This is a genomic window from Psychrobacter sp. BF1, from assembly GCF_019279065.1.
Classification (GTDB): Bacteria; Pseudomonadota; Gammaproteobacteria; order Pseudomonadales; family Moraxellaceae; genus Psychrobacter; species Psychrobacter urativorans.
In genome coordinates this window covers 173,015-403,700 of sequence record NZ_JAGYWV010000002.1, presented here as the reverse complement: position 1 = coordinate 403,700, position 230,686 = coordinate 173,015, and the positions used below count along the sequence as shown (strand labels likewise).

The following is a 230,686-nucleotide window of genomic DNA, read 5'->3' as shown; positions in this document are numbered from 1 at the left end:
GGCGGGTAATGCTGCTGGCATGCCAACTATTTTGGCAGCTTATGGTTACATTCCACCCCAAGATCAAAAGACCCTTAAAAAGTGGGGTGCTACTTATATTGTTGAGACTCCTATGCAGTTGAATAAGCTGCTACTTAGTTCCGGCAAGTTTGATTATTTATAAACTTGAAAGCTATAAGTGATGAGGCGTTAAGTTATAAGGTACTAAGTTATAAGGTACTAAGTTATACCCTAATCAGCTTATGACTCAGTACCTTTAAAAACTGGTATTATTTTACTATATAATCGACTTCTTTTATAAACCCAAGCAATGAGCCAGGCTATGACCAACTATTCTAATAAAGAGGCTAATCAAGCTTCTAGTCAAACTATTAGCAAACCACTAACCTCTGAGGAGGTTCGTAATTTTGTCGCTACAGAAGGATGCCTAAAGGGCAAAACTATCCTAGTAACAGGGGCAGGGGCAGGCATAGGCAGAGTAGCTGCTCTAAGCTATGCTCGTTATGGGGCAACAGTGCTACTCTTAGGTCGTACTAGCAGTAAGCTGGAAGCAGTCTATGACGAAATCGAGAGCAGTGGTGGTCAGCAGCCAGCTATGCTGCCGATGGATTTAGAAAAGGCAAGTTATGCAGAGATGCAGCAGTTAGAAGGCTTGATTAACAAAGAATTTGGTCAGCTTGATGGGGTGTTACATAATGCCGGGATACTCGGTGAGCTAACCCCACTTGAGATGTATGATGTCGATATTTTTGCTAAAGTCATGCAAGTCAACTTTACCTCGACATTTATGCTGACTCAAGCCCTATTACCTCTGCTTAAAGGCGCCAAAAATGCTTCTATTGTCTTCACTTCTAGTACAGTAGGTACTCATCCACGTGCATTTTGGGGTGCTTATGCACTCTCTAAACAAGCGCTTGAAGGTATGAGTGATATCTTTACTCAAGAGACTAAGAACACCACCAATTTGCGTTTTAATTGCATTAATCCAGGCGGTACACGTACTAATATGCGTGCTCATGCCTTCCCAGGTGAAAGCCCATTAAGTTTGCAGACTCCTGAAGACATCATGGCCGGCTATTTGTGTCTGATGAGCGATGCCAGCATCGGGGTACGTGGGCAAGTAGTAGCATTACAGCTAAAGGACTAACAATTAAGCGCAATCAGTATTTGAATAATAAATCAACATGATCTGGACAACCCTTACAGATGTAATAATAGTTTGCTAGTCATTACAGCTTAGCGGAATGTTATGTTGATTTTTAGTCGAAACTATTAATAATCCTAATTAAGGGTAACCCCCATGAAAAAAATTATCTCCGTTGCTGTTCTGCTACTAGGGTGTACTTCAGCTTTTGCCCAAACAGTACTTTTTGATTCCTCCATAGAACACAAACCTAAGGACGGTGTCATTAAAATATATGGTGCAGGCGGACCCCATACTGCTTTGAGAAAAGTTGCCGACTTATGGGAAAAGCAAAGTGCAACCAAAGTTGAGCTAATTGCAGGTCCTGAGAGTCGTTGGTCTGCTGCTGCACAAGCTGATGCTGACGCTCTGTGGGGAACTTCTGAGCAAGCCATGACCGCTTTTCTTGAAACCTATAAAACTTTTGATCATGACAAAGCTATTCCTATATATATTAGTCCCACGGTCATAGCCGTACAAAAGGGCAATCCCAAAAATATACGTGGATTTGATGACTTGTTAAAAAAAGACGTCACAATAATCGTCACTGACGGTAAAGGTATATACAATACCTCTGGAACGGGAACTTGGGAAGATGTTGCAGGTCGCAAAGGCAAGTTAAGTGACATCGCTGGTTTTCGAAAGAATATTGTAGGGTATACGTTAGGTTCTGGCGCCGGCTTTAAAGCATTTAAAGAAACCAAGGCAGATGCTTGGTTAACTTGGCCCAATTGGCCTATTAGCAATGCTAAAGATATGGATATGGTTTACATAGATAAAGATAGAGTGATCTGGCGTGATCTCAACATGGTAGTGTCGCCAAAAGCTGATCCTGAAACACAAGATTTCCTTGACTTTCTGATCACCGAAAAAGCCCAAAAAATCATGAAAACTGAAGGCTGGCAACGTTAAATAAACGAATATAATTATCAGTGTTAAGTTAAGATTCTGACTATTGAATTGAAGTTATCTAACCCCATCTAGTTGTTATAAAACACATTAATTTTGATATATAGCTATAGAATAAATAACAAAGGATAAAATTATGGCAGGTGGATGGTCAAGAGACGGAGCTGAGCACGAGCAAATGGATGCTACGGTTAATGATGCACTAGATCGAGTACGTAGCTCATTACCAAAAGGGGAGAGTGCTGAGTTCTGTGACGAATGCGGTAACCCTATTCCAGAAGCACGTCGAATAGCAGTAGCGGGCGTGCAGCATTGTATTGGTTGTCAGACGGAGCTTGAGAAAGAGGCTAGAGCTGCCGAGCTATTCAACCGACGCGGTAGTAAGGACAGCCAGCTGCGCTAATAGCTGCTTAATCCTTATAAAAAAGCCAATGCGGCTATCGATAATAGATAGCAACATTGGCTTTTTTATACTCTAGTTTTCTTCAATAACGGCTGAGATTACTAACGGATTAGACTACTAGGGCCATTAATTGACTATTCCAACTATCCCAAATTTCACGTTGCTCGATTTTATCCTGAGTTGAGTCAGTATCAGCTGCTAAAATAATCTCTAAACGATTATCCAGCTGGGCATCACTAGTTTCGATAGTTAGACTGTCAGGAGTAAAGTTGAGTTGTAGCCAACCTTCAGTAGTATTTATAAGCCCTTTAATACGCTGCCAGTTAGGCAATTGTAATAACCATAGCTTGAGCTTAGCAAAGTCGAATATCGAAGCTGCAGGCAAGCGCCAACCGCCTACAAGCATATCCTGCCGCTGATCATGATAGTAATAAGGTGGCTGATCAGCTACAACTTTGCGGACATGGTTACTAGAGCTTTTAACTACGCCAGGGTTTATGACACTTGAGTTTATGCGAGTTGAGTTTTGATTAGCAGTAGCTGATTTATTTATAACAACGCTTGGCTGTGTTAATGGCACTATCAACTCTGATAAGTAACGGTCAAAATCAACGCTAGTTTTAGAGTCACTAATGTTTGGGTCAATACTATCAATTTTATCCTGAGATGCCGGTTTAGCCCAAATTATTTGGCTATGAGTATTGAGGGTGCTAATCCATGCTTTAAGCGCTAATAGCTCAGCTTTATTTAATTGCTGGTAGCGATTAATAACTAACACATCAGCGGCTGCAACGTGCGCTTGATAGCCAGTATGACTACGATATTTAGGTTGTTGCCATTGGAGCGCATTGAATACCGTAACCACCGCTTGCATAGATAGCGCTGTTTGCCAGTGCGGATCATTTAATTGACGCAGCAACTGGCGAGGATGGGCAAGTCCAGTGGGCTCAATAATAAGACGCTGGGGATGCTGCTCAGTTAATAGACGGCTCAAGGCAACCTGCAAAGGCAATTGACTAGTGCAGCAAATACAACCACCGCTGACCTCACTAATAGCAATATCGCTTTTAGCTTTATCCTGACTTTTTGCGTTTGCCAATAACGCCCCATCAATACCAATACGTCCAAACTCGTTGATCAGTAAGGCCCAACGCTCATTAAGTGGCTTAAAGTTTAATAGCTGGTTGATAACTGTAGTCTTCCCAGAACCCAAAAACCCTGTCACTAGAGTACAGGGTATATTTTGTAGGATAGATAGTTTGCTCATAGGCACGGCACTACTAAACTAAAGTTATTCAGTTTTAGTGGCTTCTGGCTCAGCCTCGTCAGGAACGAATACATAGCCCACGCCCCAAACTGTTTGAATATAACGGGCTTGTGAGGGATTATCCTCAATCAGGCGACGTAGACGCGAAACTTGTACATCGATAGAGCGTTCCATAGCACCCCATTCACGGCCGCGAGCTAGATTCATCAGCTTATCACGAGTCAACGGCTCACGTGGATGCTGCACTAAGGCTTTTAGCACTGAAAACTCACCAGTAGTCAAAGTCACTACATTGCCATCACGCTTTAGAGTACGAGTAGATAGATCTAGCGTCCATGGACCGAATTCGACCACTTCTAACTGATAGCTAGGCGCGCCTGGCAGTTCACGATTTTGACGGCGCAATACCGCTTTGATACGGGCCAGCAACTCTTTAGGGTTAAAAGGCTTTGGTAGATAATCATCAGCGCCCGCTTCTAAACCAGCAATACGATCAGCATCACCACCTTTAGCAGTCAACATAATAATCGGGATATCGCCGTTATCTTCACGTAAGCGCTTACAGATGGTAATCCCATCCTCGCCCGGTAGCATTAGATCTAATACCACCAATGAAAAAAGTTCACGCTGCATCAATTTGTCCATTTGACTGCCATCATGCGCGGTACGGACTACAAAGCCATCATCTTCTAGGAAGCGTTGTAGCAAAGAGCGTAAACGAGCGTCATCATCGACGACCAAAATGCGCTGAGTCATAGTATCGGAACTTTTATTTTCAGTCATGAATAGATCCTTTATTGAGCGTTATTATTGTTAAAGACTTGCTGATTGGTAGTTAATTGTTGGTAATTGAAAACCCATAAACTCAAATATTAAATTTTGCCAATAAATCTTAAGAAATTGCCAGTCATTGACTGGTGTTTATAGTATTCCTGCTTTAGTGTATAAGATTGCACCGTCAATTGCATCACTATTAGGCACAAATGCTGTATGCGTTTGTTTAACAAACACAGATAACAACTACTATATTGCCTTTTATCCCCTAAAAATACTTATAAGCAACGAAAAAATAAAAAGAATTTTTATTTATGCAGCTTTTGCTATAATGCCAAACACCATTTCTTAACGATTGATATGTATATGAGTAGCACTGATACCTTAACGTCATCACTAGCCCCGACAAATGCACAGGGCTTAGATGCAACCACACACGCGAATATTCACGACAAGCTTGCTCGCGCGCTTGGCATTAAGACTGCTCAAGTTAAAGCGTTTGTCAAACTTTATGATGAAGGGGACACCGTTCCCTTCATTGCTCGCTATCGCAAAGAGAAAACTCAAAATCTCGATGATGTGCAGCTACGTGCGCTAGAGAAGTCACTCAATTATGAACGTGACATGGCCACGCGCCGACTGAAGATTACTGAGTTACTCAGCACTCAAGGTAATCTTACCGATGAGCTGCAAAAGCGTATCGATAATGCCACTTCTAAGCTAGAGCTAGAGGATATCTACTTACCCTACCGTCCACGTCGCCGCTCACCAGCTGCTAAAGCACGTGCTGCCGGTTTAGATAACGCAGCTCAAGCAGTATTAGCCACAGAGATTACTCCAGAAGATGCGTTAGCGGATTATCAAGCACCAGCTACTATCACTGATGACAGTGGTAACGAGATTGAAGTTGATTTTGCAGACTTAGATAAGCAGTTGGCAGGGGTACAAGCCATCATCGTTGATGAATGGACGCAAGAATTAGGCTTATTGGATAGCTTACGTAATGGCTTTGCCAAGACAGCTAGTATCGTATCAGCCGTTGCTAGTGATGATAAGCGTGAAGTAGGTGAAAAGTTCAAAGACTACTTTGAGCATAGTGAGAGCCTTGCACGCCTGCCTAATCATCGCCTATTAGCTATGCTACGCGGTCGCCAAGAAAACGTCTTAGGTCTAAAAATAGAAGGCGAAGATGCACCTTTTATTGATAAAATAATTAAGCATTTTGAGATTGATGGTAAAGCTCCAGCAGCCCGTCACCAGTTTCTAGTAGAAGCCGCTAATAGCTTGTGGAAAGAAAAATGGCGTCCGCATATTGAACATCGCTTATTGACTGAAAAGCGTCTAAATGCAGAAGCCGATGCTATTGAAGTTTTCGCTAGTAACCTACAGCATTTATTGATGTCAGCTCCAGCGGGTCGCAAAGTTATCTTAGGGGTCGATCCCGGTATTCGTCATGGGGTCAAAATGGCTATTATTGATAGCCAAGGTCACGTGATGTTGGATAGTAGTGACAAGCCAGTGATTGCCACGGTTTATCCTTTTGCTCCTGATAATAAGATGGATGAAGCCAAAACTGTTATTGATAAGCTATTGGCTACTTATAATGTTGACTTAGTAGCTATTGGTAATGGTACAGCGAGTCGCGAAACCGACGCTATGATTAAAGAGATCCTAGCCGCTAATGAGGCGTTACATGCCAAAGCGGTCATCGTCAATGAGTCAGGTGCTTCGGTTTATTCAGCCAGTGAGCTGGCTAGTGATGAGTTGGCCAACTTAGATGTATCAGTGCGTGGCGCAGTTTCAATCGCTCGTCGCTTGCAAGACCCTTTATCTGAGTTAGTAAAAGTCGATCCAAAAGCTATTGGTGTCGGTCAATATCAGCATGACGTTAACCAAAACCAGCTTGCCGATAGTCTTGATAAAGTTACTCAAGATAGCGTGAACGCGGTTGGGGTTGACGTTAATACGGCTAGTCCTGCAATCTTGACTCATATTGCTGGTTTGAATAAGAATGTTGCGCAGCAGATCGTTACTTATCGCTCTGAACATGGCGCTTTTGCCAGTCGTGAAGATCTAAAAAATGTACCACGTTTAGGTACGAAGACTTTTGAACAAGCGGCAGGATTCTTGCGTATCAATGACGGTACTAATCCTCTAGATGCGACTGGTGTACATCCAGAAAGCTATCAGTTAGTAGCGGCATTATTGAGTCAAACTGGTAAAGATTTAGCGGATATTATTGGTAATGACGGTGTGCTAAATAGTATTGACATCACGGCTATTGCTGCTAATGATGACAACATCAGTATTAGCGCTATTATCCAAGAGTTGGCAAAACCTGCCCGTGATCCACGTCCTGAGTTTAAAACGGCCACTTTCCGTGATGACGTCAACAGTATCAAGGATTTGTCTGAAGGCATGACGCTTGAAGGCGTAGTTACTAACGTTACAGCATTTGGTTGCTTCGTCGATGTCGGTGTTCATCAAGATGGCTTAGTGCATATCTCTCAGATGGCTAATGACTTTGTTGCTGACCCTATGAACCGAGTGAAGCCAGGCGATATTATCTCTGTTCGGGTGATCTCTATTGACGAAAAGCGTGGCCGTATCGGTTTTAGTATGAAACCTGAAGCTGAAAAACCAGCTCGCAACGCTAATAAGGCCTCAGCTAATACTGATAGCAAAGGTGCTAATGACAGCACTCAAAACGCTAATAGCAGTGCTGAGCGTAAAACTAGCCGTCCACAAGCCAAACGTCCAGCGTCTGACGATAAGCGCTCTGCAAAACCACGTGGGCCACGTACTGATCGAAATGATAAGCGTAGTACCACTAACACTAGTAGCGCTAATCCTAGCAGCAGCAAGCCTAGTAAAGCAGAAGCTCCTAGCAAGATGGGTACTTTTGGTGCCTTGCTACAAGAAGCTGGTGTGACTAAAGCTAAAAAGTAATTAGGGTTTATTAAAGTATAAAAAAGGCAGCCTGAGGGCTGCCTTTTTTTATGTTCTCAACTCTATCAATTTTATTTTTTGCTAACGCTAGACCAAGCAATAATTGCGTTAGCAAAGTTGACTAGGTGTTGATTTATAAATCGTCTTCTTCTGAAGCTTCTGCTAAGTCTTCCGGTGCCTCTAGCACAGGATCTTCAGATATTATTTCAGTGGTTTGTAATTCTGAATTTTGTAGAGCTTCTGCTGGTGCTTTTATTTCCGTAGTCATCGGTTGCTGACCGTTCGGTGCTTTTATCTCTGTAGTCATCGGCTGTTGACCGTTTGGCGCTTTTATCTCAGTAGTCATGGGCTGTTGACCATCAGTACTATTGGCACGTGCACGTGAAACAGTTTTAGTTTCGCTAATAGTAAGTGGAGCGATTTTACTGGTTTTAGAAGTATTTGCATCGTTCTGATTGTCTGTGCTGGCAACAGCCATCTCAGCGGTGGCCGTTGTCTTGTTAGCGGCTTTAGTATTAGCTGGAGCTGCCATTGCCAATGTTGGGATAGTAAGTGCAGCGCCAATCAATAATGATAAAGTTAGGTTATGGTTTTTCATTTATTTAATCCTCAATTTATAATTTTATAATGTCAGTTAGAATAGTCGTACAAACAACTCTAATTAAGTACGGCTTAATATAACGAATTTCTATTTAGAATACAGAATATATATATTTAAAATAACTAATATATAACCTATAGAGAAAATAAAATCATGATAATCAATTGGTGACTATCATGACTGATTGGTATAAAAATATTGGTCAGTACACAACGTTGTCTATAAATATAAAAAACAGCGTAAACACTAGGCGCAATAATAACAATTTAAATACCAACCATTCAGTGGTACATCGATGTAAAATCTAACAGGCTCCTACTAATAAGTGATATCGTGCAATTATTGTAGTGTTATTGTTAGATAAAAACCGCATCTTGTGAGCAAAATGCGGTTATTTTAAGGCTACTAATCACTAGTTCCTATACAGGTTTTTGAGCTATAGGTTTAGCTATCAATCACATCAAAGCTTAAACCCGCATGTTTCTCTAAACGCTCAAGTAACTTGTCGCCCATTGCTGAAGCAGGTGTCCAAAAGCCACCTTCCACTTCTTGTTTACTGATATCTTGCGCTAAGCATAAAGCCGATTGCGCTAGCATGCGTGAAGTACTGCCGTAGCCAGGATCTCGGTCACCAGTTACTTTAGTGCTAATAGTATCGCTGTTAGAGGTTTTTCCAAAAAACCTAAGATCAAAAAAGCCTTCATCTTGTTCTGATTTAGAAGGACCTGAGCCTGATTTAGGTAATACATGCTTCGATAGCAACTCACGACTTGGCTTAAACATCATAGCTGTCGCAAATCCTAATAAACCGGCGCTTAAACCATAACTCATCAATTTACCTTTGATACCATCTTGCATCCACATAGCTTCATCGTATTTAAAGTCATGCCCATACTGATAGCTTAACAGCTGGTTACTACGATGAACGATACGAGTATTGATACTGGCCATCACAAAAGGAGCTAGCCAGCGTTTATGCTCGCTATCGTATTCAGGCTTGCCAACATTGTCTTGGCGTACACTAGGCGCATCTTTGTCATCGTTCAATAGGTAAGGGTTAGCAACTTGTTTACGACGCGCTTTATCTTGGCCTACCTCTTCAAAGATAGTGGCCATAGAGGCAATAGTACCACCAGATAAGCCACCTTTAGCTGCTTTTACCCGCATATTGATGCTTTGACAAGCTTGACCAAATTTAGCTTCAGCATGCTGCTGAGTGAAGTAGACGCCTAAATCAGAAGGTATAGAATCAAAGCCACAAGAATTGATGATGCGCGCGCCACTTTGCTTGGCTGTCTGTTGATACTTATCTAACATATCTTTGATAAAGATAGCTTCGCCAGTGAGATCAACATAATCAGTACCATTTTCAGCGCAAGATTTGATTAGGGGTTCGCCGTATTTTAGATAAGGACCGACTGTTGAGATAACCACTTGTGTCTGTTTAGTCATAGCGTCAAGGCTAGCTTGGTCGTCACTGTTAGCCATGATTATATCGACCTTATCAATTTTGGTGCCTTGGGCTTGCTGCAATCTATTGATTTCAGTCTGTAGAGTTTCTAGCTTTTGCTGATCACGTCCAGCTAACGCCCAAGAGATCGGCTTTGATTGATTGGCGTTATCAGCTTGCTGCTCAGTTATAAATTTTGTTAAGTAATGAGCGGTGATTTGTCCAACAAAGCTAGTAGCGCCATAGAGGACAATAGAATAAGCGCGCTGTGCAGTGTTAGACGCTGCCTCAGTCTGCTGGGTAGACTGATTTGCAGTATCTTGGCTAGAATCAGTATCATGGTTCATAATTATTTCCCTTTACAACTAATTAGAAGGCTTATTTAAAATAACCATAAAATGTCGATGACAGCACTTTATAAATGCAGGTGGTTATAATGATTTTTATAGCTGAGTGCTACTGTAACTGTGGCTTGTAATCGTTGCTATAGACGATTAATTAAATAGCTTCATAACTAAGATTTTGTATTAATCGTTCTACAAGCATCACTGCCTAGACTGATTGAATGGTATTTAGTGAATAAAACTAGTTAAGCAAAAATATGTAGACATATAATCTCCTAAAAACCAAGTAAAATCACTTAATGTGATATATTTGCTACAAATATGGCATTATCGCTACACAGGTTACACAATATAGCGTGAAGAATACCAAAATGAACGTATTAAGCTAATAAATGTTGCTACTCTTCTGTTAAGTTAATAACAACAAAGTTAATAACAATATTGAGCATTAAACATAGTAGTTTTCTAAATGCCGTTAAGTATATTTGAATAAATAGCTAATTAGAAAACGGATAGTAGTGAATTTTTAGCTATTTGAGAGCTGTGTTGATGTTTATCTTTTGCGTTTTATATGAGGAGAACGATTATGTTTCGTTGGGCTATTATTTTTGCAGTCATCGCACTGATAGCAAGTTTGTTAGGCTTCGGTGGAGTTGCCGGTTTATCATCTAACTTGGCTTATATCTTCTTAGTTGTTGCCGTAATTCTGTTCATCGTGGCCTTTATTGGTCGCAAAGTGTAATCGGCAGTAATTGACAAAAAGAAAAAAGCCCTCAATTGAGGACTTTTTTTTGCGTTTAATTTTTTGTGTTTAATCAAGATGAGTATTACTGGGCTACTAAATAATTAATATAGCTAAAAGTAGTTACAGACGTTTAGGCTGAATAATATATTCCATGCGTTTGGCCAAACGGATATCAAGACTAGTAATACCACCAGTATCGTGAGTAGTCAAACGTACATCAACTACGTTATAAGTATTATGCCATTCAGGATGATGCTCCAATGCTTCTGCATAAAAAGCCGCTTGATTCATAAAACTCATAGCTTCAATAAAATCACTAAAGTTGTAAGTCTTAACAATACTATTACCGTCACGTTGCCAGCCGGACAAATCTTCTAGCTGCAAGTCGACTTGTTGATTAGATAAACTACTCATAGCAATATCCTTTATTATTAGGTAAAAGTAAGCTGGCACTGTAAGGCCAATGGCTGGTTAAGATGCTGAACGCTGTTGTTGAGCGCTTTGGATCTAGGGTAACTGAGCAGTTATTTTATGGTATATAAGGTGCAAAAAACCTACCTATATTCTGCAGCTTCTTACTATAATCTAGCGATTAAACTATAAAATATAGTAATAAAGGTAGCAAAGTATGGGCAGGTATTGCAACGGTTAAACCGTTATAGCTGTCATCATAAGCTCGAATAGTAGCAGAGTTAGCAATAAATGCTAGTACTACTAATAGTTAATTGTTGCTTAGCAAGGCTAGGCCTTTGTTCTACTTGTCTGTGCTTAGCTGACAAGGTCTTGATACTCAGGGTGCTTATCGATATATGAGGCCACAAATGAGCATTGTGGAAGCACTTTTTTATCATTATCACGGGCATAATTTAGCGCATGCTTCACTAAAGCAGATCCTACGCCTTTACCGCCTAATGACTGTGGCACGATAGTATGATCATAGATTAAAGTATCATCGCGCTGCTGATAACTTATATAACCAACTTGCCCCTCTACTACAGTTTCAAAACGCTTGGCCTGCTCGTTATGAGTAATAGCTATGGGGTCTGTAGAGGCTTGGTTCATAAAAACTCCTGTAATTATCATTAGGATTTATTTTTCGCTACTAGTCTAAATAGTACAAGTTTATAGCTTATTGGTTAAAAGCCTATTAGTCAAAAACCTAGTAATAAAAAGCATAGCAGTTAAAGCTATTATTAAATTTACTTAGCTGAGTTACTAGTAGCTTAACGTGTCTTAAAGTAATAGCAGATAGCTAAATAGTTACTAAGTGTCCATGTTGCGAGCATAAAATAAGGCTTGGCGTACTACTTGCGGCAGATATCTCTTAAAGCCTGTGACTGGGTCAGAAATTCGCTGCTGTTTTCCCATCACTTTATCAGTAGCCGCATCCGCTAGCGTTTGTGCTTGATTATAAGCGGCTAGTTCATCAACACTAGGCTTACTAAAGTGATAAATGCGCTTTAGGACTTGTTTAAACTGACTGCCAAAATTACCAGTATTGTAAGACAGATTATAATCACGGCAGATAGCTTGCACTTGGGGCACTATACTAGCGTAACGATTGGCGGGCATATCTGGGAAGATGTGATGCTCAATCTGATGTGATAGATTACCGGATAAAATATGAAATAATTTACTACCCTCTATATTACTTGATCCTAGAATCTGCCTAACATACCAGTCGCCTTTACTCTCATTTTCAGCAAGATGAGTATAGATATGGGCCTGATCCGTGAAATGACCACAGAATATAATGGCCCAAGTCCATAAGTTACGCACTATGTTAGCAGTAGCATTGCCTGTTAGCGTACTAAGCGCACTGCGACTACCCAAAGCTAAGCCTACAGTAGCTGGCAATACTAGATAGTCTTTAGCTACTTGCCGAGCTATTTTAGCCCACAGAGCGCGTGATTTCTGCTGTAATATTTGCTGCTTATCTGCAGCGTCTGCGTATTCATCAACACTAATTTGAATGTCATGGAAGGCCACTGCCCACTCAAACCCTAAAGCTAGAATCAAAGTTTTTAGTGGGTTGTAGCGATCTTCTGGTGTCCACAGCTGTTCCGCAGTTACTCGAATCAAGTGATAGCCAACGTCGTGATCACGGCCCACTATGTTAGTAAAAGTATGATGTAAGTAGTTATGCGAGTGCTGCCATAAAGGAGCAGGGCAGACAATATCCCAGTCGAATTTTTGACTGTTTAGATGCGGATGCTGCATCCAATCATACTGACCGTGCATAACATTATGGCCAAGCTCCATATTATTTAAGATTTTGCTAAAGCTAAGCATCGAAGTACCTAACAGCCATACCGCCAGTTGAGCACGTTTGGTTGCTAGACGTCCTGCGATTGCAAGTAGAGCACGTGCTGCGATTTCACTACACACTACGGTTGCGTAAACTCGCTGAATATAGCGCGTGTCACTGACACCTAAAGAGTCCATAACTTGGTTGTAAAGAGTATTTAACTCTACTGCTAAGGCTTCGGTTTGCGCTTTTGATAATGGCGTTTGTGTAACAGTAGGATAAAGCGAGCTTTTAGCCAACTTTGCTTGGTCTTCTGCTACATTGAAATCTTTTTTGACAACATTATTGCTGCGAACACCCTGCTCTTTATGACTGCTAGCTAATGGGTCAGTCAACACAGGAACAGCAGAATGTGCGGTGGATATAGGCGGTAATAGACGCATTAGCAATCCTCAGCCAAAACTGCTAATGGTTAGCAGTGACAGCAGCAGTAGAGTAAATCAGATGTCCTTCAGCATATAATACAGCTTGGCTTTAGTCTGTTTGAATCTAGTATAACTTGCTGTATTTTTGGTTAGTTTTTCTAATTTCTCAGTAGTAATTATACAATTGAGCTAATCAATAACAGCGGTCAAAATGGCATGCTTTTATGCTAGCCAATACCTGTTTTACTCAATAAAAGCACGGATTGAGAATAATGCTAGCGACTTACTAAGGTTTACAGGTCTAGTACCACATCACTCATCGCCACGCTAAGGCAGGTTTGAATTGAGTCATAACCGTCACCACTTAGTTTGCCTGTTTGGATATTTTTGACTACTCCGCTGACCTTATTACAGCGACACAGTTGGCAAATACCTTGCCGGCAGCCATAATTTAAACGAATACCTGCTTGTTCTGCCGCCAGTAACAAAGTGCTGTCACTGCTAAATTGCTGCTGTCGGCTGCGTAAATACACCGTATGGGTTTGGATATCAGACTGCTTACCCATAGCCTCCACTGCTTGTGGCGCTAAGTCGGTACCGAAGCGTTCTATAATTAGATTGTCACGCAATGAGTGCCTTGGCTCCAGCTTACTCTTTGCGACTGACTGTAAATCCCCTAATAAATTTAAATCCTCTGATAGCTTTAAGCCTGCGTCTATTTCGTCTACTGCCTTATACAAACCCGCTAGCAAAGATGGGGCACCACAAGCAAATATTTGGGTTGCAAGTAAGGGTAAGTTTAGAGCCAATAAGCTATTAGCTTGTAGATGACGGCTATCCCCTAAATAACTAGCTGGGTCTTCAGTATTGATTAGATAATAATTAAAACTAGCATGCTCGGCAGCTAATAGCTGCCAATAGCTCTCTAGTACTGAACCACGATTATAATGTACTAAGGTCACTGGGCGCTGATGCTGCAGTGCTTGTTTGATTAGCCCTAGCATTGGAGTAATACCGCTACCACCAGCTATAAGTAGCAGCGGTGTTTGGCTATTAAAAGTTAGCTTTGCAAGCATCGGTTGGTCATCAGATAGGCGAGCCTGACTGCTTAAAGTAGTCTGCTGTAGAGTGAAGTTGCCACTAGGTACGCTACTAGGAAATATAGTACCAATGGCAGCGTGTCGGGTCAGATAATCTGACACTAAGCCTTGTGGTTTAAGAGCAATAGTAACCGTATGGCGCTGGCGTCCAAGGTTCTTGATAGCAGACTTAGAATGACCAAGTTCAGACCACCATAAAGTCTGTTGCGGTAGACCTACTAACGAATAGCTACGTTGATGATAGATACCATCGATAACCACAGTCAAATTGATATATTGGCCCCCCTGCCAACCGCCATAGCTATCAAAAGCTCGTTGCTTAAAAGCACGATTGACCTCGAACTGTAAGGCTATCAATTCTTCACTAAGCTGATGCCTAGCCACTAAACGCAACTTAGGCACAGTCAATGACCAAAACGGCTGCAAGCGTGAGCCGATAAAATCGACAAAGGCACTTTGGATAATTTCAGGACGATAGCCGGAGGCCATAGATATACTACCTTTTTGTGATGACATAATGATAACTAGACAATTAAAGTAAGCTTTTATCATTAGTTATTGATAACTGATATAACTAACCACTTCTTAAAAACTACTGCATAAAAATCAATGCATAAAAGCTACCTTTGATTATAGCGGTTAAAGAGGGGTTTTCTGGTAAGCTAATATAGTAACCATTAATAGTAAAGGGCATTGATTAATAGTGCGTGAGCTTTGCTGCTATTTTATGCTACATCTGAGGGTATTGTTTAGCGATATAGGCAAAAGTATAGCAAGCATAATAGCTTGTCAATATCGATAATAAACTTTTAACTAGCTGCTAATAATTTTAAATAGCTCGTAATAACAAGGTATTGGGGAAAAATCACCAGCTTTTTAGTAAAAAGCCAGTAAACCTGCCGGAAAACTAGCTGTCAGCTTGCAGCCTATGCGCCACAATGCGATAATGAAGGACAACTTGTAATCCTAATTTTGAGGGGCAGCCAACGCAGTCGCCTTGTTTTTAACAATGCGTTCGCTAATCCTTTCTATGCAGTCCATCGGAGTGTTAATGGCTCAATATATTTACACGATGAACAACGTGTCAAAACTTGTTCCGCCTAAGCGTGAGATTTTAAAAAACATCAACCTATCATTTTTCCCTGGTGCCAAAATTGGGGTCTTAGGTATTAATGGTTCAGGTAAATCAACTTTGCTACGCATTATGGCTGGCGTAGATACCGAGTTTAGCGGTGAAGCACGTGCGCAAACGGGCACCAAAATTGGCTATTTACCACAAGAACCGCAGTTAGATGACAGCAAAGATGTCCGTGGTAATGTCGAAGATGGTATGCGTGAACCTCTAGATGCGCTAGCACGTTTAGATGCTATCTATGCCGAGTATGCTGAACCTGATGCTGACTTTGATAAGCTTGCTGAAGAACAAGGCAAGATGGAAGATATCATTCAGTCTTGGGATGCCCATAACTTAAATAACCAATTAGAAAAAGCCGCCGACGCTCTACGTCTGCCACCATGGGATGCCGACGTTAGCAAACTGTCTGGTGGTGAGAAACGTCGTGTAGCGTTATGTCGTTTGCTATTGTCACGCCCTGATATGCTACTCCTAGATGAACCAACTAACCATTTAGACGCTGAATCAGTCGCATGGCTTGAGCAGTTCTTGCAGAATTATAGCGGTACTATCGTCGCTATTACCCATGACCGTTATTTCTTAGATAACGTTGCCCAGTGGATATTGGAGCTGGATCGTGGCCATGGCTATCCGTATGAAGGTAACTATACTGAGTGGCTAGAGCAAAAGAACACTCGTTTAGAGCAGCAGAATAAGCAAGAAGAGTCATTTGCTAAAGCGCTGAAAAAAGAGCTTGAGTGGATTCGTAAGAATCAAAAGGGCCAACAAGCTAAGTCTAAATCTCGGGTACAACGTTTTGAGGAATTAAACTCACAAGAGTTTCAAAAGCGTAATGAGACCTCTGAGATTTATATTCCACCAGGTCCACGTTTAGGTAATAAAGTCATCGAAGTGAACAATATCTCCAAATCATTTGGCGACCGTTTGCTTTATAAAGACTTGAGCTTTAACGTGCCAGCGGGTGCTATCGTCGGTATCATCGGTCCTAATGGTGCCGGTAAAACCACGCTATTCAACATGATTACTGATCGCGATAAGCCAGATACGGGTTCTGTCGATTTAGGTGAAAGTGTTAGCGTCGCTTATGTCGGTCAGGTTCGTGATAACCTAGACGATACTAAAACGGTTTGGGAAGAAATCTCTGACGGTTTAGATATCATTACGGTTGGCGATTACACAACGCCAAGTCGTGCTTATATCGGCCGCTTTAACTTTAAAGGGTCAGATCAGCAGAAGCATGTTGGTCAGTTATCTGGTGGTGAGCGTAACCGTCTACAGTTAGCGAAAACCTTGAAGCAAGGCGCGAACGTTTTATTACTTGATGAGCCCTCTAACGATTTGGATATCGAGACTTTACGTGCGCTTGAGGATGCTATTCAAGTGTTCCCAGGTACGGTCATGGTAGTATCGCATGATCGCTGGTTCCTTGACCGTATTGCTACGCATATTCTAGCCTTTGAAGATGAAGCGCCAATTTGGTTCGATGGTAACTACTCTGAATTTGAGACTTATCGTAAAAAGACTATGGGCGATGATGCAGGTCCTAAGCGTGCAAAATATAAGAAAATTACTAACTAAATGAGTAAATTTTCAGCCTTATAGCATTATATTATGATAAAAAAAGACCACTAATTCATTAGTGGTCTTTTTTTTGAGTGGCGAATAATCAAAATAATCAGTTTAAATATCTATTACTTCACAAGCCATGTTCTCAAGCTTTGATAGCTTGTGGCGTAGATTCTGTTGTAGTAGCTCTAGCTTATCTTCGGACAATTTGCCTTCGATAAACACTTGGATGCAGCTGTCGTCAGCTGTTTTATAGCCAACTTTAATCTCATCAATAAACAAAACATGATCGTAGCCATTAGTATTGTCGCTAGCATTACTACTACTAGCACTGAATTCTTCATGAGCACAAGTTCTATGATCAAGAGGGGGTATCAGTAACTGATGATAAAGGTAGCTATTAGCGGATTGATTAGTGCATTGCTCAATAACGGCTGAATAATATTTTGTCTGATCGTTAATATAAGCTATACCTTGTGATGATTCAGCTGTGTTATCTGACTTTAGATACTGGTCTAGCTGCTTATATTTCCAAAGATTTAAGCTATTGCCATCTTGCCGTCTGACATAGAAACGTTGCCAGTTGCGATGACGTTGAGTAACGTTTTTCCAAATCAAAGTAGTAAGATTCAGCACCCACATATCAATATTATCAAGGAGTGGGGCCATGTCATCGATCAATAACTGTCCACCAGTGATGATGATTCGGTTATCTTGTAGTCTGGCATGATGATGATTAATCCAGCCCATACTATTACGAGTGGCGACTTGCTGAATCGTAAAATCATGAATATTTAGGCGATAGACAGGAGTGTGATTATAGAGGCGATTATCCGTATAACCTAATGAGCCGATGATGATGATATGCTGCTTATCTGCAGTACCAACTAAAGTAGCCGTATGAAAGTCAGTCGCTGGAAACACAGTTTTTGGATAGCTATAAACCTTAATCATCCCATCGGTATTTATAACGCTAACCTCATTATAAATACAAAAATCTGCATCATAGTAATCTTCATATTCACCAGCAATTAGAATAATACGTCCATCTGGCAGTAGGGTTCGGCTTTCGCCCATACGCCCTTGAGACCAGAAAGGTAAGGTTTCAAAGCTGTTATTGCTCACATCATTATCGATGATAATTTTTCTAATACTGTGAGCATTAAGGTCATGCTTAATAACCCATTGATAAAAAGGGTTGGTAAAATCGGTTGGGTTTTGTTTACCATAAATACGATGTTTAAACTTTTGGTAGCTCAGCAAAAACTTTTGGGCTTGCTGAGTATCAAGGTTTGCTAACTCATTATAGATAGCTTGCTGCTTGAGGTGTCTAGGCAGCTGGGGCACGGAGTGAGGTGGGGTGCGATAAGGCGACTTGGGATTGATATAAGGGAATACTATAAATTTAGAACATCGTAAATTAATAGCCACTACATTAATTAGGCTATGAAAATAAAGAAGTTGAGTGATGTTAGATAAAGAGAAAGGGCGGTTTACTTGATAAAATTCTAGAGTCATATATAGCTGTCGTAGCATGACGACAGGCAAGGGGTCAGATGAGTTTTGAGTACCAGCATACAGATTAGTATTACTTTATGCTGATCATTAATAGTAACAGAAATTTTTGCCAAAAAAAAGAACTTCATAAAGAAGCCCTTTTTTATAATTATGGTGACTAGCTCGCTTCAACGGCTAGCGCTTACGGCCAAACTTACGCTGTTTTTTATTGCTAATAGCCGTGATAGCATGGGCGATTTCTTCTTCATCTAGGCTCGCCACTTGTTGCAAGATCTGCATCATATCCGTGCTAAGCACATACTTGGCATGATGAGCGATATTATTGATGCGCTCATCAAAAGTTAGAACGCCAGTCTCACTATCGGTTTGGATATAGTCCAAACGACTTAGCGCATTGACGAAGCTGGTAAACAGCGAGCGATCAAAGAAGTCAGGAATATCGTCGGCATAGAGTACTGATAGACGCTGACCGAGTAGATGGCATAGATCAACGACCTCTTCTGCGGTCAAGTTACCTGAGCCTTGTTGCGCTAGTAAGGCAAGGGTCATAAAGTAACGCTCAAGGCTGTGTTCGACTGGTGTTGCCAATACAGTCAGCTGTTGATAGCTACTGCTATTGGCTTCAGGAATACCGAGTATGCCATCACCCAACTCAACGATTAAGTCATGCGCAATTAGATTGTCTATCTTATCATTGAGCGTATCTTTGAGTCCGTGAGCGGAGTAATGCAAGAACAACTCGCTTTGCAGGAATGGATATAGCTGCGCTACGATATCATCGAGACGATGACGTTTGATACGACCATTACGAGCCACTAATGCTGCTAAGAACGACTGTAAAATAAACACATGCAATATATTATTGCGGAAGTAGCTAAGGAGCGCTGCTTGGCGATCAACGACCTGAATAATGTCCCCTAAGATATGTGGTATACGCTCAATAAGCTTGAGCTTGATACCATAATCAACAATCTGTTGCGGACTCATGTCAGTGATAATAGTATCTTCATCATAAGGCTGCTGGCGAGCAATACTCTGATATAGAGCAATCTGCTCGCGACAAATACTTTCATCTAGCGCCGCTTTTGGCGCTGATAATACTACTAATGACAACAGCGATATTGGATTGACTACCGCCGCTTTATTGATGTGCTGCATGATCTTGACGCCGATATTATCGACCATAGCCGTAGCTTTGGCATCCAGTGGCGTATCAGTACGATCAGCGGGTAAGCTTTCAGCAGGAACATCAAATTTCTGCATGAAGTCAGTTAAGTGTAATGGTGTACCAAAGCTTAAATGCACATTACCAAAGACCCGTTCAATCTTACGGGTGACTTTGAGTAGCCCTATCAACGACTCTGACTCTTTAGGCTTACCCTTGAGCTCACCAATATAAGTACCGCCTTCCATAATACGTTCATAACCAATATAAGTAGGAATAAAGACTACGGGCTTATTGGTCTTGCGTAATTGGCTATGTACCGTCATCGCTAGCATGCCCATCTTCGGCGGCAACAAGCGGCCTGTGCGCGAACGTCCGCCTTCTATAAAGTATTCAATCGGCGTATTACGAGTGATTAAAGTATGCATATATTCACGCAATACTGCAGTATATAGTGCATTACCACGGAAGCTACGACGGATAAAGAAAGCCACTGCACCGCGTAATAACGGTCCTAATACAGGCACGTCTAGATTGTCGCCCGCCGCCACATAAGGAATACTCAGTCCACGCTTATAAATAACATAAGACAACAGCAGATAATCGACGTGGCTGCGATGACAAGGCACATAGATGATCTCATAATCCGCTGCCAGCTCACGCACTCGCTCAAAATGGTGTACTTCTACGCCATCATAGAGCTGAGTCCATAACCAAGTCAAAAACCGATCAAAGACTCGAATAATAGGATAAGAGTAATCGTTGACCATCTCATTAGCATAGCTTTTGGCTAAGATATGCGCTTCACGCACACTAGTGCCCGTCTGTTTGAATTCGGTCTCTATCGCATGTTTGATAGCTGGGGAGTAGATGAGCTTGTCGACTAGATTACGTTTGTCAGATAAGTCGGGTCCCAGCATACTAGCGCGCTGCTTATCGAGATAGACATTCAACTGCTGCTGGATAGTATGGGCCACCTCACGATTGGCATCAGCAGCAGCTACTAAAGAATTCATCGGTGAAGGTTGTAGTATCTCGCTACTAATCTGAGCATTTGACCGATCACTATCAGCTGTTTTTGGCAGTAGATCTTCTTGATCAACATCATCGTTATGCAAGTTGGCGCTTAACTCATCAGTAACGCTAGTCGCTACAGAGTTGTCCTCTTCTTCCTCGCACAAATTATGATAAACGACGGTACGCAGATCTTGTGAAGGATGGAACTGTACAAAAGTATCCCGGCCCATCACCCCGATGTTAAAGAGCTGCTTAGTGATGCTAGGATCTTGCCAGTTATCAGTCATCAGCAATTTGAACAGCGAGTCCTCTTTTTCAGGCGCACGCCCCCATAAAATAGACACTGGCACTAAGCGAATCTGTAACTGTGGGTATTGAAGAGCAGCAGAAATCAAGCGCATTAAACGCGGTGAAACTTGATCCTGTTTAGCCTTTGGATGATGCAAAAATATGATAGCCGCACTCTCATCTATTTGATGGACACTATCTTTTACCCCAACTAAAGCTGGCGGCAGCTTATGCTCTTGGGTTTGTAAATCGATGAGAATACTGTTGGAACGGGAATAATCTTGCAGCACATAAAAGGTGAGGGTTTGATCCTCAGCGGCGAACTCAGGTAACTCACCTAGCAGTTTGGGTTTGACTGCTACATCCAGTATTTGTCCAGATAGCTTACGATAGAGCTGATTGATAGGGGTTTTGGCAGCAGGCTTAACTAGCACTCTTTGACTGTCCAAATTGCCATCAGCACGGCTATCAACGCCGCCAACATCATCACTACCGTCAGCAGTATTGGTTGAAGACGACTTAGCAGCGCGATCTGTTAAAAACTTGTTTTTTAAAAAACTGGGTATCATAATCAGCAGTCAAACTTTGTTAAATGTAATGCGCTTATGATGCCACAAAAGTCGTTAAAGCGATATATGGTGTCGGTATCTACTAGTATTATTATTTGTAGATGCCAAAAGCTTAACTACACGTTGAGTAAATCCAAGTTATCGCAAAGGTGGAGCTACTACTTTACCTGTCGGCTATCTTTGCTTACTATATAAGCTAGCTGGATTATTTTAGTCTAAGCCTGTTGCTATTACTCTTTAAGTGAGCCGTTATGACCCCTGCTATCGAGCTGGCAAAAAAGCTCAATATCGACTACCAACTTCATGATTATAGTCATGATAGCCAAGCTACCTCTTATGGCTTAGAAGCTGCTGAGAAATTAGGCGTGGCTGCTGAGCAAGTATATAAAACCTTAGTAGTACAGACCGAAACCAATAAGCTAGCCGTAGCGATTGTGCCAGTCAATAGCACAGTCAGTCTTAAAAAGATGGCTAAAGCTATCGGCTGCAAAAAAGTACAAATGGCTGATCCTAAGCAAGTCGAGCGCAGTACTGGTTATGTGCTCGGTGGGGTCAGCCCACTCGGTCAAAAAAAGCGTCTAGTAACCGTTATAGAATACTTAGCACAACAACAGCCAACCATCTATGTCAGTGCTGGTCGTCGGGGTTTAGAGCTCGAATTAACCGCACAGCAGTTAGCGGAGACTTTAGATGCGCGCTTTGTAGACATTGCAGATATTACCGATAAATAGCCACTTCATCTTAAACTTACTCCAAGGATAGAACTATGCCTCATTTAACCATTCAGGCGACGCCGAACGTCAGCATTCCTCATGAAGAGTCTTTACTTAAAGCTCTTAACCAAGCGCTTTGGGATAGTGGACATTTTGGCAAGGCCACAGACATTAAGGCCCGAGTCCTACCGGTGAAGACTTTTTTGGTTGGCGTGGAGGATGATGAGCAACAGCAAGGTTTTATTTACGCCCACCTAAAGCTGATGGCAGGACGTGATGATAAGACTCGCAATCAGTTAGCGCAGCTATTAGTAGCAACTTTAGAGCAAAAGCTAGCACCAGAACAATCAGGTCGTGCCAGCCTACAGATATGTGTCGAAGTAGAAGATATTAGCCCTATTTATCATAAGAAAGTTATGGGTAGCTAAGGGAGCAAGCTACACCTATTTACATAGCGACTCACTAGCATATTTCGGTAGCAGAATAACCTCAACAGTATAACCTGCTGTTCGGCCTTGAGTAGCCATCAAGTTGCGGGCGATACGTAGTCGATAGTGCCCTGTTGTTGGTAGGCAGCCCTGATAGATGATACCGCCCTTAGTGCCATCTTGCTTACCGTTGGGCATCTGTAATACCCCAACATTGGCAGTCTCAGGGGTACCAGAGAGTGGCGCAATATTAATCAAGGCATACTGCAAGCCGGTAGCATTGAATTGATACCAATGCTCATTTTGATCAGGATTCAGTTTGCCAGTGATAATGGTACTTACTTGGCTTTTGTTAAAATGAATCGGGGTATCGGTCTTATTAGCAGTATTATTGTTAGGGCGGGCTTGTACGCTACTTATGCTCATTAAAGCAATAATAGCAGCAGTAGGGATAAGGGTTTTATTCATGAATAGATTCATAACGGATGCTCATAAAATTCAAGAGTATTAGCTTATATTATATTACTTTGAGAACTGATAGTGGCAAGTTAGGCTGTATCTGTTGATCGTTTTAAGGTGCGTTAGTGTTTATATCGGCAGCTTATAGTAGCTAAAAATTAATAGCTAAAAATAGCCCAAAAAAAAGCGCCCAGTGATTAATCACTGAGCGCTTTTTTTTGATTGCCATCAACTACAGTTAACGGCAACTAGTTTAAGCTAATGTTAGTCTAGGAAAGCAAAGCTTTCGATATCCATCCCAGTCATACTTTCACTTGGCGCAACCATGCTTTCGGCATGACCTGAAGTACGTGGCAAGATTTTATCGAAATAGAATTCTGCGGTTTGGATTTTGGCTTGATAGAATTCTGGTGATTCCGTACCACCGCTTTCTAACTTCTCATAAGCGACAGCCGCCATACGTGCCCAATGGTAGCCCATCATCACATAACCTGAATACATCAAGAAGTCATCAGAGGCCGCTGAAATAATTTCACGATCTTTACGAGCGATCAACATCAAACGCACGGTTAGGGTGTTCCACTCAGCACATAGCTTAGTCAATGCCCAAACGAATTTACGCATGTCTTTATCAAGCGCGTACTCTCCACACCATCTAATGATAGTAGAAGTATAGTCACGGATGATCTTGCCTTTAGACTGTAAAATAACTTTACGGCCTAATAAGTCTAGGGCTTGAATACCAGTTGTGCCTTCGTACATAGTGGCGATACGGGCATCACGAGCGATGAGCTCCATACCCCATTCTTTAATATAGCCATGACCACCGTAGATCTGCTGACCGTGTTTGGCAGCCTCAATTCCTAGCTCAGTTAAGAAGCCTTTTAGTATAGGAGTGTAGAAGCCTAACTTATCATCCCACTTTTCAAACTCAGCATCATCACCATTAGCGATACCTTGAGACATCTTATCAGCATAGCGTGCTGCATGATAAATCATTGAGCGACCGCCTTCGGCAAAGGCTTTTTGAGTCAACAGCATGCGACGTACATCGGCATGATGGATGATAGCATCGGCTACTTTTTCAGGATCTTTAACCCCTGACAAAGTGCGCATAGAGCGACGATCTTTGGCATAAGGTAGGGCATTTTGGAAAGATAGTTCAGTATGTGCTAAGCCTTGGATACCCGTGCCGATACGAGCAGTGTTCATAAAAGTGAACATAGCTTTTAGGCCTTTATTGGGCTCACCAATCAAATAACCAACCGCTTCATCAAAGTTCAATACACAAGTGGCTGATGAGTTAATACCCATTTTGTGCTCGATAGAACCACAGCTCATGCTATTACGCTCGCCAATGTCGCCTTCAGCATTTGGCAAGAATTTTGGTACGATAAATAAGGAGATACCGCGCGTGCCTTCTGGTGCATTAGGTAGACGGGCTAAGACGATATGAATGATGTTTTCAGTTAGATCGTGTTCACCGCTAGAGATAAAGATTTTGGTACCGCTAAGCTTATAGCTACCATCTTCTTGTGGAATCGCTTTTGATTTGACTTGGCCCAAGTCAGTACCGCATTGGGGCTCAGTCAAACACATAGTACCCGCCCAAGAGCCTTCAACCAATTTATGTAGATAGGTTTCTTTTTGCTCATCAGTACCATATTGCATGATGGTATTGATACAACCAGTCGATAGACCAGGATACATCGCCCAAGGCCAGTTCGCCGTACCCATCATTTCAGATTTGATGAGGTTGATTGACATAGGTAGGTTCATACCACCGAACTTCTCAGGGTACGAGATGCCTTGCCAACCGCCGTCTACAAACTGATCATATGCTTCTTTAAAGCCTTTAGGGGTTGTGACAACACCGTTCTCAAAGTGACAACCTTCTGCATCAGCTGGCTGGTACAAAGGTGCTAAGACATTTTCAGCGAAGTCAGCAAAGCCTTGTAAAATCATATCAATAGTTTCAGGATCCGCGTTAGCGCCGTTGTCCAAATCTTTATAATGAGTTTGGTAGTCAAACACATCATTAATTAAGAACTTGATATCACGTAAAGGTGCTTTGTAAGTTAACATAGTCAGTCTCGCTATTTAATGTGCCAAAATTATTAAATTTAGGGCTTATCAGGTGGTTATATCCAAATGTAATAGTAATATAACTATAAAAATATCTATAACTAGCTATATCAGCAGGTTATGAGTTGAGTGATGGGATATACCCATAAGTTATCACTAGAGAGTAGCAGTGATCACGGCTAGGCGTTTAATCTTAGCCGTCTACTATAAATCTTAGGGGAAGGTGCTTTTTGCCATGTGCGATTAGAGGCACAGCAGACTAAAGACTACTGTGAGGCTTAATCTAGTACAACATTGGCGTTATTATAAGCGTTATAGAGTAATAAATATATGATACATAACTAATATTCATATATCATCACATAAGTTATTAAATTAATTTATATGAGACAATTGATATCAGTATAGCTTAGCTGTTAATTAATCAACAATAAGTAATAATTAACTAGGGTTTGTCTAACCCTAGTCAACAGGAACTTCGTTTTATGAGTCCAGCGCCGCGTATATATCAGTTAAAGTATTGGCTTCAACAAGTGTTGATCAGGCTTAGGTTTTTGATAAAAGGTGAGATTGCGCATTTATTTAGCGTTAAAAAAAGTCAAAGACCTTGGCATATGCCGATTGTAGCGGCTATTGCTATCAGCTTTCCGGTATTCGTTGGGGCTTATTTTGGCGATTTGCCTTCAGGTATTAAAGCCTCATTAGGTGCTATGATTATCCTAAACTTACCGTTAGTCGGGTCATTGCCACATCGATTGGTCACTGTGATGGCATGGGGCTTTGGGATGTCGTTAAGTTTTGCGCTAGGAGCAACAGCGCAGCAGTTACCTTGGCTTAGGTTACCCGTATTTACACTGATGGCTTTTGCGGTGATTGCTTTTGGTCGCTACTATCGCCAGCCGCCACCAGCAGGGCTATTCATTATGATGGCTGGCGCTATTGCTTTATTTATACCTATACCTTTGTCAAAAGTGCTGCCAGCCACAGCTCTAGTGATGTTTGGTAGCGTCTTTTCAATCATTATAGCTTTGTTTTATTCATTACTGTTACTAGCGACAAGGCCTAGCCAACCTGCACCTAGCTACAATTATGAGCCAGATACACTGAGTGAAAGTATTATAGTGACCAGTTTTGTTAGTCTGACTTTATTGATCGCAGTGCTGCTGGAGATGTCTAACCCTTATTGGGCAGCAGTGAGCTGCTTTATTATCATTCAAGGGATTCATCTTCGTACTATTTGGATAAAGCAGTTTCACCGCCTGCTCGGTACTTTGATAGGTGTAGGGCTAGCAGGATGGATGTTATCGTGGGGTTTGAGCGGCTGGCAAGTGGCCTGCGCTATACTAGTGATGATGTTGAGTATTGAATCCTTAATCGATCGTCATTATGGGCTGGCGGTTATCTTTATCACCCCTTTAACTATATTTATTGCTGAGTACGGTAGCGGTAATGCGCTGAACGAGCAAATTTATCAGGAAGTTATGCGCGCCCGCTTGCTCGATACAGCACTCGGCTGTCTGTTAGGTCTTACTGGCGGCTTGATGATGCATTCGATTAAGCTGCGCTTACCCTTGCGAAAGCTAGAAAAACGTCTGCTTATGCGTTATGGCTCTAAGCCGTAAATGCCGCTTTTACAGGCTTTATGTCGCCCCTGCTTTTAGGCTGACCGTTGCGCTCTTAACATCGACGGCTTGTCCAGTCCAACGCTCAAAGCTAAGCGCCGCTTGAGCGATAAGCATACCGTAGCCATCAGAAGTCTGCGCGCCACGCTGGGCAAAATGTTGCAAAAACGGTAAGGCTCGTCCATACATTAAATCATAAACATAATGGCAGCTTAAGTCGTCTGCTAATGGCAAAGTATTTCCTGAGAGCCCAATAGAAGTGGCATTAATAATCAAATCAAAAGCTCCAGTTAACTCTTCAGTAGCACAGCTCTTAAGCTTATGACTGTTGATGGTACTACTAGCTGCACTAAGCTCAGAGACTAAGGCCTGCGCTTTACTAACAGTACGATTGGCAATCGTCAGAGTACTGATCCCAGCCTGTATAAGGGGTAGGACTACTCCGCGTGCTGCACCGCCAGCACCAATAATAGCCACGCGTGCACCAGCGAGCGGCCAGCCTAGGCTCTTTATATGATTGACTAAACCTTGACCATCAGTATTATCGCCATATAGCGCCTCATTCTTTAGCAATAAAGTATTTACTGCCCCTGCAACTTTGGCATGTTCAGACAAGCTACCCTGAGTCTGGCAATAATCATAAGCCAGTTGTTTAAAAGGTACCGTAACATTGGCTCCTACACCGCCACCATTAAAAAAAGCCGCAACCACTGCATAAAAGCTTTCAGCATTATCAGGACAGTATTGGCGTTGATAACTGATGTCTAGGCCACTTTGCTTGGCGAATACTTGGTGAATCTCAGGAGATTTGCTATGAGCAATAGGGTTGCCAATGACCATAAAATGTTGCTGAGCTTTGGTAAAAGTTAAAGTTTTATTCATAAGTGCTAGGCTGCCTGTAGTCTGCTATTTATAGGGTTGAGCCTAAGTAGCTAACGCTATAAATAGAGGAGAATAATAAAAACGTAATAAGGATCTTGTTAAAGCAATTTTGTCACCGCAAGCAGTAAAAAGGCAAAGCTAAAAGTGGCTAAAATTTACCCTATAATAGAGTAGAATTAAAGATTTTATAAATCTCAGTCCAACACTTAGTGACTGACACTAATAATAGTAATAGCAAGTTTTAGACAAATACCTAGCTCATAAATACTTAGGTAACAAATATCTCTTAGCGGTGATTGTTATCTGTAACGTAAAGGCTAGTCAATAGCTTGGCAGTTGGGTAAACTATGTTATCAAGTGCGTGACATCTATAACTATTAATACTAGGGCGTGTTGAACATTCGACCACAGCGATGGCGTACTTATTGCAGCAGTTAGCGACATCAACTGCTAATGCATTACTGTTTTTGCTAATACAATTTTGCGATAAACCTAAAAATGTGAGTAAACTGCCCATGTGGAATAAACCTCTACAGACCTTTATGATTGGCATGACTATGGTAGCTAGCCTATCATTAAGCGCCTGCAACAGTGAGAATAAAAGCACTGCAGAAGATGTTGCTGCCACTATTAGTGGTGATGCACCAACATCTGAAAAGGCCGCATCAGATAGCACTGTAGCGCAAAGCGACTTAGATGGTGCAGTTACTGAGCAAGGGATACCAGTCAGTTACGATTTGGCTAGTTGGAATAAGGGCAGTGTAAAACCGATTCAAATCGATGCATTAGACGACATTAACGCCACCTTTGGCAAAGTGGTGAGCAAGGATGAGAATAGCTTAGACTATGCTAGTAATCCTGCGACCAAATATCGCTTTATGACTACCAAATCGCCTTACTTAGATGTCATCGACTCACAAAAATATTTGGAGCTAGGTTGGTATTATGCCAACCCTACTGACTCTGATGAAGAAAAACAGCAAAGTAAATCTCATGCCAAAAAGGCTTATAAAGTAGCGCGCCAGTTGATGGGTGATGAGGGCGGTAAACTGCTAGCAGACATGCTAAATGGTCAAATCATCAAGAATCAGACTATAGGCGGCCAAAAAATAGAGCTGGCTAAATGCGAGTTTTACAGCTGTATGTTAATACTTAATAAAGCTGGTGCCAGCACTTAAGCTTGCTAATCAAATCAAGTCGCTACACCAATGCAAGGGCTAGCAAAGCGGTTAGCGACAGCCTCAACGCCTATGCTAATAATCGCATCAACAGTCGTACTAACCCTTATCCTTTAAGTCATATTATCAATGATATCAGATAAATACAGCTTATGGTCAGCGTTACCATCCCAGCCTAATAATGGACACACAATGCTGACGCCTAATAATCGTGGGTTGGCTTATGGTGATGGTTTTTTTACTACTATGGCAGTGATTGAGGGCACTATATTATGGCTCGACTATCATCAGCAACGACTCATCTCGCACTCCCAAGCCTTACAACTCGATATCGATAGCGACGAATTGTTGCTCGATCTACAGGCGCAAGCTCAACAGCTGCAACAAGGGATGCTCAAGCTTATCATTACTCGTGCTGAGCAAGCGTTACGTGGTTATGGGTTTAGGACTAGTGAGTCGGGCAGTGCCTGTGAGATTTGGCTTAAAGCTACGCCGATAACTGAGGTTATTGCCGAACAGTTAAGTTTGCCTGATGGACGTTCGCTATTGCTACAGCCGATGACGCAAGCTTGCTGTCTAGCCTCACAGCTTGCCTGCTTGCCACCAACTTTAGCAGGCCTCAAAAGCCTAAACCGCCTCGACAATGTGCTGGCAAGTGGTGAGTTACAAAGTATTAACGCTGAGTTAGAATCAGCTTATAAAAGCTATGGCGAGGGTTTGCTACGTGATATGTCGGGCGCTTGGGTTGAGGGGACGATGAGCAATGTGTTTTATCAATTAAATGATACGGTTTATAGCAAATCGACACTCTCTCTAAAAGCAAATACTGTCAATAACTCAGAACCCTTAAACTATCTTACAAAATCTCAATGGTACACACCTTCTATGAGCCAATCCGGCGTTGCTGGGGTGATGCGCCAAGTACTAATAGATTCGTTAGCAGTGACTACTAAACCGGTCATCATTCGTCCTCTAACAGATAACGACTTACCTCAACTGTCACAGCTGTTCTTTTGCAATGCGGTACGTGGAGTTATGCCAGTGTCAGCGCTTACTTTGTTGAGTGGTGAAGTGGTGAGTTTTTAAGTGATTTAGTTGCTGTCTTCTTTATTCAATAAACGATAAAAATGCTGTCTAAAAAATTCTTTCCTGCCGTCGTTTTGCAGATCTTGATAGCGAGCCTGGCTAAGTCTTAGGTATTCAGCTTCTTGTTCAATACCGATAAAGCGTCTGCCTAATACATTACTCGCAATACCTGTCGTTGAAGAACCTGCAAAAGGATCGAGGATTAAGGCGTCTTTTTTAGTAGATGCTAAAATAATCTGAGCTAGTAATGCCAATGGTTTTTGTGTTGGATGTTTACCACATGATTTCTCCCACTTGGCAATAGCTGGCAAGCGCCAAACATCTTTCATTTGCTTATCGTTATTTAAGCGCTTCATCAAATCATAATCGAAGTAATGTGGTACTTTAGGATGCTTTCTTACCCAAATAATAAACTCAGTTGAATGAGTAAAAAAGCGACAGGAAAAATTGGGCGGTGGATTGGTCTTCTCCCACGTTATAACATTGAGTATTTTGAAACCAAGCTCAGGTAATATGCGTCCTAAAGTAAAAATATTATGATGTGTGCCACTCACCCATAAGGTTGCATTATCTGCCATTTTTTCACGTACAGTAGATAGCCATTTATAGGTAAAAGCATAAGCGTCATCGTCGCTAATTAATTTGTCCCACTGACCTTTATTAACTGACTGAATTTTTCCGTTTTTTACTGTCATGCCATCATTGGATAAGAAGTAGGGCGGATCAGCAAACACCATGTCTACATTTTTATCTAACTGAGGAACAACTGTTAAACAGTCGCCTTTAAATAAATTAAAATCCAAACTACTACTTTGAAAAAATGAATAACTTTCCATGTCTATTCCAGCATATCGGCTAAGAAATAAAGAAGTTCGGGTAATTTAAACTCACCCTCTGCGAAACCATACTGCTCGCAATCGTCTGGAATAACAACCGTTTGTTTGGAGAATATTTCATCTTTGCTGATGATGCGAAGCATACTTACTAATTCATCTCTCACTATTAAAGAGTCTTGCGTATCTAAAGAGTCAGCAGATACTGATGATTTAGTGCTGATATTAATAGTGAGGTTTTCAATATTTATCATAGTGAGCCTCCTTGTCTTCAAAATCTAAGAATATTAAAAAGACACTTATTGTGTGTTTTTAATATTAACTAATTATTGAGAATAAAGCAAATGGAAACACCAATTTTAGTCAAATTCGGCAAAAGAATTCGTGAGTTGCGTAAAGCAAGTGATTTAAGTCAAAAGCAGCTGGGTGAGTTAACAGGCTTTCATAAGAATTACGTGGGCATGATAGAGAGAGGCGAGCGCAACCCATCGCTAGAAAACATTGAAGTGTTTGCTAATGCGTTTGAGATGAGCTTGTCAGAATTATTTATATTTGAGGTGGAAAATGAAGATTGAAGAAGCATTCCCGATGCTACCAAGTTTATACAACATTAAATTTGGTATATTGAAAAATCATCCTAACCTGAAAGATCCTATTGACCTGACTAAATTAAAAGGGAATAAAGGGTTTGCAGGTCAGTTTTTAGAAAAGTTATTACTATTGAATCTATCGAATAGTGCGCTTGATTTTGAAAATGGGGAGCTAAAAACAAACAAATCAAAACCCGATGGCAGTCCAATGGAAACTATGGCTATTACCCAAATCGGTACACAGTTTGATGATTTATTTTATAACGAGAAGACATTCCATGAGACACATCTTTACCGTAAAATTGAAAGCATTCTATACGTACCAGCAGTAAAGGGCGCAAACGAGGAAGATTGGTACTTTTTACCAGCGCATTATCTTGATTTAAAAGATAACGCTGCGTTAAAAAAGATACTTGATAATGATTTTGAGACGATAAAATCCAAAGTACATGCAATGATGGATGATCCTAACGATGGCATGTTACATACGGCAAATGGTCAATATATGCAAATTAGAACAAAAGATAGTAAGCCTTATAGCTCTATTTATTCTAATAAACTCAAACGCTATGTATCAAATAAAGGTTTTGCATTCTATTTTAAAAAAGAATTTATGCAGGCTATTCAGGACGGTGTCTTACCAAGTCAAAAGATAATTTAATAGTTTCTAATAAGAAGCTCATTAACCTTTCCACGCTTTGAACCTTTAGAATTAATGCTACGACTAGCCTGAACTCTCTCTATTTTGTAGTCTGAATATAGAGTGTCGAAAAATGAATTTTCATTATCAAGTTTAGTCGTATCAGAATTACTCAGCAGCCACTGATAACCTTTTTCATCTAATAAGTCACAGAAAGACTTTAGCCTTTCTTGATCTTCGTCATTGAAGCTGTCCTTAGAATAGGATGTGAAGCTAGAAGATTCACTCAAAGGTTTGTAAGGTGGATCAAAATAGAAGAAAGCAGGTAAATTGCTCTTATTTGATTGCTCTAAATAGCTAAGTGTATCTTCGTAACTTTGATTATATATTTTTACATTATCTAATACTTTTGAAGCTTGTAAAATTGTATCCTCAAAAACGAAGTTTGGCTTCTTGTAGCTCCCAATAGGAACATTAAATCCATCCTTACTGTTTACTCGGTATAAGCCATTAAAGCCCGCTCTGTTTAAAAATATGAATAGACCAGCATGCGTGATGTCATCAGCTTCTCGTGTATTAAAAGCTTCGCGTTTGGCATAGTAATAAGGTTGCTTAGCTTCCTTGTCTTCAAGTTCATCATATTCTGCTTGAATTACTTTTAGATATGCTAATAATTCATGGGGATGAGACTTGATAACTTTATAAAGATTAACTAAGTCAGTGTTTATGTCGTTTAGGATAATTGCAGAGGGTGGATGTTCACTATCTAAAAGATGCAGCGCGAATGCAGCACTCCCGCTAAAAGGTTCAATATAAATATATGGCATACCATTTTTTATGTATTCAGGTAAACGCTGAGTGATTTCTGGTATTAACTGGCTTTTACCGCCTACCCATTTTACGAATGGTTTTGCCATTACTAACAACCTTCTTTATATAGATTATATTGCAAAATTTAAGCGCAAAATTATAACATTTCTAATCCTTATTTTATAAGACTAAGTAAATAATATTGAAAAGTAAGCATTTCAGTGCTAAATTCTAGCCAAACTTCTGCCCTGTGAGTTGCCATGAGTAAGCCAACACCTGATACATCTGATAATCAAGCTAACGACATCCCGTCAAACAATCCAGACCTTAGTGTTACTGAGCTTACTGATATTGAGTCCACTAGCGTTGACTCTAATAGCATTAAGCCAACTAATGCAGCGCTAGACTCAGAACCGACAGCGGTTAAAGACGAGCGTGTGGCTTCGATGCCAGCACCAGTGACTGATGTATCGTTAATTAGTGGCGCTAGTCCACCTCGGCGCTATAAAAAAGACAACCCGTCGTTCTTTATGCAGCGTGGTTACCAGATATTGCTAGTATTAGGACTTATTGCAGCCTTCTTATTAGTAATGGTTTATCAAACCTTGTTTGGCCGTATAAGCCAACCTGAGAAAAAAGTATCTATTGAAAAAGGCGATACTTATTATGGTCTGCTATCGCAGTGGCAAGAGCAGATTCCGCTGTTTTCGGTCACTATTGCTAAGCTATATATCAAGTCACAAATCGATGCACCCCTTCATGCTGGTATTTATCCATTGCCTGAGAACCCTACTATCACTGAAGCGCTGCAAATATTAGGGCAAGGCGCGAAAGTAGCCATGGTAAAAGTACAGATTATCGAAGGTAAGACTTCAAAGGATTTGTATAAGAGCTTGCGAGATAATGACGGTATCACCAAAGAAGTTTTAACTGCTGACGCCGATAATGCTAGTATTGCCAAAGCCTTAGAGCTGACGGGTATATTGCCGGATTCAGTGACTAATAGCAGCGATCCTATTGTCCGTTATAACCTCGAAGGTTGGTTTACTCCTGACACTTATTATTATGCTGAGGGCGCAACTGACAAGCAAGTACTCACCGATCTATATAAACGTCAGCAACAAGCATTGACTACCGCATGGGAAAATCGGGCGCCAAACTTGCCTTATAATAGTCCTTATGAAGCGCTAGTAATGGCCTCTATCATCGAAAAAGAGACTAGCGTTGCTAGTGAGCGTCCTTTAGTTTCAGCAGTGTTTAATAACCGCTTAAACCAAGGTATGCGTATGCAGACCGACCCTACTATTATTTATGGTATGGGTAGCCGTTACCAAGGTAATATTCGTAGAGCTGATATTAACGAAAAGACCTCTTATAATACTTATCAGATTGATGGACTGCCGCCAACGCCGATTGCCTTGCCATCAGCTGCTTCTATAGAAGCCACTTTGCACCCTGCCGATAGCGAAGCTTTATACTTTGTAGCTACTGGTAATGGTGGCCATAAATTTACTAGTAGCTTGGCTGAGCATAACAAAGCGGTAAAAGAGTACCTGCAAGTGATGCGTCAGAAAAAATCACAAACCGCACCTACTCAGCTTAGTGAGTGATAGTTTACTGATAGAGTAATCATTCGCTGCTAAAATAATTGAGTATTGGCTATAAGTTTTAGCACAATTTTATCTGAGCTGGACATCGGCACTACCACCAATGGTATGGGTGGTAGTGCCGATGTTTAGCCGTTATATGTACTACGAGGCGGTATTTATGTCAGCAGTTATAGCTACTGAGATGTCGGATAACACTGATAGTATTATTCCTAAAGTAGGGCGTTTTATTAGCTTTGAAGGGACAGAAGGCGTGGGCAAGACCACCGCTATCGAAACCTTATGCGCGCAATTACAGCACAGCGGCATCGACTATCTAAGGACTCGTGAGCCGGGCGGTAGTCCGTTCGCTGAGCGTCTGAGGGCTATTTTGCTCGATCCTACCACTGAGATCAACGATGACACTGAGCTGTTGCTATTGTTCGCTGCTCGTTGTGATCACTTACAACAAATCATTTTGCCTGCTCTGCAACAAGGTATTTGGGTGATTTGTGATCGCTTTACTGACTCCACTATCGCCTATCAAGGTTATGGCCGTGCCCACGGTGATGCAGCAGTGCTAGCTAAGATTGAAGGGTTGATAGCTCAGTTTATTCCGCAATTACCTGAGCTGACTCTATGGCTTGATCTACCCGTATTAGAAGGAATGGCGCGGGCTGGTAAGCGCAGTGCCGCCGATCGGTTTGAGCAGCAAGCAACAGAGTTTTTTCTGCGTATATATCAGGGCTTTACCGCTGTTGCTGAACAACATCCACAGCGTATAGAGCGCATTGACGCGGTAGGCAGTACTACTGAAGTGAGTGCCCGCATTTGGCAAGTGGTTAGTCAGAGATTTGCTGTTAACTAGTAATAAAAGCTATCACTATAAAAGCTATAGTTATAAAAGACAGCTATTAGCCTAGCGATAATCGCTGCATTAAAAACCCCAGCTCATTTAAATCAATGAGCTGGGGTTTTTTGATGTCTAAAACTATCAGTTGCCTTAGCTTGTAGGGCTATCTTTTATCTGGTTTGAGCTATCCGAATCGACTTTAAGCTGATTTTTAATATCGTGATCAGCATTACTAGCTGTCTTATCGCTATCACTATCTGGCAAACGATTAGGATCAAGTGAACCGCTTTTGGTCTTCGGTGCACTACCGCTACCATTGCTATTAGGATTGATAATGGGCTTAGCTTTAGGGTGTACCTCGCTTGCAGTCATACTGTTTTTAGCCGCTGTGGCCTCAGTGATAGCCACTGCTTTAGCTTTAGCGGCATCCGCTGCTGTGAAAGCTTGTAGGGTTTGATCACTTTTAATGCCAGCTTTCGCCTCATCAGCTTTTGTAGCAGAACCATCTATAGAGACTTCAACCAAGCCATCATCTATTATCTCAGCTTCTTTGCGTTTTTCTGGGGCTTTAGAGTTGGCTTCAAAATGAGCATCAGCATTTACTCGCGCTTGCTCTTGCTTGGCGGTAACATCTACCGGTTTTGGCTGTACTTCATCTTCAACCACTAAAGCAATAAGCTTGCGATCACGTGCAACTGTACCGTCAAACTTGTCAGTAATGACGTGCAGTTTGCCTTCTTTATCAATAGTATAAAGCGGGACAAATTGCTTGTTATCTGCCTTATATTGCTCAAAACTATAGCTATCAGTAAGGTTAGTAATCTTAATTCTAGCTTTTCTAGATAACATGCTGGCAAGCTTAGTATAAGTGACATCTTTGCCGAACATCCACTGCGAAGAGAAGTTAGACTGCTTATCATCACGCTCACTTCTGACTTTTTCATCACTGAATTTAAGACGATAAAGTTTACGCTCACCGAATTCGTGGCGATAATGAATTTCAGACAAAGTATTCATCTCTTTATCCATGCTCATGGCGAACAGATGGCCAATACCGATAAGGTCGAGATGATGGTCAGCATGATCTGAGATAGGATTGCCGAAATAAGTACGCAGGCCACTCATGCGAGCACGGGCAATATTAGTGTAGTTATTATGGGCAACGATGACATCGAAGCCTTGCTCCTTTAGAGAAGTGGCTATCAATAAGGCCACGGGATTAGAGCCGACAACCAAAATACCGTTAGTCTCAGGTTCACGTACACCCAGCAAGTTGCCTACTACCTTGGCTCCTAAGCCTTGAATCATCACTGTACCGATAATGACCATAAATACTAAGGGAACAAGCAGCTCCACCCCTTGAATATCATATTCTTGTAGGCGAATAGCGAATAAGGATGAGATAGCAGCAGCAACGATACCCCGTGGCCCAATCCAGCTAATCATTAGCTTTTCGCTGGTTTTTAGATTGGAGCCAATAGAGGAGGCCCAAACCGACAGAGGACGCGCGACAAACATAACGATAGCAAGTAATACTAAACCTGCAAAACCGACACTTATTAAGCTGGCTAGCTCAACACGCGCTGCCAAAATAATGAACAATACCGATATCAGTAGGACCGTTAACGATTCATTGAACTCTAAGATAGTATCACGAGGGAATTTAGGCCAGTTGGCTAGAGCTACTCCCAATACAGTGACAGTTAACAGGCCGGACTCGTGCTCTAAATGGTTGGAGATAGAGAACAATAATAGTACGAAAGCTAAAGTGAAGACATTGCGTAGAAACTCAGGAATCATATGCTTGCGCATTAAGAAAGCTAGCGCCCAAGCTCCAGCTAGACCTAATAGAGTCGCTAATACCACAATTTTGGCGAACAGTAGAATACTACTAGCCTCGCCACCAGAGATGATATATTCATAGACTAATACCACCGCAATAGCGCCAATAGGGTCAATGATAATCCCTTCCCATTTTAGGATATTAGAGATGGTCTTATTCGGACGTACACTGCGTAGTAGTGGCATAATCACAGTAGGACCAGTCACGCATACTAGGGCGCCGAACAATAGCGCTATTAACGGATCAACATCGAACAGTAAATAAGTCGACAAAGCCACAATGGCGATAGTGATGAGTACCCCGACGGACACCAACATTTGCACTACCGTACCGTGTTGCTTAATCTCGTCGAACTCTAAAGTTAGGGAGCCCTCAAATAGAATAATCGCTACTCCCAAGGAGATAAAAGGGAACATTAGCTCACCTAATACCAAGTCAGGGTCAAACACACCCAATATAGGGCCAACGACAATACCAATCAGTAATAAAAACAAAATGGACGGTTGCTTTAAGTACCAAGCTAACCATTGGGCCGCAATGCCTATCGCCACCACGCCGGATAGCAGTAGAGCAGTATCCATAAATCAATCCTTTTATAAGCTTTTTGGGCTACGTATTTCACTAGTTGTTGTAGTCAGTATTTTGCTTCAATGGTTAGCTGTTGCTGCTTAGCTTTGCCTTCGTTGATGATAAAAAACGCTGAGCAAGGGTAAAAAGTGAAATGATTACAATTAGCTGTTTATAGCAGCAACAATAGTATCTAAAGGTAAACAGCTTCTAGAGATAAACAGGGATAATCTGTGTTAACGAGCGCCTGCTAATGAGGTGAGTAAAAGCAAATTAAGCGCTAGTAACTTAAACCACTGGATGGCTATAGCAATTTAGTGGGCTGGTTTTATTATTGGTCAATTATAACCAGCCGCAGTAGTATTAGTTATTAACTTTTGTTGGTTGAATAAGGGTTTTAACTTATTATCATAGCATGATTTTATTTTCCTTGCGTCAGGCATGTCTGCCAGTGGATGATGAGTTAGATTGCTCTACTCATATTGTCATGACCATGCTAGCAATAGCTCTTGGCGTAAAGGATGAGCATAGCCATAGCTTAATTTATACGGCATAATACTAGCAAATAGTAGAGTATCAACTTCGTTAATGAGCTGGTACTAATCGATAGTTAATAGTAGATAAGCAGCCATAGACAAGTCAAAATACCGCCTAAGGAAAAGAATATGCACTCTAAAAGCAGCCCTCGTAATTTGAGCTATTGGTTAACTCGCAGTGCGCTGACAGTCGCTATCGCTATAACGATGACTACAGGAATCACAGTAGCGACAGCGACTAACGCACAAGCGGCAGTGACTACTGCTGACTTCTCAGGTCTAGTGCAGCAAGTCACGCCTGGAGTAGCACGAGTCAATGTTACTAAGACGGTTAGTGAGTCAGAGCTGGCAAAAGCACAGACCGCTGAGTTATTACGTCAGTTCTTTGGTGATCGAATACAGATCCCTGAAGAAGCTACCAAACCAGCTATCGAACATGCTTACGGCACTGCATTTTTTGTAACGGCAGATGGCTATATGCTGACCAATCATCATGTGATCGCAGGCGCGGACAAAATCACTGTCACTCTTAATGATCGCACTGAGCTAGATGCAAAGTTGATAGGTAGTGATGAACGCTCAGATGTGGCAGTACTCAAAGTAGTAGGTACTAATTTTCCGGCATTGCCTATCGGCGACTCGACTGGATTGAGAGTTGGCGAGCCAGTATTAGCTATAGGCTCACCTTTTGGTTTTGATTACTCAGCTTCTGCTGGTATCGTTAGTGCCAAATCACGCAGCTTTTCAAGAGAGACGAGCGTGCCATTTATCCAAACGGATGTGGCGCTGAATCCAGGTAACTCAGGTGGACCTTTATTCAATCAGGGCGGGGAAGTTATAGGTATTAACTCGCGTATCTTTAGTGGTACGGGCGGTTATATGGGCTTGTCGTTTTCAATCCCGATTGATGCGGCTATGGATATCTATGAGCAGCTCAAAACTAATGGGTCAGTGCAGCGTGCTTATTTAGGTATTTATCCACAAGATATCGATCGTAATTTGGCAGAAGTCTATAAGCTTGCGCGGCCCCAAGGAGCGCTGTTGACTCGAGTATCGCCTAATTCGCCCGCCCAAAAATCAGGTCTGAAAACTGGCGATATTATTTTACAATATAATGATATTGAGATTATGCGGGCGTCAGATTTATTGAATTTGATCAATCGAGCTCGACCTAATGATACCTTTCGCGCAAAAGTACAGCGTGATGGTAAATCACTATCTATAAGCGGAAAGCTGAGCGATACCCCAGAAGGGGTGCAAGGTGAAGGCATTGATCAGCAAGACAATGTGGTGCGTTTGGGTCTGCGCTTGCGTAATTTGACTGCTGATGAGCAATTGGAGCTAACTGCTGATGAAAAAACTGGTGTACTAGTGACCGCTACTGATCCGACTGGACTTGCCGCGCGCTCAGGTATATTTGCTGGCGATGTGATCACTAAGCTATATCAAAAACCTATTACTAAAGTCACAGACTTTAATAGCGCTATCTCCTCATTACCCAAAAAAGGCGTAGTTACTATAGAAGTCATTCGCCAAGGGATTCCAGCCATCATTGGCTTACGTATCGAGTAAAGTAGTAAGCGCATTGATTAGATGTTTTTATAAATCATAGAGTTTTTTAAGTTATTAACGTTTGCTTAACACACAATTGAAGATAGCGACCAAATTAAAATATGCTACACTAGCGGACGTTTATAGCACTATATAGACCGCTAGTATTTCTAGGGTCTCATAGCCTATAAGACAGCACTGTCTATTAGAAATAAGACTACTAAACAAAACCACTAGTGAGCAAAACGACTATCATGCAAGGAAAAATTCCTTGTCCACAACCTATCAGGTGATAGCTTTTACAAAAGCTAGGATAATACAGTAAGGCATGGTTATGAGCACAGCATACGACGAGATAAAAACCCGACTTCAAGGCTCAATGGTAGCTTTGGTAACGCCCATGAACCCTGACGGCACGGTAGATTACAAGCGTCTGGCAGATCTCATAGATTGGCAAATTGAGCAAGGTACGCATTGCTTGGTGGCAGTGGGAACGACAGGTGAATCAGCGACTTTATCCATGCAAGAGCATAGCGCCGTGATTCGCTATTTTGTGCAGCATGTGAAGGGGCGCGTACCAGTCATAGCTGGTACTGGTGCTAATAACACTACTGAAGCCATCAAACTGACGCAAGATGCCAAAGATGCGGGCGCAGATTGTGCATTGCTGGTAGCTCCTTATTATAACAAGCCACCACAAGAAGGCTTATATCAACACTATAAGGCTATTGCTGCCGCTGTTGATATGCCACAAATGCTTTATAATGTCCCTGGTCGTACCATCGTCGATATCGCCCAAGAAACCGTTGAGCGTTTGGCTGATATTGATAATATTGTATCGATTAAAGACGCCACTGGCTCTCTTACTCGTGGCGAACAGCTTATTCAAGCAGTTGGTGACAGACTAGTAGTATTATCTGGCGACGACAGTACGGCGCTAGAGCTAATAAAATTCGGTAGTAAAGGTAATATTTCAGTAACTGCTAACGTAGCGCCAAAAGCCATGAGCGAGAGCTTTAGTGCCGCATTACGTGGTGATTTTACTGCGGCAAACGCTGCGCACGATGTGATTAAACATCTGCACCGCGATTTGTTTATCGAATCTAGTCCTATACCAGTCAAATATGCTTTATATAAAATGAGCATGATAGACAAAGGTATTCGTCTACCCCTAGTTTGGTTGGCTGATGAGCATCACGCTACTATCGATAATGCTTTGATAAAAGCAAAGTTGTTATAAAAGCTGCCATTAGTCCCTAAGATCATAGCTATAGAATAACAGTCAAGCTCAGCGTCTATATAGGCGTCGGCAGCTAACTCCGTAGGATAATATAGAGATATTATGATGAAAACATCATTCGCCACCCGCAAAATGCTTCCTATCATGCTGACAGTAGTTATGGGCAGCACCTTAGTTTTGACTGGCTGCCAAGCCACAAAAGACTTTATTGGTAAACGTGATAACGGTAGCTTAGAGTATCAAAAAAGCCAAAAGCTTACCCCATTACAATTGCCTGCTGATCAACAAACTGCGCCTTTTGTGCCTTTATATCCCACGCCAAATGTCGGTGCTAATACTTTGACTTTACAGAATGATGCCGGTAAACAATACCAATTACCAAAACCTGAGCGTGCCGTGCCTACTGCTAATCAGTAGCCGCCACCACTATCATTGTTTATTATGCCAGCTTAAGTGAAAAGGATACTTGTAATGCAAAGACAAAAACTGCTGTATAAAGGTAAAGCTAAATCTGTTTATGAAACCGAAGACAATGATCTGCTGATTTTACACTTCCGTGACGATACCTCAGCGCTTGATGGTAAACGTATCGAACAGTTAGCACGCAAAGGCGTAGTCAACAACCGTTTTAACGCTTTTATTATGCAAAAACTGGCTGATGCTGGTATCGAAACTCATTTTGAAGAGCAGCTGTCTGACGACGAAGTGTTGGTCAAGCGTTTGGAGATGATTCCTGTTGAGTGTGTAGTCCGTAACTTTGCTGCTGGTAGTCTGGTACGTCGTTTAGGTCTAGAAGAAGGCCAAGAGCTTACGCCGCCTACTTATGAGCTGTTCTATAAAGACGATGGCCTTGGTGATCCGATGGTTAATGAGTCGATTTCTATCTCTCTTGGCTGGGCAACTGACGCTCAATTAGCAAAAATGAAACAGTTAAGCCATCAAGTGAATCAAGTATTAACCGCTTTGTTTGATGCTGGTGATTTGATACTAGTTGATTTCAAACTAGAGTTTGGCGTCTTTCACGACCGTATCGTGTTAGGTGATGAGTTCTCGCCAGATGGTTGCCGCATTTGGGATAAAGTTACTAAGAAAAAACTAGATAAAGACCGCTTCCGTCAGTCACTTGGTGATGTCATTGAAGGCTATGAAGAAGTCGCTAAGCGTATCGGTGTCCCTTTAAGCTAAGAATTTATTCAGCTAATTATCATAATTAACACAATAAAAAACTGAGCCTTGTGCTCAGTTTTTTTTAAGGTTTTATTAGCAACATATTCTAGTCGGTAATTAGGCTTAGTTGCTGAGACTTGCAGTTTAGATGTGCAAGGCTCAAATCAATCCTTTATAAAGGAAAAAACAGCCCACAATGAGTAATAATACGGCAAAACATTTTTTTAGTAGTTGTGGGGATAGCATATGAGCCACTTTTGCACCAATCTTGGCAGTGAAAAAGCTCATGCTACCAATACCTAAAAAGGCATAAATATGTACAAAGCCAATAGTATTAGGAACATTGACTTGGGCCTGCATACCAAAAATCATAAAGCCTAAAGCGCCAGCTATAGCGATGGGAAGGCCGCATGCCGCTGAAGTACCAACCGCTTTTTGCATCACCACGCCGTAACGAGTGAGATAAGGAACGGTCAAGCTGCCACCACCTATACCAAAAATTGCAGAAGCTATTCCTATAACAGCGCCTGCAGTTAATTGCATAGGCGTGGAAGGCAGTACTTTATTAGCATCAATAATCTTTTTGCTACCAGTAAACATAGTAAATGCTACCCACAGCAAAAATAGCCCTACAATCAGTTGCAGATGAACTCCAGAGAGCCATCCGGCAATACCTGCCCCTAAAAAACAGCCGAGCGCCATGCCTGGTGCCAGATTTTTAAATACTGGCCAGATAACAGCGCCCTTTTTATTATGCGCCATTAAGGAGCTGATAGAGGTGACAACGATAGTCGCCAATGAGGTGCCTAGAGCCAAATGCATAATAGTGTCAGCACTGTAACCCATTTGGGAAAAGACGATATATAACAAAGGCACGATGATGGTTCCACCACCTACGCCAAATAGCCCTGCTGCAAATCCTGCCAGAGCACCTATTGCTAAAAAAATGATTAATTCCACGGGATAGTTACTTCATAGTTTGAGGGTGAATAGTTTAATAGCAATTTGATAATAGCTAGACAATTGACTTAAGTACTGATTTAAGTGCTGACTTAAGAGAATTGCACTTGTCCAACTTGATGATAAGCACGATTAAAATAAACCAAACTTTCATCTTGTTGACTTTGTTTAATGGCGACAACTCGACAGATAAAAATACTATGAGTGCCAACTTGCTGAATTTGCTCAATCTCACAATCAAAACTTACCAACGCATCTTCTAAAACAGGAGCACCTGTTGCTAGCTCAGTCCAAGACCCCTCTTTAAACCGGTCATCGACACTTAATTTAGAGGCAAATGTATTGGATAGCTGTTCATGCTGTGTACCTAGCACGTTGACCGTTAGAATTTTATTTTCAACGAAATGACCATGTGACCGTGAGGTATGATTCATACAGACCAGCAAAGTTGGCGGGGTGTCTGTGACACTACATACCGCAGAGGCAGTAAAGCCGTATACACCCGATGGGCCTTGGGTAGTGACAACACTGACCGCAGTCGTCAATGAAGACATGGCGTTTCTAAACTCGGTTGCTTCAATCACATCTTTAATCATTACTGCAATCCTAAATTTGACTATAGCTGGTCTGTAGAGGGCGTTTAGGCCGTCAGTTCTTGACGAATTATTTCTGCACCAGCACTTAAAGCCTTCAGCTTACCTCGAGCAACTTGACGAGACAAAGGTGCCATACCGCAATTGGTTGAAGGATAGAGCTTATCAGCATCAACGAATTGTAGTGCTTTTCGCAGAGTACTGGCAACTTCTTCAGGGGTCTCAATGTTATTGGTGGCCACATCAATAGCCCCGACCATCACTTTTTTACCACGGATTAATTCCAGCAAATCCATTGGTACTTGTGAGTTTTGACATTCGAGTGAGATAATGTCGACCTTAGACTGTTGTAATTTGGGAAACGCTTGCTCATATTGGCGCCACTCTGAACCTAGAGTCTTTTTCCAATCAGTGTTGGCTTTGATGCCATAACCGTAGCAAATATGCACAGCTGTTTCACACTTTAGACCTTCAAGTGCCCGCTCTAAAGTAGCAACACCCCAGTCATTCACGTCATCGAAGAACACATTAAAAGCAGGCTCATCGAATTGAATAATATCAACCCCAGCTGCCTCTAATTCTCTAGCTTCTTGATTGAGAATTTTAGCAAATTCCCAAGCTAATTTTTCTCGGCTTTTGTAATGACCATCATACAGCGTATCGATCATCGTCATCGGACCAGGTAGCGCCCATTTAATAGGTTGTTTGGTTTGCTGACGTAAAAACTTAGCGTCTTCAACAAAAACAGGCTTTTGACGGCTGACAGCACCGACAACGGAAGGCACACTGGCATCATAGCGATTACGAATTCGTACCGTCTTGCGCTGTTGAAAATCTACACCATCAAGATGTTCGATAAAAGTGGTGACAAAATGCTGACGGGTCTGCTCGCCATCACTAACAATATCAATGCCTGCATGCAGTTGTTCCTGCAATGATACTCGTAGAGCATCTTGTTTGGCTTCAAGTAATTGCTCACCTTCCAAAGCCCAAGGTGACCAGATTTTCTCCGGTTCTGCCAGCCAAGAAGGTTTCGGTAGGCTGCCAGCAGTTGACGTCGGTAATAATAGTTTCATGTTAATCCACTTTTATATTTAAATCTTTATTATTTTGGCTGAATTGCGCTTAGTTAAGCCGCGTATTTTTTAACACTATAGTTTGCAGCCCATTGCTCAAGAATAGCTAAGTAGGGTTTGATAAACTGTTCTTCAGTAAATTTACCTTGCTTAACCGCCATCTGGCTACGCTCTTCACGGTCATATACGATTTGCGTCAGTGAATAATCTTGGTACTTCAAACTAGGTTGATACACTTGACCTGCTGTAGAGTTGGCATTGTAAATTTCAGGTCGATAGATTTTTTGGAAAGTTTCCATAGTACTGATAGCACTAATCAGCTCAAGATCAGTGTAATCGCTCAACAAGTCCCCAGCAAAATAAAATGCTAAAGGGGCCGCACTACCGGCAGGCATAAAATAACGCACGGTTAAGCCCATCTTGTGGAAATACTCATCGGTCAACGAATAGTCATCTTGTCTGTATTCAACCCCTAATACCGGATGCTGATTAGTAGTGCGATTATAGGTTTTGCTGGTTGATACACTGAGGCAGATCACTGGTTTTTTATTAAAGCTGGCTTGGTAGGCTTCTGAGTTCAATAAATACTGAAACAGTTTGCCATGTAAATCACCGAAATGCTCTGGGGTTGGTGATGCTGATTTTTTATTGCTATGTTCTAACAGCAATACGCTAAAGTCATAATCGCGCACATAAGAGGAAAAACTATTACCAATCATACCATCGATACGCTTGTTATGCTTATGGTCAACAATCGTTGTTTTCAAAGTCTCGATGACAGGGAAGGTATTACCATCACCAGCAATATCCATATGGGCAGAAATAATTTCAACTTCCACAGAATAACGATCTGCTGTTGGATTATCCCAATGCGCTAAAGCGTTAAAACGATTATTTATCATAGTTAACGTTTTGCGTAAGTTTTCTTGACGATGCTCACCACGAGCCAGATTTGCAAAGTTAGTGGTCAGACGTGTGCTATCGGCTGGTTGATAGTTTTCATCGAAACTAATTTTTTTAATTGAACATTTAAATTCTGTACTCATGGCGATTCGCTACCCTAATTATCTGAGATAAAACCAAGTTTCTGTATGAGATAGATCATACCTCAGTGAATACATGAATAAAAACGACTTAATTTAAATTAAAGCTGAGTAAAATTCATCTTAGTAACTTTTTGCTGTTAAGCAGGATTAGATAGCGGAAGTTTTGACTGATCATTTGATAGGAAGTCGAATCTATAAAATAGTTTAAAGGCCTTAATAATAACTTCTTAGCAGGAGAAGGGAGGTCTATCTTGCCGCAGTGTAAGGCACATACAAAACATCGTTTAAACACAGGGCGAACATTGTCAGCACTTGCGCGTTATTTTTCTGTGCTACATTATAATTTACAATTTATAAGCCGTTAGCCTCTACCAAATAATAAAAAGGTCTTATTGATGTCAGCTTGCAAATCAGCCGCTACTAAAGAAATAGCTTCTCAAGCATCGGTATTACTACCAGCATGGTTTGCTCGACCAACTTGTGTGGTCGCTGCTGACTTAGTAGGTAAGGTGTTATGCCGTCAGTTAACAGATAGTGATGGTCAGCATAAGGTTCTGCGTATGCGTATCTCTGAGACTGAGGCTTATATAGGCGATGCTGATGGGTCAGTACAAGCCCATGTGGCAAAGGGCAAAGAAAAATCTGAAATCATGTATCGCCAAGGTGGCCTATTGTATGTCTACCTGACTTATGGGATACATAATATGCTCAACTTGATCACTGGGCCTGCTGACTCTGCAGAATCAGTACTGATAAGGGCTGGGTTTTTGAGTGCTGACAGTGATCGGTTAGTCGACGAGCAGCAGCTTAGTGCTGACAAGCAGCTCACTCATATCAAACAGCTGGCAGGGCCAGGTAAGCTAACTAAGGGTTTGCAGATTGACCGTACTCTTTATGGCAAAATTATCAGTCCTAACTCAGAGCTTTGGGTAGAGGAGGACGGTTGTCAGCCACCAGTATCACTGCGACCACGGATAGGTATTGACTATGCAGGCGAGGCTAAAGACTGGCTATTGCGCTATGTATGGACCGATCATCGGTCTTTATCTAAAAAGTAAAAGCCTAATAAGTAAGGCCTGTAGGAATTGACAGATCTATTTGGTAGCTTTACAAAGTGAGCTGGTACGGTCTTAGTGATTTTTATTGCTTAAATGATTAGTCTTAAATGCTTATTTTCTAAATGCTTGTTTTTTAAAACTTACTTTTTTAAATACTTATCTTTTTAAATACTGATTTTTCTAAATACTTATAGTTTCAAGGGTGGGGTTGACGGTAGTTTGTATAACGCATTTTAGTCAGCGCTACTTATTAACACTATATCGTAGGACAAGCTTAGGAGACTATCTATGTATAAGCTAACGGTTTTTATCCCAGATGAGGCGCTAGAGCAAGTCAAGTCGGCGCTGTTTGCTGCTGGTGCTGGTAAGATTGGCGATTATGAGCAGTGCTGCTGGCAAGTGCAAGGCAGTGGTCAATTTATGCCCCTAGCTGGCAGTACACCGCATATTGGTAGTCATGATAGCCTAGAGAGCGTTAGCGAATGGCGAGTGGAGATGGTAGTACAGAAGCTGGCTATTATTAAGGTTATCCAAGCGTTAAAAAAGACTCATCCTTATGAGACTCCCGCATATGATGTGCTACAAGTATTAGATTTTTAATGGCAGTATTATTTATTATTGCCAAGATAGCCGCTATAAAAAATAGCATTAAAAAAGCCGAACAAGTCAATAAACGACTTTTCCGACTTTTTGTATCATTAGTATAAACAGGTACCTAACAAGGCAGTAGGGCTGGCTAAATATATCTAGCTACTAATCTTCTTTAATCTTAATTACATTATAATTAGGGTAGCCCAGCTCGATTTTATAATCCTTATTACCACGCTCAGCTTTGACTTTAATAGTACGGTCACCTTGTTTATAGTTAACGTCTTTGACTCGATAGCCCATGTTGCTGACTATATTAGCGGCACGTTGCTCAATACCAGGGCGATAGATCTCTTTATCGATTGTTTCGATAGTCTTCTTATGTTTTTTATACAAGTCAGTATCTTTATAGATATCTTGGTAAATATCTCCATAAGCATTATAGCCACCAGGTTCGGTAACGCAACCGGTAGTAACTGTTAATAAAGCAGCGATAACGCTACTAGCAGCAACGCTTTTCAATAGAGGCTTAGCGTTCATTATGGAGTGTCCTTATTATTTTTTTATCGTATGAAGTTTAATCGAACGGGGTTTTATCGCAGGATATTTGATTACAACAGATGATGGCAATGACTAGAGTATAGGTATGAATGTCCCATGCACTTTAGTCATTGCCAGAGTGTTACTAATATTATCTATGGTCATAACGATTGTTGTTTCTGTGCTGAGCTTTGTTTTTATAATTGTCTCTGTTGTTATATCTATTATTATTGTGATTATTATTTCTTTGGTAGTCATTATCTCGTCTGTTATTAGACCAGTTTATTTTACTTGAGTTGATCAGCTTTAAATTAGGGTAGCTATAGCGTAACTCATAAGCTTGGTTATTCTTTTTAGCATGGACCAAGATCGCCTGATTGCCACGATAGTTATCTGGCCTAATATCCATAACCTGATAACCGTTTCGGCGTAAATCTTGGCGTAACTGCTGACTCAAGCTATTAAAGCTACGATCTTGATAGTTATTATTGCCGCGATATACCGGCTGATTGTTGTAGCCGGGTTCGACAACCGTACAACCAACAGCAGTACCTAATATAGCGAGAGTAAGACCAGCTGATATGACATGCTTTAATGAGAAATGAGATAAGATTTTCATGATGAAGTTTCCGACCCTAGAGGTTAAATCAATAGTAAGTTAAATCAATAGTAGGTTAAATCAATAGTATTGAAGCCACTGTTTAGGCGTTGCGCAGTTACTTTGAATAAGTTTTGAACAACTAAGGTATCAAGGGGAAAAAGGCGACAAAGTGACTCTCACTAAACAGAGATAAATTTACAATACTGCTAGTGATGATATTTAAATTAGGCTATGGCAATATTACAAAAAACGGCCAAATAAGACCGCAGATGGGCTTATTTGACCAAAGGCATCAATACTAAAACGATGCCAAAACTTCGATAACAGCCGCTGCTGAGCTTAGCCAGTTAAGCTTATTAAGATAGAGCTAGATCAAATCAGTCTTTTTCTATTTTGATTACGTTCAGATCAGGATAGCTGAGTATTATTTCGTAGTCCTGCCCACCACGTTTAGCATCAATTTCAAACACTCCGCGATTGTTTTGCTCATCGATATCAATATCTTTGACTTTATAGCCCATATCGGTAATTTTTCTAATAGCTCGTTGCTTGGTAGCTGGATAACGTGTTTCGTTTTTTATTTTGGTCTCAAGATCATTGTTATTTTTATAGTTACTACCGTTGTGATTATTATTATTATTCTGCCAAACATTAGACCAAGCTTTTTGCTTAGAGCTTATTAACTTTAGACCGGGATAATTATAGACAAGCTCATATGGTCGGTTATCTTTTTTGGCATAAACATTAATTCTATTATTGCCATCGGGCTGAATATCCATGACGTAATAGCCAGCACTACGCAAGTCTTGACGCAAGCGGTTACTGATTTGACCAAAATTACCATCGCGGTAGACTTGTTGACCACGGTTGCTTTCATAGTGGTTACTGGCTATAGCGCTACCACCGATAGCAGTACTCAAAAGGGCGATACTAAGGCTTGTTGCTAGTACATTTTGCAAAGTTTTAGCTTTTATCATGGTTCTCTCTTATTATAATTAGCAGGTGCTTTGAAATATTTTCTTACATAGCTATGGTAGTCCGCAAAACTTGAGGGTAGATGTCTTAAAAGTTAACGAGTTGTAATTAATACGAGGCCTTGCGTAATAATGCCAAGCATTTAGTGAATGGCCCTTGCCAAACGGCTGCTTTGTCGCTAACTGATTTGGCCGTAATAACAAGGAAAAAAGGCTAGCGCGCGTTGACAATTCGACCACAGCACCGATACGATGCTGGCAGAGACTGTTTTTTAGGCGATTCAAAATTAAAAATATCCAAACGAGTTTGCTAAAGAGATAGCCTAATATTATTTAGCTTATCAAAATAGAAGCTAGTGAATACAAAATAGAGGTCAATGATGCTGCTACAACTTATTCTTTTTTCAGGCTTTGCCGGAGCAACCGTATTTATAGGGGGCCTGTTAGCTAACCTATTTGATCACCACATAAAAGACAGTCCAGCAAAATTCCAGATTGTGCACACGCTAATGTCTTTTGGTGCGGGAATAATATTGTCGGCGTTAGCTCTAGTGTTAGTACCTAAAGGCATGGAAGAGCTGAGCATATGGGGCGTGATAGGATCGTTCTCAGCAGGGGCCCTATTATTTATGCTGATTGATAAGCGCTTAGCGAATTCGGGTGGTCAGCAGGCCACGTTACTGGCGATGATAATGGACTTCGTTCCTGAGTCTATTGCTTTGGGTGCAGTATTCGCTATTGAGCCACAAATGGCCTTGCTGTTAGCGGTGTTTATCGGCTTACAAAATTTGCCTGAGGCTTTTAATTCGTTTCGTGACTTAGTAAAAAGTGGCTTCAGTGTCAAAAAGACTTTGGCTATTTTCTTCTTGCTAAGCTTTTTCGGTATCCTGTCTGCATTAATTGGCCATTTTTTATTAAGCCCTTATCCAAATTTGACCGCTCATCTGATGATCTTCGCTAGTGGTGGTATTTTATATTTGCTTATTCAAGACATTATTCCTGAAAGTAAGTTAGATAATAATTATCTCACTTCGCTGGGTGCAACCTTGGGATTCTTAATAGGCGTGGTAGGTGAGATGCTTATCTAGAGCAATAATCGTGATGGTTTAGAATTTTTGTAAGCATATGCTTACAAGCAATGACGTTAATGCGACTTAACAATAGAGAAACAATTAGGCACTATAGATACACGGCATCAGGGAGTGTGACTCAAGGATTGAGTTTACCGTGTTAAGGACAATGATTCAGTTACTAGCATCAGGATGATAATAGTAATTGAAGCAAGGACACATGACCTATGCTGGTAGCAGATAATTGCTGACAGCAGTTGCAACAAACGAGCAGGAAGCTCAGCTATTGCCTTATATTTTTATTCTGCAAGGATGCAGTCATAAAAATGGTGATAGGTAACATGGATAGTTAACGATAAAACCGCATAACATTAATTTGTTATGCGGTTTTATCGTGTCTGGCTTAAAATAAAGATATTTTAACTTTAAGCTAAGCAGTAGTGAATAGCACTATGCTATAACCTAGCTATAATTGATTAATAGCTTATAATAAAAAAAACTGCATCATAAAATAATGCAGTTTTTATATTAGTAACAGAAGCTACTTTAGCTCAGCGTTCTATTACTATTTATCAGTACGTATATATATCGGTAGTTAGATATATTAGTACTTGTGTTCGCTACGCCAATCATCTACTTCACGCTCTGCAGCATCTTTTGTATGACCATAACGCTCTTGTACACTACCTACTAGCTTGTCACGGCTACCTTCAATATGTAATAAGTCGTCATCGGTTAGGTCAGCCCACTTCTGCTTAACATTACCTTTAATTTGGTTCCATTCGCCTTTCAAAGTATGTTCGTTCATTATTTTATTCCTTGTTTTAATTATTAATCGTTAGTGCTATTAATCCAACTAGCTAATTCGGTAATTATTATAATTAGTAATTATGAATAATCACCCTATTTAGAGGCTAACTGTTAATAACTAATATAAAGGTCGAATATTACCTTGTCTGTATAACCAGTGTTTATAGTGTTGCTTAACAGCAATTATAGGCTCAGTTATGTTGATGATATATAACTTGTGTTGTTCCTAATAGGACTTATTGCTGCAACAAGTAAGTGTGGCTATGATTTTTTAAGCTCATGAATAGGATCTATTAGCTTATGCTCAGTCAGTTGGCTGGTTTTTGACAGTTAGTTACAATCAATGCTAATGAATGATACTTTCAGTACAAAGTTGCCAATAGACTTAATAGCTAAATAGCTATAGCCTTAAAGGGCAATTAAAGAATTAAAGAGCGCAAAAGGGACGTATCTGCTTGAAAATGCTAGCTAATCAAGGCCAGCCGATAATAATGAATAGGAAGCATGACTATGCCTAAATCAACGATAGTTAGCGAACAAACGCATTTTAGAACTTGCACTTTGTGCGAAGCGATGTGTGGCATCGAAATTAAGCATGATGGCAAAAAAGTATTGTCGATTAAAGGCGATAGCAATGATCCCTTTTCTGAGGGTTACATCTGTCCCAAAGCTACAGCGCTACAGGATTTGCATGAAGACCCTGATCGCTTGCGCCAACCTGTTCAGAGAACGGCCGATGGCTGGAAGCCAATTAGCTGGCCCAAGGCGCTAGATCAAGTAGCCGCAGGTATCGAGTCAGTACAAAAAAAATATGGTCAGAACGCTGTTGGTATCTATTTGGGTAATCCAAACGTACACAATATGGGTGGCATGCTAACCGTCAAGCATCTGTTGAACAGTGTAAAAACTCGCAGTCGGTTTTCAGCTACTTCTATCGATCAGCTGCCCCATCATGTTGTCAGTATGCATATGTTTGGTCACATGCTGCGTATCCCAGTACCTGATGTCAATCGAACTCAGTATATGCTGATCATAGGGGGCAATCCGCTGGCCTCTAACGGCAGTATTATGTCCGCGCCGAATATGCGGCAAAAGTTAAAAGATATCAAAGCTCGTGATGGCAAAGTAGTGGTGATTGATCCAAGGCGTACTGAGACCGCAACTATGGCCAGCGAGCATCACTTTATTCGGCCAGCGACGGATGTGTTATTGCTATTAGCGATGCTTAACGAAATCTATTTGCAAGGCTATGCTAATAAAGTACCCGCCAGCACTAATAAAGCTGCTGCCTTAGCGCCAGAGATTGAGCGCATAGCGACGTTTGCTCAAGACTACAGCGCAGAGTCAGTGGCTAGGATTACTGGTATTGAAGCTACTGAAATAAAGCGCTTAGTAAAGGAGTTTTGTGAAGCTAAAAGCTCGGTTTGTTATGGTCGTATGGGGGTCTCTGTACAGGAGTTCGGCTTGTTATGTCAGTATTTGATTATGCTGATCAATATAGTCACTGGTCGTTTAGATCAAGTGGGCGGCCTGATGTTTCCTAATCCAGCAGTCGATGTAGTAAATAACACAGGCCCTGGCTATTTAGGTAAGCGCCATAGTCGAGTGAGCAACTTGCCGGACTTTAATGGTGAGTATCCAGTTGCTGCTATGAGCGATGAGATGCTAGTAGAAGGTCACGGACAGCTAAAAGCCTTTATTAGCGTTGCTGGTAATCCAGTATTGAGTACACCTAATGGTGCAAAGCTAGATAAGGCTTTAGGGCAGTTAGAGTTTATGGTAGCAATAGATTACTACGTCAATGAAACTAGCCGCCATGCCAATATCATCTTACCGCCAGTATCACCACTTGAGCGTGAGCATTATGACGTTACCTTTAATAATTTTGCCGTGCATAACGTCGCTAAATATTCACCAGCATTATTTGCTAAGCACAGTAATGCTAAGCATGACTGGCAGATCTATCTAGAACTAGCAAAACGCTTAGATAAAAAAGCCCCTATCAAAACTAAGATTGAGCGCTCGCTAATATCGGCTTTAGGACCAAAGTTCTTACTTGATCAAGGTCTAAAACGTGGGCCTTATGAAGGCCTCACTTTAAAGAAGCTTCTTAAAAACCCGCATGGTATCGATCTAGGGGTTATGCAAAGTATGTTGCCCCAAGCTTTAAAGCATAAAGATAAGCGGATTGCTCTTAACGTTGACTTTTATCTAGCGGATTTAGAGCGGGTACAGACTATGAGGCAGCAGTATGATGCGGGGCAAATATTATTGATAGGCCGTCGCCATGTACGTAGTAATAACTCATGGCTGCACAATAGTTATCGACTAGTAAAAGGTAAGTCACGCTGTACTTTAATGTTGCACCCTCAGACGGCTGCTCAACAAGGTATCGAGGATGGACAATTAGTAAAAGTGACTTCTAGGGTAGGTAGCGTGGTGCTCAGCGCCGAAGTGACTAATGAGCTGATGCCAGGCGTAGTTAGCATTCCCCATGGCTTCGGTCATAGTCGCAAAGGCGTCATACAAAGGATCGCGCAAGCGCATGCCGGGGTTAGTGTCAACGATCTCACTGATGATACTTTGATCGATCAATTAAGTGGTAATGCGGCGGTAAATGGTGTGCCTGTGCAGCTAGAAGCCGTTGAGCCACAAAGCATTGAGCCGGCAGCTATTGAGGGACAAAGTTTTACCTCATTAGCTACTGAGCAACAGCAATCAGGCACTAGTATTGCCAGCTAAAGGTACTTGCACGTTATTGCTTTAATTAATAAGGGCGCTGACTTATAGCGCCTTTTTTATACCGATAAAATCAAACTTAACGGCTGGGGTTTCGCCTTGCATCAATAAGCTAATAGCTTTGGCCGAGCCACAAGCGTGAGTCCAGCCAAGGCTACCATGACCAGTATTAAGCCATAAATTATCAAAAGTAGCGGGTTCATTCTGACTGCCATGGCGAACTTGCCCACAATGTGCCCGCCCAATCAGCGGCACGTTCGATGGAGTCATCGGCCGTAGCCCAGTCCAGTATTGCGCAGAATTAGCGATAATTCCTTTAGGAAACAGATAACGTACTCGTTCAGTTATAGCTGCACAACGCACGCTATTTAATTCCATGTTATAGCCGTTAAACTCTGCGGTTCCGGCGACACGCAGCTTGTCACCAAGCCGCGACATAACCAGCTTATACTCATCATCAATCAAACTAACAAAAGGCGCTAAATGTGGTGCTCGTGGATTGACTTGATAAGTGGCGGAGTAACCTTTGGCAGGAAAAATAGGCAGATGAACCGCTAGAGGTTTCAGCAAAGCCACACTATAACAGCCCAAAGCTATGACATGACTATCGGCACTAAAGGTTTGAGCATTTTCACCTTTAGGACGGATAGTAATACTGTGAATATGAGGACGACTAGAGTGCGCGTCACTATTTAATGCCAGAATGTCAGTATTATAGAGAAAGGTAACGCCAGCTTCCAAACAGCGGGCGGCCAAGCGCTGAGTAAAAAGATGAGCATTACCAGATTCATCACGACTAGTATAAGTGGCGCCAACCAGCTTATGGGCGATAGGGTAGAGCGCAGGCTCAAGACTGGCCGCATTATTAATATCAATAAAATGCCGCTCACAGCCTAGCTCCTGCATGCGTTCAGTCGGTGCAATAGCAGCGTCGAATTCAGCTTGGCTAGTATAAAAATGCATAATGCCACGCGTTTGCTGCTCGTATTCGATGTCAGTGTTGCGGCGTAACTGTTGCAGTGTTGCCCGCGAATACAATCCTAAGCGCACCATCTGTACTAGATTATCATCGGCCCTATCGGCACCACACTCCTGCAAAAACTGCATAGCCCACTTTAACTGATCTTTATCAGCGCGCAGCCGATACAATAGCGGTGAATCCTCAGAGAACAGTGACTTCAGCGCTTGCATTGGTGCTCTAGGGTTAGCCCATGGCGTGGCATGTGATACCGATATCTGCCCACCATTAGCAAATGAGGTCTGCATAGCTGCTGCTGATTCACGCTCGATAACAGTGACTTTATAGCCAGCTTTTTGTAGATACCAAGCAGTAGTCACCCCTACTACGCCAGCTCCGAGTACCGCGATATGTGTCATAGCTAAAATTCTCTATAGTGGCTCTACTATTAGTACAACCCGTGTTATTTGGGGCGGGCGACGTCTGCTTGTAGAATAGGCGGTAAGTCAAGAATGGTTAATTCATTCTCCACCAACTGTTCTGGACGGGCAACTACTAAGGCGATAAAACCATCTACGCAGGGGATAGCATTGACTACTTGTACTTTCCCTAGCTTTTCACCAGCTGCTGGGGCGTCGCCTATACCTTTTACATAGTGTAAAAATGCTTTGGGAGCTGACTTAAAGTAGATACGAGCGATAACTTCTTGCCCTAAATAACAGCCTTTATCATAGTCCATACCGCCGCGCTGATGTAGGCGCAACTCTTGTGGTTGGAACTCGCCTTGAGTGGCGGCTACTATCCAATAATTACCAGTGGCAATACTACACTGCATCCAAGCGCTAACATTCTCTACTGTATTATGAGTCTCCTGATGACTAAAAGTTGGCTCATCATCGAGGACGCAAGGGTAGATATCGACAGGAGTGCTAGTCTCAAACTTGGAGAACGCACCGTATTTTTTTAGATGCGCAGCTAAAGACTCGGCACAATCGGCACTAATTACTACATCGTAATGCTTTTCGGCTTGTTTTTTGATCCATATCCCAAACTCAATACGGCCTTTTAGGTTGCCGATAGCGGCAGCTTGATAGCTAAGACCGAGCTTAGTCACATCACAAGTTAGTTGACCTTGCAGGAATTTTTCTGCGTCTTCACCCTTGATAGTCAGTTGGTTAAAGGCTGGTAGTTTTGGCTGGTTACTAAGGTCACTCATTGTTATTATCCTAATTTTGAGAGTTAAATTATCGAAAAAGTCATGTTATAAAAAATACAATTATTATGGAGTAATCGTTGCAGTAAGGTTGTCAAATTAGCACTCAAAAGAGTACCACAAAAACCAGCGCCATAAAAAACACTATAGTTAAGAACTAAATAGGGTTCAGTAGCGGTTTTACAAGCGCAGTGATTGGTCAAAGATAGCGAGTTGAGCTACAATGAAGACTCTAAAATATAGCCGATCTGAACGGCAAACGAGGATGTTATGAGTTTACCAAATTGCCCAAAATGCGCTGCTGAATATACTTATGAAGACGGTGCACTATTAGTATGCCCAATGTGTGCCCATGAGTGGTCAGCGGCTGAAACCTATGCAGTACCAGCTGATGAGCAAGATGCAGTTATCCGTGATGCGGTCGGTAATGAGTTAAAAGATGGCGATGCAGTCACGGTAATCAAAGACCTAAAAGTAAAAGGCTCGTCAACAGTGATCAAAGTCGGTACTAAAGCAAAAAGTATTCGTCTGTTGCCTGATGCTACAGACGGTCACGATATCGACTGTAAACTTGATGGCTATGGCCCGATGAAACTTAAGTCATCAGTAGTTAAAAAGGCTTAAGGGGTAATCTTGCCTAACTTGATAAGCCTTGAATTGATCGAACCTCTAGTGCGTTGATGTTGTGCTACTAAGGTAGTAATAGCATCACCGTTGTCAAAAGCGTCCGCTAGCTGCTTGTCTTGTTCTTCAGTCCAAGGCTGACCGGCGTTGACAGGCAGATTCGCTCTACGTAGATCGGCTTTGATCATATTCTCAAGCGCTGGAATAGTAGCGTGCAAAGCACGTTGTATATCACTATTTAGGCATAAGCTATTACTAGCTAAAGGTTCATCAGACAGGGGATTTATACCGTCGATAAGCGCTTCAATCATCTTGATAGCTTCTTGATTATTCATCGGTGCAGGGCTTGCGTTGTCTATAGCTTGATTAGTTGTAAGGTTTATCATCTCTTGACTCCATTATAAACAAAAGTTTATTACGTCAACTGACTATAGACTATCTTGCTATCTATTAGCAAAAATAACTTAGCAAAAAGCACCGAGCTAAAATAAAGCCAATATTAAATAAATACCAACAACTCCCTGTGAGGTTGATAATAAATGGCCTATGGATAGGACGTTTTTAAAGCTTATCGATGCCGATATTTTAGAATTGATAGCTTACAATAATAAAGATATAGCGCCGTCTCTTGATTTTATATGACCAACGTAAGTCGTATTGAATAACTGGAGAGGAGCTCTTAAAATGCATAGTAATTTACCGCTATAAACCGTTAACACCATAATTAAAGGCAATAAGGATAATAGTCATGAGTACTAAAAACGAACAGCTTTTCGCCCAAGCTCGTAAACATATTCCTGGTGGCGTAAACTCGCCAGTGCGAGCCTTTGCTGGTGTCGGTGGCACTCCAGTATTTATGCACCGCGCTAACGGTAGCAAGATCTATGACACTGAAGATAATGCTTACATTGATTATGTCGGCTCTTGGGGACCCATGATCTTAGGCCATGCGCATCCAAAAGTTATCGATGCGGTAAAAAAAGCCGCCGAAGATGGTTTAAGTTTCGGTACGCCAACGCCATTTGAGACTACTGTTGCCGATAAGATTTGTGACATCGTGCCTAGTGTCGAGATGATAAGAATGACTAGCTCTGGTACTGAAGCGACTATGAGTGCGATTCGCCTAGCACGGGGCTTTACTGGTCGTGACAATATCGTCAAGTTTGAGGGCTGTTATCACGGTCATTCGGACAGTTTGTTAGTTAAAGCTGGTTCAGGCATGCTCGATATTGGTGAGCCGACTTCAAAAGGGGTGCCAGCAGACTTTGCCAAGCATACTATTACCTTGCCATACAATAATCCACAAGCGATCAAAGATTGTTTTGAGAAGTGGGGCGATACTATTGCTTGTGTGATTGTTGAGCCTATCGCCGGCAATATGAACATGATTATCCCTGATCAACAGTTTCATTACACTTTGCGTGAGCAGTGTACTGAACATGGTGCGGTACTAGTATTCGATGAAGTAATGACTGGCTTTCGAGTAGGCCTTGGTGGCGCGCAAGCCCACTATAATATCCAGCCTGATCTAACTTGTTTCGGGAAGATTATTGGCGCCGGCTTGCCAGTTGGTGCTTTTGGCGGCAAGCGTGAAATTATGGAATGCATTGCGCCAATGGGCGGCGTCTATCAAGCCGGTACCTTATCAGGTAATCCACTAGCGATGCGTGCTGGTATTGCGATGTTTGAGGACTTAACAGTAGCTGGCTTCTACGATGAGCTGTCAGCGAAAGTGGTGCACTTAGTAGATGGTATGCAAGCTGCTGCTGACAAACATGGTATCCATCTGCGTACTAATAAGCTCGGTGGTATGTTTGGCATGTTCTTCGTCAAAGACAGCGCTACTGCAACGCCGCTTAACTTCGATGAAGTGACTGAATGTAATATGGAGCACTTTAATACGTTCTTCCACGGCATGCTAGAGCGTGGTATCTACTTAGCGCCTTCTGCCTATGAAGCAGGCTTTATGTCGATCAAGCATAGTACTGAAGACTTAGAGGCTTCTATCAGAGCAGCTGATGAGATATTTGCAGAAATGGCTAAAGGTTAGTTTTTGACTTGAGCGTTAATCCTTAAAAAAGGCCAACATAGCGACTGATTATTAGTGCTACGTTGGTTTTTTTTACTCAGATCAGGCTAATGCTAAAATCATTCTATTCGTTGTAAATGTCTCTATAAAATCAGCTGTCTAAGCCATTGTTCTTTATCTTATATTAACCTGGCAAAAGCGACTAAAGGTTGTAGGGTAATAGCAGTAAATATTAGCGACTGCATAGGCGATTTTTATTAGTCTGCCAGTCAGTATATAATAACTAGCGCCTGTTACTTGTCAGGGTTTAGCATAAATGCTTTAATGGCAAAATCTATCTGTATTTCTATCCGTATTTGTAGCTATCTAGAATATGCAAAACATGTAAAAGCTACTATGCTCAAACCTCAGCAATTACCTCACCCATCATACAGGGTCACAAACTCTCCTATGCTCAATATATCTGTTGCAAATCAACCGCTTGCCGATAATGAACTGATGGCCGCCATTGATATTGGTTCGAATAGTTTTCATTTAGCGATAGCTCGCTTAGATCATGGCGAAGTACGCAAAGTAACTTCTATGTCTGAAAAGGTGCAATTGGCTGCCGGTTTGGATGAGAACAATATCTTAAACGCAGCAGCTGAACGCCGTGGTCTTGAATGTCTGAGCCGTTTTGTCGCGCGTTTGGACTCAGTACCGCCAGAGCGTATTCGTATTGTCGCTACTAACGCCTTGCGCCAAGCCAAAAACGCTGAGGACTTTATCAAGCGTGCTAATGCGATCTTGCCAAAACCTATCGAGATTATCGCTGGACGTGAAGAGGCCCGACTCATTCATTTAGGGGTCTCGCATACGAATGCTAGTAGCGATAAGCGCTTAGTAATGGATATCGGTGGTGGCTCTACAGAGTTTATTATCGGTAAAGGCTTTGAGCCGTTATTGACTGAAAGTTTACAAATGGGTTGTGTGGCTTTTACCAAAAAGTTCTTTGCTGATGGTCAAATCACTGAAAAAGCTTTTGCTAATGCTATTGCCGCCGCGCGTAAAGAGATGCTGGCTATCAATGGTCAATATCAGAAGACTGGTTGGAATAGTGTTATTGGTTCTAGTGGTACCATAAAAGCAGTGCGTAATGTGTTGGTATCTAAAGGCTGGTCTGATGAACAAGAGCGTATCACTTATAAAGGCGTCAGAAAGCTAGAAGATCTGCTAATCACTATCGGTGATGTCAATGACATTGAGCTCGAAGGGGTTAAAGACCATCGAAAAGCAGTCTTTCCAGCAGGCGTAGCAGTATTACGTGCGGCTATGAAAGTGCTAGGTATCGATACTATTGCCTACTCTGATGGGGCATTACGTGAAGGAGTGATGTATGACATGCTCGGACGTTTTGCTAGTGAGGATGTACGTGACCGCAGTGTGCTGGCGCTCAATAAACGCTATTCAGTAGATAAAAAGCAAGCTCGACAAGTGGTCAGAACCAGTCGTCATCTATTTAAACAAGTCAAAGATGAGTTGCAGTTGACGAGTGATGATGCTGATTTGTTAAGACGAGCGGCCTATCTGCATGAAATTGGCTTAGCGATCAGTCATAACAACTATCATCGGCACAGCGCTTATCTACTCGAAAACTCAGACATTCCTGGATTCTCACAAGTCGATCAAAAACGTATGTCGCAGTTAATGCTCAGCCACAGACGCAAACTAAAAAGCGATATGCTCGAGCAAATTTGTCTTATTGGCGGCAATCAGCTGATCTATTTGTGTTTATTGCTCAGACTTGCAGTGTTGGCTCATCATAGTCGTAGTGAATATGAGCTCCCTGATATGCATTTAGTAGTTACCGATACTAATTGCTGGCAAATTACCGTCAGCACTGACAAAAAACACTATGCGTTTTTATTCTCTGATCTCGAAGCTGAGATTGAGCAATTTGCTAAGTGGGGCATCAAACTTACGGTGATTGAAGCGCAAGCGCAAGCGCAAGCCGAATAAGTACTGACTGCTAAAAATATACTAGGCAATGCTAAGCGAGTGGTTATTAGTCCCAACAAGATAATTATTATTTAATTATTTGTAAATTTTATACTTAGTGCAACTGTGCTAATATAGTTTTGTTGAGTTTACAGATGTACTTTGGTTATACTCAAATACACAATAACTGAGAACTTGTATAAAACAATACACTATAAAATGACTAAAAGGATAAGTCTATGAGTACCGTCTGGGATAGCGTTCAGATAGCACGACATGCCAAGCGTCCATTATTTATGGACTATGTTAATCAGCTATTTACTGAGTTTGATACATTGCATGGTGATCGCGCCTTTGCTGATGATAAAGCTATTATTGGTGGCTTAGCACGCTTGGATGGCAAGCCGGTAATGGTCATCGGTCAACATCGTGGTCGTAGTACTCGTGAGCGTATTGCCCACAATTTCGGCATGGCCAATCCTGAAGGCTATCGCAAAGTTATTCGCTTAGTCAAAATGGCCGAGCGCTTTAACTTGCCGGTTATGACCTTTGTTGATACACAAGGAGCTTATCCTGGCATTGGTGCTGAAGAGCGTGGACAAGCCCAAGCAATCGCTGAAAGTATCGCTGTATTCTCCAGTTTAAAAGTACCAATTATCGTTACTATCGTCGGTGAAGGGGGTTCAGGTGGTGCGCTAGCTATAGGTGTCGGCGATAAAGTGAATATGCTACAAAACAGCATCTATTCAGTTATCTCTCCTGAAGGCTGTGCAGCTATTCTGTGGAAAACCGCTGAAAAAGCGCAAGATGCTAGTGAAGCACTAAAATTAAATGCTATTAACTTGTATCAAATGGGCTTGATTGATGCCGTCATCGATGAAGGAGAAGGCGCACATTTACAACCCCAGCCAGTGATGAAAGCCCTTAAATCATTGCTACTTGAGCAGTTAGAAGAGCTGCAAGCAATGGATGCTGATACTCGTACTGAACTGCGTTATGAAAAGCTAAAAACCTTTAACTCAGAAGTTATGCTACCAGCTTAACGTGCTTTAAAGCTTAACCATCGAACAATCATTAACGTGCTCCTTAGTAGCACGTTTTTTTGTAGCTGATTTTTAGCTTATAATTAGACTGGTTGAATATTCATCCATAGACACCTTAATAGACACCTTTAACTAGACATGACTACCTATGACTAATAGCGCCATTAAACCTTATCCTATCAAGCCCATAGCAGCAGAGTTGCCAGTAGATCCAGCGCTGGCACAAGCTTTATTGGTGAGTGTTGATGAACACCGTGAACAGTTACGTGGTCGGCGTATTTGGCTGGCTTGTAGTGGTGGTCGTGATTCTTTGGTTTTAGCCGCACTATGTTTGCAGCTTTATCAGCAAGGTAAGTTAGCATTTTTGCCGCAGCTGCTGCATGTTGATCATAATCTACAGTCAGCTAGTAGTCATTGGGCTAAGCATGTCGCGAAATGGGCACAAGTCCAACAGCTGCCTTGTACTATTTTACGAGCGCAAGTAACCGGTAGCGACGAGCAAGCAGCACGGCAAGCCCGTTATCAAGTGATGCTTGAACATATCAATCAAGGCGACGTTTTATTGTTAGGTCATCATGCTGATGATCAAGCTGAGACCGTATTGATGCGCTTGATGCAGGGTGCTGGGGTGAAAGGTCTAGCTGCTATGCAAGCATGGCGTGAGCAGTCACAAGGCGCGCGACATAATGTCTTATGGCGGCCTTGGTTGTCGGTGCGTCGTGCCAATATCAGTAGCTATGCTGAGCAGTTGCAGCTGCCTTATATTGATGATCCAACTAATGATAATGGTGATAATGTGCGTAGTAGTTTGCGCCGAGATATCATGCCACTGCTGGCAACTTATAACCCTAATGTCATTGAAAACATGGTTCGTAGTGCGCAATTGCTTAGCGATGCGCAGGCAACAGTCAATACGCAAGCGCTGCAAGATTGGCAGCAGACTGCTATCGACGAGCTTGATTATCCTTCAGCTCAGCAGGTAATTGATAGTGATCAACTGCAAGCATTACCACTCTATCGCCAACGGCAATTACTACATTATTGGCTGGCGCAAGATGAGCCGTTACCGCCGAGTAAGCAACTAGTAGATGACGTGTCTAGGCTAGTGCAACGTGATGATAATGACCACCAAACTCAGCTGGATTGGTACGCACACCGCCAACATTACAGGGTAAGTCGTTATCGTCAGCAGTTATATCGACTCAGTCACTCATGGCTTGATTGGCTAGCGTTGCCAGTGCTGGTACAGCAGCAAGTTATTATTAAAGATAGGCTGGAGCCCTTCACGGTAGTATTGCGGGAAAACGCCGCTTACCATTGGCAGTTAAAGGTTACAGCTAGTGAATTAGCACCTTTAATGAGCAACGATACGGATCCGTTAATCTTAAAAATAACACCGTTAGATCGACAACAAAAGTTAAAAACGTCAAGGGCTACTCGAGCACAGTCTGGCAAAAAACTCTATCAAACGTTAGCTATTCCAGTTTGGTTGCGAGACAGTTTACTAGTAGTGAGCGCTGTAAATCTAAACTCAGAAGTTACAGGTTCAAAAGCTGTTAACTCTGAGCATAAAGCCGATAATAGCGAGCTGCCACTATTACTAATCTCTCCCTTTGAGCAGTGGCCGCTGACCGCAGACGGTGCATCACTTAATTTAAGCCATAATGACCCTAAATGGATTGCCAAGATCGTTAATAGCGCATTTAGCAGTACTATTAGCAGTGCTCTATTTGCGGTAAAGTAATGGGTCTTGCTCTAGATTGCCGTTGCGGTTACTGACGCTATAAATGCTGCCGTCGATGAGCTTGTCTATGCCTTAATTACTAGTGTGCTTGCCTGTACTGTTAACTATATGGCTACTACTAATCTGCTATTAGCCAGTATCTAGGATTAATGGTAGGGCTTTTGAGCCACCGTTTGTTCTGTAACCAGCGTATCGATGTTCCATCTTTAGGATGAACTGATAGTCACTGCGTTAACCACCAATTTTTCAAACGCCAATAATGGCAGTATGGTAGACTAGACCTCATTTTAGACCGCCTGCTTGCTAAAAACACTCTATCAAACCCTGCTGTTTAAACGATACTATTTAGCGCTTATTATAAAAAGTAGGCTATGAAAAAACCAATGCTAACAGGCAGTTAGGGTTTTAATAGAGCAGAATTATTAGGAGATTTTATGTCATCAATTAATAATAAGTTAATTAATAAGAAAATAAGCTTTATCGGTGGCGGCAATATGGCGCAGGCCTTAATCAGTGGCCTCATTGGCTGCGGTATGAATCCTGCACTTATTACGGTATCGGCACCGAGTGCTGAGACTCGTGAGCAATACGCTAAGCAGCAAATGCATACTGTTGATGCTAGCCTAGAGCCAAAAGCAGCAGTTATCGATGCTGACGTAGTGGTACTAGCAGTCAAACCACAAATGATGCAGCAAGTAGTCAGCGAATTTTCTGACGCTTTAGAGCATCAACTAGTGATTTCAGTGGCAGCAGGCTTATCGACTGAGCTTTTATCTGAGATGTTAGGGGGCTATAGCAATATCGTCCGCGCTATGCCCAATACTCCCTCGAAAATACAAATGGGAGCAACTGGTCTCTATGCTACCAGTGATATTAATGATCAACAAAAGCAGCTAGCAACGGCAGTAATGGAAGCTTCAGGTTTAGTGATGTGGGTTGATTCTGAGGAACAGATGCATGCCGTTACTGCAGTGGCAGGATCAGCGCCAGCTTATGTGTTTTACTTTATTGAATCGATGATTGATGGCGCAGTGGCTTTAGGTCTAGATAGAGAGCAAGCCTCAGCGTTAGCTATGCAAACTGTGTTAGGCGCAGCGACTATGGCTATTGGTAGTGACGATAGTCCTGCTGAGCTACGTCGTAAAGTAATGTCGCCCAAGGGAACTACACAAGCGGCAATTGAGTCAATGCAACACAATGAGATTGGTCGCCAAATAGGCGAGGCTATGCAAGCGTGCTACGATCGCAGCAAAGCACTCAGTGAAGAGATGAAAAGCGACGATAAAAAGTAAAAGTAATTTACAACTGCCAAAGATTTTTGCAACTTATGCCTTAGCATAACTGCTCAGCAAGCTAGAAAGCTTTGTGAGTCAGTGACATAAATTAGCAGTCATAGCAGCCTACAGTCTCTGTTGTATTTAAAACTACTGGTTTCAAACTGATGATTGAAAACTGACTACATTAGTACTGACTATAGCAGCCTTTACTATTGGTAAGTGTTTAATATACCCTAACTTTTATTAGTCCAAATTCTATTACTATAGGCAAATCGAGTAGCACTTAATGAACGATATGTTATTACAAATTTTTGATTTGGTTACCACCTTTGCAATGCTATTGGTGTTTATTCGCTTTATGCTGCAGTTTGCCGGAATGGATGCTAGCGAGCCGCTGATTAGCCCTGCGTATAAAGCCACGCATATCGTCGATGTATTTGGACGGATTTTTCCAACGGTAGGCCAAGGGCGTATCAGTATTGCCGCTATAGTATTGATGTTCCTTATTCGCTTAATTGACATCGCTGGCAAGGCGGCGCTTGCCAATAAAGGCATTGCACCTATACCGCTATTTTTCCAAGGCTCGTTAAGTCTGATTTTAGACTTTTTGCGCATGTGTCGTTACGTAGTTATAGGCTCTATCATTGTCAGCTGGATTGTAGTGTTTACTCAGTCAGCGCACCCGATTATCGGTATTATCATGCGCTTAGCAGAGCCGATTTTAGAGCCGTTTCGTCGTATTACTCCGAACTTAGGGATGCTCGACTTATCACCAATCATGGCATTTTTTGCCTTCTATTTGATTGAGATTATGGTTGGCGCTATTGCTAATAGCTTGCTACCAATGCTAGGTTAAGCTGGCGAAGAGCAACTCATAAAATCAGCTAGTATTAGTCAATAAAAAGACGCCCTATTCATGAGTAGGGCGTCTTTTTTTTAATGCTAAATGCTAATAATAGCTAAATATCACTTAAATACTAAACAAACCGCTGTATCATCTTCGATTTACATTTTCTACAGCAGCGCTTTGAGCCGCTAGCAGTAAGGTCTACTATTGCAAGTTTAACAAGCTTTAAGACTAGCGCTAGCCGTTACAGTGAGTTGATGATAAAAACCAAACCGCCAGATTGAAATCAGTTTTTTGCAGCCTTTGTCAACATAGGCACAGCAACCCAGAAAAACTTATCACTGTTTCGCCTGATAAAGTGATTTACCGGTTTTATTTAGTATTGACTACATTAGTTATAAAGCGATTGGGTATCAGCTGAGCACTAGCATCATCGGGGTGGGGAGCATCTGCCTTGCTCAAGGTTTGACCGATCCACTGGTCGGCCGCCTTAACTGCCTCAATCAGCTTATCACCCTCAGCAAGGCGTCCAGCGATGAAGCTGGCTAGTGAGCAACCAGAGCCATGAAACTCACCTGGTAGGCGTGCTAAGGTGCTTTTATATACCATTTCACCTTGCAGATACAGATACTGCTCAATATCACCGCTATCAAAGTCGTGCGAGGTCTTTACTAGGACCGCCTGAGTACCTTGGGCACATAGCTTTTGTGCGCCAGTATGCAAGTCTTGTTCACCGCTCAAAGCACGCAGCTCATGAGTGTTTGGGGTTAACAAAGTAGCATAAGGCAGCAGTTTTCTAAATGCCGCTACCAAAGTGCGCTCATCACCTAAACTACCGCCACTATTAGCCACTAATACTGGATCTAAAACAAAAGGCGTGCCTTGAGTAATAAGTCCTTGAGCAAACATATCGGTTAACATAGCGATATTGTCTGTAGTACCGAGCATACCTGACTTGATAACGCTCACAGGCAAGTCATCGAGCACGGCGATGGCTTGGGCTTTTACTAAATCTGCGTCACAAGCTTGGAAGCTAAAGACTCGTTGTGAGCTTTGCACAGTGATCGCTGTACAAGCAATGGCAGCATGAGCACCTGCTTGACCGATGGCTTCGATATCTGCTTGTAATCCTGCCCCACCTGAAGGGTCTAATCCTGAAAAGCACAATACTACCGGACGCATAGCTTATCCTTATAAGTTATTATTAGTGACAGTGGTTTGTTTTTCCCTAAAAGCTTCTATTTATATTAACCGCTTCTATTTTTTATCAAAAGATTGTATCTGTCTTCAATGATTTTTAATTTCTGCTACTGACTATAGCTAGCTTGCTGCTAAAAAGCCACAGTAGCCGATTGCTGTTATTTCAGTAAAGATCTAAAATTAAGGTTATTAACTGGCTAAGATGATATTTCGCTGCTATTAACGCTATTTTAGCGGCGCTAAAAGCCTTAAATTCGCTAATAAACCGTTATTATGCAAAAAGGTTGATTAAAGTGGCATACAACGCTTGCATTTCGTTTGGGCTTTGTTATAATACTCGCCCACGACTAGGACGTATCATTAGCATCGATACTGTATTCTATCTCATAGAAGTCTTATCTCGTTCGGTGAAGTGGGTGAGTGGCTGAAACCAGTTCCCTGCTAAGGAACCATACGTGTAAGCGTATCGAGGGTTCGAATCCCTCCTTCACCGCCATTTATTCAGTTATTATTAGATTTAAAATATAGTTTATCGATGTTAGTTTTTATGATAACCGCTAGATTAAAATAATTTAGCATATATCTTATAATTAGATTGACATCCGCTGTATTATCTATATAATGACCAACCTAATTTACTGCAAAAGCTAATCACTGTGCAGTAGATGATGTGCAATACGCGCCTGTAGCTCAGTTGGATAGAGCACTTGGCTACGAACTAAGGGGTCGGGAGTTCGAATCTCTCCAGGCGCACCATTTGCATTATCACGGCTTTAAAAGTAATACCTAAATCAATCGCCTGTCTTCTGACATTTTGGCGGTTTTTTTATGTCTGTCGATTTTATAAGTTATTAAAGACTGACTTTTCTAAAATCGGTTTTATGCTTGCAGTAAGATAATGATTGAGATACTTAGCCGTTCTCCAAGCGCTGTTAAGGTACGCTAAGCTGTGCAATTACGGTACAATGGTCAACACAGAATAAAGCGTCAAGTCATCATCTACTCAGACCTTATAGAGTGCCAAAAATGTTAAAAGCGACTGCAAAACCTAAGCTTAAGCGCAAAATGCAAGCTAACCGTCCTGCTGAAATCGAAGAGCCGAGCATCGCCAAACCATTTGAGCGGGTGATAGCTATTGTCTATGATGGTATGTTGATATTAGCCTTGCTATTCTTGGTTGGCACGGTGTTGACCGTTATTGGTACTTTACTGACTATGCAAACGGGTACCGACTCAGCGCAAGCGCAGTCACTGCCAACTTGGTATCAGAACTTCATCATGACTCCCTCATTTATCTTAACGCTAGTAGGGTTCTACGGCTTGTTTTGGCGTCGTGGTGGCCAAACCCTAGGAATGCAGACTTGGCGTCTTAAAACGGTTAATAACACCGGTCATCTATTGACTTGGGGACAGTCCTTTAAGCGTATTTTGGCAGCTTGTTTAATGCCTCTATTATGCGGCATAATCGGTAGCCTGATAGGCGGATCGCGCGCAGTACTATTACTCAGTGCGTTCTTTGGCTTAATGTTTAACTACATTTTTTGTCTATTCAACAGTCGTGGCTTAGCAGTACAAGACATGATATCTAATACTATTACCTTAAAAATGCCAAAAGTAGCACAAGAAGGCCTATGGAGCGGCTTTAGAAACCGTAAGAAAAATAAATAAAGGGTATAACAACTGTATTATAGGCTTAGCGACGGCTTAACTATTGCTTACCACAGCAAAATGTCCCTTGGTTAAAATTAAAAGGGCTAGAAAACATAGTCAATAAAAAGGCATAAAAAAAGCTGAATCAAATGTAGATTCAGCTTTTTTATGCGCGCTTGTTAGGTCTTCAATAGTTATAATTTCTAATAAACTAAAAATATCATTCGGCTCATTAAATAACTATTAAATTTAAACCTGCTTAACGCTCTCAAACAACTACTAAAATAATGATTCGAGAATTACCTAAAATAATAACTGCTGTTAAGCGACTTGTACTGGAATAACGTTAGCAGTATCTCTTACGCTATTATCTTCATTACAATAAACCAGTTTTGGCTGATAAATAGCGGCTTCAACTTCATCGAAATGAGCATAAGCGCAAATAATAACGATATCGCCTAAATCGGCCATATGAGCAGCAGCACCATTCAATGAGATAATGCCTGAACCGGCTTCAGCACGGATAACATAAGTGCGAAAGCGTTTGCCATTAGTGACATTGTAGATATCGATAGATTCGTTTTCGCGCAAACCAGCGAGATCTAATAAATCGCTATCAATACCACACGAGCCTTCATAATGTAACTCGGCATGGGTGACACGAGCGCGATGCAATTTGCATTTAAGCATGTTAAGTAGCATAAGTTGCTTCCTTAGTGTAACTGATATTAAGTAACTGATATTAAATGGATTAACGACAGCTAATAAACGGATTAACTACAGCGTTAATGGGGACATAACTGATAAATTAAAGCTACTATTAAAATTTAAGCTGGTACTAATAGCGCTGCAATAACCACTCAGCGTTAATAGTTGGCTGTACTAACTGGCCACAAATACTAGAGTAGATGGCAACATTGCACAACTTAGATAGTCAACGAAAGTCTAAAAAACAGCGGTTATTAAAACAGGGCATATCATACCGTGTCAAGCAGGTAGTTTAAAGCCATTAATTTGCTCGCGTGCGCGCTCAATCTTACCTTCTAATAATAAGGGTAAGGCTTCAAAAGCCGCTGTCAAAGCGCTATCTATAGCGATCTGCTCATTAGGCGAAGCCTTTGAGAGTACATGACCACTGACTTTAGACTTATGTCCTGGATGACCTATCCCTACACGTAGACGATGAAAATCACTGCCGATATGTGGAGTGATATCACGTAAGCCATTATGACCACCATGACCGCCATCCGTTTTTAACTTGATACTACCTGCAGGAATATCCAGCTCATCATGAGCGATTAGCAGCTGATCGTTATCAATATTATAAAAATTCACCATCGGCACTACTGACTGGCCTGACTTATTCATAAAAGTTAATGGTAATAATAGGCGTACATCAGAGCCGTGAATCTGACCACGACCAGTAACGCCATGGAATTTTTTGTCAGTAGATAAAGTGATATTGAACTGTTGGGCCAAATGTTGCACAAACCAAAAACCAGCATTATGACGAGTGAACATATACTCTTGACCGGGATTACCAAGACCAACGATAAGCTTTATAGACATAACAATACTCAGTGTAGCTATTAGTAGGAAAGGTGAGAATTACCTTATGCTTAGGACATACGTTTTGAAAAAGTAACGTTAAAATTAGTTTTTCAAAACGTAATTACAAAAACAGCAGGAGATAATTATCTCCTGCTGTTTTCTAACGCAACTAACTTCTGTCATAGGGTATTTAACAAAATACTATATCAGAAGATAAGTTCTATTATTCGGCGTCTTTATCTTCGCTAGCTGCTTTATCGCTCTGCTCAGTAGCTGGAACTTCAGCTGCATCAACGTCATCTGCTTCTTCATCAACTTCTTCAACTGTTGGTGGCTGCATGTTAACGATAGTACGGTCGTGCGCATCTTCCATATCAAGATCAAAGATGATAACGCCTTCAGGCAATTTGATGTCTGATAAACGGAAAAGATCACCAATTTCCATACCAGATACATCTATTTCTAGATATTCAGGTAACTGTGATGGTAGGCAAACGATTTCGATATCAGTAACTAGCGTTGATAGAATACCACCAGCTTTAGTACCAGGCGCTTCTTCACGACCTGCAAAATGAACAGGGATGTTCATGTTGATTTTTTGACCTTTTACAACGCGCTGAAAGTCAGCATGCATTGGAAAGCCTTTAGCTGGATGACGCTGCAACGCTTTGATAACAACTTGATGCTCATTACCTGTATCAAGAGTAATAGTCAAAATCTGTGAAAAGAAGGCTTCATATTCAAGCGACTTTACTAGTTCATTGATTTTGATTGAAATGGTAGTTGGCTCTTCGCCACCGCCATAAATGATTGCAGGAACTAAATTCTGCTTACGTAGGCGGCGGCTCGCACCTTTACCTTGTTGTTCTGCAGAACGATCAACTGCGTTTATTGCGAAATGGTCAATGCTCATGGTTATAATCCTATAAAGAATAAGTGAAGTATCTGCTAGTAACTCTATGGATTTGCGACCAATCCACTATTGTACTAACAGCACTTTTTTGTGTTACCGGACTTATAAAGCCCAAATGGTTAACACAGGCGCGCATTATACGTGGTTTTGTAGTAATAATAAAGGCTTACAAAAAAATCCAGCGCTAAAGAATAACTCTTAGCGCTGGATTTATAACTAATTTGTCGTCTTTAACCGTAGATACTAGCAACATAAGCGCTAATGACCATAAGTAACTAGTGACGATTAAACATCAAACATAGCACTGATAGATTCTTCGTTATTGATACGACGTAAGCTCTCAGCTAGCATAGGAGCGATAGATATTTGACGTATTTTACTACAAGCGGCAGCCGCTGCAGAAAGTGGAATAGTATCGGTAACTACGATTTCATCCAATGCCGACTCGCTGATGTTCTTCAGTGCATCACCTGATAATACTGGGTGAGTGATATAAGCCATTACACGACGAGCGCCGCTATCTTTTAGGGCTTGAGCCGCTTTACATAGCGTTCCCGCTGTATCGACCATATCATCAACAATGACACAATCACGATCACGGACATCACCAATGATGTTCATTACTTGTGATTCGTTAGCGCGCGCACGACGCTTATCAATGATAGCCAAATCACTATCGCCTAATTGCTTGGCCATAGCACGAGCACGTACTACGCCACCAACATCAGGAGAAACTACCATGATGTTGTCATAATCTTGTTTTAATAGGTCATTGAGTAATACAGGAGTAGCGTAGATATTGTCTACTGGAATATCGAAAAAACCCTGAATTTGATCAGAATGTAGATCAACAGTCATCACTCGATCAATACTAACAATGTTGAGCATATCAGCAACAACTTTGGCAGAAATAGGCACTCGAGCAGAACGGGGACGACGGTCTTGACGAGCATAACCAAAGTAGGGCATCACTGCAGTGATACGACCAGCACTCGAGCGACGCAAAGCGTCAGCCATCATCATGATTTCCATGAGATTGTCATTAGTAGGGGAGCAAGTAGGCTGCATGATAAACACATCTTTTCCGCGCACGTGTTCTTTGATTTCTACCGCAATTTCGCCGTCAGAAAAACGTGTGATATCAGCTTTACCAAGAGGGATATGGAGGTGGTCGGCTACTGTTTTCGCTAATTCAGGGTGGGCATTACCCGTAAAAATCGCCAAATAAGGCATGACTGAAGTCCTATTGAGTGACTCAAGCAGCGACCGCTAAGCAGTGTCAAACTGCTCAAATTCAGAAAAGAGTGGAGAACGTAGTTAGTGATGTTGTGCACTAAAAAATGGTAGGGGTAGCTGGACTCGAACCAACGGTGTCAGGATCAAAACCTGATGCCTTACCAACTTGGCTATACCCCTGTATTGTACATACAGACACTTTAAATAATAATTATTTAAAATGCTATTACTTAACAAGTCATCTTATCGCTATTACATAGTAGCTGATAGTCAACTTTCATTAACGGTGTTCGTTGCGAACTATACCGAAAACAGGTGGGTGTTGTCAATTGCTATCATTCAGTTAATCTCTTAACGGATGTCAAAAACTTAGCAAGATAACCCATATAACATGAACTAATAATATGGTAGGGGTAGCTGGACTCGAACCAACGGTGTCAGGATCAAAACCTGATGCCTTACCAACTTGGCTATACCCCTATTGAGGCGACCTATTATAAGTAAATTTTCAGATTTTGCAAGCGCTTTGCGCCTTTTTCTGGCTTTTATTCGTAATAGGGTAAAAATAAAACGGATGTTGAGTTGATGAGAATTTATACACTGCCTTTATAATAATTTTATTTACACGCTATAGACAGTGTTTGGTTGAAGTTTTAGCTTGTATAGGCTAATGATTTGGCAAATCTCTGACATGCATGAACTGTGAACCCAAAAATTGGATATATCTATTTTCCAAACATTTAGGATCTGCTTGTTGCTCAAAATCGTAATCGTAGTCAGGATTGTATTTTCCGCCGTCTAAGGGTCCATTACTAAATAGCTCAGTGTTCAAAGGTATATCAACGCCATTGGCTGTCAGAGTCTGTGTCTCTTCATTCCAAGTGGTTATACCCTGAGGAAAAACAGGAACGTTAAGCCTATCAGCGTTTTGGATAAGCAAACATCCATCCTTCATAACTAAAGTACCGCCCATAGCGGGTTCTATTTCCACACCATGCTCATATTGATAGGTAAAAAACTTAGCATATGGCTTATTTTCAGAGTCGTTAATGCTGACATCACTAGCCATACTATCGATAGATACTTTTGGCTCAGGTAACGTGACGTTTTGAGTATCGGTATTGACTACCGAAGAGGGTGAAGGCGAATCGGTATTACTAGTACAGCCAGTCATTGATATTAAGAGAGGGAAGATAATTATAGAGCGTGTAGAACCACCTGTTTTCATTATAAATGACCTTTAGATTAAGAACGTTGCTTTATCACTACCGTCCAAACTCATAAACTGCCAACTATATATCCCGTACAAGGTGCCTCTTCAAGCCACTTTGCCAAAAGCTTTTCATCACTGGCAACAGTTGCATCCAATGGTAAAAACACCGCGCTGCCAGAGCCAGTCATGCGTGCTGTGCCTAATGCTACTTTCTGTAATCTTTGCAAATACTTTAGTGCCTCATCAACCTCAGGAGCGAGTCTCGTCACCACTGGGGTAAATACATTTTCATAAGGCGCTATCAGGTTTTGTGTATAGGCAGTAAATTGATCTTTAATAGTTGCAACCGATATCGACGCCATATCACGCTGCAATTTTGCATGAGCAAATAGCTTAGCAGTATCGACATGAGCGTCAGGTGTCAGTAGTAAATAGTGCTGATTTGGCAAATCGATGGCAGTCAGCTGCTCGCCAATACCCATAGCAATAGCATCTTGACCAAAGATAAATATTGGCACATCGGCGCCAATCGTAGCACCGATTTTTATCTGTTCATTTTTATCAAAGTTAAGCTGCCAAATCTCATTTAATGCTAATAAGGTAGTCGCGGCATTAGATGAGCCACCGCCTAAACCTGCACCCATTGGGAGACGCTTGTCTAAAGTGACTTGTACTTGGGGTAGCTGCTTAGGTAGTTTGTTTGACTGTATGGCAGACACTACTAGTGCGCGTGCCGCCTTAAAGATTAGATTGTCTTCTACGCTAGTAGTTATCGCATCTGCACCTGTTAACACCAATAACTGACTACATAGCTTATTGATGTCTAAAGAGCCATCAATATTTACTACTTTGTCTGTTAATAAAAAGTGCAGATAATCACCCCAATCAAGCAGCCGGAAAACCGTTTGCAAGTTGTGATAGCCATCAGCACGTTTGGCCGTAATGTGCAAAAACAAATTAATCTTGGCCGGTGACAAACGAGTAATCGAGCTGTTTGGAATGTTATGGTCTGAAATCATAAATAAATATACTAGTAAAAAAGCTTATTGATTTTGATGATTGATAGTCATCACTACTTTATGACCGGCGGGTTGCATGGCACTGATCTTATTAGGCAGCTTGTCATTACCTTTATAGCTGAAGCTAGCCGTCCAATCACCATTGATTGAGCTGATTAATCGGCCTTGACTGTCCAGCTGCGGAGCACTATCTGAGGGTGCAGAACGACCAGAGATCCAATACGGCATTTGCGAGATAGGGGCTTGCCAGCCGGTAGCTTTTTGTAGCAAGGTTTCAGGGTTATCAGCGCTCAAAGTACCAGTCTTTTCACTGACTAAGGTTGCCGTCTTACCATCGTACTGTATGTTGGTCTTGCCGATACCTAGCGCACCGATCAGTTCAATAGCGAAACGATCATTTTGCTGACCCCAAGCATAAAAGGCGCTGCCACCCTGTGCGGTAGTATTATTAGCACTATCAGCCGGAGTAGTCACGCCGATTTTACCATTGATATTAAAGTCACTTAGCTTTTGCACTGGCATCGTAGTAGGAGTAGTGGCTACTTGGTTTTTGGGTAGCGACTGACAACCAGAAATCATTAACAATGTGGCACTTGCTGCGGCAATAGCCATTAATTTTACTGGTTTATGTTGAGTTATGGTTGGCTGAGCTAGCTTTAATAGTGATGACATCATTATTCCTCAAAAGTGATAGTTCAAGTTTTGCAAAATTAAAAACCCTGCGAACTAGTAGAGTCCGCATAACAAAAAGCTAGCTTAAGCTATTTATGTTACTTATTTATGGATAGTTGTTAGCTTGTTATAACCGGCTTGTGCTAGCACTAGTGAAAATCACGGTTATAACAATCCCTTAATAAAGCTGTACTCGATCATTAACGTTGCGCTGACCGAAAGAAAAACGTTGCTGTAAATCAGCTAATAAAGCTTCGACTTTTTCATCAGCTCCTAAGCCTTGATAGGCACGTAGCAGTAGCTCACCTGAGCGCAAGGTAGGTAGTACATCGTAAGGGGTTTGCAAATAATTGATAACTTGCGCATAGTTTTCAGTGGCAAGAGCATTGCTAGCAAGCAAATTAAGCGCTTGTAGTTGCAGCTCATTGTCATAACGTGGATCATCATAGCGTATTTGAATAAGGTTCTTAGCTAGCTCTAAGCCTTGCTCTGAGCTACGATTATTAGCTAATAGTAGCTGGGCGTAACTGAGCTGGTAAGACAAGTTGCTAGGGTCTAAGGCTTGCAAATGATTGAGCAAAGTACGTTTTATTAAGTAATCTTTACTATCATCGAGTAGTTGCGCACGGGCGAATAGTATTAGCTCATTGTCTGGATACTTGCGACTGACACGAGTTAATAATTGCAGGGCTTTTTCGGCTTCATTATGCTGCCATAAAATATCAGCTTGCATTACATAACTATCAGGCGCGAACACAGGATACTGTTGGCGCAACAGCTGTAGAGTATTGATCGCTCCCTCGATATTATCGTTAAGCAATTCAAAAGATACTACTTTTTCGCGTGCTGCTAATACTAGATCTTCACGCACTACTGCGTTTAAGTAGTATTTAGCTTGCTCAAAGCGTTGTTGACGCTCAGCGCTTATCCCCAAATAATAATAGGCTTGATCGAGATATGCTGGACTCTTCACCAAAATATTTAACAGCTGATCGGCAGTACGATATTGCTCGACATCCAAACTTACTAAGGCTGCTAATAAAGTAATCTCGTTGTCATCATTAAAACGATTTTGCGCTTTTAATAGCAGCTCCCATGCTTGCTGACTTTGTTTCAGATCGAGCAGATATCTGATTTCGTATAAGTATAAGTTTTTGCTATCAGGGTTACGTAGGCGCGCTTGGTTGACGTAGCTGAGTACCGTTTCAGTGGACTCTATCTTGCGTAAGATATCTGCTTTTAGGGTAATGAAGGGGACGTAATCAGGCTGCGTGAGCAAAGCGCGATTGATATGAATAAGCGCATTCTGCGGATCATTAAATTGATTAAGCAAACCAGCTTTCAGTACCGACAATGAAGCATTCTGCTGACTATCAATAGGCTGTAGAGCAGCCAGTAACTCACGCTGATCGTCATCATTTTCAGGATAAATCCCTATTAAAATCTCGCTTAAATCTGCTCGTGGATCATAACGCAAGATGCGATTAAGGGTTTCACCTGCTAAAGTGTAATCATGCGCTTTTAGCGCTAAGTGCGCCACATAGAACCAAGCAGGTACATGATCAGGGTTTTGGTCTAGCCAGCTCTTAGCAAAATCTAATGACTCATGCACATCTTCATTATTCAATGAAAAGCCAAGAGCACGCTCAAAGACAGCAGTAGCATCCTCTTTAAAGGATTGCTGCTTATATAAAACCAAAGCGCGACGAGTGTTACCACGATTAGCAGCAAACTCAGCGTCCAACAACGCATATAAGCTCGGCTCACTGAGTGGCGGCCGAGGTTGCTTAGTCAACTCTAACTCTACAGCAGGGGCAGTAGTAGCAGAAGGATTACTAAGGTCAGTAGGCAGTATAATTTTAGTATCGCTAGTTACCGTATCAGTAGCAGCGGTGCTAGCTTGAGGTTTTTCAGAACTGCTACGCGGTAGTATAGCTTCGAGCAAAGGGCTAAATATATGAGCATGCGCATAGCAGGGGGCAGCTAAACACAGACAGGCTGCCAACAACAAGGTCAGCTTGCGGCGCTGCTGTAAACGCTTGATAATAGCGTTTAATAAAGTACTAATACCAAACGGATTGTCGTCGGCATAGTCAAACGCTGATCTTGATCGATAAAGAAACTTAAAAAAGTCCATAGACAGTCATACTTATCCATAAAAACAGTCAATAATCAAACCTAAGTATAAAAGCAGATGACTTTGCTAAACAAGAGTACTCCTGTTACTTATAGTCTGTCTTTAGCAAGTTTAGAAAGCTAAGTTGCTAATATATTTCAAAGCTCTAAGGCTTTAGCCTTCGCCCTGATTGCCTTACTGCTGCTATTTGCATCTGTCAAATAGAGCTTAGATTCAAGCCATGCGCTATTAGAGTCAATAGTAATAAAATCTAATTTAGCACTGGCGGTAATGGGTACGTATAGTAGCAATTAAAAGTGCTGTGGCAGTTGATTTGTGCCCTTCGTGCCCAGATAAACACAATCAGTACTGGCGTAGTAGGCTAAGTATTAAATAAAACAACTAACAATGATATAATACCCAGCTTTGTATTTGCTACAACACCTTTTTAAGCAGCGGCTATTTTAGTTAACGCTGCTGTCAACCTATTCAAATTAATAACGTCATAGCTGCTGTTACCGACTATTTATCGTATTGTTAGTAGCTAGTTAGCAGATTACTGTTGTTAGCCAACCGCTTGCTGTAGCTGGGCTAACAGGTAAAATGAGCGTTATATTTATGGTCTATAAATGATGAGATTAGTGGTCATCGGGGTCAATCACAAAACCGCACCAGTCGCTTTGCGTGAGCGCTTGGCGTTTGTGGGTAACGATTTGAACACTGCTTTGACTGAGTTAAAGGTTTTTACCGATGGTAGCGTCATTGTGTCAACCTGCAACCGTACCGAGATATATGTCCTAGTCCCACAAGCAGTACCGCAATTGGCTGATGCAGACTCTAGCCCTAATAATAGCTCAGCTTCTATGACTGCGGCAACGGATGAGCATATTGTCATCGTCAAGCAATGGCTAGCGAAATTCAAAAACATAGCTGTTTCTGAGATTGAGCCTTTTTTGTATGTGCACCGAGATACGCACGCCTTGACGCACTGGCTACGAGTTGCCGCTGGTCTAGACTCTATGATCTTGGGGGAGCCGCAGATATTGGGCCAGATCAAACAAGCGGTGCACTTATCACAGACAGAGCATGCGGTCAGCTCTCAGTTAGGTTGGGTGATCGACCAAGTATTTGCGGCCGCCAAACGAGTGCGTAATGAAACTAACGTTGGCGCACAAGCCGTATCGCTTGGCTTTGCCGCCGCCAAATTAGTGACTCAAATCTTCGATAACCTACCCAGTCGGACGCTGTTAGTCGTCGCTGCTGGCGAGATGAATCGTTTAGTCACTATGCATATCGCTGGGCTTGGGGTGGGGCGGATCATCATCTGTAACCGCAGTCCTGAGCGAGCAGAAGCACTAGCAGCTGAGCTGCGTCAAGCCAATCGTAGGGTCGAAGTTCGAGGGTTAGACGAGTTACCGCAACTACTAGCAGAAGCTGATATTGTCAGTAGCTGTAGTGGCAGCATGGCGGTACTGATTGACAAAAATATGACCGCACAAGCACTAAAACGTCGCCGTTATCAGCCGATGTTGATGATAGATTTGGCAGTACCTCGTGACATTGACTCTACTATTAGTCGGATGGATGACGTCTATCTTTACTCTATAGATGACTTACAGCATGTGATTGCTGGTAATCTAGAACAGCGCAGACAGGCGGCAGTCGATGCCGAGCTATTAGTCAGCCAATTGGTAGTCGAAATAGAACGCCAGTTTCAAGTACGCAAAGTCGGAGCCGATATACAGCAATATCGCACTAATACTTATGCACAAGTACAGCAGCTACTCACGGCTACTCTTAAGCAAGTTGAGAATGCAGAAGTCGACACTGAAGCGGCGATTATCGAATTGTCACGGCAACTCACTCAGACTTTAACTCATGCTCCTTCGAAGCTAATGCGTAAAGCCGCTCGTGAAGGCGACAGTCAATTGCTTGATTTTGTGGTTTCTGGTCTACATGATGCTTATCGTAAGCGGCGATAACAACAGAGCCTTGTTAAGGCTAATTATCAATGCTAGGATAATAAGCTCAATATTGTTTTCAAAACGCTAATAGTTAATGACAACAGTCTGAAATTCTGTTAATTTAAAGCTTGTTATTAAGCCAATATAGTTCTAATTCTTTAAAAGACTTAGTTAATAGGTTAAGCGGATAGTATTGACTTAGCCCGTGCTAGTGATAGCATCCTATAAGCATTGATAGCATCAGTTAGTAGTATTGATAGCGGTTGTTACTGATGAATAATTGCTAACTTTAATTATAAATTACCAGTCTTCATTGTCCTCTGTTTGCCACTGCGCAACAACTATAATGATGCTGATGCTAAACGCAGCCTTGCGTATAGCATAAATTGCCAACGGCAATAGCGCTAGGATAAAGTGCTATATCGTCAACTCCATGTCGCACCCTCTTTTAATACCCCAGTAGTAACGTCATAAGTATTATCGATAAATAATCAGCAGCGCTCATTTTATGTATTTTATTTAATACATCTATGTCTGAAATTTATTGATAACTTAGTTTAAGTTACCACCGAATAGTAGCTAAACACCGAATAGTAGCTAAACAACTATTGTCTATAAAAATAGTATCTACAAAAACAGTATCTATAAATTAATTGATTATCGGTAAATAACTTAACCACAAACAAGGAACGTCCTATGTCTGCATTACTTAAAGATATTGATCCAGAAGGTTTATTAGAATATTCAGTCGTTTATACTGACCGTGCCCTAAATCATATGTCAGGCTCATTCCAGCAAGTTATGAATGACTTGTCTCGTGATCTAAAAGCAGTTTATAAAGCTGAAGCCGTGGCTATTATTCCAGGTGCTGGTACTTTTGGTATGGAAGCGGTTGCTGCCCAGCTAGCTCGTGATCAAGATTGTTTAATCATTCGTAATGGTTGGTTCAGCTATCGTTGGACGCAAATTTTAGAAAAAAACAACCTTGGCAAAACGACTACTGTTTTGGCTGCTGAACGTACTGATGATAGTGAGGCTCCTAAGCCATTTGCTCCTATCGATATCGAAACGGCGGTTGCTCAAATTAAAGAGCATAAGCCTGGTATCGTTTTCGCACCACACGTTGAAACGTCAGCTGGTATTATCTTACCGAATCATTATATTAAAGCGTTAGCCGAAGCTACGCATAGCGTTGGTGGCCTACTAGTTATCGATTGTATCGCCTCAGGCTGTATCTGGTTAGATATGAAAGATCTAGGTATTGACGTACTTATTAGTGCCCCGCAAAAAGGTTGGAGCAGTACTCCTTGTGCCGGCATAGTTATGATGAGTGAAGCGGCTGTCAAAAAAGTAGAAACTACTGAATCTAATAGCTTTAGCCTTGACTTAAAGCAGTGGTTGACGATTATGCGTGCCTTTGAAAATGGTGGCCATGCTTATCATGCTACTATGCCAACCGATAGCTTACGTCAGTTCCGTGACACGGTTAATGAAGCCAAAGAAATTGGCTTAGATAAGTTATGTGATGCGCAGTGGGAACTGGGTAACCGTATCCGTCACGTATTAGAGTCTAACGGTTTTGAAAGTGTGGCTGCTGAAGGCTATAAAGCCCCAGGTGTAGTGGTTTCTTATACTGGTCGTGATGATATCCATAAAGGTAGTATCTTCGCTGAACTTGGTATGCAAATCGCTGCTGGTGTACCGCTTAAATGTGGCGAGCCTGATAGCTTCAAGACTTTCCGTCTAGGTCTATTCGGTTTTGATAAGCTACAAGATATCGATGGTACTGTTGAGCGTTTTGAGAAGGTACTTAATCAAGTACTTTCTATGGCTTAATAGCACAGACAGCTTAAAAGTTAGCAGCAAGCTCATTATTTTGTTTTAACCCTTGTCTTAGCTGAACACCATACTGGGCCTTAATGACTTAAGGTTCAGTATTTTTTTACCTATTTAATATACTTTATTATATAATGTATAATTATAAATCGATAATTGGGAAATCGTTACTGTTAATTAACTGATAATCAGCAATTGAGCGGTATGCGCAAACCATAATGTCAATAACAAACTAGGTAGATCGCGATGAGTATCCAAGTAGACTGGCAAGCTTTTACGCCTATCTCGTTAGTTGGCGGTGTCATAATAGGGGTGGCAACCGTCATCTTGTTATTAGGTATTGGCCGAGTAGCTGGTATTAGTGGTATTGCCTCCAGCTTGCTTAAACCTAAACGAGTAGAGGCTTGGCAAGTATTATTTGTATTAGGCCTTATCGTAGCGCCACTTTTATATCAGCTAGTAGCACCGCTAGCGCAGGTAAAAGTAGCTAGCTCCTTGCCACTGTTAATTGGTGCCGGATTATTAGTGGGCTTTGGCACTCGCTTAGGCTCAGGTTGTACTAGTGGTCATGGTATCTGCGGTAATGCGCGCTTATCCCCACGCTCTATGGCGGCGACAGTGACCTTTATGCTGTTTGGTATTATTACGGTTTATATAGGTCGGCAAGTATTTGGGCTAATTTAGCTAATCTAATAGTTACTGGGCGCTAAATATCGCCGAGCAATAACTATTAACTATAAGCTTTTAACAAATAATCATAAACCATGATAAGCAACGATAAGTAGAAGAGACGACCATGTTAAAAAATATAATTGGCTTGCTGGCAGGATTACTATTTGGTTTTGGACTACTGATATCGGGAATGACTGACCCAGTAAAAGTGCAAGGGTTCTTAGATATATTTGGCGCTTGGGATATCTCTCTAGCGCTAGTGATGGGTGGCGGCTTGATGGTGGCTATCGTCGGGGTACAACTAGCTAAGCGTCAGGGTAACAGTTGGATAGGCACGCTAATTGAGATGCCAACCAAAACTACAATCAATAAAAAACTGCTAATTGGAGCAATGTTGTTCGGTATCGGTTGGGGCTTAGTCGGTATCTGTCCGGGACCAGGGATTGTGTTGCTCGGTACAGGTCAGTGGCAAGCTTATGTATTTATACCAGCGATGATTATAGGTATGTTGCTATATCAATGGTTAGAGCCCAAGCTAGGCTGATATAAGTCTGCAACCGCTATGACCATTTGTCTGGCGACTAAAAAGCCAGCCTATAAGTTAACTCTAGGCTGGCTTTTTTATCGTCAAAAACCTTATATTATAAAACAAAATTTTAATAGCTTATTTGTTTGAAGGCGTCACCTTAGAGCTTTCATGCGCTAACGACTTAGCCGCTTGACGCAGTTCAAATTTTTGTACTTTACCGGTGCTGGTTTTTGGAATTTCAGCGAAGATAATATGCTTAGGAACTTGAAAGCCAGCTAGATGCTGCTTGCAATGCTCAATAACCTGGTTACGTTGTAAAACGCTACCAGCATAGATTTCAATAAAAGCGACAGGTACTTCACCCCACTTATCATCTGGTACGGCAACGACGGCACAGCTTAAAATTTCAGGCATTTTATATAAAACATTCTCAACCTCGATACTGGAGATATTCTCACCACCAGAGATGATAATATCTTTGAGCCTATCCATGATTTTAATATAGCCATCGGGGTATTTGACCCCTAAGTCTCCAGTACGGAACCAGCCATCAGCAAACGCCGCTTCAGTAGCTTTGCGGCTTTTTAGATAGCCTTTCATTATCATATTACCGCGCAGTGCCAGCTCACCTATCTCTTCACCATCAGCTTTGACCAGCTCAGTGCTGCCTTGTTTGAACACTTCAAACCCATTCATCAGATGGGAGGGTACTCCTTGACGAGACTTCTTCTGGGCACGCTCAACGATATTCAAATCAGCCCATTCTGGCTGCTCAGCGCACACAGTTACTGGCCCGTAAGCTTCGGTCAGACCATAAACGTGAGTGATGTCGAAGCCCATTTCTTCCATTTGAGCCAGCATAGTCTCAGACGGTGGTGCTCCTGCCACCCAGCCTTTAACGGCATGAGTAATGGCAGCTTTATATTCAGCTTTGCCATTAGCAATCATATTATGTACCACCGGCGCTGAACAATAATGGCTCACTTCATATTTAGCAATCAGCTGCAACATCAAGTCGGCATCCATCTTACGTAAGCAAACATTGACCCCAGCACGCTCAGCAATAGCCCACGGAAAGCACCAGCCATTACAATGAAATAGCGGTAGCGTCCATAAATAGGTGGGATGTTTGGGCATATCCCAATCTAAGATATTGGAGACGGCATTCAGCGTAGCACCACGATGATGATAGACCACGCCTTTTGGGGTGCCAGTAGTACCAGAAGTATAGTTGAGGGCAATAGCATCCCACTCATCGGCAGGCATCTCCCAATTATCTAAACAGTCTGAGCTGGCTAGCAACTCCTCATAACTCAACTGTCCAAAGCGCTCTACGTCAACAGCACTATCGGTGGCATGAATAACTATTAGCTTAGGAAAGGTCTCATCAATGATCTCAGCCAAAGCTGAAAACTCACTATCTAGAATCAATACTTTGGCTTCAGAATGCTGCAGACAAAAGGTCAGCGCATTGATATCTAAACGCGTATTTAAGGTGCATAAGACAGCACCTGACATCGGAACGCCAAAGGCACTCTCAACCATCGCCGGAGTATTAGGCATCATCACCGCAACGGTATCGTTTTTATCGATCCCTAGTTTGCGCAGGCCATCTGCCAGTTGTCGACAACGAATGAAGGTCTGCTGCCAAGTTTGAGTCAGGTGATTGGTTTCGAGATCATCATAGATAATGGCAGTCTGAGTGGGATAAGTGTAGGCAGTGCGAATGATAAAATCGATTGGGGTTAGCGGCTGATAGTTAGCTGGGTTCTTGCCAAGACCGGTATGAAAGTCAGTCATGAGATAGTCCTTTGTGTTGTTTTAATTTTAATCGCTGTTAACCGATGGTGAGTGATATCTAGTATAGACAATAGCTGTCAAAAAGTAAGAGTATTTCGGTATGCTCTATAGCGGTTCAGTGCAAGCTAATCGCCTTATTATTTTATTAATATAATAATCACTCGTCAGTCGCTTGTGCTCGTAGCTGCTAATAATGGCATTATGTTACGATACAACAACTATTGACTGTCAAAGGTATTTGATAGCAGTACCCTATTGATTGATAAGGATAATGACATGAGCGCCAGCACCCATACTGCCAGCCAAGTAACACAGAGCAGCAAACCAACCGACCGTATCGTAACTGCTAATGCCGCTAATGATTCAGAGCACTATCCTCATATATTTGAGCCATTAGATCTAGGCTTTACTACTCTTAAAAACCGCATCGTTATGGGTTCTATGCATACTGGCCTCGAAGATAGATTTTACAACTACCGCAAGCTCGCGGCTTACTTTGCTGAACGTGCCAAAGGTGGCGTGGCGATGATGATCACTGGCGGTATCTCGCCCAACCGTGAAGGCTGGCTGCTACCTGCTGGCGGTACGATGAATAGCAAGATGGATGTCATCAACCATCGACGAGTGACGAGTGCTGTGCATAAATATGATAGCAAAATTATCATGCAAATCTTGCACAGTGGGCGCTACGGATATCATCCCTTTGTTGTGTCATCAAGCGCAATCAAATCGCCTATTTCACCGTTTAAACCCCGTAAGATGAGCATCAAAAATATCGAGCAGACTGTTGAGGACTATGCCCGCTCAGCACGTCTTGCTAAGCAAGCAGGCTATGACGGTGTAGAGATCATGGGCTCAGAAGGCTACCTGCTTAATCAGTTCCTATCGAGCCACGTTAATAAACGCAGCGATCAATACGGTGGCGATATTTATGGCCGTATGAAGCTAGCTGTCGATATAGTTAAAGCGGTTCGCAAGGCGGCTGGCGATGACTTTATTATCTTATTTCGCTTGTCAGTCATCGACTTAGTCAAAGATGGCAATGTTATGGATGAAGTGATCATCGTTGCCAAAGCGCTAGAAAAAGCGGGCGTAACTATCATGAACACTGGTATCGGCTGGCATGAAGCACGTGTCCCTACTATTGTCACTAGCGTACCACGTGCCGCCTTTGTTGATTTTAGCGCTGAGATAAAAAAACATATCAGTATTCCTATGATGGCGGCCAACCGTATCAATATGCCGGATACTGCTGAAGATATCATCGCTAGCGCTAAAGCAGATTTGATTCAAATGGCGCGTCCTTTCTTAGCTGATCCGAACTGGGTCAATAAAGCGCAAGCGGGTCAAGCCGATCGTATTAACACTTGCATTGCTTGCAACCAAGCCTGCCTAGATCATACCTTTGAAAATAAGCGCTCAACCTGCTTAGTTAATCCACAAGCCTGCTATGAGACTGAGCTGGTCTATATCAAAACCAAGAAGCCTAAGAAGGTGGCGGTCATCGGTGGCGGAGTCGCTGGTATGTCAGCAGCACACGTAGCGGCGCTCCGAGGTCATGAGGTGACTTTATTTGAGGCAAAAGATATTTTAGGGGGCCAGTTTAACTACGCCAAGGTCATCCCAGGTAAAGAAGAATTCTTTGAGACTATCCGCTACTATATTAATGAGCTTGAGCATTTAGGCGTTGATATTAAGCTCAATACTAAAGTCGATAAAGCCATGTTAGAGGCGGCTAAATTTCAACACGTTATTGTCGCAACCGGTGTTGTGCCAAGAAGTTTGGCTGGCAAACTCGAAGGGGCAGATCTGCCACAAGTGATGACTTATGCTGAACTGCTCTCTGGTGAGAAGTCAGTGGGTAATACCGTTGCGGTCATCGGGGCTGGCGGTGTTGGCTTCGATGTTAGTGAGTATCTAACCGCTCGTCATGGTCAGCCATTAGATAAGTTAGCGCCTGAAACTCTAAAAGATCCAAGCTATCGTCCAGAGCCACAATCGATTAGTGAGTGGCGTGAGGAATGGGGCGTGACTGAGGATATGGGTTATAAAAGCGATGGTGGCTTAGTGCAGCCTGAAAGTATCACTCCTATACGCCAAGTGTATATGATTCAACGCAGCAAGGGTCGCTTAGGTAGTGGCCTAAATAAAACCTCTGGCTGGGTACATCGTGCTCATGTTAAGTCACATGGGGTCATTCAAGTCTCTGGTGCGCAGTACGAAAAAATCACTGATGAAGGTATTTGGATCACTAATAATCAAGGCCAAAGCCAGCTCTTACGAGTTGATAGCGTAGTGGTATGCGCCGGTCAAGAGTCAGTAGTGGAGCTAATGCCAAATGTCGGTGATGCACCAGACGCGCAATACCACTTGATTGGCGGGGCAAAATTAGCAGCTGAGCTGGATGCCAAACGCGCCATTCGTGATGGGGCTGAGGTTGCAGTTGGGATTTAAGATTTGATATTTTAAGTTAAATAAAAAAGCGGCTAGATTTATTATCTTGCCGCTTTTTTTTGATTGAAATTTAGTAGTTTAAATTTTTATAAGGTGGGTTATCCCAAGCGTAATCCGCCAAGTCTAAGAATTCGATGGTAAGTTACATTTAATCTTCACTCTCTATGAGAGTTTGAAGAAACTAATTCGTTTTAAATAGACTAGATTTATAATAGTTTTTGTAGGCTGTGGCTTTAGCTCAGCAACTAGGTAACAGTACTTTTTTGAGTAAAACTTTATTGCAAGTGATGAAAAGCAGTTTAGCTAACTGGCGATAAACTACGTGGTGTTGCACGATACTAACAAAAGCGCTGGGCTAAAAGCGCCAGCCTACGGTAAAGCTAGTCTTTATATAGCTAACAAAGTACTAAGCTTAACACTTATATAAATAGCAAAAGTTTTTAGCTTTGTAAAGTTCAAGTGCCCTGCTTATTTTGTATAAAACGGTGCGTGGAACGCACCCTACAAACCTATCGAACAAAGCCATTATTGCCTATATTCAACTTCTAATTTTTGCGTGATATTGACATTAATATACCCAGTTATCTGATTATTCAATCAATCCTTTACAGACAAAACAAAATCTAAATATGTAAAAGTGTGCAATTAAAAGTAGTAACCCTGCAAAGCTTGTAACTTCTAGAGAAAATTCAGACAATTGCTATTTTATCTTTGATACCATCTTAGACTGATTTTTTGCAATATCTAATATAAAAGTCAAAAATTATAACTATTCTACGAGAATATTTAAATTTATAATCATAACTATAAAGGTAAGTACGATGAAATTATTAGCAGATAAAGTTGCGCTAGTCACTGGTGGCTCACAAGGTTTGGGCGAAGCACACGTGCGCAAATTACATGAGGATGGCGCAAAAGTCATCATCACTGACGTCTTAGTTGATAACGGTGAGAAGCTAGCCAAAGAGCTGGGTGATAATGCCACTTTCGTTAAGCTCGATGTGACTGATCCTGACGCTTGGGATGCTGCTATTAAGCATGGCGAAAATACTTTTGGGCCAATAGATATCTTAGTAAATAATGCGGGTATCGATATCATGAAGCCCTTTATCGAGTTTACAGGGGCAGATTTACAAAAGCTGTTAGATGTTAACCTGTTCGGTAACTTCTATGGCATGCAAAAAATCTTGCCATCTATGAAGAAGGCAGGCGGTGGCTCTATCGTGAATATTTCATCGCTAGAAGGCTTGCGTGGTACGGCCGGTAACTCTATCTATAATGCTTCTAAATTTGCCGCTACTGGCCTAACTAAAGCGGTTGCGCAAGAGTATGCTGAATACAATATTCGTGTGAACTCAGTGCATCCAGGCGCCATCCAAACCCCAGGTGTCGAAGCCGATGATATCAAAGATACCGTACAAAACTATATACAAAATATCCCGATGAAACGTATCGGTAAGCCTGAAGAAGTAGCCAAAATGGTAGCGTTTTTGGCATCTGATAATTCAAGCTATTCAACGGGTGCAGAATTTATCGTTGACGGCGGCATTATGGCGACCTAATAGGTTTAATTTTTTATAGTTAAACGGCCTTAGATTTTATAATAATTAGGGCATGTCCTAATACATAATGGAAAATTTTTAATATGATTTTAAAAGCGCTCTTCTTTATTGTCGTCGTTACCGGGAGCGCTATTCTCATCGCCCGATTGACCTTTTCCATTCCAGAAATAGAAGGGCGCATAGATACAACCGTGTTGCCAAAAGCGACCAGTGGGCCCTTAGCCGAATCGCTGATTGATCTTGAAGCAGCCCATAAAGGGCTAACTGGAATTGCACCACTACAAAGTGGGGCTGATGCTTTTGCTGCACGAATACTGTTAGCCGATGCGGCTGTCTCAAGCATTGATGCTCAGTACTATATTTGGCATGCTGATCTGACGGGTACTTTGCTACTTGATGCTTTGGTTCGCGCCGCCGATAGAGGGGTACGCGTTCGGCTATTGCTAGATGACAATGGTACAACGGGAATCGATCCTGAGCTAGCAGCGCTTGCTGCCCATCCAAATATGGAAGTGCGGCTGTATAATCCCTTTAATCTGCGCACGGCGAAGATATTATCTTATGGGTTTGATTTTTTCCGATTAAACCGAAGAATGCATAACAAATCCTTCACGGTAGATGGGCGCGCGACCATAGTAGGTGGTCGAAACGTCGGTGATGAGTATTTTGGTACTGGTTTAACGCCACTTTTTGTTGATTTTGATGTTATGGCGGTAGGTCATATTGTTCCGCAGATCGCTGCTGATTTTGACCGCTATTGGGCGGCGCTATCTGTTTATCCAGCAGACTTAATTGTTGGAAAACCTAAAGTAAATGACCCGATTGGCACTCGATTGGCTGGATTAAAGAACGATCCACAGATGAGCGAGTACAAGGCCATTCTGGAAAGCTCGGACATCGTGGCGTCCCTTGCAGCAGGGGAGCTTGATTTAGAGTGGACCACGGCTGTGTTAGTGAGTGATGATCCAATAAAAGGCCAAGGCGCTGTGCCTCGTGAAGATTTATTGGCAAGCCGGCTAAAGGAGGCGGTAGGTGACATCAAGACCCGCCTCGATGGGGTTTCAGCTTATTTTGTTCCTGGAGCTGGGGGCGTAGAAGCTTTTGCTACGCTTGAGGCGCACGGTATCGATGTACGCATGCTGACCAACTCGATGCAAGCCACAGATGTACTGCCCGTCCATGCCGGTTATGCCAAGCGCCGCAAAGCCATGCTTGAAAGTGGCGTTGAGCTTTTTGAGCTACGTAGCAAAGCGGCACCCAATGCTCGCTCTAACCGTTTAGGGCCGTTCGGATCGACAGGCGCTAGTCTCCATTCAAAGACCTTTGCGATTGATGGAGAGCGAATTTTTGTGGGATCGTTTAACTTTGACCCTCGCTCTACTAGATTAAATACTGAAATGGGTTTGCTTATCAATAGTGAGCAGATGGCGCAAAAAGTACACAAAGCATTCGATGAACAAATACATGGACTGGCTTGGCGCGTTGAACAACGCGATGGGAAGTTGGTTTGGATCGATTCTAATACGGGGTCGGTGAGTACTTCGGAGCCTGGATCTAACCTGCTAAACAGTATCATTTTGACAGTCGTCGGCTGGCTACCAGTGGAATGGCTTTTATAATCCAAAAATAGAGCTATATGCAGACCTGAGCTGCAGAGAACTCACTAACGTCCCTGTTTTCTTATATTGTTTTCTTATGTTGTCTTCTTACATAGCGGTGCATGAAAGGCCTCTTATAGCCTACCATGTGCCGATATTCTCCATGGAAATCCAAGGCTCGATGGGTGCCAAGCGCTCACCACTTTGCAGCAGCTCGATTGAGATATTATTAGGGTCTTTAACAAAGGCCATATAGCCATCTCTAGGTGGTCGCAATATATCAACACCCGCTGCCCTAAATATCTCACACTGCTCATATACGTTATCGACTCTAAAGGCAAAGTGACCAAAGTTATTGCCGTTGCTATATTGTTCTGCATCCCAGTTGTGGGTGACCTCAATCTCTGGCGCTCCTTCATGAGTCGCTAAAAAATATAAGCTAAATCTTCCTGATTCAGAATCCTTTTTTCTTAGCAGTTTAAGGCCCATTAGCTCGCAATAAAAAGCTAAAGTCTCCTCTAGTTTATTGGTGCGGATCATTGCGTGTAGATATTGCATAAATTGCCTTATGATTGATTTATTTAAAGTTCTAACCTGTAATCGCACCGACCAACCAAGCAGAAAAGTCAGTAACTTGCGATGCCATTTCTGTTTGCGCATCACTTAACGCAGCCAACTTAGCGCTAATAGCCTCTTTATTATATTTAACCCCAGTTAGCGACTCTTTTAAAACCTCAATCAACTCCACATTTAAAGCGTCTGAGAAGATAACCGCCTCCGTAATCACCGCCTGTTTTACGTCCAAATGCAAATCAATCAGTCCCCAGTCAAAGCGGGTTTCTAAATGATGGCTAAACTCTGGGGTCTTGCCAAATCGCCATTCCCAGTCGGCCATCTGCTGATAGTACTTATTTAAATGCGGCTCTTGTACGAGGGTAGCCTCATCCAACTCTTCAACCGGTATAGCTTCTACCTCCTGACCATAATGCTCACAGAAAGCTTCGATCATGGCTTGCGAGAGGGTCTCGTGATTGATGGTGTCATTAAATTCGACCAAATTTGCTACTCGTGAGCGTACTGACTTGATGCCTTTGGCTTGCAGTTTGAGCGGGTGTGGGTTGAGATAGTCGCCGAGCTTTTGCATATCGGCATTGACCAGTAAGGTGCCATGGTGAAAGCTGCGATCGACGCTGTGTTTAAACGCGCTACCTGATATCTTTTTATCACCCACTTGCATGTCATTGCGGCCTGAGAGAGTAGCGTCGACGCCTAATTTTTTAAGCGCATTAATGATAATAGTAAAGTTGGCGTCTTGGTTATAATCGGCTTTGGGCGATAAAAAGGTAAAATTGGTATTGCCCAAGTCATGGAATACTGCGCCGCCACCACTTTGACGCCGCGCTAAAAAGACGTCGTCCTCTGCCATCTTATCGGTTTTGCATTCTACCCAAGGGTTTTGCGAACGGCCGATAACGACGGTTTCAGAATTGCGCCATAGAAATAGCGTGTGCGACTGCGGGTCGAGTGCTTGGAATATCCAGTCTTCGGTGGCGAGGTTAAACCAAGGGTTGGTCACGGCTGATTTTAAGATTTTTAGTTTCATTGTTTATCCTTATTCTCGAATGATTTTCTATATTGAATGTTATAAGTAGATACTGTCATTGTTGCTGATGCGAGGTTGGAATTCAATGGTGGTGTGGTAGAGAGCAGGGTTTTGGGCGTTTGAATATTGTGATGTAGGGGGGAGTTTTGGTTAGATTTTGAGAATAGGGTTTATAGGTTTTTGAGGAATAATTAGTTGCTGTAGCTAATCCTTGAGAAGCGTTGAAAAATTACACTGTAATTTTAGCTTCGCAAGTAAAAAATCTTTAAATAGAGTTTTTTGAGACATCTATACCTAGCTTGTCGATGGCGATGCGGACTATGACTGGTGGTGGTCGCTCGAATGTTGGAACGCCACCAGACAAACTAGTCCGCACGCCACCATCTGCGTTAGGATATCGCTACTATCAGGACTAGCGGTGAGATCTAATACTTCCTATATATCTGTCGTAATTATAATTAAATGAATTTGCAGTAAATCATGATTTTAATTTATAGGTTAGTGCTTTAGCTTATAAAGTTAAAAATAAGAAAAGCTAGGAAAAAGATCCAGTCTAAGGTTTCTTTGCATTAAGATTAGAGAACTACTTATCTAAACTCAATGATCCCTTATTGAAGGATTATACAAGTGTTAAGTAATAATAGTCGAAATAATATAGACTAAATACAATTAGACTTTAAATAAAAATTATTAACTCATATGAATTATTATTTGATACTAAAAGGAGTTAAAAATGGCTAAGAACCTTACGGAATCTTCCCATGACCGTCAAAATATTCTTAATAATCGTTATGCCTTAAAGCAGGCAGAAAAGCGTATGGAACCAGGTGGTACTTTCTATGATGGAGAACTTGTATTTACAAAGCAACAAGTGATGACATTATTCGAAATAGGAGATGCAACTATTGAACGTTATCTTGCATCACATGATGACGAATTAAAAAGTAATGGTTATCAAGTTTTAAGAGGAAATAAACTTAGAAAATTCAAGGATTTAGCTTTTGGTACCCTCATCAATGAGGGTACCAAAACGAGCGTATTAGGTATCTTTTCATTTCGAGCTGTTTTGAATCTTGGTATGCTATTGACAGAAAGTGAACCTGCTAGAATGCTTCGATCTCATTTATTAGATATTGTGTTAGATGTTATGGCAGAAAAAGTTGGAGGACATACAAAATATATTAATCAGCGTGATGAAAACTTTCTATTAGCCTCATTTCAAGAAGATAACTATCGTCAGTTATTTACAGACGCTTTAGATAATTATATAGAGGGTAATAAGTGGAAATATGGAATTTTCACTAATTTAATTTACCAAAGCGTATTTAAGGAAAATGCTACAGAATATAAAAAAATATTAAAACTAGCTAAAAAGGATAAAATTCGTGAAACGATGTATTCTGAAGTGCTGACATTAATTGCTAGTTTTGAGTCTGGAATAGCTCATGAGTTTAAGCTCGCTAGCAATAAAAAAGGAGCTAAGCTTACCCAAAAAGAAGCAAAGGAGCTAATAAGTGGTTTTGAAAACCATCCATTGTTTAGACCTCTAATTACAGACGCTCGTACTAAAATGGCAAGTCGCGATTTGTGTTTTAGAGATGCTCTACATGAAAAGCTAGAAGCATACATTCAAGCTGTTCCAGAAGCAGATTTCGAAAAGTTCTTAGGAGAGAAAAGCCGTTCACTTGAAGAACAGCTAAGCGATCCTGAAACTTTAGCTGTTTTTAAACGTTTGAAGGATAGATGATATGAACGAGGAATATCAATCTAGATTTCTTTACTTCGATGTTTCCCATGCTATTCAAACACATGACTGGATTATAGAAAATTCAGGTGGATTGGCAGGTACAAAAGTCATCGGACAGTTAGAAAGCCCTTTAGAACATATTAAAAATGATTCGTACTATCCGGAACTTGAAGACAAGCTTACTCATTTAGCATTTTCAATCAATAAAAATCATGCCTTTCATGATGGGAATAAACGTTCATCATTAGCGTTAGGTGCATATTTTTTGGAACTAAACGACTTTGATTATATTGTTCATAGTTTTATATTAGAGATGGAAAATATAGCTGTATGGGTCGCTGATAATGTAATAGATAAAAACTTACTTCATCAGCTTATCACTTCTATATTGTATGATGACGACTATTCGGAATCTCTCAAATTAGAGCTTTATAGAGCTGTCCAGCTTTCAGAAAACAATAAAGGTGATTAATTTGAAGTATGAGCAAAAAGCAGGATCAGCTCCAAATCTAAAACAAAAATAACTTCTCTCAAGAGCGTTCTTTATTCAGCCAATCTCTATAAACCCCAAAACCCTACCCAAAATCCGTCTTCAAAATAGCAGCCATATTACGCTCAGCTAGACCCGTGATAAACACATACGGATTGACGCCAGCACTGCCGGGGATTAATGCGCCATCTTGCACATAGATATTCTTGTGCCCTTTGACACGGCCAAATTCATCGGTCGCCAAACCTAATACGCAGCCGCCGAGTGGATGATAGCAAAAGTTATCACCAAAGCCTTTGGTAAACAGTAAGCTTGAGGTAGAGCCACCATTGGCCTTAGCGAGTTTATCTAATAGCTCTTTAGCAGCGTTTACCGAATACTCATTTTGCTCACGTTTCCAGTTTAGTTTGACGGTTTTGGTAGCTTTGTCATAGTAATAATTACCACGTTCCGGATTGTCAGTAATGGCTAAATAGAGCGTCGTCCAAGTCTCAAGCCCTAGCGGTAGTGGCGCAAGCTCGGCAAATATTTTGTATTTCGAGCCACCTCTATCACCGTCCCACATATTGATGCCTTTGACTGGGATAGTAGATTGGATCGTGCCAGCTGCATGAACGAAATTGCGTCCAGTCATGATGTTGCCGTTGGGTCCCCAATGCTGCCCGATATGTTGGTTTAGATGATTAAGATGACCCTCAGCCTGACTCTTTAGTAGCAGCTCTGAAGTGCCGGTACTGCCTGCATTAAGAAATAGCTTATTGCAGGTGTAATGCTCAACTTCATCAATGCCGCCAAATTTATTGATGACATAAACTTCTAATCTGAGCTGGTTATTATCGAGCGCTTGGATAGTATTAACTTTGCGCAGAGTTTTGACCGTGACATTGCCGGTAGCTTCAGCGTCTTTTAGATAAGTTAAATCCAGTGAGAACTTGCCAGCGTTATTACCATAAATAACTTCACCGCCCAGTGCTGATTTATAGACCTCATCTTTGGCCTCGCGCTGCATATAGTCAAAGTCGTAGCTATTACCAAAAAATTCAGTTTTAAGGCCCGCTTTTTCGGCTTGGCGTTCAGCGGCACGAGTAAATTCATAATGCTTGGATTGATTAAAAAAAGCTTCGGGGATTTGACTGACTTTAAGTTCCTTCATAGCTCGGGGAAAGTAGATGTCATACATCTCGTCCGCATTAATCCATGGAAAAATAGCTTCAAAATGCGTGCGTCTTGGCTCAATAGCAATAGCGCCATTGACGATGGAGCCGCCGCCATAAGCACGCCCAGCGAATACTTTCATCTCATCGTATTCGATTAAGTCTAAGACCCCAGGGTATTTTTTGATAGGTATCGGAATGGTGATCGGCGCATTGGGCCAATTGCTAAACCAGCTTGAGCGTTTATCAGCGTTAATCATTTTGCAAAAAGTATCGTGCTCAGGGTTTCTATCCCAGCGCATGCCCATCTCTAATATCAGTACTTCATGCCCCTGTTCGCTCAATCTGAGTGCTGATACTGCGCCGCCATAGCCACTGCCAACGATAATATTACTAAAGTGTCCGGCTTGGATAGCTTTGGTTGGTAGTTTTGACTGCTTGGCTGAGAGCGTTTGGCAGCCGCTCATTGCAGCAGAAGTACTAACAGCAGCTATGCCTAAGCCCATTGATTTAATAAGTTGTCGTCGTTGCATACGCTTCCTGTTTTTATCATATTTTGACAACTAACAGTCTAGCGAACATAACTGTCTTTATTATTGCACTGACAGCGCTTACTTAACACTTACTAGTCATTCAGTAGATTTTCATCCTTAAACCTCATCACCAATGCTTGGCAACAACGCCTCAATCTGATGCTGACCAAATGCCTTTGCACCGCGCGAAACAGTAGCAATACCTACGCCTAGCTGAGCACTGATCTCTCTTTGGGTCACGCCTTGATCTAATAATGCGAAAATCCTTATACGATTCACAAGCTCTTGCTGTTCATTTTCGGTCATCAACGCCGCTAATATTTCCGCCAGTTGGGCCTTATCGTTGGTTGCCACGAGCAACTCTAATAGATAGTTGTAGGCTTTACTGGATCGATAGTCTTCTTTTGTCATGCTAAATACTTCCTGAATATGAACAGTTAAAAAACGGCTAATAAAAATAAATGCTATCAAGGCATTTTAAGCTACTGCTGATACTTGACCTAATATAAAACTTACTTTAAAATACGTATCAGTGTACTAGAACATGATAACATTTATTTATAGTAGTAGATAATTTTAAGTTTAAAAACGCTTTAAAAGTGCTTAAAAAATAGCTTTAGACATAGCTTTTAAAATCCATTCGACAAACTAGTTTACTTATATAACCTCCAAAAGCATTAAGGTTCTAATATGACAATTAATAATAAAGTAGAGACCACAAACGGCTATGGCTTACATCAGTTTGTGCTCCCTAGTGATGAGGGTTTATATGGCGAATTCGGTGGCAAAATTGGTCATCCTGAATTAGCCAAAGCCATGGATGAGATAGAAACAGGCTTTCGTGAAATCATCAAAGAGCAAGACTTTATCGATGAGATGAAGCGCTTACGTGAGACTTACGTGGGTAGACCGAGTCCGCTATATCATGCAAAACGCTTAACTGAGCATTGCGGCGGCGCGCAAATTTATTTTAAGCGTGAAGATCTTAATCATACTGGCGCTCACAAAATAAACCATTGCTTAGGTGAAGTCCTACTGGCAAAAAAGCTAGGCAAGACTAAAGTCATTGCTGAAACAGGGGCAGGGCAACACGGTGTGGCGTTAGCAACGGCTGCAGCACTGATGGGCTTGGAGTGTGAAATACACATGGGGGAGGTAGATATTGAGAAGGAACACCCTAATGTGAGTCGAATGAAAATTTTAGGGGCTAATATCATCCCAGTATCTCGTGGCGCTGGCACCTTAAAAGAAGCTGTCGATAGTGCCTTTGAGGCTTATCTTGGCGAGCTAGATACTAGTATGTTTGCCATTGGCTCGGCGCTTGGGCCTGCGCCTTATCCTGAGATAGTCAGCTACTTTCAATCTGTAGTTGGCCATGAAGCACGAGCGCAATTCTTAACCAGCACTGGTAAACTGCCCAATAAAGTGGTGGCCTGCGTTGGTGGCGGCTCTAATGCTATTGGGATATTCAGTGGGTTTTTTGATGATGAGAGCGTGCAGAAGATAGGTGTTGAACCAGCAGGCGAAGGCTTAGAGACAGGTAAACATGCGGCTACTATGACCTTAGGAGTCAAAGGCGAGATTCATGGTTTTAAGTGTTATGTGTTGCTCGATGACCAAGGTGAGCCTGCAGCAGTGCATTCAATTGCTTCGGGCCTAGATTACCCAGGAGTTGGGCCGCAACATTCGCACTTGCGAGACAATAAACTGGCCACTTATGAGTCAGCTACTGACGATGAGTGTTTAGAGGCGTTTATGGCGTTGTCACGATTAGAAGGTATTATTCCTGCTTTAGAGACGGCGCACGCTATTGCTTACGCGATGAGGATTGCCAAAGATATGCCTGCTGATGAGACTATCTTAGTCAATTTATCAGGACGGGGCGATAAAGATATTGATTTTATTTTGGATAAAGTAAAATTGTAATTTAGCCTTAGGGCTAGGGAGTGGCTTACTAAATAGGTAATCCACTCCAAGCTTGTTATTCAACATTATAATCTACACAAATTATGCCATTTGAGCATTCCCTATTACCATCCTCTTCCCAAGGTAGGGATAAAGGTATAGGTAAGGCCATTTTTAGCTGATGGCGTACTTTGGACCATTCCTGTATCTCATCACCATCCTCGTCAAATTCAGGTACTGGATAGGTTTGCTGGCGTTGTGAGTCAGACATCGCCATAAACTTAAATAGGCTACGAGCATCTCGCGCCAAAATACTATTAGCACGTTTGGCTAATTTTTGCATTGCTTGCTCATATTCTGGGCTTATAAACTCATGTACAGCATCATCTGTCCACTGCGTGTTGTCTGAGCCAAAAAACAGCGCATGACGATAGAAGTCGAATAAAATATTGCCATCTGCAATAAAAGAGCTGTTTGGGTAACGTTGGATATAATCTTGCCAAAACTCAGCACGAGCAATCACTTCATCAAACGAGATATCAATCGCCGCATCATTCCAAAAAATCTGTTGGTTGTCTTTTGCCATCTGTTGAATAAAGACTTGTTGATCCTTAGCTAAATAGGGAGTGAAGATATCAGCCATGGCCTTTAAGTCATGATGAAACACAAATATCCCTTCGCCTATATACAGTATGCTAACGTCAGCCTTAGTTTCTACCAATTTCACAAGATACTGTATACGTGGAGCTAAGACTTCTAGCTGCTCTGCCGTTACTTTTTTGCCTGCCTCCATAGTTTCTACTATGGCGTAGAAGTCCTCATCATCCATATAATTGTCAGGGCCCAAAAAACGCTCATATAGCGCTTGATAGTTCTTTAGCAAAGCCAACACTTCGGCATTATTCGCGGTGGGTAAGCAAGCTTCTAGTTGCTGCTGAATAGCATAGATCGCTTCGATCTTACTAGTGCTGCCTATTTTTTGCATAGCTTTATTGAGTGCTATACAAGTTTGCGCATCGATAGCTGTGCTTGCAACAGTCGTTGGTTGTGCAACGTCTATAGGGGTTGCTTTTTGTTTTTGTTTGATAGTATTAGTGGCAGTTGAGTCTGATTTTCCAGTGGGGTCAGAGGAGGGCTGGCAAGCACTGAGGGTTAACAGCAGGCTAGTAGCGAGTGTTAATGCTAAGGCAGTCTTTTGCATAATATATCTCCTTGATAGATAACCCGCTACCAGCTTTTAGATAACTAAAGGTAAACGACGCCCAGGCTATTAACTATTTAGCACAATATATATTACCTTGCCTGCTGTTATTATTGCCATTAGCTAAACTGTTTGGGTCTATCAGATAGTCAACGACTTGATTATCGACACAGCTACTTAAATCAGATAAGGCTAAAGTATGGCCGTCACTGTTACGAGTTAATAATACTGAATTTAAATACTTTTGCATAGCTAAAGCGTTGATATAAGGTGTCGCAGGGTCATCAGTTTGAGCTATTAACAACAGGGGTGGTGCAGAAGGCGATAGCTTAGGAACATGCGGTATATCACTACCAGCAATAGGCCAATAGTAGCAAGTGTCTACTATTTCTTTATCAGTAAATTTGCGAAAATCATCCCAAGTTAATAGCGCATCAACACGTTTTATGTCATCGATATAAGCGGCTTTTTTGGTTGAAGTCGGCGCACCGTCAGCACATAAGATAGCAGCAAAAGTCGCAAAATCAGTATTGTCTTTTTGATCGGCGATAAGCTGTTTATAAAGTTCGAAATCCTCATTCTCAAGCTGATGGAATAAAGAGTCTAGCATCGGCCATTGTTCAGGCCACATCAAAGAGTCATAGATTATGCCAGACAAGCTCACTGGTAAAATACGCTGACCATCCAAATCATATAGCTGATGGCTCTCGATATAGTAATAAAGCTTAGCGAGCTTAGCTTCAGCAGCTGCCACAGTATTAGTATCCGCAAAATAACAATCAGACTTTTGACGACAGGCAGTGAGAAAACGCTCAAAGGTTTTTTGTACAGCTACCGACTGATTTACCGCCATTTGTAGTTCAGTCTCATTTAGGTTGACCACACCGTCGAGCACACCCGCGCGTAGGTATTGAGGAAACTTCTCTGCATATAGGGCAGCAATTTTAGTACCGTAAGAATAACCAATTAGGCTAACCTTCGGCACTCCTAGCGCTTGTCGTATGGCCTCGATATCATTAACGGCATAATCTGCCCCTAGCTGTGTCAATAGATCATGGGGAGTGTGATCCCAACAGCCTTGTGCAAAGCTCTCTGCATCTTCTGGAGTAAGCACCCGATCTACAGTGCTACATTTGACCGTAGGAGTACTAGGGTGCACGCCGCGTGGTGCATAACCAATGATATCGAAGTGCCTAGATAGTTTTTGGTAAGCAGCTGAATTGATAGGTGAGACATCCAGTCCAGATTGGCCTGGACCCCCAGAGATACTTATCAAGGTGCCGAGCTTTTGCTGTTCGCTACCGCTAGCGGGTAAGCGTGATATAGCGAGCTCGATAACGGTAGGTGTCCCGGCATTGATTAGCGGTACTTCAATGGTGGCGCACTGTAAGGTATCTACTTCTGCGTAGCTTGGAAACCAGTTGGCAAAACTGGGCTGGACACAAGGCTGCCAATTAATAGAGCTCTTATTAACGTCGTTATCAGGGTTCACAGTGCTGTTGCTGGTAGTAACCTTTTGCTCAGTTAACGGAGCATAAGTTGGCGGGAAGCTGGCACAAACAACCGTAGTTAAAGCTAGCAAGGTGCCACGAAATATTTTGGGTAACATGAGTCGGATATACCTATAGGGAAAAGGTGCTGTGCCAGCTTGATTAGTGATGTTTTAAGCTTTTATAGTAGTGCTAGCATTATTAACGGCTGCTGTTCATAACAAATACTGATAGCAACTATTTATACAAATTAGCTAGTTGAGCTATCAACACAAACTATGCCAGTAAAGCAGTTCTTATAGTCACTTTTATGGTCGCTTTGCCAAGGTGACGCTATTTGTAAGGCTGCTGCTAGCTGATACTTTGCTTTTTGTCGTTTATCTAGTTTATCACCGTTATCATTTTTACTAGGTGCTGGATACTTTTTCTGACGCTGGCTGGCCGATAAAGCCATAAAATCAATCAAGCCTTGGGCGTCTTGAGCCAGTTGACTGTTTGCAGATTGCGCCAATTGGTTAATGGCTTGCTGCTGTGCTGGATCACGGAATTCTCGTAACTCATCATCTGTCCACTGAGTATTTTCTGAACCGAAAAACAGCAGATAGCGATAGATAGCAAATAAGCTTTTGGCGTCTTCAATAGCATAGCCATTGGGATAACGCTGAATATAATCTTGCCAAAATATAGCGCGTTCAAGTACTTGATCAAAAGGGACGGCAATCGTCGCATCATGCCAAAAGACACTTTGGTTGTCTGTTGCTAGGCGCTGAATAAAGGCACTTTGATCCTTAGGTAAATAAGGAGTGAATAAGTCAGCCATAGCCTTTAGATCATGATGAAAGGTATAGTCCCCTTTGCCAAGATACAGCACGTTAACATCAGCATTACTCTCCACTAGGCTGATAAGATATCGGATGCGAGGGGTGACTTTTTTTAGGGCGGCTAAAGGAAATTTTTCACCGCGTTCAGCTAAGTTCATTAAAGTGTAAAAACTTTGTTCATTGACTGGCTGATTAATCGATAAAAAACGGCCGTACAGCGCTTGATACTCTGCTAGCCATTGCAGTATTTCGGAGTTACCAGTAGTCGGTAGACAAACCTCTAGTTGGCGCTGAATAGTATGAATATCTTCAAATTTACTTTTATTATCAATCTGTTGCATAGTATCGTTAAGCTTAGTACAAATAAGCTCATTAGTCAGTTTGGTCTCAGACAATGCCACGAACGCTTTAGTCAGTGCTTTAGGGGTTTTGACTTCTACCAGCGGTTCGGTTTTAGTCTCATCTATAGTTTGGATAGCCGCTGACGGTTTCGGTTTATCCGAGTTATTTGCAACCTCTAACTTATCAGATGCAGGCTTAGCAGGTGGCGGCTGGCAAGCACTAGTAGCAAACAATAGGCTGGCCGCTATCATTAGTGCTAAAGGGGTCTTTGGCATTGATTACATCCTTGCTTAGATTAATACTCTAAGCTTATTACTTAATAGTAGTCTGAGTTGCGGTTTGAGCTAACGATTTAATTATCAAACAGGGCTGATTTTTTAAGCAGGATACAACAACGGGACGCATTGCTCAATGTAAATGTAAAAGCTATGAGCTTAGTTTTATATTGCTGAGATATTTTTGTACTGCCCAGTAGCGTTTTTGTTTGTAAGAGTCAGTTGAATAATGACTCACCTGCCTAATAAAGGATCCCACTCATCTAACTATTCTATTGAATGATGAGTTTTATACTCCTAGATAGATAACAATTAATACCAAAGATAAATAGGATTTACCATGGCATACGATAACTTATTTGAACCAGTAAAAATGGGCAGCCAAACCCTTAAAAACCGTATTATTATGGCGCCATTGACTCGCCTGCGTTCTGTTGAACCAGGCGATGTTCCAACCGCATTAGCAGGTGAATATTATTCACAGCGTGCGGCAGGAGCAGGGCTAGTTATCGCTGAAGCAACGCAAGTCTCTTTTCAAGCTAAAGGCTATGCGGGCGCGCCAGGATTACATACCTTGGACCAGACCACCGCTTGGAAAGTCATCGTCGATGATGTACATTCTAAAGGCGGCAAAATCGTAATACAGCTTTGGCATACCGGTTTGGTTGCGCATAAGAGCGTACAACCAGATGGCGAAGCCCCTATTTCTGCTTCGGCTGTCAAAGTTAGTGCCCGTACTTCTCTACGAGATAGTGACAATCAAGCGATTCGCGTTGACACCACTCCACCACGTCCAGCGACTGCCGAAGAGATTCAGCAAGTGATCGCTGACTTTGCTCATGCGACTAAGTGCGCGCAACAAGCAGGGTTTGATGGTGTTGAGGTTCATGGCGCTCATGGCTATCTGTTACATCAGTTTTGGGTCGAGCAAACCAACCAGCGTGATGACGAGTTCGGTGGTAGTCGTGAAAACCGTGCCCGCTTGACGTTAGCGGTTATCGATGCTTGTGTCGAGGCTTGGGATAGCGATCATATCGGTGTCCGTGTTTCTCCACAAGGCACTTTTAATAGTGTTGAAGCAGGCTATGATGAAGATGATAATATTTGGCTAATTGAGCAAATCAATAAGCGCAATCTAATGTATTTACATTTATCTGAACCTGATTGGGCAGGCGGCACACCCTATAACGATGGTTTCCGTCAGCGCATTCGTGATGCCTTTGACAATACTATTATTGCCGCTGGTGGTTATACTGCTGAAAAAGCGGTAAGAAATGTTAGCGCCGGCTATATTGATGCCGTCGCTTTTGGCCGTGATTATATTGCTAATCCTGATTTGGCTGAACGTATTCGCCAAGATGCCCCGCTCAATAAGCAGCATCCAGATAGCTTCTATGGTGGCGGTGCTCAAGGCTATACTGACTATCCGTTCTTAGATCAAGCTTAATCTGCCTTTATATTTTAGATAAAGCGTTAAATGAACTGCTTTATCTTTAATAGCTAAAAAGTCCCAATAACTTGATGTTGTTGGGGCTTTTCTAGTATGAGCGGTTAAAACTCTGACAATAAAAAGCAGCCTAGTTATTAATAACTAGGCTGCTTTTTATCGGTATCTGTAGTTAGTTATCCAGTTAGCGCTTAGGTTTGATAGTTAAGCGGCCCAGCAAGTTCGCTTAAACCACCTCGCCGCAGACAAAACCACTAGCCCAAGCCCACTGAAAGTTGTAACCGCCAAGCCAGCCGGTAACATCAAGTACTTCACCAATAAAATATAGTCCCTGTTGATAGTTACTTTGCATAGTCTTGGAGGAGACCTCATCGGTTTTGACCCCGCCACGAGTGACCTCGGCAGTACGATAGCCTTCGGTACCTGACGGCTTGAGTTGCCAGCCATTGATCGCTGTGCCTATCGCCTCTAAACGCTCGTCTTTGATATTAGCCAGCTCAGTATCTTTTATATCTTCCCATAGGCTGCTCTGTAGGGCGGTCAGTAGCTTTTTCGGCAAAGCATTGTCAGTGTTATCAGCCAACACCGTACGAATTAACTGTTTTGGGTGTGATTTTTTATGAGCTATCAACAAGCTGCTAATGTCTATGTCTGGCAGTAGATTAATCGCAATAGGCTCACCGACGTGCCAATAATTTGACAGCTGCAAGATAGCAGGCCCAGAGAGGCCACGATGGGTAAATAAAAATGGTAGCTTGAACGAAGTACGAGTGTTACTAGCTACTACTGGTAAGCTAATACCTGCCAGCGCGCGTAGTAGCTCACCGGTCTTATCAGTAAAGGTAAATGGCACTAAACTGGCATCGGTAGTGATCAGCTGATGACCGAATTGCTGCGCCAGCTCATAGCCTAAACCACTAGCGCCCATAGTAGGTATAGATAAGCCGCCAGTAGCCACTACTAGCGACTCACAGCTGTAGCTTGTCTGTACTGATGGCGCGTGCTCTGCTAGTTCTTTTTTACTGAGCTTTTTATTGGTTAATACCTCAAAGCGCACGTTAGCATTTTTTACCTTATTACTGCTTGTTTGTAGGCTGCTATCTATAGCTTTGACTTGCTCAACTTGAGTATTCAGGCGTACTTGTACTCCCGCAGCATCACATTCATCCAGCAGCATAGTCAAGATATCCTGCGCTGAGTCGTCACAAAACAGCTGCCCATGTTCACGCTCATGATAAGCAATCTTATGCTGCTCAACTAAGCTAATGAACTCCCAACTAGGATAACGACTAAGGGCTGATTTACAAAAATGCTCGTTAGCACCAATGAAGTGCTCAGACTCTACAAAGTAATTGGTAAAGTTACAGCGTCCACCGCCTGACATCAGGATTTTTTTACCTGCCTTGTTAGCATGATCCACTACTAGTACACGGCGACCGCGACGACCGGCGGTGAGTGCACAGTATAACCCTGAAGCGCCAGCACCAATAATAATGACATCGAAGTGATGCTGTGGGAGTGTATGGTTAGAGGTCATTGAACATCCAATTAAAAAACGATTATAGTAAAAAACTTAACCTCAGAATAAGCATAAGACCGTAGCGCCTTTGATTACTTGCTAATAGGTAAGTGTACAGATATGCAGGGATTGTTCTTCATTAACGGTTGATGGCTTGCATCGCTAGGGCTTATTTGTCAAACTAGAACTAAGGTATCCTACATTATGGAAGTGGATACCGCACCGCCTGTCGCTATTCTACTAACGCCATTACTATAGAGTTCATAATAGTGATGGATCGCTATCACTAGTACTAGTTTATAAATAGAGTTGGTGTTTTTTACGACTGACTAATTCGACTATTATAACAAATAGCAACTACTATTAAGACGCTATTCTCAGGCATCGTTATACCAGTAATAATAATTAAAAAGGAGTAGGATCATGGCCCAAAAATTATTTCCCATTAGTGCCGAATTTATGGCGGCTGCCAATACTAGTGCCGAGCAATACGCAAAGGATTATCAGCGCTCTATTGCCTCACATGAAGATACCGATGCTTTTTGGGCTGAGCGTGCTGAAGCTATCGATTGGATCAAAAAACCGACTATTATTAGTAACGTAAACTACGATTTAGACGACTTTCGTATTAAATGGTTCGAAGATGGTGAGTTGAATATTTCAGTAAACTGTCTCGATCGACACCTAGAGACTAACCCTTATAAGCCCGCTATTATTTGGGAAGGTGACCACCCTTCGCTTAACAAGATTATCTCTTTTAAAGAGCTGCATAGTGAAGTCTGCCGCTTAGGTAATGCTATGCGTAAGCTGGGTATTCAAAAAGGCGATCGCGTCACTTTATATATGCCGATGATACCTGAAGCTATGATCGGCATGCTGGCTTGTGCTCGTATCGGTGCTGTACATTCGGTAGTATTCGGCGGCTTCTCCGCTGACAGTCTTGGCAACCGGATTATAGATAGTCAGTCCAAGCTAGTGATCACCGCAGATGAGGGCCTGCGTGGTAACAAGCGTAGCCCACTGAAAGTCAATGTCGATCATGCGTTAGATATGGAAGGCACAGAATGCGTCGAGAAGGTCATCGTGGTCTATCGTACTGGCAACTCAATTCCGATGAGCGGTCGTCGTGATGTCTGGTATCACACTCTAGTTGAGGCTGAGCAAGAGTACTGCGAACCTGAGGTGATGAATGCCGAAGATCCGCTGTTTTTATTGTACACTTCAGGCTCAACCGGCAAGCCTAAAGGGGTGGTGCATACTACTGGCGGCTATATCACTTATGCGCTGTCGACCTTTCGTGATGTGTTCGATATAAAAGAAGATGACATTTACTGGTGTACCGCCGATGTTGGCTGGGTCACTGGTCATACTTATGCCACTTATGCTCCGCTTGCCAATGGCACCACGACGCTGATGTTCGAGGGCGTACCAGATTATCCCACATGGGCAAGAGTTGGCAATATTATTGATAAACACAAAGTTAGTATTTTATATACGGCGCCAACAGCTATCCGCTCAATGATGAAAGAGGGCGATGCGTTTGTCACTGAATCTGATCGCTCAAGTCTGCGCTTGCTCGCCACTGTTGGTGAGCCCATCAATCCTGAAGCTTGGGACTGGTATTATAATGTGGTCGGTAATGGCAACTGCCCGGTGATTGATACTTGGTGGCAGACAGAAACGGGCGGCATATTATTAGCCCCTATTCCAGGTACAGTAGCGCTCAAGCCAGGTGCAGCAATGAATCCACTCTATGGCATCATACCTGATGTGGTAGATAGTGACGATACTATCCTCGAAGGCCCAGCTCATGGTAATTTAGTGATTAGTAGTAGCTGGCCAGGGCAGATGCGTGGTATTTATAACGATCATAAGCGTTTTTTAGAGACCTATTTTAGTGATTATCCGGGACATTATTTCACTGGCGATGGCGTACAACGTGATGAAGATGAGCATTACTGGATCACTGGTCGAGTTGATGATGTACTGAATGTATCTGGCCATAGGCTAGGTACTGCTGAGGTTGAGAGCTCAATCGATGCCCATCCCTCGATTGTGGAAGCGGCGGTAGTTGGCATGCCTCATGATATTAGAGGGGTAGGCATTGCCGCTTTTGTTATTCTAAATATAGGTGAAAAGGCTGATAATAACTTGAAGCTTGAGCTTAATCGCCATGTGCGTAACGAGATTGGTCCTATCGCTAACTTAGATGCTATCTATATCGTTGAAGCTTTGCCAAAAACTCGCTCTGGCAAAATCATGCGTCGTATTTTGCGTAATCTAGCCGCAGGTCAGTATATTGGCTTAGGAGATCTGTCTACTTTAGCGGACAGCTCAGTGATCAATCAGTTAATTGAGGTAGTAAAAGCGGAGCACAAGGCTAATAATAGCTGAGCTGTTAGCGCTGGCAAGTAAGTCGGTGCTAATAGCTTAAGCTTGATGCTTAATTAAATCAGCCGTTTTATGTAGTCATCGAACCTTTATCATTGTTTGAAAAAAGCCATATCGTTAAAGACGGCATGGTTTTTTATTATTAAGGATAGTTTTCCTATAAAACGCTATTGATATCACTACAGTAACTCCACAGCTACCTGTCAGTAGGGTTTTTCTGCTACAACCTTTATTCATGGCTTACCCATCTTCTCAAACACTTTTAATTACTTTCAATCGTTGCCCTAACCAAAGGCCTACTGTCACTATGACTGATCACTCTGCTAATGCTAATAACCTGTCTTCTAATAATTTATCAACCAGCGCCGCCAACACTAATAGCTCAGCAAAGATAGCTATCATCGGTGGCGGTTTAAGCGGTCTTTTTACGGCTACTTTATTAGAGCGTGCTATTGCTCAGCGCCCTGCTCAAGCACACAATGAAGCAGAAGCTAGTAATAGTGTTAATGCTCAGCATCCGCAAATCACCATCTTTGAAAAGTCTCGTAGCGTTGGTCGTCTAGCGACTCGCTATCGCACTGATAGCTTGACTAATCAGAACAACTGGCAGTGGGCGTTTGGTGCGCAGTTCTTCACTGCTAAGTCAGACAGTTTCGCCCAGTTTATCGCTCCTTGGTTACAGTCAGGGTCATTGCAACCTTGGTGCGCACAAGTGGTCGAGTTAACGCCAACTGATGGCAATGCTGAGCCTATTATCAGTAAAAAAGAGCAGTGGGACACTACGCATGCTCGCTATATTAGCAGTCCCAAAATGACTAGTTGGGGTCGGCAGCTAGCCGATAATCTAACTAATAGCAGCCTTAAATTCAAAACCCGTGTGGCCCCATTAAGCAAAGAGCATCATCAGTCTACAGACCAGAAAACGGAGCTATTTGACGAGTTTGGCGCCAGTTTAGGTTGCTTTGATTGGGTGATCTGTACAATACCTAATGGGCAAGCTATTGAGCTGTTGGCAGATAGTGGCTTTGGTAAACAGGCGCAAATTAGCCAAGCCAAGATGCTGGCTTGCTATACCTTAATGTTAGGCTGGGACAAAGTCAGTATGCTACCGCAGACGTTGCAAAACAGCGTTGCAGCGACTACTACGCCGCCAGTATGGGATGTGGCTTATCCACAACAGTCAATACTCGCTAAGATATTTGTGGAACATCAAAAACCTAGCCATAGCGAGCTATTACCTAGTGTCACTATTCATGCTAATAACGACTGGTCAGAGGCGCACGTCAATGATGATCTTGAAACTATCCAAGCGCAATTATTAGTAGCAGCCAAGCAAGCATTAAACTGGAATAACGATACAGCGCCAAGCCAAGTAGATTGCCATCGCTGGCGTTACGCCGCTACTGTGATCAATAAGGGCGAGGAAGGGTTAGGAGTTTTAGTCGATAACGATCGCCACTGGATCGTCAGTGGTGATTGGTGTGGACAAGGTAATATTGAGAGTTGCTACTTGATGGCGGAACAAGTCGTTGAAGTAGTAGTCGCTGCTTTAAGTCTGTAATTGCCTTTATTTATCTGCTATTACAAAGACCATATATGAGCTTATGCCAGCATAACGCACCACATTCGCACGTATAAACATGACCTCAGTCAAGTGCGTGCTGTCATTAGCAAAGTAACCTTAGGCAAATCAAGCGCAAGATCATTACAGTATTGATTAAGTAGTAACTGAATATGCTGGTCAAATTGGTAGTCAATCCAATACACATGAACATAAGATTCATATCAATAAAGAAATTAGCAGACAAAAAAAGGCCCACAGAGGAGTAACTGTGGGCTGAGGAAAACTGGCCAAATAGCTGGATAGTTAGCTATAGAATCAGTGAGTACTACTTATTATTGTTGGTTTCTTAGTAAAATTATACTTTATACAAAGTAATCAGCTGTGATGGAATTTACATGAGGTTGATCATGATGATTTCAATGTTTATACATATTCACTTACAACTACCAGTGCACAACTGTAGCTCGGCTATTCGTCTATAATAGCCGAGGTATAGCCAATTTTATAGTTCCAGTTACATGCTATTACGTTCGTACAGGTTTTAATACAATGTCTTATTTTGAAACATTTGACCTCTAGTCAAAAGAATACTACCTAATGTCGGATAAATGTTGCTATTAAAGGATTTTGAACTACTCTTTTACGAATTTTATTTGGGTAAAGTGAATAGATACAACTACACATAAATAGATGGCATGACGTCATAGATGAAAAATGCTAAGCTAGCAGCCATAATCGCATCTCCTATTATTTATTTTCTTATTAGACTGGTTCTGTCATGACCAAAAGTACAGATATACCTACGCCGCAGTCACAGCCAGTACCGAACGATAAAAGCATTTTTAATCTGCCGAATAACCTGACTATTGCGCGTATTTTGATGATTCCGTTGTTCGTAGCGATCGCTTATTGGCCGCCGGCAATGGGCATCAATATGCCTGCGATAACAGATAACGTTATTGGACGAGTAGGGATGAGTGAGTTTAGCGATAGTTTGCTACGTCACTTGTTGCTGACTGGGGTGTTTATCATCGCCGCTATTACTGATTGGCTCGATGGTTATTTTGCCCGTAAGCTCAATGTGATGTCGGCTTTTGGACGCTTTTTGGACCCTGTCGCTGACAAACTAATGGTAGCGGCGGCGCTGATTATTTTAGTACAGTGGCATCCTAATATTATTATGGCAATAGCGGCTATTGTAATTATTTCGCGCGAGATTGCAGTATCAGCGCTACGTGAATGGATGGCCGAGCTGGGCAATCGTACTAGTGTAGCGGTGTCTTATGTCGGCAAGCTCAAGACTACTTTTCAGATGATCGCTATTACGGTACTGCTACTGAACTGGGAGTCACTGGAATTGGTTGGTTATGGTCTGATGGTGGCAGCAGTGATCTTAACCCTCTGGTCGATGTTTATTTATCTTAAAGCGGCTTGGCCTTATCTTAAGCAAAGCGGCTAACTATAAAAGCTTGGATTGAAGCATTATTGAGTTGGTTTTCGCTAGATATTTATATTAATACTTTAAGTAATGATCTCAGTAATGACCCAAGTAATGAACCGATTTTTTAGCTAGCAGTCATTTAGCTAGTAATAACGTCAGTAGCCTAAGGCTATTGGCGTTTTTTTGGTTTTAGCTAGCACTATAATTTTGGCTATTTTTTAAGTTATTTTAAACTTTGATTGTTATAGTGATTAAGATATACTCAAAAATAATCTACCGAATATTAGTAAGGCTAGTAAAGTGGCGCACGCTATAAGATAGTATCCACACAGCCGACCTTGACCGGTTTATAGGAGTAAAGCGTCATGAAATTATATAAAGGGCAGTGTTTTACTGGCGTTGTATTATTAGCGCTGCTGGCCGGTTGTTCTTCAACGGCTCCTATAAGCGAAAGCTCAATGCAGACGGCTTCAAAATCGGAACGTTTGGGCACTCAATGGGGTGATGAAGTTAATTCGCCAGTGACTAGCGTTAATTTGCGTCGTACTGGTGAGAGACCTATCGAGCAAATGCAGCTTTATTATGCCGATAAAAACTACAGTGGTCGGGCTATAAATAGTATGTCACTAGTGGCTGGAAAAATCGACTTTTCAGTAGCTACTGATAGAGGTAATTTATCGCTTTATCGAGATAATGGTCATTATTACGTTCAAGGTCATGCCGGCCAAGCCTACCGTTTAGTGTATAAAAATAATAGCCCTAATACTTATGAAGTAGTGGCTAGTGTCGATGGCTTAAATGTCATTGACGGTAGTGCAGCCAGTCGTTATGCCACCGGTTATGTGCTAGCTCCCAATAAGCAGCTAGTGATTGAAGGGTTTCGAAAAAATAAAAGTGCGGTAGCCTCGTTTATTTTTAGCAAGCCAGAGAATGCTTATGCGGCGAATACTGATAGTGGCTCTATAAATAATACCGGCGTTATTGGTGCTGTTATTTACCAGCTTTATGATCCTTCTCGTCCTAGAGCACAAAATTTACAAGCCTTTCCAGCAGATAATGGCTATGCCAAGCCTCCAAAATAAGTGCTACTGTTATTTGATTATGATCAAATCAATGAGTGCTCGGCTGCTAACCGTTATACAGTAATTAAAGCCCCCTAATAGCGTAGCTAATCTAGCAACATTGCTAGCTAACAATTACTTACAAGAGGAAATAAGCATGAAACTAGTCAAAAAACAATCATTGCTTGCCGTCGGTTTAGTAGCGCTATTAACGGGGTGTTCATCGAATACCAGCATGAAAGAGGACTCTGCTCAACCCTCGTCTGAGCCCGTGCAAAATGAGTCTACGCAAGATGCAGCAGTGCAGGATGAGACCGTGCAGAATAATGCTGATTCTATGCAAGAAAAGTCAACGCAAGATGCCAGTGAGTCAGAGCGTTTGGGTACTCAATGGGGCGATGAAGTTGACTCACGAGTGACTGTGGTTGATCTGCGTCGTGTCAGTGACCAACCTATTGAGGAGATGCAGGTAAGTTATGCCGATAAGACTTATAAGGGCCGCGCCTTAAATAGCATGTCATTGGTTGCTGGTAAGATTGACTTTTCAGTAACCACGGATGACGGTAATTTATCAATTTATCGTGATGCTAGTAATTACTATTTGCAAGGTAGAGCAGGTCAGGCATACCGTCTGGTTTATAAAAACAATAGCAGCAATACTTATGAGATCGTCGCTAGTGTCGACGGTATCAACGTTTTGGATGGTAGCGAAGCCAGTCGCTATGACGATGGCTATGTGTTAAACCCTAATGAAGAACTGGTCATTGAAGGTTTCCGTAAGAGTGAAGATGCAGTAGCCTCTTTTATCTTTAGCAAACCTGAAAATGCTTATGCCGCCAATACCGATAGTGGTTCTATAAATAATACCGGCATCATCGGTTCAGTCATCTATGAGCTTTATGATCCATCTGAGAGCAAACCAAAAACGCAACAAGCCTTTCCAGCAGATAATGGCTATGCCAAAGCACCAAAATAGTTATTAAAATAGCCGTTAATAAAAGGCTGTTTTGACTAAACCAGTTACAATCTACACTTTATAATAGATAGAAAATGCCAGCGATACGGTTATCGCTGGCATTTTTAATTACTGACTGTTTGCTAACTAAAAGGTACTAATTAACTAAATAGTACTAATTAACCAAAAATTAATGATCCATTAAAAAATATTCGTTCAAATCTATAGCCTTATAACTCGATAGAGAAGTTTTCGCCTAAGCTCTTATCGATAGCAGTATCAGTCACTGCTGCGGCAGTAATTTTAAACACATTAGTGAATGAATTACCATTAGCCCAGTATTCAGCCCCATGAGGCGTTACTTTTATTAGCTGTACTTTAGGATCATCAATACCTTGCTCAAAATAAGCGTTATATATCGGTGACCATAACTCTTTTAGCTTTTCTTCATCAGTAACTAGCTCAGCTTTACCAGTAATGGATAGATAGTTTTTATCATCTTGACTAGCATAAGCGAGGTTAACTTCTGGATTGTGCTTAATATTGTCAGCCGTGTCAGAAGGACTATGACCAATAAACCAAATTTCTTTAGCGCCAATACTAGTCTCAATAGTATTCATCGGGCAAGAGTGCAAATGATCCTCGCTAGTACGAGTGGTCAGCATGGTATATTTAATATCATTAACCATCGCTTGAATCTTGTCCATTTGCTGTTGTCTGCTCATAAGAGGCTTCCTTGTCATTTGTAGAGGGTGGTTAGAGCAATGTTTATAGCTTACCGTAACTAATATAGCCAAATAGCCTAATCCAACAATAGAGGTAGTCTGTAATAGGCTGTGAAGGTTTGTAAGCTAGTATTGGCTTTATTAAAAGTAAAATTTGCAGCATAAAAAACGCCAGTAAAGACACCCTTACTGACGCTGGTATTCATACTTTATCTGTATCTATCGTTTGCAACTATTTAAAATTGCAGAAATATAGTTAGAACTATAAAGAGATATTGAATTGTTCGCCGACACCTTCAGCAGTTTTACCATCTTGCATAGCTGCTGCTGCCATTTTGAACATATTCACAGTAGAGCTGCCACTGATCCAGCATTCTATACCATGGGGAACCACCTTGATCAACTGCACGTTTTCGTCTTCTTTACCATGTTCAAAGAATGCGCTGTCCATTGGTGACCATAGTTCATCCAATTTATCTTTGTCTACTGGTAACTCAGCATTACCACTGACTGAAACATAATTTTTGGCATCTTGAGTGGCGTAAGTTAAGCCTACTTTTTTGCTATCTTGCAGGTCTTTTACCACGTCTGAAGTCTTATCACCGATGAACCAAATTTCTTTAGCACCGATACTGCTTTCAGTAGTAGTCATTGGCCAAGCATGTAGATCCCCTTTTTTATTCACTGTAGTCATCATAGCGAATTTAACATCTTTGATAACTTCTTGAATCTTATCAATCTGTTGTTGCTTGCTCATAGTGTTTCCTTTTTGATTTTTAATTATTTGCGATGCTAGTAACCGATACTAGTAAATGGCACGCTAATTGAGTTCTAACCGTTGTTTTATTAACTGACCCTAGAATAGCGAAGTGCATGGCGGTATTTATATAGTTTGCCAGTAAGGCGATGTGAGCGTTTGTAAGGACTACAATAGTTGCGTAAAAAGTGTGAGTGTTTGCCGAGGTGAATAACTCGCTAGCTAAGCTTGCTAACTAACAGAGGAGGGTAAATCTGCACTAAACCCAATGATAAAATAGGCAAAAATCAGCCACTCAATAGCGAGCAAATAATAATGGCTTAGTGATATTTGCCACAAACAAGCTGAATTTATCGTGCTTTGCCCCTGCTTATTTCAGGTCTTCTTGTTATAATGCAACGACCAATTACCTCGCATGACCATAATGCCACATCTACCTTATACTCTATGGAACAAGCCTTTATGATGACCATTGCCGGACAACCGTTTTTGACCGACTTCCAGACCCAGCAACTCATTAGTCAGTTTCAACAAAAGACTGCACTCAATGTGACTCAAATTAGTACCCAACAGGTCTATGTGCTCTCAAGAGAATTAGATGGTGATGAGCATAAAAAAGCCTTAGATCTATTGGCAGTCACTAACACAACCGACTTTACCGCAGCGCAAGCGAATCAGCTGCAAGTCATCGTCGGCCCACGTTTTGGTACTATATCGCCATGGGCAAGTAAAGCGACAGATATCTTTAACAACTGTGAGATCAGTATCAAGCGTGTTGAACGAGTGATCGTCTATACTTTAACCGTCAGTGACTATGAGCAGGCTAAGCTGCCTGCCGCTGCTGAGCAATTATTGTTTGACCGCATGACCCAAAGCTTAGTTTATGACTTGGCCGATACTAGTAAGTTATTCGATGATCAGCAACCGGCTTCATTGAACCATGTTGATGTCATTGGCGCAGGGCGCAGCGCTTTAGAGTCTGCTAATACACAATTCGGTTTTGCCTTATCTAGTGAAGATATCGACTATTTAATGAACGCTTATGTTGATGAGCTGCAACGCAATCCGACTGACGTTGAGCTAATGATGTTTGCGCAGGCCAACTCTGAGCATTGCCGTCATAAAATATTCAATGCGGAATGGACAATCGACGGTGAAGTACAAGCCAAATCATTGTTTCAGATGATCAAGAATACTTATAAACAAAATCCACAAGGTATTTTGTCTGCTTATAAAGATAACGCTGCGGTAATGGCTGGCGCTGAAGGCTGGCGCTTTTATCCGGTGCCTAAAAATGCCACTGATATCAATTCAACGCATCCCTATGACTTTCATCAAGAAGATATTGATATTTTAATGAAAGTCGAGACCCATAATCATCCAACCGCTATCGCTCCTTATGCTGGGGCCGCTACAGGCGCTGGTGGTGAGATTCGTGATGAAGGCGCAACTGGTCGTGGTGGTAAGCCTAAAGCAGGTCTAACGGGCTTTCATGTCTCGCATTTGCACATTCCTGAGTTGGCCGAGAAGTGGGAACAATCCGGTACGCTTAGTACCCAAGATTATGGCACACCGGATCGCATGGCCACTAGTTTGGAAATTATGACCCAAGCCCCTTTAGGTAGTGCCAACTTCTCTAATGAGTTTGGTCGTCCTAATCTATGCGGTTATTTCCGTAGCTTTCAGCTAGATACTTCAGCTGCCAAAGACGGCAGTCAAATGCGTGGCTATCATAAGCCAATCATGCTGGCTGGTGGTTATGGCAATATCAAACGCAACTTGATCGAAAAAAATACTATCCAACAAGGTGATCTGTTGATCGTCCTTGGTGGCCCAGCGATGCAGATTGGCTTAGGGGGCGGTGCCGCCTCTTCAGTCGATAGCGGCTCATTAGATGAAGGCTTAGACTTTGCTTCAGTACAGCGTGATAACGCCGAAATGGAGCGCCGCTGTCAAGAAGTGATGGATCGCTGCTGGGCACTAGCGGGCAATGATGTCGACGTTAGTAATGGCGGCAAAGACGGTAACCCAATCGTCTCCTTGCATGACGTCGGGGCCGGTGGTTTATCTAATGCTATGCCAGAGCTAGTCAATGATCATGAAATGGGCGCTCATCTCAATCTACGCCGCATTCCTTCATTAGAAGCTGGCATGTCGCCAATGGCGATTTGGTCAAACGAAGCGCAAGAGCGTTATGTACTGGCGATTCATCCTGAGAGCGAAGCTCAGTTCGATGCAATATGCGAGCGTGAGCGCTGTCCGTATGCCATCTTAGGTACCGCCACTGATATCCGTCAGCTTATCGTTGATGATGAGTTATTAGCTGAGCAGCCGGTCGATATGCCGATGCAAGTATTGCTAGGCGGTACGCCAAAAATGAAGCGTAGCTTTAGCCGTCAACAGGCGACTTTGCCAGCATTACAACTTGATGAGGTGAATTTAGCCGACTCTATCACTGACGTATTACGTCATCCTACTGTCGCTAGTAAGTCATTCTTGATTAGCATTGGTGATCGCTCTATCACTGGGATGGTCGTCCGTGATCAGTATGTCGGTCGCTATCAAGTACCAGTGGCAGATTGTGCAGTAACCGCCACGGGCTTGCGCAGTCTTGCAGGTCAGCCGATGACTGGTGAAGCGATGAGCGTCGGCGAGCGCACGCCAGTGGCTTTGATTAGTCCTACAGCTTCGGCACGTTTAGCGGTTGGCGAAGCGATCACTAACATCGCTGGCGCGTGCATTGCGCAGTTATCCGATATTACTATGTCAGCGAACTGGATGGCAGCCTGTGGTGATGATAGCGAGGATGCAGCGTTGTTCGATGCCGTTTATGCGGTAGGCGAAGAGCTATGCCCAGCCTTGGGTATCGCCATTCCAGTCGGTAAAGATTCGCTGTCTATGCGTGCTAACTGGACAGATGAAGATGCCGAGACAGGCGCACAAGATAAGTCAGTAGTCTCTCCAATGAGCTTAGTGATTACCGCTTTTGCTCCTGTTGTTGATGTGGCAAAAACCTTAACGCCTGAGTTGTTGAATGGTGATAGTGCGTTCTATCGCATTGATTTATCCAAAGGTAAGTTACGTTTAGGCGGTTCTATCTTAGCGCAAACCCTTAGCCAATTAGGTAATGACTGCCCAGATCTTACCCAGCCAAGTGATCTAGTAGATTTCTTTAACTTTATCCAAGCGGGTAATGCCCAAAATGTCATCAGTGCTTATCATGATATCGGCGATGGTGGCCTGTTAGCGACTATTGCTGAGATGCAGTTCACTAGTCGTCAAGGTATCAAGCTGTCATTGACTGATGATAATCTATTGGGTCAGTTATTCAGTGAAGAGTTAGGCGCAGTGATTCAGGTGTTACCTGAAAACGTACCTGCATTGATGCAAATGGCCGAAGAATTCAATGTCGGTGATATGTTGAGCTTAGTGGGACACAGCACTGAGGAGGACAGCTTAATTATCCAAACGCCTAAGTTAATCGGTGAGGATACGCTAAGCTTTAGCCGTGGTGAGTTACAACAGCAGTGGAGTCAGGTCAGTTATCAAATCGCTCGTCGCCGTGATAATCCAGCATGTGTACAGCAAGAATACGACTTGATTACGGATAGTAGCTATAAAGGTCTAATCGCTGCGCCAAACTTTGATCTCAATCAAAAAGTTGAAGCGCCTTATCTTAATAGCCGTGAAACTAAGCCTAGAGTCGCCATCTTGCGTGAGCAAGGAGTTAACGGCCAGCTAGAAATGGCAGCAGGCTTCACTCAAGCGGGCTTTGAGGCGGTAGACGTGCACATGAGCGACTTACTAAAAGGTCGTATCAACTTGCGTGACTTCGATGGTCTAGTGGCTTGTGGTGGCTTTAGTTACGGTGATGTGTTGGGAGCTGGCTCAGGTTGGGCCAATTCTATCTTGTTCCATGATGATTTGCGTATGCAGTTCGTGCGCTTCTTCGCTCGTCCAGACACCTTCTCACTGGGCGTCTGTAACGGCTGTCAGATGATGGCGCAGCTAAAAGATCTTATCCCTGGTGCTGAGAATTTCCCACGCTTTATCGCTAATAAATCCGCTCGCTTTGAAGGGCGTACGGTCAACGTAAAAATTGAGCGCACCAAGTCTATCTTGTTCAAAGGCATGCAAGACAGTATCTTACCTATCGCTGTGGCACATGGTGAAGGCTTGGCAACTTTGAACTCTATCGAGATCGATGGCATGGCCAAACACGGTCAACTCGCTATGCGTTATGTCGACAGCCAAGGTCATCCCACTGAGACTTATCCGCTCAATCCAAACGGTTCGCTCGGCGGTGTCACGGGTCTGTGTAGCACTGACGGTCGCGTCACCATCATGATGCCGCACCCTGAGCGTACGTTACGCGCTTACAATCACAGCTGGAAACCAGAAGAGTGGGATGAGGACGGCGCTTGGATGCGGATGTTCCGTAATGCACGGGCTTGGGTCCGTTAGGATATAGGCTAAGTTAATTTAAAGTATTGTTTTAGACATAAAAAAAGGTGGGCTCAAAGCTCACCTTTTTTGTGTTTGGGATTTGGTGTTTGGGGATTAAGTTTTAGGTATTCAGGGTAAGTTGGTGTGGAGCTTGCGACACCCAACAACACATTGAGATATCATTAGTAATATACGTCAATGGAGTATATAATAAGTAATGACTAAAAAGGATTCTGGATGTTACATTTTATAGAAACCCCATTGTTTACTAAGCAAGTGGTTAAACTGTTAGACGACGATAACTATAAAGAACTGCAAGCAGATTTAATTAATAATCCAGAACAAGGGGATTTAATTCAAGGCACGGGTGGCGTTAGAAAAACCAGATGGGCGCTAAATCAAGGTAAAAGCGGTGGCGTACGTATTATTTACTATTTTGTTGATAATCACGGCGTATTTTTTATGTTGCTTGCCTATTCCAAAAATAAAAAAGTTAGCTTATCAAGCCAAGAGAAGGCAAGCATGTATAAGCTAACCCAGCAAATCAAAGAGGTCTACAACCATGAGTAATGAATTTTATGATGATCTATCTACATCGTTGAATCAAGCATTAGCGATTGCTAAAGGAGAAGCTGAGCCTAGCCGACAGTTTAGCTATGAGCTACCTGATATAAAGTTAATACGTGGCAAAACAGGACTATCGCAACAACAGTTTGCTGATAAACTCAATATAAGCCCACGTACTTTGCAGAACTGGGAGCAAGGCACGAGAAACCCAACTGGGGCAGCGGTTACTCTGATGCGATTGTTAGACAAGCAGCCTGATCTGATTGGTTTGGCTTAATAAATAACAGAAGCGTATTATTTTTTTAGCTGCTATCTTGGTAGTTCACTGTTAGGCGAGACAAAGCAAGTGTCTGAGACATTTGACCCAACGCAAGGGAAAATATGTGATCTTCTTATGGCTAAGGTGAGAGGCGTTCCAACATTCGAGCGATCACCTCTAGCCAGGCCCCCGCAGCCCAGTAGCTATCTAAGTATAACCGCTGCAATCAGGGCTAAAATGCTCTTAGAATAGATATTGAGTGATTGCTCTAAAGTATTTTTAGCTTTTTGAAATTTATGTGCCATGCTTATTTTATATAAAACGGAGCACGAGGCGCACCCTACAACTTATTAGCTTAAACTATCGATAAATCCTTAGGTTGGGCGGACCTTGCGACCCCCAACAGCTTGTGTAATAACCATAACTTGTCACAAAAGCCAAATTTTTAACAGCTTTTGTAGGCTGTGGCTTTAGCCCAGCAGCAGCTATGCAAAAGTACTATTTGAGTTATGAAAAGCCAGTTGTTTAACCAATGGTAAGTTATGCCATGATAGATAAAAATCGCTGGGTTAAAAACCCAGCCTACGGTAACTTTTCTATTTTGAATAATGATTTACAGAATTTTGATATTAAAGACTTCATCTGTTAAGCCTCGCACCTCGAAACAAAACCTATCTTAAACTAAATCCTAATCTGACTTTGCATTGGGAGATTGGTGTGGAGCTTGTAACCCCCAATATCTCGATAGTGCAATATCGATCTGTTGACTCTCGACACCCACCTACAATTATTTTTCAATATAAGCTTAGCATTGGCTACATGCGTACAATCATAGCTGGAAACCAGAAGCGTGGGATGAGGACGGCGCATGGATGCGGATGTTCCGTAACGCTCGTGCTTGGTTGCGATAGTAGCTACTCTAGAGACTGATTAGCGTCGTCAAACTTGCTGAGCCTACGACATGTAGTGCTTGCGCATGTTTTCCTCGCTACTCAAACCTCTAGCAATTGCTTATAGTTTTAGATAGTTGTTTTTGAAATGAAAAGGTGGGCTTTGGCTCACCTTTTTTGTGTTTAGAGTTTGGTGTTTTGAGAAGTAGGGGAGCTATTTTCTGAGAAGCGTTAAAAAATTGCACTGCAATTTTAGCTTCACAAGTGAAAATTCCTTAAAGAGAATTTTCTGTTTCGCCAGTATCTTAATCATCGATTAGGATTGTCGCTAAGAATGTATAGATTCGTGTGACGACCTTTGGACTAGTCTTTAACTATATGTTATATATATCAATCTTCGGTATGATATGATATGATACATATCCTATATGAAATATCGCACCCAACATCTTTACACTTTCTAAGTGTGTTTTTAGAAAAAAATAGCATACTGTAATTCTATGCCACTCTACTTTTCCTTTCTAACAAAACGATATACTGCCCAAAGTAGTCTTTAGCCAATATGAGGAGGTTATTATGAAATATTCAGCAATTGCAATTGCAAATGCTTTTATTGAACAAGCTAATAATGGAAAAATTAATAACTTAACTCCTATGAAGCTGCAAAAGTTAATGTTTTTCGCTCAATCATGGCATTTGAAATCAACTAATATGCCACTATTTGATGGTAACTTCGAACGCTGGCAGTATGGTCCTGTTTTACCCGAAATTTATCATGAGTTTAAGAAGTTTGGTTATAGAAGTATTCATGAACTTGGTTCTAATATGTGGAACGAGTTTCATAAGATAGATACTTATGACTATCAAGTGACTGAATTCCTAAAACAAATAGTTGATGCCTATGGCAACTATACTGGAACTGAATTATCTTGGATGACACATCAGCCAGAAACTGCGTGGTCGAATGGGCAATTAGGTACGATTATCAATTCGCAAGATATGATTAACGGTAAAGTATGATATTTAAATTGTAATGTTAGATATAAAGACAACTTTTAATAACGTTGAAGAGAGTGGCATCAGTAAGGATGTACCACTCTCTTTTCCTATCTCTAATTCAGATGTAACAAGGGCTGGAGACGTTATACGTTCTTGTATGGAAAGTTCAAATCTAGATACTAAAAGAGAAGAAGAGTTTACAAACGCATTACTTATACTTAGAAAATATCGAGAAAATCATGCACCTTGTCTTAAGATATTTTCAAATCTATTAAAAGAGAAGTTGGAAAGATTAGAGGTTGATAAGGAAAGTATTGTTGGTTCTCGCACGAAAAGGTTAGAATCAATTTCAATGAAATTAGTTCGACTTCCTTCAACTAGACTTTCTCAAATGGAAGATATAGTGGGAATTAGAGTTACTTTACCTAATATGCAAGCAGTTGAGCGTTTTATTAATGATAGAGAAATATGTGAAATATATAACTCAGATCATATTGAGAATGAAGCAAGGACAAATAACTATATAAGTAGACCCAAACCTGATGGCTATAGGGGTATACACCAGATTTTTAAGTGTAAGGTCGATAATAAGATTTTTCGACTGGAACTACAGATCCGCACGAAGGTACAACATGAATGGGCTACAATTGTAGAGATACTTGGTTCTCTATATAAAGCTTCATTTAAAGCAGGAGAAGGAGATAAAAGGTACTTAAGGTTTCTTGAACTAACAAGTGTGTTATTTTCTATTGAAGAAAATGCTCCTGTTATTTCTAATTATGCAGAATTAACTTCGACAGAAATATGTACTAAATTAACTGCACTTGAGAAAGAATTAAAAGTTATTGAAAAGCTAAAAAGTGTCAATTCTATTAATTTATTAGAAAAAAGTCCTGAGGCTAAATATTATCTAATTCAGTTAGACTTAGAGTCTCGTGAGACCAGAGTGCTGCATTATTTTGACGGTAAAAAAGCAAATGAAAATTACTATCGGTTAGAGAAGACTTACAAAGGCAGCGATAAATTTGATGTTGTTTTGGTCTCGGTTGATGATGTTAATAAAATTGAAGAAGCTTATCCAAATTATTTCCTAGATAGTGATAGTTTTATCAATAGATATAACGAGCTTTTAGCGAAATACTTATAGCTATAGTAAAATTTTACGTATATGGATGCTGAATATATGATGCAGTATTTATTATACTATTCAAAAAATAATATAATAAATAGATAGTTAATAAGGTTTTTAAGAACTGAGTTTAAAGTTAACTAACTACTAATCTCTCAAATTATTTCTTAATCTCTTTCCGAGCCCCAGCAATCAACTCCCGAACCCGATCACTTTCCCTCAGCACACAAGCATCATAAGCGGAAAGCGGCTCAGACTCTTGTTCTTTCTCCTGATCTTGTTTGGCCTTTTCTGCTAAATATTCTGCAAGTTTATCCGCTTCAGAATCGCTCATAGCTTATCCCTCGTATAATTTTTACCCTATAAAAAACGACACTGAAATCAGTGCCGTTTTAGAAGTCGTGACAGTTTAAACCCTAACCACCACTCCTCAAATACTGATGCACTAGATTATCAATCCCAGCTTAAAATCACTTTACCGCATTGTCCACTCTCCATGATATCAAAGCCTTCTTGAAAGTCATCAATGTGCATACGATGAGTAATGATGGGCGACAGATCAATACCGCTAATCAGCATTTGCTCCATCTGATACCACGTCTCCCACATCTCACGGCCATAAATACCCTTTAGGGTTAATGCCTTAAAAATAATCTTGCTCCAATCTACCGTAGTAGTGTTAGGCAAAATACCTAAGAGAGAGATTTTAGAGCCGTTATACATATTGCTGATCATTGAATCAAAGGCCTGAGGGGAGCCTGACATCTCAAGCCCAATATCGAAGCCGTGCATCTTTAACTCAGCAATAGCACCTTCGATGGTTTCACCCTTGGCTGGGTTTATGGTCATCGTCGCGCCCATTTTTTTGGCAAGTGCTAAGCGATAATCACTGATATCACTGACCACAATATTACGTGCCCCTGCGAAGCGACAAATCGCTGTTGCCATAGAGCCAATCAGTCCTGCACCCGTTATTAGCACATCTTCACCAAGCACAGGGAATGAAAGGGCAGTATGCGTGGCATTACCAAAGGGGTCCATAATGGCGGCCATCTCATCGCTGATACGCTCATCGAGCTTGATGACATTATCAGCGGGTATCACCAAGTATTCAGCAAAAGCGCCATCGCGGTCGACGCCCACGCCTATTGTGTTTTCACACACATGTAGCTTACCACGGCGGCAGTTACGGCAATGCCCGCAAGCGATATGTCCTTCGCCTGTCACTCGATCACCCACTTCAAAGTGCTGCACGCCATCGCCTATTTCGCTAATGATACCGACGTATTCGTGTCCGATTATCATCGGCGTCTTGATGGTTCTTTGTGACCATTCATCCCATTTGTAAATGTGCAAATCTGTACCACAAATGGCGGTTTTTTTAATTTTAATTTTAACGTCATTGATGCCAACAGTAGGTTCTGGCATGTCTTGCATCCAAATGCCTTTCTTGGCATGGGTTTTAACTAGTGCTTTCATACTTTTCTCTCATTTAACGGTGTTGTACTTAATGATTGCCTTTAGATAAATACCGCATCACGCTTAATCAATCACCTTCATTTGCTTGGCGACTTTGATAAAGGCGGTGATACACTTGTCTAGCTGCTCGCGAGTATGGGCGGCAGAGAGCTGGACACGGATGCGAGCCTCGTCTTTGGGTACGACAGGGTAGAAGAAGCCAATCACATAAATGCCTTCGTAGAGCAGTGCATCTGCCATTTGCTGGGAGACGTTGGCATCATAAAGCATAACCGCACAAATTGCCGATGCGGTGGGCTTAATATCGAAGCCCGCATCTTGCATTTTTTTGACAAAATAGGCGGTATTTTCATGCAGTTTATCTTGTAGGGTATTGTCTTGCGCTAGCATCTCAAATGCTTTTACCCCAGCTGCCGCCACCATGGGAGGAATGGAGTTTGAAAACAGATACGGGCGTGAGCGTTGACGCAACATCTCAACGATTTCTTTTTTACCTGTGGTAAAGCCGCCAATAGCACCGCCAAAGGCTTTGCCTAAGGTACCAGTGATCAGCTCAATGTCACCACGTAGATTGAACAATTCAGTCACGCCGCCACCAGTGTGACCGACCACGCCTGCTGAATGTGACTCGTCAATCATTACCATGGCATCATATTTTTGTGCCAAAGCATAAATCTCATCCATTGGCGCCACATTACCATCCATCGAAAACACACCATCGGTCACAATCAAACGAAAACGCTGTGCTTGCGCCGCTTGTAACTGAGTCTCTAAATCTTGCATATCTGCATTGGCATAACGATAACGGGCCGCTTTACACAGGCGCACACCATCAATGATTGAGGCATGATTTAGCGAATCAGAAATAATAGCATCCTCGCCGGTTAACAATGGCTCAAAGGCACCACCATTGGCATCGAAACAGGCCGCATAAAGAATCGTATCTTCGGTATTAAAAAACTTAGAAATCGCCGCCTCTAATTGCTTATGCAAATCTTGTGTACCACAAATAAAACGCACCGATGACATGCCATAACCTGAGTTTTCGATAGCTTGGATAGCCGCCTTTTTAATCTCAGGGTGGTCAGACAATCCAAGGTAGTTATTGGCACAGAAGTTAAGCACTTCGCGACCATCGGCGATCTTGATTAGTGCATCTTGCGGAGAGGTGATAACGCGCTCGGTTTTATACAGTCCTGCCGCGCGTATGTCGCTGATTTCTTGTTGTAAGTGTTTCTGAAAGTCTTGATACATAAAGAGGCCTTTTTTAATATTATTGACGTTTGCTTAGGGTCTGTTGAATGCTCAATAGACCCTAATAATGTAGAGGCTAAGACTACTGATAGAATCAAACTATTTGCGTATTAATACGGATTAAGCACAGATATCTAAATACTGACGCACGACGTTATCCATACCTTGCTCTAGCGACTCAATCGTAAACGCATGACCAATCGATACCTCAGCAATATCACTAAGCGCGAGCAGATCAGCCAAATTGTTCAAATTCAAATCATGACCAGCATTGACGCGGATACCGTTTTGATTGGCTAAGGTAATACAATCGCTAAAGCGTTGCTGCACCTCATCGAACTGCTCACCGCTATATGATCGCGCCCATTCTTCGGTATACATCTCGATCGTCTGTACATCGCTCTCGATGACCGCTTTGATTTGTTCAATATCAGGGTCGATAAACACCGCACAGCGCGTACCAAAGGCTTGTAGCTCTTTGCTTAACGCTGATAAAAATTCATGATGCTTGATGATATCAAAGCCGTGATCAGAGGTCAGCTGATCTTCACTGTCTGGCACAAGCGTACATTGATGCGGCTTTACTTCACGGATAATCTTCAAAAACTGCTCGTTTGGGTTGCCTTCGATATTGAACTCAATCTCTGGGTAATCGGTCAAAAACGCACTGATATCATAGACATCTTGGTATCTGATATGACGCTCATCGGGTCTTGGATGTACGGTAAAGCCTTTGACACCTAGATCAATCAGCTTCTTCACAAAGTACAACAGGTTGGGGTAGTCAGTACCGCGAGAGTTACGGATTAAAGCCAATTTATTCAAATTCACGCTAAACAATGTGCTCATAAAATTCCTTATACAGCTCGTTTATTATTGAAGAAATGATTAATAAAAATCATTGGTATCAGCATACTTCTTATTCAATGCTTTTAAAATAGCATAAGTCTCTAAGTCTACCGTTCCTGTTGGGTTACGGGGTCTAAAATGCAACTGAAAAGCATAAATCACATTGCGACTGGCTTTATCCCACTCATCACTATCATTGAGTTGATAACCATAATCTCTAAGAGCTTGCTTAATCTGAGGTATCGTGGCCGATGCAAATGCGTTTGTGTCCATAAAAGACAATTTATCAGCGTCATCATACCAAGCGCCAATGCCATACTCTGTATACAGTCGGTGCCACGGGAACTTCGCACCGGGGTCTATCTTGCGTGATGGTGCCATATCCGCATGACCAATGATATTCTTTGGTGAGATGCTATATCTGGCAGCCAAGTCTTTTACCAATTGGGCGACTTTTTTAATCTGTAATTCATCGAAGTCAACAAAGTGCTCATAAGGATGATAGTCGAGATTGCCGTTTTTTAAAGCGTTTCGATATTCATGCTTAATGCCGCTATTGACGATCTCAATGCCAATGGAGGTATCGTTAAGTATCGTTCTACCTGCAAAGCCGCCATTACCCGCATGCCAAGCACGTTCGCTTTCAGGCACTAAGTTATAAATCTTGTTATCGTCATGGTCCAAAATCAGATAGTGGGCGCTGACTTGACCCTTGGTCAAGGTATTTATAGATCTAGCATTATCTGAGACAGTGTAGTGCAGGATGATGGATTTGATTCGCTCGCTCTTGCCAGTGGCTTGATAGGTTTGGCTGTCTATAATGTAATTCTCAGTGTTAGCCACTTGGGAGGTTGTCGTCACGCAGCCTATTAAGGGCAGTGTTAAGCAAGCGACTAGTGCTAAAGAAGTAATGTTTTTTACCATGAAATGCTCGGTGTAGGAATGATGTTTTTTCAAAGGGTAGTTCAGATTATGGTGTTGTTAAGATGCTATTAAATGTCTATAGCTGTCTAGATAGTCCTGCCAGTTATGCAAGATATTGTCATAGCCTAGCTTTTCAGTATTATCATGAGCAGGCATATAACTGATGAGTTTTTCCATATCTACAGGGTAACGGAAGTCAGCATAAACTTTATTGATTCTACCGTAATCAGCACTACTATTTTCCATATTTTCATACAGCCAAAGTAGGATAATGTATCTCCATTTACTGCTTACTGAGTTCCGATCAATGTTTACGTCACTAGATATTAAGCTTAAAGGTTTGATGTCAGTATCTATATAAAAACTATCTAACAGCAGATTAACAGCCAATTCTAATAAGCTCTCATCATTAGGGTATTTAACTAATGACTTATCAACAATGTTAGCTAACTCTCTTAAATCGATTAGCTCATACCCTATGGCAAAACTGATTTCTTCTGCAGATAAAATGACGCTATGTTGTTGTAAAAAAGAAAAGGGAATATCAATACCTTTCATGATGGTTCTAATCTCTAGTTAGTATTGATTAACTCTTAATCTTCTTACGTAAAACCACTTTCCAGCTCTCTTCTAAACATTCAATCGCTAGCCACGGCTCAATATCTTCTACTGCATATTTGTCTTTCGAATTAGACAATTGCCATAGCTTCTCTAACGTTGCAAACGGATAGGGACGCACTATCAAATACACCGGCAAATCAGCACTAATCATCCCATCACGGACGACCTTAAAATACCAGCCAGCGATACCTTGCTTGCTGATCCATGAAGCGATGTTAGCCACCTCAGTAAACTGGCCGATTTGGTCATTGATTTTGTAACAAGGACGACGGGGTTGTACGATACGTAATTGCACGCTGTCGCTATCATTGCCATACTGAAAAACATCACCAATACAGACCGTTGATTCATCCATATCCGGTAAATCATTCACCGGCTCAGTGATAAGGTTTTCGCCCAAAGTGCCGATACGTACCTTTAAATCAAACTGCTTATTAATGAGACCATAAGTAGCAGTAGGCATCTGATGCACCGCTTTTAATGGGCCGCCATGATGCTTGCGATCGGCTTGCTCGTCAGTCGTCAAGCCCATAAAATTGACAGCAACAGGAGCCTTAACAGGCGCTTTATCAATGGCACTCAGTTGCTCACGGGAGAAAGGCATAGCCTTGCCAGCTCGAACATCGACTAAAGTTGCGATATGTAGCTGCAAGGTTTGATTAAAGTCATTTTTGCTTGGTTGCGTCAATGCTTGGCTTGCTTGGTTGCTCATAGGACCTCCTAAACGACAGTTATTTCATACGACAAATAGGGTTTAAATGATAGTAGCTATCTTAGCCCAACTCATACTGATTTTCAGCTTATTTACTCAGTCAATACAACTCGGTTTTATGCCTTTGGATCTTAGTTATCTTAGTTATCTTAGGTAGCTTAGTTTTATATACCTTAAGTTTATGCCGCTTAGTTTTAGCCAGCTTACTGTTATATAAATTGACCTTATGCCGCTTAATCTTGTGCAGCCTAAGGTTATACAAATTATAGCCATAAAAAAAGACCGGAATATTAATCCAGTCTTTTTAAGGTTAAAACCGTCAATAGCTAAGCACTAATAAACTAGCACTATAATAAATAGGGCTATTTGTTTTTATTACGACGACCAGCGGTTTTCTTTTCACGCGGCACTGCAATTAGCTCAGCCAATTGCTCAGGTGATGACCATAGACCTTCAAGATCATAGAACTCACGAGCGGCTGGAATCATCATGTGCACAACTACGGCACCTAGATCTATTAGCGTCCAATCAGAATCGTTGCCACCTTCACGGCCAAGCGGCATAAAGCCTGCTTGTTTGGCATCAGCACCTAGATTGTCAGCCATAGCACGGACATGACGTTTTGATGTACCGTCAGCGATAACGATACGCTCCATAACATCAGTCAAGTCTTCTACATTCATTACAGTGATGTTCTTAGCTTTCATATCTTCTAAAGAATTTTGGACTAGTGCTAAGCACTCTTTTAAACGGTCATTCGACATAGTTGGAATCATAAAGGTAAATCTCTTAAATAATCGATCATAATAAAAGTATAAGTAGTCGCTCTACATTAACGAGCTGTATAGGAGCATGCTAAAGGTAAAAGGACAAAGATAGTGCAATTTTAACGGAATTAGAGCACAGAATATAGCTGATGAGTAATTATATATTGATAAACTTTAGGATTTAGCCAATTGGCTAAATTATTGCGCTTATTAACTGCGTATTTAGCAGACGGCAATGACTCAAAATCAGGTTTATAAAATTGTTGTCGAATCTCAGTACTAGAGACAGTCATGACTGAGCGAGTATCTATATAAATGCGTCCTTGCTGCTGGCTTTTCAAGGCCTCAGGCGAAAAGGATTTATGGCTCGATGTATTGCTCAAAGACGGCTGGGCTAATAGTAACTCGATATACGACTCAGTCACTTGCTGTTGTAACTCATCGGGTAGTTGCAACTTTAGCACGGCAGTATCTTGCGGTGATTGATTACGCTCAAATATCCATAAATGCAAGTAATCAGTCAATTGTAAGCCGCCTTTCCATTTTGCCAAGCTACGGGCGCTGTCCATACCCATAATAAAGATCAAGCAGTCATCAGGATAGCGCTGGCGCAGTATCCGCACGCTATCGATGCTATAGACTGGCGGTATTTGCCACAGTTCAAGCTCATCGATCTGCAAGGGAGTGTCCTCAACCGCCAGCTTTAGCATCGCTAAACGATCAGCAGGATCGGTACTTTGCTCCTTAAAAGGAGAACGAGCATTGGGTAACAGCGCCACTTGTAGCTCCCGCTGCTGCTCAGTGGCGATAGGCAACAGGCTGTTATAGACGCTCATCGCTATTTGAATATGTCCGCCATGCACTGGATCAAAGGAGCCACCAAGATAGGCACGAATGGCTGGCTGGGGTGTTTCAATAGTTTTAGTGACTGTAGGGCATGTGGCGCATGTAGCGTATGTATCAGGCATAAGTAAAAAGGCTAAATATAAGTCATATAGCGCTATTGTAGTGGGCAAGCAGCTTATTGTCATGTTGTCATGCACTAAAAAGCCGACTATCGTGATGATAATCGGCTGGATGCTATAAGAGATAGGGCTAGGGCACTTGTTCAGCTACACCTTGAATAAATTAAACAACATCACTATGCGCTTGAATGGCGGTCAAAGCGATGGTATAGACAATATCATCGACTAGTGCCCCACGTGATAAATCGTTTACCGGCTTATTGAGACCTTGTAGCATTGGCCCTACACTGATGACATTGGCGCTACGTTGTACCGCTTTATAAGTGGTGTTACCAGTGTTCAGATCAGGGAAGATAAATACATTGGCTTGTCCGGCAACTTTTGAGTCTGGGGCTTTTTGTTTGCCAACACTCATCACTGACGCCGCATCATATTGTAGAGGACCATCGACCGCTAGGGTAGGCTCACGCTCACGCACGATTGCTGTGGCACGTTTGACTTTTTCCACGTCAGCGCCAGAGCCTGAGGCACCCGTTGAATAACTGATCATCGCCACTTTAGGCTCAATTCCAAAGGCCGCCGCAGATTGTGCAGACTGAATGGCAATCTCAGCTAGCTCTTCTGCCGTTGGGTCTGGATTGATCGCACAGTCACCATAGACCACCACTTGCTCAGGCAATAGCATAAAGAATACTGACGACACTAGCGAGTACTGCGGTGCAGTCTTAATTAACTGAAACGCTGGCAGTACCGTATTGGCGGTAGTGTGAATAGCTCCAGACACCAAACCATCTACTTCGTCTAGTAGCAGCATCACGGTCCCTAAATAGACCGTATCTTTGAGCTTTTCAGCGGCAGCTATATCAGTCGTTTTGCCTTTACGGGCGGCAACCACAGCAGCGATATATCTAGTCATGTCTAAGGTTTCAGGGTCGAGAATCTCTAGCCCTTCTGGTAATACTAAGCTACGGTTTTTGGCTACTTGTTCAACGTCGCTGCGTTTAGCAAGCAATACACAGTTAGCGATACCACGGCTTTGACAGATACAGGCGGCCTCTACTGTGCGCGGCTCAGAACCTTCTGGCAGTACTACCCGTTTTTTGGCTAGCTGTGCTTTTTTGACCACTTGATGGCGAAAGGCAGCAGGAGACAGGCGCGGGGTATACTCACCACTGAAGTACTCTTTGATCCAGCTTAGATCTAAGTGGGCGGCTACGTAGCGCGTGACTTCTTGCGCACGCTCAGTATCATCGCTTGGAATCTCAGAGCTCATATGCAACAGATTCTGTACGGTCTCAAAGCTGTCAGTCTCGACACTCATCACCGGAATACCAGTCTTGAGCGCTGATTGCCATAATTCAGCAACGGTTTCGTTGGGCATCACCCCACCAGTTAGCACAATACCTGCTAGTGGAATGCCGTTAATACAAGCCAATCCAGCGGCTAATAATAGATCATCACGATCACCTGGGACTACAATCAGAGTGCCACGTTTGAATATTTCATCGACACGGGCTACTGAACGGGCGGTTAAACTGATGTTATTGATACGGCGAGTCTTAGCCTCACCGACATTCAACCACGTGGCGTCAAGCTCAGCGGCGATATCCCAAGTGCGAGGTACTGATAGTGAGTCACTAAAAGGCACTACTCCAATCAGGCGGAATTGATCAGTATTAAAATGCGGCGATAAACGCTGGACGTTTTCTATGAATTTTTCATCAAGGCTGAATATCGCTTCACCTGGAGCTACGGGTTGAGCGTCAAAAGTGTTAGGCACATCGACACGCATCAAGATACAGCCTAGCGTACGCTCATCAGCGATACCGCCAAACTCACGACCATGAACATCGAGCTTATCGGCTAACAAGGCAGGATTATTAGTATCCGCCGTACTGACAAAGATAATCTTGGCATCTAAAGCGTGGGCAATAGCACGGTTGATTTGTGAGGCATAAGAAGCTTCAGTGGTGGGCACTAAGCCTTCACAGATAATGACATCTTGATCAGTACCGATTGACTGGAAGCTCTCAACGACTTGTTCCATTAGATCATCAAGGTTGCCATCACCGATCATACGCTCAACGTGTTGACGGCTGATAGATTGTGGAGGGTTGAGACCAAAAGCATGCATAATCAAGGCGCTGGAGCTGTCGAGACTATTTTGTTTATCGAGAGTATCATCTTGCAAAAACGGCTTCATAAAAGCAGCTTTAACGCCATTATAATCTAGAGCACGGATGAGACCGAGTGCGGCGGAAGTGACACCGATACCACGGCTAATAGGGACAAGTAAAATGGTTTGCATAGCGTATCCTACAGTTTATTTGGTTTTTTAAACTAACAAGCGCTGCTGTTTTAATAGTATCAGCAGTGTCTACTGGTGACTATTCAACACGCTCTAAACCGAGTGCTTGACGAGTTTCTTGTGCAATACGGCATTCTTCATCGGTTGGGATAACCCACAGCTCGATACTACTATCAGCACTTTGGAAGCTGCCTTCTGCACCGCCAACCAATGACTTGTTTTTGTCAGTATCGAACTTGATACCGAAGTGACGCATAACCTCTAAGATACGAGCACGAGTGCTGGCCGAGTTCTCACCGATACCGCCAGTAAAGATAATGCCAGTAAATACCGGCATAGCACAGCTGAGGCTGGCTAAGTATTTTCCTACACGATAGCAAAACATATCAATCGCCAGCTGCGCATCAGCATGGCCTTCACTAGCGGCTTGCTCGATAGTACGCAAGTCATTCGATAACCCTGAGATACCGAGTAGACCGCTTTCACTATTAAGCATCTTATCGATTTCTTCTAGACTCATACCGAGTAGACGCTTTAAATGAATGTGTAGTCCAGGATCGACATCACCACTACGAGTCCCCATCATCAGGCCTTCAAGCGGTGTCAAACCCATGCTAGTGTCTAAGCTCTTGCCATCATAGACCGCCGTCGCAGAACAACCATTACCCAAATGTGCCGTTAGCCAGCCATGCGGACCTTTGGCTTCGGTGAGGGCACTGCCACGTTCAGAGACGTAAGCGTGTGAAGTACCATGGAAACCATAGCGACGAATTTTTTCATCTTCATACAGGGCTTTTGGGATCGGGTAGCGATAGGCAACGGGCGGCATAGTTTGGTGAAAGGCGGTATCAAAAACCACCACTTGTGGAATATCAGGATAGATAGCTTGTACTGCTTCAATACCTAAAGCATTAGCAGGGTTATGCAAAGGTGCTAAGATCTTTAGACGTTTTACTTCTGAGAGTACATGATCGTCGACCCGTACAGCTTCTGAGTACTCACGACCACCATGAACGCCGCGATGACCAACAGCAATAAAGTGATACTGCTCAAGCAATTCAAGAATCTTTTGTAACGCCAGCTTATGACGACCGCCAGGGATTGAGATTTCAATCTTTTTGCCATCTAACGTAGTATGCTTAATACGCGCCGTATCTAGGCCCAAGTTTTCTGCAAGACCTGTAATACGAGTAGATTCATCTTCGCTAATTAAGGCATATTTAATCGAAGAAGAACCGCAGTTCAAAACTAGTGTTGGGTTAGTTAATTGGTGAGTACCAGTAGTCTGATCGCTAAAAGTGGAATTGCTGAGGCTGTCACTCATAATCTATCCTTAGATGGTGTTTTATAATTAGGTAATCATAACGGATTAACCGCTGTTGAACAAATAGAAATAAGTAGGGAGTCGACTAATGTATATTAGCTGACAGCCCTTTTATTTCAGGGTTTGACAGTGACTAGTTAATTTCAAATTACTGACATTGTAGGTCATTAAAATGCTTACTGTTTTAGGATCAAAATAGCTAGCAGCAAAGATAAAGTAGAGTAGCTTATTAATTATACCCTGATGACTATAAGGTTTTATCTTGGCGCTCGTCAAGAGTTTAATAGCGCCCGTTATCGGCTAATAGCTTAGCTAGCATAGCAGTACAAGCATTGATCCAAATTGTAAGTAAAGTTGTCCAATAGTTTTTGACTATGCCATATAGCTACTAGCAGCAGCTATAAAATTTATCAGGCTACCTTGAATAGTGAATAAACAGCGGTTGGTAGGGCAATAATTCTTGCTATAATTAGCGACTAAATAGACCTGATCAATGCACAGCTTTATAGATTAATGCTATGATCAATGGCCGTAGAGCGTAGAGTAGGCTAGCTGTTTCAATACTTTCATAAAGTATCTATAACTGGTCTTTATGATGATTTTTTATAAAGGCTGTTTATGGCTATAGGCTGTTTATGATTAAACGCTACCAATCGTTACTTGCTCTGCACTACTGAATTTACTTATAGCCAAAGGTTATCTGTTGTTAAGGCTAATATTTTGCTCAGTGCAATGTATTATTGAGCAACAGTTCCTGCTATCAATCAGCTCGTCACTCTCTTGGGTACTCCCTTATGATAATAATCAACAAAGCCTTTTTATCTACAAAATATGCCCTTATAGCACTAAGTTTAGCGGTATTAACTATGACTGGCTGTGGTCAAAAGGGCAGCCTATATTTAGCAGATAGCGATAGTCAAATGGTCTCTAATAGCTCTGGGGTTCTACAAAGTACTAGCAACCCACAAGATGCTGCTTTTGCTGGAATTGACGATAATGACTATCAGAAAAATCGCTACTTGGAGCAAGAGCAAGCATTCCCTGAAGTCAGTGATGATCCTAATGATTATTAATAGAAGCTTATCAACAGAGGCTTATTAATATAGGCTTATTAATAAATGATGGTTGTTTATCGATGATTGATAAGTAACTATTACCAAGTATTTATCAATCATGAGCTTATGAGTTACAAAACACTTAGCCATAGGCAGTAATAATCAGTACTCAATAAGCCAGATACTCTTTATCGTTTAATCGGTAAAAATTGCTCCGAGTTAAACACCAGCTGTTGCAAAGCAGCGCGACTATATAACCTTGATGACCTGACCAAATTAGAGATATAACTATGAGTAATTCTACTTCGCCAGCTGATGTGACTAATACGCCAACCCATGCTAGTAACTGCCCTGATGTCACAGTGCAAACCGAGCAAGGCTTATATATTAACCCTACTGCGCTAACGGCACACTTGCCAGCATTAGCGTATCGCAATAACACTCTGTATATGGAAGATATCAGTATCGATGAATTGGCTGAGCGTTATGCTACGCCTTGCTATATCTATTCAAAACAGGCCATAGTAGCCGTCTATCAGGACTATAGCGATAGTTTTGCAGCTATTGAGCATCAGATTTGTTATGCGGTAAAAGCCAATTCTAATCTTGCTGTGTTAGGAGTATTAGCGCAAGCAGGTGCTGGCTTCGATATCGTTTCACGTGGTGAGCTGATGCGAGTGTTAGCCGCTGGTGGCAAAGCGTCAAAGGTAGTGTTTTCAGGGGTAGGTAAGACAGCTGATGATATCGAGTTTGCCCTCAATCAAGGCATTAGCTGCTTCAACGTAGAGTCTGTTAATGAGCTAATATTAATCAATAAAGTTGCCCAGCAGCTCAATAAATCGGCACCGATATCATTACGGGTTAATCCAGATGTAGATGCTAATACTCATCCGTATATCTCAACGGGGCTCAAAGATAATAAATTTGGTATTGCCCACGATAAAGCAGTAGCGGTATACCAACAAGCCACAGCCATGTCACATATCGATATTATTGGTATTGACTGTCATATTGGCTCCCAGCTAACCGAAGTCGCGCCTTTTATTGCCGCTTTAGATAAGTTAATTGAGCTTATTCAAAATTTAGCGGATAAAGGTATTCAACTTAAGCATATTGATTTAGGCGGTGGTCTTGGGGTGCGTTATATCGATGAAGCACCAATTACTATAGCTGAGTTTGCCCAAGCTTTATTACCCAAACTAACAACGCTAGGTCTAAAAGTATTCTTTGAGCCAGGTCGCAGTATGGTCGCTAATGCTGGTATCTTGCTTACTCGTGTCGATATACTAAAGCCTACTGAGCATAAGAACTTCGCTATCGTTGATGCCGCCATGAATGATTTGATTCGTCCGGCACTTTATCAAGCTGAGATGGCAGTGATTCCAGCTGTATTGTCGAGTGTCGATGCAGATATTGAAGCTATGCAGGCGTGGGATATCGTTGGCGCTATCTGTGAGACTGGCGACTTTTTAGCCAAAGATCGTCTGTTGAATTTAGCTGGTAATGATCTATTAGCTATTACTGGTGCTGGCGCTTATGGCATGGTGATGAGTAGTAATTATAATACCCGCCCCCGTGCTGCTGAGGTAATGGTGGCAGGTACTCAGCATCAGCTGATTCGTAAACGCGAAAGCATCGAAGAGTTATATGCTTCTGAAGCTTTATGGTCAGCTTACCAATAGCCGCTCATAACTAATGCTGAATAAGTCGCCCCTGACGATTAGCAATAAGGCTAGGAGTTTTATAAGCCTAAGGTAGTCGGTGCTATTACCAGTAAGAACCCCATTGTTAAACTAACAGTGGGGATTTTTTTTGCCTAGTTTCAGATGAAAATAAGCTCGCCCAAGCCACTGCGATTGTTATCATTGTGCTATACAGCGTGCTACTATAACGCATACATAAAAATAGAATGGGACACAAGGATATGCTAATAGAATTTACCAAAATGCATGGTCTGGGTAATGATTTTATGGTTATCGATCTGGTGACCCAGCGTTTGGAATTAACCAAAGAGCTAGTACAGCTCCTCGGCGATCGACATTTAGGCATTGGCTTTGATCAGCTATTAGTAGTAGAGCCACCGATGCGCCCTGATGTGGATTTTAGTTATCGTATCTTTAATGCTGATGGCTCAGAAGTTGAGCAGTGCGGTAATGGGGCTCGCTGTTTTGCTCGCTTCGTCCAAGCGCGCAAACTATCGTTTAAGCAGCGTCTGCGAGTAGAGACAGCCAGCGGTGTTATTGCTCTAACTACCGATCGCTATGGTTGGGTAGAAGTAGATATGGGTAAACCAAAGTTCGAGCCCAATGAGATTCCTTTTACTCCCAAATCAACTACCAAAATTCAGAACGCCTACCATATTGATGTCGCAGGCACACCAGTACAGTTATACGTGGCCAATATGGGCAACCCCCATGCGGTGATTAAAGTTGACGATATTTTAGCAGTCGATATCGAAAAACTAGGTAAAGCTATCGAGGGGCATCCTGCTTTTCCTAATCGAGTCAATGTCGGCTTTATGCAAGTGATGAACCAGCGTCATATTCGTTTACGTGTGTATGAGCGTGGGGTTGGAGAGACTCAAGCTTGTGGTACTGGTGCTTGTGCGGCAGTGGCCGTTGGGGTCCGTGAAGGCTGGCTCGATGAAGGAGAGGATGTGCGCACGCAGTTGTATGGTGGCAGTTTAGTGGTACGTTGGCAGCCGGGCTATTCGGTGATGATGACTGGACCGACGGCATTCGTTTATGAAGGTGTATTCAGCCCTGATGGATTGATGGCACAATCAGGAATTAAAGCCAATCCGAGTTAATTTAGTTAGCCCAAGGAGTGCTGATATCTATGGATATTGAATCCCTATTAAGCACAGAACCAGATAATGCTCTAGCCGAATTACTAGTACCAGTACAACGCTGGCTAGAGGTGCTGGCAGTGCGCAACCATTCTGAGCATACTCTTAGTGCTTATTTTGCTGGGGTCAATCAGCTCGCGTTATTTATACGGGGTAAGCGCTTAACTTGGACACGCTGTGACAAGCGTCAATTGGCTCAGCATATCAGTCAGCGCCTTGATGAGGACAAGCTAGCTCTGTCTAGTGTGCAGCAGGAGCTGTCCGCCATTCGGCATTTTTACGGTTGGCTGATTGAAGAAGGGCTGGCCCGTATTAATCCAAGCACTGGCTACCAGCTCAAACGTAGTCCTAGACCCTTACCTTCGATAGCGGATATCGATCTACTAACTCAATTACTTGATCAGGCCAGCCCTGACACTCCAGAGCAAGCCCGCTTATGGTTACGGGATAAAGCGATGTTTGAGCTGCTGTATAGCAGCGGTCTACGAGTAGGTGAGCTTGTGGCTCTGGATAGTAGTGATATCGACTTGGCTGATCTACGAGTACGAGTGACTGGGAAAGGTAATAAGACCCGCTTAGTGCCTATAGGGCCTAAAGCGGCGGCGGCTATCAAGCGTTACTTGCCGCATCGCAACTTATGGGTCGAGCAGCAAGACTCTGCGCTATTTATTAGCGAAAAGCTCGGTACTCGGTTATCCAGTCGTGCGGTACAACAGCGCCTAAAAGTAGCGGCAACCCGAGCCGGTATTGCCCAAAATATGTATCCGCATCTATTACGTCATTGCTTCGCCTCACACTTATTATCGGGTAGCGGTGATCTACGTGCTGTGCAAGAGATGCTTGGTCATAGCGATATCAGTACTACTCAGATCTATACTCACGTTGACTTTGCTAAGCTCACCCAAGTCTATGATCGCGCTCACCCACGTGCCACTCATCGGCCAACTGATAATGAGCAATAGCTTGCCGTTATTATAAGGCGCTATTAAAGCTGTACTACAGCAGACTTAGGCCAAGCGATGACAGTGAAAAATAGGCATACTTTGGCGTCCTTGCTGCTGCGCTAGTTTGTCTAAACTGGCGAACACTAGCGCATAGTCGTTGACTTGATTGGCTGCTACTTTGTCAATCTCGCTATGCTGATAGCTAGCGACAATAGTGCCATCGAAAGCGCTAATCGCTGCATGCCCCCAAGTTTGACGCACTGTACCGTTTCTATAATGATGGTCACCGCCTTGTGCCGCACCAATCACCATACATTGGCTGTCCAAAGCACGTGCTTGTAATAATAGCGACCAATGCGCTTGACCAGTCATATAAGTAAAAGCCGCAGGCGCACTGAGCAGCTCAGCTCCTGCTTGGCGTAAACGTTGGGCCAGCGCTGGAAAACGTAGATCAAAACACACCATCATACCCAATTGATAAACCTCATTCTTGAGCTCAATCGGCGTCACTACCGTCTGCGTGCCAGGCTCAAAGGTCAAGGCTTCGTTATAGCTGCCTTGCTTGTCAGCGACAGTAGCGGTAAACAGATGGATCTTATCGTAACGTGCGACGACCTTGCCAGCAGGGCTAAACAGTAAGCTGACTTGGCGCATACGACCATCAGGAACGATCACCCCATCAGGACGATAAGGACAAGGTAGAGAACCGGCAAGCACGTATACTTTATGAGCATAAGCGTAGTCAGCGATAGTCGCTGATAACTCATCAAAACGCTGAGCAGTAGCAAGCTGTTCGCCCATACTACAACAGTTCTCTGGGAGTACTACTAGCTGCGCTCCTTGTGCACTAGCCACGCTAATAGCTGACTTTATGGTGGCTAAATTGGCGCTAATATCTTGTTGGCTATTCATCTGTACAGCAGCTACAGTAAGGTTATTCATAGTTGATTCTCAATGGTTATTTTTGCTAGTTGCTTTTAATAAAGCCTTTAATAACTTTTTAATAGAGCCTTTGATAGTTAGCTTCCAATAGACAGTCTTTAACTGAGCGCTAACTATTTAAGATTTTACTAGGATTAGGTTTGCTGTTTTTTGACTATAACTCTCACGATTTAGCTACAAATGAACAGCTAATCACTCAACAATAATAACTTATAACCACTAATTATGGCTCGGCAGGATATAGATTATCATAGCAACAGACGGATAAAAAATGCTATCGTCAAGGCTTATAGGTTGATTACACTATTAAATCATAGCAACCAACAACCGCTATTACCAAAATTTTATTAATACTGGAGTGCAATAATCTGTCTATGAGTATGTCATTCGGATTGGCAGCCACGCTAAGTACCTCACAGAAACTCACCCCCCAAATGCAGCAGGCGATCAAACTGTTGCAGCTCTCTAGTCTTGAGTTGGCACAAGAGGTTCAAGCCAAATTAGATAACAATCCTTTGCTAGAGCGAGTCGAAGATGATGAAGATAGTAATGACGACGACTATGAGCTTAGTGTAGCTGATGAGTGTTTGACCCTAGAGATGTGGAATGAGGATAGCTTAGCTGCTTCAGCAACTAATGACTCTGACAGTAGCAATACCGTCAATAGCGCCGATCAACAAGAGATAGATAGCTTGGATAAGTTACAACAAGCCAGTATCGATAACGAGGCTATGGATAACAGTAACGATAGCTACGCCAGTTTAGATAGTGATAACTACGATTATAGTAGTGCTGAGAGCAGCAACTATGCCTCTGTTGCTGGTTCAACGCCCAATTATACTGGCTATGACGATCCCGACAGCTACCAAGGCAGCACTAGCGCTACTATTCAAGACTATGTGCGCTGGCAACTAAACTTTAAACGGCTGTCCGATACCGATACCTTGATTGCTGATTATTTAGTGGACTCCATGGATGATATGGGTTTTGTCCGGCTCGATATCGAGGAGCTACTACAGAGTTTCCAGACTATGGGCAGCTTCTATCAATGGGAGGCTCAAATTCAGGCTGACGAGATAGTGGCGGTACTACGAATTATTCAGTCTTGCGACCCTTTAGGGGTTGGTGCTCGCCATTTGAACGAATGTCTTAGTATCCAGCTACAAAAACTGGATCCTTCTACTGAATTTTTGGCGCAAGCACAAGCCTTACTTAAAGCCAGTGAGCATCTAGTTAGCAATAATATCAAAGCTTTAACCGATATCACAGGCTTAGTGCCAGAAGAGATTACTCCAGCGCTCAGCTTATTACGTACCTTAAACCCTGCGCCCGGCTTAGCTTTTCAAAGCCGTCAGCCAGAATATACTAAGTTGCCAGAGAGCTATGATATTCCAGATGTACTAGTTACGCCGTTACGCCGTGATGTACCAGCAGCTAATGTCAGTGCTAGCAGCAATAACACTAACCAGCAATCAGATAGCAGCCAGAATAACTCAGCTATAATTGAGGGCTGGCATGTGCGCCTCAATCCGGATACTTTGCCTAAACTACGAGTTAATCGAGAGTACGCCAATTTGGTCAAACGTGGTGATGAGAGTCCCGAAAATCAATATTTACGCGATAATCTAATCGATGCTCGCTTATTCATTCGTAGTATTGAAGAGCGTAATCAAAATTTATTAAAAGTATCCACTAGCATTATTTATCGCCAACAAGCGTTTTTGCAGTATGGCGCTAAAGCTATGCAGCCTCTAATATTAAAAGCTATTGCCGAAGAGGTAGATCTACACGAATCTACGGTTTCACGACTGACTACTAGTAAGACTATTCTGACTCCACAAGGGCTATTCTCCCTTAAATACTTTTTTTCATCGCATGTCAGTAGTAGCGATGGTGATGTATCTTCTACCGCTATTAGTGCGATGATTAAGCAAATGATTACTGATGAAGATATGAAGAAGCCGCTTTCTGATAGTCGGTTGCAAGCTTGTTTGCATGAAGAAGGTATCGATATTGCTCGGCGCACGGTGGCCAAATATCGTGAAGCTTTAGGTATAGGCTCCTCTACTCAACGCAAACAAAAGTATTAGTTGTGACTAATAATAGAATAAATTAAAACAAAATTTTTTGATTATATAGAATTGAGTAAAAAAGCCTAGCTTCTGTTACATTTAATTACAACAACCTACCTTGCTACTCTCGGGGTTTCATGACAAATTAGAGAGGTATTAATAGCAAAAGCCAATACTTTTTAAATGTGGTTTATAAGGGCTTTTAAGAGTAGAGGCTCTCTACAGTGAATAAAGAATTGGCGTTATTGATAAGGTAAGGTGGTTAGGCTAGTTTGCCTAATCGCTAGTGATATAAAGTTATGAACATAAGGATAATAATATGAATGTTTCTATCAGTGGTCACCATATCAGCGTAACCGATGCCATGAATACAGCTGTACGCGAAAAATTAGAAAAAATTGAGCGTCATTTTGATCAAATTCAAAGCATCCAAGTAATTTTGTCATTAGACAATAGTGGTGCCAGCGATGGTGGTCAAAAAAGCCATAAAGCCGAAGCTATCATGCGAGTTTCAGGCAAAGAGATGTTCGTACAATCTTTTGATGACGATATGTATAAAGCTATTAACGATATGGCCGATAAGCTTGAGAGACAAGTGCGTAAATACAAGACTCGTCAGGAAGGTAAAAAGACTCAAGGTGCTGGACGTGATGGACGTTACGTAGATAATGACATTGCTGATGCAGAGCCTGTAGTATAAGAGGCAGAGACCTTGTAGTCAGAGTAATAGTAGCAATAGCAGTAGGAGAGACCAACAGTGAGGATGCGACAGTAGTTTTTACAACAACTAAATAGTAAGCCTTTGATCGGTGCGGCACTAGCCACAATTAGTGATAATCATAATACTAAAACATGATTGTAGTCATGCCAAGTCGATCAATCTCTTCACTACCCTGTTATTACCTGTTGATGATAAAAAAAGACCTCAAACGTATAATTCGTTGAGGTCTTTTTTATGGCTGCTATTTTATTTTGCTTGTCGCTGATGAATCACCGAATAAATTTATGAATTAGTCTAAAGCTTAAGCATTATATTAAAGACTCAACCACCGCCTACCGCTTGGACCACTTCAATACTCATACCTTCAGTGATACGTAGCGTAGTAAGCTCGCTTTTAGGAATCAGTTCACCATCGACCTCAACTGCATAACGACCAGTACTCAATCCCAGCTCATTGATTACTAACTGCACGGTCTGATGAGTAGTTTGTAATGTTTTGCCGTTGACTATAATCTTACTCATAATATTTTCCGGTAATGGTTTGATAAGTGACTAGTAGCTAAAAGTAAATCGCTTATTGATGATAGCTGACTAACGATCTTTTGTTAACCGCATTATTAGGATATATAGCACGCAAAATGATTGGTTTCTATAACGTGTTATTACCTAAACGAAAGGCTGTGACCGCTAGCCATAGCCAGCCTGCAATCATCAGGAGCCCACCGATAGGAGTAATAGCTCCAAACCAACGTGGTGCTCCTAAAGTCATCGCATAGAGACTACCGGCGAATATAATCACCCCCAGCTGTAATAACCAGGCACTAGTTTGGCTAGCATAATTGAGACGAATTAATAGGCCAACTAGCAGTAATCCTAGAGCATGGGCTAATAAATATAGAGTTGCAGTATGCCACCAAGCCAGTTGTTCAGCATTGGCTATACCTTTGAGACCATGAGCGCCGAAAGCACCTAAAGCAACTGCTAGAGCCATATTGAGAGCCGCAATACCTATCCAATTTACCATGGTCTAACCTTTGAAGTGATTATCGACTATCTAGCTATTAACTACCCACTATTAACCAATCTCAGTTGGGGTAGAGGTTTGCTGCTATTAATAAATAGTTAATAACTAGTGCTACTGATTGCTATAGATAGTGATGGCAAGTGCTATTGAATGTCATCGGGCAAAATGACACTATCGATAGTCATCGCATCACGAATTTTATCCATGGCATTCTTTTCGATCTGACGCACTCGCTCTGCTGAGATGGAGTAGACCGCTGCCAACTCATGCAAAGTGGATTTTTGCTCAGTGAGCCAGCGTTGCTCAACAATATCACGTGAGCGATCATCCAAGGTATCCATCGCCGCTATCAGCGCTGATGAGTTATTCTCTTCCCAATCAGCTTCTTCTACCATTTCGGCAGGGTCAATACCATCTTCTAAGAATAACTGCGGTGCGTAGCGACCATCATCGTCATCACTCGATTGCGTCTCAAAAGAAGCATCGTAAGAGGTCAAACGCGATTCCATCTCTAGTACTTGTTTACGAGTAACATTAAGGTCGTTGGCAATCGCATCGGCTTCTTCTAGAGTCAGCTGATTGTTAGTCTTTTTTAGACTGCGTAGATTGAAGAACAGTTTGCGGTGAGCTTTAGTGGTAGCGACTTTGACGATGCGCCAATTGCGAATCACAAACTCATGTATTTCAGCCTTGATCCAATGCACTGCAAAAGATACTAAGCGTACGCCTTTATTGGGATCAAAGCGTTTGACTGCTTTCATCAAGCCCAAATTACCCTCTTGGATCAAGTCAGCTTGTGGCAGACCATAACCTGAGTAACTACGAGCAATATGAATGACAAAACGCAAATGTGACATCACTAATAATCGTGCTGCCTCAACATCGCCTTCATCGAAATAACGATGAGCCAACTCTTGCTCTTGGGTGGTAGTCAAGATAGGGATTTGATGTACAGTATTGATATAAGCACCCAAATTCACCCCAGGGGCAGACAGATGGGTCGGCATAGCTGGTACTAAATCACGAGTGCTAGTATCTTCTAAAGCACTAGCATCATAAGGCGGACGTTGAGCGGCAGCCTTAAGCGCGGCTTCACGCGCAGGATTTGTTTCAGCATCAGACTGATCATTAGCGGGCTTTTTATCCGCTTTTTCACTAACCGTTTTTTCTACTTTATCTTGTTGCACACTAGTAGCTTTAGCCGTTTTGCTTTGATTATCGTTACCTTCGATTAGCGCATCTTTTAGCTTTGCATCTTTCATTTTAGTATTTTTTGCCTCAGGGCTATTTGGTTTTACAGTTTTTGCTTTTGCACGCTTGGCTTGGGTGCTTTTTACGATTGCGGTCTTAGGATCATTATTTTGAGTTGTCGTCACCGATTCAGTAGCCATATTTTTGACCTTGATTAATAGAAGATAAGTAAACAAAGTTACTGTTTAGATTGAACTTAAAGTTAATGCTTAAAGTTACTGGGCAAATTTGCTATAGAGAGGAAATAGGCAAAATTTTATTATCTTGATTGTAAAGGATAGCAAGGCTTAGTTGCTATCAGTTTTGGTAATGATGAAGTGAAATATTGTATCGAAACTTGCACTAGTCTTAGTTTCAATAGATGCTGGCATAGTTTGGTCAGTAGTGCTTTTATTTAGTATCAGCTGTAACCCTAAAGCATTATTTGCTTGCTGAGTATGCTGACAAAAAGCAGTGATATCGGCCCGTGAATTGGGATCAGTAGCAATGACATATAGCGAATCACCGATAGCCAGATTACGTAGTGCTACTTTAGTTTTTAGCAGGGGCATAGGACAAGCCAAACCTCGACCATCGACTATAGCTTTAATAGTGACCCCATTATTATGTGCTCGTTCAGTGCTTAAACTAGCCGTATCCGACTGAATATCACTGATATAACCTGCTGGCAATAGGCGCAAGTTAGTGACAATCATATCTTTATCAGAGGCTACTAAGGTTGGTGCTAAGCACACTAAGTAGGGCTGGGATGAGATACTATTCGAGCAGTTATCAGCGTTCATAGCAATAGCCTTGGATACCTTGGTTTTATTATGAGAGAGTTACTTGGTAATGCGAAAATGCAAGATCGCTGTTAGTTGTTTATTAGTAGCCAGTCACCAGCAATTAAGGACAAGCCACTAAGCGCAGTAGACTGATTATAACAAACTAGCGCCACAGCAAAGTTGTTGTTTGTGAGCACTACTATTAATACCATTATTAAAATTATCAATGATAGCTAATAGCATTACTGAACAGTAAGGGGATCGAAGACAGTGTTGCACAAAAGTCACGCCGTGCTTAGATATTAGTAGTCAGCAGCAGATTAAAATTGACCTTACGGCAGCAAGCTCTTATAGTCGATTATTGGATACTCCGAATAAAAAGACTTGCTGATAAATTAGGATATGCCCTTGAAGCCTTTTAATCATAGTTATGACCCTAGTGTTTTGCACAGTGCAACAGCTAGCAATCGATTAGATGCTGAGCTGCGCAGCCTTAGTAGTAAAGCGCCGTTGCCAGCTAAGTCAGTTGCTGGCCAGCTTTGGGTGCCTAGGGTAAAGCTATTATTAATTGGCTTAGCCAGTAGTCTTATGTATAACAGTTATGCAGCGCCTACTACTACATCTATCCTGGCAAAAGACAGTGTAGCTTCTGCACCCGCTGTGAACTATGGCTCATGGCAGCAGCCTAGCACAGAAGTATTGGCGTTACCCAACTTACGTGGTGACAGTCTTAGCTTCGCTGAACAGTATCAAAACAAGCTGCTGGGAGAATGGTCGCTACAGAGTATCAATGGGCAAGTGAAGATGGAGCATGACCCTTGGATTCAAGAGACGGTCAAGGAGATGACTTGGCGACTTAATGCGCAAGTGCGCCAGCAAGCTCCGATGGCGGTAGTGATCATTGATAGTCCCACTATTAACGCTTTTGCTGCGCCAGGAGGGCTAATCGGTATTAATACGGGCACTATTAGCGCTGCCAAAAGTATGGATGAGCTAGCAAGTGTAGTCGCTCATGAAGTTGCGCACATTAGTCAGCGTCATTATGAGCATAGCGCTGATGAGCGTAAAAAGGCGCTGCTATTGCAAGTAGGCGGTATGATAGCGGCGATAGCGGCTACCGCTGTTGATGGTGACGCCGCCGCCGCCGTGATGATGGGTAGCCAAACAGCAGCTATGAACAGTGGCATGGCGTTTAGTCGTAGCAATGAGCGTGAAGCGGACCGTGTTGGCATGCAAATCATGAATCAGGCTGGCTACAATCCACGGGCGATGGCCAGCTTCTTTGCTATCATGAATGATCAAGGACAGTTAAATCAAGTTGAGAATCAGTTTTTACCTAGCTTTATACGTTCGCATCCGTTAAGTAATGAGCGCTTAAGTGAATCGCAAAGCCGTGCTCAACGTTATCCTAATTTGTCATTGAATCAGCAGCAGCGTCATCAAGCCCTATTTGATTTACTCTATTGGCGGGTACAAAGTACCGGTAAGCGTATGACCCAAACCGCCCTGATGAGTGCTGCTGAAAATAGCGTTGGCGCCAAACTAGCGTTAATGCATTGGTATGGGGAACAGCAACGTTTTGCTGAGGCGCAGCAACTATACAAAGCCCTCAGGGCGTTGCCGCTATCTGAGCAACAGTTGCTAGAGCCGCTGTTATCTATTACTCAAAGCCAAATACTAGTTGAGCAAAATAAATGGGCACAAGCAGCGCAGATTTTGCAGTCGCAACAGAGTCTATATCCCGAGCGCCGTGATTTACGCTTATATTTAGCAGATGCGCTGACCAATAGTGGTAATCCTACGCAAGCACAAGCACTGTTAAAGCCGCTAACGCTGCAGCAGCCTAGTGATCGCTATGCTTGGCAGAGCCTACAATTAGCTAATGAAAAAATAGCTAAAACCTCAACGTCGCCACAATTAGCGAAGATTGCCACTATCAATGCCTTACTTTATCGCAGCCATGACCAGCTATGGACTGGACGCTATGATAGTGCAATGACCTCGTTGACCCAAGCCAAGCAGTTGGCTGAGCAAATGCAGGCAAGTGGGCAAGAGAGTAGTGCTCGACCCTTGCTGGCGAATATTACGCAAGAAATTAGCCAAGTAAAAACCGCTAAAGACTATAAGCCTTAAGCGGTATAATTAAGCAGCCGGTTTAGTTAAGTAGCCGGTATAATTGAACAGTCAGCTTAGTGAAAACTGCTTTATCACTCTTTATACAAGCTGTTAACGGTTACCCTTGCAAAGCATCTCTTACTAACTTTGAAATTAACCCAGGATCTGCCCGACCTGCTGTTTTTTTCTTTAGTTCGCCCATCACTGCGCCCATATCACGCATAGAAGTAGCACCTTGCGCAGCGATTTCACTGCTGACTAGCGCGGCAATTTCACTATCATCCATTTGTTTAGGCATGAACTCATTAATAATATCAATCTCGAACTGCTCTTTAACTGCCAAATCTTTGCGATCATTTTCAGTAAAGATAGCTAAAGATTCTTGACGCTGTTTAAGCTGCTTTTGTAGCACATCTAACACATCGGCATCTTCAAGTTCGATACGACGATCAATCTCGATTTGTTTGATTACTGCATGCACATTGCGTAGAACTTTTACACGCTCTATTTCGCGAGCTTTCATAGAAGTGACGATAGTGTCTGCTAAATGCTGTTTAAGTGGACTCATAGCTATTATTATTCCTAATCAGTTAACCGTGTGAAGTAAGATCAAAACTTATTGATACCACTCAGTGATAAAAATTGTAGCATAAAAAACGCCACTGATATCGATAGATAACAGTGGCATTAGTATAACGCTTGTAGTTATTGATAGGCCAATCAGTGATTAGCCTAAATAACTATTAGTACATACGTGTAGTACGTACAGTATCACGTTGTGTTTTTTTCTTATAACGCTTCACAGCAGCGGCTTTCTTGCGCTTGCGCTCTTGCGTTGGTTTTTCATAAAACTCACGCTTACGCACGTCTGATAAAACACCAGCTTTTTCGCAAGCACGCTTAAAGCGGCGGATAGCGATATCAACTGGTTCGTTTTCTTTAACCTTAACTGCAGGCATGAAGACTCCTTATAGGGATGAGATACATAAAGGCATTAGTTTGGCTGTATAGTAATATTTAGTCGCAATATCTCAAGATCGCAGACATCAGCTCAAACTAGGATAGTCTTGCGCAATAGCACAAGGCCGATTATTTTAATCAAAAACCTGAGAAAAGTCAAAGATTTTAATATATGTATTCTACAAAACTAGTATAAATTCCTTACTGACTATAACGATTTATGCTTACTTTATGCTATGATAATTTTAGGCTGACGGTAGCTAAATTCACGCTTTTATGTCAATTTTATTAAGGATGTTGGGATGAGCAAAGCAGTATCAAAATTAGGGTCAAAAAACCCATTAAGCACTGCATTATTGACTACGCTAGTGCTGGCGTTAGGTATTAGCATCAGTGCTTGTAGCAGTGAGCCTGAAGCTGGAGCAGAGTCAGAAGAGATCTTGGCAGTGGATCGCGTTGATCAAGCAGCTGATATTGCTCGCCAGTTAGCGCCAAAAGCAGAAGATATGAAGTTCCCAGCGACTGCTCCTGCCCCTGTAGTTGCGGCCGAAGCCACTCCTGCTGCTGGTGATATGGCCGTAGCAGCAGATGGCGCAGCAGCTCCAGCCGCTGAGCCTACTGAAGATCTAGCGGTCAATGTTGGGGCAGAGCTTTATAATAAGAAATGCATGGCTTGTCATGCCGCTGGTGTTCTTAATGCACCAAAATATGGTGATGCAGCAGCTTGGGCACCCCGTATTGCTAAAGGTAAAGAGACTTTATACACTCACGCATCAAAAGGCTTCAATCAGATGAATGCGCAAGTAAATGCAGAAGTTAGTGAAGAGCAAGTCCATGCGGCCGTAGACTATATGGTAGCTGCTGCGAGTTAAGGCTAGTTAAGTGCTTGACGCTGCTGCTAAACTCTACCAATCAAACTGCAAAGTTTGCCGCGCTAATGGTTTATTAACTGCGCTAAAATATGCTGACAAAGTAGCTTGGAGCACAAGTATTAGCGAAGATAAAAAAACGCTATATATGCATTCAGCTCAAGGTTTTAATAAGATGCCCGCACAAGTTGTGAATGGCGTTACTAAAGTGCAAGTCAAAGCCTGTGTTGATTAAATGTTAGAAGCAGTTAGCTAATATCAGCTGTAGGCTGTTGAAATTTGTTAAACTAACCGTCATTGTAAACTGCGATGACGGTTTTTTTGTGGCTACAATCAGCCACTCTTTAGCTATAAATAACAGTGAAAACCCTATAAAGGCCATAGCATGAAAGTATTAGGTTTAGAGACCTCTTGTGATGAAACTGGTTTGGCTATTTTTGATAGTGAGCAGATCAATAGTAGAAATCAGGGTTTACTCGGACAAGTACTGTACTCACAAATAGAGTTACACGCCCTCTATGGTGGCGTAGTACCGGAACTGGCTAGTCGGGATCATATTCGAAAGTTAGTACCGCTATTTGATGAGTTATTAGAGCAGTGCAATATCAGTAAAGATGAGATTGATGCGATTGCTTATACTAAGGGCCCGGGGTTAATTGGGGCTTTAATGACTGGGGCATTATTTGGCCGTAGCTTGGCCTATGGCTTAGATATCCCAGCGATTGGCATCCATCATATGGAAGGCCATTTACTAGCGCCTTTAATGGGCGCTAATCCGCCAGATTTTCCTTTTGTCTCGCTACTAGTATCTGGTGGTCATACCTTACTTATCGCCGCTCGAGGAGTAGGCGAGTACGAGATACTTGGTGAGTCTATCGACGATGCGGCAGGGGAGTGCTTCGATAAAGCAGCCAAGATGCTAGGCTTAGCTTATCCGGGTGGCCCCAATATCGCCAAGCTTGCGGAGACTGGTGATGCCAACGCTTATTCGTTGCCTCGACCTATGCTGCATCGTGGTTTAGACTTCTCCTTTAGCGGGATGAAAACCGCCGTGCATAACCTTATCAAAGACACGCCTGGCTCAGGTATGGGCTCTGCTAGTGATCCACAAGTACGTGCCGATATTGCGGCTAGTTTCCAACATGCAGTAGTCGATACTTTAGTGAAGAAATGCGTCAAGGCGCTCAAGCAAGCTGATATGAGTCGCTTAGTAATTGCTGGTGGGGTCAGTGCCAATAGTCATCTGCGCACTACTTTAGAAACTGAATTGGCCAAAATAAATGCCACAGTACATTATGCACCGCCGGCACTCTGTACGGATAATGGGGCGATGATCGCTTATGCCGGTTATCAGCGTTTGCAGGCCGGACAAGCCGATGACTTAGCGGTCAGCTGTGTACCTCGTTGGCCGATGACTGAATTGCCAGCCTTATAGATGGTTGTTAAATTTTTAGAGTTTAAAACTTTACCACCTTAACGATTTAAGGTTTTATGACCTTAAAGTTTTATAGTAAAAAGCTGACAGTTTTATGGAAAAGGATAGGTTATGCAGTGGTTAGCTATCGGTTTAGGTGCTGCCATAGGCGCTTGTCTACGGGCATGGCTTGGGCGCTTTAATCCATTACACAGTTGGATACCGCTTGGTACTCTTAGTGCTAATATCTTAGGTGGCTTATTAATAGGGCTAGCATTAGTCTGGTTCGAGCGCATGGGCAGCAATGTACCCGCTAATGCAAAACTGTTTATTATTACTGGATTCTGCGGTGGTCTGACAACTTTTAGCACTTTTAGTGCTGAAGTTTTTGCCTTACTCAATGATGGGCGTGTGCTACCCGGCCTTGGTCTAGTGGGCCTACACGTAGGCCTGACTTTATTGGCGACTGCTATTGGCTTTTATTTATTTAAAAGTATTTTATAATTAATAATCAACAGCTATAACGGCTTAACAATCCCTTCTAACAAGCCAGCAAAGCCTTGCATGTAGGCGGTATCTTGACTTGAGCTGCGCGTCGCAGCATAGAGCTGACAATAGACGCCATTACCTAGTGGACGCGAAACTACCCAGCCTTTTTTCTCATATTCCGCTACTACCCAATCGGGTAAGGCCGCTACTCCACGTTCACTAGCAACCAGCTGTATCAGCATTGCCGTCAGCTCAGTAGTACGAATATTGTTGAAGTTTACTTGTGCAGGGGTCATAAAGTTGGCGATGATATCTAAGCGCTTAACTTCGACTGGATAAGCAATCAGAGTCTCAGTGGTTAGATCATCAGGACGTATAAAGTCTCGCTCGGCTAAATCATGTAAAGGCGATAGCACTAAGCGACTTTCATACTCAAATAATGGCTTATAACTCAGACCTTCTATCGGCAAATTACTAGTAGTAATCAATAGATCAATATCACCTTCCATCAATAGATGATGTGGCTCAGGCTCAAAGCCAGTAGCGAAATCCAACTCTACGTCAGACCACTCACGGCGATAGCGATTAAGTATCGGCATCAACCAATCAAAGCAGCTATGGCACTCCGATGCTAAACGTAGTCTGCCTGCTTGACCGTGAGCTAAACGTTTAAGGTTGGCTTTAGTGCGAGAGACTTGTGGCATTATGCTATCAGCTAGGGCCAATACCGTTTTGCCCGCTGGAGTAAAAGTAAGGGGGCGAGTACGGCGATTAACTAAGCTAATATCGTAGTAGTTTTCCAGCTCCTTTAACTGATGGGAGACAGCAGAGGCTGTCACATGTAGCTCATCAGCTGCAGCCGCTAGCGAACCATGTGCTCGCAAAGCGGTTAAGGTATTAAGATGGCGAAGCTCTAACATAAGATGACCTGAGTTTTATATTTATTTAAATCAGTTGTTAAGCCAGTATTTAAACTAATCCTTGCAACCTCTGTTAACGTCGACGTAGTAATAGCTGCGAGATCACTACTAATACTAGAGAGGCGGCTAGCAATAAGGTACCAATAGCGTTGACTTCAGGTTTAAGCCCTACACGTACCATCGAATAAATCCTTAGCGGCAGAATCTCGTAGCTAGGGCCAGTGACAAAGGTCGATACTACTACATCATCGAGCGATAAGGTGAAAGCGAGCAGCCAACCAGCCATCACTGCTGGCAATATTACTGGGATCAGCACAGTGCGTATCATCGTCGATTCGCTGGCCCCTAAGTCACGTGCAGCCTCCATTAAGCTCTCATCTAAGCTACTCAAACGGGCAAATACGGTAATCACCACAAAGGGCAAACAGAAGGTAATGTGCGCTAGTAACAGCGACACAAAGCCCAGCTCTAAGCCAATCAATAAAAACAGGGTCAACAAAGAAATAGCCAGTACAATCTCAGGCGACATCATCAACACGAATAACAAGCCGTTCAATAGCCCTTTACCGCGAAAATTATAGCGATGCAAGGCCATAGCAGTCAGTACCCCTATCAAAGTTGATACAGTAGCCGCCACTAACCCTAAGATAATAGAGTGCCAAAACGAATCAAGCATCGCCTGATTTTTAAATAGAGATTCGTACCACTTTAAGCTAAAACCGTCCCAGTTATAGCCTGTTTTTGACTTATTAAAAGACATCACTACTAGCACAATGATAGGCAAATATAGCAAAGCGTAGATCAGTCCTAAATAGCCTTTAGCAGCGATACTACCGATCTTACCGTTCATTTTTATAGGGCGCGAATTAGACATTAGGCCACCTCATTAAAGTCAGTCTTGCCAATTCGGCGACTACTAGCTCGATAAGCCAGTAATAATACCGCCATAGCTAAAGTTAACAGCACACTAGCCGCCGCACCAAATGGCCAATCTCGTGCATCTAGGAATTGGTTTTTTATCACATTCCCGACTAATAAATTACGTGAGCCGCCCAAGATATCAGCGACATAGAACATGCCCATGGCTGGTAGTAATACCAGCAGCACCCCAGAGATAATACCAGGAGTAGTCAAGGGTAGAACGACATGCCAAAAAGTCTGTGATCTTGAGGCACCCAAATCTTGCGAGGCCAATAGCATGTCATCACGCAAGTCAGTAAACACTGCATATAAAGGCAACACCATAAAGGGAAATAGCAAATAAGTCAGGCCAACAATAACTGATCCTTGGGTATATAACATATCGATAGGAGTGTCGATGATGCCAATCGCCAACAGCGCTTTGTTGAGCAAGCCATTAGTCGCCAGCAGTAACTTTAGCGCATAAACTCGCACTAATGAATTGGTCCAAAACGGCAATATTAATAGCAACATCAGCAAGGGTTGCCAGCGTGCCTTAGTTCTGGAGACGAGCCAAGCAAAGGGGTAGCCCAGCAGCAAGCAAATAAGAGTAGTGATACCTGCCATCCACAGCGAGTGCACAAACACCTCAAAATACAGTGGATCAACCATGCGTACATAGCTGTCAATACTGACCGGTAAGCTAATGAAGTCGCTAGTATCACGAGTCAAAAAGCTCACTGCTATTACCAATATATTTGGCAGTAGCGCAAAGATCAGCAGCCACCCCCAAATAAGCCATAACGTAGTGGTGCGAAATATACTTTTATTGCTCAGATGAGTAGCGCTTTTACCTGCCATTAGCTCAAATCCTTATGCACAGTTGCGCTACTCATATCGAAAATGGCTTTAGGTACGACTTCATCATCGATAGAGCCGTCATTAGGCAATACCCATTCCCAACCGTCGACCCAAGTGACTTTCACCGGCTCATTCATTTTGTAATCAAAGCTAGGGTCATCTTCATCAAAGAACTCTGAGGCTTTTATAATATGGCCATTATCCAACTCAATAATAGAGTCTAGAGTACTGCCTTTGTAGTTACTCTCAATTACTCGACCTAGCAATCCAGAGTGAGTGCTGTCATTGGCTTCATAAATACGTAAGTCCTCTGGACGCAGTAGTAAATTAACGATATCACCAACCTTTACATCACTAACAAAGTTAGGACGGCGTAGATTACGCAAAGTAGCCGGTGTTGCTTGTGCTTGCGCCTCGCAGACTTCGACTTCGATACGGCCGTTAGTAACGAGTCCATCACGATCTGGCTGTTGCGGATAGACGTTCTTTACTTCAGCCTTAAATAGATTGGTTTCACCGATGAATTTGGCAGTAAATAGATTCGCTGGAGTTTCATAGATCTCAATAGGAGTGCCAATCTGCTGGAACTTGCCATCTTTCATCACTGCAATACGATCGGACATCGACAGCGCTTCTTCTTGATCGTGAGTGACGAATACAAAGGTGATACCTAGCTCACGTTGCAGACGTTTGAGCTCTGATTGCATCTGCAAGCGTAGCTTATAATCAAGCGCTGAGAGTGGCTCGTCTAGAAGGAGTAACTTGGGACGGTTGATCACCGCACGAGCAATAGCCACCCGCTGCTGCTGACCACCAGACAAGTCTTGCGGACGACGATTGGCCAAAGCTTCTAGCTGCACCATTGCTAACATATCGCGCACTCGAGTTTGAATCTCATCCTTCGGTACTTTTTTAAGCTTTAGCCCATAAGCAACGTTTTGCGCTACGGTCATATGAGGGAATAGAGCATATTGTTGAAATACGGTATTGACCGGACGTTTATCAGCAGATAGCCCAGCCATTTGTACCCCATCTAACTGAATATTTCCGGCTGTCGGTTGCTCAAAGCCGGCAATAAGGCGTAGCAAAGTCGTCTTACCACAGCCCGATGGGCCTAATAAAGTTAGGAACTCACCTTGTTTAATATCCAGATTGATATCTGTTAATACTTCGGTTTTATCATAGGACTTTTTTAGCCCAGTTATTTTTAGTAGGGTATCAGTAGCAGCAGGTGCTTGAGGGTTTACGTCTGAGTCAGTCATGATCGAGATTCCTAAGAGACCAAAATAGAAGGTGTCTGTAGTTAGAGAGCAGTTAGGTAATATGCTTAATATAAACGCTTAACGTCGAGACCTAATAGTAAAGCTTGGCATTAGGCATAAGCTCAATGTAATTGTTGCGTATTATAACAAACCTTCCCTATAAGTTGCTGCAAGTTACGCAGGCTATACTTTATTGCGCCTAAACTATGGCGTTACCGTTTAGTTGACTGACTGCCTAAGATTTCATTGAGTGCTAATCACTGTAGCTGTGCTGATAGGTCTGGCTAATATAAAAGCCCATACGGTTTGAAAACAGCTAATAAACTGAGGGCTGACATAACGGTTTACAAACAGCTAATAAACTGACAGATGACATAATATGAGGGCTATTTGATGCTTTTATGACAGCCATCTGTATTGGTCAATGACTAAGCGACAGCTGCTAATATTAAATTTTTTATTATTATTTTACTTTTATTGCTATACAATAATTTTGATACTAATGAATAATATAACCCATTTATAATCAAGGATTGCTAATGCCTAATGCTAATCGCCCAAAAACAGGAACTGAAGCGCTTGCATTGCTTAAAGAGGGCAATAGGCGCTATGTGGATAGTTTAACTAGTGATCCATCGATGCAGCGTCGTCCAGAATTAGTCAGAGATCAAGATCCGCTAGCTATTATTTTAGGCTGCTCGGATGCTCGGGTGCCCGTAGAAATTGTCTTCGATCAAGGTTTAGGTGATTTATTTGTGATCCGAGTAGCCGGTAATATAGTAGCACCGTCACAAATCGGTTCTATTGAGTTCGCTGCTGAAAAGTTCGATACTAAATTAGTAGTCGTACTAGGTCATTCAAATTGTGGAGCGGTAAGCGCTTGTGTAGATACCCTAATTAATCCTGAGAAAAACTATTCACCAAATTTACAGTCTATCGTTGATCGTATCCGTCCAAGTGTCTATAACTTACATGAACTGGCCACTGCTAATGGGCAAGATGTGGATGCCGAAGAGCTTATAAATCGCTCTATACGCGCCAATGTACGCATGTCAGTCAGTCAGCTCAAACACGGTTCACGAGCTTTAGAAGATTTATCAAGTACCGGCCAGCTGTTAATCGTTGGCGCAGAATACAATATTGACACTGGCAAAGTACGCTTTTTAGACAGCTAATAAAGTACTCTCCACTAGCAGAAGATAGCGAAGTCGCTGCTAAAGACACTTTGGTTGTTTTTTGCTATAACATTATCGATAGCAGTAATATCTGTGCTAATAACATTATTTTAAAAAGTGAGAATAATTATGTCTAATGACACTAATACTAATAACATCAATGCTAATAACACTAATGCCAATAGCAATGACAGCAGCAATCATATCTCTCAACCTGCGACTAGTATCCAAGTGCCGGGTGTGCAGCCTATCGCTATGGTGACTAGTGGCTTTACCTTTAATCACACTATGCTAAGAGTCAAAGATCCCATTAAGTCTTTGAGTTTTTATACTGGAATTTTAGGTATGAGCTTATTAGCTATCAAAAAGTTCCCCGAAATGGGCTTTGATTTATACTTTCTAGCTAAGTTGACTGATGAGGAGCGTGACAATCTACCAGCGGGTGATGATTTGGCTATCTATGCCTTCCGTCAGCGTGGTATCTTGGAATTGACGCATAATTATGGCACTGAAACTCAGCAGGACTTTAGCTATCATGATGGTAACGAAGAGCCACAAGGCTTTGGTCATATTTGCTTTACTGTGCCCGATTTAGAAGCTGCGGTTGCTTGGTTTGATGATAACAAGGTTGATTTTAAAAAACGTCCAGAACAAGGTAGTATGAAAAACATTGCTTTTATTAAAGATGTTGATGGTTATTGGATTGAGATTGTGCAGGCTGATCTGATGGGCTAGTGCTTTAATCACCATTAGTTTTGCTTATCAAACTCTATAGTCGTTAAGTAATATAGTTTTGTGCTTGATAGTTTTCAATAGCCTAGCGATAAACACCATAAAAAAGACAGGAATAATGATTCTATGCCTACCTCTGATACTGACGTTGCAGCGGCTCCTACGGAAGCTCTGACTTACCAAACTATCACTGGCACTGCTAATGAGCTATTAATAAGCTTTATAGAGCGTGTTCCTTACCTGGTAGCAGCAATAATAGTCATGCTGATTTTTTGGTTGCTATCCAAAGTTTTTAAAAAGGTTGTGATTAAACTATTAGGCAAACAGCGTAACCATCAAAACTTAATCAAAGTCTTTCAGCGAGTAGGCGCGGCGCTGATATTTTTTATTGGTTTTATGATAGCTATGGTAGTTGCTATTCCCGGCTTTACTCCTGCTAAATTAATTGGTGCTTTGGGCATCGGTTCAGTAGCTATCGGCTTTGCTTTTAAAGATATTTTCCAAAACTTGCTATCGGGTATTTTGTTATTGTTATCAGAGCCATTTCGTATCGGCGATCAAATCGTCTCCGGTAGTTTTGAAGGTACCGTTGAAGATATCAAAATCCGTGCTACTACTATTCGTACCTATGATGGTCGACAAGTAGTCATCCCTAACTCAGACCTTTATACCTCGGCCTTGACGGTCAACACCGCTTATAAACAGCGCCGCTTACAGCTAGCTGTGGGCATCGGTTATGCTGATGATATTGAACAGGCCAAAGCACAGATCATCCAAGCGTTAACTAGAGCAGAGACGGTTTCAACCTTAGCTGCACCAAGCGTTATCGCTACTAATTTGGGAGATTCAACGGTTGATTTGATCGTGCGCTGGTTCATTGAAGATGGTACCCAAGCCAACAAAGTGGCTTCTATTGATCAAGTCCTGATCGAAGTCAAAAAAGCGCTGGATAGCGCCGGTATAGATATGCCATTCCCAGTACGTACTTTAGATTTAAGTGATCCTTCAGTATCAGCCATAGCCAAGCAAATAAAGCAGCAACAGGATAAGGATAGCTAGGTTTAGCAACTGGGTTTAGTAAGCAACTGGGGCTGCTAAGTAGTTTGCATAAACCGCTGCTAGCTGTAGTGACTAATTTGAGTAATTGCTGGCCGATCTATGGTCTATTGGCTGGTCAAATTCGTTATGGTAGCTAAGGTTTGAGCACAAAAAAACCGCCACTATCGAGGATAGAGCGGTTTCATAGTTCCACTGAGCTATTAATAGTATTAGTCGTCTTTATCTACTTGGTAATCATCATGGCATGATTTACAGCTTTTACCGACCGCACCAACAGCCATCTTTATATCGTCAGCAGAAGTTGCTGTTTGTGCCACAACATTCAACTCAGCACTAGCCTGCTGAAAATCTTCCGCTTTGGCTTTGAAGTCGGCCATATCAGTCCAAACTGCTTCTTTAGCATTACCAATGGCTGCTTTATCTTCAAAATGAACCCAAGGGCTCTTAGATTCTTCCGCTAAAAATGAGGCTTGCTCTTTTAAAGTTACCGCATCAAAAGTATCAGGCTCTTTTACCATCCCACCTATTGATTTCATGGTATCACCGTAGTTCTTCATGATATCTTGACGGGCTTTTACATCAGGATTGGTAGGGCCGCTACAGGCGCTTAAGCCTAGTGCCAAAGTCATCAAAGTGACGCTAGTGATAGATTTTAATGAGGTAAGGTTATAAAATTTTGACATAGTAAAACTCCTTTATACGTGGCTTGTGATAAGCGTATTAAATCATACTGACCTTAAAGTGCTTATGCAAAAACAAGTGGCTACGTTAGACTAGCTATAAATAAAGTATCTCTTATAAAGTTAAGGTCAGCTACAGGAGCTGACCTTCGGATATGCTAAACGTTTACTAGCAAATCTAATTTTATAACGTAAGACATTTATCTGCTTATCAGAGTTATTATGCCAATAAAGACTATAAAGTCAACCAATCCCGAGGTTTTAAGTAGAAGTCAGTCAATTCAAACTCTGGCGTACCAGCTACAGGCTCGAAGCGGTAGTGCCAACTGGCAAGCGGTGGCATGCTAACTAAGATTGATTCAATGCGGCCATTACTCTGTAAGCCGAACAAAGTTCCACGGTCATAGACTAGATTATATTCAACGTAGCGACCACGACGATAAAGCTGAAATTCGCGCTGCTCGTCAGTATAAGGCAGATCTTTGCGCTGCTCAAAGATGGGAATAATACCGTCGAGGTAGCCCTGACCAACTGCTTGCATAAGTTGAAAACAAGTATCGAAGTCCCAGCCACGACTTTCAGTATTGACATCATCGTAGAACAGACCGCCAACACCGCGCTGCTCATCACGATGACGTAAATGGAAATACTCATCACACCATTGTTTAAAGTCCGAGTAGATATTGTCACCAAAAGGCACACACAAGTCATGACAGACTTGATGCCAATGCACACAATCTGCCAATACTGGATAAAAAGGCGTCAAGTCAAAACCGCCACCGAACCACCAAATAGGCTCTTTACCAGCCGCTTCGGCGACGAATAGACGCACGTTAGCATGGCTAGTAGGGACGTTAGGATTCTTGGGATGTACTACCAAAGACACGCCCAGCGCTTGCGCTTTACGTCCGGCAATATCAGGATGACGAGCAGTTGCTGAGGCTGGCAAGTTGCTGACATGAATATGGCTAAACATCACCCCAGCTTTTTCGATTACCTTGCCATCAGCTAAAATACAAGATCGACCACCGCCACCTTCAGGACGCTCCCAATCATCGGCCACAAAAGTAGCTGTACCGCCGTCAGCGCTTTCTTGCGCTTCTAGGGTCTGACAAATTTTGGCTTGTAGTCCTACTAAAAATTCACGAACTCGTAGTAGATCAGCTGCCGTTACGCCGCCCTCAGATTCTGAAGTGTCTGTGCGGGCAAGGGGTGTAGGATTTAATTTAGGAATAGTCATAAAGATCTCTATTATTATAATGAAGGTTTAGGACTTAGAACTCAGCAGTGGCAACTTAGAACTCAGCAATCGTCAATTCACAAAACGCTCTAACTAATGATCGCTCTAGTATTAAGCATTGAGAAACTAAGGTCTTAATGGTCAGAGGCTTTAAAGCGCTATTTTTTATTATCAAAGTACCAGCAGTGTTCTAAATTTCCGGGTCTAGTAAATGGCCCATGCGATCACGTTTAGTGGCCAAATAATCAGCATTCATAGCATTGACCCCTACTACTAGAGGCACGCGCTCAACCACTTCGATATCATGCTCAGTTAGATAAGCGATTTTGTCTGGATTGTTAGTAATTAGTCGAACCTTGTCAACGGCTACATGAGCCAGCATAGCGCCACACATATCATAAGTGCGAGCATCGGCTGGAAAGCCTAGCATAAGATTGGCATCCAAAGTATCATGACCTTGATCTTGCAGGGCATAGGCTCGGATCTTATTGGTCAAGCCAATTCCGCGACCTTCTTGACGCAAATATAAGATAGCGCCACAGCCTTCCGCTTGAATGGCCTGCATGGCGGTATTTAGTTGCGCCCCACAATCACATTTAAGCGAGCTAAAAGCATCGCCGGTTAGACATTCAGAGTGAATACGTACTAAAGGCACTGTTTTATGATGCTCATCAAGCTGCTGACCTCCGTTATTACTAGCCGCATTTACACTGGGCAAAACCTTGTAAGTTGACTTGTTATTAGTGTTTTCAGCTGAGCGGTCAGTAGCAGTAATAGCAGCCACTTGGTTACTGCTAATGGTGCTAATGGCACTACGCAAGGTATCTTGCTCGTCAACAGGCAGGCCAACTGTGAGCATTACATGCTCTTGACCATCACCGTTTTCAAACATGTGGATATCGAACTCGCCATGACGAGTAGGTAATTTAGCACTGGTAATAAAATGATATGACATTACTGTCCTGCATAGGCCGATGATGTAAACGGTACAAAGTATGAGTGTTATGATTATTGGGCTGATGGCGACCTTGTTAGTAGGTAAGCTATTAGTAACCGATAAATAACAACGATGAGTGCTAGCTATATTGGCATCAATACCCAGAATACTAGTCTACGTTAGCTTTACTAGTCACTTCACTAGCAATAAAACACATAAAATTCACAGAGTAGCCACGATGATTGGAGCGATGGGCTAAAAAAAATGCTATTATGCCATACTATTTTAACAGATACAGTCCCGAGTCTTTGCCCTTACATTACTGTATCGTCATCAACATTTAGTATGAATACTCAGCAACAGTGTTTATTATTGAGTCTTACTATAAATGATTAGTGGCGATGCACTAAACATATCGTTATCTACAATCAATAATTGCAAGCTTTATGCCGCTATTGTCAAGATTGTAGAATATCCATGTCTCCGCATCATAACGATAACGGAGCGCATTTGATAGGGTAAGGCGGCACCTTGTCAGCAGATTGGTAGGTATAGCACGGTTTATGCAGCAGTCACCTCATTCCCCACAGTCTCGGTCAGCGTCTACTTCGACGTCATCAGCTACTGAGTCTGCTGCACACCTAAACGGTTTGCAACAGACTTATGTGACGATTCCGCATACACGTCCTCAGACCTTGTTATTGGATAGTATCGATAATCCCTCTGACCTTAAGACGTTATCTACCGATAAGCTAATCACTCTAGCTGACGAGTTACGCTTGTTTTTATTATATGCAGTTGGTCAAAGTGGCGGTCATTTCGGTGCCAACTTGGGCGTGGTTGAACTTACTATTGCTTTGCATTATTTATTAGATGCACCGCGTGATCAGATTGTCTGGGATGTAGGTCATCAAGCTTATGGTCATAAAGTCCTGACCAGCCGCCGTGAAAAACTCATTGGTATTCGTGCTAAGGCGGGCCTAACGGCGTTTCCTGAGCGTGCAGAATCTATCTACGACACCTTTGGGGTAGGTCATTCATCGACTTCTATTTCAGCCGGCCTAGGCATGAGCTTAGCCTTGCGTTACCAAAAGCGTGAGCAGACAGTCGCTTGTATTATCGGTGATGGTGCTATGAGCGGTGGCATGGCTTTTGAAGCGATGAATGATGCGGTGCAACAAGATGCTGATTTATTGGTTATCCTTAATGATAACGATATGTCTATATCTTGTTCGATAGGGGGCTTTTCACGGCATTTAGCGATGTTGTGGGAGTCCGGCTATCAAGTTGATATTTCAGAAACGGGTGAACCAGTTCTGCGTCAGCGCCCTAGCATGCAGGACTTCGATCGACGCAAACGTCATAAGCAGCATCGTGAGGTGCCTAAGATTGAAGATAATTTATTTAAAGCTATTGGCTTTACCTACTTTGGCCCATTTGACGGTCATAATTTGCCGGAGCTTCTGCGGGTATTAGGTAGAGCCAAGCAGATAAAAGGCCCAGTATTAGTTCATATCTATACTACTAAAGGCAAAGGCTTTGCGCCTGCTGAAGCAGATCCTGTTGGCTTTCATGCCATAGGTAAAGTAGCCGCTGTTGACAGTGTGAAAGATTTGCAGACTAAGCCTGACTTGCAGCAAAAAACGCCTCTGAAGTATTCGCAAGTATTTGGACAGTTTTTGTGTGACAAAGCGCCACAGGATGATAAACTGCTGGCCATTACTCCGGCTATGGAAGAAGGCTCGGGAATGACGGACTTCGCTCGTCAATATCCTGAGCGTTTTTTCGATGTGGCGATTGCTGAGCAGCATGCAGTGACCCTAGCGGCAGGGATGGCTACTCAAGGTGTTAAGCCTATAGTAGCTATTTATTCCACCTTTTTACAGCGCGGCTATGATCAGCTCATTCATGATGTGGCCTTACAGAATCTGGATGTAACCTTTGCCATCGATCGTGCTGGCTTGGTGGGGGAAGATGGGGCAACTCACGCAGGAATATTTGATTTTGCCTTCTTGCGTTGTGTTCCTAATATACTAATTGCTGCCCCTAAAGATGAAAACGAGTGCTACCATCTATTGAATACTTGTTATGAGTATCAAGGCTGTAGTGCCGTACGTTATCCACGTGGTAATGGGGTAGGCGCTGCTATTGAGCTACCAGCACAGCAATATCCAATAGGGCGCGGAGTAGTGGAGTTAGTATTAGGCGCAGATAATGCGGTCACTAAGCTGGCGATTTTAGCCTTTGGTACTTTAGTTGCGACAGCGCAACAAGCTGCTGCTATGCTGATGGATAGTCATACTGATATTCAAGTCCAAGTGGTCAATATGCGCTGGGTCAAACCTCTAGACACTCAACTGTTAGAGAGCTTGATTAGCCAAGGAGTCACCCACATTGCTACTGTAGAAGAGCATGTGATTATGGGCGGCGCTGGCAGTGCGGTAAATGAGTATTTGCTAAATAGCTCGCCGGCCTTTAAGGCTAATAGACCGGCTATTGCTAATATTGGTATTCCTGATAGCTTTTTGGCTCATGGTTCACCTTTAGAGCAGTTAGTTGATGCTGGTTTAGATACGACTGGTGTGGTTGCCCAGTTACAAGCCCTAGTAGTCTGATAGTGGCTGTAATAGGCGCCTACTAAATAGTGGGCTGCTATTACAGCCATTATTTTTATAGCAATTGTTGTTAAACTTACGGTTGCTAAAATCGCTGTTATTAGAGCCACTAGGTAATAATTTCACAGCGCTTTAAAAGCAAAAAACTTTATAGATCATCTCTTTAGAGTTATATTATTTTACAGCTTAAACACTATTTCGTTTTTTATTCCTCAAACAGACAGGTTATTTATGGAACCCATGGTTGTCATCGCAGCGCGTGCTGCTGAAAAAGTTGGTAAAGAGATTTTATACGCGCATCAAAACCGCCATAAAGTTGAATTTGATATTGAGTCAAAAGGTTTAGATGGGCTAGTAACGCGTATCGATCGCTTTAGCGAAAAGTTGACTATTGAGACCTTGAAGAGTAGCTATCCTACTCATTCGTTCTTAGGTGAAGAGTTCGGCATGCAAGAAGGTCGCGGCGAAGATGCTGACTGGTGCTGGATTATTGATCCTCTTGATGGCACCAAAAACTTTGTGCATGGTATTCCACAGTTTTGTGTGTCTATTGCCGTTCAACACAAAGGCGTTACCCAACATGGCGTAGTCTATGATCCTGTCCGTGACGAGATGTTCTCTGCTAGCCGTGGTAAAGGCGCTCGTCTAAATCAGCGCCGGATCAACGTCAGTGAGCGCAAAACTATTGAGGGCGGTCTATTTACTACCGGTCATCCTTTAGAGCGTACACGTAACAATGAAGTGGTTTCTTATGCTAAACAGCATTTTGACAGCTTATTGAAGATTACTGAAGAAGGTGGTCAAATTCGTCGTTTAGGTTCAGCGGCGCTAGATCTATGTTATGTCGCTGCTGGCCGTCTTGATGGCTATTTCGAGATGTCGATTAAGCCGTGGGATATTGCTGCTGGTGAGCTGATCGTTACTGAAGCTCGCGGTACTGTAGTTGATCATACCGGTGCTCATAACTCTATGACTACAGGCTCAATTTTTGCTTGTAATATCAAGTTGTTAAAGCCTTTGATGCAAGTAGTTGTGCCTATCTGGGGCGATGCAGTTTAAGCGATTATTTAGCGACTGCTAAAAGCTAGATAGTGTTTATAAAAAAAGCTGACTCTTTAATAGAGTCAGCTTTTTTGTGCGGCTAATTAAGGCTCAAAGCCGGTTATTGAAGGGTTGTTACTTAAAATTGTTACTTAAAATTGTTACTTAAGGTGATTACTAAAGGCTTATTACCGAAACAGTGTTAATGAAACTTGAGTGTTTAACCTTAAATATTAGCGATTCAATACTGGGCAATGACTACTTCTCACGTAAGCCCAAACGTTTCTCTTCACTGATACTTTCTAACAAGCTCAGCTCTTCTTCGATCAATGCTAGCATATCTTGCACATGAGGCAAGATTTTACTACAAGCGGTAATACAAAATTCAATTTTGTCTTGATAACTAGCCAGAGTAATGTTCAACGCTTGTCCATCTACTAGAATAGAAGCGGGATACAAGGCTTTGAGCGGTGCGCCATTCCAGTACAGCTGCTTTTTGGAACCCGGTACATTGGAGATAATTAAGTTAAAAGCCTGCTTTCTAGGGAACAGCCCGGTGAATACATTTAGTCCTTCCCAAGCATAAGCTACGGCACTGTAATTGATAACTTGTGCTTGGTTCATTCGGCGAAAGCGACGCTTACCACTATTCATACTGTCATGAATCAGTTGCATACGCTTTACTGGATCGTCTAAGTGAGTCGCCAAATTGGCCATCAAAAATGAGATTTGATTGCCAGAGTCGCTATCATCACAACGCAATGACATCGGTACAAAGCCTATCAGTGGCTTAGTGGGTAGGGCATTCATATCCAATAAATAACGACGAATCGCTCCTGAACAAACTGCCAGCACCACGTCATTCTGGTTCATCTCAAAGCTATCAGCGATGCTATAAAAACGCTTAATATCATAAGACTGCGCTGCGATACGCCGCGAGGCTGAAATACGTTGATTAAGTATACTCATAGGCGCATCAAAAGTGCCAACATAATCGATATCGCCACTATGCTTTAGATTGTCTATTAGCTCAGTGAATACCGGTTTGATAGTAGACAGTTGCTCTTTGATGATGCGTATAACTGAACGTGCTGCAGGCTGCACTCTTTCAGCTTTATTGCCATGACGAGTCATCAGCGACCATAGCGGCAACGTCATCGGTTCGGTTGGTGATTGTGACAATGCCTTTTCAACGATGCGCATGGCAGCAATACCATCAACCAAAGAATGGTGGATTTTAAAGTATAAAGCAAAGCGCCCAGGCCTACCTTCGAACTCAGGTAAGATCCCTTCGATGACATGACACTCCCATAGCGGCATAGCGCGATCAAGCAAGCGACTGTGCTCTTTCGATATGTACATCAATAGCTCACGCACCCGACCAGGATTAGGTAGCGCGACATGGCGGAAGTGATGTTCAACATCGAACTGATCGTCTTGTTTCCAAAAAATTAAATTTTCTAGCACTTGGTTAAAAGGAAAACTTGGCGGCACCGTTGAGGTCTGCATCTGCTGCACTAATTTATAAACAAAATCGCTATCGGCACTTTGTTCATCTTCAGGGAGCTCAAACAAAAACAAACCACCGACATGCATAGGTTGTTTGCGCGACTCTAACAGTAAAAATAATTGATCAACGGCGGTCATAAGTCGCATAATAAGTCCTTTTACGGCGATTAGTAATTAATGAGATGATAACTTATAAAAATTTACTAAAAAATTTTAGCCAAGTTGGCAGTGGACAGCTTATCGAAAGCAGTTACCTACCAACTTGTTATTGCAAAGTTTTTATTGGAAAAAATAGCCAGTTTGCGGTGAGCTGGCAGTAGCCATTCTGCGCATCGGCATACGTCCTGCCAAAAATGCTTGGCGTCCTGCCCAAACCCCATGCTTCATCGCCTGCGCCATCATTACCGGATTTTGTGCATTGGCAATCGCTGAGTTCATTAGCACCCCATCACAGCCAAGCTCCATGGCAATAGCGGCATCTGATGCCGTACCTACGCCAGCATCTACTAGCACTGGTACTTTAGCATTTTCAATTATCAAGCTGAGTGTATGGCGATTGAGAAGACCTAGACCTGAGCCAATCAAGCTACCCAAAGGCATGATAGCTACGCAGCCCATGCTCTCAAGCTCTTGTGCGACTATCGGGTCATCTGAGGTATAAACCATGACCTCAAAACCATCATCGATCAAAATTCTAGCTGCTTTTAGCGTTTCCATAACATTGGGATAGAGACTAGTCTCATCGCCCAACACTTCTAACTTCACTAGATTATGCCCTCCTAATAGCTCGCGAGCAAGCTTACAAGTGCGCACGGCACTATCACTATCATAGCAGCCAGCAGTGTTTGGCAGAATAGTGTATTTATCTGGAGAGATTACATCTAATAGATTGGGTTCATTACGGTTCTGGCCTATATTAGTTCGACGAATAGCTACGGTAACGATTTCTGCAGCAGAGGCGGCAATGGCTGCACCAGTCTCGTTCATGTCTTTATATTTACCGGTACCAACCAACAATCGTGATGAAAAAGTACGGCTGCCTACTGTAAAGCTGTCTGAGCCTAATGAGTTTTGTTGATTAGTAGTGGCTTCTTGGGTGTTAGCTTGTGACATAGATAGAGTCCTGATAACGGATAGGCAATAAAAGTAAAACAGCGACTAAAGTTAGGCTGGATTAATCAGCCCTTTATAGCGATTAGTGATCGCTATAGGCAGCTATCAACTCAGCGAATAAAGCATAGAGTCTGTTTATTGATAACCTGCTGTAGGTATAACAAAATGTTATTATAACAAACTCATCTAAACTCACGACCACTCTTTTTGCCTTTTCACTCAACAGTTAGCTTGTTAATAAATAGAGGTTTATTAGCCGGTTTTAGGAAGTTTATTAGCGAGTGGTTAGAGTATTTATTGGCTGATTGTTACAGTCATTAATAACTAGCTATTAGTTGCTTATTAGGGCGATGATTGCAGTAGCTAGCAAATAAAGTAGCTGTTGAATTAAGCAACTGTTAAATAAAGCAACTATGCCCGCAAATCGCTGAGTATTGCTTTACCTTGAGCCACCCAACATTCTTTGTCAGGTCCTTCTTATGATGCAATTGCCTTACAGTTTTGCCAAGCGCCATCAGCTATTAATCCTTTTGGCTATTGATCCTGAGCTGCCGCCGACCTTAGTATTGACTAAGGCGACGCCGCTATCTGCTATCAACGAAGCAGTACGGTTTTTGCAGCAGCAAGGTATACCAAGTGTACCGACTTACGAGAGCATCAGTCCTGAGGATTTTGAAAAGCGCATGAATGCGGCTTATTCGGGTAACACGGGCGAGTCGCAACATATTGCTGCTGGTTTAGAAGATCATCCTGACCTAGATAGCCTAGCGGATAGTGTTCCTGAAACCGAAGATCTTATGGACAGCCAAGATGATGCGCCTATTATTCGTCTTATAAATGCACTGCTGTCAGAAGCGATTCGTCTCAATGCCTCAGATATACATATTGAGACTTTTGAGAAGCGTCTAGTGGTGCGTTTTCGTGTCGATGGCGAGCTCAAAGAAATCATCACTCCCAAAAGACAGCTGGCACCATTGCTAGTATCTCGTATCAAAGTCATGGCTAAACTTGATATCGCTGAGAAACGAGTACCACAGGATGGTCGTATCAGTCTCAGGTTAGCAGGCAGAGAAGTCGATGTTCGTGTCTCGACGCTACCTTCAAGTTTTGGTGAGCGAGTAGTGATGCGGCTACTAGATAAGCAAGCTGGGCGCTTGAATATGACCTATCTAGGCTTATCTGATGACGACTATCAACAGCTTAAGCGCTTGATCTATCAGCCACACGGCATTATTTTAGTCACCGGTCCTACAGGCTCTGGTAAAACCACTACTTTGTATGCAGGCTTAACTGATCTTAATGATCAGACTCGCAATATCTTGACCGCTGAGGATCCTATTGAGTTTCAGCTCGATGGTATTGGACAGACACAAGTGAATAATAAAGTTGATATGACTTTTGCGAAGAGCTTGCGGGCTATGTTACGCCAAGATCCAGACGTAGTTATGGTCGGGGAGATTCGTGATCTTGAGACCGCTGAGATTGCTGTGCAAGCCTCATTAACCGGTCACTTAGTCCTATCAACTTTGTACACTAATACCGCTATCGGTGCAGTAACTCGTCTGCAAGATATGGGCGTAGAGCCGTTCTTATTGTCATCCTCATTGATAGGGGTAGTCGCTCAGCGTTTAGTACGTACTTTATGCAGCCATTGTCATAGTTGGCAAGTAGCAGATCCTGAGCAAGCCAAGCTATTTAACGAGATTGATCTGCCAATCGATAGCGTAATAAAAATACCTAAGGCGGTCGGTTGTGATAAGTGTAATCAATCAGGGTTTAAAGGACGTACTGCGCTATATGAAGTCGTCCCTGTGGATGATACTTTGCGACGAATGATTCATAGTAATATCGCAGAGTATGAGCTGGAGGAATACGCGCGTAAAAACACTCCTTCTATCCGTGCTGATGGACTACGTAAGGTGCTGGCAGGACGTACTACTTTAGAGGAAGTGCTACGCGTCACTAAAGAAAGCGCCATGCTCGATGCTCGATGACGCTGTGGTTATTTAACAGCAGTGTTTATTTTAAGGCTTTTTATTGAAAAGCTTTGGTTATCTAAAGTCTTTTTATAGTTAAGCCTTGGTTATTAAGCTTAACTATAAAACTATTGAGCGAAATTTATTTTGCAGCAATACATTCAATCTCAACACTAGCACCAGCGGCTAGCTCTGTAACCCCAAAGGCTGAGCGTGCTGGATAAGGCTTACTCAGCTCGCTCTGATAGACTTTATTGAAGTCGCCAAAGTCGTCCATATCAGTCAACATAGCGCTACACTTGATGATATCTGACTTTTGATAGCCGTACTCTAGCAATACCATTTGGATATTGTCTAGTGCTTGCTTAGTCTCAGTTTTGATACCGCCTTTAACTAGCTTGCCATCTTTAAAGCCAATTTGACCTGACATATATAAAGTATCGCCAACTCGTACAGCTTCTGAGAACGGGTATTTGCCACCATCACCCAAGAACAGCGGTGCAGATTTGCTATAAGTAGGATTAGCAGTAGTGGGGGCTGCATTGGCGCTGATAGCTAAGCTCAACGTGCCAGCGGCTATTATTAGTGGTATTAATGGAGTTGCTAGTAATGGGGCTGCTAAGCGACGCACTACAGCGCTAGTCATTTTGCTAGGGTTGCTAAACATAGAAGCTTCCTTATTTATAATAGTATTATTTGCTTTTCTGATGATGGTTGTTGAGCTTAATGATCGACAAAGTCGCAACTTATATCAGCAGTTATTTATTCAAATCGCTATTCGACTGTGAGTCCGCTGCTGGTTTTACGTTTTTACTGTTACTGTTACTGTTACTGTTATTGCCTTCACGTCTAGCTTCAAGCTCAGACTTAGGTATCCAAGCCCAAGTCATCTCAACTACTATAGGATCGCGCTCACTATCGGACTCCCGATCATTGATAACGCAAGGGATAATCATCTCACCTTTAGGAGTATTTAGAATTTCCAGACGTTGCTCATCTGATAAAGTAGCGATAGCCGCTACTTGACCTTTTTTAAGCGGTCGATAAAAATTAACGGAGTAAGACTTTATTAATAATACTCGATCCATAGGTAAGTTCAAACCAAGAATAAAACCAGTAGCCGTTTCAGCGAGTAAAGTAATAGCAACGGCATGAATAGAGCCGATATGGTTCTGAACGTTTTTACTATTATTTAGACTGACGACTACTTTATTAGGCTCAACAGTTTCATAATACACGCCAGTAGTGCCAACATAAGGCACCACTTTGCCAAAAGCCTTAGATAATACTGTAGAGCGTGCAGAGGCAGGCAGATATTTAGTCACTGATAATAGTTTGGTAAACTGATTACTAATCGGCTTCAGTTTATCATTCAAAACCTCTGTTTGAGGAGTAATAGCTTTCGCAATTTTGGTAGGTAACTTGGCTTTGTTGGATAGTTTATTCAGTAATTCTGACATAGCGCATTCCTTGGATTTGAACAAAACGATAGCAGTTAATTGATACAATAAAAGCAGTAATGCTATGATTATTAAGATATTTATTAATTAGTATCTAGATTTATGTGGCCAGCTTTAGCTAGGCTAGTATCTCAATGCTATTACAACTATGGTAGCATTAACTGGCACTTTACTAATACTCATAACATAGACTGTTGCGCTTATAAAATAACCTTAGTGGAGACTTTAATTTCTAATTAACCACAGGTTACTGCGTTTGCGCTCTTTTGCTTTACTAGGTACCTTAAGCAAGTGCTATCTCTCTCAACAGCTAGGTTTATTATGCGTGACATTTCTGTGAATACTGCTACTAACGTTATTTATACGGGGGTTGCTGGTACAGGCAAGACTTATCAGTTGCTACAAATCGCTCAACAGTACACCGATCAGTTGCCAGTTATTGACCATCAGCAACTGTTGGCGCAACTGCTACAGCCACTGAGCTGGCGAGAAGTCGTCTGTTTAGTCATGCTGGATTTACGAGCTGAGCAGCAGGATTTAGCAAAAGTACCTGAGATTGTAGCGCATGAGTTATTCATCGCTAAAGCGGCCCAAAATGCCCGAGCAAAAAACCTTAATAATACCGCTTGGTCAGTGCTACAAATGTACAGTCCAGTAGACTCTAAAACCGTCAGCTGTGATAACCGTGCTAGCCAAGCTTACTTCGATAAAGATGAGAGTGGCGCTTGGTATTTATTGGCAGACAGTTTGCCATTACTGACTGATTTAGCGCAGCAGTTGACTGAGCTTAAACAAATGCAGGATGAGCAGCAGCCTAAACAAGGCCAAAGCTCTAGCGCTCAAAGTAGTCAGCGTTTTAGTATGGTCAGCTTCCACCAAGCGTATGGTTATGAGGAGTTTGTGGAAGGTATTCGCCCAGTGCTCAGCGCCGGTACTCAGAACCAGCAAAGCAGTCAAATGCACTACGATATCCAAGATGGGGCTTTTTTAAAGTTATGTCAGCGGGCAGCTAATGATCCTGAGCGGCGTTATGCGATGCTGATCGATGAGATCAATCGTGCTAATGTATCGCGAGTATTCGGCGAGCTGCTAAGCCTAATTGAGCCAGATAAACGTAGTGGTCAAGAGCAAGCTATGCAAGTGAATTTGGCCTATTCTGGTCGAGCCTTTGCCGTGCCTAATAATCTTGATATCTATGCCACTATGAATACTCAGGATCACTCTTTAGCGCCACTCGATATGGCGATGCGACGCCGTTTTCGCTTTATCGATTGTCCGCCACGGCCAGAATTATTAGCGACTATCCAAGTGCCTGATAGCCTAGAGAATGAGATTTCAAACCCGCTTAAACTATCAACTAATGCTGCTAATAATGCTCCTAATGAGCAAGCAGTGACAGTTATAGATTTAGCAAAAGTTTTGACTGGTTTAAATCAGCGTATCATACAAATATTAGGGCCAGAGGCACAATTGGGTCATGCTTTTTTATGGTCAGTGACGACTCTTAGCCAGTTACAAACCGCTCTTATTGAACAGATTATCCCGCAATTGGCGCAAGCTACGGGGGGACAGTTGGCATTACTACAGTATCTATTTAATGATGAGCAGCAACCTTTGTATGCGCAGTTTATTCAGGATAGTCAGGCGCATTTTAATAGTCAAACTAACATTCAAGCTGTCTATAGTGACCCTATGTTCAATACCCAACAGGCGCTGTTAGGTCAGTCGATGGCCGCTAACAGCTATCAAGTTAATGCGCAGCTGGTTGCTAGAACAGGTACCTTCGCTAAGGCTAATGTTTATCAACGCTTATATTAATCCGACAGTAGCTATGAGAAATCATCAATACCTGTATATAGGGGGTGAGGTTTTCCAGCTATTAGCAACTATGCTGATGCTCAAAACCATGCTGCTACCCAAAACTATACTAATACTCAAAAACATGCGGTTACCTAGAACCCTAGTGATACGGATGAATCGTAGATGCCAATAGATACTATCAATAGCCGTCAGCCCCAGCTTGCGTCAGTAAATAGACGTGGCCCATCGACTAGCAAGCATCAACAGATTGGTTTAGAGACTTTAAATAATTTAATTATTAGTGTGTTTGAGCATCAACGCTTGACGGCAAAAGACTTTAGCCAAGCTAGCGATTTTAGTTGGTTATTAGCGCAAGAGTTTGAGGTCTTCAGTTTGAAGCGCCAGCGTGGGCAGTGGCAACTAAAAGTAGGGCATTACATCGGTGTCATCATGCTCCCTAGTGGTATGACTCTTGAGATACTGCCTAAGCCTATCGCTACTGACCATAACGCCAGCACTAATGGCACAAGCACTTATGATATAGCGCTTACCCGACAGTGGGTGCAGCAAATGCTCAGTGATCTATTCGACAAGGATAATAACAGGTTACCGCATCGTAAAAACTTAGCTCAAATCAGTACTAACTTGCAACCTTTGCCCTCCTTACCGATGCAGCCTTTACCTTTGTCTGAGTGGCTAGTAAAGCAGTTTTTACAGCTACTACCACGCTATCGGCCAGCCCATCATTATCAGGCAATTGTTCAGAACAAGAGCAGGCTACAAGGTAAATTACTGATTAAAGAACAACTGCGACGCAATGCTAGGCAGCCGCATAAGTTCGTCAGCGAAGTTAGTAGTTTGAGTATAGACATGCTCAGCAATCGCTTGATAAAGAGTGCTTTAGTATTGCTTGAGCCGCTGGTGGTTCGATCATCGTGCTCTGAGCACTCTAATGGCTCAATAAGGATTTTGCCAGCACAGCCGCTACTGGCTTGGCAAGCGGTAACGGCCTGTAATCAATACGAGTTGCGCCAGCTCGATAGTTTATATTTATCAGCGAAGCGCCAGCTAGCTATGCAACCCTTAGCACGTGAACAGCTGCAAAGCGCTCAGCAGTTATTAGAGTGGGCCTACTGGCTGCTACAGAGGCAGCAGCTAGCTGTGCAGGTAGGTAACAGCCTGAGAGCCAACAACAGTGCTCTGGCGGCAGCTAGGCAGCCAAGGCTATGCATATTATTCAACATGAACCAAGCTTTTGAGCAATGGGCCAGTTTACGCATCGCTATGAGTTTTGAGCAGCTCGATACTAATTATCAAACCATATATCAGTCGCAGCACAGTTGGCTAAGAGATAAGTGGGGTCAAAATTGTTTGTCTATGCGCCCCGATCTTTTGATTGGCAAGCGGTTTACTAGTACGAGTGATAGTCGTGATGCTGATAGCGTCAATGGTTTTTGCAACAATACTCATCTTAATACCAATAACAATGCTGACAATGCTGTTGATCAAAATCATCATCACCAGCTCAATGGTGCTCAAGACTCTTTTAACTGTAGTCACGTGATCGATATAAAATGGAAGGCTTTAGCACAGCCATCAGCTATCAGTGCCAGTGACGCCTACCAGCTGACCAGCTATGCCCAAGCTTATCAAGCTGAGCAAGTCTGGTTAGTTTATCCGGTTGCTAATGCCAGTATTAATAATATTCACCGACCTACTGTGTTGAAACAGCACAGGGCTACAGAGCACTCTGACCGTAGCCAGCAGGCAGAGTTATGGCTAATGCCGTTTAATGTCCTAACCGCCACCTTAAATGACTGGCCGCTAGTGACAAAGTAGAGCCTATTAGCCATAGAATTGCGGTTTTAATAAAAAAATAGCTTTTATTTTAAAATAATTGAAAATAGGTGTTGACAGGGAGGCCATAAGCCCTTAATATGTGCACCTCGATAGCGAGGAACGTTAACCAGTTAGCAGCACTATTAACCAGTTAATACAATCGTTTTATCGAGGTAATAGAGAACATCGGAGTGTGGCGCAGTTTGGTAGCGCATCTGGTTTGGGACCAGAGGGTCGTAGGTTCGAATCCTATCACTCCGACCATCTATTTTAAGAGCCTTACAGGCTTTTTTTTATGTATAAAGGTTTAGTTGTTTATAAGCCTAGATAGGTAAAAAGCCCTTAAGAGCGCCTGTAGCTCAGCTGGATAGAGCATCTCCCTTCTAAGGAGGTGGCCGCAGGTTCGAATCCTGCCAGGCGCACCATTTAGCCTGAAAATATTGCCTATTATTGGCAACAGTTATGGCGGTTGTAGCTCAGTTGGTAGAGCCCCGGGTTGTGATCTCGGTTGTCGTGGGTTCGAGTCCCATCAGTCGCCCCATATTTTATTCTGTATAGTTCATTAAATTTATAAAACACCATTTGCCTCTTTTGGCATTTTTTTTCGTCTGCGTTTTTAGTTGCTCCCTCTACTCTCAATTGCCAGTATATTTAAAGTATTGGTCATCAGCCTCATTTATCAAACCTTGCTATATTTACCCCTCTAAATTTAACCGATATGCAGCGTACTTATATTCTTACTTAAAGTCCAAAATAAGCGATTTACCTTGTATGATGGCTATTGAGTAGTTTATTTTGCTATGGTTGACTAATCAGTCAAGACACCATTAAGGAAGTAGGTTATGGACGCACTGAGTGTATTACTACAAGAAGTGCATTTGATTGAAACAAAATATCACCGTTTAAATGGTTGTGGTGATTGGTCTTATTCTTTTTCTAGAAAAGACACTATTATGTTTTATTTAGTACTATCTGGTAGCTTCTGTATTGATATAGGCAATGAAGTACGACAAGCGAATACTGGTGATACGATTATGATTTCTAACGCCACTCAGCACGTGAGTTATGCGTCACATCACAATGGCGATAACGCCAAACCTTTAGATGACTTACTGACTATTGATGACAGTGATATCCTGCAACTTAATAGTGGCGATGATAACAATGCTTGCTTAATATTGATTGAATGCCAGTACGATAAACAAATGATTCGTCCTTTATTATCAGTATTACCCTCTATGTTGCCAGAGCTAGGGGTCAAATCAGATGGTCGCTTCGGCGTTATGGATGTAGAGGTTAAGCTATTAGCCTTAGAGTCTGAGCATCAGCGTATGGGCAAGACAGCGGTGATCAATCATTGGGCTAGTATTATGATGATTGAATGTTTACGCACTTATATAGAGAGCTTGCCTGAGGCTACAGACAGCTGGTTACAAGCCATGAAAGATCCCTATCTGGCCAAAGCACTAGCAGCGATGCATGATGCGCCTAATAATAACTGGACTATTCATAGGCTTGCGGAAGTCGCTGGCATGTCACGATCGAGCTTTGCGCAAAGATTTAAGGACGTAGTGGGCATGCCGCCACTGACTTACTTGATTGATTACCGACTACGGCTAGCAGCACGCTATTTACGCTTGCAACAGAACAGCATTAGCCGGATTAGTGAGTTAGTAGGTTACGCTTCAGACTCAACTTTTAGCCAAGCATTCAAACGCGTTTATGGGGTTTCGCCAAAAGCTTATCGTCAGAAGTATCGCCAAAAGCTAATCTCCTAAGGATCGATGCGGTGATCGAAGGTTCAACACGGCCTAGTAGTTCTATTTTATTTACACGGATCAATGGCTCTTAGTCAGTAGCTTTGACTATTGAGGCAAGCTACTAAAGCCATAGCGTTAAGGTGTTTTTTAAGCCTTAACGCTATTTTTTTGTCGCTGTTAAAGCAATTGCTGCTGGCTGAGTCTTTGCTAGTAGCACAGCTGACAAGCTAAGTCAGTTAAGGTACTATAGAGCAGTTAATTCACTCATATATATTGTATGATCGCTATTTAGACAATCTACATTTTTGACTGGTGATAGTAAGTTATGACTCGACCCATTTTGAAGAGCAGCGCCAAAGTAGCGCTTACCAATAGCAATGAGGCCGCAACTGCCGACATTATCGTAGAGGGGCTTGGCTGTGAAGACTTGACTACTACGCAACACGATTCGCTGAGCTTAGCGTCAGCAGTATTGAATAAAGCTGAGCTGTTAGCGTTGTTCACTTTGCCTGAAGCGTTTAGTGCTAATGTTAATACGGATGTGAGCGCTGCTATTAATAGTGCCGCTGCTGTCAATTTAGTTGATGCTGAGATTAACAAAGATACTATCGAATTAACGGTCGCTGAGCAGCGTTTAGCGCTTTATCATCGCCAGCATCAGCGTACTCGGTTATTGTATCAAGCCTCTGCTAGTAGTCGGCCAACTTATCTAGTCCAAAATCTAAAAACGCAATTTGTAGAATATCAGCAATATTTACTAGCACAGCAGCTAGATAAACGTGGGCTTATCGATATCGATGCCATCGAGCGTTTGTGGCAGCAGCTGCATGTAGTGGATGACATCATCGCTGATATAGTGCGTCATATGCCCGCTCAACAGCCCGCAGGCTGGCAATTGACGGCGCAAGATGGGCACAATCCTCTAAGTATGCCTACTGTTGGCAAGCTCAAACACTTGAAGCCGATAGCCGACTTAGCTAGTCTTAACAGTTATGTGCTCAGTCATTTTGGCGTTAGTAGCTTTACTTATGATCGTGGCTATTATATTGGTCATGTGGTCGGTTATTTATTCAGCTGTTATTTCTGTGCTCATCTGTCTATTAATTATGGGGTGACTGCACTTGGCGAGCATGTGGTACTGGATTTTGATTATGCTAGCCTTGACACTCCTTATATGGTGCGCTTACTTCAAGGACTTGATGGCTACTGCAAAAAACGTATTTATCAGCTGGCGGTTATCTGTGCCAGGTTAAGTGTTTATGCTTCTGATAAGCGTATTGAAAGAATGTTGATCGCTGAGGTTAATGATTTTGATAAAAAACTACAACAGCAGCACTTAGATGTTTTATTATTGCAAGGAGTAATGCCTGAGAGCAGTGATCCGACGCCTCTTTTTTGACTATAGGTTTTGCTCCTAAAGCGCCAGTTGCCGTTTGACTATTTAATGGCAATCTACCTATTAACTAATTATGAACTGACGATTTATCTACAAACGGTTGAGCGCTAGGTATAAAAGAGCTAATCGCTACCGTCTTTTGCCCACTTGCTTTAGGATAATCAAAGCTATGCCTGCTTATCATTATAAGGCCCTTGATGATCAAGGAGCCGTTCAAAAAGGCTTGCTTGAGGGTGATTCTGCGCGACAAATACGTCAGCAGCTACGTGATAAGCAGTGGACCCCAGTCGATGTTAGCGCTGTCAATGATAAGCACAGTAAACATAAAAGCCGCTATAAGAAACCCTCTGCTTATGAGCTGGCACTACTGACCCGTCAATTATCAGTCCTACTTGCGGCCGGCATTCCCCTAGAAGAAACCCTCGCTGCTGTCGCCAAACAATCCCCCAAGACCCATATTAAGTCTTTGATGCTAGCGGTGCGTGCGCATGTACTAGAGGGCTTGAGTTTAGCTCGATCCTTACAACAAGCCGCCAGTTTCCCACCGCTATACATTGCTACTATTGCTGCTGGGGAGAAATCTGGACACCTTGATCTGATCCTTAATCAGCTGGCAGATTACACCGAAAACCGCTTTGCACTGCAAAAGAAGATCCAAGGTGCTATGGTTTATCCTATCGTCTTGATGGTTATGGCTTTGGCGGTGATTATGGGTTTGATGAGCTTTGTAGTCCCCAAAATAGTCAAGGTATTTGAGCAATCTGAGCAAGCGCTACCATTAATCACTCAAATCGTGCTGTCCTTGTCTAACTTAATCACTCAATGGTGGTGGTTAATGCTGATAGTTTTAGCCAGTATTAGCTTATTATTCTATCGTTTTGCGCAGACGCAAGCAGGCAAGCTAACCTTAGATAGCTTAGTCCTCAGATTGCCGATATTGGCACGTTTATCTAAAGGTCTTAATGCGGCGCGTTTCGCTAGTACTCTGGCGATATTAGTGCGCTCAGGCGTACCGCTAATCGAAGCACTACACATTGGTGCGGCTGTTACTACTAACTTACATATTCAACGCAATATCATTACCGCCGCTGATCGGGTTACTGAAGGGGCAAGCTTATCCAGCCAATTGGAAAAATCCAGTTATTTTCCACCGATGATGGTACAGATGATCAAAAGTGGCGAAAACTCAGGCGAGCTTGAAAACATGCTTAGTCGAGCGGCAAACATGCAAGAAGCTGAAGCCACGAATTTTATTAGTACTTTATTATCCTTACTAGAGCCGCTAATGTTAGTGCTGATGGGGGTAGTAGTAATGATTATCGTCATGGCCGTCATGCTACCTATCGTTAATATGAATGACTTAGCAGGCTGATACCTACTACGGCGCACTAAGTTGACTCAATAGCGAAAATGGCCCAGTCAAATCAGTCAATATCTTCTAAAGATTATAGCTGGCCTATAACCCTTGTATAATTAATCCTCATTAACCACCCCTTTAGACTCACTCCTCTATATAGCGGATATTTACCGCTAAAGTCCCAAATAGCATCAATAGCTTCGACGGCTGTTCGACAGGGATCTGCAGGCAAAATCTAGATGAATAGCACCCAGCAGTAAGCCTGTATCTAGTACTGAGCAGCGACGGCATTCCTATACTTTCTATTACAGATGTTTTACTTAATTTAGCTTTAGGTTTCTTAAGCTTTACTTACTGTATTAGATTGATGCTTGATAAGGGTTTTTACTATTACTAGCCAATTCATTGGTTTATAGTGGCCAATGTCAGGTTGTTGTCATGTATAGCTGTGGTTTTAGTAATGAGTAATCACTGATAGCATTAAAGACCAATAAGGTATCAATAATAGCTGTCAGAGGTAGAGAACAAAGGTAGATAAATTTAAAACCATGGTCTATAGTGACTAAGGTCTAATTATTTATTTCAGTATGAACTACTACAAGAGTGACGACATCAGTGATGACTATATTTAAGCAAAGCCAATGTAAGCCAAGCCAAGCAAGCTGTTTTGAGCAACAGGCTATAGACAATACTCAGCTAAAAATTATAAATAAAACTAGCACTATAATTTTACCTACTCATCGCCAGCAGTCAGGATTTACCCTGATTGAGATTATGGTAGTTATTGTTATTTTGGCTATCTTGGCAGGCTTAGTAGTACCAAAAGTGGTAGGACAAAGCGACAAGGCACGAGTCAAAACCACGGAAACGGCGCTAGCTACTGTCTCTAACGCTCTAGACATGTACAAAGTGGACAACTCCCGCTACCCAACCACAGCCCAAGGCTTGGATGCGCTAACTACACCGCCAGCAGATGCTAAGAACTACCCTGAAGGTGGTTATATCAAAGGCGGTTATCCAACCGATGGTTGGGAGAATGAAATGCAGTATGTGGCTCCTGGTGCTGAGGGTAAGCCTTATGACTTGTTCTCTTTGGGAGGCGATAATCAGCAAGGCGGTGAAGGCCTAGATGCTGATATCCATGCTCAGTTATAGTTATAAACTATAGATACCCAGCCAGCCAGATAGCTATCGCTGCTTGCTATCAATTGAGAGTCAATAGCTAGTAACTCATAGCTTGATAGACAGACGCCTAATATCAACCAGTAACGAGTTATTGGTTGATATTTTTTATGAGCGTTTTAGTACAGTGGGTTTAATAAGATTCTTACCGAAGCGTTTAGCAATGACAGGGTTTATATAACCTACAGTTGAATCAGTAACAATCGCCCTCATGATTATAAAACTAAAACCACAGTTCTAACCCATAACCGCTATAGCGCTATAAATTTTTATAGATCATATCTAACTATAAACCGCTCTAAACATCAGCAATAAAAGGTAGCCCTCCATGTTCACACAAAAATCAATACCCAAAACCGCAAGCAGCAAAAAATCTTCTATCTTGCTGTTGGCCTTGACTAGTATTTCTCTAGTAGCCGGATTAAGCGCTACCACTATGACTACGCAAGCTGCTGGTTTGAGTGATTTATTTGGTAATGACCAAATTGCTTCACAGTCGAAGTTTCTTCCTGTTGATAAAGCTTTTCAAGTCGTTAGTAGTAATAAAGCCAGCACTCAAGGTACGGTATTGTCTATTAACTTTGACATTACTCCTGGCCACTACGTCTATAAAGACCGTTTGACCCTAACTTTTCCTAAGGGTGTGCGTGCTACGCCTTTTAAGTTTAGTCAGTCGCCCGTATCCATCAATGATCCGACTTTTGGTAAAGTACCAGTATTCACTCAAAGAAACATGGTGGCGACTACTACTTTGACTTCTACTAATGGCAAGCCTATAAAAAATGCTGCCCTAGTGATTGGCTGGCAAGGCTGTGCCAAAGCAGGTCTTTGTTATCCACCTGAAAAGATCAAAACTACTGTAAATATAGCTCCAGCCCGTAAATAATACCTAGCGCAATGACTAGCATCTACATCGCTATTAATGGCGTAGCTATTAGTTTAGTAGCTACGCAATCATTGGCAATAAAAGCTGTAAGTAAGTATCCTGTATCAATATCTACAGTTTCACTATTAATCAGTACTAATCGGTAATAACAAGGTAGCCTTCATGTCTAGAAAGACGCCAAAACCATCATCAGTAGCAATAACGCCTACTGCTAGTAAAAAGTCTTATTTATTAGCTTTTGCTATTGCTAGCAGCGTACTAACGGTTGGGATGGGCGCTACGACTAGCCAAGCTGCCGGCTTAGGCGATTTGTTTAGTAATGATAAAAGCGCTACTCAGTCAAAATTCTTGCCAGTAGAGCAAGCTTTTAAAGTCACTAGTAGCAGTAAAGCCTCAGCTAAAGGCACAAGTTTAGCAGTGAATTTCACTATCACGCCTGGACATTATGTCTATAGAGATCAGCTGAAGTTAACTCTGCCAGCTGGTGTGATTGCAGCACCTTTTACTTTTAATCGCACTGCCGTATTAATTGATGATCCAACTTTTGGCAAAGTGCCAGTATTTGATCAAGCCAATATGGAAGCGACCACTACCTTAACTAGCACTAATGGCAAAAGTATAACTAGCGCAGCGGTAGTTGTTGGCTGGCAAGGCTGCGCTAAAGCAGGTCTTTGTTATCCTCCTGAAAAGATCAAAACTACCGTTAGTATTGCTGCTATCCCACAAAAATCAGCGCCTGTTAATACTATTAAGGCCGCTGCGGTAACAGCCGTTGTTAGCTCCCCAGCAAAAAACGCTAGCGCTGAGCCAGCAGTTGTTGCAAATGATGAGGCTGTAGAATCTGCTAATACTGAAGGCACCACTAGCATCTCCGGTGCGGATACTGCAACTATATCTGCTGCAGACACTAGTACTATCTCCGGCGCAGATACTGCAACGGACAGTATCTCTGGGGCGGATACTGAGACTAGTACTATCTCTGACACTGACACTGACACTGACACTGACACTGACACTGACACTAGCACTATGTCTGGCGCTGACAGTAGTCCAGTAGGGGATGAGGTTAATGCTACTGAGGCCAATAACGGCTTATCAGAAAGTGATCCATTTGGACTAGCAAGCCACCCTTGGTTGGCATTATTGTTATTGTTTTTAGCTGGTCTTGGCTTGGCATTTACCCCTTGTGTGCTACCGATGTTACCTATCGTGGCAAACATCGTTGCTCGTCAGCAGAATCCAACGGTCAAAAAAGGGGTGATACTGACTACTAGCTATGCGGTAGGGGTTGCTATCGCTTATGGTATCTTGGGAGCCGTGATTGCGGTATTCGGTGAGTCTCTAGGTATCATCGGTTGGCTACAGAACCCAATAATATTGATTAGCTTTGCTATTATTTTCGTATTATTAGCGCTCTATATGCTCGGGGTGTTTACTATACGTTTGCCACGTTTCATTACTAGTAAAATGCAAGGCTTAAGCCAAGCTGGTGATAGTAAATTGGGTAGCGCTGGGGGCAGTCTAGCTGCTGGCTTTTTATCGGCACTAGTTGTATCGCCTTGTGTATCAGCACCCCTATTTGGTGCCTTACTGGCGGTCTCCACTATTGGTAGTCCACTGCTAGGTTTTGCCGCTTTATTTATGTTGGGCTTTGGTTTATCAGCGCCACTTATCCTAATTGGGGCGACTCAAGGTAGCATCATGCCTAAAGCTGGCGAGTGGATGAACTGGGTCAAAGTAGGCTTTTCTTTATTACTATTTGCGGTGGCATTGCTATTAGTTGAGCGCGTATTTATATCGTCATTTATGCTATTAGTTTGGGCACTTTGGTTTATGGTAGTCGCTACTTGGGCTTGGAGCTGGTTGGGCAAAGGCCGGATGCTTACGCAAGCATTAGGGTTAGTCGCTGGTATTTGGGCGGCAACTTTAATTATTGGCGCCGCTTTAGGTAACGATGATAGTTTACACCCCTTAGAATCGTTAGGAGCTGCACCGATGATGATCCAAGCAGCTGGTGGAGCAGGCAATCAAGAGCTAGCAGCGAGTAATGCTACTGATAAGAATATTACTACCTTAGCAGAGCTGGATGTCATCACTGCTGCTAATGCTAAAGTGTTAGTGGATGTCACTGCTGAATGGTGTATCGAATGCCGGATTATGGATAAGAATTTGTTTACTAGTCGTCCAGCACAGATGCAAGGCTGGCAATTAGTGCGCTTAGATATTACAGATACCAATGAAGACTCAAAAGCTATCTTGGCTCGTTATAAGCTATTTGGTCCGCCGACGTTGCTGTATTATAAAGACGGTGAACTGGTGAATAAACAAGTTGGCGAAATAGGCCGTGAAGAGTTCGAACAGACTTTAACTACTTTGAATAAATAAGCCAAAACCACTACCTCGCTAGTGAAAGTAAGAATCAGCCAGCGCTATTAAAATAGTTGCTGGCTTTTTTTGTCAAATTTTTGCTAATGAAGTTTAAACTATAATTATCTCTCTACTAACAGCGCACTAGCTATCAAAATATAGTGATTAAATCGGCTGTGTGAGTTAGAAACAAAGGGGATCACTGAGATCTAATAGTGACTTAGTACTATAACTAACCGCAATGCTGCCGACTAAAGCACTATAGGCTGGCACATTAAATATGTGATAAAGCTAGTATAGTAGATATATATTCATTACAATAAAGTAACAATTTCAACATGCTATAGTGTTGGTTTATTAACGGCTATTGCGTTATAAGATTTTCCAATTCACCTGTTTTTCCTATCTTTTAGACCATCTGTTGGCGCTACCGCCAGTTAAGATAAAGGATCTCTATGTCTGCCGATTTTATCTCACCGCGCCACAGCGTGACTTTTTTGCCTACTTATTTAAGTATCGCCATTGGTGTGACGCTCAGCTGTTTTGCGTTTTCAGCGCAAGCAGCAACTAGTAAAACTTATAACGAATTATCAGTATCAGATGTGTTAGTCGAACAAGATAATAAGGCACCAAAAGTTATCTATAATCGCCTAAAAACCCCTAGTACGCCTGTTAGTAGCCAAAAAACGGCTAGTGAAGAATTGGTAGCTAAGCAAACCCAGCTATTCTTTGACTGCACGCAAGTACAGACTGATGGCGCACGCTTAGCTTGTTTCGATAAAGTGGCCAATCAAGGCGAAACTAATCTAGCGACAAAACAGTCACTAGACTTAGTAAAAACCCTCAAGACCACGATATCGGGTAGTCCGCAAGTGGTATTGACAGTAGATACGGATCTTGATAATGAGCAGAATACGGATCGATTACTGGCCAATCAAGATGCTGATAACGAGCCATTAAGCACTGTAGGCTTGACCAAAAATGAAGCTAAAGTGTTAGAGGATGCTGGGGTCACGCAAACTGATCTTGAAAAGTATACGCCATTAAGTTTGGCTTATGATCTCGATAAAAACAGCGAGCGCGGTACTTGGACCATTCGTCCCCATAACCCAAACTATGTGTTGCCACTATTTTATACGGCTAAGCCTAATCTAAGCCCAAATAGCCCGTCACTAGATGGAGGAGAATTCACTTCTAATGACATTCGCAACACTGAGTTAAAGTTTCAGTTATCGCTAAAATCCAAAGTTGCCGAAGATTTATTTGGTACTAATGCTGACTTATGGTTTGGTTATACCCAAGATTCGCATTGGCAAGTTTATAATGAAGATAACTCACGCCCTTTTAGAGCCACTGATTACCAGCCAGAGATTTTCCTGACTCAGCCTGTAACCGCAAATCTACCTTTTGGTGGGCGTTTACGGATGTTAGGGCTAGGGGCTATGCATCATTCAAACGGCAAGTCTGAACCAGTATCACGCTCTTGGAACCGAATATATCTAATGGGCGGGGCTGAATGGGGCAAGTTCTCTATCGTGCCACGAATATGGGCGCGCGTAAAAAATGAAGATGAATCTAGTGAAGATAATGCTGATATCGAAGATTTTATGGGTCATGGCGATGTAAAGTTCTTGTATGATTTACCTAAGCAACAGAGCATAAGTGGTACCCTCCGCTATAATACCAGCACTAACAAAGGCGCAGCTCAAATTGATTACGTTTATCCTTTGACTAAGAACGTCAATGGCTATGTGCAGTTATTCCAAGGTTATGGTGAGTCGATCATTGACTATAACCATGAGACTACAGCTGTTGGTGTCGGGATAGTACTTAACGACTGGAAAGGGTTTTAGAGTCACCCGCTTATACAAAACAGAGTTTGAGCCAGTTAGCAATTGCTTGCGCTTGAACCTGTTTATTTAGCTACAGATAACCACATCCACCCTAATTGATAAGGAGCTTCTATGCACAGAATGGCCCCTTATCAAGCAGGTATCTCTATAGCAGAATATGTTAATAGACGCTGTCAGCTATGCCATATTCAGCCGAGCAGGCTGGTAATTAATGCCATTGAGACTGTCACTAATCCTGTAACCCGCCTAACTCATTACCTTAATAGCGGACTGCTATGTAGCCATTGTCAAGATAGTATAGTCTGGCTACCCCCTTCTTTTGCTGTCGATATTGCGCCAGCTATCTCTTTGCCTATTCAGGCAGCTACTTACTACCACTATCCTATTCGTCCTGCTTTTCGTGCTTTTAAGCACTATGAAGATATCAGTAAATTACCTCTCCTAGTCCATATTTTACGGCAGTTACCACGGCCCAAAGGCTGTCATCATGCTAATAGCGTCATCGTACCTATGCCTACTACTAACAGTCGCTTGCGCAAGCGTGGTTTCGACCCAGTAACTATCCTATCAGCATATTTGGCCAAACACTGGCAGATTCCCTTATGGAAAGGAGTGCAGCGCACAGACAGTACGCTTAGTCAGCAAGGTTTAACTCGCGCTGAACGCCTGAGTAATTTAGATAACGCTTTTGCAGTCACTAAGTCACCAACCGTCAAACGTTTATTATTATTTGACGATATAGCGACTACTGGTGCTAGTTTGCAAGCATTGGCAACTACCTTACATGCACACTCTCAACCTTCTAGCCGCCAACTCATAAACAACTCTGCTGAGCATGCCTCTACTGAGCATCCTTCTATTAACAACCCCTCTATTCACACTCCCTACCACATGACTGCCTACGCTATCGCCCATGGCAGTAATGACTCCCTTTAGCTACTTTAGTCAGGGTAACTAACCTTGCACTGCTATGCGTAGCACTGTTAACTCGTAGCATTTTTTTAGCTATGCTAAATAGTAGACATTTGTCGTATTTTTTATAAAAGTTCAGTGGTTAATTTTAATTCCTATTAGCATTACTGATAGCTGTTATTAAGCAAATTGCTTTACGATTTCAGCAGTCATTACTACTCTATGGGTATTTATAAATATGCTGGAATGAAAATTGCAGCCCTTAGGTATAAATTCTTCAATACAAACTGTTAAATATTAACGCTTTAGTAACAACCATTAAATAGCATCGATTGATATAAGTTATAAAAATTATTCATAAGTTGGTAAATAGGACAGGGCGGTGAAAGTAATTATAAATAGCTTGTTGGATAGAAAAAAGACGACTAATGCTGGGTTTACTCTGATTGAGCTGATGGTAACGATTGCAGTGATGGCTATTATTGTCACTATTGCTGCGCCTAGCTTTAGTACTCAGCTAGCCAATCAGCGGGTTAAGTCGACGGCAGTAAATATACAGAGCGCTCCAAAAGAGGCTAAGGCTGAAAGTATCATTCGCCGTCAGAATATTACGGTTGTTGATAACCTTAGCTTAAACACCATAGCCTTAACAGGTAGAAATAATACTCTCATCGCTACTTATAGTGTCAAAAGTCAAAGTACAGTAAGTCAGGCTATTAGCCCTAGCAGCGTTACTCAAGTTGTCTTTCAACCGAATAAGCTCATAAGTGGAGCAAGTACCGAAGTTGTCTATACTATCTGTGATGATAGCTCCGATAGTGAGACCCCAAAGCAAGTGGTGGTCAATAAAATCGCTAATATTAGCATTATAAATGCTGGGAGCTGTTAATGAAGATTGATGACACACAGGCAGGCGTAGGACTAGTAGAAGTGATGGTTGCACTATTGTTATTAGCGGTGGCCATACTAGGGTATAGCGCGCTACAAGGCCAAGCTATAAAAGCAACTAATGAATCGTTTGAGCGTTCGCAATCGATAGTAATAATGCGCAATATAGCAGAAAAAATTCACGCCAATCCTTTCGCAATCGAAACTTATCAGACTAATATTAATAACGTAGACACAGTTACCGCACCTAGTATTCAGTGTGGCCTAGATGGAGCAGCGGTAACCACTTTATGTACTCCTGTCCAGTTTGCAGAAGCTGAAAGCTATAAGATCAAAGCGAATTTACAAAATTATGATTTCCAAATACAGATGCATCCTTGCCCGAATACTGGCGGAAATGGTGCTGATGTGACAAGCAACATTATGTTTTCGTACTGTTTGATTTCAGCCTGGGGTAATACCACAGCTACTGTTGGCAGCGACGAAGACACAGACTGTTTAACGGCAACAGTTATTGATGTTGACGAGGTGGTAGAGCAAGTAGGTGGTCACTATCATTCTAAAGCTACTTGCATGATGATGGAGATATGAGATGAATTCAAAGCATCCCAACCTCCCACAATCGGCTACTCAAAATAATAGTGCTATTCAAGATCCTGTTTTTTATCAAGTAAAAGGCTTCACCTTAGTAGAGTTAATGATTGCTCTAGTATTAGGTTTGTTAGTCTCTGCTGCGGCGTTACAACTATTTTATACCAGCTCAGCTAATAGCCGCCGTCAACAAGCCAGCTCACAGATTCAAGACAATGCTATTTTTGGTTTTTCTCAAATTCAGCAACATCTAAGACGTACTAACTACGGTGCCAAAGCCACGATTGCTTATGATGAGTTTTTTATGAATCACTTGACGCCACAGGGAGGGGTTGTACTTACCACGCCTGTTGCTACTGGTACACCAGTCAGTTGGTTACAAGGTAATTTATCTGGCTTAGTATTGAATAATGCCGCTATTCCGGCAGCTTTATTAACTAGCAATGCGTCTGGCAATAGTATAAGTAACTTAAAAGGTACTACGGTTGCCAACAGTGATCAACTAACGATTCAATATCGATCAGATAGACAGAATGCTTTTGACTGTGAGGGCGATACGATACCGGCAGGGTTTTATGTAATCGAGCGCTATTTTGTACGAATGGATAATACTGTCACGCCGGCCGCTCCGGGACTAGCCTGTGCCTCAGCTATCTATGACTATAATGAGACTGTTGCGGGTAGCGTAACAGGTATTGATATAGCCCGTTATACGGCACCCGCTATACCGGCTGTAACTACCACACCCGCTGTGCCTGCTAAAGTGAGAAACAATAATTTAGCCGGAAATGGCACCATCATTATACCCAACGTTGATTATTTTAGAGCAACGCTTGGCATATCATCGAGTAGAGATTTTGCTACGGATCCTGAAAGTTTAGACATTGCTTATGTGGCTATTCCTGCAGCAGCGGATCTTGCGTCATTGCTTGATACTAGACGTATTGTCAGCTTACAGATTGGGGTGTTAGCGCGATCAGATAATCCAACAGCGAGTGCGCAAGCCAATAGTCAGTTGAGATTCACAATTTTAGATAAGGTAGATGCTGAGCTTAGTACGGCGGCTGCAGCTGGCCCAACATATTTACGTAATGTTTACCAAAGCACCATCTTATTACGTAATGCTAGAGGAGGTTTATGATGAATCCTAAGGCTACAAACCCTCCTAAAGTATCAACGAGCTTAGATACTCAAGCTGGTGCAGTATTGATCGTGGTACTGCTAGTGTTGATTTTAATTACCATAGTAGGAGCAGTTGCTGTTAGACAAAGCACTACGGATCTTAAAGTGGCTACTGCTGATCAAGTAAATAAACTATTGTTTCAGGCTAATGATGCGGCCTTGTTAAAAGTTGAAAAAGAAGATCGTATCTCAAGTGCTAATAACCGCGAAAAAAACGATACTTTAAAGGGTTATATATCCAGTAGCGAGCGCGAGGGTCATAAGATTAGTTTTTGTGTTAGACCGCGTAGTACTGAGCTATTTAATATCCTCAAGATTAGTGAGATTGATCAAAACAATGCCTTACTGACTAATAAAAATAATGGTTATTGCAACCCTAATGATAGCGATGATTATGTCAGTGAAGGTCGAGTCATTACCCAAATGACCTTTGTACGATCTGGAACCCAAGGTGTTTTTTCTGCAGAAGGATCTGGTACCTCGTCCGACAATGTTGAACCAGCAACTACAGGAGTAAATGCCGCTATTGGCTGTACTACCTTTGTCGGTTACGTCACCTCAGTCATACCAGCGCTATCTAGCGCGCCATTAGGTAGTCCCAGTAGTAATAATACTACCTCTATTTCTGGCTGTTTTAAACAGTTGCGTACCGGTAATAACACTGTAGATAGTTGTTTGGCTGCATTGAGCGTGCCGTATCAAACTCAGCAGCAGACTTATATCAATCAGCCTGTTGGGGTTAAGTGTGTCTCTGGAAGCTAAAAGGTTATTAAAGGCATCGGTTTCAGTATCTAGCGCAATGTCACCTCAGAGATAGCAAATTATTTATAACAGCGATAAATATATATGGGCGATTATTATGAAAGTCTCAGCAAAACTCAAAGATAACCCATCTCATCTTATTAGAAGAGGCTGGGGTATAAGACTACTATCAGCAGCAGTCTTAGGGTGTATGGCGAGCAGCGCTGGCCACACCTCCGATTTAGAGATATACCAAGGTGCGACTTTTGGTAATGCCACTATTATGATGATGCTCGATAACTCAGGTAGTATGAATAATAATAGTATTGAAGCAGATTACCCACTGGTGAGTTTGCAAGATGCTATCAGGAACGAAACTATTGTTTCCTATATCTATGACGATGATGGAGTAATAACCAACGATAGCGTCAGTTATAGTGTGAGCTATAGGTATGATGCCAATTTAAAAAAATACTATAGTCGTATGGGACGTCTAAAAAATGCACTGATACCTATGTTTGCTAACCCCAAAAGTAACGATGCTTTTGGTAGTAGTGCCGATCTGAGTAAATACAAAATAGGACTAGGTAACTTTTATCTAGGTCATTTTGAGATTCAAGGAGGCCAAATACTGGCACCAGCTTTAAATTTGACTTTGCAACATCGAAAAAGATTAATTGAAGACATTAAGAACCTGCAGCCAAACATCAATGGAACCCCTACTGCTAACGCTTATGCTGAAGCAGGTGCTTATATGTTAGGGACCAATACCTTAACCAGCAGTCAGACCACTCGTTATCTAGAGGTTGGCTATTCAGAACTTAGCAATGGTAAGCATGACCTATATAAATGTACTAAGAATGAAACCAGCTTTTCCACTCATAATAATTATAAATATTATCCATGTAATAACGAAAGAAAAGTGCAAGATAACGCTAGTTCTCTAAATTTAGCACTGCTAAATAATTTTAATTCTGGCTTTACTAATCTCAAAACAACTCGCTATCTCAGAGCTATTACTAAAGATTGGAGTAAGAGTAATTCAAGGAAAACGCCGAGTGGTTTTGATTTGTCGGTCAATGATACTAAGGTTCAGCCAAATAAGTTGACCTACCGCTCACCTCTTAGTGGGGTGCCTGCCCAATGTGATGGTTATGGGGTATACTTTTTGACTGATGGTGAACCCAACAGAGCTTATGCAGAGACTATCACCTTGATGGAAGCTAGCTTAAGCGGTAGCGCACTGTCTATGGGGGCTTCTTGTGACTCAGGTTTAACTAATATAGGAAGTAGACAAGGGGAGCAATCTGGTTGGCAATGTATTGGTGAGTATTCAAAAGCATTGAATAATAGCAATAATGCTAAAAATACTTCAGTTTTGACGGCGGCGGTAGGCTTTGGCCGAGTGTTTGAAGAGATTGTAGCGCAAGCAAAAATAACAAAATCTATCACTGGGTCCGATGGCACGATTGAGAGAGTACCCGTCTATGATTGTGATAACCCTGCTATTACTAATCAAGACGCCAAGAACTTATGTAAGCTTGGCGAAAAAGGCTACGGTTACGGTGAGGGTGGATTTTATTATACGCAAGAGTCTTTAGAGATTGCCAATAGTGTCAGAAGCTTTATCGAAGATGTTAGTCAGACAGAGATTGAATCATTATCAGCAGGAACGATGTCGGTACCTCTTGATAGCTTAGGAGGTCTCACCTCACGTAAATTCGCTTATCTACCCATACTTGAGCCCGTTCCAAAGTCATCGTTATTATGGAAAGGTAATCTCAAGAAATATAAGGTTAAAGATACTACCTTATTTGGCGCAAATAATAGTTTTGTGTTTGCTAATAGTACGGGGTTATTCGCAAAAAATACTTATGACTTATGGAATACTATCGTCGACGATACTCGCGCTGATACCCTAAAACCTGATTTGGCAAAGCCACAAGTTGGTGGTGCTTTTCAACAAATATTCGACAATGCTACTACGAATGTGGGTAATAGGAACTTGTTCGTTGACGTTGGTAGTAGTCTCGTCAATCCACAAGTGGTTACTGATAATAAACCTGCAAATTTTGCTGCTTTGACCAGCTACACTAATCCGCAAAAACTAACTTTGCTCAATTTTATGGGCTATAGCGAGCCTGCAACTACTACAGTAACTGATAATACTGCCTTAACCTCTACCCATGATAAAGGGCTAAAAAACATGGGTGGTGTGTTGCATTCTATCCCGCAGCTGATCACCAAAAAAGTAGCCATTGACGCTATGGGTAGGTTCGATACTAGTAACCGTAAAGATTACATTATTTATGGCTCTATGGATGGTGCCTTGCACATGCTCGATGATAGTACCGGTAAAGAGGCTTTTACTTTTGTACCGAAACAAATTCTCGATTTGCAGCCTAAAGCACTCAGTGGCAATGGTTCTGCTGCAGATGGCAGTTACCCTTATGGAGTCGATGCCCCTTGGCTCACTTATGCTTCTTATACTACCAAAGCCACCACCACAGGTACTGGTGATACGGCAACAACGGTCAACACTTATGAAGCCGATCAAAGCTTTGCGTTAGGCGGTCTGCGCATGGGTGGCTCTATGTATTATGCTCTGGATGTCTCAGATGTTGACAGCCCTGAGATTATCTACGGGGTTGGCTCTAATTATGCCAATCAATTACAAAATAATAGTCTAACTCTAGCTGGTACTAAAAATAACGTTACTGGCAGCAGCACAGCAGAACAAAAAGCTTTGGCCAGCATGGGTCAGTCATGGGGTAAGCCGAGCCTAGGTTATGTAAAAAGTGGTGGTAAACGAGTGATGGTTAGCCTGTTACCTGGGGGTTACGATAGCTGTTATGAAGATCCAAATTTCAAATTAAATACTAGCTACCCGAATAACGCTCAATGTCATAATAAAGCAGCGGCCCAAGGTAATGGCGTTTATATGTTACAAGTGGGTGAAGCCAAAACTAAAACCAATAATGAGGAAACCATAGACACCGCCGTAAATAATGGCGCTTTACTTTGGTGGGCAAGCAATAGTGGCAGTAATAGTAACAGTACTACTCGTTCTGCTTCTATGCAGTATTCAAAAGCGCCAGACCTTAAGCATAGTATTGTTACGCAGATCAGAGCTATGGATCGTAACTACGATGGTCTTATAGATCATATCTACTTCGCAGATTTAGGCGGTCAAGTTTGGCGCACTGATATTAATAATAATGCCGACACTGATAACTTTAAGGTAGATAGAGTAGTCAAAGTGTTAGACGTTAGCGATCAAGTTGCGACTGGCGATGCACCACCACGTATTTATGAGCGTCCGCTGGTAACCTTTTATAATGGCAAGTATAGCTATGTAGATGCTGCTGGTATACCAGGCAGCGCTAATGGTGTACATGCTATGGTGACAGTAGGAACAGGGGATCGCAGTAATCCGGTAACGGCAACCAGAAATATCCCCGATGCGCTATACAACATTATCGATAAGGATGTTGCCCGTAGTGACTTATTTTATTATGGCACCGCTACAACGCCGACGATGAATTTACGTACACCTGTGAATAAGGTAGCAGGTATCAGCAATAGAAACGATAAACTACAAAAGCTGACTTTTTCTGCCGCAGATATAGCTACCTCAGGTATTAAAGAAGGAATGCAGAGTGGTGCTATACAAGGCTGGTACATGCCATTCACAGCTTGGTTAAATGAGACGCCACAAACTACTGGACCCTACAAAATAAAAATGTTCAATGAGCCAGATGCATTAGCTGGGATATTAGTATCCTCTTCCTATAACCCTGACGAAGGGCAAGAAGTTCAGGCTTGTAGCGCTGGTGTCAAAGGTGAGACGCAACGCGAACGTACTTGCTTACCTTATGGTACTTGCTTAGATGGTGCGGGTAACGGGATATTGACTGCACGCTCTACTTTTAATGCTGGTTCAGGAATTGTTGATAATATTATCAGTCAGTTCAATGATACTAGTACTTTTAGTAGCTTAGTTAACCGCTGTGAAGGTGATGATTGCCAGCCTAAAGTTATCTGCCCGAGTGGTGATTGCAAACCTGCACCGCCTACTTGTACAGGCCCTACTTGCGGTCCTCTCGATGGTTTTAATACTGATAAACGTATCAACCCACTAAGCTGGATTGAGCATTGATATGTCTAAATGGTTAAATGATAGAACCCTGCAACAATCAGGATTTACTCTTATAGAACTAATGGTCGTCGTGGCCATTATCGCAATTTTGGCGACTATCGCCATACCAAGCTATCGCGTGTATGTGATTCGCAATGCAGAGTCTGATGCGCAGCGCAAAATGCTAGCGCTAACCAATGAGCTGGAACAATGGCGAGCCAAGGCCCTGACTTATAAAGGCTTTAAGCCTGATACTATTGCAGATAGTACAGGAGCTATTAACTGGCCCGCTACTAACCCAAGTTATATTATCCAACTAGGCCATGTCACTGGACCGGCGACATTTAGTACTTTACATCAAGGTAATGCGCGCGCTAATGACTGGGTGATAATGGCTACGCCTATCACTATGACTAGTGCAAGCAATTTTAAGATAACTAGCCAAGGGTTACGCTGCGCTAATAAGTTGAGCTTTACTATTACTGCTGCAGGTTGTGGAGCAGGAGCGACAACATGGTGACATCATTACCAACAACCGCCTATAAAGCAGGCAGTAATAGTGAACCTAACGGCTTTACTCTTATAGAGCTGATGATAGTTGTTGCGGTTATAGGCGTACTTGCAACCATCGCTTATCCTAGCTATCAAGGTTATGCACAGAGTACCAATCGTGCAGACATGATGAGCGAGATGCAACAAATTGCTCTGCGTATAGAGTCTAATAAAATCAACTATCGACGTTATGACAGAATACCGTTGGTTACTATCATGTCAACGGTACCTGCTGCTAATGGTAGTGTGCGCTTTCCGAGATCTGCTACAGCATTATATACGGTGACGGTCACTCCGAATGATGTTACTACTCTGTCTAGCAGGGATTGGACGATAACGGCAGTCCCTATAGTCACTCAACGTATGGCTACTGACGGTACTCTAACTCTGGATAATGCTGGAGAAAAATGCCGAGGTTCTGTCTGTGGCCTGAGTGATGAGTGGCGTTAAAACTCTAGAGACAGTCCTTATAGGTTATTCGATAACCATAAGACCGTATTGCCGAACATTGTCAGTATCAAGGTTTGTATTTAAGTAAAGCAAAGCTAAAATCTGACAAAAAGCGTCAGGTTTAGGTATCTTCTGCAATCGAGTCACTTAAAAGTGACAAATTTTAGTAACAATATAGCAACATATAGTTTTAGCTAATACTTACTAGGGTTGACTTAATAATCTAAAAAAAGTGACTATCGCTAATGAAAGGTTATTTAAAGACTATAAGCTGTTATTTTTCCTCTACTAAACCATGAGCTAAGCCGTTAATAAGTAAGCCCCTAGATGTATTCTAGATAAAAAGAGTTGGCACACTACCTGCAATAATTATGATAAGACAGACAGTAGGCTCAATAGTTCACTAGGACTGTCATTCATTTTATAAAAGGTGGTAAGTAATCTAACTTACTAGCCATCCAATCATCTTAAAGGACATGCTTATGAACGCTCAAAAAGGTTTTACCTTAATCGAACTAATGATCGTTATTGCCATTATCGGTATCTTGGCTGCGATCGCTATTCCACAGTATGGCAACTACACCTCACGCACTCGTGCAGCAGCTGCAGCTGCAGAGCTTGCTTCAGTCAAGTCAGCCGTTAACGAATGTATCGCTTTTACTGGTACTCTTGATGAGTGCGACTCTGGCGAAGAAGGTATCCCAGCTACTACTGATTTTACTGCCACTAGAAACGTTACTTTAGCACCTACGGTAACTGACGGTGTCATCACAGCAACTACTGGTGCAACAGATGCTGCAGGTAATGATTTAACTTATGAGAATATGCCTACGCTTGCTGCTGATGCTGCAAATATGATTTGGTTGCAGTCTGGTTCAGTTTGTAATGCTACTCGCGGCTTTAAGTCAGGTACTGGTGATTGCGCATAATCTTATAACTTAGATATCTTCAATTAATAAAAAAGCCAAACATCATGTTTGGCCTTTTTGTATCTACTGAGCGAACATTAAAGAGTGACACAATATCCTCTATAACAAAGACTATAAGTGATTGTAGGAGACATAATGAAAGCCACTACCCAAACAGGCTTTACTTTAATCGAGTTAATGGTTGTTATTGCAATTATCGGTATTCTAACGGCGATCGCTATGCCGCATTACAGTAATTATACCTCACGTATTCGTGCTACAGCAGCAGCTGCAGAACTTGCTTCAATAAAATTAGCCGTCAATGAATGTATCGCTCTTACTAGTGTAATTGTCGGTTGTAACGCTGGAACCAATGCTATCCCAACTATTGCTGCGTTTACTGTGACTGATAACGTTACGGCATTAACCTCTGTAGTGGATGGAGTGATTACTGCGACTACTGGCGCAACGGACATTACAGGCACCGGTTTAATCTATATGAATACGCCGACTGTAGTCAACGCTTCTATTATGATCTGGACCAATACTGGTACAACATGTAATTCTGCCCGCGGCTTTAAGTCAGGTACTGGTAATTGCTCATAATCTGGTGTTTAGGTATCGTAATGTAAAGGCGGCACTTTATGTTTAGTTTTTCCTAAGCAGTAGGTTATAGCATCAGCAGTGTGAAACCATTGTATAAATACGGGTTGTAGGAAAGAGTCATTTTATGGGCATAAAAGATTACTAGAAAAGCAATACATCTATAATAAGATTAAAATAACACTCTGCACTGGCTTTTATAGGCTATCACTTACTGTACTCGTTAGCCTTCAGAGGCTTTACTAATCCTAGTCTCTGTTTCGTAACTCAACCCTGTTTATCGCGCTACTAGTATTTTACCAATAGTTCTAATTATGATCGCTCTAAAATTATCTTCAATAGTGTAAACTTAGTGTACCAATAATAGTCACGCTGGCGAGTGGTTGTATGCAAAGAAAAGTCTTAGGAATATGTCTAGCCATTGCACTGCTTGAAGGCTTTGCTGGTCTCGGTATTGAGATATATGCGATTAGAATATCAGCGACTTATATCGGCTCATCTATCTCTATCACTGGTGTGATCTTGGCTATGGTGTTGATTGCGATAGCCGTTGGTTATTGGTACGGCGGGCGTTTATCACAAGATATCAAGACGCCGAGGCAAGCCTTATTAAAAGCGGGTCATGTATTGTCACTGTCCGCCATCTCTCATGCTATTGCGTGTATAGTTCAATTGCCTTTATTAGCGGCTATGACTTTAAGTACTAGCAATCCTATTATAGCGGCTATGGGCGTAGGTTTATTGTTCGGCATCGGCCTAGCTTTTGGCTCAACCACCATTCCTCTGATTACCCAATTCTTAACTTTAAAATATCCAAATAGTGATGGCGTCGATGCGGGTAAAAATGCTGGCATGATGGTAGCCATTACTACAGTTGGGAGCGTACTAGGCTCAACGCTAACGCCAATTTTATTATTGCCTTATATCGGTCTTATGAGCAGCTTGGCATTATTTATAACGGCACTAGCGCTAAGTGCTTATTTATGTACTAAGCTGGCTGTACAACTCTATAGTGATGATTATGCTAGTCAGCTGGCACCTAGGCAGAACTATCTTCTAGCGATATCAGCCGTTGTATTAACCGTCGCTTTTATATTTCTTAGCAAGGTAGATACTGGCTATCAGACCTCAACCGGGGCTTGGTTTATTAAACAGATCATTTATGAAGATAAGATAGCTGTCACTATTACCGATAAACCAGGACAATCAACCAGTAGCTGCTGGATCTATTTAACTAAGAAGAATTGTCATTGGTATGGCGAGATTACGGTAGCAGCTATCGAGCAAACTGCGCCTAGTACTTTAGTGTTCTTAGGCGGTGCAGGCATGGGAACGCCAAGTGAAGTTGCCCATCATAATCCTAAGATGGCGCTTACGGTTATTGATATCGATAAGGATTTGCCAGACATTATCGAAGAGCATTTTTTAAAAGCACCAATAGCAGACAATATTGAATTCATCGGCGATGATGCTCGCGGCTATTTGACTCGTAATAGCGATGCTCGTTATGATTTTATGCTCATCGACGCCTTTCAAGGTCGTTATGTGGCTAGCAATCTATACACCTTAGAAGCACTTAGCCAATTTAAAGAAAACAGTAAATATATCATGGCAAATATTATAGGGCAGCCGAATAGAGCGCATGGTTATACCCAAACCCTGTTTAGAAACTGGTATGAGGTGTTTGGGGATAGCGCTTATGTTCTAACTAAAAATGATAGCCCCAATCTACAAAATATTATGCTATGTAATTTTGCCTGTCCTGGTAGCCAAAGGCTGGGGCGAGTTGACTATTTTAATAGGCGTCAAAAGGTGCATACGGATGACTTGCCAAGGCTGGATAGATACTATTATCGATCTATTGAGATGAGCTAGGAAATAATAAACAATGGTGTCGTGTTCAACCATATCAATGAAAGCGCTGGTCTAAAAGACCCAGCCTACGGCAAGTCTATCTTGTCAATTAAGGCTACTTATACATATTGATTGATAGTAAGTATCGTATTTTAAAGTACAAAAATAAAGCTAAATAATATCGTATAGGCTGCCGCTTTAGCTCCGAAAACCCTTATGTAAAATCATAATTTTGCATAGTAGAAAATCACTTATAAGCTGAATGATAAGCTGTACCCTATTAAAAGACATAAAAAAAGCTGGGTTAAAAAACCCAGCTTACGGTCTAAAATTTTGCTGCAACTACTTCTCTAGATATTGAATCTTACCTTCAACACCATCCCACTTTTCGGCTTCTGGTAGTCCGGGAGTCATCTCAGTAATATTTGGCCACTTCTGTGCCAGCTCCGCATTGAGTTCAGTAAACATCTCCTGACCTTTAGGAACTTCATCTTCTGAAAATATAGCATTAGCTGGGCATTCTGGCTCGCATAAGGCGCAGTCGATGCACTCATCAGGATCGATGACGAGGAAGTTCGGTCCTTCATAAAAGCAGTCCACCGGACAAACTTCCACGCAGTCGGTGTATTTGCAAAGGATGCAGTTATCTGTAACGACAAAGGTCATGGTGTTGGCTACCTGTTATTGGTTCGGCTGAGTGCTGAATAGAGTGAAGAAAATTCACATAAAAATAAAACGTATTTTAGCGCTTTTACGCCACTTTAACAATTCCCTTTAACATCTAATGAGTTGCTTAAGCTTATAAAGTAAGTCGTGAGCTTGTTTGGGTGTTAAAGCGTCAGGATCAGTATTATCCAAAGTGCTATGCAATGCAAGTAGCTGATTATATTGATTATTAGTATCATCTAAAACAGCCTGCTGTGGGGTGTGGCTAGCTGTTTTTTGTTCGCTAAGCGCATAACTCTGCCGGCTTTGGTCATTTAGTGAATTAGCTAAGTCGTTTTTGTTATCAGCCGTCGCAACATTGATAGCTGCTTTATGGGTTAATTTGTCAGTTGATTTATCGCTGTTATCAGTAACGGTTAAATTATCAACTAAATAGCGTTTAGCATCGGCCAGTACTTCTGCTGGAATACCCGCCATTTTGGCGACATGGAGCCCAAAGCTGGAACTGGCTGCCCCATCTCGGATTTGGTGTAATAGTAACAGTTGACCATCGACGTCACTAGCAGCGACGTGGACATTGCGAATACCGTTAGCTTGATCATTATAGCTAAGGTCAGCCAACTGGGTTAGCTCAAAGTAATGAGTAGCGAATAGCGTTAAGCAGCCTATAGCCAACAGCTTATTGACGCAAGCATGAGCAATGGCTAGACCATCGGTAGTGGCGGTTCCACGTCCGACTTCATCCATCAGTACTAAGGATTTATTAGTAGCTTGATTGAGGATATTAGCGGTTTCTATCATCTCTACCATAAAGGTAGATTTGCCACCAGCTAAGTCGTCAGCCGAGCCAATACGAGTAAAAATACGATCAATATCACCAATACGAGCGCTCGCTGCTGGTACAAAGCTACCGCAATGAGCGAGCAGCACTATCAGTGCCGTTTGGCGCATATAAGTTGATTTGCCGCCCATATTAGGGCCAGTAATCAGCAATAGCCGTTCAGTATGTCCATTATCATTATTGCTGGGGCTGCCAAGTCGACAGTCATTAGCTACAAAGCTACTGCTAAACTTTGTATCAATACTATTGAGACTAGTACTAGTTGGATTGAGCGCTGCTTCGACTACTAAGTGGCGACCAGCAACGATATCAATACTGGTTTGGCTACTGCTACTGCTACTGCTATTGTAGTTGCTGTTAGTTTGGCTATGAAGCTGGTGTTGGCTTATTGCTTGCTGATCAAAATTAATTTGGTTTTGCTGATTGCTAGTTGTGCTGTTTTTAAGAGCTACTGACTTATCTAAAGAGTCGTTAGTCATCAGCGGACGTTGCCAGTTATAAGTACAAGCCAGTTGTGCCCAATTGGTTAACACATCCAGTTGGGCAAGAGCAGCACTTAACTGCTGTAGTGGTGCTAGATTAGTGTTTAAAGTAATCAGCAGCTGCTGATAAAGCTCCTTTTCTCGAGCTAGCGCTAAGGTTTGCGCCTCTAGATACTCAGTTTCGACCTCTTTAAGTTCATCAGTAATGAAACGCTCGCTATTCTTTAGCGTTTGCCGACGAATAAAGTGAGCAGGTGCATGCTGAGCTTGCATTTTTGGCAGTTCAAAATAAAAACCACTGACTCTATTAAAACCAACTTTTAAGCTAGTCAATTGATGAGATTGACGCTGTTGCTCGACCATCTCATCAAGAGTAGTCTGAATATTATCATGCAGATGGCTTAAGCGATCAAATTCCTCATCAAAACCTATTGCCAACATACCCCCATCACGAATATGAGCAGGTGGCTCAACGAGGATAGCGCGCTCAATCAGATCTGCAGTCTGTTGCAGGACTGGCAGCTGTGCAGGCAGTTGCTGAATTAGGCTAGTTAATAGGCAGCTGTGTCGACTAGTAGACTCAGGGTTTAGCTCAATAGTACTAAGTAGCACGCTCAACGGCTCACAATTAGCAATGCCATCAGCCAGCTTGCGTAAGTCTCGTGGTTTCGCACTCATCAAGGCGATACGACTACTGATGCGCTCAATATCACCGATACTGTTTAAAGTTTGCCGCAGGTTTTGTACCAAAGACGGAGCCGCTTTACCCCTAATATTCGACGGCTTATCGTTGCTCAAAGCCTGTTGGTTTTTTAGCAAGCTAGTAATAGCTTCTAAACGCTGATTGATCCGGCTATGTTGCCGCAATGGACGTTGCATTTGTTGGACTAATAGACGTCGACCCATTGGGGTTTTACAGTGATTGACTACTGATATAAGCGAGGTCCCATTGACACTGACTGGGCTAAATAGCTCCAAGTTTTGCTGACTGTTGGCATCGATAATTAAATAGTCATCATGGTGCTCAACAATCAGCTGATTCACTTGTGGCACATGACGTTGCTGAGTCTGTCTAGCATAGTGTATAAGGGCGGCGCAGCTAGTCTGCGATAGCGGCGCATCGAGGATACCTAGCCCATCAAGGCGCTGTACATCGAACTGTTGGCACAGAGTCGTTGCGGCATGATCTCGATAAAAGTCATTAGCCGCCACTTCGATGATTGGACAGTCAAGATGACTGCGTAACCACAGCATCCACTCTTCGCCGACCCTGTCAATTAGGGCTTCACTGACGATACATTCGCTAGGGGCAAAACGAGCTAGCACCGTTAGCATTTGCTGTTGTAAGTCTTTAACGCTATCAGTAGTAGTGCTGATGGTTGATAGTGAGCTTAAGGTTTGGGTAGTTAAGGTTCCTGCGGCTAAGTCCAGCTGACTGATAGCGGCTTGCCATAATCGCTTGCTGCCTGCTTTTGAGGCAGGTGCTGCAATATCAATAGCCACTACAGTAGGTCGATGATTAGGGGCTATCAAAGCGTCATCAGTGATAGTGCCAGCAGTAAGCGTTTTGACTACCTCACGACGCATGATACCAGTAGGTTTATTGGCTGGGTTCGCTGAGTCTGTAGGGCTATCTTTATTAGCGTATTGCGACTGCTGTTTGTTACTTTTAGCACCCATAGTAGGGAGTTGGCTAGGGGCAGATTCGTCGATTTGCTCGCAGACTACTACGGTTTGTCCTGCAGCAATTAGCCTCGCCATATAACTGTCAGCGGCGTGAAATGGCACGCCAGCCATAGCGATAGTATGCCCAGCTTTATCAGTACCACGGCGAGTTAAGGTGATGTCTAGAATTTGCGCAGCACGTTTAGCATCCTCAAAAAACAACTCGTAAAAGTCGCCCATCCGATATAATAATAACGCTTGTGGATAGTTGGCTTTCATCGTCAGATACTGCACCATCATAGGGGTGTGATCGGCCAAGTCATAAATAGTATCACCGATAGTCAAACGCTTAGAGGCTGGGTGGTCTAAGGTATGGTCAGATAGCGAGTCTGATAAAAGTTTTTTTGGGGTAGCGGGTTTAGCAGTCATGCACAGTCTCTTCTATTTCTAATAAGGGTGTTCTAACAAGGTAGATTTGAACATCCTTAGATCGTTTATTTGTTGCTATTGAAAAAATAGTTTTACTAGGTAAGGGCAAGTGTGGAAGTAAATAAGCGACTAAGTAAAGCTGTAAATTGATAATAATAAAAGCTATTTTAACATGCCTAAGTGCTAATTCGCCTCAGCAAATATCTGCTTATTGCCCTTGTATCCAACAGCATCATAACCATATATAATGTCGGCATCCTTAATAGACGGCTAGTCAGGTGATTATCTGGTTAGCCAGTTGACGAATATTAATCAAATAATGATTGTCAGTTACCAACGGTCAAACGGGCAAGTAGCACTAATAATACCAGTAATGATAGTCAAGCAAGCTACCCTGCTAATAATAGTCGAATAACGACAGTGATAATAAAACGGCGGGCTCAGCTTCGACTACTGAACGTTAATCATCAAATATTCTTATAGGTTAAAAATTATGTTATCAAAGATTGTAGGTAGTGTTGTTGGTACGAAGAATGACCGTGAACTAAAGCGCATGCGTCGAGTAGTCACCAAAATTAACGCTCATGAGGCTGCTACACAAGCCTTATCTGATGAACAGCTACAACAGAAAACCGTGGAGTTCAAAGAGCGCTTCAAAAAAGGCGAGAGTTTAGATGCATTACTGCCAGAAGCTTTTGCGGTCTGCCGTGAAGCCTCGTTACGTATCACTGGCATGCGCCATTATGATGTGCAGCTAATCGGTGGTATCACCTTGCATGAAGGCAAGATCGCTGAAATGAAGACCGGTGAAGGTAAAACTTTGATGGCTACTTTAGCCATTTATCTAAATGGTATCAGTGGCAAAGGCGTCCATGTAGTCACAGTCAATGATTATCTAGCCGCTCGTGATGCCGACTTGAACCGTCCTTTATTTAACTTTTTGGGTCTAAAAGTTGGCGTTATCTACTCGCAGCAGCCTGGACAAGAAAAAGTCGACGCCTATCAAGCTGATATCACTTATGGTACGAACAACGAGTATGGCTTCGATTACCTGCGCGATAATATGGTCTTTAGTTTAAAAGACAAAAAGCAACGTCCTTTAAACTATTGTATCATCGATGAGATCGACTCTATCTTAATTGATGAAGCTCGTACGCCGCTGATTATCTCAGGCCAAGCCGAAGACTCATCACGAATGTATGCGCTGATCAATAATATTATTCCGCTATTAGTACGCTCAAAAGATGAAGAGGCCAATAAGAATAATGAAGAAGAAGACTTCTGGATCGATGAAAAGAACCGTCAGATAGAAATCAGCGAAAAAGGCTATGAAAAAATAGAGAGCTTTTTGATCGAAGTCGGTGAGTTAGGTCCTGAAGAAAGTCTCTACAGCCCTAGTCGATTACCCCTATTGGCTCACGTACAAGCTGCTATTCGTGCCCATCATATTTTTGTGAAAAACGTCCACTATATTGTTGATGATGGCGAAGTGGTCATTGTCGATGAAAACACTGGTCGTACTATGCCGGGCCGTCGCTGGTCAGAGGGTCTGCATCAAGCGGTTGAAGCCAAAGAAGGTGTTGAAATCCAAGCTGAGAACCAGACGCTAGCGACTACTACTTTTCAGAACTTTTTCCGTCTCTATGACAAGTTATCGGGCATGACAGGTACTGCTGATACAGAAGCGGCAGAGTTTAAGTCAACTTATGATTTGGATGTAATTGTTATTCCAACTCATATGCCGATTGCACGGGTCGATCTAGATGATCAAATATTTTTGACTAAGCTGGGTAAATACCAAGGTATTATTCGTGAGATAAAAGAGATTCAAGCCAAAGGAGCGCCCGTACTAGTGGGTACTGCCACTATTGAGGCCAGTGAAGAATTATCGTATTTACTCGATCAAGAAGGTGTGAAACATAACGTTCTAAACGCAAAGCAACATGAGCGTGAAGCTGAAATCATTGCACAGGCCGGTAGTCCTAAGGCGGTCACTATCGCAACCAACATGGCCGGTCGTGGTACCGACATTATCTTAGGTGGTAACTGGCAGTCTTTCATTGAAGATCCTGAATCTGTCAGTCCAGAAGAGATGAAACGTCTAAGAGCTCAATGGCAGATTAAGCATGACCAAGTAGTTGCGGCAGGCGGCCTACATATTATCGGTTCTGAGCGTCATGAATCACGTCGCATTGATAACCAATTGCGTGGTCGTGCCGGTCGTCAAGGAGATCCAGGTATGTCACGTTTCTTCCTATCATTAGAAGATGACTTGATGCGTATCTTTGCTGGTGATCGAGTAGTCAACATGATGCGCGCCATGGGTCTAAAAGAGGACGAAGCTATTGAACATAAAATGGTGTCTAAATCTATTGAAAATGCGCAAGGTAAAGTTGAGAGTCGCGATTTTGATGCGCGTAAAAATCTACTAAAATACGATGATGTTGCTAATGACCAGCGTAAAGTCATTTATGGTCAGCGTGATGACCTACTTGCCGAAACAGATCTTTTAGTCGCTATTGAAGTGATGACTAAAGAAGTTTATAACGCTATGATCAATCAGTTTATTCCACCAGGTTCAATCGATGACCAGTGGAATATCGATGGCTTAGAGGATGAGCTTGAAAACGAATTTAAGTTGTATATGCCGATTAACGATTGGTTAGATCAAGATCGTCGTCTGGATGAAGAAGGCTTGCGAGCAAAAATTGTTGAAACTGCGCTGGAGCACTATCATCAACGCCGTGAGCAAATGGGTGAGGAGAGCGCCGCTCAACTTGAGCGTCATTTTATGCTGCAAAGCTTAGATAAGCATTGGAAAGAGCATTTGACTCAAATGGATCAGTTGCGTAAAGGTATTCACTTACGTGGCTATGCGCAAAAGAACCCAGAGCAAGAATACAAGCGTGAATCGTTCGAGCTGTTCCAAATGATGCTCGCCGCTATCAAGTCAGAAACAGTACAAGATCTGTCGCGAGTGCATATTCCTAGCAAAGCAGAGTTAGAGGCACTAGAAGCCCAGCAACGTGCTGATCGTGAGCGTATGCAAATGCAATTCGAGCATACCGATACTAGTGGTATCAATGTCGAGGTTCAACAGTTAGCTGATACTAGCCAAGGTACTCAGCCTGCGCGTAATAACGGTAATATGAGCGTTAATCTTAGTGGTAGTGCTGCTACTGCCAATAATAATGTAGACAATGCTGAGCCAAACCCTTATAGCCATATGAATGTTAGTCGTAATGCTCCTTGTCCTTGTGGATCAAACCTTAAGTATAAACAGTGTCACGGTAAGATTTAGTAGATAGTGCCTTTAGCATCATAAGTTAACAAGGTTACTGCTGATTATATAGTGTCCATTGCTAATAATAGTGATGGGCATTTTTTTGTTTAGCGAGTGGGCAATCTACTGTATAGTTATTTGGGGCGTGTTAAACAATCATTGCTTACAAATTGCAAGTAGGCGTTAATAGTTGGACACGCTATAGTATTTAGCCTATCAATGTAGGAGTAGGATATGAATTTAGCATCACTAAAAAAAATCCGGTCGTCTGTTGTTACTGCGGGTTTATTAGCTAGTATGATCAGCATTAGCGCTTGTCAGCAACAGCCAGAACCAGAAGCAAGCTCAGAAAATGATATTAATGCTGAACAGCCAGTACCTATGTCTGCAGATCCTGCAGAGCCAAATGATATAGTAGTGGCGGCTGATGATGCCCCAGAAAGTGAAGTAGCAGATGACACTATCGCTTCAGTGAATACTGGCGTTACTCAAATGGTCTATTTATGCTCACCTGAGCTTAAAGTACAAGCAACTTATAAAGATGAAGAAAACTCGGTAGTGCTAGTGACTAATAAAGGGACAGTTAGTTTAGAGCAGACCAACGAAGGTTCTAATCCTGAAGTGTTTGAAGGTGCGACAGCAATGGATGGTACGCAAGGATTTGTACAGTGGCGAGTCGCTCATACCGAACGTGAAACTGGCGTAATACGTACTGCAGGTGCCGATGCATCCAAAGTTGAAACTTACCAGTGTAATAAATCTGGCTAATTACAAGTTTAATAGCTTGTTGAGTTTCTAAGAGTACCTCAATAATTAGCAATAAAAAAGCAACGTAATCGTTGCTTTTTTATTGGCATTTTTTAGGATCAAGGGTTACAACTAGGGCTATCCTAGAATTCAAAGCTTGTAGCTAAAAATATAGATCATAGGAGTAAATACTGGTGATCTTAACTACTGATGATCTTAACTACTTAGCATCGTGACTACTTAGTAAGAGGGGTATTGTTATGATCCAAGAACCCTTCTTCACGGACATCAAGCTCTTCATGTTTCAATTCAATAGCTATATTATCGACATGAGTATGAACACTCTTGCTAATAGCAACTTCCTGAATGGCATAAGTTTCTTTGGTGATAGTAGCCACTTGACGAGAGATGATAATTTCAATAGGAGCATCACCGATGCTGACTTGCTTATCATTTATCGTTATCACGGCATTACTAGCTAATGAAGGCTCGACATGGCGTAAGATGTCTTTATCGTCGTAGCTGCCTGATAACAGATCTTGACTCTCAGCGTCATGATACTCAGTTTGCACAGTAATATATTCTTCAATCAACTCAATAGGCACTTCAATAGTTTTAGTGCGAGTATGCTTAGTCACAGTGACTCGGCCAATATCTAAGCGCTCTTTATTAACTATTGGACGCTCTTCTAAAAGTTCTAGATAACCATCACCAGTGTTCATAGCCATTTTTGCTTTGTCTGCAGCATAGTCAGGTGCTGGCAGTTTATTATCAGCGCTTCTATCAGTAAGCATAGCGTTGTTATCAGCATCGGTAGGGGATAGAGTAGGATGCTCGTTTAGATTATTATTGATAGTCATTATTCAAATCCTTATGGTTAGTATATTTTTTATAGTCGGTACAGTATCGTTATCAAAGAGCTTTTATTATTAATACCAGTAATGCTATAGATAAAAATTATTAATAGAAAATAAAATAAGCGCTAAGATAAAAATTTTTGTCAAAATTAATGCTATGCATTTGCAAAGATTAAAGTTGCTGAATAACTTAGTTGACCACTCAATTTAGTATAATTATTCATACTAGTATTATTGCAGATATAAATTATTAATAGAAAATAAAATTAGCGCTAAGGTAAAAATCTTTGTCAAAGTTAAAGCTATGCCTTGGTAAAGACTAAAGGTATTGAGCAACTTAGTTGACTACTCAACTTAGCATAGATTACTGCAAAGAATTACATTATGAGTCTGACACAAAAAAAGACCAGAGACAGGCTCTGGCCTTAATTTGCTAAGTAATATAAGTAACAGTACTAACTAATAACTGTACTTAACGGTTAACGGTCTAATAAAATAAATTAGGCAGCTAACCTTTAGCTTATTACATACCACGAGCTCTACGTACATCTTCAGCAGTGATACTATCGTTTTCGTATAATGAACCATTGGCATCAACTACATTACCATCACGATCGATGTTTAACTCTTCACGCTGAATAGTTTCTACGATAGTTTCAGTATGGCTTTGAGTAGTTTTGCCTACATTTACTTCTTCAGTGACGAAAGTTTGCTTAGCAACGTTAGCACGCTCTGCTTCTAACTGTACTTCAACAGTTTCATTACCGTTAGCATCACCAATACGACGATCAGTTGGACGATCTACGTTAGTACGTTCAATATGAGCATGCTCTTCTTCAAGCTCTACTTCTACATTACGTTCTTCAGTAACTACATGCTTACCTACTTTTACTAGACCAGCTACAATACGGTCTTTATTTACTGTTAAACGTTCTTCTAACAGCTCTAAAGTGTTTGGCGCATTGTAAGAGGTATCAGTAATGTCCATACGCTCTTCTGTAGGGATAGTATCAGCAACAAAAGTTTTGCGATCGTTCTCATACTGCTCTTTATAGCTATACTGATAGTCATGGTCGTACTGCTCCATGGCTTCTACTTGTGATTTAGTTAAGCTATCAAAGAATACATCATCACCAACGATACGAGCTAAACCTGCTGGTACTAACACTTCTTTTGAGCTGAACCAACCACCTGCGTCAACGATTAAATAACGGATACGGCCAGTAGTATCTTCTACTAAAGCGCCATCAATTTTACCAATCTTTTCTTCATTAACGCCATAAGCAGTTTTGCCTGTTGGATCGTAGTAATCATCACCAATTAGGTCACGTTGAGTAGCTTGGATATCTTGTAAACGAATTAATTGACTCATTATTTTCTTCCTTTTATATATAAATTATAAGTAAAGTATAAAAACGATTATTAAAATCTTGTCTCAAAACGATAGCGTTAAAAATAATACTAAGTAAAAACACTATTAAATACATTTAATGCTATCAATAGCTAATAACCGAAACTACTGCTTTAGCTATTATTAATATCGCAACAACTCAATGACTTTTTATAAATTTTTAATAGCCATCTCAAATAGCTGCTTTTGCATTAACTTGAACTTGCAATGATAATAGCATTCAGTTTTTTGATGGGATATATGAGCGAGGTAGCAAAGTGTGCATTAGACGTAAATGCGTGTAATAGGCTGTAAACGAAATAACATCGCACTTGTATAAGTTAACGTATTCTTACAGTGTTATAAGACCGTAGCAATTTTTCTTGAGAAATTAAAAAACCGCAACGAATAAACCGCTGCGGTTATTAAAAATATATAAGATAAAGGGGCTTTAAGCTCTACGTAAAAATAGTTATTACAACCACAGTTACTAATTTAAGGCTAAGGCAGTTATGAAAACCTAAAGCAGTTATAAAAAACTGAAGCAGTTATAAAAGGTTATTAAGGCAGTTCGATAGCTACCGCTACTGCTTCGCCGCCGCCGATACATAGAGTAGCTACGCCTTTTTTGCCACCTGTACGCTGTAACGAGTGCATTAAGGTGATCAAGATACGAGCGCCAGAGCACCCTACCGGATGCCCTAAAGCACAAGCACCACCCTCGATATTTACTTTGGCATGGTCAATAGCTAGTTCTTGCATAGTCACCATAGTTACCATAGCAAAAGCTTCATTGATTTCCCAAAGATCGACATCGGCAACCGACCAACCAGCATTGGCTAATACTTTTTCGATAGCGCCGATAGGAGCAATAGTGAATTCACTAGGATGGCGCGAGTTTGAAGCAGTAGCAATGATACGTGCTTGATAGTCTAAGCCTTCAGCTTTAGCTTGTGATTCTCGCATGACCACTACAGCTGCAGCCCCATCTGAGATAGAACTGGCATTAGCTGCAGTAATAGTACCGTCTTTAGAAAAAGCTGGACGCAGAGTAGGAATACGTTCGGCATCTGCTAAAGCCGGCTCTTCATCGGTATCGACTGTCTTTTCACCTTTACGAGTCTTAAAAGTCACCGCAGTGATTTCATTTTTAAAGTGGCCGTCGTTGATAGCCGTTAACGCGCGAGTTAAGGATTCAATGGCAAATTCGTCCATCTGCTCACGGGTATAGCCCTTTTGGTCGGCCATCTCTTGAGCGAATTGACCCATAAGCTTGCCGGTTTCCGCATCTTCTAAACCGTCCAAAAACATATGATCTTTGACTTCTTTGTGACCCATACGGTAGCCACTACGCGCGCCTGGCATAATATAAGGAGCATTAGTCATCGATTCCATACCGCCAGCGACCGCAACATTGAAACTGCCAGCTTTAATGCCATCATGAGCTTGCATCACAGCTTTAAGACCAGAGCCACAAAGCTTATTGATAGTCACAGCACCAGTAGCATCATTGAGACCTGCTTTGCGCATTGCTTGACGAGCAGGACCTTGACCAAGACCAGCAGTCAAAATACAGCCCATAATCACTTCATCAATACTATCGACATTGACTCCAGCACGATCGACCGCTGCTTTGATTGCCGCCGCCCCTAGATCTGTTGCACTGACGTCTTTTAAGGCACCCTGAAAAGCACCCATTGGTGTACGTGCGCCATTAACAATAACAACTGCATCATTCAACATGGTTATTTCCCTTATTTTTACACTTTTATAAATTGATTAGTCTAGTAATGAGCTAGGTTTAAACCTGTTATAACAAGTTTTGACGGCAAATGTTTATTATAGTGCGCACCTGTCGGTCAATATTAAGCCAACTCATCCAAGCGAATACGTATGACTTTACCAGTAGTTGCTTCTAGTTTTTCAATCTTTTCGATAGCCAAATTCATTTGGCTTTCAACTACCGGTAAAGTCAGAATAATAACTGGCACTTGCCCAAGTTTATGCGCAGGTTTCTGCAAAATTGCGTCGATATTGATACCGGCATCACTCAAGATACGAGTAATATCTGCCAATACCCCAGGGTTATCATAAGCGTGCACACGTAGATAGTAGCCAGTAATCATCTGTTCTGCGCGCAATATTGGCGTATCTGATAGTTGATCAGGTATAAAACCTAAATGAGGAACATGATGGCCATGATTAGTTTCACTATGACTACTATCTGCTTCTGAACCTAGTACACGAACTAAATCCATCACGTCAGCCATTACTGCTGAAGCCGTCGCCCCAGCACCGGCACCGTCGCCATAGTACAAAGTTTGTCCAAGCGGATGCGAGTTAACCAATACCGCGTTTTTGACTCCATTAACATTAGCTAATAAAGTATTCTGCGGAATCAAAGTAGGATGAACACGTAGCTCAATACCGGCACTATCTGAATGAGTTTGGTCAGTACCATCACTATTAGCGTTGCCATCACGACGTACTGCAAAGCCTACGTGCTTGATACGATAGCCTAGCTCTTCAGCATAATTGACATCTTGCAAAGTAATATCAGTAATACCTTCACAGTACACTTGGTCAAACTGTAATGGAATACCAAAAGCGATGGAGGCGAGAAGTGCTAGTTTGTGCGCCGCATCGATACCTTCGACATCGAATGTAGGATCCGCTTCGGCATAACCAAGCTCCTGAGCCTCAGCTAGTACTTCAGCGAACGGACGACCCTTGTCACGCATCTCAGTCATGATAAAGTTGCCAGTACCATTAATAATACCCGCCAGCCAGTCAACCTTGTTAGCCGCTAAAGCTTCGCGCATGACTTTGATTATAGGAATGCCACCGGCCACTGCTGCTTCATAAGCTACATGCACATTATTAGCTTCAGCTAAGGCAAATATCTCATTACCATGTTCGGCAAGTAGCGCTTTATTAGCAGTGACTACATGTTTGCCATTTTTGATAGCGTGCAAGATGATGTCTTTGGCAAGAGTAGTACCGCCAATCACTTCGATAACGATATCAACATTATCACTAGCCGCAATAGCCATTAAATCACTATTTTGGGTGATATCAGGATCAATATCATCACGCTGACGACGGGTGCCGACTTCGGTGATAATAATATCACGACCACTGCGACGCTTTAGTTCGTCTAAATTATCGCTGATTAGATTGATGACGCCTGTACCGACAGTACCTAGGCCTAGTATCGCTAGTTTGATGGATTTGCTCACAGTATCCTCAAGAGATTAGATTAATAAAAAGTAATTAAATAGAAATAAGGGGGAAGTGGAGTCAATAATTAGGCTGATTAACGCTTAGACCCCTAATAATTAGGGTGCAAAGGTAGTAACAGCTTAGTTTTTATAGCTTAATGTTAACAGTTGTATTGTTATAGCTCTATACTGATAATAGCATGCTTAGTAACAAGCTGATCGGCATCTTGCTTTATCGTATCATATCGCCAAGCATCTGCAATCACTAAAGCGTTGCTAGAATAAAGGGTCAGTAGATAAGGTATCGACTAACCCCTAAAAGCTTACATTTGATAGCTTTTGAGTAATACTTTTCAACTAATGCTTTTTAGCTAATGCCAAGTGCTTGTGCCAGTTGCGCTGCTGGTAGATAACCACCAACTTGCTCGCCCGTTTCAGTAAATACCGCAGGGGTCCCACGTACACCGAGCGCTGCCCCTAAGGCCAGCTGCTGTTCAACAGGGTTTTTACAACTAGGCCCTTGCACACTAGCGCCCATCTTTGCTTGATCCATAGCGGCATTACGATCTTCACTACACCAAATGGCTTCCATTTTAGGGATAGTTTCTTGACTGCGAGGCCAAGCTAAATAACGCACTTCTATACCACGTGCATTGATATCAGCCATCTCTTCATGCATTTTACGGCAGTAGCCACAATCGGCATCAGTAAAGGCATAGAGCACAGATTTAGTTTTGCCTACTGCTGGGTAGATAATCATGTCTTTTTTATCGACTGCTGTCAGAGCTTGTTTAGCGGTAGCAGCTACTAGAGCAGCACTGATATCTACGGGTGTTTGCTGACCCACAGCAATAATTTGACCTTGAATAATATGTTTACCTGACTTATCGGCAAAAAATGGTGGAACCCCTTCACCGGTTACCCAGTAAATACCTGGCATATCAGTAGGTACTGCGGAGATAATTTTTTCTTCAATCCCAGAAGCTTTTAGGTTGGTCTGTAATGCTGTCACTACGGCAGGATCACTGGCTTTTGCAACGTTGCTAGCATTTTGAGTGGTTGGGGCGGCATCAATAGTAGCGCTATTATTATTAGTAGCGTCAGCCTCTTTATTTGAACAACCTACTGCAGCAATGACTAATAGCGTACTCATCATCGCCTGCGTCAGTTTACTACGAGAGAGCTTCTGAGTAGTTGAGTGGGCTTTAGTAGCTGAAAATAGGGACATAAGAGGTTTCCTGTAGGCCAAGTGCCTATATATGATATAAAAAACGTGATATAAAAAACTATCATACAAAAAAATAATATGACATAAAAAGTAAAGCAGATAATACTAGCGATAAAACGCTAAGCTAAAATCTAGTAAGGAGGATTAAACTTGCACAAGTAGTTACTGCTGATAGCTACTGATTTATCAAAGCTGTGCTCTAGTCTAAGCAAAAATCGTAGGTACGAGGACAAGACTATTGTTGCCGTCAGCTACTATAAAATCAGTGTCTAAAAAAAGTCTCTATTAACAGAGTATAAGTGTTGTGGTCACTTTCTTACCCGCACTTAAACTAAAAATAGTTAGCTGGCAATAGCGTTGTACTTATTCGGCATAACTTTTGCACATGTTTGCATATGATGGTTATTAGCGAAATAATAAAACATTGTATATTAACATATTTTTTAAAATAGCAGCCAAGCACATCCTGTAGCACCAGCTAAGGTTGTCATAAGCTAGATGAGCACTAATTAAATGGCACTAGATACAAGCAAGAAGAAACATAGCCATAAAAATAAAATACATTGTTACTGTTTAATATAAGCGTCGCTATAGGTAGTCTACTGATAATAAACAGTCTGTATTCGCTAAGCTTACTATTATAACTATCGTCACTAACAGCATTATTGCCAAATGATTGCAAAAGCTGGGCCTAAGGTTATAGCAGCTATGCAGGCTACTCGTAAACAATATATCCAAATCACTCTCAATTAAGGAATATCTATGGCAGGTGCTAGTTTATTAATGCTGCTCGATGACATCAGTGTAATATTAGATGATGTTTCGGTCATGACTAAAGTTGCTGCTAAAAAGACTGCAGGGGTATTAGGCGATGATTTAGCACTCAACGCTGAACAAGTCACTGGAGTCAAAGCAGATCGTGAGCTACCGGTTGTTTGGGCAGTAGCAAAAGGCTCATTCATCAATAAGCTAATATTAGTGCCAGCAGCGTTATTGATCAGCACTATATATCCCCCATTAGTGACTTTTTTATTGATGTGTGGTGGATTATATTTAGCTTATGAGGGAGCGGAAAAAGTTATTCATAGGTTTTGGCCACATATTCTACCGCATGATGAAGAGCAGAATGCACGTCGACAAGCTAATGCCGATGACACTATAGATTTGGTAGCTTTTGAAAAGCAAAAAATAAAAGGTGCAGTACGTACTGACTTTGTTCTCTCAGCAGAAATTATTGTCATTACCTTAGGGGCGGCGGCTGGTGCAAATTTATTAACCAAAACCTTAGTACTATCTATTGTAGCGATTTTAATCACTATTGGGGTTTATGGACTAGTTGCAGGTATCGTCAAGATAGATGATTTAGGCCTTTATCTCAAAAAACAGAGCAGTAATATTAAACAAAAAATCGGTGATTTTTTATTAGCAGCAGCGCCAAAGCTAATGAAGTTCTTATCTATTGCTGGTACTTTAGCGATGTTCTTAGTAGGCGGTGGGATCTTAGTTCACGGTATAGGATTTTTGCATCATGGCGTAGAAGATATTGCTCATTTAACTGGAGTATTCGAAACAGTAACTACTACTTTACTTAATGGTTTAGTCGGCTTAATAGTAGGGGTGATAGTAGTCGCTATTGTTACTATTATTGGCAAGATACGCGGTGGCAAATCAGCTGCTCACTAAAGCTAAAAGTAACCGTTATGAGGATAGCTAGGGCACTTTGAGGTTACCAGAGTGTGCTATCAATAGTTATAAATAAGCAATGATAACTAAGATGAGTAACGCTGTACAGTCTATCGTATAGCATATAAAAAGCCCCGAAACTATTGAGTTTCGGGGCTTTTTCTTGCGTACGTTTAGGATCTGCTAATAATGAGTACTAGTTATTAACTCTCACTATCTGACTCATCAGTCTCTGCTTTCTCAGCTTGTGTAGGCTTCTTATGCTCAGTCTTAGGTTTACGAGTGCGAGCCTTTGGTACTTTTGCCGTAGTCAAATTAAACATGCCTGTTTGTGGCAGTAATTGCTCAGCCACATTCTCAATCATGTTCTTATAGCTAGCAATAGTGGTTTTTGACTTGCTGGCTTGGCTATCCTCTTTTACCGATAGCTCTGGTGAAGAGCCTTCAGCTGGTGAAGAGCCCTCAGCTGGTAAATAGCCCTCAGCTGGTAAAGAGCCTTCAGCTGGTAAAGAGCCTTCAGCTGGCAAAGCGTTTGCAGAAGCATCCGATAATTCAGCATCCAGTGATTCATGACTTGCAGTCTTTAAGTTAGCATCAGCTTGTAGGAGTTGCTCGCTTTCAGTACTAACATCTTCGGCTTGTGCGGCGCCAGTTAATGCAGTTGCAGTAACTTGATGGGCATCTACGGCTTCAACAGCTGATGAGTCTACATTTTCAACTTGCTCAGCTTCAGCACTATCTTGTGGCTGAGCCTGCTGTGGCTGAAAACTAGGATGCTGACCACGTGGATCATTACTAGCACGCGCAGTCACTGCCTTTGGCTGTACAGAAGTTTTACCTTGCTCCATTGCAAACTGACTAGCAGCGGCCGTCATAGATTTAAAGCTAGTCACATAATCTGCTGTCAAAGGTTGATAACCGTAGTTGCTAAAATTAAAGCTACTATCACTGTCATCCGCTTTAGCGCTATGCGCATCCTCAGTCACAACATTTGCGCTCTGTACTTGAGCGGTTGCTTGGTGCTTATACTCAGCAATAGCAGCGATGAAACAGTTAATTACTCCTTCATCAGCTAAACGGGTTTGGCCGTCGGCTAGAGTAGCGCGGATAAAATCGCCAACCGTACCACGAATAGCTGGCTTATCTGCGCTTGGCGCTACTGGCTGCTCAGCTACTGCTGGATTTTTGCCTTGTAGTTGTTGTGCCTGAATAATACGAGGATCATTACTGGCTTTGCCAAACTTATTAGCCGTCACATAGCGCTTAGCGAACAAGGCCTCATGAGTCAGCTCAATAGCTGGCTTCTCAGCAACGTCAGTTGCTTTGCTTGCAGGCTCTTCAATAGCTTTAGCTTCTGTAGCTTCAGACGCTTCGCTTTTTGTAACTACGCTTTGTGTGACAGGAGTGTCAGCTTGCGGAGTTTCAGTAGAGACTACTGGTGTTGAGACTGCTTCAGTTAGCGCTTGACTATCGGTATTGGCAGTACTGGCAGTATTAGCAATATTGTCACTAGGCTGCGAGCTATGCTTAGGTTGAGTCGTTGTAGTTTCTGGCGGCGCTACTGGTTCGCTGCTAGCTTGCTGAACATTGTCTTGAGCTAGTTGATCTTCGCTAGAGTCAGCTTGGGTTTGATCGATAGCAGCTGATTGATGTGCTGTATCCGTATCGACATCAGTATCGATACTATTAACAATATCAGTATCAACATCAGTATCGATACTATTAACAATATTAGTATTAATATTATTGTCAATATTGCTATCTGTATCAGCACCTTTATCATTGCTAGACTGAGTATTACCAGATTTGGCATTATCAGACTCATTGCGCGGTTTCGCTTCACTAGGTGAGGTAGTTTTATTATCTTTGGCTACTTCAACTATTTTAGCGGCAGGCTCAGCATTTTGCGGCGCAGCAGACTTATGATTCATTCGTGTAGATTTGCTGTCGTCTAAAGACAAATGCACTACTTCCGGCGATTTAAGTTTTGCTGGTGCTTCGTTTACTTGCAGCACAACCTCGTTTGGATTCTGATTACGACGCGCAGCAGCCGATTGACTATTACGATTGTCATTAGCGGTTTGCTTGCCATCATTGTTAGTGCTGGCAGTAGTCAAAGTCTCATTGCGTTCAAGAGTACCGCGTGAGCTACGTTGACTGTGTGGCTTACGTTTAGCACGAGCTTGCTCATCAGAGGCGGTAGTACTGTCTTTGCGCTCAGAATTAGTATCGGCATCAGTGCTACGGTCTTGACGATTGCTGTCTTGACGATTGCTGTCTTGACGATTGCTGTCTTGACGATTATTGCGATTACGATCGTTTGGACGTCTATTTTCAGAGCGTTGACTGTCATTACGCTGGTCTTGATCATTAGACGATTTAGTATCGTTGTCACTGTCATTAGCAGCATCGCTATCGCTAATTGTACTATCTAGTGCATCGTTATCGTCGCGCTGCTCTCTTCTTTGACGTGGCTTTGATGATCTAGATTTGCGTGACTTGCGTCTTCTTTTGTCATCGCTGCTCTCATCAGTGTCACCCTCATTATTGCGAGTGCTTGGCTTACGAGTATTATCTGATGGCTGCTCATCATTATTATTTTGGCTAGCATCTGGTTGAGTGGCTACTGAACCTTGAGCAGGCGTCAGCACACTGCTATCAACTTGGCCAAATGAGCCTAAACTTTTGGCCCCAGTATTCACTAAGGTTTCGATAGCTTCAGCAGCATCACGACTGCTGACACTACTAGTGGTTTGCGCTTGTGGTGCTTGAGCGAACAGATTAGATAACCAAGCAACGGCCTGTGGCTGTGCTGGAGTAACAGGGTTTTGAGCCGCTACTGCTACTGCTGCAACTTGAACGTTAGTCGACACAGCAGAATCCTGCTGAGCGTTAGTAGGCATCGTAGCAGTAGTATTATTGTTTTTACTATTATTACGATGCTCATTGCTATGGCTAACCGTACTAGCATTTTGCCCACTTTGCTGAGGGCTAGTAGCAGGGCTGTTTGGGCTAGCGTTTTTACTATCGCTGTTTCTTAACGGCTGACGAGTGGGTTGCTGTTCAGGGCGCTCTTTTTCAGCCGTTTGCCAATCAACATTATAGCCAAGATCGCTATGCTCTTGCTGCTGAGTGTCAGTGATACGCTCGTAACTCGATGGGGCAAAGCCATCACGGTTGAAGTGTAGCTTGAAATTGGGTGACTCAAGGTGAGCATGCGGCAAGATAGTAATACGCGTGCCGCTGTCCTGCTCAAGATAAACTAAGCTGTCGCGCTTTTCGTTTAGCAAAAACGCAGCAATATCAGTCGGCACTTCAGCTTGTACTTCGCCTTGACGTTCTTTTAGGGCAATCTGTTCAATCTGACGCATGATAGATAGCGATAGCGAACGCAAGTCGCGAATCATGCCATTACCATGACAACGAGGACAGATATAGCCAGTAGACTCTTCTAATGAAGGGCGTAGGCGCTGACGACTCATTTCCATCAAACCGAACTTAGAGATGTCGCCAAATTGTACTCGTGCTCGGTCGTATTTAGTGGCATCTATCAGGCGTTTTTCAACTTCTTTTTGATGCTTGTTGTCATTCATGTCAATAAAATCAATAACAATCAAGCCACCCATATCACGCAAGCGCAGCTGACGAGCGATCTCATCAGCGGCTTCTAGGTTAGTATGGTAAGCGGTTTCAGCGACATCTGAGCCTTTAGTTGACTTAGCAGAGTTGATATCGATAGACACCAAAGCTTCCGTTTGATCAATGACGATTGAGCCACCAGAGGGCAGACGAACTTCACGCTGATAAGCGGTTTCGATTTGCTTTTCGATATTGAAACGCGAAAACATCGGCTCATAGTCAGTATATTTGCGTAGTTTTTCAGCTTGTTTAGGCATTACCGCATCGATGAAACCAGCTGCTTCAATATAAGCGTTTTCATTATCGATCCAGATCTCAGCGATGTCATCACGCAGATAATCGCGCACAGCACGAGTAACTACGCCTGCTTCTTGATGCACTAAACGTGGTGAAGGATATTTTTGATTTTGCTCTTGAATGGCTTGCCAAATGTTTAATAGATGGTTTAGATCGTGTTGTAAGTCTTCTTGAGTTTTGCCAATACCAGCAGTACGAATGATGACACTCATACCTTTTTCTAAATCAAGACTGCCTAGCATACGCTTCATGTCTTCACGAAGTTTGCCAGAGATTTGACGTGATATGCCACCACCACGAGGGTTATTAGGCATTAATACTAGATAACGACCAGCGAGTGAAACATAAGTTGATAGGGCAGCGCCTTTATTGCCACGCTCTTCTTTTTCAACTTGTACGATTAGCTCATCGCCTTCTTTGATGAGCTTTTTGATGTTTTCATCACGTGGATTACCGCTCAAGTATTCAGAAGAAATCTCACGAATAGGCAGAAACCCTTGACGCTGTGAGCCATATTCTACAAACACAGCTTCTAGTGAAGGCTCAACACGAGTGACGTGGCCTTTATAAATGTTGGATTTTTTTTGTTCGCGGGTACGGTTTTCTAAGTCAAAATCGTAGAGATGATTGCCTTTACATAAGGCAACACGAATTTCTTCGTTTTGAGTAGCGTTGATCAAAATGCGTTTCATAATAGTATCCTATGAGTACGCAAAACAACGACTAGATTTCTTTGTGGCAGCAGTGGCAAAAAAGGGTAAAGCTGAGAAGGTTACTAATATTTATTGAAAGCTAATAAATAAACTATAGGCTTATCTGTCTGGCCTAGGAATATTGACCTAAAGCTCCGGCATAAACGTAAGTGCTACATGGCAGTGCTGAGCTAAAAGTTCAGCGTAAAATGTCAATAATAACTTACTTAGACGCTCAAGGCTATCTACCCGATTCGACTGGTTTTACCTACTCGCTAGCATAGTGATTTCGTTATTAGCAATGGCTATAAATTAAACAGGGTGTAAGGCTGTTAGCATCTAGTCTTTACAGGACGTTGGCAAATTTTGTAAGTGTTCATACCCGAAGGATAAGGGGCTTACTAGTCAACATCGCTGGTCACTTTTTATCACTATGGTAATAGTAGCCGGTCATCAGTATAAGTTGTAAGCTTATAAGGGCGGTTATAATCCAGTTGTACTTTAGAGCTAAAAGCTCAGAAATAAGTAATAGTATTTATTTATCAATTGGTTCAGTATTACAAAATATTAGTTTTATCTTTAATTAGATCAACACTGTATAAAAATTCAACGGGGCGTACTTGGCAAACAAAATAAAAATCCTAGCCTAGTTAGGGCATAAGTTGTCGATTGTTTAACTATTATTATCTGTTTGACCGTTAATATTTAAGCAACAGCGAAACACTAACCTCAATTTATCATTTTTTGCTCAACTGCGCGTGCCAATCAAAGTTGCAAAAATTGCAGGTCAAGTCGTGGTCATGCGTTTATTGAGTAAATGGTATCAAGTTATCGTTTAACAAATAAGCATATTCGCCTATATTACTAAGTCGAGTGGTCGATTGTTATATAAAGCTATTAGGTATAAATACCCTTTGTCGGGCGGGATTTACATGTCAGTAAGAACCTTGCCCTAAAAATCAGATGAAATGCATAAAGTTAGCAAGAGCCTTACTACTATTAAATATTGATTGCTACTCAGCCTTTATCAGTATTGAAAAATACTAGAATAAAAACTTCAGCAATAAAAATAGTAGTCGACTACAACAATGATTATTGTCGCAACCTCTGCTCAATTGGCATTCAACATGCTAAACTATAGCAAATCTTTATGCAAATACCTAACTAAAAATGACGAACTCCAAAATGACAAATGACGCACCCGTTCACGAAGCTCCTGTTATCTTCAATAGTAAAACTCGTCCCCAAAGCGCTGATGATGAGATTGGCAACTTTGAAAAGGTCAATTACTTAGAAGTGACTCGACATCAGCATGACCAACGTTTAGACAATTTCTTATTGAATCGTCTAAAGGGCTTGCCAAAATCACACATCTATAAAATGATTCGCTCAGATGAGATTCGAGTCAACAATAAGCGTTGTAAAGCGCATGATAGACTGCAGCGTGAAGATGTTGTCCGTATCGCGCCAGTACAGTTGGCGACTCGCGAAAAACCAATCATTAGCGCTGAGTTTGCTAAAAGCCTATTGTCGCGTGTGGTCTATGAAGACGAAGGCTTGTTAGTATTGAATAAACCTTCAGGTATTGCAGTACACGGCGGTAGTGGTCTTGACTTCGGGGTTATCGAAGCCATGCGTGAAGCGACTGGTAAAAAGTACTTAGAACTCGTACATCGTATCGATAAAGATACTTCAGGTCTACTGATGATCTCTAAAAAGCGCTCAGCACTTAAAACTCTGCAACAGCATCTCGTTGACAAGACTATTCAAAAGCACTATTTATGCTTAGCAAAAGGGCAGCCAGTACTTAATGAGCAGCGCATCGATGCGCCATTGCTACGTTATACGCTTGCTAGTGGTGAGCGCCGAGTCAAAGTGGATGCTCAGGACCCACAAGCCAAAGAAAGCCAAACTGATATCGTAGTACACAGTCGCTTTATGCATCTTAATCAGGCAATAAGTCTGATAGAAGCCAAACCATTAACTGGCCGCACTCATCAGATTCGTGTGCATTTGGCGCATATTGGTCATGCTATCTTAGGCGATGATAAGTATCACGTACATGATAAGTCTGGCGTGCATCGTTTATGCTTACATGCTTGGCGCTTAGATATCCCAGGTTATGAGACTATCACCGCTCCGCTACCTGAAGATATCGCTGCACTATTGCCAAAAGGGACTGAATTGCCCAAATAAGTGACTAACCTTTCTGATAAGACATTAAAGCCAAGCTACTAGCTTGGCTTTAAATATTGGTTTAGCTGAGTTTGTTATCGGTATTTTGTCATTGTTAATTGAGCACGGGTCAGTTTATCACTGTTAGTCGCTAACAGCGTCCTGCAACATTATCCTTTCATGGTGCTAACCCTATTTATTAAGGTCTGTTTATGAGCGAAGCTACAGCCAATCCTACAGCAACGGCTACTGCTGCTACTTCAACACAAACTTTTTTACAGCCACTTGCTAGTGCCCCATCAGCTGCTGATTGCTTAGCAAGCAAAAAACTTATTATCTTTGACTGGGATGGCACCTTGATGGACTCCATAGGTCTAATCGTCGAGTCGATGCATATTGCTGGCGAGACTCATGGATTTGTTACTACTGATAAACAAGTGCAAGATATCATTGGTTTAAGCTTAGTCATAGGCATCGATATTCTGTATCCTAGCGCAACGGCTGCACAGAAGCTAGCCATTCAAGATAGCTATAGCGAGCATTACATCGCTAACAGTCACTGTACGCCGTTTTTTCCTCAAATCGAGGCGATGTTGCAAACCCTACGACAGCAAGGTAAGCAGCTAGCCGTAGCTACTGGCAAAAAGCGTCGCGGCTTAGACCGAGTATTGAGCGCTACTAACAGCCACGATTATTTTGTGGTCACCCGCTGTGCTGATGAATCTGGCTCTAAACCCGATCCTAAGATGCTGATTGAAATTTTGCATGATACGCAGCAGCAAGTATCTGATGCGGTATATATTGGTGACAGTATTTATGATATTCAAATGGCCAATCAGTTGGGGATGACTAGTATTGCGGTTGACTACGGCTCAGCTACTAGTCACGAGCTTGCTGCCCAGCAACCGACTTATCAAGTCACTACGCCACAAGCTTTGGTTAAGTTGTTAGGGGCTTAAAGTGGTTAGCGGTTAAAGTGTTACCATAAGCTATACTCAATAAAAAAGGGTTTATCGTGATTAGCGATAAACCCTTTTTATTTTTTAATAAGGCTATGCGTAGCAACTGCTAAATAATCTGTACTACAGCCTAATTAACAACCGTAAATAAAAATTATTTATCTATTTATCTGTTGACTGTTCGGTGGTTACTGTAGGTATTTCTAAAGCTTGCGCTTCTAATTCAGCCTCTAATGCCGCATTGAGCGACGCCAGATCAGTTTGCTGGTTAAAGCCTGATGCCGATACTTTTTCATCGGTAAGTTTATAGTCATACCAATTACCCATGACGCCAGCCAATTCATCTAAACCTTCTTTTCTAAGAGCTGAAAACAACTGAGTAGTACAGTCTAGGCCTAATTTTTTTAGCTGCTTACGCGTATTGAGAAGCGCATTTTTAGAGGCTCCGTACTTTAGCTTGTCCGCTTTAGTGAGTAAAATATGGACTGGTAGCTCACCTTCTTTGGCCCAATGCAGCATTTGCTCGTCATAAAACTTTAGAGGATGACGAATATCTGTTAATAGCACTAATCCAGCTAGGCTTGAGCGTGATACTAGATATTCCTCCAGCTCCACTTGCCACTCTTTTTTCATCTCTAGTGGTACCGCAGCATAGCCATAGCCTGGAAGATCGACTAGGCGTCTATCAGTATCGCCTATACTGAAAAAGTTGATCATCTGAGTACGACCAGGGGTCTTTGATGAGCGTGCCAACTGACGTTGATTGGTTAGAGCATTGATTGCTGATGATTTACCAGCGTTTGAGCGTCCAGCGAAGGCCACTTCAAAACCTGCATCGGGTGGACACAGACGAAAAGTAGGCGCTGAAGTCATAAACTCAGTTTGTTGTATGCGCTGGCGAGCTTTGGTATTAAATGCCGCATGCTCAGCGACAACATCTTTATACGGGGTACTCATAAAGGGCTCATTAATATATATAAATTCGAAATAAATCTTGGATAAAGGTAAGGGGTAGAGCGCTAGCAAGATAGTGAGTCTCGACATCACAGTATACGTGCCTATCTTTTGATTACTATCTACCTGCCGATCTCAAACTAGCTGCCGATCTAAAAAAAGATATTATAGCAACTGTTAGCGATAACTATCAGTATTTACGGGCAATTTAATAGTAAACTATAATCCAGATAGTTAATAAAAGGTGTAGCCGAAACTGTTGAAATAATAGCTAGGAACACCATATTAGTTATAGCATAACATTAAACGCCATAGGCGCTTATAGAAAGTTCTCAACACCGCTAAACAAAGCAGCACTACATTAAGTTAATATAATTTGTTACAATATAGGCCAAGCCAGTAGATATAAGAGAAGACAGCAATTCGCTGTACCTTTTATCGTTATCCAGCTAAAGGAGGCCTCTTATGCGCCTATTAACTCAATTGACAGCCGCTATCAGTAGCGTTTTAAGCAGTCGCACTTTAACTAGTGGGATAGCCGCTGTTTTATTAACTACAGCAATGGCAACGCCGGTTTCTGCTGCTGATATTGCTACTATCTATAATGATTCTTGCGCAGCTTGTCATAATAGTGGGGCTTTAAACGCTATCAAAAAGGGCGATAGTGTCAAATGGGAGCAGCTCAAGAAACAAAAAGGCATGCCAGCGCTTATCGAGTCAGTAAAAAACGGTATGATTCAAATGCCTGCTGGTGGCTTATGTAATAATTGTAGCGATGAAGATTACAAGCAGTTGATAGAATATATGAGCAAGTGACATTGAAAATGAATATAGATATAAAACTGAATAGGCTAATATATTCCTAAGATTAGGTAAGCAAATATTATAAAGTCTTGCTATAATAATCGTAAATAAACCTTGATGTCAGTAAGTACTTTTGGGTAGTTGATTACTAAGATTAAAAATGTAGCAATTGTTCTATGAGCAATGCTACCTACTATCGTATAGATAGAGTCTTGTTAATGCAATTATGCTAACGGATACTTACGCCAAGTTAGTAGGATTCATATAGATGAAAAAGTTAATCGCTGCCGCCAGCTTATGTATTGCAAGTTTCAGCGTACAAGCTGCTATTACTGTTCCTGAATATGACGCTAATGCAGGTAAACAAATTGTAGAAGCACAATGTGCCGCTTGTCATGGTGTTGACGGAGTAAGTGTAGTTCCGGCTCAACCTAACTTAGGCGGCCAAAATGTAAAGTATCTTTATAAGCAACTAGTCAACTTCAAAGCCGGCTACCGCAAAAACGGTATCATGCAAGCGCAAGTTGCTAACTTGTCTCAGCAAGATCTAGCTAACGTTGCTGGCTACTACACTGAGCAAGCTGCTTGGGGAGTAGGTTTTGCTAACCCAGCTACTGCGCAAGAAGCGACTAAGTTATTCTTAGGTGGCGATAAGTCACGTGGTGTTATTGGTTGTGCGGGTTGTCATGGTCCAGATGCTGCTGGTAATATTTGGGCTGCTTTCCCACGTTTAGGGGGTCAACATGCTCAGTATATTGCAACTCAGCTTAAGCTATTCCGCGCTGCTGGCCGTGAAGATGATGTCGCTAGTGATGATCAAAAGCGCTACAATGATGCCGCTAAAGAAGGTGATAAAGGTATGATGCAAGTAGTAGCTTCGAAGTTGTCGGATCGTGATATCCGCATCCTTGCAGACTATGTCAGTGCTATCCATTAATTCACTACCTAGCACTTGAAAATATTAGCCTTATACCGTAGCTAAATGAGTTCTTCAAATCCTATAGATTATCATTTAGCTACTAAACCCCGATTCCGGGGTTTTTTTATAGCTAGCTGTCTATTATGTGTAACCGCTGAAAGACACAGCTCTACAAATAATGGCTTATAGATACTGCCTTATATAAATGATAAGAGTTTATAATAAGCTGGTATTTCTATTAAGCTAGTACTCCTATATAGCTGTATTTATATATAAGAATAATTATATTTCTATATCAGGACGTATTTGTACCTATTGCAAAGCCTCTAACGCTACTTATTACTTTAGAACGTTTGGATTGAAATTATGATGATCCGTTATGCCTCTTATTTTATAGCTGCACTACTACCGCTATTATTGTTTCGCTGGTTTGCCCCAGCCTCAATTGGTGAAATTGATTTTTGGTTACTATGGTTATTAGCCATGGTGCTAGTATCTCTACCAGTCATTTATGCTGAGGTTGCTTTAGCTTATCGCAGTGCTGAGTCGCCATTAGCAGGCATGCAAAAGCTGACACGTGAAGCTGATGCCAGTTCACTATGGCGAAGCTTTGCCTGGCTTGCAGCTTTAGTATCGATAGTTATTGCAGCACTAGTAGTCTCTGATGCCAGTAACAGGATATTAGCCGCACTCACTGAGCTTAATAGTGTGCCTAATATACCAAGCTTCGCTGTTGGTGCCGGTTTGCTAGTCATCGCCGTCTTGCTAAGCTTGCTTGGAGCAGCTCCTTTACCAATTGGCCTAGGGTTGATGATCATAGGGTTAGCGCTAGGCGTTGCCAATGGCTTGCCTACTATTAGCTTTGCTATGACGGATATTAGCTTAAGCGAATGGGCACGAGCCGTAGCGTTAGCATTAGTGAGTGTAGGTGCTGGTACTGGTCTGTATTGGTTCGGACAGCACTTAGTCAGTAAACAAACGCTATTAACCTCAAGTGCTAACCATAGTGAAGCTGCCACGACAAAAAATCAGTCTACTGCGGTATACCGCGCCACTAAACTAGTATTACCGATTTGGATATTACAGTTGATAGTTGGGGTGATTGCGTTATTTATTAGTGGTCTAAATCTGCCACCAATCGCCCAACTGGTATATGGGCTAGGGGTACTGTTTGTAGTCAGTTATTTGCTACATTATGCCGTACAACAATTATCTTATAAGTTTGGGCTGGTAATTAGCTTGCTATTGACTGTAGGTCTAGGGGTAGTGTTAGTAATAGCCGTACCAACCACTTGGCTAGTAGGATTGTTAGTTATTATTAGCAGCGTAGCGGTATTATTACTTTCAGTATTCGTAGGTTGGCAGATGAAAATTAGTCATCTACGTAAGTCTTTAAACTTCGGTAATGAAGGCTTCTATAACTTATGGCGCATAGCCATTCGTATTTTTGTGCCCTTAGCGCTGATTTTAGCCTTAGTAGGTTGGGTATTACAGTGGATGAGCTAATAGATAATGAGGTGGCAGTGCAGATGCCCTTGCAAACGCTAGTATCTAAGCCAATAACGGTACACTTAGCTTATGCAGAGACGGCACAAATTCAGCATTATCTGAGCTTAGAAGTGAGTAAAGGCACGACAATATATCAGGCGTTGGCACAAGCAGGGTGGTTAACACAGTTTGCTGATTTGGCAGTATGGTGTGAGCAAGTAGCAGCGATTATCACTCCCACTGCCAAGCTATGGCATGTGGGAATTTATGCACAAAAGCAGCCACTCAGCTATCAGTTGCAGGCGCTTGATCGAATTGAGGTTTATAGGAGCTTAAGCACTGACCCTATGGCTCAACGCAAAAATAAGTCTAAATAAAGGCTAACTATACACTTATAGACTGTCAGCAGACAAAACCAAGCACATAAAAAAGCGCTGTTTAAAAAGTAAACAGCGCTTTATGCTAATTAGGGTTTAAGACTGAGTTATTAAAACTGATTTATCACCGCTAATTTATAATCCTAGCTTATCTTGCATTATTCAGCCTGTGTTATTTAACAGGTTGCGGCAAGGTTTCAATACCTTCAATACGATTAACTATACCATTGGCATCAAAATAGACTCGCAAATGCTGGCTAGCATTTTTTATATTAGCAATGCCCTTACGACTGCCTTCCGTACCTGCTTGGAAATCATAAATATAATCCCAACGATTAGGTTCTAGAGTGTCTCTAATGGCAGGGCTGCCTAAGATATAGAGCACTTGGTTCTGATTCATACCTACCTTTACGGTCTGGGCTTGAGTCTGAGTAATAGGGGTTCCTTGCGGCAGATCAATCTTATAAACGCTAAATAGTGAACAGCCTGATAGCGTCACTGTAGCACCAAGGCTCATAGCGATTATAAGTTTGCGTAGCATACGAGCATTAGCAATAGAACGAAGAGATAATGAATTTATCATGGTAAGATGACTCATAAGAAATGGGTTAGGTACGGCCAACAGTTGTTAATACAACCGTTACCGACAATCTTGGACAAATGATACGTGATTTACTTGCAATTGCCTATCACTTACGACATTATTTAATAAGCATTATAGAATAACTATAACTACTAGTACCTTATAATCTTAACAGAATTAAAGCTTTATAAGCTTAAGCTTGTATACTTACAATAGTATTTTCAGATAATTTAAAGCTGTTAAAGCCCAGTTCTTATCCTTTAATGGTTGTTAGCTTTAGCCAATAGCTTGCTTTCATCCGCACTTCTTCATCATTGCAAAAAATTTTTATTTACTGAGACTTTAATAGTCAAGAGAGATACTATGGCTTTTACCAATCAAGATTTACGTAAAGCAGGGCTTAAAGTTACCTTACCCCGTATTAAGATTTTAGAATTATTAGCAAGCGCCGAGCATCACCATATGAGTGCTGAAGAAGTTTATAAAGCACTGATTGGGCAAGGTGAAGATGTGGGTTTAGCCACGGTTTATCGAGTATTAACTCAGTTCGAGCAAGCGGGTATTGTTGAGCGTCATAATTTTGAAAACAATCTTTCTGTGTTCGAGATCACCCAAGACGAGCATCATGACCATTTGGTTTGTGATGTCTGTGGTAAGATTATTGAGTTTCACAACGAAATTATCGAAGAAGAACAGCTGAGAGTGGCAAATGAGCATGGTTTTAAGCTCTCAGGACACTCACTAGTACTGTATGGTATCTGCAATAATCAAGAATGTAAGGATAGCGCCAAGTAAGTCGCAGCATTCAGCTAGCTTTAGAGCTATTCGATGTAGTACTGTGCTACTAATGTCTTATGCTTAGTAGCAAGTGCTTAGTATCGAATGCCTAGTATCGAACACTTAGTATTAAGCATAAGATATTAAGCATAAGATATTAAGTATAAAAAAAGCCTTTATAAATGAAGGCTTTTTTTATTGCCGATAGCTTGAGGATAGCCCTTTCAAAGTTGGTTGGCAGTTGCTACTTTTCATTATTCGCCGTTATAAATACACTATCTAAACACTGATAGCTCAATAGCGGTGATTTGTTTAACCGCAGTTTATCAACGGCTAATGATAGCTTAATGCCAATAGTTAATTAGCATCTAAAGAAAGCTTTTCAATATTTTTATCTTTATGGTTATTACTATGTCTGCTATTGAGCTTGATCTGTAAACGCAGATCATTTGGTGAATCAGCATACTTAATAGCATCTTGGTAAGTGATCTCAGAGTTTTCGTACAAGTCGAACAGGGCTTGATCGAAAGTTTGCATACCAGTATTACGTGAACGAGCCATAACCTGTTTTATTTCGTGAATTTCACCCTTACGAATGTAATCACTTATCAGCTGCGAGTTTAGTAATATTTCAACAGCGGCGCGGCGTCCTCGACCATCTGGGGTAGGGATGAGTTGCTGAGCGACAATCGCTTGTAAGTTAAGTGATACATCCATAAAGAGCTGACTATGACGATCCGCCTCAAAAAAGTGAATAATTCGATCTATGGCTTGGTTGGCATTGTTAGCGTGCAAAGTTGCGAAAACTAAGTGGCCAGTTTCAGCGTATTGAATCGCATAGTTCATCACTTCACGATTACGAATTTCTCCGATTAGAATAACATCTGGTGCTTGACGCAGAGTATTTTTTAGACCTGTCTCAAAAGTTAAAGTATCGATACCCACTTCGCGCTGGGTGATAATACAGCCTTGATGCTGATGGATAAACTCTATAGGGTCTTCAATAGTAATAATGTGGCCATGCGAGTTACGATTACGATGTCCTATCATAGCAGCGAGGCTAGTAGACTTTCCTGTTCCTGTAGCACCCACTAACAATATAATGCCGCGGTTCTTCATGGCCAGTTGTTGCAATAATGGGGGTAAGCCTAGCTCATCAGTAGTAGGAATTTTATTTTCGATTTTTCGCAAAATCATACCTGGCATGTCACGCTGCCTAAAAGCACTGACTCGAAAGCGTGCGGTTTCTAAGTCATCGGTGATAGCAAACTGACATTCATTAGTCTCAGCAAACTCTTTACGCTGACATTCTGTCATTACGCCTCTGACTAAGGTTTCAACTTGCTTGCCTGTCAATGCAACTTTACCTACAGGATGGATGACACCGTTCATCTTCATCGATGGGGCGACATTGGCGGTAATAAATAAGTCAGAGCCATTATTCGTAATCATCAGTTGTAATAGTTTATCGAAGTCCATAATGATAGTCGCATATAGATAAAAGTTAAAAAGGCTCAAAGTAATCAAGTCGATGTCAAAAAGCCATGAAGTCATTGAGCACTAAATGTTGAGTAACAAGTAACAAGTATTGAGCTATAAAAACTGCCTATAAAATCAAATTACAAGAACGCATCAGGTTGTTTGGCATAAGGACGAGCGACTTCTTTACTAATAGTGCCTTTGCTGATTAAGTTCTTTAGTGATTGGTCGAGGGTAATCATGCCTTCGCTAGCACCAGTTTGAATAGAGGAGTACATCTGCGCTACTTTGTTTTCGCGTATTAAATTACGGATAGCCGGCGTACCAAGCATGATTTCGTGGGCAGCGACACGGCCACCTGTTTTGCGTGGCAATAGAGTTTGCGAGATAACGGCTTGCAAGGATTCAGATAACATAGCTCGAATCATAGATTTTTCTGCCGCAGGAAACACATCAATAACCCGGTCGATAGTTTTGGCGGCTGAGCTAGTGTGTAAGGTGGCGAATACTAAATGTCCAGTCTCAGCAGCAGTCAAGGCCAAACGTATGGTCTCAAGGTCACGTAGCTCACCGACCAAAATCACATCTGGATCTTCGCGCAAAGCTGAGCGTAGGGCTGGTTCAAAGCCCAAAGTATCACGGTGCACTTCACGCTGGTTAATTAGACTTTTTTTGGACTCATGAACAAATTCAATCGGGTCTTCGATAATTAGGATATGCTCTTTACGGGTCTCATTAATGTAATCAACCATAGCGGCTAAGGTCGTTGATTTACCAGAGCCGGTAGGACCAGTGACTAGTACTACTCCACGCTTAAAGTCAGATACCTGTTTGAAGACCTCACCCATATCTAAGTCATCCATGGACAAAACTTTGGAGGGGATAGTACGAAAAACAGCGCCGGCACCCCGGTTTTGGTTAAAAGCATTTACTCGAAAACGGGCTAAATTAGGTATCTCGAAAGAAAAGTCGGTCTCAAAAAACTGTTCAAAATCTGCTCGCTGCTTATCATTCATGATAGCGTAGATCAGCTGATGAACGACTTGATGGTTCATTGCTGGCATATTAATACGAGTCATCTCGCCATCCACTCGAATAATTGCTGGCATTCCTGCCGAAATATGTAAATCTGATGCTTGGTGCTTGACCGCAAAACGTAGCAAGTCTTCAATGCTCAAACTGCTTTTTTCAGACATAATTAACGATTCCTAATGGTCAATAAAATACAACGCTGTACCCTCTAAGCTTATATTTACAAAGAGCAAGGATGGTTTTATGTTAATCTGCTATGGCTATGATTGAACAAATATTCACATAGTAAGTAAGGTAATGTAACAATATAATAACAATACTAGTCACACTTAACCATCTATTAGCGCATACCAAGGCAAAAATAGATTTCTATAGAAACTTCCGATACGAGTATTTTATGAATAGTTCTTTGGTTAATCCTAAAAATAACAACGATGCAAATACAGCAAGTAATAATGACCAAGCTAATAAGAGCGATAGTGATTACCGTCAACTGCTTAGTAACTGGCAACAAGTAAGTGCTCAAGTTATGCAAGCTTGTGAGCAGGCCTCTCAACAACCGGAATCCAAATCAGCGAGTAAAGTGACCTTATTAGCTGTGTCTAAGACTAAGCCTGCTGAGATGATTGCTACTTTAGCTAAGCAAGGTCAGCGTGAATTTGGAGAGAACTACCTACAAGAAGCCGTCGATAAGATAACTACCTTGCGGGCAGACCCTGAAGTTGCCGCTATTGTTTGGCATTATATTGGCAGTATTCAGCGCAACAAAACTCGTGATATAGCGGAGAACTTTGATTGGGTGCAGACTGTTGAACGTGACA

190 protein-coding genes and 7 tRNA genes (2 of these 197 cut by a window edge) are annotated in these 230,686 nt (G+C 42.1%); 106 read left to right on the top strand and 91 right to left on the bottom strand.

Annotation, left to right across the window (positions count from 1 at the left end; all coding sequences use genetic code 11):
* From KZA12_RS04610 to KZA12_RS04595, 4 genes are all read left to right on the top strand, one after another.
* Positions 1-163 carry the end of an HAD family hydrolase gene (locus KZA12_RS04610; protein ID WP_201621607.1) on the top strand. Its footprint begins 548 nt before the window's first position, so the window shows 163 of its 711 coding nt (coding positions 549-711); the start codon falls outside the window, past its left edge; its stop codon occupies positions 161-163.
* 207 nt (positions 164-370) lie between these two features.
* The gene (locus KZA12_RS04605) at positions 371-1,147 is read left to right on the top strand and encodes a YciK family oxidoreductase (RefSeq protein WP_218689429.1); all 777 of its coding nucleotides are present in this window, start codon (positions 371-373) and stop codon (positions 1,145-1,147) included.
* Between the two features lie 153 nt (positions 1,148-1,300).
* On the top strand, positions 1,301-2,095 hold the full coding sequence (locus KZA12_RS04600) for a substrate-binding domain-containing protein (RefSeq protein WP_218689383.1): 795 nt from the start codon (positions 1,301-1,303) through the stop codon (positions 2,093-2,095).
* Between the two features lie 133 nt (positions 2,096-2,228).
* Entirely contained in the window at positions 2,229-2,495 is a 267-nt protein-coding gene (locus KZA12_RS04595) for a DksA/TraR family C4-type zinc finger protein (RefSeq protein ID WP_201621609.1), read from the top strand.
* Positions 2,496-2,604: 109 nt separating this feature from the next.
* Here KZA12_RS04595 and KZA12_RS04590 read toward each other — a convergent pair whose 3' ends face one another.
* Positions 2,605-3,762, bottom strand: a complete 1,158-nt coding sequence (locus KZA12_RS04590) for a GTP-binding protein (protein ID WP_218689382.1) — start codon at positions 3,760-3,762, stop codon at positions 2,605-2,607.
* Between the two features lie 24 nt (positions 3,763-3,786).
* Positions 3,787-4,545, bottom strand: coding sequence for a two-component system response regulator OmpR (ompR, locus tag KZA12_RS04585; RefSeq protein WP_227677082.1), 759 nt, complete (start codon positions 4,543-4,545; stop codon positions 3,787-3,789).
* 357 nt (positions 4,546-4,902) lie between these two features.
* Between ompR and KZA12_RS04580 the strand changes: the two genes are divergently transcribed.
* Positions 4,903-7,485, top strand: coding sequence for a Tex family protein (locus tag KZA12_RS04580; RefSeq protein WP_218689381.1), 2,583 nt, complete (start codon positions 4,903-4,905; stop codon positions 7,483-7,485).
* A 133-nt stretch (positions 7,486-7,618) separates the two neighbouring features.
* On the opposite strand, the gene KZA12_RS04575 is transcribed toward KZA12_RS04580, so the two are convergent.
* Positions 7,619-8,083 carry a hypothetical protein gene (locus KZA12_RS04575; protein ID WP_218689380.1) on the bottom strand — a complete coding sequence of 155 codons (465 nt, stop codon included), beginning with the start codon at positions 8,081-8,083 and terminating at the stop codon, positions 7,619-7,621.
* A 447-nt stretch (positions 8,084-8,530) separates the two neighbouring features.
* On the bottom strand, positions 8,531-9,883 hold the full coding sequence (locus tag KZA12_RS04570; RefSeq protein WP_218689379.1) for a trans-acting enoyl reductase family protein: 1,353 nt from the start codon (positions 9,881-9,883) through the stop codon (positions 8,531-8,533).
* Positions 9,884-10,466: 583 nt separating this feature from the next.
* Between KZA12_RS04570 and KZA12_RS04565 the strand changes: the two genes are divergently transcribed.
* A complete protein-coding gene (locus KZA12_RS04565; RefSeq protein ID WP_201621614.1) occupies positions 10,467-10,622 on the top strand; it encodes a DUF1328 domain-containing protein in 156 nt (51 codons plus the stop codon).
* 123 nt (positions 10,623-10,745) lie between these two features.
* Here KZA12_RS04565 and KZA12_RS04560 read toward each other — a convergent pair whose 3' ends face one another.
* The 4 genes from KZA12_RS04560 to KZA12_RS04545 form a co-directional block, all read right to left on the bottom strand.
* Positions 10,746-11,039 (bottom strand): 4a-hydroxytetrahydrobiopterin dehydratase, encoded by a 294-nt coding sequence (locus KZA12_RS04560; RefSeq protein WP_218689378.1) that lies wholly within the window; start codon positions 11,037-11,039, stop codon positions 10,746-10,748.
* A gap of 354 nt (positions 11,040-11,393) precedes the next feature.
* Complete coding sequence (locus KZA12_RS04555; protein ID WP_218689377.1) at positions 11,394-11,687, bottom strand: GNAT family N-acetyltransferase; 294 nt, start codon at positions 11,685-11,687, stop codon at positions 11,394-11,396.
* 201 nt (positions 11,688-11,888) lie between these two features.
* A complete protein-coding gene (locus KZA12_RS04550) occupies positions 11,889-13,316 on the bottom strand; it encodes an acyl-CoA desaturase (RefSeq protein WP_218689376.1) in 1,428 nt (475 codons plus the stop codon).
* Between the two features lie 275 nt (positions 13,317-13,591).
* A complete protein-coding gene (locus KZA12_RS04545) occupies positions 13,592-14,914 on the bottom strand; it encodes a flavin reductase family protein (RefSeq protein ID WP_256932823.1) in 1,323 nt (440 codons plus the stop codon).
* A gap of 535 nt (positions 14,915-15,449) precedes the next feature.
* Here KZA12_RS04545 and ettA point away from each other — a divergent pair.
* Positions 15,450-17,111: an energy-dependent translational throttle protein EttA gene (gene ettA / locus KZA12_RS04540; RefSeq protein ID WP_201621618.1), complete on the top strand. Its 1,662-nt coding sequence runs from the start codon at positions 15,450-15,452 to the stop codon at positions 17,109-17,111.
* Between the two features lie 102 nt (positions 17,112-17,213).
* Here the strand turns inward: ettA and KZA12_RS04535 are convergent, their stop codons facing one another.
* Both KZA12_RS04535 and plsB read right to left on the bottom strand, forming a co-directional pair.
* Positions 17,214-18,617, bottom strand: coding sequence for a hypothetical protein (locus KZA12_RS04535; protein WP_218689375.1), 1,404 nt, complete (start codon positions 18,615-18,617; stop codon positions 17,214-17,216).
* A 174-nt stretch (positions 18,618-18,791) separates the two neighbouring features.
* Positions 18,792-21,656, bottom strand: coding sequence for a glycerol-3-phosphate 1-O-acyltransferase PlsB (gene plsB, locus KZA12_RS04530; RefSeq protein WP_218689374.1), 2,865 nt, complete (start codon positions 21,654-21,656; stop codon positions 18,792-18,794).
* Positions 21,657-21,907: 251 nt separating this feature from the next.
* On the opposite strand from plsB, the gene ybaK reads away from it, so the two are divergent.
* Complete coding sequence (gene ybaK / locus KZA12_RS04525) at positions 21,908-22,387, top strand: Cys-tRNA(Pro) deacylase (protein WP_218689373.1); 480 nt, start codon at positions 21,908-21,910, stop codon at positions 22,385-22,387.
* A 35-nt stretch (positions 22,388-22,422) separates the two neighbouring features.
* On the top strand, positions 22,423-22,797 hold the full coding sequence (locus KZA12_RS04520; RefSeq protein WP_218689372.1) for a 5-carboxymethyl-2-hydroxymuconate Delta-isomerase: 375 nt from the start codon (positions 22,423-22,425) through the stop codon (positions 22,795-22,797).
* Between the two features lie 15 nt (positions 22,798-22,812).
* Here KZA12_RS04520 and KZA12_RS04515 read toward each other — a convergent pair whose 3' ends face one another.
* The gene (locus KZA12_RS04515; RefSeq protein ID WP_218689371.1) at positions 22,813-23,277 is read right to left on the bottom strand and encodes a hypothetical protein; all 465 of its coding nucleotides are present in this window, start codon (positions 23,275-23,277) and stop codon (positions 22,813-22,815) included.
* 243 nt (positions 23,278-23,520) lie between these two features.
* Positions 23,521-25,341, bottom strand: a complete 1,821-nt coding sequence (locus KZA12_RS04510) for an acyl-CoA dehydrogenase C-terminal domain-containing protein (RefSeq protein WP_201621624.1) — start codon at positions 25,339-25,341, stop codon at positions 23,521-23,523.
* 485 nt (positions 25,342-25,826) lie between these two features.
* Between KZA12_RS04510 and KZA12_RS04505 the strand changes: the two genes are divergently transcribed.
* Complete coding sequence (locus KZA12_RS04505; RefSeq protein ID WP_218689370.1) at positions 25,827-26,963, top strand: FUSC family protein; 1,137 nt, start codon at positions 25,827-25,829, stop codon at positions 26,961-26,963.
* 18 nt (positions 26,964-26,981) lie between these two features.
* Here the strand turns inward: KZA12_RS04505 and aroE are convergent, their stop codons facing one another.
* The gene (gene aroE, locus KZA12_RS04500) at positions 26,982-27,845 is read right to left on the bottom strand and encodes a shikimate dehydrogenase (protein ID WP_218689369.1); all 864 of its coding nucleotides are present in this window, start codon (positions 27,843-27,845) and stop codon (positions 26,982-26,984) included.
* Positions 27,846-28,360: 515 nt separating this feature from the next.
* Between aroE and KZA12_RS04495 the strand changes: the two genes are divergently transcribed.
* Both KZA12_RS04495 and KZA12_RS04490 read left to right on the top strand, forming a co-directional pair.
* Entirely contained in the window at positions 28,361-29,023 is a 663-nt protein-coding gene (locus tag KZA12_RS04495; RefSeq protein WP_201621627.1) for a hypothetical protein, read from the top strand.
* 192 nt (positions 29,024-29,215) lie between these two features.
* On the top strand, positions 29,216-30,109 hold the full coding sequence (locus KZA12_RS04490) for an aminotransferase class IV (RefSeq protein WP_256932822.1): 894 nt from the start codon (positions 29,216-29,218) through the stop codon (positions 30,107-30,109).
* 5 nt (positions 30,110-30,114) lie between these two features.
* Here KZA12_RS04490 and KZA12_RS04485 read toward each other — a convergent pair whose 3' ends face one another.
* Together KZA12_RS04485 and KZA12_RS04480 are read right to left on the bottom strand one after the other, a co-directional pair.
* A complete protein-coding gene (locus KZA12_RS04485) occupies positions 30,115-30,945 on the bottom strand; it encodes a site-specific DNA-methyltransferase (protein ID WP_218689367.1) in 831 nt (276 codons plus the stop codon).
* A 2-nt stretch (positions 30,946-30,947) separates the two neighbouring features.
* Positions 30,948-31,196 (bottom strand): hypothetical protein, encoded by a 249-nt coding sequence (locus KZA12_RS04480; RefSeq protein ID WP_218689366.1) that lies wholly within the window; start codon positions 31,194-31,196, stop codon positions 30,948-30,950.
* A 90-nt stretch (positions 31,197-31,286) separates the two neighbouring features.
* Here KZA12_RS04480 and KZA12_RS04475 point away from each other — a divergent pair, with 90 nt between their 5' ends.
* A complete protein-coding gene (locus KZA12_RS04475; RefSeq protein ID WP_218689365.1) occupies positions 31,287-31,517 on the top strand; it encodes a helix-turn-helix domain-containing protein in 231 nt (76 codons plus the stop codon).
* Positions 31,507-32,193 carry a hypothetical protein gene (locus tag KZA12_RS04470; RefSeq protein ID WP_218689364.1) on the top strand — a complete coding sequence of 229 codons (687 nt, stop codon included), beginning with the start codon at positions 31,507-31,509 and terminating at the stop codon, positions 32,191-32,193. The genes KZA12_RS04475 and KZA12_RS04470 overlap by 11 nt, the downstream gene beginning before the upstream one ends.
* Here the strand turns inward: KZA12_RS04470 and KZA12_RS04465 are convergent.
* Complete coding sequence (locus KZA12_RS04465; protein WP_218689363.1) at positions 32,190-33,089, bottom strand: DNA adenine methylase; 900 nt, start codon at positions 33,087-33,089, stop codon at positions 32,190-32,192. The two genes, KZA12_RS04470 and KZA12_RS04465, sit on opposite strands and share 4 nt — an antisense overlap.
* Positions 33,090-33,242: 153 nt before the next feature.
* Between KZA12_RS04465 and mltG the strand changes: the two genes are divergently transcribed.
* Entirely contained in the window at positions 33,243-34,592 is a 1,350-nt protein-coding gene (mltG, locus tag KZA12_RS04460; protein WP_218689362.1) for an endolytic transglycosylase MltG, read from the top strand.
* Between the two features lie 157 nt (positions 34,593-34,749).
* A complete protein-coding gene (gene tmk / locus KZA12_RS04455; protein ID WP_218689361.1) occupies positions 34,750-35,436 on the top strand; it encodes a dTMP kinase in 687 nt (228 codons plus the stop codon).
* A gap of 135 nt (positions 35,437-35,571) precedes the next feature.
* Here tmk and KZA12_RS04450 read toward each other — a convergent pair whose 3' ends face one another.
* On the bottom strand, positions 35,572-37,845 hold the full coding sequence (locus tag KZA12_RS04450; protein WP_218689360.1) for a sodium:proton antiporter: 2,274 nt from the start codon (positions 37,843-37,845) through the stop codon (positions 35,572-35,574).
* Between the two features lie 729 nt (positions 37,846-38,574).
* On the opposite strand from KZA12_RS04450, the gene KZA12_RS04445 reads away from it, so the two are divergent.
* From KZA12_RS04445 to purC, 4 genes are all read left to right on the top strand, one after another.
* Positions 38,575-39,939, top strand: coding sequence for a Do family serine endopeptidase (locus tag KZA12_RS04445; protein WP_373416581.1), 1,365 nt, complete (start codon positions 38,575-38,577; stop codon positions 39,937-39,939).
* Between the two features lie 313 nt (positions 39,940-40,252).
* Positions 40,253-41,158 carry a 4-hydroxy-tetrahydrodipicolinate synthase gene (dapA, locus tag KZA12_RS04440; protein WP_218689358.1) on the top strand — a complete coding sequence of 302 codons (906 nt, stop codon included), beginning with the start codon at positions 40,253-40,255 and terminating at the stop codon, positions 41,156-41,158.
* Between the two features lie 102 nt (positions 41,159-41,260).
* Positions 41,261-41,575: a hypothetical protein gene (locus tag KZA12_RS04435; RefSeq protein ID WP_256932821.1), complete on the top strand. Its 315-nt coding sequence runs from the start codon at positions 41,261-41,263 to the stop codon at positions 41,573-41,575.
* Positions 41,576-41,629: 54 nt separating this feature from the next.
* A complete protein-coding gene (purC, locus tag KZA12_RS04430) occupies positions 41,630-42,343 on the top strand; it encodes a phosphoribosylaminoimidazolesuccinocarboxamide synthase (RefSeq protein ID WP_218689357.1) in 714 nt (237 codons plus the stop codon).
* A 141-nt stretch (positions 42,344-42,484) separates the two neighbouring features.
* Here purC and KZA12_RS04425 read toward each other — a convergent pair whose 3' ends face one another.
* The 4 genes from KZA12_RS04425 to KZA12_RS04410 form a co-directional block, all read right to left on the bottom strand.
* Positions 42,485-43,285 (bottom strand): sulfite exporter TauE/SafE family protein, encoded by an 801-nt coding sequence (locus KZA12_RS04425; RefSeq protein WP_201621635.1) that lies wholly within the window; start codon positions 43,283-43,285, stop codon positions 42,485-42,487.
* Positions 43,286-43,377: 92 nt separating this feature from the next.
* On the bottom strand, positions 43,378-43,869 hold the full coding sequence (locus KZA12_RS04420) for a flavin reductase (RefSeq protein ID WP_201621935.1): 492 nt from the start codon (positions 43,867-43,869) through the stop codon (positions 43,378-43,380).
* Between the two features lie 56 nt (positions 43,870-43,925).
* The gene (locus KZA12_RS04415; RefSeq protein ID WP_218689356.1) at positions 43,926-44,954 is read right to left on the bottom strand and encodes a methionine synthase; all 1,029 of its coding nucleotides are present in this window, start codon (positions 44,952-44,954) and stop codon (positions 43,926-43,928) included.
* A 53-nt stretch (positions 44,955-45,007) separates the two neighbouring features.
* Entirely contained in the window at positions 45,008-46,000 is a 993-nt protein-coding gene (locus KZA12_RS04410; RefSeq protein WP_218689355.1) for a DUF1852 domain-containing protein, read from the bottom strand.
* A 395-nt stretch (positions 46,001-46,395) separates the two neighbouring features.
* Here KZA12_RS04410 and KZA12_RS04405 point away from each other — a divergent pair, with 395 nt between their 5' ends.
* Positions 46,396-47,058 carry a DNA-3-methyladenine glycosylase gene (locus KZA12_RS04405; RefSeq protein ID WP_218689354.1) on the top strand — a complete coding sequence of 221 codons (663 nt, stop codon included), beginning with the start codon at positions 46,396-46,398 and terminating at the stop codon, positions 47,056-47,058.
* A 288-nt stretch (positions 47,059-47,346) separates the two neighbouring features.
* Positions 47,347-47,658: an NGG1p interacting factor NIF3 gene (locus tag KZA12_RS04400; protein ID WP_218689353.1), complete on the top strand. Its 312-nt coding sequence runs from the start codon at positions 47,347-47,349 to the stop codon at positions 47,656-47,658.
* Between the two features lie 153 nt (positions 47,659-47,811).
* Here the strand turns inward: KZA12_RS04400 and KZA12_RS04395 are convergent, their stop codons facing one another.
* From KZA12_RS04395 to KZA12_RS04385, 3 genes are all read right to left on the bottom strand, one after another.
* Entirely contained in the window at positions 47,812-48,186 is a 375-nt protein-coding gene (locus KZA12_RS04395) for a hypothetical protein (protein ID WP_218689352.1), read from the bottom strand.
* A gap of 151 nt (positions 48,187-48,337) precedes the next feature.
* A complete protein-coding gene (locus KZA12_RS04390) occupies positions 48,338-48,805 on the bottom strand; it encodes a hypothetical protein (RefSeq protein ID WP_218689351.1) in 468 nt (155 codons plus the stop codon).
* Positions 48,806-49,164: 359 nt separating this feature from the next.
* The gene (locus KZA12_RS04385; protein ID WP_218689350.1) at positions 49,165-49,764 is read right to left on the bottom strand and encodes a PepSY domain-containing protein; all 600 of its coding nucleotides are present in this window, start codon (positions 49,762-49,764) and stop codon (positions 49,165-49,167) included.
* A 374-nt stretch (positions 49,765-50,138) separates the two neighbouring features.
* Between KZA12_RS04385 and KZA12_RS04380 the strand changes: the two genes are divergently transcribed.
* Positions 50,139-50,849, top strand: a complete 711-nt coding sequence (locus KZA12_RS04380; RefSeq protein WP_256932819.1) for a ZIP family metal transporter — start codon at positions 50,139-50,141, stop codon at positions 50,847-50,849.
* A gap of 586 nt (positions 50,850-51,435) precedes the next feature.
* Here KZA12_RS04380 and KZA12_RS04375 read toward each other — a convergent pair.
* The gene (locus tag KZA12_RS04375) at positions 51,436-51,639 is read right to left on the bottom strand and encodes a CsbD family protein (RefSeq protein ID WP_201621643.1); all 204 of its coding nucleotides are present in this window, start codon (positions 51,637-51,639) and stop codon (positions 51,436-51,438) included.
* Between the two features lie 512 nt (positions 51,640-52,151).
* Here KZA12_RS04375 and KZA12_RS04370 point away from each other — a divergent pair.
* A complete protein-coding gene (locus KZA12_RS04370) occupies positions 52,152-54,383 on the top strand; it encodes a molybdopterin oxidoreductase family protein (RefSeq protein WP_218689349.1) in 2,232 nt (743 codons plus the stop codon).
* A gap of 42 nt (positions 54,384-54,425) precedes the next feature.
* On the opposite strand, the gene KZA12_RS04365 is transcribed toward KZA12_RS04370, so the two are convergent.
* Both KZA12_RS04365 and KZA12_RS04360 read right to left on the bottom strand, forming a co-directional pair.
* The gene (locus KZA12_RS04365; protein ID WP_218689348.1) at positions 54,426-55,757 is read right to left on the bottom strand and encodes a D-amino acid dehydrogenase; all 1,332 of its coding nucleotides are present in this window, start codon (positions 55,755-55,757) and stop codon (positions 54,426-54,428) included.
* 44 nt (positions 55,758-55,801) lie between these two features.
* Positions 55,802-56,554: a folate-binding protein YgfZ gene (locus KZA12_RS04360; RefSeq protein WP_218689347.1), complete on the bottom strand. Its 753-nt coding sequence runs from the start codon at positions 56,552-56,554 to the stop codon at positions 55,802-55,804.
* Positions 56,555-56,821: 267 nt separating this feature from the next.
* On the opposite strand from KZA12_RS04360, the gene KZA12_RS04355 reads away from it, so the two are divergent.
* Positions 56,822-57,175: a zinc ribbon domain-containing protein YjdM gene (locus KZA12_RS04355; RefSeq protein WP_218689346.1), complete on the top strand. Its 354-nt coding sequence runs from the start codon at positions 56,822-56,824 to the stop codon at positions 57,173-57,175.
* Here the strand turns inward: KZA12_RS04355 and KZA12_RS04350 are convergent.
* A complete protein-coding gene (locus KZA12_RS04350) occupies positions 57,172-57,561 on the bottom strand; it encodes a hypothetical protein (protein WP_218689345.1) in 390 nt (129 codons plus the stop codon). The genes KZA12_RS04355 and KZA12_RS04350 overlap by 4 nt on opposite strands.
* A gap of 362 nt (positions 57,562-57,923) precedes the next feature.
* On the opposite strand from KZA12_RS04350, the gene hemL reads away from it, so the two are divergent.
* From hemL to KZA12_RS04320, 6 genes are all read left to right on the top strand, one after another.
* Positions 57,924-59,225: a glutamate-1-semialdehyde 2,1-aminomutase gene (gene hemL, locus KZA12_RS04345; protein ID WP_218689344.1), complete on the top strand. Its 1,302-nt coding sequence runs from the start codon at positions 57,924-57,926 to the stop codon at positions 59,223-59,225.
* A gap of 429 nt (positions 59,226-59,654) precedes the next feature.
* Positions 59,655-61,202, top strand: a complete 1,548-nt coding sequence (gene ppx / locus KZA12_RS04340; RefSeq protein ID WP_218689425.1) for an exopolyphosphatase — start codon at positions 59,655-59,657, stop codon at positions 61,200-61,202.
* A 218-nt stretch (positions 61,203-61,420) separates the two neighbouring features.
* Positions 61,421-62,224, top strand: a complete 804-nt coding sequence (locus KZA12_RS04335; RefSeq protein WP_201621651.1) for an acetyl-CoA carboxylase carboxyltransferase subunit alpha — start codon at positions 61,421-61,423, stop codon at positions 62,222-62,224.
* Positions 62,225-62,372: 148 nt separating this feature from the next.
* Positions 62,373-63,968: a tRNA lysidine(34) synthetase TilS gene (gene tilS, locus KZA12_RS04330; RefSeq protein WP_218689343.1), complete on the top strand. Its 1,596-nt coding sequence runs from the start codon at positions 62,373-62,375 to the stop codon at positions 63,966-63,968.
* Between the two features lie 434 nt (positions 63,969-64,402).
* Positions 64,403-65,260: a pyrroline-5-carboxylate reductase gene (proC, locus tag KZA12_RS04325; RefSeq protein ID WP_201621653.1), complete on the top strand. Its 858-nt coding sequence runs from the start codon at positions 64,403-64,405 to the stop codon at positions 65,258-65,260.
* A 280-nt stretch (positions 65,261-65,540) separates the two neighbouring features.
* Entirely contained in the window at positions 65,541-66,101 is a 561-nt protein-coding gene (locus KZA12_RS04320; protein WP_227677086.1) for a YggT family protein, read from the top strand.
* Positions 66,102-66,464: 363 nt separating this feature from the next.
* On the opposite strand, the gene KZA12_RS04315 is transcribed toward KZA12_RS04320, so the two are convergent.
* Entirely contained in the window at positions 66,465-67,274 is an 810-nt protein-coding gene (locus KZA12_RS04315; protein ID WP_218689342.1) for a hydroxymethylpyrimidine/phosphomethylpyrimidine kinase, read from the bottom strand.
* 424 nt (positions 67,275-67,698) lie between these two features.
* Here KZA12_RS04315 and KZA12_RS04310 point away from each other — a divergent pair.
* The 3 genes from KZA12_RS04310 to KZA12_RS04300 all read left to right on the top strand — a co-directional run bounded on the left by KZA12_RS04310 (position 67,699) and on the right by KZA12_RS04300 (position 68,960).
* Positions 67,699-67,788 (top strand) — tRNA-Ser (locus tag KZA12_RS04310).
* A 183-nt stretch (positions 67,789-67,971) separates the two neighbouring features.
* Positions 67,972-68,048, top strand: a tRNA-Arg gene (locus tag KZA12_RS04305).
* A 270-nt stretch (positions 68,049-68,318) separates the two neighbouring features.
* On the top strand, positions 68,319-68,960 hold the full coding sequence (locus tag KZA12_RS04300) for an RDD family protein (protein ID WP_218689341.1): 642 nt from the start codon (positions 68,319-68,321) through the stop codon (positions 68,958-68,960).
* 303 nt (positions 68,961-69,263) lie between these two features.
* On the opposite strand, the gene panD is transcribed toward KZA12_RS04300, so the two are convergent.
* From panD to KZA12_RS04250, 10 genes are all read right to left on the bottom strand, one after another.
* Entirely contained in the window at positions 69,264-69,644 is a 381-nt protein-coding gene (gene panD, locus KZA12_RS04295) for an aspartate 1-decarboxylase (protein WP_201621656.1), read from the bottom strand.
* 285 nt (positions 69,645-69,929) lie between these two features.
* The gene (pth, locus tag KZA12_RS04290) at positions 69,930-70,511 is read right to left on the bottom strand and encodes an aminoacyl-tRNA hydrolase (protein WP_218689340.1); all 582 of its coding nucleotides are present in this window, start codon (positions 70,509-70,511) and stop codon (positions 69,930-69,932) included.
* 205 nt (positions 70,512-70,716) lie between these two features.
* Positions 70,717-71,406, bottom strand: coding sequence for a 50S ribosomal protein L25/general stress protein Ctc (locus KZA12_RS04285; RefSeq protein WP_201621658.1), 690 nt, complete (start codon positions 71,404-71,406; stop codon positions 70,717-70,719).
* Between the two features lie 285 nt (positions 71,407-71,691).
* Complete coding sequence (locus tag KZA12_RS04280) at positions 71,692-72,639, bottom strand: ribose-phosphate pyrophosphokinase (RefSeq protein WP_201621659.1); 948 nt, start codon at positions 72,637-72,639, stop codon at positions 71,692-71,694.
* A 108-nt stretch (positions 72,640-72,747) separates the two neighbouring features.
* Positions 72,748-72,822, bottom strand: a tRNA-Gln gene (locus KZA12_RS04275).
* A 225-nt stretch (positions 72,823-73,047) separates the two neighbouring features.
* Positions 73,048-73,122: transfer RNA gene (locus KZA12_RS04270), tRNA-Gln, on the bottom strand.
* 187 nt (positions 73,123-73,309) lie between these two features.
* Positions 73,310-73,870 (bottom strand): hypothetical protein, encoded by a 561-nt coding sequence (locus tag KZA12_RS04265; RefSeq protein WP_218689339.1) that lies wholly within the window; start codon positions 73,868-73,870, stop codon positions 73,310-73,312.
* Positions 73,871-73,920: 50 nt separating this feature from the next.
* A complete protein-coding gene (gene ispE / locus KZA12_RS04260; protein WP_218689338.1) occupies positions 73,921-74,874 on the bottom strand; it encodes a 4-(cytidine 5'-diphospho)-2-C-methyl-D-erythritol kinase in 954 nt (317 codons plus the stop codon).
* Positions 74,875-74,898: 24 nt separating this feature from the next.
* Positions 74,899-75,546, bottom strand: a complete 648-nt coding sequence (lolB, locus tag KZA12_RS04255) for a lipoprotein insertase outer membrane protein LolB (protein ID WP_218689337.1) — start codon at positions 75,544-75,546, stop codon at positions 74,899-74,901.
* 178 nt (positions 75,547-75,724) lie between these two features.
* Positions 75,725-77,683: a tetratricopeptide repeat protein gene (locus KZA12_RS04250; RefSeq protein WP_218689336.1), complete on the bottom strand. Its 1,959-nt coding sequence runs from the start codon at positions 77,681-77,683 to the stop codon at positions 75,725-75,727.
* 611 nt (positions 77,684-78,294) lie between these two features.
* Here KZA12_RS04250 and hemA point away from each other — a divergent pair.
* From hemA to KZA12_RS04230, 4 genes are all read left to right on the top strand, one after another.
* Complete coding sequence (gene hemA / locus KZA12_RS04245; protein ID WP_218689424.1) at positions 78,295-79,644, top strand: glutamyl-tRNA reductase; 1,350 nt, start codon at positions 78,295-78,297, stop codon at positions 79,642-79,644.
* A gap of 678 nt (positions 79,645-80,322) precedes the next feature.
* The gene (locus KZA12_RS04240; RefSeq protein ID WP_201621663.1) at positions 80,323-81,462 is read left to right on the top strand and encodes an aminotransferase class V-fold PLP-dependent enzyme; all 1,140 of its coding nucleotides are present in this window, start codon (positions 80,323-80,325) and stop codon (positions 81,460-81,462) included.
* A 246-nt stretch (positions 81,463-81,708) separates the two neighbouring features.
* Positions 81,709-82,146: a YeeE/YedE family protein gene (locus KZA12_RS04235; RefSeq protein ID WP_218689335.1), complete on the top strand. Its 438-nt coding sequence runs from the start codon at positions 81,709-81,711 to the stop codon at positions 82,144-82,146.
* A gap of 112 nt (positions 82,147-82,258) precedes the next feature.
* Positions 82,259-82,678 (top strand): DUF6691 family protein, encoded by a 420-nt coding sequence (locus tag KZA12_RS04230; protein ID WP_218689334.1) that lies wholly within the window; start codon positions 82,259-82,261, stop codon positions 82,676-82,678.
* Between the two features lie 120 nt (positions 82,679-82,798).
* Here KZA12_RS04230 and KZA12_RS04225 read toward each other — a convergent pair whose 3' ends face one another.
* On the bottom strand, positions 82,799-84,463 hold the full coding sequence (locus tag KZA12_RS04225) for an AMP-binding protein (protein ID WP_218689333.1): 1,665 nt from the start codon (positions 84,461-84,463) through the stop codon (positions 82,799-82,801).
* 276 nt (positions 84,464-84,739) lie between these two features.
* Here KZA12_RS04225 and KZA12_RS04220 point away from each other — a divergent pair, with 276 nt between their 5' ends.
* The 3 genes from KZA12_RS04220 to KZA12_RS04210 all read left to right on the top strand — a co-directional run bounded on the left by KZA12_RS04220 (position 84,740) and on the right by KZA12_RS04210 (position 90,098).
* The gene (locus KZA12_RS04220; RefSeq protein ID WP_218689332.1) at positions 84,740-86,917 is read left to right on the top strand and encodes an NADPH-dependent 2,4-dienoyl-CoA reductase; all 2,178 of its coding nucleotides are present in this window, start codon (positions 84,740-84,742) and stop codon (positions 86,915-86,917) included.
* 821 nt (positions 86,918-87,738) lie between these two features.
* Positions 87,739-88,479 (top strand): SDR family NAD(P)-dependent oxidoreductase, encoded by a 741-nt coding sequence (locus KZA12_RS04215; protein WP_218689331.1) that lies wholly within the window; start codon positions 87,739-87,741, stop codon positions 88,477-88,479.
* An 83-nt stretch (positions 88,480-88,562) separates the two neighbouring features.
* Entirely contained in the window at positions 88,563-90,098 is a 1,536-nt protein-coding gene (locus KZA12_RS04210) for a phospholipase D family protein (protein ID WP_218689330.1), read from the top strand.
* Between the two features lie 120 nt (positions 90,099-90,218).
* On the opposite strand, the gene KZA12_RS04205 is transcribed toward KZA12_RS04210, so the two are convergent.
* Both KZA12_RS04205 and KZA12_RS04200 read right to left on the bottom strand, forming a co-directional pair.
* Entirely contained in the window at positions 90,219-90,635 is a 417-nt protein-coding gene (locus KZA12_RS04205) for a VOC family protein (protein ID WP_218689329.1), read from the bottom strand.
* A 31-nt stretch (positions 90,636-90,666) separates the two neighbouring features.
* Positions 90,667-91,680, bottom strand: coding sequence for a lipoate--protein ligase (locus tag KZA12_RS04200; protein ID WP_218689328.1), 1,014 nt, complete (start codon positions 91,678-91,680; stop codon positions 90,667-90,669).
* A gap of 733 nt (positions 91,681-92,413) precedes the next feature.
* Here KZA12_RS04200 and KZA12_RS04195 point away from each other — a divergent pair.
* Together KZA12_RS04195 and KZA12_RS04190 are read left to right on the top strand one after the other, a co-directional pair.
* Positions 92,414-93,427, top strand: coding sequence for a DNA-binding protein (locus KZA12_RS04195; RefSeq protein ID WP_201621671.1), 1,014 nt, complete (start codon positions 92,414-92,416; stop codon positions 93,425-93,427).
* 1 nt (position 93,428) lies between these two features.
* Entirely contained in the window at positions 93,429-93,899 is a 471-nt protein-coding gene (locus KZA12_RS04190) for a type II toxin-antitoxin system death-on-curing family toxin (RefSeq protein ID WP_218689327.1), read from the top strand.
* Positions 93,900-94,002: 103 nt separating this feature from the next.
* Here the strand turns inward: KZA12_RS04190 and KZA12_RS04185 are convergent, their stop codons facing one another.
* Complete coding sequence (locus KZA12_RS04185) at positions 94,003-95,604, bottom strand: GMC oxidoreductase (RefSeq protein ID WP_218689326.1); 1,602 nt, start codon at positions 95,602-95,604, stop codon at positions 94,003-94,005.
* Between the two features lie 117 nt (positions 95,605-95,721).
* The gene (locus KZA12_RS04180; RefSeq protein ID WP_218689325.1) at positions 95,722-96,015 is read right to left on the bottom strand and encodes a Trp family transcriptional regulator; all 294 of its coding nucleotides are present in this window, start codon (positions 96,013-96,015) and stop codon (positions 95,722-95,724) included.
* Positions 96,016-96,294: 279 nt separating this feature from the next.
* On the opposite strand from KZA12_RS04180, the gene trpB reads away from it, so the two are divergent.
* Positions 96,295-97,530, top strand: coding sequence for a tryptophan synthase subunit beta (trpB, locus tag KZA12_RS04175; protein ID WP_218689324.1), 1,236 nt, complete (start codon positions 96,295-96,297; stop codon positions 97,528-97,530).
* Between the two features lie 55 nt (positions 97,531-97,585).
* On the opposite strand, the gene KZA12_RS04170 is transcribed toward trpB, so the two are convergent.
* The 3 genes from KZA12_RS04170 to KZA12_RS04160 all read right to left on the bottom strand — a co-directional run bounded on the left by KZA12_RS04170 (position 97,586) and on the right by KZA12_RS04160 (position 101,638).
* Positions 97,586-98,710, bottom strand: coding sequence for a septin family protein (locus KZA12_RS04170; protein WP_218689323.1), 1,125 nt, complete (start codon positions 98,708-98,710; stop codon positions 97,586-97,588).
* Between the two features lie 73 nt (positions 98,711-98,783).
* The gene (locus KZA12_RS04165) at positions 98,784-100,319 is read right to left on the bottom strand and encodes an alpha/beta hydrolase (protein ID WP_218689322.1); all 1,536 of its coding nucleotides are present in this window, start codon (positions 100,317-100,319) and stop codon (positions 98,784-98,786) included.
* A 131-nt stretch (positions 100,320-100,450) separates the two neighbouring features.
* On the bottom strand, positions 100,451-101,638 hold the full coding sequence (locus KZA12_RS04160) for a hypothetical protein (protein WP_218689321.1): 1,188 nt from the start codon (positions 101,636-101,638) through the stop codon (positions 100,451-100,453).
* A 340-nt stretch (positions 101,639-101,978) separates the two neighbouring features.
* Here KZA12_RS04160 and KZA12_RS04155 point away from each other — a divergent pair, with 340 nt between their 5' ends.
* On the top strand, positions 101,979-103,085 hold the full coding sequence (locus KZA12_RS04155; protein ID WP_201621679.1) for an alkene reductase: 1,107 nt from the start codon (positions 101,979-101,981) through the stop codon (positions 103,083-103,085).
* 226 nt (positions 103,086-103,311) lie between these two features.
* Here KZA12_RS04155 and KZA12_RS04150 read toward each other — a convergent pair whose 3' ends face one another.
* Positions 103,312-104,622 carry an NAD(P)/FAD-dependent oxidoreductase gene (locus tag KZA12_RS04150; protein ID WP_218689320.1) on the bottom strand — a complete coding sequence of 437 codons (1,311 nt, stop codon included), beginning with the start codon at positions 104,620-104,622 and terminating at the stop codon, positions 103,312-103,314.
* Positions 104,623-105,027: 405 nt separating this feature from the next.
* Between KZA12_RS04150 and acs the strand changes: the two genes are divergently transcribed.
* The 5 genes from acs (at position 105,028) to KZA12_RS04125 (ending at position 112,037) form a co-directional block, all read left to right on the top strand.
* The gene (gene acs / locus KZA12_RS04145; protein ID WP_218689319.1) at positions 105,028-106,998 is read left to right on the top strand and encodes an acetate--CoA ligase; all 1,971 of its coding nucleotides are present in this window, start codon (positions 105,028-105,030) and stop codon (positions 106,996-106,998) included.
* Positions 106,999-107,302: 304 nt separating this feature from the next.
* On the top strand, positions 107,303-108,556 hold the full coding sequence (locus KZA12_RS04140) for an NAD(P)/FAD-dependent oxidoreductase (RefSeq protein ID WP_256932818.1): 1,254 nt from the start codon (positions 107,303-107,305) through the stop codon (positions 108,554-108,556).
* Between the two features lie 781 nt (positions 108,557-109,337).
* Positions 109,338-110,018 (top strand): CDP-diacylglycerol--glycerol-3-phosphate 3-phosphatidyltransferase, encoded by a 681-nt coding sequence (pgsA, locus tag KZA12_RS04135; RefSeq protein WP_201621682.1) that lies wholly within the window; start codon positions 109,338-109,340, stop codon positions 110,016-110,018.
* A gap of 347 nt (positions 110,019-110,365) precedes the next feature.
* Positions 110,366-111,082, top strand: coding sequence for a hypothetical protein (locus KZA12_RS04130; protein WP_218689318.1), 717 nt, complete (start codon positions 110,366-110,368; stop codon positions 111,080-111,082).
* Positions 111,083-111,218: 136 nt separating this feature from the next.
* Positions 111,219-112,037, top strand: a complete 819-nt coding sequence (locus KZA12_RS04125; RefSeq protein WP_218689317.1) for a hypothetical protein — start codon at positions 111,219-111,221, stop codon at positions 112,035-112,037.
* Between the two features lie 209 nt (positions 112,038-112,246).
* Here KZA12_RS04125 and KZA12_RS04120 read toward each other — a convergent pair whose 3' ends face one another.
* Positions 112,247-112,741 (bottom strand): pyridoxamine 5'-phosphate oxidase family protein, encoded by a 495-nt coding sequence (locus tag KZA12_RS04120; RefSeq protein WP_218689316.1) that lies wholly within the window; start codon positions 112,739-112,741, stop codon positions 112,247-112,249.
* A gap of 262 nt (positions 112,742-113,003) precedes the next feature.
* A complete protein-coding gene (locus KZA12_RS04115; protein ID WP_216581411.1) occupies positions 113,004-113,498 on the bottom strand; it encodes a pyridoxamine 5'-phosphate oxidase family protein in 495 nt (164 codons plus the stop codon).
* A gap of 462 nt (positions 113,499-113,960) precedes the next feature.
* Between KZA12_RS04115 and purL the strand changes: the two genes are divergently transcribed.
* The 5 genes from purL to KZA12_RS04090 all read left to right on the top strand — a co-directional run bounded on the left by purL (position 113,961) and on the right by KZA12_RS04090 (position 121,806).
* Positions 113,961-117,962, top strand: coding sequence for a phosphoribosylformylglycinamidine synthase (purL, locus tag KZA12_RS04110; protein WP_218689422.1), 4,002 nt, complete (start codon positions 113,961-113,963; stop codon positions 117,960-117,962).
* 219 nt (positions 117,963-118,181) lie between these two features.
* A complete protein-coding gene (locus KZA12_RS04105) occupies positions 118,182-118,514 on the top strand; it encodes a type II toxin-antitoxin system RelE/ParE family toxin (protein ID WP_218689315.1) in 333 nt (110 codons plus the stop codon).
* Positions 118,507-118,788 carry a NadS family protein gene (gene nadS / locus KZA12_RS04100; protein ID WP_216581409.1) on the top strand — a complete coding sequence of 94 codons (282 nt, stop codon included), beginning with the start codon at positions 118,507-118,509 and terminating at the stop codon, positions 118,786-118,788. The genes KZA12_RS04105 and nadS overlap by 8 nt, the downstream gene beginning before the upstream one ends.
* A gap of 1,448 nt (positions 118,789-120,236) precedes the next feature.
* Positions 120,237-120,680, top strand: a complete 444-nt coding sequence (locus KZA12_RS04095; protein ID WP_060490301.1) for a Panacea domain-containing protein — start codon at positions 120,237-120,239, stop codon at positions 120,678-120,680.
* A 136-nt stretch (positions 120,681-120,816) separates the two neighbouring features.
* Positions 120,817-121,806, top strand: coding sequence for a RelA/SpoT domain-containing protein (locus KZA12_RS04090; protein WP_218689314.1), 990 nt, complete (start codon positions 120,817-120,819; stop codon positions 121,804-121,806).
* A gap of 142 nt (positions 121,807-121,948) precedes the next feature.
* Here the strand turns inward: KZA12_RS04090 and KZA12_RS04085 are convergent, their stop codons facing one another.
* The 11 genes from KZA12_RS04085 to KZA12_RS04035 all read right to left on the bottom strand — a co-directional run bounded on the left by KZA12_RS04085 (position 121,949) and on the right by KZA12_RS04035 (position 132,991).
* The gene (locus tag KZA12_RS04085; RefSeq protein WP_218689313.1) at positions 121,949-122,122 is read right to left on the bottom strand and encodes a hypothetical protein; all 174 of its coding nucleotides are present in this window, start codon (positions 122,120-122,122) and stop codon (positions 121,949-121,951) included.
* Positions 122,123-122,241: 119 nt separating this feature from the next.
* Positions 122,242-123,267 (bottom strand): L-threonine 3-dehydrogenase, encoded by a 1,026-nt coding sequence (gene tdh / locus KZA12_RS04080; protein WP_201621692.1) that lies wholly within the window; start codon positions 123,265-123,267, stop codon positions 122,242-122,244.
* 63 nt (positions 123,268-123,330) lie between these two features.
* Positions 123,331-124,521, bottom strand: coding sequence for a glycine C-acetyltransferase (kbl, locus tag KZA12_RS04075; protein ID WP_201621693.1), 1,191 nt, complete (start codon positions 124,519-124,521; stop codon positions 123,331-123,333).
* A gap of 120 nt (positions 124,522-124,641) precedes the next feature.
* On the bottom strand, positions 124,642-125,370 hold the full coding sequence (locus tag KZA12_RS04070) for a pyridoxine 5'-phosphate synthase (RefSeq protein WP_218689312.1): 729 nt from the start codon (positions 125,368-125,370) through the stop codon (positions 124,642-124,644).
* A gap of 39 nt (positions 125,371-125,409) precedes the next feature.
* Positions 125,410-126,294, bottom strand: a complete 885-nt coding sequence (locus KZA12_RS04065; protein WP_218689311.1) for an N-acetylmuramoyl-L-alanine amidase — start codon at positions 126,292-126,294, stop codon at positions 125,410-125,412.
* A gap of 57 nt (positions 126,295-126,351) precedes the next feature.
* A complete protein-coding gene (locus KZA12_RS04060) occupies positions 126,352-126,852 on the bottom strand; it encodes a DUF2247 family protein (protein WP_218689310.1) in 501 nt (166 codons plus the stop codon).
* A 28-nt stretch (positions 126,853-126,880) separates the two neighbouring features.
* Entirely contained in the window at positions 126,881-127,627 is a 747-nt protein-coding gene (locus KZA12_RS04055; protein WP_218689309.1) for an MOSC domain-containing protein, read from the bottom strand.
* Positions 127,628-127,989: 362 nt separating this feature from the next.
* Positions 127,990-128,391: a ribosome silencing factor gene (rsfS, locus tag KZA12_RS04050; RefSeq protein ID WP_373416579.1), complete on the bottom strand. Its 402-nt coding sequence runs from the start codon at positions 128,389-128,391 to the stop codon at positions 127,990-127,992.
* Between the two features lie 131 nt (positions 128,392-128,522).
* Positions 128,523-129,362 (bottom strand): nicotinate-nicotinamide nucleotide adenylyltransferase, encoded by an 840-nt coding sequence (locus KZA12_RS04045; RefSeq protein ID WP_218689308.1) that lies wholly within the window; start codon positions 129,360-129,362, stop codon positions 128,523-128,525.
* Positions 129,363-129,522: 160 nt separating this feature from the next.
* On the bottom strand, positions 129,523-131,667 hold the full coding sequence (pta, locus tag KZA12_RS04040) for a phosphate acetyltransferase (protein WP_218689307.1): 2,145 nt from the start codon (positions 131,665-131,667) through the stop codon (positions 129,523-129,525).
* 79 nt (positions 131,668-131,746) lie between these two features.
* Positions 131,747-132,991 carry an acetate/propionate family kinase gene (locus tag KZA12_RS04035; protein WP_201621701.1) on the bottom strand — a complete coding sequence of 415 codons (1,245 nt, stop codon included), beginning with the start codon at positions 132,989-132,991 and terminating at the stop codon, positions 131,747-131,749.
* A gap of 794 nt (positions 132,992-133,785) precedes the next feature.
* Between KZA12_RS04035 and KZA12_RS04030 the strand changes: the two genes are divergently transcribed.
* The 4 genes from KZA12_RS04030 (at position 133,786) to KZA12_RS04015 (ending at position 137,856) form a co-directional block, all read left to right on the top strand.
* The gene (locus KZA12_RS04030) at positions 133,786-134,064 is read left to right on the top strand and encodes a lipoprotein (RefSeq protein ID WP_218689306.1); all 279 of its coding nucleotides are present in this window, start codon (positions 133,786-133,788) and stop codon (positions 134,062-134,064) included.
* Positions 134,065-134,336: 272 nt separating this feature from the next.
* Entirely contained in the window at positions 134,337-135,728 is a 1,392-nt protein-coding gene (gene lysA / locus KZA12_RS04025) for a diaminopimelate decarboxylase (protein ID WP_218689305.1), read from the top strand.
* A gap of 242 nt (positions 135,729-135,970) precedes the next feature.
* Positions 135,971-136,855, top strand: a complete 885-nt coding sequence (gene dapF / locus KZA12_RS04020) for a diaminopimelate epimerase (protein WP_201621704.1) — start codon at positions 135,971-135,973, stop codon at positions 136,853-136,855.
* 29 nt (positions 136,856-136,884) lie between these two features.
* A complete protein-coding gene (locus KZA12_RS04015) occupies positions 136,885-137,856 on the top strand; it encodes a tyrosine recombinase XerC (protein WP_218689304.1) in 972 nt (323 codons plus the stop codon).
* Between the two features lie 45 nt (positions 137,857-137,901).
* Here the strand turns inward: KZA12_RS04015 and KZA12_RS04010 are convergent, their stop codons facing one another.
* A complete protein-coding gene (locus KZA12_RS04010; RefSeq protein WP_218689303.1) occupies positions 137,902-138,780 on the bottom strand; it encodes a nitrilase-related carbon-nitrogen hydrolase in 879 nt (292 codons plus the stop codon).
* Between the two features lie 374 nt (positions 138,781-139,154).
* Between KZA12_RS04010 and KZA12_RS04005 the strand changes: the two genes are divergently transcribed.
* Positions 139,155-140,870, top strand: a complete 1,716-nt coding sequence (locus KZA12_RS04005; protein WP_218689302.1) for an RNA polymerase sigma-54 factor — start codon at positions 139,155-139,157, stop codon at positions 140,868-140,870.
* A 301-nt stretch (positions 140,871-141,171) separates the two neighbouring features.
* Positions 141,172-141,552 (top strand): ribosome hibernation-promoting factor, HPF/YfiA family, encoded by a 381-nt coding sequence (gene hpf / locus KZA12_RS04000; RefSeq protein WP_201621708.1) that lies wholly within the window; start codon positions 141,172-141,174, stop codon positions 141,550-141,552.
* A 342-nt stretch (positions 141,553-141,894) separates the two neighbouring features.
* Here the strand turns inward: hpf and thiS are convergent, their stop codons facing one another.
* From thiS to KZA12_RS03980, 4 genes are all read right to left on the bottom strand, one after another.
* Positions 141,895-142,095, bottom strand: a complete 201-nt coding sequence (thiS, locus tag KZA12_RS03995) for a sulfur carrier protein ThiS (RefSeq protein ID WP_201621709.1) — start codon at positions 142,093-142,095, stop codon at positions 141,895-141,897.
* Between the two features lie 127 nt (positions 142,096-142,222).
* Positions 142,223-142,597, bottom strand: a complete 375-nt coding sequence (locus tag KZA12_RS03990; RefSeq protein ID WP_216581391.1) for a DUF423 domain-containing protein — start codon at positions 142,595-142,597, stop codon at positions 142,223-142,225.
* A gap of 143 nt (positions 142,598-142,740) precedes the next feature.
* Positions 142,741-143,604: an RNA polymerase sigma factor RpoH gene (gene rpoH / locus KZA12_RS03985; protein WP_201621943.1), complete on the bottom strand. Its 864-nt coding sequence runs from the start codon at positions 143,602-143,604 to the stop codon at positions 142,741-142,743.
* A gap of 531 nt (positions 143,605-144,135) precedes the next feature.
* Entirely contained in the window at positions 144,136-144,630 is a 495-nt protein-coding gene (locus tag KZA12_RS03980) for a sulfurtransferase TusA family protein (RefSeq protein ID WP_218689301.1), read from the bottom strand.
* Between the two features lie 390 nt (positions 144,631-145,020).
* Here KZA12_RS03980 and KZA12_RS03975 point away from each other — a divergent pair, with 390 nt between their 5' ends.
* Positions 145,021-146,745, top strand: a complete 1,725-nt coding sequence (locus tag KZA12_RS03975; protein WP_256932817.1) for a M48 family metalloprotease — start codon at positions 145,021-145,023, stop codon at positions 146,743-146,745.
* Between the two features lie 100 nt (positions 146,746-146,845).
* On the opposite strand, the gene KZA12_RS03970 is transcribed toward KZA12_RS03975, so the two are convergent.
* Positions 146,846-147,295 carry a GatB/YqeY domain-containing protein gene (locus tag KZA12_RS03970; RefSeq protein ID WP_218689300.1) on the bottom strand — a complete coding sequence of 150 codons (450 nt, stop codon included), beginning with the start codon at positions 147,293-147,295 and terminating at the stop codon, positions 146,846-146,848.
* A gap of 175 nt (positions 147,296-147,470) precedes the next feature.
* On the bottom strand, positions 147,471-147,686 hold the full coding sequence (rpsU, locus tag KZA12_RS03965; RefSeq protein ID WP_201571244.1) for a 30S ribosomal protein S21: 216 nt from the start codon (positions 147,684-147,686) through the stop codon (positions 147,471-147,473).
* A gap of 303 nt (positions 147,687-147,989) precedes the next feature.
* Here rpsU and KZA12_RS03960 point away from each other — a divergent pair, with 303 nt between their 5' ends.
* The 4 genes from KZA12_RS03960 to crcB all read left to right on the top strand — a co-directional run bounded on the left by KZA12_RS03960 (position 147,990) and on the right by crcB (position 150,474).
* On the top strand, positions 147,990-148,559 hold the full coding sequence (locus KZA12_RS03960) for a cytochrome c5 family protein (RefSeq protein ID WP_218689299.1): 570 nt from the start codon (positions 147,990-147,992) through the stop codon (positions 148,557-148,559).
* A 10-nt stretch (positions 148,560-148,569) separates the two neighbouring features.
* Positions 148,570-148,791 (top strand): hypothetical protein, encoded by a 222-nt coding sequence (locus KZA12_RS03955; protein ID WP_218689298.1) that lies wholly within the window; start codon positions 148,570-148,572, stop codon positions 148,789-148,791.
* Positions 148,792-148,941: 150 nt separating this feature from the next.
* On the top strand, positions 148,942-149,991 hold the full coding sequence (tsaD, locus tag KZA12_RS03950) for a tRNA (adenosine(37)-N6)-threonylcarbamoyltransferase complex transferase subunit TsaD (RefSeq protein WP_218689297.1): 1,050 nt from the start codon (positions 148,942-148,944) through the stop codon (positions 149,989-149,991).
* Positions 149,992-150,102: 111 nt separating this feature from the next.
* Positions 150,103-150,474 (top strand): fluoride efflux transporter CrcB, encoded by a 372-nt coding sequence (crcB, locus tag KZA12_RS03945; protein WP_218689296.1) that lies wholly within the window; start codon positions 150,103-150,105, stop codon positions 150,472-150,474.
* Between the two features lie 14 nt (positions 150,475-150,488).
* Here crcB and KZA12_RS03940 read toward each other — a convergent pair whose 3' ends face one another.
* The 4 genes from KZA12_RS03940 to potA form a co-directional block, all read right to left on the bottom strand.
* Complete coding sequence (locus KZA12_RS03940) at positions 150,489-151,379, bottom strand: LysR family transcriptional regulator (RefSeq protein ID WP_218689295.1); 891 nt, start codon at positions 151,377-151,379, stop codon at positions 150,489-150,491.
* A 73-nt stretch (positions 151,380-151,452) separates the two neighbouring features.
* Positions 151,453-152,253 carry a spermidine/putrescine ABC transporter permease PotC gene (gene potC, locus KZA12_RS03935; protein ID WP_256932816.1) on the bottom strand — a complete coding sequence of 267 codons (801 nt, stop codon included), beginning with the start codon at positions 152,251-152,253 and terminating at the stop codon, positions 151,453-151,455.
* On the bottom strand, positions 152,253-153,140 hold the full coding sequence (potB, locus tag KZA12_RS03930; RefSeq protein ID WP_218689294.1) for a spermidine/putrescine ABC transporter permease PotB: 888 nt from the start codon (positions 153,138-153,140) through the stop codon (positions 152,253-152,255). Before potB ends, potC begins: the two co-directional genes overlap by 1 nt.
* The gene (gene potA / locus KZA12_RS03925; RefSeq protein ID WP_218689293.1) at positions 153,140-154,402 is read right to left on the bottom strand and encodes a spermidine/putrescine ABC transporter ATP-binding protein PotA; all 1,263 of its coding nucleotides are present in this window, start codon (positions 154,400-154,402) and stop codon (positions 153,140-153,142) included. Before potA ends, potB begins: the two co-directional genes overlap by 1 nt.
* Positions 154,403-154,941: 539 nt before the next feature.
* Between potA and KZA12_RS03920 the strand changes: the two genes are divergently transcribed.
* The 3 genes from KZA12_RS03920 (at position 154,942) to KZA12_RS03910 (ending at position 157,368) form a co-directional block, all read left to right on the top strand.
* The gene (locus KZA12_RS03920) at positions 154,942-155,577 is read left to right on the top strand and encodes a carbonic anhydrase (protein WP_201621719.1); all 636 of its coding nucleotides are present in this window, start codon (positions 154,942-154,944) and stop codon (positions 155,575-155,577) included.
* A gap of 255 nt (positions 155,578-155,832) precedes the next feature.
* On the top strand, positions 155,833-156,312 hold the full coding sequence (gloA, locus tag KZA12_RS03915; protein ID WP_227677109.1) for a lactoylglutathione lyase: 480 nt from the start codon (positions 155,833-155,835) through the stop codon (positions 156,310-156,312).
* A 123-nt stretch (positions 156,313-156,435) separates the two neighbouring features.
* Positions 156,436-157,368, top strand: coding sequence for a mechanosensitive ion channel family protein (locus KZA12_RS03910; protein WP_218689291.1), 933 nt, complete (start codon positions 156,436-156,438; stop codon positions 157,366-157,368).
* 209 nt (positions 157,369-157,577) lie between these two features.
* Here KZA12_RS03910 and KZA12_RS03905 read toward each other — a convergent pair whose 3' ends face one another.
* The 3 genes from KZA12_RS03905 to ribA form a co-directional block, all read right to left on the bottom strand.
* Complete coding sequence (locus tag KZA12_RS03905) at positions 157,578-158,051, bottom strand: cytochrome c (protein WP_201621722.1); 474 nt, start codon at positions 158,049-158,051, stop codon at positions 157,578-157,580.
* A 232-nt stretch (positions 158,052-158,283) separates the two neighbouring features.
* Positions 158,284-159,288 (bottom strand): oxygen-dependent coproporphyrinogen oxidase, encoded by a 1,005-nt coding sequence (gene hemF / locus KZA12_RS03900; protein WP_201621723.1) that lies wholly within the window; start codon positions 159,286-159,288, stop codon positions 158,284-158,286.
* 190 nt (positions 159,289-159,478) lie between these two features.
* Positions 159,479-160,243 (bottom strand): GTP cyclohydrolase II, encoded by a 765-nt coding sequence (ribA, locus tag KZA12_RS03895; protein ID WP_218689290.1) that lies wholly within the window; start codon positions 160,241-160,243, stop codon positions 159,479-159,481.
* Between the two features lie 545 nt (positions 160,244-160,788).
* Between ribA and dxs the strand changes: the two genes are divergently transcribed.
* On the top strand, positions 160,789-162,840 hold the full coding sequence (dxs, locus tag KZA12_RS03890; RefSeq protein ID WP_218689289.1) for a 1-deoxy-D-xylulose-5-phosphate synthase: 2,052 nt from the start codon (positions 160,789-160,791) through the stop codon (positions 162,838-162,840).
* 231 nt (positions 162,841-163,071) lie between these two features.
* A complete protein-coding gene (locus tag KZA12_RS03885; RefSeq protein ID WP_201621726.1) occupies positions 163,072-163,899 on the top strand; it encodes an inositol monophosphatase family protein in 828 nt (275 codons plus the stop codon).
* 240 nt (positions 163,900-164,139) lie between these two features.
* Here the strand turns inward: KZA12_RS03885 and KZA12_RS03880 are convergent, their stop codons facing one another.
* Together KZA12_RS03880 and KZA12_RS03875 are read right to left on the bottom strand one after the other, a co-directional pair.
* Positions 164,140-165,537, bottom strand: coding sequence for a wax ester/triacylglycerol synthase family O-acyltransferase (locus tag KZA12_RS03880; RefSeq protein WP_201621727.1), 1,398 nt, complete (start codon positions 165,535-165,537; stop codon positions 164,140-164,142).
* 132 nt (positions 165,538-165,669) lie between these two features.
* Positions 165,670-166,503, bottom strand: a complete 834-nt coding sequence (locus KZA12_RS03875) for a thiazole synthase (RefSeq protein WP_218689288.1) — start codon at positions 166,501-166,503, stop codon at positions 165,670-165,672.
* 479 nt (positions 166,504-166,982) lie between these two features.
* On the opposite strand from KZA12_RS03875, the gene gspE reads away from it, so the two are divergent.
* Complete coding sequence (gspE, locus tag KZA12_RS03870) at positions 166,983-168,497, top strand: type II secretion system ATPase GspE (RefSeq protein WP_218689287.1); 1,515 nt, start codon at positions 166,983-166,985, stop codon at positions 168,495-168,497.
* A 124-nt stretch (positions 168,498-168,621) separates the two neighbouring features.
* Here gspE and KZA12_RS03865 read toward each other — a convergent pair whose 3' ends face one another.
* Complete coding sequence (locus KZA12_RS03865) at positions 168,622-169,146, bottom strand: RidA family protein (protein ID WP_256932815.1); 525 nt, start codon at positions 169,144-169,146, stop codon at positions 168,622-168,624.
* A gap of 91 nt (positions 169,147-169,237) precedes the next feature.
* Positions 169,238-169,939, bottom strand: coding sequence for a DUF4442 domain-containing protein (locus tag KZA12_RS03860; RefSeq protein WP_218689286.1), 702 nt, complete (start codon positions 169,937-169,939; stop codon positions 169,238-169,240).
* Between the two features lie 321 nt (positions 169,940-170,260).
* Between KZA12_RS03860 and KZA12_RS03855 the strand changes: the two genes are divergently transcribed.
* The 23 genes from KZA12_RS03855 (at position 170,261) to KZA12_RS03745 (ending at position 197,219) form a co-directional block, all read left to right on the top strand.
* The gene (locus tag KZA12_RS03855) at positions 170,261-171,757 is read left to right on the top strand and encodes an McrB family protein (RefSeq protein WP_218689285.1); all 1,497 of its coding nucleotides are present in this window, start codon (positions 170,261-170,263) and stop codon (positions 171,755-171,757) included.
* Positions 171,758-171,922: 165 nt separating this feature from the next.
* Positions 171,923-173,578, top strand: coding sequence for an McrC family protein (locus KZA12_RS03850; RefSeq protein ID WP_218689284.1), 1,656 nt, complete (start codon positions 171,923-171,925; stop codon positions 173,576-173,578).
* 187 nt (positions 173,579-173,765) lie between these two features.
* Positions 173,766-173,842: transfer RNA gene (locus tag KZA12_RS03845), tRNA-Pro, on the top strand.
* A gap of 84 nt (positions 173,843-173,926) precedes the next feature.
* Positions 173,927-174,003 (top strand) — tRNA-Arg (locus tag KZA12_RS03840).
* A gap of 40 nt (positions 174,004-174,043) precedes the next feature.
* Positions 174,044-174,119 (top strand) — tRNA-His (locus tag KZA12_RS03835).
* A gap of 301 nt (positions 174,120-174,420) precedes the next feature.
* On the top strand, positions 174,421-175,356 hold the full coding sequence (locus KZA12_RS03830; protein ID WP_201621734.1) for an AraC family transcriptional regulator: 936 nt from the start codon (positions 174,421-174,423) through the stop codon (positions 175,354-175,356).
* Between the two features lie 307 nt (positions 175,357-175,663).
* Entirely contained in the window at positions 175,664-176,737 is a 1,074-nt protein-coding gene (locus KZA12_RS03825; protein WP_218689283.1) for a hypothetical protein, read from the top strand.
* 166 nt (positions 176,738-176,903) lie between these two features.
* Positions 176,904-178,106, top strand: a complete 1,203-nt coding sequence (gspF, locus tag KZA12_RS03820) for a type II secretion system inner membrane protein GspF (RefSeq protein ID WP_201621735.1) — start codon at positions 176,904-176,906, stop codon at positions 178,104-178,106.
* Between the two features lie 603 nt (positions 178,107-178,709).
* Complete coding sequence (gene gspG / locus KZA12_RS03815; RefSeq protein ID WP_306301021.1) at positions 178,710-179,246, top strand: type II secretion system major pseudopilin GspG; 537 nt, start codon at positions 178,710-178,712, stop codon at positions 179,244-179,246.
* Positions 179,247-179,601: 355 nt separating this feature from the next.
* A complete protein-coding gene (locus tag KZA12_RS03810) occupies positions 179,602-180,159 on the top strand; it encodes a protein-disulfide reductase DsbD N-terminal domain-containing protein (protein ID WP_218689282.1) in 558 nt (185 codons plus the stop codon).
* 162 nt (positions 180,160-180,321) lie between these two features.
* Positions 180,322-182,544 carry a protein-disulfide reductase DsbD domain-containing protein gene (locus tag KZA12_RS03805; RefSeq protein ID WP_218689281.1) on the top strand — a complete coding sequence of 741 codons (2,223 nt, stop codon included), beginning with the start codon at positions 180,322-180,324 and terminating at the stop codon, positions 182,542-182,544.
* Between the two features lie 437 nt (positions 182,545-182,981).
* Complete coding sequence (locus KZA12_RS03800; protein WP_201621738.1) at positions 182,982-184,379, top strand: phospholipase A; 1,398 nt, start codon at positions 182,982-182,984, stop codon at positions 184,377-184,379.
* A gap of 111 nt (positions 184,380-184,490) precedes the next feature.
* A complete protein-coding gene (locus tag KZA12_RS03795) occupies positions 184,491-185,315 on the top strand; it encodes a ComF family protein (RefSeq protein WP_256932814.1) in 825 nt (274 codons plus the stop codon).
* 358 nt (positions 185,316-185,673) lie between these two features.
* The gene (locus tag KZA12_RS03790; RefSeq protein ID WP_373416578.1) at positions 185,674-186,180 is read left to right on the top strand and encodes a Tfp pilus assembly protein FimT/FimU; all 507 of its coding nucleotides are present in this window, start codon (positions 185,674-185,676) and stop codon (positions 186,178-186,180) included.
* Positions 186,180-186,770, top strand: a complete 591-nt coding sequence (gene pilV / locus KZA12_RS03785; protein ID WP_218689280.1) for a type IV pilus modification protein PilV — start codon at positions 186,180-186,182, stop codon at positions 186,768-186,770. Before KZA12_RS03790 ends, pilV begins: the two co-directional genes overlap by 1 nt.
* Before the next feature lies 1 nt (position 186,771).
* Entirely contained in the window at positions 186,772-187,911 is a 1,140-nt protein-coding gene (locus KZA12_RS03780; RefSeq protein ID WP_218689279.1) for a PilW family protein, read from the top strand.
* Positions 187,908-188,714, top strand: coding sequence for a PilX N-terminal domain-containing pilus assembly protein (locus tag KZA12_RS03775; protein WP_218689278.1), 807 nt, complete (start codon positions 187,908-187,910; stop codon positions 188,712-188,714). The genes KZA12_RS03780 and KZA12_RS03775 overlap by 4 nt, the downstream gene beginning before the upstream one ends.
* 97 nt (positions 188,715-188,811) lie before the next feature.
* Positions 188,812-192,852 carry a hypothetical protein gene (locus tag KZA12_RS03770; protein ID WP_218689277.1) on the top strand — a complete coding sequence of 1,347 codons (4,041 nt, stop codon included), beginning with the start codon at positions 188,812-188,814 and terminating at the stop codon, positions 192,850-192,852.
* 1 nt (position 192,853) lies between these two features.
* Positions 192,854-193,351 (top strand): type IV pilin protein, encoded by a 498-nt coding sequence (locus tag KZA12_RS03765; protein ID WP_218689276.1) that lies wholly within the window; start codon positions 192,854-192,856, stop codon positions 193,349-193,351.
* Entirely contained in the window at positions 193,345-193,833 is a 489-nt protein-coding gene (locus KZA12_RS03760; RefSeq protein WP_218689275.1) for a type IV pilin protein, read from the top strand. Before KZA12_RS03765 ends, KZA12_RS03760 begins: the two co-directional genes overlap by 7 nt.
* A 482-nt stretch (positions 193,834-194,315) precedes the next feature.
* Positions 194,316-194,762 carry a prepilin-type N-terminal cleavage/methylation domain-containing protein gene (locus KZA12_RS03755; protein ID WP_218689274.1) on the top strand — a complete coding sequence of 149 codons (447 nt, stop codon included), beginning with the start codon at positions 194,316-194,318 and terminating at the stop codon, positions 194,760-194,762.
* Between the two features lie 135 nt (positions 194,763-194,897).
* The gene (locus KZA12_RS15025) at positions 194,898-195,347 is read left to right on the top strand and encodes a prepilin-type N-terminal cleavage/methylation domain-containing protein (protein WP_201621746.1); all 450 of its coding nucleotides are present in this window, start codon (positions 194,898-194,900) and stop codon (positions 195,345-195,347) included.
* Between the two features lie 384 nt (positions 195,348-195,731).
* The gene (locus KZA12_RS03745; RefSeq protein WP_218689273.1) at positions 195,732-197,219 is read left to right on the top strand and encodes a fused MFS/spermidine synthase; all 1,488 of its coding nucleotides are present in this window, start codon (positions 195,732-195,734) and stop codon (positions 197,217-197,219) included.
* Between the two features lie 321 nt (positions 197,220-197,540).
* On the opposite strand, the gene fdxA is transcribed toward KZA12_RS03745, so the two are convergent.
* Entirely contained in the window at positions 197,541-197,864 is a 324-nt protein-coding gene (fdxA, locus tag KZA12_RS03740; RefSeq protein WP_201621748.1) for a ferredoxin FdxA, read from the bottom strand.
* Positions 197,865-197,972: 108 nt separating this feature from the next.
* Complete coding sequence (gene mutS, locus KZA12_RS03735; RefSeq protein WP_218689272.1) at positions 197,973-201,281, bottom strand: DNA mismatch repair protein MutS; 3,309 nt, start codon at positions 201,279-201,281, stop codon at positions 197,973-197,975.
* Positions 201,282-201,774: 493 nt separating this feature from the next.
* On the opposite strand from mutS, the gene secA reads away from it, so the two are divergent.
* Together secA and KZA12_RS03725 are read left to right on the top strand one after the other, a co-directional pair.
* Entirely contained in the window at positions 201,775-204,582 is a 2,808-nt protein-coding gene (secA, locus tag KZA12_RS03730; protein WP_218689271.1) for a preprotein translocase subunit SecA, read from the top strand.
* 216 nt (positions 204,583-204,798) lie between these two features.
* On the top strand, positions 204,799-205,332 hold the full coding sequence (locus KZA12_RS03725; RefSeq protein WP_218689270.1) for a hypothetical protein: 534 nt from the start codon (positions 204,799-204,801) through the stop codon (positions 205,330-205,332).
* 215 nt (positions 205,333-205,547) lie between these two features.
* Here the strand turns inward: KZA12_RS03725 and KZA12_RS03720 are convergent, their stop codons facing one another.
* From KZA12_RS03720 to KZA12_RS03700, 5 genes are all read right to left on the bottom strand, one after another.
* Entirely contained in the window at positions 205,548-206,171 is a 624-nt protein-coding gene (locus tag KZA12_RS03720; RefSeq protein ID WP_218689269.1) for a YsnF/AvaK domain-containing protein, read from the bottom strand.
* A gap of 520 nt (positions 206,172-206,691) precedes the next feature.
* Positions 206,692-207,540 carry a DUF2382 domain-containing protein gene (locus KZA12_RS03715; RefSeq protein WP_216581351.1) on the bottom strand — a complete coding sequence of 283 codons (849 nt, stop codon included), beginning with the start codon at positions 207,538-207,540 and terminating at the stop codon, positions 206,692-206,694.
* Between the two features lie 579 nt (positions 207,541-208,119).
* Positions 208,120-209,301: an acetyl-CoA C-acyltransferase gene (locus KZA12_RS03710; protein ID WP_373416577.1), complete on the bottom strand. Its 1,182-nt coding sequence runs from the start codon at positions 209,299-209,301 to the stop codon at positions 208,120-208,122.
* A 122-nt stretch (positions 209,302-209,423) separates the two neighbouring features.
* Entirely contained in the window at positions 209,424-210,797 is a 1,374-nt protein-coding gene (locus tag KZA12_RS03705) for a homoserine dehydrogenase (protein WP_201621754.1), read from the bottom strand.
* 349 nt (positions 210,798-211,146) lie between these two features.
* Positions 211,147-212,007, bottom strand: a complete 861-nt coding sequence (locus KZA12_RS03700) for a DsbC family protein (protein ID WP_201621755.1) — start codon at positions 212,005-212,007, stop codon at positions 211,147-211,149.
* A gap of 762 nt (positions 212,008-212,769) precedes the next feature.
* Here KZA12_RS03700 and KZA12_RS03695 point away from each other — a divergent pair.
* Positions 212,770-213,690 carry a DUF808 domain-containing protein gene (locus tag KZA12_RS03695; RefSeq protein ID WP_201621756.1) on the top strand — a complete coding sequence of 307 codons (921 nt, stop codon included), beginning with the start codon at positions 212,770-212,772 and terminating at the stop codon, positions 213,688-213,690.
* Between the two features lie 203 nt (positions 213,691-213,893).
* Here the strand turns inward: KZA12_RS03695 and KZA12_RS03690 are convergent, their stop codons facing one another.
* Positions 213,894-218,318: an Rne/Rng family ribonuclease gene (locus KZA12_RS03690; RefSeq protein WP_218689268.1), complete on the bottom strand. Its 4,425-nt coding sequence runs from the start codon at positions 218,316-218,318 to the stop codon at positions 213,894-213,896.
* A gap of 1,185 nt (positions 218,319-219,503) precedes the next feature.
* On the opposite strand from KZA12_RS03690, the gene KZA12_RS03685 reads away from it, so the two are divergent.
* Together KZA12_RS03685 and KZA12_RS03680 are read left to right on the top strand one after the other, a co-directional pair.
* Positions 219,504-220,514, top strand: coding sequence for an RluA family pseudouridine synthase (locus tag KZA12_RS03685; protein WP_201621758.1), 1,011 nt, complete (start codon positions 219,504-219,506; stop codon positions 220,512-220,514).
* Positions 220,515-220,705: 191 nt separating this feature from the next.
* Positions 220,706-221,452, top strand: coding sequence for an HAD family hydrolase (locus tag KZA12_RS03680; protein ID WP_218689267.1), 747 nt, complete (start codon positions 220,706-220,708; stop codon positions 221,450-221,452).
* A 162-nt stretch (positions 221,453-221,614) separates the two neighbouring features.
* Here KZA12_RS03680 and yihA read toward each other — a convergent pair whose 3' ends face one another.
* Positions 221,615-222,409 (bottom strand): ribosome biogenesis GTP-binding protein YihA/YsxC, encoded by a 795-nt coding sequence (gene yihA, locus KZA12_RS03675; protein ID WP_256932813.1) that lies wholly within the window; start codon positions 222,407-222,409, stop codon positions 221,615-221,617.
* Between the two features lie 462 nt (positions 222,410-222,871).
* On the opposite strand from yihA, the gene KZA12_RS03670 reads away from it, so the two are divergent.
* The 4 genes from KZA12_RS03670 to KZA12_RS03655 all read left to right on the top strand — a co-directional run bounded on the left by KZA12_RS03670 (position 222,872) and on the right by KZA12_RS03655 (position 225,994).
* A complete protein-coding gene (locus KZA12_RS03670; RefSeq protein WP_201621760.1) occupies positions 222,872-223,222 on the top strand; it encodes a c-type cytochrome in 351 nt (116 codons plus the stop codon).
* A gap of 256 nt (positions 223,223-223,478) precedes the next feature.
* Positions 223,479-224,147 (top strand): cytochrome c, encoded by a 669-nt coding sequence (locus KZA12_RS03665; protein ID WP_201621761.1) that lies wholly within the window; start codon positions 223,479-223,481, stop codon positions 224,145-224,147.
* Between the two features lie 348 nt (positions 224,148-224,495).
* Positions 224,496-225,635, top strand: coding sequence for a hypothetical protein (locus tag KZA12_RS03660; protein ID WP_218689266.1), 1,140 nt, complete (start codon positions 224,496-224,498; stop codon positions 225,633-225,635).
* Positions 225,623-225,994, top strand: a complete 372-nt coding sequence (locus KZA12_RS03655) for an RnfH family protein (RefSeq protein WP_373416576.1) — start codon at positions 225,623-225,625, stop codon at positions 225,992-225,994. The genes KZA12_RS03660 and KZA12_RS03655 overlap by 13 nt, the downstream gene beginning before the upstream one ends.
* A 172-nt stretch (positions 225,995-226,166) precedes the next feature.
* Here the strand turns inward: KZA12_RS03655 and KZA12_RS03650 are convergent, their stop codons facing one another.
* A complete protein-coding gene (locus KZA12_RS03650; protein ID WP_218689265.1) occupies positions 226,167-226,592 on the bottom strand; it encodes an outer membrane protein assembly factor BamE in 426 nt (141 codons plus the stop codon).
* A 348-nt stretch (positions 226,593-226,940) separates the two neighbouring features.
* Between KZA12_RS03650 and fur the strand changes: the two genes are divergently transcribed.
* The gene (gene fur, locus KZA12_RS03645) at positions 226,941-227,372 is read left to right on the top strand and encodes a ferric iron uptake transcriptional regulator (protein WP_201621764.1); all 432 of its coding nucleotides are present in this window, start codon (positions 226,941-226,943) and stop codon (positions 227,370-227,372) included.
* Positions 227,373-227,711: 339 nt separating this feature from the next.
* On the opposite strand, the gene KZA12_RS03640 is transcribed toward fur, so the two are convergent.
* Both KZA12_RS03640 and KZA12_RS03635 read right to left on the bottom strand, forming a co-directional pair.
* The gene (locus KZA12_RS03640) at positions 227,712-228,833 is read right to left on the bottom strand and encodes a PilT/PilU family type 4a pilus ATPase (RefSeq protein ID WP_201621765.1); all 1,122 of its coding nucleotides are present in this window, start codon (positions 228,831-228,833) and stop codon (positions 227,712-227,714) included.
* A gap of 140 nt (positions 228,834-228,973) precedes the next feature.
* Positions 228,974-230,011, bottom strand: coding sequence for a type IV pilus twitching motility protein PilT (locus tag KZA12_RS03635; protein ID WP_201621951.1), 1,038 nt, complete (start codon positions 230,009-230,011; stop codon positions 228,974-228,976).
* A 251-nt stretch (positions 230,012-230,262) separates the two neighbouring features.
* On the opposite strand from KZA12_RS03635, the gene KZA12_RS03630 reads away from it, so the two are divergent.
* On the top strand, positions 230,263-230,686 hold the 5' portion of the coding sequence (locus KZA12_RS03630) for a YggS family pyridoxal phosphate-dependent enzyme (RefSeq protein WP_218689264.1). It continues 368 nt past the right edge of the window; the window shows 424 of its 792 coding nt (coding positions 1-424); the start codon lies at positions 230,263-230,265; the stop codon falls past the right edge of the window.

What these genes read in the sequence shown, in the direction of transcription:
- KZA12_RS04600 (WP_218689383.1), top strand. Translation starts at nt 1,301, where the DNA reads ATGAAAAAAATTATCTCCGTTGCTGTTCTGCTACTAGGGTGTACTTCA.
- KZA12_RS04595 (WP_201621609.1), top strand. Translation starts at nt 2,229, where the DNA reads ATGGCAGGTGGATGGTCAAGAGACGGAGCTGAGCACGAGCAAATGGAT.
- KZA12_RS04590 (WP_218689382.1), bottom strand. Translation starts at nt 3,762, where the DNA reads ATGAGCAAACTATCTATCCTACAAAATATACCCTGTACTCTAGTGACA.
- ompR (WP_227677082.1), bottom strand. Translation starts at nt 4,545, where the DNA reads ATGACTGAAAATAAAAGTTCCGATACTATGACTCAGCGCATTTTGGTC.
- KZA12_RS04580 (WP_218689381.1), top strand. Translation starts at nt 4,903, where the DNA reads ATGAGTAGCACTGATACCTTAACGTCATCACTAGCCCCGACAAATGCA.
- KZA12_RS04575 (WP_218689380.1), bottom strand. Translation starts at nt 8,083, where the DNA reads ATGAAAAACCATAACCTAACTTTATCATTATTGATTGGCGCTGCACTT.
- KZA12_RS04570 (WP_218689379.1), bottom strand. Translation starts at nt 9,883, where the DNA reads ATGAACCATGATACTGATTCTAGCCAAGATACTGCAAATCAGTCTACC.
- KZA12_RS04565 (WP_201621614.1), top strand. Translation starts at nt 10,467, where the DNA reads ATGTTTCGTTGGGCTATTATTTTTGCAGTCATCGCACTGATAGCAAGT.
- KZA12_RS04560 (WP_218689378.1), bottom strand. Translation starts at nt 11,039, where the DNA reads ATGAGTAGTTTATCTAATCAACAAGTCGACTTGCAGCTAGAAGATTTG.
- KZA12_RS04555 (WP_218689377.1), bottom strand. Translation starts at nt 11,687, where the DNA reads ATGAACCAAGCCTCTACAGACCCCATAGCTATTACTCATAACGAGCAG.
- KZA12_RS04550 (WP_218689376.1), bottom strand. Translation starts at nt 13,316, where the DNA reads ATGCGTCTATTACCGCCTATATCCACCGCACATTCTGCTGTTCCTGTG.
- KZA12_RS04545 (WP_256932823.1), bottom strand. Translation starts at nt 14,914, where the DNA reads ATGTCATCACAAAAAGGTAGTATATCTATGGCCTCCGGCTATCGTCCT.
- ettA (WP_201621618.1), top strand. Translation starts at nt 15,450, where the DNA reads ATGGCTCAATATATTTACACGATGAACAACGTGTCAAAACTTGTTCCG.
- KZA12_RS04535 (WP_218689375.1), bottom strand. Translation starts at nt 18,617, where the DNA reads ATGACTCTAGAATTTTATCAAGTAAACCGCCCTTTCTCTTTATCTAAC.
- plsB (WP_218689374.1), bottom strand. Translation starts at nt 21,656, where the DNA reads ATGATACCCAGTTTTTTAAAAAACAAGTTTTTAACAGATCGCGCTGCT.
- ybaK (WP_218689373.1), top strand. Translation starts at nt 21,908, where the DNA reads ATGACCCCTGCTATCGAGCTGGCAAAAAAGCTCAATATCGACTACCAA.
- KZA12_RS04520 (WP_218689372.1), top strand. Translation starts at nt 22,423, where the DNA reads ATGCCTCATTTAACCATTCAGGCGACGCCGAACGTCAGCATTCCTCAT.
- KZA12_RS04515 (WP_218689371.1), bottom strand. Translation starts at nt 23,277, where the DNA reads ATGAATCTATTCATGAATAAAACCCTTATCCCTACTGCTGCTATTATT.
- KZA12_RS04510 (WP_201621624.1), bottom strand. Translation starts at nt 25,341, where the DNA reads ATGTTAACTTACAAAGCACCTTTACGTGATATCAAGTTCTTAATTAAT.
- KZA12_RS04505 (WP_218689370.1), top strand. Translation starts at nt 25,827, where the DNA reads ATGAGTCCAGCGCCGCGTATATATCAGTTAAAGTATTGGCTTCAACAA.
- aroE (WP_218689369.1), bottom strand. Translation starts at nt 27,845, where the DNA reads ATGAATAAAACTTTAACTTTTACCAAAGCTCAGCAACATTTTATGGTC.
- KZA12_RS04495 (WP_201621627.1), top strand. Translation starts at nt 28,361, where the DNA reads ATGTGGAATAAACCTCTACAGACCTTTATGATTGGCATGACTATGGTA.
- KZA12_RS04490 (WP_256932822.1), top strand. Translation starts at nt 29,216, where the DNA reads ATGCTGACGCCTAATAATCGTGGGTTGGCTTATGGTGATGGTTTTTTT.
- KZA12_RS04485 (WP_218689367.1), bottom strand. Translation starts at nt 30,945, where the DNA reads ATGGAAAGTTATTCATTTTTTCAAAGTAGTAGTTTGGATTTTAATTTA.
- KZA12_RS04480 (WP_218689366.1), bottom strand. Translation starts at nt 31,196, where the DNA reads ATGATAAATATTGAAAACCTCACTATTAATATCAGCACTAAATCATCA.
- KZA12_RS04475 (WP_218689365.1), top strand. Translation starts at nt 31,287, where the DNA reads ATGGAAACACCAATTTTAGTCAAATTCGGCAAAAGAATTCGTGAGTTG.
- KZA12_RS04470 (WP_218689364.1), top strand. Translation starts at nt 31,507, where the DNA reads ATGAAGATTGAAGAAGCATTCCCGATGCTACCAAGTTTATACAACATT.
- KZA12_RS04465 (WP_218689363.1), bottom strand. Translation starts at nt 33,089, where the DNA reads ATGGCAAAACCATTCGTAAAATGGGTAGGCGGTAAAAGCCAGTTAATA.
- mltG (WP_218689362.1), top strand. Translation starts at nt 33,243, where the DNA reads ATGAGTAAGCCAACACCTGATACATCTGATAATCAAGCTAACGACATC.
- tmk (WP_218689361.1), top strand. Translation starts at nt 34,750, where the DNA reads ATGTCAGCAGTTATAGCTACTGAGATGTCGGATAACACTGATAGTATT.
- KZA12_RS04450 (WP_218689360.1), bottom strand. Translation starts at nt 37,845, where the DNA reads ATGGATACTGCTCTACTGCTATCCGGCGTGGTGGCGATAGGCATTGCG.
- KZA12_RS04445 (WP_373416581.1), top strand. Translation starts at nt 38,575, where the DNA reads ATGACTACAGGAATCACAGTAGCGACAGCGACTAACGCACAAGCGGCA.
- dapA (WP_218689358.1), top strand. Translation starts at nt 40,253, where the DNA reads ATGAGCACAGCATACGACGAGATAAAAACCCGACTTCAAGGCTCAATG.
- KZA12_RS04435 (WP_256932821.1), top strand. Translation starts at nt 41,261, where the DNA reads ATGATGAAAACATCATTCGCCACCCGCAAAATGCTTCCTATCATGCTG.
- purC (WP_218689357.1), top strand. Translation starts at nt 41,630, where the DNA reads ATGCAAAGACAAAAACTGCTGTATAAAGGTAAAGCTAAATCTGTTTAT.
- KZA12_RS04415 (WP_218689356.1), bottom strand. Translation starts at nt 44,954, where the DNA reads ATGAAACTATTATTACCGACGTCAACTGCTGGCAGCCTACCGAAACCT.
- KZA12_RS04410 (WP_218689355.1), bottom strand. Translation starts at nt 46,000, where the DNA reads ATGAGTACAGAATTTAAATGTTCAATTAAAAAAATTAGTTTCGATGAA.
- KZA12_RS04405 (WP_218689354.1), top strand. Translation starts at nt 46,396, where the DNA reads ATGTCAGCTTGCAAATCAGCCGCTACTAAAGAAATAGCTTCTCAAGCA.
- KZA12_RS04400 (WP_218689353.1), top strand. Translation starts at nt 47,347, where the DNA reads ATGTATAAGCTAACGGTTTTTATCCCAGATGAGGCGCTAGAGCAAGTC.
- KZA12_RS04395 (WP_218689352.1), bottom strand. Translation starts at nt 48,186, where the DNA reads ATGAACGCTAAGCCTCTATTGAAAAGCGTTGCTGCTAGTAGCGTTATC.
- KZA12_RS04390 (WP_218689351.1), bottom strand. Translation starts at nt 48,805, where the DNA reads ATGAAAATCTTATCTCATTTCTCATTAAAGCATGTCATATCAGCTGGT.
- KZA12_RS04385 (WP_218689350.1), bottom strand. Translation starts at nt 49,764, where the DNA reads ATGATAAAAGCTAAAACTTTGCAAAATGTACTAGCAACAAGCCTTAGT.
- KZA12_RS04380 (WP_256932819.1), top strand. Translation starts at nt 50,139, where the DNA reads ATGATGCTGCTACAACTTATTCTTTTTTCAGGCTTTGCCGGAGCAACC.
- KZA12_RS04375 (WP_201621643.1), bottom strand. Translation starts at nt 51,639, where the DNA reads ATGAACGAACATACTTTGAAAGGCGAATGGAACCAAATTAAAGGTAAT.
- KZA12_RS04370 (WP_218689349.1), top strand. Translation starts at nt 52,152, where the DNA reads ATGCCTAAATCAACGATAGTTAGCGAACAAACGCATTTTAGAACTTGC.
- KZA12_RS04365 (WP_218689348.1), bottom strand. Translation starts at nt 55,757, where the DNA reads ATGACACATATCGCGGTACTCGGAGCTGGCGTAGTAGGGGTGACTACT.
- KZA12_RS04360 (WP_218689347.1), bottom strand. Translation starts at nt 56,554, where the DNA reads ATGAGTGACCTTAGTAACCAGCCAAAACTACCAGCCTTTAACCAACTG.
- KZA12_RS04355 (WP_218689346.1), top strand. Translation starts at nt 56,822, where the DNA reads ATGAGTTTACCAAATTGCCCAAAATGCGCTGCTGAATATACTTATGAA.
- KZA12_RS04350 (WP_218689345.1), bottom strand. Translation starts at nt 57,561, where the DNA reads ATGATAAACCTTACAACTAATCAAGCTATAGACAACGCAAGCCCTGCA.
- hemL (WP_218689344.1), top strand. Translation starts at nt 57,924, where the DNA reads ATGAGTACTAAAAACGAACAGCTTTTCGCCCAAGCTCGTAAACATATT.
- ppx (WP_218689425.1), top strand. Translation starts at nt 59,655, where the DNA reads ATGCTCAATATATCTGTTGCAAATCAACCGCTTGCCGATAATGAACTG.
- KZA12_RS04335 (WP_201621651.1), top strand. Translation starts at nt 61,421, where the DNA reads ATGAGTACCGTCTGGGATAGCGTTCAGATAGCACGACATGCCAAGCGT.
- tilS (WP_218689343.1), top strand. Translation starts at nt 62,373, where the DNA reads ATGACTAATAGCGCCATTAAACCTTATCCTATCAAGCCCATAGCAGCA.
- proC (WP_201621653.1), top strand. Translation starts at nt 64,403, where the DNA reads ATGTCATCAATTAATAATAAGTTAATTAATAAGAAAATAAGCTTTATC.
- KZA12_RS04320 (WP_227677086.1), top strand. Translation starts at nt 65,541, where the DNA reads ATGTTATTACAAATTTTTGATTTGGTTACCACCTTTGCAATGCTATTG.
- KZA12_RS04315 (WP_218689342.1), bottom strand. Translation starts at nt 67,274, where the DNA reads ATGCGTCCGGTAGTATTGTGCTTTTCAGGATTAGACCCTTCAGGTGGG.
- KZA12_RS04300 (WP_218689341.1), top strand. Translation starts at nt 68,319, where the DNA reads ATGTTAAAAGCGACTGCAAAACCTAAGCTTAAGCGCAAAATGCAAGCT.
- panD (WP_201621656.1), bottom strand. Translation starts at nt 69,644, where the DNA reads ATGCTACTTAACATGCTTAAATGCAAATTGCATCGCGCTCGTGTCACC.
- pth (WP_218689340.1), bottom strand. Translation starts at nt 70,511, where the DNA reads ATGTCTATAAAGCTTATCGTTGGTCTTGGTAATCCCGGTCAAGAGTAT.
- KZA12_RS04285 (WP_201621658.1), bottom strand. Translation starts at nt 71,406, where the DNA reads ATGAGCATTGACCATTTCGCAATAAACGCAGTTGATCGTTCTGCAGAA.
- KZA12_RS04280 (WP_201621659.1), bottom strand. Translation starts at nt 72,639, where the DNA reads ATGCCTTATTTGGCGATTTTTACGGGTAATGCCCACCCTGAATTAGCG.
- KZA12_RS04265 (WP_218689339.1), bottom strand. Translation starts at nt 73,870, where the DNA reads ATGAAAACAGGTGGTTCTACACGCTCTATAATTATCTTCCCTCTCTTA.
- ispE (WP_218689338.1), bottom strand. Translation starts at nt 74,874, where the DNA reads ATGATTTCAGACCATAACATTCCAAACAGCTCGATTACTCGTTTGTCA.
- lolB (WP_218689337.1), bottom strand. Translation starts at nt 75,546, where the DNA reads ATGTCATCACTATTAAAGCTAGCTCAGCCAACCATAACTCAACATAAA.
- KZA12_RS04250 (WP_218689336.1), bottom strand. Translation starts at nt 77,683, where the DNA reads ATGGACTTTTTTAAGTTTCTTTATCGATCAAGATCAGCGTTTGACTAT.
- hemA (WP_218689424.1), top strand. Translation starts at nt 78,295, where the DNA reads ATGAGATTAGTGGTCATCGGGGTCAATCACAAAACCGCACCAGTCGCT.
- KZA12_RS04240 (WP_201621663.1), top strand. Translation starts at nt 80,323, where the DNA reads ATGTCTGCATTACTTAAAGATATTGATCCAGAAGGTTTATTAGAATAT.
- KZA12_RS04235 (WP_218689335.1), top strand. Translation starts at nt 81,709, where the DNA reads ATGAGTATCCAAGTAGACTGGCAAGCTTTTACGCCTATCTCGTTAGTT.
- KZA12_RS04230 (WP_218689334.1), top strand. Translation starts at nt 82,259, where the DNA reads ATGTTAAAAAATATAATTGGCTTGCTGGCAGGATTACTATTTGGTTTT.
- KZA12_RS04225 (WP_218689333.1), bottom strand. Translation starts at nt 84,463, where the DNA reads ATGACTGACTTTCATACCGGTCTTGGCAAGAACCCAGCTAACTATCAG.
- KZA12_RS04220 (WP_218689332.1), top strand. Translation starts at nt 84,740, where the DNA reads ATGAGCGCCAGCACCCATACTGCCAGCCAAGTAACACAGAGCAGCAAA.
- KZA12_RS04215 (WP_218689331.1), top strand. Translation starts at nt 87,739, where the DNA reads ATGAAATTATTAGCAGATAAAGTTGCGCTAGTCACTGGTGGCTCACAA.
- KZA12_RS04210 (WP_218689330.1), top strand. Translation starts at nt 88,563, where the DNA reads ATGATTTTAAAAGCGCTCTTCTTTATTGTCGTCGTTACCGGGAGCGCT.
- KZA12_RS04205 (WP_218689329.1), bottom strand. Translation starts at nt 90,635, where the DNA reads ATGCAATATCTACACGCAATGATCCGCACCAATAAACTAGAGGAGACT.
- KZA12_RS04200 (WP_218689328.1), bottom strand. Translation starts at nt 91,680, where the DNA reads ATGAAACTAAAAATCTTAAAATCAGCCGTGACCAACCCTTGGTTTAAC.
- KZA12_RS04195 (WP_201621671.1), top strand. Translation starts at nt 92,414, where the DNA reads ATGGCTAAGAACCTTACGGAATCTTCCCATGACCGTCAAAATATTCTT.
- KZA12_RS04190 (WP_218689327.1), top strand. Translation starts at nt 93,429, where the DNA reads ATGAACGAGGAATATCAATCTAGATTTCTTTACTTCGATGTTTCCCAT.
- KZA12_RS04185 (WP_218689326.1), bottom strand. Translation starts at nt 95,604, where the DNA reads ATGCAACGACGACAACTTATTAAATCAATGGGCTTAGGCATAGCTGCT.
- KZA12_RS04180 (WP_218689325.1), bottom strand. Translation starts at nt 96,015, where the DNA reads ATGACAAAAGAAGACTATCGATCCAGTAAAGCCTACAACTATCTATTA.
- trpB (WP_218689324.1), top strand. Translation starts at nt 96,295, where the DNA reads ATGACAATTAATAATAAAGTAGAGACCACAAACGGCTATGGCTTACAT.
- KZA12_RS04170 (WP_218689323.1), bottom strand. Translation starts at nt 98,710, where the DNA reads ATGCAAAAGACTGCCTTAGCATTAACACTCGCTACTAGCCTGCTGTTA.
- KZA12_RS04165 (WP_218689322.1), bottom strand. Translation starts at nt 100,319, where the DNA reads ATGTTACCCAAAATATTTCGTGGCACCTTGCTAGCTTTAACTACGGTT.
- KZA12_RS04160 (WP_218689321.1), bottom strand. Translation starts at nt 101,638, where the DNA reads ATGCCAAAGACCCCTTTAGCACTAATGATAGCGGCCAGCCTATTGTTT.
- KZA12_RS04155 (WP_201621679.1), top strand. Translation starts at nt 101,979, where the DNA reads ATGGCATACGATAACTTATTTGAACCAGTAAAAATGGGCAGCCAAACC.
- KZA12_RS04150 (WP_218689320.1), bottom strand. Translation starts at nt 104,622, where the DNA reads ATGACCTCTAACCATACACTCCCACAGCATCACTTCGATGTCATTATT.
- acs (WP_218689319.1), top strand. Translation starts at nt 105,028, where the DNA reads ATGGCCCAAAAATTATTTCCCATTAGTGCCGAATTTATGGCGGCTGCC.
- KZA12_RS04140 (WP_256932818.1), top strand. Translation starts at nt 107,303, where the DNA reads ATGACTGATCACTCTGCTAATGCTAATAACCTGTCTTCTAATAATTTA.
- pgsA (WP_201621682.1), top strand. Translation starts at nt 109,338, where the DNA reads ATGACCAAAAGTACAGATATACCTACGCCGCAGTCACAGCCAGTACCG.
- KZA12_RS04130 (WP_218689318.1), top strand. Translation starts at nt 110,366, where the DNA reads ATGAAATTATATAAAGGGCAGTGTTTTACTGGCGTTGTATTATTAGCG.
- KZA12_RS04125 (WP_218689317.1), top strand. Translation starts at nt 111,219, where the DNA reads ATGAAACTAGTCAAAAAACAATCATTGCTTGCCGTCGGTTTAGTAGCG.
- KZA12_RS04120 (WP_218689316.1), bottom strand. Translation starts at nt 112,741, where the DNA reads ATGAGCAGACAACAGCAAATGGACAAGATTCAAGCGATGGTTAATGAT.
- KZA12_RS04115 (WP_216581411.1), bottom strand. Translation starts at nt 113,498, where the DNA reads ATGAGCAAGCAACAACAGATTGATAAGATTCAAGAAGTTATCAAAGAT.
- purL (WP_218689422.1), top strand. Translation starts at nt 113,961, where the DNA reads ATGATGACCATTGCCGGACAACCGTTTTTGACCGACTTCCAGACCCAG.
- KZA12_RS04105 (WP_218689315.1), top strand. Translation starts at nt 118,182, where the DNA reads ATGTTACATTTTATAGAAACCCCATTGTTTACTAAGCAAGTGGTTAAA.
- nadS (WP_216581409.1), top strand. Translation starts at nt 118,507, where the DNA reads ATGAGTAATGAATTTTATGATGATCTATCTACATCGTTGAATCAAGCA.
- KZA12_RS04095 (WP_060490301.1), top strand. Translation starts at nt 120,237, where the DNA reads ATGAAATATTCAGCAATTGCAATTGCAAATGCTTTTATTGAACAAGCT.
- KZA12_RS04090 (WP_218689314.1), top strand. Translation starts at nt 120,817, where the DNA reads ATGGAAAGTTCAAATCTAGATACTAAAAGAGAAGAAGAGTTTACAAAC.
- KZA12_RS04085 (WP_218689313.1), bottom strand. Translation starts at nt 122,122, where the DNA reads ATGAGCGATTCTGAAGCGGATAAACTTGCAGAATATTTAGCAGAAAAG.
- tdh (WP_201621692.1), bottom strand. Translation starts at nt 123,267, where the DNA reads ATGAAAGCACTAGTTAAAACCCATGCCAAGAAAGGCATTTGGATGCAA.
- kbl (WP_201621693.1), bottom strand. Translation starts at nt 124,521, where the DNA reads ATGTATCAAGACTTTCAGAAACACTTACAACAAGAAATCAGCGACATA.
- KZA12_RS04070 (WP_218689312.1), bottom strand. Translation starts at nt 125,370, where the DNA reads ATGAGCACATTGTTTAGCGTGAATTTGAATAAATTGGCTTTAATCCGT.
- KZA12_RS04065 (WP_218689311.1), bottom strand. Translation starts at nt 126,294, where the DNA reads ATGGTAAAAAACATTACTTCTTTAGCACTAGTCGCTTGCTTAACACTG.
- KZA12_RS04060 (WP_218689310.1), bottom strand. Translation starts at nt 126,852, where the DNA reads ATGAAAGGTATTGATATTCCCTTTTCTTTTTTACAACAACATAGCGTC.
- KZA12_RS04055 (WP_218689309.1), bottom strand. Translation starts at nt 127,627, where the DNA reads ATGAGCAACCAAGCAAGCCAAGCATTGACGCAACCAAGCAAAAATGAC.
- rsfS (WP_373416579.1), bottom strand. Translation starts at nt 128,391, where the DNA reads ATGTCGAATGACCGTTTAAAAGAGTGCTTAGCACTAGTCCAAAATTCT.
- KZA12_RS04045 (WP_218689308.1), bottom strand. Translation starts at nt 129,362, where the DNA reads ATGCCTGATACATACGCTACATGCGCCACATGCCCTACAGTCACTAAA.
- pta (WP_218689307.1), bottom strand. Translation starts at nt 131,667, where the DNA reads ATGCAAACCATTTTACTTGTCCCTATTAGCCGTGGTATCGGTGTCACT.
- KZA12_RS04035 (WP_201621701.1), bottom strand. Translation starts at nt 132,991, where the DNA reads ATGAGTGACAGCCTCAGCAATTCCACTTTTAGCGATCAGACTACTGGT.
- KZA12_RS04030 (WP_218689306.1), top strand. Translation starts at nt 133,786, where the DNA reads ATGATAATAATCAACAAAGCCTTTTTATCTACAAAATATGCCCTTATA.
- lysA (WP_218689305.1), top strand. Translation starts at nt 134,337, where the DNA reads ATGAGTAATTCTACTTCGCCAGCTGATGTGACTAATACGCCAACCCAT.
- dapF (WP_201621704.1), top strand. Translation starts at nt 135,971, where the DNA reads ATGCTAATAGAATTTACCAAAATGCATGGTCTGGGTAATGATTTTATG.
- KZA12_RS04015 (WP_218689304.1), top strand. Translation starts at nt 136,885, where the DNA reads ATGGATATTGAATCCCTATTAAGCACAGAACCAGATAATGCTCTAGCC.
- KZA12_RS04010 (WP_218689303.1), bottom strand. Translation starts at nt 138,780, where the DNA reads ATGAATAACCTTACTGTAGCTGCTGTACAGATGAATAGCCAACAAGAT.
- KZA12_RS04005 (WP_218689302.1), top strand. Translation starts at nt 139,155, where the DNA reads ATGAGTATGTCATTCGGATTGGCAGCCACGCTAAGTACCTCACAGAAA.
- hpf (WP_201621708.1), top strand. Translation starts at nt 141,172, where the DNA reads ATGAATGTTTCTATCAGTGGTCACCATATCAGCGTAACCGATGCCATG.
- thiS (WP_201621709.1), bottom strand. Translation starts at nt 142,095, where the DNA reads ATGAGTAAGATTATAGTCAACGGCAAAACATTACAAACTACTCATCAG.
- KZA12_RS03990 (WP_216581391.1), bottom strand. Translation starts at nt 142,597, where the DNA reads ATGGTAAATTGGATAGGTATTGCGGCTCTCAATATGGCTCTAGCAGTT.
- rpoH (WP_201621943.1), bottom strand. Translation starts at nt 143,604, where the DNA reads ATGCCGACCCATCTGTCTGCCCCTGGGGTGAATTTGGGTGCTTATATC.
- KZA12_RS03980 (WP_218689301.1), bottom strand. Translation starts at nt 144,630, where the DNA reads ATGAACGCTGATAACTGCTCGAATAGTATCTCATCCCAGCCCTACTTA.
- KZA12_RS03970 (WP_218689300.1), bottom strand. Translation starts at nt 147,295, where the DNA reads ATGAGTCCACTTAAACAGCATTTAGCAGACACTATCGTCACTTCTATG.
- rpsU (WP_201571244.1), bottom strand. Translation starts at nt 147,686, where the DNA reads ATGCCTGCAGTTAAGGTTAAAGAAAACGAACCAGTTGATATCGCTATC.
- KZA12_RS03960 (WP_218689299.1), top strand. Translation starts at nt 147,990, where the DNA reads ATGAGCAAAGCAGTATCAAAATTAGGGTCAAAAAACCCATTAAGCACT.
- tsaD (WP_218689297.1), top strand. Translation starts at nt 148,942, where the DNA reads ATGAAAGTATTAGGTTTAGAGACCTCTTGTGATGAAACTGGTTTGGCT.
- crcB (WP_218689296.1), top strand. Translation starts at nt 150,103, where the DNA reads ATGCAGTGGTTAGCTATCGGTTTAGGTGCTGCCATAGGCGCTTGTCTA.
- KZA12_RS03940 (WP_218689295.1), bottom strand. Translation starts at nt 151,379, where the DNA reads ATGTTAGAGCTTCGCCATCTTAATACCTTAACCGCTTTGCGAGCACAT.
- potC (WP_256932816.1), bottom strand. Translation starts at nt 152,253, where the DNA reads ATGTCTAATTCGCGCCCTATAAAAATGAACGGTAAGATCGGTAGTATC.
- potB (WP_218689294.1), bottom strand. Translation starts at nt 153,140, where the DNA reads ATGGCAGGTAAAAGCGCTACTCATCTGAGCAATAAAAGTATATTTCGC.
- potA (WP_218689293.1), bottom strand. Translation starts at nt 154,402, where the DNA reads ATGACTGACTCAGACGTAAACCCTCAAGCACCTGCTGCTACTGATACC.
- KZA12_RS03920 (WP_201621719.1), top strand. Translation starts at nt 154,942, where the DNA reads ATGCCTAATGCTAATCGCCCAAAAACAGGAACTGAAGCGCTTGCATTG.
- gloA (WP_227677109.1), top strand. Translation starts at nt 155,833, where the DNA reads ATGGTGACTAGTGGCTTTACCTTTAATCACACTATGCTAAGAGTCAAA.
- KZA12_RS03910 (WP_218689291.1), top strand. Translation starts at nt 156,436, where the DNA reads ATGCCTACCTCTGATACTGACGTTGCAGCGGCTCCTACGGAAGCTCTG.
- KZA12_RS03905 (WP_201621722.1), bottom strand. Translation starts at nt 158,051, where the DNA reads ATGTCAAAATTTTATAACCTTACCTCATTAAAATCTATCACTAGCGTC.
- hemF (WP_201621723.1), bottom strand. Translation starts at nt 159,288, where the DNA reads ATGACTATTCCTAAATTAAATCCTACACCCCTTGCCCGCACAGACACT.
- ribA (WP_218689290.1), bottom strand. Translation starts at nt 160,243, where the DNA reads ATGTCATATCATTTTATTACCAGTGCTAAATTACCTACTCGTCATGGC.
- dxs (WP_218689289.1), top strand. Translation starts at nt 160,789, where the DNA reads ATGCAGCAGTCACCTCATTCCCCACAGTCTCGGTCAGCGTCTACTTCG.
- KZA12_RS03885 (WP_201621726.1), top strand. Translation starts at nt 163,072, where the DNA reads ATGGAACCCATGGTTGTCATCGCAGCGCGTGCTGCTGAAAAAGTTGGT.
- KZA12_RS03880 (WP_201621727.1), bottom strand. Translation starts at nt 165,537, where the DNA reads ATGCGACTTATGACCGCCGTTGATCAATTATTTTTACTGTTAGAGTCG.
- KZA12_RS03875 (WP_218689288.1), bottom strand. Translation starts at nt 166,503, where the DNA reads ATGTCACAAGCTAACACCCAAGAAGCCACTACTAATCAACAAAACTCA.
- gspE (WP_218689287.1), top strand. Translation starts at nt 166,983, where the DNA reads ATGATGCAATTGCCTTACAGTTTTGCCAAGCGCCATCAGCTATTAATC.
- KZA12_RS03865 (WP_256932815.1), bottom strand. Translation starts at nt 169,146, where the DNA reads ATGTTTAGCAACCCTAGCAAAATGACTAGCGCTGTAGTGCGTCGCTTA.
- KZA12_RS03860 (WP_218689286.1), bottom strand. Translation starts at nt 169,939, where the DNA reads ATGTCAGAATTACTGAATAAACTATCCAACAAAGCCAAGTTACCTACC.
- KZA12_RS03855 (WP_218689285.1), top strand. Translation starts at nt 170,261, where the DNA reads ATGCGTGACATTTCTGTGAATACTGCTACTAACGTTATTTATACGGGG.
- KZA12_RS03850 (WP_218689284.1), top strand. Translation starts at nt 171,923, where the DNA reads ATGCCAATAGATACTATCAATAGCCGTCAGCCCCAGCTTGCGTCAGTA.
- KZA12_RS03830 (WP_201621734.1), top strand. Translation starts at nt 174,421, where the DNA reads ATGGACGCACTGAGTGTATTACTACAAGAAGTGCATTTGATTGAAACA.
- KZA12_RS03825 (WP_218689283.1), top strand. Translation starts at nt 175,664, where the DNA reads ATGACTCGACCCATTTTGAAGAGCAGCGCCAAAGTAGCGCTTACCAAT.
- gspF (WP_201621735.1), top strand. Translation starts at nt 176,904, where the DNA reads ATGCCTGCTTATCATTATAAGGCCCTTGATGATCAAGGAGCCGTTCAA.
- gspG (WP_306301021.1), top strand. Translation starts at nt 178,710, where the DNA reads ATGACTATATTTAAGCAAAGCCAATGTAAGCCAAGCCAAGCAAGCTGT.
- KZA12_RS03810 (WP_218689282.1), top strand. Translation starts at nt 179,602, where the DNA reads ATGTTCACACAAAAATCAATACCCAAAACCGCAAGCAGCAAAAAATCT.
- KZA12_RS03805 (WP_218689281.1), top strand. Translation starts at nt 180,322, where the DNA reads ATGTCTAGAAAGACGCCAAAACCATCATCAGTAGCAATAACGCCTACT.
- KZA12_RS03800 (WP_201621738.1), top strand. Translation starts at nt 182,982, where the DNA reads ATGTCTGCCGATTTTATCTCACCGCGCCACAGCGTGACTTTTTTGCCT.
- KZA12_RS03795 (WP_256932814.1), top strand. Translation starts at nt 184,491, where the DNA reads ATGCACAGAATGGCCCCTTATCAAGCAGGTATCTCTATAGCAGAATAT.
- pilV (WP_218689280.1), top strand. Translation starts at nt 186,180, where the DNA reads ATGAAGATTGATGACACACAGGCAGGCGTAGGACTAGTAGAAGTGATG.
- KZA12_RS03780 (WP_218689279.1), top strand. Translation starts at nt 186,772, where the DNA reads ATGAATTCAAAGCATCCCAACCTCCCACAATCGGCTACTCAAAATAAT.
- KZA12_RS03775 (WP_218689278.1), top strand. Translation starts at nt 187,908, where the DNA reads ATGATGAATCCTAAGGCTACAAACCCTCCTAAAGTATCAACGAGCTTA.
- KZA12_RS03770 (WP_218689277.1), top strand. Translation starts at nt 188,812, where the DNA reads ATGAAAGTCTCAGCAAAACTCAAAGATAACCCATCTCATCTTATTAGA.
- KZA12_RS03765 (WP_218689276.1), top strand. Translation starts at nt 192,854, where the DNA reads ATGTCTAAATGGTTAAATGATAGAACCCTGCAACAATCAGGATTTACT.
- KZA12_RS03760 (WP_218689275.1), top strand. Translation starts at nt 193,345, where the DNA reads ATGGTGACATCATTACCAACAACCGCCTATAAAGCAGGCAGTAATAGT.
- KZA12_RS03755 (WP_218689274.1), top strand. Translation starts at nt 194,316, where the DNA reads ATGAACGCTCAAAAAGGTTTTACCTTAATCGAACTAATGATCGTTATT.
- KZA12_RS15025 (WP_201621746.1), top strand. Translation starts at nt 194,898, where the DNA reads ATGAAAGCCACTACCCAAACAGGCTTTACTTTAATCGAGTTAATGGTT.
- KZA12_RS03745 (WP_218689273.1), top strand. Translation starts at nt 195,732, where the DNA reads ATGCAAAGAAAAGTCTTAGGAATATGTCTAGCCATTGCACTGCTTGAA.
- fdxA (WP_201621748.1), bottom strand. Translation starts at nt 197,864, where the DNA reads ATGACCTTTGTCGTTACAGATAACTGCATCCTTTGCAAATACACCGAC.
- mutS (WP_218689272.1), bottom strand. Translation starts at nt 201,281, where the DNA reads ATGACTGCTAAACCCGCTACCCCAAAAAAACTTTTATCAGACTCGCTA.
- secA (WP_218689271.1), top strand. Translation starts at nt 201,775, where the DNA reads ATGTTATCAAAGATTGTAGGTAGTGTTGTTGGTACGAAGAATGACCGT.
- KZA12_RS03725 (WP_218689270.1), top strand. Translation starts at nt 204,799, where the DNA reads ATGAATTTAGCATCACTAAAAAAAATCCGGTCGTCTGTTGTTACTGCG.
- KZA12_RS03720 (WP_218689269.1), bottom strand. Translation starts at nt 206,171, where the DNA reads ATGACTATCAATAATAATCTAAACGAGCATCCTACTCTATCCCCTACC.
- KZA12_RS03715 (WP_216581351.1), bottom strand. Translation starts at nt 207,540, where the DNA reads ATGAGTCAATTAATTCGTTTACAAGATATCCAAGCTACTCAACGTGAC.
- KZA12_RS03710 (WP_373416577.1), bottom strand. Translation starts at nt 209,301, where the DNA reads ATGTTGAATGATGCAGTTGTTATTGTTAATGGCGCACGTACACCAATG.
- KZA12_RS03700 (WP_201621755.1), bottom strand. Translation starts at nt 212,007, where the DNA reads ATGTCCCTATTTTCAGCTACTAAAGCCCACTCAACTACTCAGAAGCTC.
- KZA12_RS03695 (WP_201621756.1), top strand. Translation starts at nt 212,770, where the DNA reads ATGGCAGGTGCTAGTTTATTAATGCTGCTCGATGACATCAGTGTAATA.
- KZA12_RS03690 (WP_218689268.1), bottom strand. Translation starts at nt 218,318, where the DNA reads ATGAAACGCATTTTGATCAACGCTACTCAAAACGAAGAAATTCGTGTT.
- KZA12_RS03685 (WP_201621758.1), top strand. Translation starts at nt 219,504, where the DNA reads ATGACAAATGACGCACCCGTTCACGAAGCTCCTGTTATCTTCAATAGT.
- KZA12_RS03680 (WP_218689267.1), top strand. Translation starts at nt 220,706, where the DNA reads ATGAGCGAAGCTACAGCCAATCCTACAGCAACGGCTACTGCTGCTACT.
- yihA (WP_256932813.1), bottom strand. Translation starts at nt 222,409, where the DNA reads ATGAGTACCCCGTATAAAGATGTTGTCGCTGAGCATGCGGCATTTAAT.
- KZA12_RS03670 (WP_201621760.1), top strand. Translation starts at nt 222,872, where the DNA reads ATGCGCCTATTAACTCAATTGACAGCCGCTATCAGTAGCGTTTTAAGC.
- KZA12_RS03665 (WP_201621761.1), top strand. Translation starts at nt 223,479, where the DNA reads ATGAAAAAGTTAATCGCTGCCGCCAGCTTATGTATTGCAAGTTTCAGC.
- KZA12_RS03660 (WP_218689266.1), top strand. Translation starts at nt 224,496, where the DNA reads ATGATGATCCGTTATGCCTCTTATTTTATAGCTGCACTACTACCGCTA.
- KZA12_RS03650 (WP_218689265.1), bottom strand. Translation starts at nt 226,592, where the DNA reads ATGAGTCATCTTACCATGATAAATTCATTATCTCTTCGTTCTATTGCT.
- fur (WP_201621764.1), top strand. Translation starts at nt 226,941, where the DNA reads ATGGCTTTTACCAATCAAGATTTACGTAAAGCAGGGCTTAAAGTTACC.
- KZA12_RS03640 (WP_201621765.1), bottom strand. Translation starts at nt 228,833, where the DNA reads ATGGACTTCGATAAACTATTACAACTGATGATTACGAATAATGGCTCT.